The following is a 174,661-nucleotide window of genomic DNA, read 5'->3' on the forward strand; positions in this document are numbered from 1 at the left end:
CGCTTGCCCTTGCTGCGGTCGGTCAGCGCCATCACGATCGTCCAGTCCGCTTCGGCCGCGTGGCTGATCCAGATCTTCCGGCCGTTCAGCACCCAGCCGTCGCCGTCGCGCACGGCGGTCGTCGACAGCGCGCCCGGATCGGAGCCGGCGCCGGGCTCGGAGATCGCCATCGCGGCACGCGTGGCGCCGCGTGCGTACGGTTCGAGATAGCGCGCGCGTTGCGCATCGTCGGCCGCGTCGCACAGCATCCGCAGGTTCGGCGAATCGGGCGGCAGGATGTACGGGGTGACGGTCGTGCCGATCGCCTCGTTCACGCCGACCATCGCGACGGCCGGCAGGTCCGAGCCGCCCGCGTCGAGCGGCGCGTCGAGTCCCCACAGGCCGAGTTGCCGGGAGCGCTCGTCGAGATGCGCCCGCTCGTCGGCGAGCAGCCCGAAGCGCTGGCCGTCGGCCTCGCGCGCCATCACCGCCGCTTCGAGCGGAATCAGTTCGTCCTTCACGAAACGCGCGACGAGGTCGCGGATCATCCGGTGTTCGAGTTCAAGGTCGAAATTCATGAGGGTGGGGTCCGTACAGAGGAGGAAGAAATCGCACCGTCAGCCGGCGTTCGCGCACGCCGCCGCACGGGCGCGCAGCGTGCCGAGCAACGCGAGCGCGCCGGCCGCCAGCAGCGCGGCATTGAAATAGAGGCCGCCGCGCATCGACCCGGTGGCCGTGTTGAGTACGCCCATCAGGAACGGGCTTGCGAACCCGCCGATCGCGCCGGTCATCGTGATCGCCGCGATCGCGACCGCCATCGAGCGCTTCGGCAGCGCGAGCCCCGGCAGCACCCAGAACGCGGGCAGCGCCGCGGCGTGCGCGGCGACCGCGATGCACAGCGCGATCATCAGGTGCAACGTGCCGGCGCTGCTCGCGAGGCCGGCGAGCGCCGCCGCGCACGCGAGCATCGCGACGGCGCCGTGCTTGCGCCATTCGCGCCGGCGCTCGGTGCGCCAGCCCATCGCGAGCATGCCGACGATGCCGCACAGGTACGGCAGCGCGGACAGCAGCCCGATCTGCATCGCGCCATGGAGGCCGCCGCGATGCAGGATCACGGGCATCCAGAACACGAGCGCGTAGCCTGCGGCCGCGATCGCGAAATTGGCCGCGCACAGCAGCCAGAAATCGCGATGCGCGAGCAACGGCCGCGCCGCGTTCGCGTACGGCGTACCGGCTTCGGCCCGCGCGTGCGCGGCGCGCAGCGCGGCCTTGTCGGCGTCGGACAACCAGTGTGCGTCGTCCGGTCGGTCGTCGAGAAAGCGCAGCGCGACGAGGCCGAGCGCGCTGCTCGGCAACCCTTCCACGACGAACAGCCATTGCCAGCCGCTCAGGCCGGCCACGCCGTCGAAGTACGACAGGATCGCGCCCGACACCGGGCCGGCGATCAGCCCCGCGAGATACAGCGCGGTCATGAACAGCGCGAACGCCTTGGCGCGCTGCCGCGGCGGATACCACGCGCCGAGATAGAAGAGGATGCCGGGGAAGAAACCGGCCTCGAACACGCCCAGCAGGAAGCGGCACGCGTAGAACTGCGCGGGCGTCGTGACGAACATCGTCGCGGCCGAGCCGAGGCCCCACAGCACCATGATCCGGGCAATCGTCCGGCGCGCGCCGATCCGCGCGAGCCACGCGTTGCTGGGAATCTCGAACGCCATGTAGCCGATGAAGAAGATGCCGGCGCCGAGCCCGTAGACGGCGTCGGAGAAGTGCAGGTCGGCGGCCATCTGTGCGTGCGCGAAGCCGATGTTGATCCGGTCGATGAACGACAGCGTGTAGCAGAGGATCAGGAACGGCAGCAGCCGGCGCGAGATCCGGCGGTAGAGCGCCTGCGTCGCGCCGTCGTCGACGGCGGCCGGACGGGTCGAAAGGGTCGGGGGCATGGGCACTCCGTCAGAAGCGGTGAACGATGCCGAGCGCGAACACCTGCTCGGTGCCGCCTGGTTGCGGTTGCAGGCCGGCGACGACGGTATTGCGGGCGTCGCCGCCGTTCTTCATGTAGAGATAGCGTGCGTAGAGCGAGGTCCGCTTCGACAGAGGATGGTCGTAGCCGACGCCGAGCGCGGTCGCGTCGTTCGCCGAGCCCTTCACGTCGCGGCGCACCACCGACACGAGCACGCGATCGAGCGCGCCGACGTTGATCGACGCGCCGACGCTCGCGGTCGAGAACGCGGGCAGGCGCGCCGCCGTGCCGACGCCGTACAGGAACGCGGCGTACAGCTTGACCCGCGCGAACGCGTAGTTGGTCGCGAACACGTAGTGGCGGGTCGTCGACGGGGCGACGGCCGGCGCGAGGTTGCCGGCCGACGTATCGCCCTGGAAGCCGGCGCCGACGTAGAGGCCGCCGATCCGGTACTGCAGCCCGGCGCCGTAGTTGCGTCCGGCCTGCGTCGACAGTGCGTTCGGCGTCGGAAAGCCGTACGTGGCCATCACACGCAGGCCGTTCCAGTCGGGGCTCAGATACGACGCCGCCTGGTTGAAGCGCGGAATCGGCGGTGTCGTGTTGCTAGTGATCGTGTCCGTCGACGTCGCGAGCAGCGCGAGCGGCGACATCCGTTCGTTGAGTCCGAACGGATCGCCGTCGTACACGACGTAGAACGCGGGCGTGTATTGCCGGCCGAGCCGCAGGTCGCCGTAGCGCGTGTTCTGCAGCGACACGTACGCCTGCCGGTAGAACAGCGTGCCGCCCTGGAACGATCCGTCGGCCGGCGAGAAGCCGCTTTCCAGCACGAATTTCGTCGACGTGCCGCCGCCGAGATCCTCGACGCCCGTCAGTCCGAAGCGGCTCGTCGACGATCCGCCGCCGCTTTGCCGCATGCTCGACAGGCTGCCGATGCGATCGAATTCGACGTAGCTGTCGACGATCCCATAGAGCGTGACCGACGACGCGTGCGCTGGCGTGGCGCACAGCACGCACGCGCCGACCAGGAATGCTTTCCGTTGCATGAAGGTGTCTCCGTCCATGTTTTATTCGCGCCCGCGTTCTGGGAGCGGTGCGCGCGGGGTGTCACGGTGCGGCGCCGGGCTCAGCGTCCCTTGAACACCGGCTTGCGCTTCTCGAGAAACGCGCGGGCGCCCTCGATCCGGTCCTCGCTCGCATAGACGTCGGGGCCGACGTCCAGCCGCAGTGCGGCGGCTACCGGCAGCCCCTGGCTGCGCGTCGCGGTTTCCTTGATGCGGCGGATCGTGAGCGGCGCGTTCGCGGCGATCGTCCGCGCGAGTTCGCGCACGCTGTCGTCGAGCGCGGCGCCGGGCACGACGCGGTTCAGCAGGCCGACGTGCCGCGCTTCGTCCGCGTCGAAGCGGCGGCCCGTGAACAGCAACTCCATCGCGATCGCGTGCGGCAACATGCGCGGCAGCAGCACGCTCGCGAAGTTCGCGCCCATGCCGACCCGTGCTTCGGGCAGCGCGAAGGTCGCGTGATCGGCGGCGATGCGCAGGTCGCACGCGAGGGCGATTTCGCAGCCGCCGCCGATGGCGTGGCCGTTGATGGCCGCGATGGTCGGCTTGCGCAGCTCCAGGATCAGCTCGTGCACGTTGCGCGCGAGCCCGCGCATCGGCTGCATCCCGCGTATTTCGGGGTCGCCGAGATCGACGCCGGCGCTGAACGCGCGTTCGCCCGCGCCGCGGATCACGATGACGCGAATCGACGGGTTGTCGTCGAGCGTGACGAGTTCGTCGCACAGGCGGCGGATCGCTTCGGCGGACAGCGCGTTGGCGACGTGCGGACGATGGATCGTCAGCCACGCGATGCCGTCGGCGTCGTCGCGCAGGATCGACGGGGCATCGTCGCCCGTCGGCGAAGAAACGGGCGGGGCGATCATGACGCGCTCCCGGCGGCGTCCGCCCGCGTGTCGTGCAGCACGCCCGCTTGCCGCAACGCGTCGCGGCGCGCCGCGTCGATCCCGAATGCGTCGAGCACGGCGTCGGTATCGGCGGCGAACGGCCGGGGCGGCCGGCGTATCGATCCCGGCGTGCGGGACAGCTTGGCGGGGATGCCCGCGCCGGTGTACGTATCGGTGTCGACGAACATCGCGTTGCGCGTCGCCTGCGGATGGCCGAACGCATCGGCCACGGTGTTCACCGGCCCCGTCGCGACGCCGGCTTGCATCAGCCGTTCGACGACGTCGTCGGCCTGCAGTTCGGCGGTCAGCTGGCCGAGCAGCGTGTCGAGCGCCTCGCGATGCTCGACGCGCTGCGCATTGGTCGCGAAGCGCGGATCGCGCGCCAGCTCGGGCACGCCGAGCGCGTCGACGAGCCGCGCGAACGTGCGGTTGTTGCCGGCGCCGGTCGCGACCGGCTTGTCCTTGCACGGATAGACGCCGTACGGCGCGATCGCGCCGTACACGTTGCCGGTCGCGACGGGCACGTCGCCGGTCGCCATCCAGCTCGTGCTGACCGGATGCAGCATCGACAGCGCGGTGCTGAACAGGTCGATGTCGACGTGCTGCCCGAGGCCGGAGCGCGTCCGCTCGACGAGCGCGATCAGGATGGTGGAGACGGCGCTCAGGCCGGCCGCGTAATCGACGACGGGAAACGGCACCTTGAGCGGCATGCCGCCCGGCTCGCCGTTGATCGACATGAAGCCGGCGAGGCCTTGCGCGACGGCGTCGTAGCCCGGAAACCGCGCGAGCGGGCCGTCGGTGCCGTATCCGGAAATCGAGCAGTGGACGAGGCGCGGGAAGCGCGCGCGCAGGCAGTCTTCGTAGCCGATGCCCCAGCGTTCGAGCGTCCCCTGCTTGAAGTTGTCGATCAGCACGTCGGCCGTTTCGAGCACGCGGAACAGCACGTCGCGTCCGTCGGGATGCGACAGGTCGAGCGCGAGATTGCGCTTGTTGCGGTTGAGCCCCCAGTAGTAGCTGGAGATGCCGTTCGGCATCACGGGCCCCCAGTCGCGCGTCTCGTCGCCCTGCGGCGGTTCGATCTTGATGACGTCCGCGCCGTGGTCGGCGAGCGTCTGCGCGCAGAACGGCCCCGCATAGACGCGGCTCAGATCCACCACGCGCACGCCTGCGAGCGCGCCTTCGTTGCTTCTGGTCATGACGATGTCTCCTTCGATGTGGATTCGACGGGCCGGCAGGCCGGCATGCGCCGGCTGCACGGCCGCGATGCGTCGCGGGTTCAGCCGCGCGCGGCGAACAGCGCGGTGACGGCCGCGCGATGTTCGGGGCTGGCATGCGCGAACGCCTGGTACGACGCCGACAGGTCGAGCAGCGTGTCGAGGCTCGCGTGGCGGCCTTCGCGCAGCAGCCGCTTGGTCAGACGCAGCGCGGTGCCCGAGTGACGCGCGATGCGGCCGGCCAGTTCGTGCGCATGCGCGAGGAGGTCGCCCTCGGGCACGACGCGCGACACGAGCCCGCAGCGCAGCGCGGCCTGCGCGTCCAGCGCATCGCCGGTGAACGACATTTCGGCGGCGACCGCGGCGCCGACGATCCGTGGCAGGAACCACGCGCCGCCGTCGCCGGGCACGAGACCTAGCGCGATGAAGCTCTCCGCGAAGCGCGCGCGTTCGGCGGCGATGCGGATGTCGCACATGCACGCGAGATCGGTGCCGGCACCGATGGCCGGGCCGTTGACCGCCGCGATGGCCGGTACTTCGAGGTGCTGGAACGCGTGCGCGAGCCGCTGGATGCCGCGGCGATAGCTGGTCCGGATCGCGGCAGGGTCGTGCGGGCCCGCTTCGACGAACGCGCGCATCGCCTTCACGTTGCCGCCCGACGAGAACGTCGTGCCGGCGCCGGTCAGGATCAGCACGCGGATCGATTCGTCGCGGTTCGCTTCGTCGCAGCATGCGGTCAGCGCGTCGATTGCATCGTTATCCGAAATGGCGTTTCGGGTGTCGGGACGGTTCATCGTGACGGTCAGAATCGCGCCCTGCCGTTCACGGATCAAAAAGGCTGCCATGGTGTCTCCGTGTGTTCTGTGCCGCGGGACTTCACGCCGCGGGCCGAAGCCTAGTATCGTCACGACGGTCGGCGGCGGGAAATTCCGTTCCACATACGTGGAAGGCCCGTGCCGGTCGCTGTGGAGAGGGCGGGATGAGCGGAAACGTGGTCAAGAGCGCGGCACGCGTGTTCGAGGTGCTGGAACTCTTCAGCACCTTGCAGCGGCCGCTGAGCGTGCGCGAGATCGCGACGCGCTGCGGGTATCCGGGGTCGAGCGCGGCGGCGCTGCTGACCAGCATGAAGACGCTCGGCTACCTCGCCTACGACGATGCAACCCATGCGTATGCGCCCACCGCGCGGCTCGTCAATCTCGGCGAAGCGCTGGTCGATTCGGCGGCCGGCAGCCGGCGGCACTGGCATGCGGTCGCGAAGCGGCTGGCGGCGCGCACGCACGAGGCAGTCGTGATCGCGGTGCAGAGCGACCTGTACGTGCAGTACATCGACGCGGTCGAGGGTTCGCACGCGATTCCGGTGCAGTTCTACGCGCCGATCGGCACGCGTCGCGAGATCTGCATGTCGGGCCTCGGCTGGGCGCTGCTGAGCATCCAGCCGGACAGCACGATCCGCCGGCTCGTGTCGCGCAGCATCCGCCGGATCGGGAAGTCGGGCAGGACGATCGACGAGGACGTCGTGCTCGACAAGGTCGAACAGACCCGCCGGCTCGGCTATTCGTATTCGGCGCACACCGTGACGCAGGGTGCCGCGATGATCTCGATGGTGATCGCGGATGGCTGGAACGGGCTGCCGCTGGCGATGGGCGTGGCCGGGCCGGTCGAGCGGATCGACCCGCATCGGGACGCGATCGTGCGCGCGATGCGGGCGGCGCTCGCCGAGCGTGCGGGCGACGGGGTCCGCTAGGGCGAGCGCAAGCCCGTTATTGGCGTGAACAGGCTCTAGCCGCGCGATGCCGACGCGCGCAGGCATTCGCATAGAATCGGAAAATCCCGTCGCCCCTGTCCCGACTGCATTTCAGCGAGGTCGCCATGTCATTGCACGCACCGCTTTCCGGCATCCACGTCGTCGAATTCGAAGGTCTCGGCCCCGGCCCGCTCGCAGGCTGGATGCTCGCCGGAATGGGCGCGCGCATCACGCTTGTCGCGCGTCCGTCCGGCCGCACGAGCGCGCCGGACGCGCTGCGGGCCCGCGACGGCGACCTGCTGCGTGAAGGCAAGACGATCGTCGAACTCGACCTGAAGGCGCCGGCCGGGTGTGACGCCGCGCTCGATCTGATCGCGCAGGCCGATGCGCTGATCGAGGGCTTGCGGCCCGGCGTGATGGAGCGGCTCGGCCTCGGGCCCGACGCTTGCGCGCGCCGCAATCCGACGTTGGTCTACGGGCGCATGACCGGCTGGGGCCAGGATGGACCGCTCGCGGCCGCGGCCGGGCACGACCTGAACTACGTCGCGCTGACCGGGCTGCTGTCGCTGTCCGCGCCGCGCGACGGCCGGCCGGGCGTGCCGCCGACGGTCGTCGGCGATGCGGGCGGCGCGCTCGGGCTTGCTTTCGGGATCGTCTGCGCATTGCTCGACGTGCGCGGCGGCGGGCCGGGCCGCGTGGTCGACGGCGCGATCGTCGACATCGTGTCGATGCTTGGTTCGCTCGCGCTGTGGGCACGCGCGAACGGGCAGCTCGACGGCGCGCAGCCGAGCCTGTTCCACGACGCGCCGTTCTACGACGTGTATCGCTGCGCGGACGGCGAATGCGTGACGATCGGCGCGCTCGAGCCGCCGTTCTATGCGCTGCTGGTCGAACGGCTCGGGCTGACCGACGTCGATCCCGCCTCGCAGTACGACCGGGCGCGCTGGCCCGCGCTGAAGGCGCGTTTCGCGGAGGTGTTCGCGCAGCGGCCGTCCGCGCACTGGCGCGCTTTGCTCGAAGGCACCGACGCGTGTTTCGCGCCGGTGCTGAGCGTGGCCGACGCGGCCGTGCATCCGCACAACGCGGCGCGCGGGATCTATCGGACGGATGAGCGCGGGAACGTGCGGGCGAGGGTGGCGCCGCGGTTTTTGCCGTTGGCGGGGGATGACGCGGCCTAGCGGCGCGACTCAGGGGCCAGCCGGCCGCGATATTGCGCGCCGGTTGCTCAGGCCGTTCTCACGCCGTTTCCACCGGCGCATCCGGCATCTTGCCGTCGCCGACCCGATTGATCGTGCCTTGCGCGATCGCGACGAGCCGTTCGTGATCGCCGTCGATGACGAACACGTGGCACTGGCAGGTCGCCTGGTGCCGGCCCGCGTACACGAGCTTCGCGCGGGCGACGAGCGTACCGTTCACGGCCGGCCGCAGGTAGTTGATCTTGTATTCGGCGGTGATCACGCGCGGGCCGAGCACGAGCGCGCCGGCGAAGGTGAGCGCGTTGTCCGCGAGATAGCTGATCACGCCGCCGTGCACGAAACCGTGCTGCTGCCGCAGTTCTTCGCGCACGGGCAGACACAGCGACACTTCGTTGTCGCCGATATGCATCAGCTCCGTGCCCAGCAGCATGCTGAACGGCTGCGCGCGCAATGCGCCGCGCGCGTGGTCCGTGATGTCGGTCATCGAATTTCCTTCGAAATGAGTGCCCGCTTGCGCTGAACTCTAGGAAGGGGGTTCCGGATAAGCAAGGAAATTCGTCCGCATTTCGTGCAAATCCCGGTGCGATGCGACGCGATTATTGCGCCGAATACCGAAGATCTCCGCGTTTGCGGGCGATTCGACGCGAATGCGCGAGCGAAGCGGGCGATTGGCCCGCGTTTCCGGCCGTTCCGCCTAAAGTCCGACGAAGAAATGCCGCTAATGCCGGGGCATTGCCTCATCGTCCGCTTTCCAGGAATCCCCCCATGTTCGGAAAAATCAAGCTCGCGTCGGGTCTGCTCGGCGTGTTGACCGTGTTCTGTCTCTTCCTGTTCGCGATCGAAGCGCTCGGTTTCTGGACGCTCGCGTCGACGCGCGGCGGCGTCGACGATCTGTCGAACGTCGCGATCGCGCAGGCCGACGCGGCCAGCCGCGCGACCGAGCAGCTGCTCGACGCGCGCATCAACCTGTCGCGCGCCGGCACGCGGATGGTGCGCGGCGGGCCGAAGCCCGAAGACATCATCCGCCACGCCGGCGCATCGCTCGCGGAAGCGGACAAGGCGTTCGCCGTGCTGACGGCCGCGCAGCCGGTCGACGAGACCAACCGTACGCGCGTCGCGGCGCTCACCGAGCGTTATCGCGCGCTGCGCGGCGCGTTGGGCGAACTCGTGCAGTTCCTCGACGCCGACAACATCCAGGCGTTCCTCGACCAGCCGACCCAGGGCTTCCAGGACGCGTACATCGCCGAACTGCATCGCTTCACCGACTATGGCGGCACGTCGAGCCGCGCGGCGCTCGATACCATTGACGGCGGCATGCTGTGGTTCAAGTCGGTCGGCATCGTGCTGCTGGTGGCGATGCTCGCGGCGAGCGCGGCGATCTACGCGGCCGCGCGGCGCGCGGTCGTCGCGCCGCTGGAGCAGGCCGGCCGCCATTTCGAGCGGATCGCGCAGGGCCGTCTCGACGAAGCTGTGCAAGCGGGCGGCGTGTTCGAGATCGACCGAATGCTGCGCGGCCTCGCCGCGATGCAGACGAGCATCGCGGGCACCGTGCGCACGGTGCGCCACGCGTCCGACGCGATTCACCTCGGCGCGGGCGAGATCGCCGGGGGCAACGCCGACCTGTCGGCGCGCACGGGCACGCAGGCCGCGTCGCTCGAGGAAACCGCCGCGAGCATGGAGGAACTGACCGCGACCGTCCGGCAGAACACCGACAGCGCCCGCGCCGCGAGTGCGCTGGCCGACGCGGCGCTCGAAGCGACGAGCCACGGCGGCGGCGTGGTCGACAGCGTGATCGACCGGATGCGCGGCATCGCGCAGAGCTCGGGGCGCATCGCGGAGATCATCTCGGTGATCGACGGCATCGCATTCCAGACCAACATCCTCGCGCTGAACGCGGCGGTCGAGGCCGCGCGGGCCGGCGAACAGGGGCGCGGCTTCGCGGTGGTCGCGGGCGAAGTGCGCTCGCTCGCGCAGCGCAGCGCGCAATCGGCGAAGGAGATCAAGGCGCTGATCGAGGATTCGGTCGCGCAGATCAATGGCGGCGCGGAGCTCGTCGAGCGCGCCGGTGACGCGATGCGCACGGTGTCGGCGTCGATCACGCGGGTCGTGCAGACGATGTCGGAGATCACTGCGGCGTCGGTCGAGCAGAGCGTCGGGATCGAGCAGGTGAACCAGGCCGTCACGCAGATGGATCAGCTCACGCAGCAGAACGCCGCGCTGGTCGAGGAAGTCGCGGCGGCGGCCGCGTCGCTGAACGACCAGACCGCGCACCTGATGCAGGCGGTGTCGGTGTTCGAACTGGGCGACGGATGCGCCGCACGCGGCGATCGCGCGGCGCCGTCGTTCGCCGCGACCGGTTACGAACCGGCCGGCAGCGCCGCGTAGGCGGTCGCGAGGTGGTAGGGCGTGGTCGACGGCATGTCGGCGCGCGATACCTGCCCGTCCGCCGTCTTGCACTCGAACCAGCCGCGCGGATGCAGGAAGCGCGCGGCGAACCGCTCGATCTGACGTGCGAGCGGCGCCGACGCCGGCGTGCCGCCGTGCGTCGCGAGCGCGCGCAGGTATTCGGTCTGCGCCCAGATCCGCTGCGTGCCGTCGATGCACGCGCCTTGCGCGTCGAGCGCCGCGCACACGCCGCCCGTCTGCGGATCGACGCCGTGTTGCTCGGCGAACGCGAACGCGCGCGACAGCGCGGCGGGGAGCCCGGTCTGCGCGAGCCGCGCACCGGCCGCATCGACCAGATAGAACCACTCGAACTGATGGCCGGGCTCGAAACGGTTGTCGGCCGCCCCGAGCGGCAGCTCGGCCACGCAGCCCGTTGCCGGATCGACGAACGTGCGCTCGACGGCCTGCGCGGTGCGCGCGAGCGCATCGTCGAACGCGGTGTCGCCGAACGCATCGGCGGCCGCAAGCCACGCTTCGGTCAGGTGCATCAGCGGATTCTGCAGCGCGCCGCTGCCGGATGACGAGAAATCGGCGTGCCGTGCGGCATCGAGCAACGCGTCGCCGTGGCGCGGCGCGAAGCGGTCCTGGATCAGTGCGGCCGTTTCTTCTGCGACCGTACGCGCGGCGGCGTCGCCCGACGCCGCATGCCACGCGGCGCACGCAAATACGATGAATGCGTGCGTATAGAGGTCCTTGGTCGTATCGAGCGGCGCGCCGTGCGCATCGACGCTGTAGATCCAGCCGCCGTGGCGCGGGTCGCGAAAGTGCCGGCACAGCGCGTCGAACAGCGTGGCCGCGTGTGCGGTATCGCCGGCTTGCGCGAACACGAACAGTTGCCTCGCGCACGCCATTGCGCGATAACGGGTCACGGGCAGCGGCGCGTGGGTGGCCGGATCGACGGCCTCGAACGGCAGTTGCAATGCCGAGTCGAACCCTGAACCTCGCCAGATCGGCAAGACGACGTGCGCGAAATGGTGGCGCAGTTGGGCGGCCTGGGCGGAAGCGAAGTCGGAAACGGACATGGCGGGGTTTTGAGCGCTTGGATCGAAACGTGTCGGCGCGGCCCGGAGAATCGGCGCGGCCGGGGCCAAGGATAAAACATTCCGCGCGGCCGGCACCAAAAAAAGGAGATAAATCGAATGCTCAGCAACCTGGAACTCGTGATGCGGCTCGTTCTCGCGGCGGCGCTCGGCAGCGTCATCGGCTTCGAGCGCGAGCGCCTGTCGTGGGCCGCCGGCCTGCGCACGCACATGCTGGTGTGCGTCGGCTCGACGCTGATCATGATCGTGTCGGCGTTCGGTTTCGCCGACGTGCTCGGCACCAGCGACCACATCGTGCTCGATCCGTCGCGGATCGCCGCGCAGGTCGTGTCGGGCATCGGCTTCCTCGGCGCGGGCTCGATCCTGCTGCGCGGCGAGATCGTGCGCGGGCTGACGACGGCCGCGAGCCTGTGGTCGGTTGCCGCGATCGGGCTCGCCGTGGGCGGCGGGCTCTATGTCGCGGCGATTTCGGCGACGATCATCATTTTGATCATCCTGGCCGGCATCAAGCCGCTGGAACGGCGTTATTTCACGGTGCGGCAGCGGCGCCAGCTCGCGTTGACGGTGGCGAGCGGCACGCTGACGTTCGATTCGCTGCACGCGGCGCTCGGCCCCGACAGTGCGCGCGTGAAGCAGTTCATCGTGCAGCGTGTCGACGACACGGGCGAGCAGGACGAAGTGCGCATCGCGCTCGCGCGGGTGTCGGAACTCGAATACAAGGCGATCTGCGACAAGCTGCGCGCACTGCCGGGCGTCACGCGGTTCGACGGCGGGAATGGGTTGTCGAGTGACGAATAGCGGCCTATCGGCACGAATGCGCTGGGCGGAGGGAGTCGTCGGTCCGGGGCGTTGGTTGATGCCGCATGGTGTTACGTGGTGCCGTCGGGTGCGGCGGCAACCTCAACGTGGTGGAATGTCGTTGGCGTAATCGCAACCGTCAATCGGTAGTGGAGGCGCGATGATATCGGGCGACGTACTTTGCCTGAGCGATGATTTTCCCGTGCATCTGATAAGCGACGACTGCGGGACTTGCCGCCGGCGCCACGTCGATTTTTTCCACGTTCAGGGCGGACGCCGTCACGACATATCGATGCGATGCACCCTGAGGCGGGCAGGGCCCACCGTATCTGGATTCGCCAAAATCCGTCAATGTCTCGACAGCGCCGCTCGGCATGAGCTTCGGATTGCCGGACGCGCCTTTTTCGATCGACGACTCCGAAGGTGGAATATTGACGATCTCCCAGTGGGTCCAGCCAAGCCCCCCGGTCGGCGCATCGGGGTCGAAGATCGTCACGACGATGCTCTTCGTGCCGCGCGGAACGTGAGCCCACGAAATGCGCGGCGAAACGTTCTGACCGTGACAGCCGAAACCTCCGTACACGTGTTCGTTCGTAAAGTGCCCGCGATGGAGGCCATCGACCGTGATCGTGAACGGCTCCGCGCTGGCTGTCGCCGGGATGAACGCCAATGCCGTTGAGGTGAATAGAATCGCGGACAAAAAAATCCTCGGTCGCATGACGTTGCTCCGTTGAAGGGTGAGAGTTCAGTACAACGGTATCCACGGTATCTTGTGGCGATTCGCGCCGGAAGGCGCATTCGCGAACCACGGTGTTGCCTTGGCTGAAACGTCGTTGGCAGGACTTTCGGTCGATTCGATCGTCGCTCGTGCCTTCGAACGAATGGCCACTGCACGTACAAGCGATCGTTTACAAAAAGCCGCCGCAAGTCATGTGAACTCGCGGCGGTTCTCCGACAATCGTCAATGCGTACTTGCTGCAAGGCATGAAGATCAAGCGGGCCGACCAGGCGTGGATACTCGACACGACTTACATTCCAATGGCGCGCGGTTTCGTGTATCTCACGGCGGTGGTGGACTGGGCGATACGCCAGACGGGTTTGTCGCTTGGTTTGAGCGCTTTGGCTTGTTTGTCGGTTAGCATCGGTTTTTGGCCCATCGCGTAGCCCATCGGGGATGACTGGACAGGCTGGATGGAGTCAGAGCAAATTGGATGGGTTGAAGACGCAAGTTATTGATTTGTTGAAGAACAATAGGATTTCACTGGATGTCCCTGGACGATAATCTGGCAGACGTGACCGAATCCGTTTCCACGCCTCGCTCCCGTTCCGCCCGTTCGTCGGCCCGTTCGTCGGCCCGTTCCCGCCCGCGCTCGGCCGCTGCCGCAGGCAGCACGTCCGCCAGGGCGACGGCGCGATCCGGCAGCGCAGCGGCCGGCGACGCGCCGCGCGACGAACGGACGCTCGACCTGTTCGGCGATCCGGTGCTCGAGCCCGGCGAGCGCATGCCGGTTGCGGCGCGCGATGAAGCGATCGTGGAAGCCGATGAGTCGGCCAGCGCCGACGACGGGCGACAGGCCACGCTGGATGGATTCAACCCGCCGGCGGATGCGGCTGCCGCGGGGCTCGGGGAAGCGGATAGTGCGGCGGCGCCCGATGTGGCGATCGCGGTTGTTTCGACGCCTGAAGGCGGTTTGGCCGCGAACGTCAACGGTACATCTGCAGAGGATCGTGCAACGGAGGCAGTGGATTTGCCTGCCGGCGATCGCGTCGTCACGCAGGTCGACGTGCCGGTGATCGATGGCGCCGCGAAGGCGGAGACGACACTGCAAGCCGCCGATGGCGAGGCGGCGCAGGCGGCGGACTCGCAGGCGACAGACGGCGAAGTCGCGAAGCCTGCGGTCGAGGCGGCAGTCGTCAAATCCCGCGAAGGGAAATCTTCCGGTGATGCCGCGAAGGAACGCCGTGCGTCGTCGGGCGGCAAGCGCCGAGCGGCTACCGGGGCCAACGAAGCGGCGGCAACGCAAACCGTAGCGGTTGCAACGAGCGTCGGCTCGAAGCCGGAAGCGCTTGAATCGAACCTGCCGCCGCTCGTCGCCGCGCCGGTCGAGCCGCAGACACCGGCACAACCGGCACAACCGGCACGACCGCCCGAACCGGCCATCGCCGCGCATGCTCCGAAGCCCCGCGACATAGCCGCGCAGCCGGACGCTTCGTCGCCGCCGGTCACGCAGCCGGTGGCCTCCGCCGCATCGTTCGTGACCAAGCCATCGTCGGAGCGTGCACAACCGGCCGCGCCGGCCTTCGACCCGGACACGCACCTGCGCCCGCTGACCGACCGGCTCGCCGCGCTGCAGTCCGACGTGGATGGCCTGACGGGCGCGGCCGATCGCGAGATGCGCCGCGTCAACCGGCTGCTGCTCGCGCTGGCCGTCGTCGTGCTGGCCGCGCTCGTCGCGCTGGTGCTGCAAACCCGGCAGATCGCGCACCTGAAGCAGGACGCGGCCACCAAGCAGCAGCGGATCGATCGCCTCGCGGCGGATCTGTCGACGCAGCAGGCCACGCTGATGACGCTCGAGGAGCATCACGAAGCGCTCCTGTCGCAAGTCGACCGGCTTCAGCGCAACGCAAATCGCGAGGCGGCCGTCGCGAAGCGAATCCGTCGCACGCGTTAATCCTTCCGACCCTATCCTGTAACCCCGACGGAGCAAGGGTCGCCATTCCGCGACGGCAATCGGCTGTCGTCCACGTGCGGCAAACCGATGCACTCGCTGGCAGAGTTCAGGGAAAACCCTTAGAATGGAGTTCATCTAAGGGAAAACCCTAGCCACATCTGTCAGGAGTCTCACATGAGCTTCATCCTCGCCCTGCTGCAAAAGATCGACGACCTGTTCGTGTCCCCGCACCTGCCGCTCGACGCCGACTACTCGTACGCCGCGCGTCACGCGGAAGCCGAGCGCGTGCGCCGTGCGCACCTCGTGCCGATCGTCGTGTACCGTCGCTGATTCGCTGATTCGCTGATTCGCTGATTCGCTGATTCGCTGATTCGCTGATTCGCTGATTCGCTGATTCGCTGATTCGCTGATTCGCTGATTCGGCGCGGCGCCCCTGCCTGCCCGTTTCCACCGCCGCGTCGCGCGCCGGTGCGAGTGTCCCGCTACACTGGAAGTCCGATTCCGTTCACGGCGACGGGGCCATGCTGCAGATGCGGCCGATGACGGCCGGCGAATTCCACGCGTACCGCACGCGAGCCATCGACGGCTACGCGCGCGATCTCGTTTCTTCCGGGCAAAATGCTGTCGAAGACGCGGCCGACCGTGCGCGCGCCTGTTTCGACACGCTGCTGCCGGACGGCCTGTTGACTGCCGGCCAGACCCTCGTCACGCTCATCGACGCCGCCACCGGCGACACGGTGGGCGACCTCTGGTACGCGATCGTGCCCGAAGGGCCGAACCGTACGCTGTTCATCTACGACCTCGACATCGTTCCGTCCCGGCGCCGCCAGGGCTGGGCCACGCGCGCGCTCGACGCGCTCGACGCCGAGGCACGCCGGTACGGCGTCACCGAGATCGGGCTGTCGGTGTTCAATCACAACGCGGCGGCGCGTGCGCTGTATCGCGCGTGTGGGTTCGTGCCGATTACCACGACGTTGATCAAGCCGGTCGTGTCGGGCTGAATCCGTCGGCCCGGGTGCGTCCTCACGTGCTGCCGGTTCGGCGCGCCGCATAGCCGGCCAACGCCGGCCCGCTTCCTTATCCTTCCTGTTGGCCGACCGCCCCGTTTGGCCATCCGGCAATCACCGCCTGCCGCCTCAACGCGCGCGGCCTTTCCATCTCCGCAACAGCAACGCGTTGGTCACGACGCTGACGCTGGAAAACGCCATCGCTGCGCCAGCGATCACCGGGTTCAGCAACCCGAGCGCCGCGAGCGGCACGCCGACCAGGTTGTAGACGAACGCCCAGAACAGGTTCTGCTGGATCTTGCGATACGTGCGTTTGGAGATGTCGATCGCGTCGGCGACGAGCGCCGGGTCGCCGCGCATCAGCGTGATGCCGGCCGTGTGCATCGCGACGTCGGTGCCGGTCGCCATCGCGATGCCGACGTCCGCCGCGGCGAGCGCGGGCGCGTCGTTGATCCCGTCGCCGACCATCGCGACGATCCCGCCGTGCGTGCGCTTCAGTTCCGCGACGACGTGCGCCTTGTCGTCGGGCAGCACCTGCGCGTGCACTTCGCCGATGCCGAGCGCCGCCGCGACGGCCGCCGCGCTGCCGTGGTTGTCGCCCGTCACGAGGGCGCTCGCGACGCCGCGCGCCGCCAGCGCTGCAATCGCGTCCCGGGCGCCCGGCTTCACGGTATCGCCGAATGCGATCAGCGCGAGCACCGCGCGCGGCGCATCGGCACGCATCAGCCACGAGATCGTGTTGCCGGCGCGTTCGAGTTCCGCGGCGCGCGCGTCGAGCGCCGACGGCACCGCGATGCCGAGTTCGTCGCGCCAGCGCGTGCTGCCGAGCGCGAGCCGCTGCCCGCCGACGTGTGCTTCTACGCCGCGCCCGGCCACCGCGCGCGCGTCGGTCGCGACGACCGACGCAGCCGCACCGCCATGTGTGGCCACCTCCGCCTCATGCGCGGAAACCACGGCTCGCGCGAGCGGATGGTCGCTCTGCCGCTGCACGGCCGCGGCGAGCGCGAGCGCTTCGTCGCGCGGCACGCCGACGGCGTCGAACGCCGTCACGGACGGTTTGCCTTCGGTCAGCGTGCCGGTCTTGTCGAACGCGATCACGGTCGTGCGCTGCGCGAGCTCGAGCGCCTGCGCGTCCTTGATCAGCACGCCGTGCCGGGCCGCGACACCCGTGCCGGCCATGATCGCGGCGGGCGTCGCGAGACCGAGCGCGCACGGGCACGCGATCACGAGCACCGCGACCGCGTTGAGGATCGCGGTTTCCATGCCGGCGCCGGCGATCAGCCAGCCGATGAGCGTCAGCACGGCGATGCCGAGGATCGCCGGCACGAACACCTCGCTGACGCGATCGACGAGCCGCTGGATCGGCGCCTTCTCGGCCTGCGCGGATTCGACGAGGCGGATGATGCGCGCGAGCGTCGTTTCAGCACCGATCGCGGTGGTTTCGACGACGAGCGCGCCTTCGCCGTTGATCGAGCCGGCCGTGACGGCATCGCCGTCGTCCTTCGGCACGGGCAGGCTTTCGCCGGTGATCAGCGATTCGTCGATGTGCGAGCGGCCCGACACGATCCGCCCGTCGACGGGCACGCGCTCGCCGGGCCGGATGCCGACGTGCGTGCCGACGCGCACCTGCGACAGCGGCACGTCGCGTTCGACCCCGTGCTCGACGACGCGCGCGCGGTCGGGGCGCAGCGCGTTCAGCGCGCGGATCGCGTCGGTGGTCTGGCGCTTCGCGCGCGATTCGAGCCACTTGCCGAAGCGCACGAGCGTGACGATGACGGCCGACGCCTCGAAATACAGATGGCCGGGATGCGCGGGATCGCGCAGCAGCATCCACAGGCTCAGCCCGTACGCGGCCGACGTGCCGAGCGCGACCAGCAGGTCCATGTTGCCGGTGCGCGCCTTCACCGCATGCCAGGCCGCGCGGTAGAAGCGCGCGCCGAATCCGAACTGCACGATCGACGCGAGCACGAGCTGGAGCCAGCCGGGCAGCATCAGGTCGATGCCGAACGGCGCGGCGAGCATCGGCGCGACGAGCGGCGCGCTCAGCACGGCGGCCGCGATCACGAGGTTGCGTTCGCGGATCGCTTCGCGGCGCTTGCGTGCGTCGGGGTCCTGCGCGGGGCCGGCCGGTCGTGCATCGGCGCCGATCGTTGCGCCGGCGGGCGAGGTGGCGGGAAGCGATGCACGGTAGCCGGCCGTGGTGACTGCGGCGATCAACGTGGCGGCATCGAGTGCGCCGGCGCCGTGCACCGACGCGCGCTCGGTCGCGAGATTGACCGTCGCGCGCGCGACGCCCGGCACGGCGGCCAGCGCTTTTTCGACGCGGCCGGCGCAGGACGCGCAGGTCATGCCGCCGATGTCGAGTTCGACGTTCGCGGGCGTGGCGGCCGGGACGACGGTGTCCGACACAGCCGGCGTCGCGCCATAGCCGGCCTGCTTCACGGCGTCCGCCAATTGGGTGGCCGAAACGCCGGCCGACGCGTCGACCGTCGCGCGTTCGGTCGCGAGGTTGACCGATGCGCGCGTGACGCCCGGCACCTTCGCGAGCGCCTTCTCGACGCGTGACACGCATGACGCGCAGGTCATCCCGTCGATGTCGAGTTCGATCGTCGCGGCGGCAACCGACGCAGGCGGTGGTGCCGCGTGTAACGCGTTCTCCGACGAAGGCGTGGCCGCGACCGTTTCGGTTACCGCTTCGCGCACGGTTGCGCGATAGCCGGCCTCGCCGATCGCGTCGACGAGCCGGCCGGGATCGACCGCCTCCTGCGCGGTAACCGTCGCCGCATGCGCGTCGAGATCGACCGCCGCATCGACGACGCCCGGCACGGCGGCCAGTGCGCGCTGCACGCGGCCCGTGCAACCGCCGCAATGCATGCCGTCGACGCTCAGCTCGATCGTTTGCAGCGCCGCGGAGGCGAGTGGTTCAGTCATATCGGATTCCCCAAAAGCGCGGTTCGTGCCGCGGATGGTTCCAGTATCAACATTCCCATGATGGTAAGGTCAAGTACCGGCGACGATGCGGCGCAAGTCGATGCACACAGGGTGTCACAACACGGAAAAAGCGATCGCCCGGCTTCCAGACGGACGGCCAGTGCGCGCTGAGGACCAAGCTTGACGCTCGCGAGGCGTTTACGGGCAACTGGCTGAGGGTGCCGGCGTTGTTCCGGATTTTTGCTGAATCCCGTGAAACGTTTCAGATTTTTTGACGGTTCAACTAGCGTTTCACCCGTTATTCGGCATATTGGGGGATGCCCTTAGGCGCTATGATACCGGCCTGACATCAGCGCCCACCGTTACGAAACGTTGCGAAACGGTCATCCGGGCACGCTGGGGTGCCTTGTTCGGGTTCGCGAGACGAACAAGGCGTTGACTGAAAAGAACGATATTCGGCCAGTAATCGATGATTGAAAACCAGCGAGAATCAGTTTCCCTGCGACGCGCGTGCGCGTCGCTGGCGATGGCGGCATTGCTTGCAGGATGCGCGTCGCAACCGGACGCGATCCAGCGGAAAACCGGCTGGATGCGCGCGGAAGTCGCCGACTCCTATATCTATGCGTATCCGCTCGTGCTGATGGACGTCGCGAAGGAAGCGGCGACGGGCGGCGACGGTGCGCAACCGGGGCAGGCGCCGCTCAACACGCTGCGCCACGCGCAGGCGCTGCCGCCCGTCGGCGCGGTCAACCCGCCGCTGCCGGGCGTCGACACGCTCGACTCCACCGGCTGGCTCGACGTCGCCGCCGAACCCGTGATCGTCACGCTGCCCGACACGCGCGGCCGCTACTGGGACGCACGCGCGCTCGACATGTGGACGAACGTGCTGTGGTCGTCGTCGAGCGTCGCGGCGCGCGGCCCCCGTGGCGCCGGGCGATCGCAAACGATTGCCTTCGCCGCGAAGGACTGGCAGGGCATGCTGCCGAAGGGCGTGCTGCGCGTCGACGTGCCGTCCGCCAATGCGTGGCTCGAAGTGCGGCTGCAGACGAGCGGCGGGCGCGACCTGACCAACGTGAAGAAACTGCAGCGCGCGATCCGCGTGGTGCCGCTGTCCGTCTACACCGGCGCCGAGCGCGGCGCGTCGGTGGCGGTCCATGCGGGCAGCGCGCCGTCCGAAGCGGTGGGCGGCGGCACGCCGGCCGAGCAGGTGGCCGCACTCGATCCGAAGGCGTTCTTCACGCGCTTCGCGCGGGCGCTGCAGGACAATCCGCCGCCGGCCGACGACGCGCACGCGCAGGAATCGCTCGCCGACATCGGCGTGACGGCCGGCTACCCGGTGCTGTGGACGGGCGACCGTCTCACGGCCGCGACGGCCGGCGTCGCCGAGGCGCGCGCGCGGCTCGCGACGCCGCCGTCGAACCTGCTGAACGCGAACGGCTGGACCTGGATCGGCGACACGGCCGGCAAGTACGGCCAGGACTACGCGCTGCGCGCGTACGCGGCCTACACGCAATTCGGCACCGCGACGCGCGACGACGAAACGCTCGCGATCACCCGCGTCGACAGCGACGGCCATGCGTTGAACGGTGCAAACCGCTACGTGCTGCATTTCGCGCCGGGTGCGCTGCCGCCGGTGCGCGCGTTCTGGACGCTCACGCCGTACACGACCAACGGCGCGCTGCCCGACGTCGGGTCGGCGCGCCGCTCGCTCGGCGATCGCGACCGGCTGCGCCGCAACCGTGACGGTTCGATCGACGTCGTCGTGTCGGCGTCGCCGGGCGGTACGCATGCGGCGAACTGGCTGCCGGCGCCGCGTACCGATTTCGCGCTCGCGTTGCGCCTGTACGCGCCGAAGCCGCAAGCGAGCGACGGGTCGTGGATGCCGCCCGCCATCGTCCGGAAATGACCGGTTGACCGCCGCCGTTGTCCGGCCGCCGGGCGCGGCGGCGGCGCCCGACCGCCGTACCGCCACCTCCTGAGCCTATACTTTCGGGATAGCGTGCGCGGCCGCCCGGTTTTCCGGCGCGGCCCGGCATCCATTCCCGAGGCATTCAAGCATGGCAAGCGCAGACAAAGAAACCTTACCCTCGACCCTCCATGCCCTCGGCGGCGTTGCACGCTCGCGCCGGACCCGGCGTATCGGCATCGGCGTGCTGATCTTCGTCGTTTTATTCGGACTGTTCGGCTTCTTCGCGGCGCCGCCGCTGATCCGCCATGTCGCCGAACAGCAGTTGAGCAAGCAGCTCGACCGGCCGGCCACGATCCAGCGCATCGTACTCAACCCGTACACGCTGAACCTCGAAGCCGAAGGCATCCACCTCGGCGAGCGCGGCGGCCAGGGCGACTTCATCGACATCGGCAAGCTCGTCGTGAGGCCGTCGTGGTCGTCGCTGTTCCGCGGCGCGCCGATCGTCAACGAAATCCGGCTCGATTCGCCGCGCTTTCACGTCGTCCGCTACGACGCGCAGCGCTTCAACTTCACCGATCTGATCGAGAAGTTCTCGTCGCCGTCGCCGACGCCCGACAGCAAGCCGACGCAGTTCTCGGTATCGAACATCCAGGTCAACGACGGCCGGATCGATTTCGACGATCGCCTGCTGAACGAAAAGCACGTCGTCGACCACTGGACGCTCGGCATTCCGTACATCGCGACGCTGGCCTCGAAGACGGACATCTTCGTCGAGCCGAAGCTGCGTGCGCGCTTCGACGGCAGCCCGATCTCGATCGACGGCAAGACCAAGCCGTTCGCGCAGTCGCGCGAATCGGAGATCGCGCTGAAGTTCGACCGGCTCGACGTGCCGAAGCTGATCTCGTACGTGCCGGCGAAGCTGCCGGTGGCCGTGACGAGCGGCCTGCTGAGCAGCAACCTCACGGTCAATTTCGTGATGAGCGGCGAGACGCCCGCGCTGCGCGTGTCGGGCACCGTCGACCTGAACGACGCGAAGGTGACCGACCGCGCGTCGGCGCCGCTGTTCGCCGCGCGCGGCGTGCACGTCGCGGCGGCCGGCCTCGAGCCGCTGCGCAACGCGATGCACTTCGACGAGATCCGGCTCGACCAGCCGGTGGTCGACCTGTCGCGCGACAAGCAGGGCGTGCTGAACGTCGAGAAGCTCGTCGTGCAGCCGGCCGCCGCGCCGAAGGCCGAAACCGGCAAGCCGGCCGCGTCGGCCGCCGCCGTTTCCGGTGCGTCCGGTGCGTCCGGTGCCACCGTCGCCGCCGCCAGCGGCGCGAAGGCCGAAGGCGGCGCCGCCGCGAAGGCAGCGCCGCCGCTCGACCTGACGATTCGCCATGTCGCGATCGACGGCGGCACGATCAACGTCGACGACCGCGTGCCGGCGACGCCGACCGCGATCTCGCTGACGAAGCTCGCCGCGACGCTCGACGGCTTCTCGCTGCAGGGCAAGACGCCCGCGAAATACACGCTGTCGACGTCGCTGTCGCGCGGCGGCGACGTGAAGGCCGAAGGCGCGTTCAACCTCGCGGCGAAGCAGGCCGACACGAAGCTGACGGTGGCCGCGCTCGCGCTGCCCGCGCTGCAGCCGTACCTCGGCGAGGCGACGCGCGCGCGTGCTCGACGGCACGCTCGGCGCGACCGTCAACGCGACGACCGACTGGGGCAAGACGCCGCTCGCCGCGGAAGTCGCCGACAGCACGGTCAGCCTGAAATCGTTGAAGATCGCCGCGCCGGACAACAAGGCGCCGGCCATCGTCCTGCCCGACGCAACCGCGAAGATCGCGAAGGTCGACGTCGCCGCGCGCACCGCGGAGATCGCCAGCGTCGACGCGAGCGGGCTCGCGCTCGACGTGAAGCGCCTGAAGGACGGCAAGATCGACCTCGCGGCGCTGGCCGAACCCGCGCAGGCGGCGGTGCCGCCGCGCACGGTCGCGCGCAAGGCGCAGGCCGCCGCGCCGTCGTGGCACTACCGGATCGATGCGCTGAACGTGAAGGACGCTGCGGCGAACTTCACCGACCTGTCGACGCCGCGCCCGGTGAAGCTCGCGATCAAGCCGCTCGACCTGTCGGTGCAGAAGATCAGCGACGACCTGACGAAGCCGTTGCCCGTGCAACTGAAGGCGACGCTGAACCGCAAGGGCGCGCTGAACGTGACGGGCGACGTGACCGCGCAGCCGCTGAAGCTGGGCCTGAAGATCAACGGCAACCGCCTCGACGCGGCCGCGTTCGAGCCGTATTTCGGCAGCGCGCTGAACGCGACGATCGCCAGCGCGCTGCTCAACGCGCAGGGCAACCTGACGTTCGCGCAGGTGAAGGACACGCCGCGCGCGACCTATCGCGGCGACGTCGCGCTGGTCGACGTGCGGATGCTCGACAAGGCGACCTCCGACCCGTTCGCCGGCTGGCGCTCACTCGCGCTGTCGAACCTGAAGGCGAACTACGACGAGAAGGGCACCGACGTCGACGCCGCGCGCGTGACGTTCTCGAACTTCTACGGCCGCGTGCTGCTGGACGCGCAGGGGCGGCTGAACCTGAAGGACGTGGTGGCGAAGGAGACGGGCCCCGCGCAGTCGCTCACGCGCGACGCGAGCAAGGGCGAACCGGTGCCGCTGTCGCCGGGCGTGACGCCGCCGGCCGCCGCGCAGGCCGCATCGGCCGCGGCCGCGCAGCAGGCGTCCGTGCCGGCCGCCGCGTCGGCGACGGTGGTCGTGAAGGCCGCGCCGCAGCCGCGGAACCCGGTGCGGATGCATTTCGGCGAACTGGTGCTGCAGAACGGCCGCGTCACGTACACGGACAACTTCATCAAGCCGAACTACACGGCGAATCTCGTCGCGATCAAGGGCACGGTCGGCGCGTTCGGCACGGATTCGACGACGTCCGCGCCGGTCGACGTCGCCGCGAACCTCGCGGGCAACGGGCCCATCTCGATCAAGGGCTCGGTGAATCCGCTGATCGAGAAGCCGGCGCTCGACCTCACGGCGACCGCGCACGACATCGAGCTGACCAATCTGACGCCGTATTCGGCGAAGTACGCGGGCTATCCGATCACGAAGGGCAAGCTCAACGTCGATCTGCACTACCAGCTCGCGAACGATCAACTGTCGGCGAACAACCACATCTTCATCGACCAGTTGACGTTCGGCGACCACATCGAGAACGACACGGCGACGAAGCTGCCGGTGAAGCTCGCGATCTCGCTCTTGAAGAACACGCGCGGCCAGATCGACGTGAACCTGCCGGTGTCGGGTTCGCTGTCGAATCCGGAATTCAGCGTCGGCGGGCTGATCTGGCGCGCGGTGCTGAACCTGATCGCGAAGGCCGTCACGTCGCCGTTCACGCTGCTCGCGAATGCGTTCGGCGGGGGCGGCGGCGAGGATCTCGGCTACGTCGAGTTCGCGCCGGGTTCGTATGTGCTGACCGACGCGCAGGAGAAGAAGCTCGACACGGTCGTGAAGATGCTGACCGAGAAGCCGTCGATCCGCCTCGACCTGATCGGTCGCGTCGATCCGGCGCAGGACACGCCGGGGCTGCGCGACGCGTACGTCGAGCGGCTGGTGCGCCAGCAGAAGCTGAAGGACGTGATCGGCCAGGGCGAGAGCGTCGATCCGATGTCGGTGAAGGTCGACAAGGCCGAATACTCGAAGTACCTGACACGCGCGTACAAGGCCGCCGACTTCAAGAAGCCGCGCAACCTCGTCGGCCTGCAGAAGACGCTGCCCGACGCGGACATGAAGCAGGCGCTCGCCGATCACGCACCCGCCGACGACAACGCGCTGCGTGCGCTCGCGCAGCAGCGCGCCCAGGCCGTGCGCCAGTATCTCGACGGCAAGATCGATTCGAGCCGCATGTTCGTCGTCGCGCCGAAGCTCGACGCGAAGGGCATCTCGGACAAGGGCGCGACGACCCGCGTCGACTTCGGGCTGCAGTAAGCGTTATCGCCAACCGTCATCCGCCGCCGCGCCCCCACCCGTCGGGCGCGGCGGCTTTTTTCAGCGCCCGGCGATCGCCGGTTCGCGCTTGTCCAGCTCCTTCCTCGCGGCCAGCGGCAGACGTGCGTCGTCCCACTGCGTCAGCCATTCGACTTCCTTCGCGGTGAACACCTGTCCATAGTTGCGCAGCGCGTACTGCAGCGCGTCGACGACGTGATGGCGAATGATTTCGGGGGTACGTGCATCGTCCAGCACGAACCGGAGGGCTTCCAGGGTCGACATACTCGTGCTCCGGGTCAGGGAAAACCCTTTATTACACGCCAATAGTCGCGGGCCAAGCCGAAAAAAAATCCGTCCGCGCGGGGCTGGCCCACGCGAGGGCCGTGGATTGCGACGCCTTCATGGGCGGCGACGGGCATCGCGCTCGTCGCGGTGTCGCGCGTGTCGCGCAGGGGCTGGCTGGTTCGGCGCGGGCGAGGGCATCGGCCCGGCGCTTCGCCCGGCGCGCGTCGTGCCCGGGCTTGAAACGGTGCGCGCAACCGGCCATATTGGCCGGGTATCACCCGTTCAACGACGTACCGAGAGGATCGTTCATGCGCCTTCTGCTTGCCCTGCTGCTCCCGTGGTTCCAGTTCTTCACGATCGGTCGCCCGATCGCGGGGATCATCTGTCTCATCCTTCAAATCACGATCATCGGCTGGCTGCCGGCCGCGATCTGGTCCGTGTATGCGCTGAGCCAGTACAAGACCGATCGCAAGATCGAGGCGGCGTTGCGCGAGCGGCCGTAGGAGGGGGAGGGAAGCGGCGTCGCGTCACCGGCTGGCTGGCGGGATCCGTGGTTGCGAGCCTGCCGGAATCGGCCGTCAACGACAAAACGGCCGCCCCGACCATCGTTCGACCGGGCGGCCGCTTCGCCTACTTCACCGCAAACAGCGTCAGGTTCATGAAGATCTTGAACGCATAGCCGAGCGTGACGGCGCCGATCACGCCGCCCGCCCACAGAACGACGAACCACATCCAGCCGCGCATCCGCGGCCGCGGCGCGCCGGGCTGGCCGGCAGTGGAATCAGTGGTGGTAGTAATGCTGGTCTTCATGGCGCACCTTGCCTCGGAATACCCAGTAACCCATCGTCGTGTAGGCGATGATGATCGGGAGGATAACCGCTGCGCCGACCAGCGTGAAGGTCTGGCTCGAACGCGGCGCCGCCGCTTCCCAGATCGTCATCGTCTGCGGAATCGCGTACGGGAACAGCGTGACGAGCAGGCCGACGTAGCCGAGCAGCACCAGCGCCAGCGCGAGCACGAACGGCGTCATGTCGTGCCGGCCGCGCACCGCGCGGCGCATCCACACCGCGCACGCGGCCACCAGGAACGGCACCGGCAGCAGACGCCAGAACAGCCCCGAATCGAACCAGCGCTGCGCGATGGCCGGGTCCTGCAGCGGCGTCCACAGGCTGACGACCGCGATGAAGCCGAGCAGCACGACGGTCAGCGGCCACACGACGCGATGCAGGCGGCGCTGCAGGTCGCCTTCGGTCTTCGCGACGAGCCAGCAGCAGCCGAGCAGCGCGTACGTGACGATCAGGCCGAGGCCCGTCAGCAGGCTGAACGGCGTGAGCCAGTCGAACGCGCCGCCGGCGTACACGCCGTCCTTCACGTCGATGCCCTGCAGGAACGCGCCGAGCGCGATGCCCTGGAACAGCGTCGCGCCGGCCGAGCCGCCGATGAACGCGAGATCCCACAGCTGCTTCGTGCGTCGCGCCTTCGCGCGGATCTCGAACGACACGCCGCGGAAGATCAGGCACACCAGCATGAAGATCAGCGGCAGATACAGCGCCGACAGCACCGTCGAATAGACGATCGGAAACACCGCGAACAGCCCGGCGCCGCCGAGCACGAGCCACGTCTCGTTGCCGTCCCACACGGGGGCGACGGTGTTCATCATCAGGTCGCGTTCCTTCTCGTCCGGGAAGAACGGGAAGACGATGCCGATGCCGAGGTCGAAGCCGTCGAGCACGACGTACATGAAGAGCCCCAATGCGATGATCGCGGCCCAGATTACGGTGACGTCCATAGGTTTTCTCGTATGCGAATGGGGTGGGCTCAGACGGTCTCGATCAGGTCGTCGACGGCCGACATCGGGCGGCGCGCGGTGTGATCGGGGCGCGTATCGGGCAGGTCGTGTTTCGCGTCGTGCTTGACGTCGGGCAGCGCCGGGCCGGCCTTCATCAGCTTCAGCATGTAGTACACGCCGGTGCCGAACACGAGGAAGTACACGATCACGAACGTCATCATCGACAGGCTCACCTGCTGCACCGACAGCGGCGACACGGCCTGCGCGGTGCGCATCACGCCATAGACGACCCACGGCTGGCGGCCGGCTTCGGTCGTCACCCAGCCCGCGAGCAGCGACACGAATCCGGTCGGGCCCATCACGAGCGCGAAGCGCTGGAACCACTTCGATTCATACAGGCGGCCGCGGCGGCGCAGCAGCCACGCGAGCGCGGCGAGGCCGATCATCGCGAAGCCGAGGCCGACCATGATCCGGAAGCTCCAGAACACGACCGTCGAATTCGGGCGGTCTTGCGGCGGGAAATCCTTCAGCCCGCGGATCTCGCCGTCCCAGCTGTGCGTGAGGATCAGGCTGCCCAGGTGCGGCACCTTCACCGCGTAGCGGGTCGTTTCGGCCTTCATGTCCGGAATGCCGAACAGGTTGAGCGCGGTGCCGCCCTTCTCGGTTTCCCACAGCCCCTCGATCGCGGCGATCTTCGCGGGCTGATGCTTCAGCGTGTTGATGCCGTGCTGGTCGCCGATCACGGCCTGCAGCGGCGCGAGCACCAGCAGCAGCCACAGCGCCATCGAGAACATCTTCTTCACGCCCTTGTCGCGGCGGCCCTTCAGCAGGTGCCACGCGCCCGTCGCGGCCACCACCAGCGCGGCGACGATGAACGCGGCGATCGCCATGTGGAACAGACGGTACGGGAACGACGGGTTGAAGATGATCGCGAACCAGTCGGTCGGCACGACGCGGCCGTCGACGATCTCGAAGCCCTGCGGCGTCTGCATCCAGCTGTTCGACGCGAGGATCCAGAACGTCGAGATCAGCGTGCCGATCGCGACCATCAGCGTCGCGCCGAAGTGCGCGCGCGGGCTCACGCGATTCCAGCCGAACAGCATGATGCCGAGGAAGCCGGCTTCGAGGAAGAACGCGGTCATGACCTCGTACATCAGCAGCGGCCCGGTGACGGCGCCGGCGAAGCTCGAGAAGCCCGACCAGTTGGTGCCGAACTGATAGCTCATCACGACGCCGGACACGACGCCCATCCCGAACGCGACCGCGAAGATCTTCGACCAGAACAGGCAGAGGGTTTTGTAGTACTGCTTGCCGGTCTTGAGCCAGCGGTATTCGAGCACGGCGATGAAGCTGGCGAGGCCGATGCTCAGTGCCGGGAAGACGATGTGAAAGGAGACGGTGAACGCGAATTGCAGGCGGGCCAGATCGAGGGCCGAAAATGCGGTGTCCATACCAGTTGACCGAGGCTTGACGATACCCGCCGGCGGGTGCCGACGGACCCCGGCGGACTGGCGTCGGGGTTGGCTGGAGTATGGGCCGCGATGTTGCACCGCGAAATGCGCCAACTCGTCGCAGATGTCCAGCCCGTCGCGCCCGGTTTTGCGGTAAATCCTTGATTCGTATCAAGAAGGCCGTTCGCCGCGCGTGCGGCTGCGGCGTGGCGGTCTGACGCACGTGCGTCAATATGGCGCGTCGCGTCATCGGAACGACGTCGCGCGTCCGGAATCGGCGCGTGCGGCGGCGGCCGGCAGGCGCCGCGCGAATTGCGTACACTCTCAGCTTCGTTTCGGCAGGGCCGGGCGCATCGGTTCCGGCTCGCGTTTACCCAGGGCACAGCGATGATCGATTTACGCAGCGATACCGTGACACGTCCGAGCCAGGCGATGCTGGCCGCAATGACCGCCGCCGAAACCGGCGACGACGTCTGGGGCGACGACCCGACCGTCCTGCGCCTGCAGGCGGTGACGGCCGAGCGGGCCGGCAAGGAAGCCGGCCTGTTCTTCCCGAGCGGCACGCAGAGCAACCTGGCCGCGCTGATGTCGCATTGCGAGCGCGGCGACGAGTACATCGTCGGCCAGCTCGCGCACACCTACAAGTACGAAGGCGGCGGCGCGGCCGTGCTCGGCAGCATCCAGCCGCAACCGATCGAGAACGCGCCGGACGGCACGCTGCCGCTCGCGAAGATCGCCGCGGCGATCAAGCCGCTCGACAATCACTTTGCCCGTACGCGCCTGCTCGCGCTCGAAAACACGATCGGCGGCCAGGTGTTGCCGGAAGGCTATGTGCAGGAAGCCGTCGCGTTCGCGCGCGGCCGGGGCTTGTCGACGCACCTCGACGGCGCGCGCGTGTGCAACGCGGCCGTCGCGTCGGGGCGCCCGATCGCCGAGCTGTGCGCGCCGTTCGACACCGTGTCGATCTGCTTCTCGAAAGGGCTCGGTGCGCCGGTCGGCTCGGTGCTGGTCGGCAGCCGTGCGCTGATCGAGCGCGCTCAGCGCTGGCGCAAGGTGCTGGGCGGCGGGATGCGGCAGTCGGGCATTCTCGCGGCGGCGTGCCTGTATGCGCTCGATCACAACGTCGAGCGGCTCGCGGACGATCATGCGAATGCCGCGCATCTCGCGGCCGGCCTCGCACGCATCGATTCGGTGAAGGTGCTGTCGCATGCGACGAACATGGTGTTCGCGCAATTCCCCGAAGCCGATTGCGCGCCGCTCGAGGCGTGGCTCAAGGAACGCGGCATCCTCACGCAGATGCTGTACGCGTCCCGCTTCGTCACGCACTGCGACGTGTCGCGCGCGGACATCGACACGTTCATCGACGCGGTCGGCGCGTATTTCGCGCAGCGTCGCGCGTGAGGCGGAATGCGCCGGCCGGCGACGGGCCGGCGCGACGTGGCATGACGCAAAACCCCGAGGGACGACGCGGCATGTAGGCGGTCGATCGTTGCCGCGCGGGCGGATTACGCTTGCGACGGCGTGTCGACGGGCGGCGTGCCGTCGTGGAACAGCGATTTCAGTTGCGTGCGCAGTTCGGCGCTGTCGGTGTGCTGGTGTACCGAGACCGCATGTTGCACGGCGGCCTCGAGCAGTTCGTTGTCGGAGTCGGCCGAAATGGCGACCGAGCAATGCATCGCGCTGGGAAACTCGCGGCAATCGATATAGCGGCGGGACATGATGTTCTCCTCACATGAAAGGGAACGGCCGGACCTGGATGATCGGCCGCGCGGCGCGTTCGCGAGGCCGATGGAAAAAGTATAGGCGGCGCGGCCGACTTTTCTCGTCGCAGTGCGCACCGCGCCGGCCGTGTCGATCGCCCGCGCGCCGGCCAGCGCGTCACGGCAACGGCGCGAGCAGCCGGCGCGCCGCTTCGACCACCCGCGCGGACAGCGACGCCATCGTCGGCGACTGCACGGTCCACGCGTGCCAGTACAGCGTGACGTCGGTCGGATGCGCGGGCGCGAGATCGACGAGCCCCTGCGCATCGAGCGGCGCGGCGCCGATGAGCGGCTCCGGCACCATCGCGTAGCCGAGCCCGTGCCGTACCGCCGCGAAGTGCGAATGGGTGCCCGGCACGTAGTGGCATGGATACGCGCCTTCGGGCAGCCCGAACTTTTCCTTCAGAAACGACGATTGCAGCGTGTCGCGCCGCGAATACGCGACGACGGGCGCGTGGCGCGCACTCGTGCGGTTCAGCCCGCGTGGAAACCAGCGCACCGCGAACGCGGCGGCCGCGAGCAGCCGGTAGCGCATCGTGCCGAGCGGCGTCGCGAGGCAGCCGCGCATCGGCTTCGGCTCGGTCGTTACGCAGCCGACCGCCATCCCGCTTTCGAGCAGCGCGAACGTGTGGTCCTGGTCCTCGACGATCAGCTCGAACAGGATCCGCTCGCCCGCGAGTACCGACGTCAGCGCGGGCAGGAACCACGTGCCGAGGCTGTCGGCGTTCAGCGCGATCGTCACGGAGATCGGCGATTCGCGCTCGGCCGCGAGCGTGCTCTGGAGGTCGGCCTGCAGCAGCGCGACGCGGCGCAGATGCTGCAGCACGCGCTGCCCGGCCACTGTCGGGCGGCACGGCCGCGTGCGCAGCACGAGCGGCGTGCCGAGGCTCGCTTCCAGCGCGCGGACCCGCTGCGTGACGGCGGACGCCGTCACGTGCAGGCGCACGGCCGCCTGCTCGAAGCTGCCGGTGTCGGCGACGGCCAGCAGCGCGGCGGCCTGCTTCGGATCGATCGTCATCGACATGTCGGGAGCAATTCCTGTGATCGGGGACGAGAACAGGCCGTAGTGTAAGGCAGCGTGCGTTGCCGTCCCGGCGCGGCACGTCGTTCGGCGGTGCGCGATTCGTCGTCGGAATCGGTTGCCGCGCATGGGGCGCGGCGGCGCGGGCATTTTGATCTACGCTGTATGAATGTGCGCGATGCCGCTCGCGCGGCGGCGATGTCGTCGTGCCGGCGCAGGCCCCTGACGACGCCATGCAGTGTGCCGATCCGACTACACCTCACTGAAGAACACGCGACGGAGCAATAAAGCAATGATCTTCCGGCAACTTTTCGACCCGCAGTCGTCGACGTACACGTATCTGCTCGCCGACGGCGCATCGCGCGACGCGCTGCTGATCGACCCCGTGTTCGAGCAGGTGCGCCGCGACGCGGCGCTACTCGACGAACTCGGGCTGCGGCTCGTCGCGACCGTCGACACGCACGTGCACGCCGATCACGTGACGGGCGCGTGGCTGCTGAAGCAGCACACGGGCAGCGCGATCGCGATCTCGGCGGCGAGCGGCGCGCAGGGCGCCGACCGCTACCTGAACGATGGCGATCGCTGTGCGTTCGGTGCGCGCTACCTGACCGTGCGCGCGACGCCCGGCCACACGAACGGCTGCATCAGCCTCGTGCTCGACGACGAATCGATGGCGTTCACCGGCGATTGCCTGCTGATCCGCGGCACCGGCCGCACCGACTTCCAGCAGGGCGACCCGCGTGCGCTGTATCGCGCGGTGCACGGCCGGCTCTTCACGCTGCCGGCCGCGTGCCTGCTGTATCCGGCGCACGACTATCGCGGGCTTACGGTGACGAGCGTCGGCGAGGAGCGGCGCTTCAATCCGCGCCTCGGCGGCGATCTCAGCGAAGACGATTTCGCCGGCTACATGCGCAATCTCGGGCTCGCGCATCCGCGCCAGATCGACGTCGCGGTGCCGGCGAACCTGCGGTGCGGCGTGGCCGCGAACGCGCCCGCTGCGCAGGCCGCACCCGGCTGGGCGCCGCTCGTCTATACGTTCGCCGGCTTCTGGGAAATCGATCCGCAATGGCTCGAGGATCATCTGCCGGCCGTGCAGGTCGTCGACGTGCGCGAGCCGGACGAATTTGCGGGCCCGCTCGGTCATCTGCCCGGCGCGACGCCGATTCCGCTCGGCGAACTGGCCGCGCGCGCCGGCGAAATCGCGCGGGACCGGCCGGTCGTGACCGTGTGCCGGGCCGGCGGGCGCTCCGCGCAGGCGACGGTGATCCTGAAGCAGGCCGGCTTCGATGCGGTCGCGAATCTCGGCGGCGGGATGCTGCGCTGGCGCGCCGAAGGGCGCGTCGTGATGGACGGCCGGTCGTAGCGGCCGAGGCCGGCTCCCTCGAAAAAAAATCCGGACCGGTGTCGAAACGGCCCGGCGCCGTTCGTCGTCCAGGTATCCGATCATGTGGCGCCGCCTGACACGGCGCCGAAACCCTGAGAGACCCGCGATGATGCCGACGCTTTACGCCCATCCCTTTTCGTCCTACTGCCAGAAGGTGCTGACCGCGCTGTACGAGAACGGCACGCCGTTCGACTATCGCGTGCTTGCGCACGACGATCCGAAGCCGATGCAGGAACTGGCCGCGCTGTGGCCGCTGAAGCGCTTCCCGGTGCTCGTCGACGCGGGCCGCACGGTGATCGAGGCGTCGATCATCATCGAGTATCTCGGCCTGGCGCATCCGGGCCCCGTGCGCCTGCTGCCCGACGATCCGCGCGCCGCGCTCGAGGTGCGGACGATGGACCGCTTCTTCGACAACTACGTGGCGACGCCGCAGCAGAAGGTCGTGTTCGACGCGCTGCGGCCGGAAGCCGAGCGCGATGCGCGCGGGGTGGCTGACGCGCGCGCGATGCTCGATACGTCGTACGCGTGGCTCGACAAGACGATGGCCGATCGCGAATGGGCGGCCGGCGATCATTTCAGCCTCGCCGATTGCGGCGCGGCGCCGTTCCTGTTCTACGCGGACTGGACGCACCGGATCGATCCGGCGTTCGCGAACGTGATCGCGTACCGCAAGCGCCTGCTTGCGCGGCCTTCGTTTGCGCGCGCGGTCGACGAGGCGCGGCCGTATCGTTCGTTCTTTCCGCTCGGCGCGCCCGATCGCGACTGACGGGCGCGGCCGTCGCACGGCGTGCCGCGGCCGCACAGGGCCGGCAGCGCGCGCCGGGGCGACGGAACGACAGCAGCAGCGGCAGCATCGCGCGCCTGCCCGTCACATCGTGCGCGTGGCCGACTGCGCGAGCGTCAGCAGTTCGTCGAACTGCGTGATCAACTCGAAGCACAGCAGGAACGCGAGCGTATAGGCCGGCGCGGGGAAGCGCCGGATCGTCTCCAGCACCTGCGGCGCGAAGCGCGAGCGGATCGCGTCGCGCGTTAGCAGCCACGCGATCGCGATGCCGATCGCGGCGCCCGCGATCAGGTCGGTCGGGTAGTGAAAGCCCAGATACGCGCGCGGCAGGCAGATGAATACGGCCGAATAGAGCAACGCGACGATGCCGACGCGGCGCGCGATGATGAAGATGCCGGTGGCGATCGCCATCCACAGCATCGCGTGATCGCTCGGAAACGAACTCCATGTCTGCAGGGTCGCCGCGCGCAGTCCGGCCGACGGGAAGTGCAGGTGCAGGTCGGGGTTGTAGATCGGCCGCACGCGGAACGGCAGCACCTGCGCGAGCACGCGGCCGACGGCGAGCGCGACGAGCCCGCTCGCGACGGTGGCGACGACCAGTTCGCGTTGCCGTTCGCGATGCGGGCCGGGCTGGAACCACAGCCAGCACAGCACGGGAACGAGCACGAAGCCCTTGAACGTGTAGAGGCCCGCGATCACGCGGATCGCGTGATTCATCAACGGGCCGAACGTCACGTGGGTGAGGAAGATCTGGATCGTGGTGTCGAAATCGTTCATGTCCTGTGCGACCCGGGCGGACGCGCAGCGCATGACGGGCGGCCGGCTGGATCGAAAAGCGCGCTCGCACGGAGCGCAACGGGGGGCAAGTATGTCACCCGTTATTTCGAAGAAAATGCGAAAAAATACCGGGATTCCCCTGATAAACCGGGGCTGTGTGGTGGGGCCGGATGGGCGAGCGCCGTGTGGTGCGGCAGGGTCGAATCGTCCGACGTTTGCGTGCGGCCATGCACGCGCGCTGGAAAAATATTTTGTTGAACTGGACAATTCGGCAGGACGGTGCGGACCTTGCGCCGAATGAGTGATTGCCGTGCCGGAGTGGCGCGAATCTGCCGGGCGGCGCGGCGTCATGCGTGTGCCGATCAAAAAAATAAAAAAAGCGGGCAAGCCTCATCGGCCTGCCCGCCGGCGTGACGCGATGCGCGGCTTCAGTTGCGCCACACCCGGACGGCGAGCGCGGCCAGCGACGTCACGACGGCCAGCGCGGTCACCGCATTCCAGCCCAGTTGCGCGAGCAACGAACTGCCGATTGCCGCGCCCGCCGCCATCCCGATGAACATGCCGACGAACAGCACCGCGTTGAGACGGCTGCGCGACGCGGGATCGATCCGGTAGACGATCGATTGGTGCGCGATCAGCGTGGCCTGGACGCCGAGATCGAAGCCGATCGTCGCGAGCGCGAGCAGCACGAGCTGCGCATGCGGCGACATCAGCGGCGCGGCGGCCATCGACGCGAACGACACCGTCGCGATCCCGATGCCGATACGCGTGACGCGCTCGGGGCCGTGATGGTCGGCCAGACGCCCGGCGATCGGCGCGGCCAGCGCGCCGGCGGCGCCCGCGAGGCCGAATGCGCCGGCTGCCGCGCTGCCGAGATGGAACGGCGCGCCGTGCAGCATCACCGCGAGCGTCGACCAGAATGCGCTGAACCCGACGGCCAGCAGCCCCTGGGCGAGCGCGGCGCGGCGCAGTGCCGAATGCTCGCGCCACAGCGCGCCGAGCGAGCCGATCAGCGCACGGTACGGCAGCCGCGTGGTCGGCTCGAAGCGCGGCAACCCGCGTGCGGCCACGGCGCCGATCACGGCGACGCTGGCGGCCGCGAGCGCGAACATCGCGCGCCAGCCGGCCGTCTCGGCGATGAATCCGGCCACGACGCGCGACAGCAGGATGCCGAGCAGCAACCCCGTCATCACGGTGCCGACGATGCGGCCGCGATGCGTGTCGTGAGCGAGCGTCGCGGCGGCCGGCACGACGTCCTGCGCCATCGTCGCGGCGAGGCCGATCGCGAAGCTCGCCGCGAGCAGCAGGCCGAGCGACGGCGCGACGGCGGCCAGCAGCAGCGCGACGACCAGCGCGGCGGCCTTGGTCACGATCACGCGGCGCCGGTCGAAGCGGTCGCCGAGCGGCGCGAGCAGCAGGATGCCGAGCGCATAGCCGAGCTGCGTGAGCGTCGGCACGAAGCCGATCGCCCGCGCCGACGCGCCGAGATCGGGCGCGAGCGCGCCGAGCATCGGCTGCGCGTAGTAGAGCGGGGCGACGCCGAGGCCGGCGGCGGCCGCGAGCAGCAGCACGAGCCGGCGATCGGGCATCGAATGGGCGGCCGGGCGGGCCGGGGCATGCGCCACGCGGGGCGCGGCATCGAGACGGGTCGGGGTGGACATCGCGTGCATCCTCGGTTGAAGAAGGGGTTGGACGCGAGTGTGGCGGTACTCGGCTGACGACGGTAGTGCCGCCTTGCGCACATTTGTTATACGCTCCACGAATGACCGAAAAATCTCCTCCCTCTCGCGCTGCTGGCGGATCTCCGCGCGTTCAGACGGTGCCGGTGAACGGTGCGGGCTATCGCTTCGAGCTGATGGAAACCTTCGTGCGCATAGTCGAGGCCGGCAGCCTGTCGGCGGCCGCCGTGCAGCTGCATACCACGCAGCCGACGATCAGCCGCCGGCTGCAGGCGCTGGAAAGTTCGCTCGGCATGCGGCTGCTGCAACGCACGACCCATACGATGCGGCTGACCGTCGACGGCGAGCGGTGCTTCAAGCAGGCGAAGGAGCTGCTGGCGAGCTGGGCGGCGTTCGAGGCCGATTTGCGCGGCGCGCAGGAGGAGCCGGACGGGCTGCTGCGCGTCGCGGTGCCGCACGCGTTCGGGCAGCAGCGTTTCGTTGCGCCGCTCGCGCAGTTCCTGCGCGACTATCCGCGCGTGTCGGTCGAGTGGCTGCTGCAGGACGAGGTGCGCGATTTCGTCGGCAGCGGCATCGATTGCGCGATCCAGGTCGGCGAGCCCACCGATCCCGGCGTGGTCGCGATCCGGCTGACGAAGGTGCCGCGTTTCGTGGTCGCCGCGCCGTCCATACTGAACGGCGCCGACGTGCCGGCCGATCCGGACGCGCTCGCCGCGCTGCCATGGCTCGCGTTGCGCACGTACTACCGCAACGAGCTCGCGCTGACGCATGCGGCCACCGGCGACACGCGGCGCATCGCGATCCGCCCGCGCATCACGACCGCGAACCTGTATGCGCTGCGCAGCGCGGCGCTGCTGGGCGTCGGCGCGTGCGTCGGATCGTCGTGGATGCTCGCCGACGATCTCGCGCGCGGCGATCTCGTGCACCTCGCCCCCGAATGGGAGGCCGCGTCGCTGCCCGTCTACCTGACTTATCCGCATGCGCAGTTCTATCCGTCGCGGCTCGTGCGGTTCGCCGCGATGATGCGCGAGGCCGTGCCGGCGCTCGTCGAAGGGCGCGACGGCTGAAGCAACGCGGCCCGGGTGGCGGTACGCCGTCAGCCCCGCCGGATCCCTTCGGGCAGCGCGCTGATGCGGCGCACTTCAGGCGAATCGAGCCACGCGCGCGACGTCGCGCAGTCGACGAACATGTCGGTCGCGTCCTCGCCCCAGAACAGGTCGCCGTCGAGCACGAAGGTCGGCACGCCGAACACGCCGTCGGCGATCGCGCGATCCGTGTTCGCGCGCAACGCGTCCTTGACCGGCTGGGCTTCGACGGCCGTCGCGCCTTCCGGGAAGCCGACGGCTTCGCACAGCGCGGCGAAACCTGCCGGCGTCGACACGTCCTCGCCGTCGCGCCAGATATGCCGGAAGATCCGCTGGATCGCGTCGCGTGAGCCGCCCATCGCGATCGCGAGGCGCAGCGGCTTGATCGGATTGAACGGGTGCGCGGGCGGCATCCGGAACGCAATGCCGAGCTTGTCCGCGCGGTATTGCGCATGCCGATAGGTGAACACGCGTTTGGCCGCGATCTCCGCCGGCGCTTTCTGGCCCCAGTGCGTGAGCAGCGCACCGAGCACGATCGGCCGCGGCTCGAACGCGGCGGCGGGCGGCAACCTGTCGAACTGTTCCTGCTGCAGGTAGGCGAACGGCGAAACGAAATCGAAATACCAGCTGGCGGTGCGCGGGGCGTTCATCGCGGGTGTCTCCTCGGGCGGATCCGGTTGTCGGTTGCACGGCAGTGTCGCACGCGGCGGCGTTTTGCGCCGCAGCACCGCCTTTCGTCACCGGAATGAACGACCGCTAAGCGGCTTCCACCAGCGCCGCGAGCTTCGCCAGCGCCATCTGCCAGCCGGTCTCGTTGTCGGCGGCCGGCACGCCGGGCGGTATGCCGTCGTGCACGGCGTCCACGCGCGTGCCGCCCGCTTCGTCGGACAGCGTGATCGTGATCGTCATCGCGCCGCGCAGCATCGGGTCGTCGGTTTCGAATACATCGATCTCGACGATCCGCTCGTCGGGCACGAGCGTGACGAAGCGGCCGTGATAGGTGTCGGTGCGCGCGGTGGTCTTGCCGGTGCCGGCCGACGGCGCGTCGTAGCTCAGCGACACGCGCAGCGCGCCGCCTTCCCGTGTGTCGTACGCGTGCACGCGGCACGTCATGCCGTCGGGCACCTTCCATTGCTCGACCGCGTGCGGGTCGAGCAGCGCGCGATAGACGCGCCCGCGCGGCGCGTTCAGGTGCCGGCTGACCTGGGTCGAATGCGTGTGCATGTGCAACATGTCACCTCCCGCGAAGCGTGCGAGACGGTGCACGCCGGCGCCCGGCGTGTCGTCATGCTTCCTTCAGGAATCCTAGGCGCGGGCGCGGCGGCATGCAATGACCGCACGCGAAGCGGCGTTCAGCGCAGCGTGGCGGCAAAGGCGTCGAGCTGCGTGATGCAGGTGTTCCAGCCCTCGAAAAAGCCGAGCGCTTCGTGGCGCTCGCGCGTCGCGGCGTCGGGGTGCATCACGCGCGCCTCGTAGCGGCTGCCCGCGTCGTCGTCGGCCATCGTGACGATCGCCGTGAAGCCGAGCCACGGCGTCTGCGGCCGCCAGCCGCCCGCGAGCATCGACGTGAACGCGATGCGCGATTCCGGCACGATGTCGAGGAAGCAGCCGGGGTTGTCGCTCGTGCCGCCATCGGGGCCGCGCATGAACGTATGGAAGGCGCCGCCCGGCCGCAGGTCGAACGCACGCACTTCGGTGGTCCACGGTTTCGGGCACCACCATTCCTTCAGCAATTCAGGGTCGGTCCATGCACGCCACAGCGCGCGGCGCGGCGCGCGCAGCGTGCGCGTGATGACGAGATCGTGGGCTTCAGCGGGTTCGACGTGGCTGGCTGACATCGTGCTCCTCCTGGTGACGGCGTTCGACGAATTCGACGAGACGATCGGATCGCGCTTCCCACTGCGCGCGCTGCGCGGCGAGCCATGCCTCGGCCTCGGTCAGCCGGCTGCCGACCAGCGCGCAGGTGCGCGAACGGCCGGCCTTCCGGGTCGCCACGAGGCCGCTGCGCTCGAGCACGGCGAGGTGCTTCATGAACGACGGCAGCGCCATGTCGAACGGCGCGGCCAGCGCGGAGACGGTCCGCTCCCCCTGGCCGAGCGCGCCGACGATCGCGCAGCGCGTCGGATCGGCGAGGGCGTGGAAGACGTCGCTGATGCCGGGTTGAAAGTTATCCATTTGGCTAAGTGTAGGCGATGTGGTCATCGGTGCAACGACAATTTTCGTCGCGTACGATGATGGGGCGGTAACGCGCGCCGGTCGGGCGCCGTGTTGCCGGACGCCTGCCGTCGTCGCGCGTGCCGCGACGCCCGGCCGGCGTCCGTTCCGATTCCGGCCCATGCCGAACCCGCGCGTGCGGCCCACCTGACTACCGGAGAGGGCATGACCGAACCTGTTATCGTCCGCCGCGTCGGCTCAAGCGAAGCGATGGCCTGTGTCGATGCGCTGGCCGACGTGCTGATCGATTGCGTCGAAGGCGGCGCATCCGTCAGCTTCATGCTGCCGATCGAGCGGGCGACCGCCGTCGCGTTCTGGACGCGTGTGGCCGAGGGCGTCGCGAACGACGAGCGCATCCTGCTCGTCGCCGAGGATGCGTCCGGCCGGATCGTCGGCACGGTGCAGATCGTGATCGCGCAGCCCGAGAACCAGCCGCATCGCGCGGACATCGCGAAGATGCTCGTGTCGCGGCATGCGCGCCGGCAGGGCGTTGCCGCACGACTGATGGCGGCGGCCGACGCGGCCGCGCGCGACGCCGGCAAGACCGTGCTCGTGCTCGACACGGTGACGGGCGGCGACGCCGAGCGGCTGTACGGGCGGGCCGGCTGGCAGCGTGTCGGCGTCGTGCCGAACTATGCGTTGATGCCCGACGGCGCGCCGTGCGCGACGACGTATTTCCACAAGCAGCTCGCGTAACGGCCATCGTCATGCAGCCGGTCGCGCCGGCGCCGTTGTTCGCCACGCGTGCGGCCGGTGTCGTTGCGCCGATCGCGCCCGCGTGGCTCGCTGCCGGGTGGCGCCGCCGCACGCCGGTGCCGTGGCGGAGCCGGTGTCGTCGAGGCGGGCGCGCGTCGCGTGACGGGTGTGGCCTGTGAGAAAAGCGCCACCGCGCGCGGCCCCGCATCCGATATAGTCGCGTGCACGCAGCAAGACGCCCACCATACGTCACGAAACCGCCGCCTCGATGAAACGCTCCCACGCCGCTTTCGCCCTCACGGGCCTGCTCGTCGCGCTGCCGATTGCCGCGTATGCGCTCGTCAAGCCGCTGCGCGTCGTCGCGCCCGCGCTGATCCCCGGCGTGTCGTGCCCTGGCGCCGACATCTGCACGGACGATGTCGCGAGGCTCGGCGAGGCGCGGCAGCTCTATCACGACGGCTACGCGCGCGCGGCGGCGACCGTCGGCGCGTTCCGCGCCGCACCGCGCGTCGTGTTCTGCGCGACCCGCACGTGCGCCGATGCGTTCGGCCTCGGCACACGCGCGGCGCTGACGCTCGGCGATTTCGGCGTGGTGATCGCGCCGCGCGGCTGGCAGACGTACTTTCTCGCGCACGAGCTGATCCACCACCGGCAGGCCGAAGTACTCGGCAACCTGGCCGTCCTGACCAAACCGCGCTGGCTGATCGAAGGGATGGCGTATTCGCTCAGCGACGATCCGCGCCATCCGCTGGCCGAGCCGTTCGAATCGTGGCGCACGCGGTTCGCCGCGTGGAATGCGGCGCGCGGCACGCAGCCGCTGTGGGACGCCGCGCGGGCGATCGAATAGCGCGACAAGAACGCGGACGCCGCGCCGCGGCGCGCACGGCCAACGCTCAACTCGACGTGGCCGATTCGCCGCGTCGGCCGGCCAGCGTGTCCCGTCCCGCGTCGAGAATCTCGTCGGCCAGCGCCGGATCGGTGCCGGCGATCGCGCGCGACAGCACGAGCGCGCCGACCATCTGGCTGAAGACCGCGAGCGCGTCGCGACGCGTCTGCGCGGGCGTCGCGCCTTCGGCCGCCACCATCCGTTCCAGCCGATCGAGATACGCGGCGAGGCCGTGCGCATAGCACGCGCGCGCCGCATCGGTCAGCCGCGGCGCATCGCCCGCGAAGCCAGACAGCGGGCAACCGGCCTCGACGTTGTCGCGATGCGCGGGCGACAGATACGCGGCCACCTGCGCGTCGAGACTGCCGGCATTCGGTGAATCCGCGCGGTCGTGCATCGCCTTTTCCATCACTTCGGCGACCAGCGCGTCCTTCGACTTGAAGTGGTTGTAGAAGCCGCCCTGCGTGAAGCCGGCTTCCTTCATCAGTTCCGTCAGCCCCACGGCGTCGACGCCGCGCACGCGGAACAGCCGCTCGGCGGCCGCGACGATCGCGCTTCGGTTCTCGGCAGCCTGTTGTCTGGACACGCCCATCGATCTCTCCCTGATTTCCTGTTCGATCGCGTCGATTGAAAAACACAATGGTGATCGCCATTGACACGACCATGCGGCGAGAACACAATGCACCGCAAAGACAATGGTGATCAACATTGACATTGAGTGTAGCCGACTGGGCGGATCGTGGCAAAGGCGCGGCAGGTACACCGGATGGCAACGGGTCAGCGTCTTTGGCGCCGTGGGTTGTGGGTCGCGGGCGGCTTGCCGTCGGCGGCAGGCCGCGGCGCCACGGTTCGACAGGCAACGACAGTCTCGTTTTTACCCGGATCTCACGCGCGGCGAGCCGGCGCGCGGGCGATTCATCACGCGAAAGGACGCATCATGAAAATCGAAGGTGCAGTGGTGTTCATCACGGGCGCGAACCGCGGGCTGGGGCTCGAGTTCGCGAAGCAGGCGCTCGAACGGGGCGCGCGGAAGGTCTATGCGGGCGCGCGCGATCCGGCCAGCGTGACGCTGCCGGGCGTCGTGCCCGTGAAGCTCGACGTGACGGACCCCGCGGCGGTCGCCGCAGCGGCCGAGGCGGCGCGCGACGTCACGCTGCTGATCAACAACGCCGGCATCGCGCGGCTCGGCAGCCTGACCGACGAGGGCGCGCCCGACGCATTGCGCGCGCACCTGGAGACCAACGTGTTCGGGATGCTGGCGATGTCGCGCGCGTTCGCGGGCATCCTGGCGGCCCACGGCGGCGGCGCGATCCTGAACATCCTGTCGGTCGCGAGCTGGGTGAACCGGCCGATCCTGTCGAGCTACGGCGTGTCGAAATCGGCCGCATGGGCGTTGACCAACGGGCTGCGCCATTCGCTGCGCGAGCAGCGCACGCAGGTCGTCGGGCTGCATGCCGGCTTCATCGATACCGACCTGACGGCCGGCCTCGACGTGCCGAAAGCCACGCCGGCCGACGTCGTGCGGCAGGCGTACGACGCGATCGAAGCGGGAGCGGAGGAAGTGTCGACCGACGAATTCACGCGGCAGGTGAAGGCCACGCTGTCGTCGGGCGTCTATCTGGAAGAACCGGCGCCGCGTTGACGCCGCCGGTCGTGCGAACCCGCCGCCCGCGTCGTGAGCGCGGCGGCGGGTCGTGCCGTCAGACCGTGGTGTCGATGATGCCCGGGATCTTCACGTCCGGGTTCACGTCCGCGTCGTAGTCGACGCCGGCGATCTCGAAGCCGAACAGGCGCAGGAACTCGGTCTTGTAGCCTGCGAAGTCCGTCGTCTCGTACAGGTTCTCGTTCGTGACCGTGTCCCACATCGCGACGACCTTCTGCTGCACCTGCGGATCGAGTTCCTTGTAGTCCGCGCGCAGGCGGCCTTCCTCGTCGACATGCGGCGTCGCGCCGTACAGGCTGTCCTTCAGGAGCCCGTACACCTGCTCGATGCAGCCTTCGTGCGTGCCCTTCTCCTTCATCACCTTGAACAGCAGCGACAGGTACAGTGGCATCATCGGGATCGCCGAGCTGGCCTGCGTGACGACCGCCTTCAGCACCGACACGCGGGCGTCGCCGCCGTGCGCGGCCAGCTTGTCGCGGATCGACAGCACCTTCTTGTCGAGATCCTTCTTCGCTTCGCCGATCGAGCCGTTCCAGTAGATGTCGTGCGTGATCTGCTCGCCGAGGTACGTGAACGCGGTGGTCTTCGCGCCGTCGGCCAGCACGCCGGCTTCGGCCAGCGCGTCGATCCACATCTGCCAGTCCTCGCCGCCCATCACCGCGACGGTGCCGTCGATCTCTTCCTGCGTCGCCGGCTCGAGCGACACTTCGCGGATCACTTCCTTGTCGGTGTCGAGGCCGCGGAACGTGACGGCCTTGCCGACCGGCTTGAGCGTCGAGCTGATCGTTTCGCCCGTCTTCGGATGCGTGCGGCGCGGGGCGGCGAGGCTGTAGACGACCAGATCGACCTTGCCGAGATCCTGCTTGATGGTGTCGATCGTGACCTGCTTGACCTTGTCGGAGAATGCGTCGCCGTTGATACTGCGCGCATACAGCCCCTTTTCGGCGGCGAATTTCTCGAACGCGGCGCTGTTGTACCAGCCGGCCGTGCCCGGCTTCGTCTCGCTGCCTGCGCGCTCGAAGAACACGCCGAGGGTGTCCGCGCCCGAGCCGAATGCGGCGGAGATCCGGGCGGCGAGGCCGTAGCCGGTCGACGCGCCGATCACGAGCACCTTTTTCGGGCCATTGGCGATCGGGCCGTGCGAAGTCACGTAATCGATCTGTTCCTTGACGTTGGCTTCGCAGCCGACCGGATGAGTCGTCACGCAGATGAAGCCACGCACGCGCGGTTTGATGATCATGGGAGAACCTCTAGTCAGAAAGGCGGGGACGGCCTGAAATCGGAAAAATCCCGCGCATTGTAAAGGAAGCGGCCGATCGCGGGCGGGCGCGGACGGAAGGCGCGTGATCGCCCGGTTATTTCTCTCTTGACAGAAATAACTGAAATGAATAAATTTCCAGACATGGAACTCACACCGATTGCCGAACGATTCATCCTCCACTGGGGCGAAATGGGCTCGCGGTGGGGCGTCAACCGCACCGTCTCGCAGATTCACGCGCTGCTCTATCTGGCCGGCCGGCCGGTGGCGGCGGACGAAATCGCCGAGACGCTCAACGTCGCGCGCTCCAACGTCAGCACGAGCCTGAAGGAGTTGCAGGCGTGGCGGCTCGCGAAGGTCGTGCACGTGCTGGGCGACCGCCGCGACCACTTCGAGACGTCGACCGACATCTGGGAGTTGTTCAAGCTGATCGTCGAAGGGCGGCGGCAGCGCGAGATCGAGCCGACGCTCACGGTGCTGCGCGATTGCCTGACGAGCCCGGAGATCGCGAACGAAAGCCGCGAGACCGAACAGCGCATCCGCGACACGCTGCAGTTCGTCGAGACGCTGACGACCTGGTCGGACGAGATGCTGCGGCTCAAGCCCGATACGCTGATGAAGGCGCTCGGCATCGGTGCGAAGATCAGCCAGACGGTCAGGCGCAAGCCGTCGAAGTAAGCGGTAACGGAGAGCGGGCACGCAGCCCGCTTTTTTCGGAGTTGTTGTTTCTGTCATTACAGAAATAACTGTAAATAGAGGACGAACATGAACGCAGTCTTGCCGTCGACCTGCCCGCCCGAGCGTTCCGGCGCACGCGGCGTGACTGTGCTCGTGTGCGGCGCGAACGGCTTCATCGGGCGGGCGCTGTGCGCGCAGCTCGAAGCGGGCGGGCATCGCGTGCTGCGCGGCGTGCGTCACGCGGCCGGCCCGCACGACGTCGCGATGGACTTCGTGCGGGACGTCGATCCGCAAGCATGGCTCGCGCGGCTGAAGGGTGTCGACGTGGTGATCAACGCGGTCGGCATGCTGGCGGATCGACGCGGCGCGACGCTCGACGCCGTGCATCGCGCCGCGCCGTGCGCGCTCTTTACCGCGTGCTGCCGCGCCCGCGTGCGGCGCGTGATCCAGATCTCGGCGTTCGGCGTCGAGCGCGGCGATACGCGGTACTTCGCGAGCAAGCAGGCGGCCGACCACTTCCTGCAGACGCTGCCGATCGACTTTCGCATCGTGCGCCCGGCGCTCGTCTACGGGGCGGCCGGCGCATCGGCGCGGTTTTTCCGGATGCTCGCGAGCCTGCCCGTGCACGTCCTGCCGGCGGGCGGCCGTCAGCGGCTGCGCCCGGTGCATGTCGACGATCTCGCCGAAGTCGTGGCGCGGCTCGTGATGGAGCCGGCCGATTCGCCGTCGGCGGCGGGCCGTCGCGTGATCGACGTGGTCGGCAGCGACGAAGTCGAATACCGCGAGATGCTGGCCGGCTACCGCGCTGCGCTCGGGTTTCCGCCGGCGGCCCGCGTGACGCTGCCGGGCCCGTTGGTCGGCGCGGCGGCCGTACTGCTCGGCCCGTTGCCGGGCGCGATGCTGACGCGCGACACGTGGACGATGCTGCGTGGCGGCAACACGGGCGATCCGGCTGCCACCGCGGCCGTGCTCGGGCGGCCGCCGCGTGGTATCGGCAGCTTCATCGGCGCGGAAGCCGCCGCGCTGCGCCGCGACGCGCTCGCGATGTGGCGGCGTCCGTTGCTGCTGGGCGCGCTCGCGATCGTGTGGATCTGGACGGCGATCGCGAGCGCCTTCATCCATCCGCTGCACGCAAGCCTCGCGCTGCTGGCGCCCGCGCACCTGACGGGGCTGCCCGCGCTGATCGCGCTTTACACCGCCAGCGCGCTGGACTTCGCGCTCGGCATCGCGACCGTCGTCGCGCCGTCGCGGCGCCTGTGGGCCGTGCAGGCGGCGCTGATCGTCGCGTACTCGGCGGTCATCGCGGTCACGATGCCCGGCCTGCTGGCCGAACCGTTCGGCCCCGTGCTCAAGAACGTGCCGATTCTCGCCATCCTGTTGATCCTCTTTTCAGAAGAAGAACGCGCATGAACACCTATCTCGTCATCAAGGCGCTTCACATCCTGTCTTCGGTGCTGCTGGTCGGCACGGGGTTCGGCACCGCGTTCTACCTGTTCTTCGCGAACCGCACGCGATCGGTGCCCGCGATCGCGGCCGTGTCGCGGCTCGTGGTGCGCGCGGACTGGTGGTTCACGACGCCGGCCGTGATCTTCCAGCCGGCGTCCGGGTTGTGGCTCGCGCATACGGCCGGGTGGCCGTGGCATACGCCATGGCTGCTCGCGTCGGTCGTGCTGTACGCGGTCGCCGGCGCGTGCTGGCTGCCGGTCGTGTGGTTGCAGCTCGAACTGGCGGCGATGGCGAAGCTCGCGCACGCCAACGGCGACGCCGCGCTGCCGGAGCGCTACTGGCGCTATGCGAAGCGCTGGGAACGGCTCGGTTATCCGGCGTTCTTCGCGATGCTGACCGTCTACTTCCTGATGGTGGTCAAGCCGATGTGATCCCGTCGCCGTCGCGCGGAAGCGGCGGCGTACGCGGGAAAGCAGTCGATCGATTCATGATGCTTGCGATAACAAAAAGGAGTGCGAAGCATGAATGCCAATGAGCTGGTGCTGTACTTCGACGGGCGATGTCCGTTATGTGTCGCGGAAATCCGGCGTCTCGGCGAGCGCGATGTGCGACACCGGCTGGCGTTCGTCGACATCGCGGAGCCGGGCTTCGATCCGGCGCCGCTGGATGTCGACTTGCCCGCGCTGAATCGCGAGCTGCATGCGCGCTTGCCCAACGGACGCATGCTGACCGGCATCGACGGCATCGCGGCCGCCCATGCGCTGGTTGGGCGTCGCTGGTTCGCCTGGCTGCTTCGCGTGCCGGCGATGCGTGCCGTGTTCGCGCCGCTGTATCGCCGCCTCGCACGCAACCGGTATGCCGTATCGCACTGGCTCGGGTATCGCGCGCAAGCCTGCTGCGAAGGCGGCGCGTGCAGCATCGGCAGCAACGCCGAAAGCGCGGCGGCGAATCGCCCGCCGCGCGACACTCCGCGCTGCGCCGTCGTGCGCTGGATGTACGCAGCCGCGATCGCGCACCTGCTCGTCGGCGCGGCCATTCCGTGGATTGCCGGCGCATCGTGGCTCGACGCCTATCACCGCGGCATCGAGTGGCATTTCTGGTCGACAGCGGCGCCCGAAGCCGCGCGCGCCCAGCAGGTCTGGTGGATGTCGCTGCTCGGCGCGACGGTACAGTGCGCGGCGGTCTGGATGCTCGCGCTCGTCCATCTCGGCAACCGGTCGAGGAAACGGGAAGTGTGGGGCTGGCTGCTGGCCGGCCTGTTGATCTGGGCGCCGCAGGACATGCTGTTGTCGTGGCAGGCGCAGGTGTGGGGGCAAGTGGCGATCGACGTGGCCGCGCTCGTCGCGATGGTGCCGCCGCTGGTCTGGTTGTGGAGGAGGGATACCGCATGAACACGTTGCCTGCTTTCGACTGGGCGCTCAACCTGCTGATCGTGCAGGGCGCGATGGGCGCATTCGATACGCTTTACCACCACGAACTCACGCAAGACCTACCGCACAGCCCGCGCGCGCGGCTCGAACTGGCGATTCATGCGGTGCGGTCCGTGCTGTACGGCCTCGTGTTCGCGTCGATCGCGAACGTCGCGTTTCACGGCGCGTGGGTCGCGGCGCTCGCGATGGTCGTGCTTGTCGAAGTGGGGCTGACCTTGTGGGATTTCGTCATCGAGGACCGAAGCCGCAAGCTGCCCGCGACCGAGCGCGTGCTGCATACGCTGCTGGCCGTCAACGGCGGCGCGTTGTTCGGGATGATCGCGATGCAACTCGCCGTGTGGGCGCACGAGCCGACCGGGCTGCAGCCGATCGACCTCGGCTGGCGCGGCGGATTGCTCAGCCTGTTCGCGGTCGGCGTGACGGTGTCGGGCGTGCGCGACGGGATTGCCGCGTGCCGCATCGCGCCACGCGCGCCGGCTGCCAACCCGTTCGCGGGGCAGCGGCCCTGCAATGTGCTGGTCACTGGCGGGACCGGCTTCATCGGCGAAACGCTCGTGAACCAGTTGCTCGATGCAGGACATACGGTCACGCTGCTGGCGCGCGATCCGTTGCGTGCGGCTTACTTGTTTCAAGGCCGCGTGCGCAGCGTGACGTCCGTCGGCCAGTTGCAGCCGCACGAGCGTTTCGACACGGTGATCAATCTCGCCGGCGCGCCGGTGCTGGGCGCACGCTGGAGCAAGCGCCGGCAGGCGCTGCTGCTCGCCAGCCGCGTCGGCGTCACGCAGGCGCTGATGCGCTGGGTCGAGACCGCCGAAGTCAAGCCGCGTACGTGGATCCAGGCGTCGGCGATCGGCTACTACGGCGTGCGGCCGGGCGACGAACGGCTCGACGAGGGCAGCAGTACCGGCACCGGCTTCATGTCCGAGCTGTGCCGGCAGTGGGAGCAGTCCGTGCAACCGCTCGAGCGCCACGGCGTGCGCGCGGTGGTGCTGCGGCTGGGCATCGTGTTCGGCCCGGGCGGCGCGTTGCGCCCGATGCTGCTGCCGCATTACTTCGGGCTCGGCGGACGATTCGGCGACGGCGCGCAGGTGATGAGCTGGATTCACCGCGACGACGTGTTGCGGATCGTCGCGCGCGCGATGTCGAACACGGGCATGCGCGGCGTCTACAACGCGGTCGCCCCGGTGCCGCTGACCCAGCGCGCGTTCGTGCAGATCGTGACGAAGGTGCTGCGCCGCCCCGCGTTTGTGCACGTGCCGGCGGCACCGCTGCGCGCCGCGATGGGCGAGATGGCCGAGCTGCTGCTGGACGGGCAGCGCGTGGTGCCGGCACGGCTGCATCAGGACGGATTCATGTTCCGCTTCCCGACGGCCGAGCACGCGCTGCGCGACCTGACGAATCGGCCGCACACCGGTTTCGCGCCCGCGGCCTGCCGTTTCCCGCGAGGTCGTGTATAACTTCGGCGTGAACGCGTTCGGCGCGTGCCGCACGCGCCGAACGTTCGCACCCGACCTCACAAGGAGACTGCATGCTGCACGTCCTCGGCAAGATTCCGTCCATCAACGTCCGCAAGGTGCTGTGGCTGTGCACCGAACTGAACCTGCCGTTCGAACAGGAAGACTGGGGCGCGGGCTTTCGCACGACCCACGACCCGGCCTATCTCGCGCTGAATCCGAACGCGCTCGTGCCCGTCATCAAGGACGACGACTTCGTGCTCTGGGAGTCGAACACGATCATCCGCTACCTCGCGAACCGCTACGGCGGCGACGCGCTGTATCCGGCCGAGCCGCAGGCGCGTGCGCGCGTCGACCAGTGGATCGACTGGCAGGGCTCGGACCTGAACCGCTCGTGGGTCGGCGCCTTCCTCGGCCTCGTGCGCAAGTCGCCCGATCACCAGGATCCGGACGGCATCGCGCAGTCGATCGCGGGCTGGACGACTCACATGCGCGTGCTGAATGCGCAGCTCGAAAGGACCGGCGCGTACGTGGCCGGCAACACGTTCACGCTCGCGGATATCCCGATCGGCCTGTCGGTGAACCGGTGGTTCGGCACGCCGTTCGAGCATCCGGACCTGCCGGCAGTGTCGCGCTACGTCGAACGGCTCGCGACCCGCGAAGGCTTCAAGCAGTACGCGGGCAGCGCGAATCCGTAATGCGGCGCAGGCAGCGCTTGAAGCGGTGGTATTGCCTTCATCGCCGCTTCACGACCGATTCACCGACGCACCTGCCCGTCGTCACGCACCGGGCGCCGGCACCGCGTCGAGCACGCGCGCGAGAAACGCCTCGTGATTCCACGCGGCTTCCGGCCGCGACAGCCCGAGCCGCACGACCACCAGCTCGCGGCTCGGCACCACGCTCACGAACTGGCCTTCATGGCCGACCGCATGAAACGCGTCGACCGGCATCGCCCGCGCATGCGGACCGCGATCGTTGAACGGCTCCGGCACCTTGACCCACAGCTGCGCGCCGAATTCCTGCCGCGGTGACTGGGGCGTCGCGCGCGTCAGATAGCGCACCCAGCCTTCGGGCAGCAGCCGCTGCCCGTTCCACACGCCGTCCTGCAGCAGAAGCTGCCCGAAGCGCGCCCAGTCGCGGGCGCTCGCATACATGTACGACGCGCTGACGAGCGTGCCGGACGCATCGGGCTCGAACACCGCGCTGCGCATCCCGAGCGGCGCGAACAGCGCGCGGCGCGGAAACGCGAGGTAGTCGGCGTCGTTGCCGCCCAGCGCTTCGCGCATCACGCGCGCGACGATCGCGCTCGTGCCGCTCGAGTAGGACCACTGCGCGCCGGGCGTCGCGGCAAGCGGCTTCGCCGACGCGAACCGCGCGGTATCGGGCTGCGTGAACAGCATCACGGCGACATCCGACAGCGGATCGTCGTAGTCCTCGTTGAATTGCAGGCCGCTCGTCATCCGCAGCAGCTCGTCGAGCGTGATGGCCGCGCGCGGATCGCCGCTGCCGCGCCATTCTGGCAGCAGTGCCGACGCGTCGGGCGACAGCCTGTGCCGCGCGACCAGCGTGCCGACCAGCGCGGCCGTGACGGTCTTCGTCATCGACCAGCCGGGTAGCGGCGTGGCGGCCGTGAAGCCGGGCGCATAGCGTTCGGCGATCACCTGGCCGCGCCACATCACGACGACCGCGCGCGTGCGCCGCGGCCGCGCCGGATCGGGTTCGTCGAACGCGCCGTCGAGCGCGGTCTGCAGCTTGTGCGTGTCGATGCCGGCGGGCGGCGTGGCCGGTGCGGGCGAGTCGGGTTGCGCGGGCGGCGGATCGGGGAGGGCCGGCAGCGCGGCGGGCAAGGTGGCCGCCGCCGCACCGGCCGTGGCCCCGAGCGCGAGCGTGCAGCCGAGCCCGGGCCGGAAGTCGGCTTCGCGTTCGGCGAAGCCGGCGAAGGTCGCCACGGCGCGATGATGGGCGGGATCGAGCGACGGGCGCACCAGTTTCAGCAGCGGATGGACGCCGGCCATGATGTCGACGTCGATCACGGATGCGGCCGGACGGCCCGATACGAACACGCCGGAACACAGCGCCTTGGCCGCATAGCCGGTCGCGATCGGCGCGAGCCGGGACAGCATGTAGCCCGTATAGCCGATCGCGGCCACGAACACGAGCGCGACACCGCGCAGTATCGGCTTCTTGAGGGGGATCGTCATGCGCGAGCGTCCTCGGTGGCGTGCCGGCCGGCATCGATGCGGCAGTGTCGCAGGTTCGGGCGATGCGGTGCAATCGCTGCCGTGTGACGCATGATGACCGCCGCGTGCCCGACGGCGCGGCCGGCGTCGCGCATCGGGCGAGTTGATATCGGGTCGGCCGTCGGCCGATAATCGTCCGGCATTGCGCTTTGCTCTGCCCGTCCCACTGTCCAACCGAGATCGGAAACCGCCATGTCCTACGACAACAACAACCCGTTCGCCAAAATCCTGCGCGGCGAACTGCCGTGCGTGAAGGTCGCCGAAGACGACGCGACGCTCGCGATCATGGACCTGATGCCGCAGGCCGACGGTCACGTGCTGGTGATCCCGAAGGAGCCGGCCGCGCAGATCTTCGAGTTGTCCGGCGACGCGGCCGCGGCCGGCATCCGCATGACGCAGCGCGTCGCGGCGGCGGTGCGCGCGGCGCTCGAGCCGGACGGCGTGTTCATCGGCCAGTTCAACGGCGCGGCAGCCGGCCAGACGGTCCCGCACGTGCACTTTCACGTGATTCCGCGCTGGGAAGGCGTCGAACTGCGGATGCATGCGCGCGAGATCGCCGACGCGGCGACGCTGGAAGCGCTCGCGCAGCGCATTCGTGCCCGCTTCGTGTAACAGCCCGTCCGCCCCCGGCGCAGCGGCCGCCCACCGGTCAGCCGTTGCGCGGCCAGAGCCTGTTTCAGCGGTCACACCAGGTAACACGTGTAACCGGTCGGGAAACTCGGCCGGGCAGGGCCGGCGCTAGACTCCGCGCATTGTTTCATCGAGCGACAGGAAGGGAGCGCATCCCCTTTCGTGCCGGTCGCCGCCTGTCGCGGCGGCGCGGCTTTCGCGAGATGCCATTCGTCTTTCGCGCCGGGAACCGAGCCATGTCCAGACTTCTCATCACGCTTGCCCTGATCGGCGGCCTGTCCGGCTGCTACGTCGCGCCACCGTACGGTTACGCGCCCGCGCCGGTCTACTACGGCTATGCGCCCGCGTATTACGCGCCGCCCGTCACCGTCGGCATCGGCGGCCACTTCCACATCCGCTGATCCGGCGCAGCGCGCGGGCTCCGGCGCCGGCCACTCCGGTCCGGTCGGCTGTCGTTAGGCGGACGATGCGCGTGAACTCGCGCGCCGCATGACGGCGGCGCGCGGCACTGGGTGTGCGCAGTTCCTATACTTCACAGGAAAGCGCATCCCCGCGAGGCCGTCATGACAGTCACCCGCAAGGTCATCGTCCTGTCGAGCGTATCCACGCTCGTCTATCTCGGGCTCGCCGTGCTCGGTAGCGGCGGGTTCGCCGCATTCTTCTCGCATCCGCAGCTGACCGTCGTCGCGATCGCGACGCTCGCGATGGCCGTCGCCGCGCTGTTCACCGAAGGCAACCTGAGCAGCGGCGAGCGCGAAAACCGCGACAACCGCTGGGTGCTCGCGGCGTTCGCGGTGAGCGGCTTCCTGCTCGCGTACTTGCCCGCGCTGACCGACCGGCTCGACGTGTGGACCTTCGGCGGCGACACGGTGCGCTGGATCGGCGTCGTGCTGTACCTTGCGGGCGGCGTGCTGCGCATCTGGCCCGTGTTCGTGCTCGGCAAGCGCTTCAGCGGGCTCGTCGCGATCCAGCCGGGCCATACGCTCGTGACCGGCGGCATCTACAGCCGCATCCGCAATCCGAGCTATCTCGGGCTGGTCGTCAATTCGCTCGGCTGGGCGCTGGTGTTCCGCTCGAGCGTCGGCGTGCTGCCGCGCTGACGCTCGTGCCGCTCGTCGCGCGAATCCGCTCGGAAGAGGCATTGCTGCGTTCGCAATTCGGCGCCGAATACGACGCGTATTGCGCGCGGACGTGGCGGTTGCTGCCCGGCGTGTACTGACCCCGTCATCTTTCCGCTCACCGTCGTTCGGAGGTCCGCTCCCGACGTGTGCAGATGTGTTGCCACGTGTGTCTCGAACGAGCGATCCCGCGCATGACCGGTGTGTCGCGAGGCGGGGCCGGACCGTTGCCGGAGCCAATGCCGGCAAGGGTTTCGGCCAGATTCGGCGGCCGCGTTCAACGTCTGTTATTCGTAAACAACTTGTTACCACAATGTCCACGTCAGGAATGCGGGACCGGTGCTATTCTTCGCCGCAAGCTCGTTGAAATGAATTGGTCCGGGGTTCGGCACAATGCCTGGCCCGACGTCGATCGATTCAGATCGTCGTACCGAGCGGACCTCGATAACCAGAATTGCGAACAAGGAAGAATACGGGAATGTGGAAGAAAATCGCCCCCGCTCTCGTCGTCGCCGTGCTGACCGGCGCGACTGCACTGCCGGCCGTAGCCGGTGACTTGAACAACGCGCTCGGCGGCGCGCTCGGCGGGGTTGCCGGCGCAGCGGTCGGCGGCGCGGTCGGCGGCAGCACGGGCTCCGTCATCGGCGGCGCGATCGGCGGTGGCGCCGGCGGCGCGGTGACGTCGAACCGTCGCGAGCGCACCGGCGCGATCATCGGCGGCGCCCTCGGCGGCGGCGCAGGTACCGCGGCAGGCAACGCGATGGGCGGCCGTACCGGCGGCCTGCTGGGCGCGGCGGTTGGCGGCGGCGCCGGCGCGGCACTCGGCGGCAACATGTCGCGCAGCTCGTACGATCGCGATCACGGCGACCGCGGCTACCGTCACCGCAAGCATCGTCACCACCGCGACTGGGACTGATCGCCGCTGGCGCGGCACGGTGCGCGACCTGCGCACCGGCCCGCCGACGGCGTCGGCATCCCGACGCGAGCTTCAGCCCGGCGCCCTGCCGGGCCGCTTCGCCGGCCAGACCGGCGATTCTCCTCCGGCTTCATCAGCCGCTGCCATGTGCCCGATCGACGGGCCGGCCATTCTCCTCCCGCCGTTTTCTCCGTTTCTCGATGACACCCGTTGCCGCGTCCGAATGTGCTCGGACAGGGTCGGCCGAATGTCATCCGCTTTTCCTTCGACGCGTCGGCTCGTTCTGACCTGACCGCGTATCGCGCGACCCTGCCGCAGCGGTCCGCTGCCGCGCACGTATCGACTGCCTTCGATCCGCGCAACGGGATGCATTGAGACTGGTGCTTGCACACTGCGTTGTCGTCCACGGACCCATCGCGACAGCATTCGCAACCGTCAGGATTTCCCCGATAGCCGGCGCGCCCGGTAATGCCTCCCCACCGCGCATCGCGGGCGCTGGTGGGTAGTTGGAAATCGAATACATGTCATCGCAACATTTAATTGGTCGATCGAGATCGACTTCGATATCGTCGGCGATGCTCGCGTACCCAGTCGAACGGTGCCGCCATCCGCGCCTCGCAGCATGATCGCGAGGGCCGCGGCCCGACGGCCGGCCCGACAACCCGGGCCGCCGCGTCCGCTGAACCGGACGGACCCGACGCGAAACCTGGCCGACCGACCGAAGGCGCATGCGCTTTCAAGCCACCCCGGCAACGATGTCCCGCCGTCGCATGCGTGCCCCACGCGCTTGCGAACCGCCCGATGCCGTTTGCGCCCGGGGCCGGACCAACCCATTGCCTGGATGCACTATGTCTAAGACAACGTATTACGCGCCGCATGGCGGCCACCCGCCGCAGACGGATCTGCTGACCGATCGCGCGATGTTCACCGAGGCGTACGCGGTGATCCCGAAGGGGGTGATGCGCGACATCGTCACGAGTTGGCTGCCGTTCTGGACTCACACGCGCCTGTGGGTGATCGCCCGCCCGCTGTCGGGTTTCGCGGAAACCTTCTCGCAGTACATCGTCGAAGTGAATCCGGGCGGCGGCAGCGACAAGCCCGAGCAGGACAAGCACGCCGAAGCCGTGCTGTTCGTCGTCGAAGGCGAGGCCGAGCTGACGCTGCAAGGCAAGCAGCACACGCTGAAGCCGGGCGGCTATGCGTTCATTCCGCCGGGTGCGGACTGGACGCTGCACAACGTCAGCGATGCCGCGGTGCGTTTCCACTGGATCCGCAAGCATTACCAGGCCGTCGACGGCATTCCGCTGCCGGAAGCGTTCGTGACGAACGAGCAGGACGTCGAGCCGATCCCGATGCCGGGCACCAACGGCGCATGGGTGACGACGCGCTTCGTCGACATGAGCGACATGCGTCACGACATGCACGTGAACATCGTGACGTTCGAGCCGGGCGGCGTGATCCCGTTCGCCGAAACGCACGTGATGGAGCATGGCCTGTACGTGCTGGAAGGCAAGGCCGTCTATCGGCTGAACCAGGACTGGGTCGAGGTGGAAGCCGGCGACTTCATGTGGCTGCGTGCGTTCTGCCCGCAGGCGTGCTATTCGGGTGGGCCTGGGCGGTTCCGTTATCTGCTGTACAAGGACGTGAACCGTCACATGAATCTGACGCTCAACCCGGCGCGCTGAAGCGCCGCGTACGTCGGACATGAAAGCCCGTCGGTGTTTTGCCGGCGGGTTTTTTTTTCGGGGGCTTCGTGGGTTAGAAAGTCAGCGGACAAGCTGTCCGACAACCCGAGCCCACATCGCCCGAAGGCGTCGCGCGCGGTCTTCGAAGAGATATGAGGCCGCAAGCGCCAGGAGACCTGAAATCGCACCCGTCACGATGTGCTCGACATAGGGAATACGGTAGTGACTCGTGTGCGAGTAGGCGTCGCCCAACGTCGTCAGGACGCCGACGACCAGCGCGTTGCCGTATCGATGCGCGTAGAGTTTCGCCACAGGCGTGAAAGTCAGAAGTACAGCCAGGAGCCCTGTCAGGAGACCCGTATGAAAGGCGATGGTCCAGTGGGCAAGGCTCATGACGTTTCCCCAGCTCCCGGGCATGCAGGTCATGCACGCACTGGTCGGCTGCCAGAAACGCTGGACGAAGAGTCTGACGCGATGCTTCCACTCGGTTGACATGATGCGTTTCCATCCATGCCGTCGCCGCGGCCGGCGCCGCCGCACGTAGGCGGGGCGGCTGTGCGCGGTAGGGGCCGGGCAATCACCTGGACATGCGGGAATACTACTCCACGATCAGACGGCCGCTGTTTCGAGCGAGCCCGGACGGCCTCGGAAACTCGATATCGGCGCCACGTCAAAATACTTCGAACGAACACCAGTCGGGCACAAACTGTTCGAAGATAAAAAAATCGTCGATGTATGTTAGCCCAAGCCGTTCCAATGACTTCGTGCACTCATCGGCCGCGTCGCCTCCGAAGAACGGGCCAAGCGATATGAGGCTATCGGATTCGTCAAAATATTCCCGAAAATTGAGTTCGTCCATGACCGTCGATAGGTCGACATTCTTGGCTGCTAGCGCAGCCCGCCGGACAACGATTCCGAAATCTCTCGAAACTTTCATCGATAGTGGTCAAAGGCAAGCGGGTACTGAAGATTGTCGGTGATCTACCCCTTATGGCCGAGTGCCTGAAACTGGCCTAATACCAGTAGTCTTCACAGCTTCCCGCCAGAAATCCACGCTACACCATGGTTTCATCGCCGATGCGTATCGCTACAGCCCGAGCGCACCCGCCGCAAGCATCGCAACCTGCAGCCGCGTGTCGGCCGGCTGGCCGTCTTCTATCAACCACACGGCCGACAGCCCGGCCCACGCGAGAATCCATTGCAGCAGCCGACGCGAGTCAAGCTGCGCGGCATCCGCCACGACCACGACACGCCGCTCGAAACGCACCGGATCGACCGCGATGTCATGCGCAGGATTACAGAACAGGTTCGCGTAATCGAACGTGCGCTCGCCGCGCAGCCCTTTCGGGTCGATCGCGCGCCAACCTCGATCGCCGAAATGAAGAATGTTGTCGTGGTGAATGTCGCCGTGCAGCACGACTTCGTCGACGGAAGGCTCGGCGAGCAACTGGCGAGCGGCCGCCGCCGAGCCGCGCAGCGCGTCGTTATCGACATCGTTCGACAGCAGCGCGTAAAACCAGTCATGCAGCGGCACCACCGGCGGTACCTGCGGCGCACGATGCGCGTGCAGCCGCGCGACGACGTCGCACGCGATGCGAATCGTGTCGTCATCGTGGCCCGCGGCCGACAACGCGGCGAGCGTCGGCGTCGGCTGCGCGCGCTCGAGCAGGATCGCGTCGCCGTCGTGCTGCCACACCTGCGCGGTGCCTTGCCCGTTCCACCAGGCCATCAGCGCATTGCCGCGCCGCTCTTCGTCGCACGTCGCGACTTTCAGCATCGCGGGCCGCGCGTGCCACACGACCGGCAGCAGGCCGCCGCTCGCGGTCAGGATCGGGCCGCCGTCGGGAACGAGGCCCCACAGGTCGAGGTATCGATCGAACATCCGACGATGGTACAAGCGAACCGGCTCGCGCGCCCGGCGCACTCGACCGCAGCGACATGCCGCAAACCCGCATACACGGTGCGAGCGGCCTCCAAAGCGCTTTCCTAAATAAAATTTAGCCAGCCAAACTTTGGCTAAAGAATGTTCCGGTTTCGCGCCATCCCTTCGACAATGCGCGCCTTTCGTGACCGATCGGCGCGCCGCTCGCGCGCCGGCCGTCGCGGCATTGAAGAAGGAGCCCGACATGACCGATCCCACCGCCCACCCGCCGCCACCGCCCGCGCCGCCATCCGCACCGCCGCGCCGCCGCCGTGTATGGCGCACGCTCGCGGGCGCGCTGCTCGGCCTGACGCTCGCGTGCGCGGGCATCGGCGCGTGGACGATCGATCGCATCTGGACGCAGTTGCCGTCCGTCGAACACCTGGCCGTCTATCGTCCCGCGCTGCCGCTGCGGATCTTCTCGCGCGACGGCGACCTGCTGGCCGAATACGGCGTCGAGCGGCGCGAGTTCGTGCCGCTCGAACGCATCCCGCCGCTGATGCGCCATGCGCTGCTCGCGGCCGAGGACGCGAAGTTCTACGAGCACGGCCCCGTCGATATCGGTGGCCTCGCGCGCGCGACGTTCGCGAACGTCGTCACGGGGCAGCCGGGGCAGGGCGGCAGCACGATCACGATGCAGGTCGCGCGCAACTTCTACCTGACGCGCGACAAGGTGCTGAGCCGAAAGCTCGCCGAGATCCTGATGGCGGCCAAGCTCGAACGCGAATACAGCAAGGACAAGCTGCTCGAGCTGTACATGAACGAGATCTATCTGGGCGAGCGCGCGTATGGCTTCGCGGCCGCCGCGCACGTGTACTTCGGCAAGCCGCTCGATGCGCTGAACGCGGGCGAGGCGGCCGTGCTCGCCGGACTGCCGAAGGCGCCGTCCGCGTTCAACCCGGTCGTCAACCCGGCGCGCGCGACCGCGCGGCGCAATTACGTGCTCGGCCGCATGCATGCACTCGGCCAGCTCGACGATGCGGCGTATCGCGCGGCCGTCGACGCGCCGATCGCGCTCGCGACCACGCCGCCGCCCGGCATCGTCGCCGCGCCGTACGTCGCGGAGCGGGCGCGCCGGATGATGGTCGAGCGGTTTCATGACGATGCGTACACGCTGGGCCTCGACGTGACGACGACGATCTCGATGCGCGACCAGCGGGCGGCCGAAGCCGCGCTGGAGCGCACGCTGAGCCGCCAGGCGCGCGCGACGCGCGATACGCGCAACGGGCTCGAAGGCGCGCTCGTGTCGCTCGATGCGGTCACCGGCGACATGCTCGCGCTGGTCGGCGGCGCGGATTTCAATCGCAACGTGTTCGACCATGCGCTGCAGGCGTATCGCCAGCCGGGTTCGAGCTTCAAGCCGTTCGTCTATTCGGCGGCGCTGGAGAAAGGCTACTTCCCCGGCGTGCTCGTCGACGATACGCAGCGCACGCTCACGCATGCAGAAACCGGCGCGCGGCCGTGGCGTCCGCGTAATTTCGCCAACCACTACGAGGGCTTCATCCCGGTGCGGCGCGGGCTCGTGCGCTCGAAGAACCTGGTCGCGGTCAGCCTGATGCAGGCCACCGACGCGCGCTACGTGCAGCAGCACGCGGTGCGCTTCGGCTTCGACGCGCAGCGCAATCCGGCGTCGCTGCCGCTCGCGCTCGGCGCGGGCGCCGTGACGCCGCTCGAACTCGCGAGCGCGTACAGCGTGTTCGCGAACGGCGGCACGCGGATGGAGCCGCGCCTGATCCTGTCGGTGAAGCAGCGTCACGGCGGCGCGATGTACGAGGCGACCGTGCCGGCGGGCGAGCGGGTCGTGTCGGCGCGCAATGCGTTCGTGATGGACAGCATGCTGCGCGACGTCGTGCGGGCCGGCACCGCGCGCGGCGCGCTCGCGCTGCGGCGCGACGACGCGGCCGGCAAGACGGGCACGTCGAACGGGTCGAAGGACGTATGGTTCGCGGGCTACTCGTCGGGCATCGTCGCGGTCGCATGGCTCGGCTACGACACGCCGCGCCCGATGGGGCGCGCGACCGGCGCGACGCTCGCGCTGCCGGTCTGGCTCGATTACATGAAGACGGCCGTCGACGGGCGCACGCCGGTCGATGCGACGCCGCCGCAGGACGTCGTGCTCGTCGACGGCGATTTCGTCTACGCCGAATACACGCGCGGTACGTGCACGGCCGACGTGCCGGCGTATATCCGCAGCCGCTTCGCATGCGGCGGCGCGGCGGCCGTCGATGCGTCGGATGCGTTGGGTGCGCGGGCCGACCACGGCAAGCGCGACGAACCGATGCCCGCCGCCGTCGATGCGGCCGAGCGCGAACGCGTGCTCGACCTGTTCCGGACCGACGACTGACGCGCGCGATGCATACGCTCTACTTGATTGCGATCGTCGCGGAAGCGATGTCGGGGGCGCTGATGGGCATGCGCCGCGGAATGGACCGCTTCGGGCTCGCGCTCGTCGGCGCGGTGACGGCGCTCGGCGGCGGCACGGTGCGCGACGTGCTGCTCGGCCACTATCCGCTCGGCTGGATCGCGCATCCCGAATACCTGGTGATCACGCTCGTCGCGGCGACCGTCGCGTCGTGGGCGGCACGCCATGTCGCGCGGATGAGGGCGCTGTTCGTCACCGTTGATGCGATCGGCCTCGCGGCGTTCACGATCATCGGCTGCGACGTCGGCGCGTCGGCCGGCACGGCGCCGATCATCGTCGTGCTGGCCGGCGCGATCACGGGCGTGTGCGGCGGGATGCTGCGCGATTTGCTCTGCAACGAGATGCCGCTGATCCTGCGCGAGGAACTGTATGCGAGCGTCGCGTTCGTCACGGGCACGCTGTATGTCGGGATGCAGCATGTCGGCATCGACGCGGGGTTCGCGACGCTCGTCGCGCTGGCGGCCGGCTTCTCGATGCGGACGCTCGCGGTGCGACTCGGCTGGAAGATGCGGACCTTCGGCGCGGCGGACGTCGAGCATTGGGCGCACGCGCCGGTGCCTGCCGCGCCGGCATTCAGTCCGGCTGCATCACCTGAAAGACGTTCCCTTCCGGATCGACGCCGTCGACCATTCGGTACGGGAAGCCGTCATAGCGCTTGAGATCGCGCACGGTCACGCCGTGGCCGGCGAGCCGGTCGCGATACGCGGCGATATCGGCGTCGATCCTGAATACGAGTTTCACGTTGCTGGCGGCGGCATTCGCATTTGCGCTTGCCGATGCGGCCGCGTGGCGAAACGCCGGCCCGGCCCGATGCAGCGCGAGTTCGATCGCGCCTGCATCGAGCACGGCCCATTCGCCGTCGATTTCCTCGATGACGGGCAGCGCGAAATGCCGTTGATAGAACGCCTTCAGCAACGCGACGTCACGGACGTACAGGATGATGCGGGTCATCGGCAGCGGCACGGGGGTCTCCTGGAAGGGGAGAAACGAAAGGTCTCGAGACAATGCGGCCGCCCACGGTGGCGTACGACATCGAGCGACGCAACGATCATGCGACACACGCCCGCGCTACGCGGGCACCATCACCGGCGGCGTCCCGTCGCCGGTTTCCACCATCTTCACCGCGAAGCCGTAGCACCGCGCGATATGGGCCGGCGTCATCACGTCGCGCGGTGCGCCATGCGCGACGATCGTGCCGTCGGCGAGCATCGCGATCGTATCCGCATGCCGCGCGGCGAGGTTCGGATCGTGGACGATCGCGAGCACGCCGAGCCGCCATTCGCGCGCGACGGCGCGCACGGTATCGAGCAGGCGGTGCTGGTGCGCGAGATCGAGCGCGGCGGTCGGTTCGTCGAGCAGCAGGTAGCGCGGGCCGGTTTCCATCGCGTCGTGGTCCGGCCACAGCTGCGCGAGGACGCGGGCAAACTGCACGCGCGCGAGTTCACCGCCCGACAGCGTCGTGACGTCGCGGCCGACGAGCGCGTCGGCGCCCGCGCGTTCGAGCGCGCGCCACGCGATGTCGCGATCGCGATGCGCGATCACGTGGCGCGCGCCGCCGCGCCGCGCATGCGGATAGCGGCCGAGCAGCACGATTTCGTCGACGCTGAACGGGAACGCCGGCTGCGCGGCCTGCGGCAGCACCGCGCGCAGGCACGCGAGCCGCGGCGCGTCGATGCGCGCGAGCGGTTCGCCGTTCAGCGTGACGTCGCCCGTCACGCGCACGCCGTTCGGCGCGATGCTGCCGGTCAGCTCGCCGGCGAAGGTTTTCAGCAGCGTGCTCTTGCCCGCGCCGTTGCGGCCGAGCAGCGCGGTCACGCGGCCGGGTTCGATCGACAGCGACAGGTCGCGCAGGATCGTGTCGTGCCGGCGGGCGACGTCGAGGTGGTGGGCAGTCAGCATGGTCGTCGTGATGAAGGGATTACCCGCCGAGCGCGCCGCGGTTCTTCCACAGCAGCACGAGGAAGAACGGCGCGCCGAGCAGCGCGGTCAGCACGCCGAGCGGAATGTCGGCGGGCGCGGCGACGGTGCGCGCGGCGAGATCGGCCGCGAGCGTCAGCAACGCGCCGAGCAACGCGGCGCCGGGCAGCACGATGCGCTGGTCGGGGCCGCACGCGAGCCGCACGCAATGCGGCGCGACGAGCCCGATGAAGCCGATGACGCCCGCGCACGATACGAGCGCGCCGACCGCCAGCGCGACCGCGACGAGCACGCGCCGCTTCAGCCGCTGCACCGGCACGCCGAGATGCAGCGCTTCGGTTTCGCCGAGCTGCAGCGCGTTCAGCGCGTCGCGTTCGCGTACGAGCAGCCCGCAGCCGAGCGCGACGCACGGCGCGACGGCCGCCAGCGTCGTCCATTGCGCGCCGCCGAGGCTGCCGAGGCTCCAGAAGGTCAGCGAACGCAGCTGGGCGTCGTCGGCGACGAACGTGAGCAGCCCGATCGCCGCGCCGGCCAGCGCATTGATCGCGATGCCGGCGAGCAGCAGCAGCGGCAGTGCGAGCCGGCCGCGCGACGCGGCCAGCCGGTAGACGAGCGCCGCGACCGCGAGCCCGCCCGCGAATGCGGCGACCGGCAGCGCGGCCGCGCTCGCGTGCGCGGCGAAGAGCGCGGGCCCGAGCACGATCAGCGTGGTCGCGCCGAGCGCGGCGCCGCTCGACACGCCGACGAGCCCCGGATCGGCGAGCGGATTGCGGAACAGCGCCTGCATCGCGGCACCGGCCGCGCCGAAGCCGCCGCCGACCAGCAGCGCGAGCACGACGCGCGGCGCGCGGATGTCGAGCAACACCGCGCGCGCCTGCTGCGCGGCCGCGTCGCCGCTCAACGCGGCCCAGGCTTGGGCCAGCGGAATGCGGTACGCGCCGACGCACAGCGCGACGACGGACATCGCGGCCACCAGAACGGCGAGCGCGGCCAGGACGACCGGCGCGAAGCGGCGCGACGTGCCGAGGCGCGCGGCGCCGGTGCGCGCGGCGCGCCGCGGTGCGTTGAAGGGCGAAGCGTGAGCGGGCATCGGGTCGATCCGGAATCAGGCGAGCGCATCGGACAGGCGTCGATGCAGGGTCGTGACGGCGAGCGGCAGGCGCGGGCCGAAGCCGAGCAGGAACAGCGCGTCGAGCGATACGACGCGCCGCGCGCGGCCGGCCGGCGTCGCGCCGAACCCGGGCGTCGCGAGCAACGCGGCGTGACCGCCGATGGCCGCCAGTCCTTCGTCGGTGATCAGCACGACGTCGGGCGCGGCCGCCGCGAGCGCCTCGGTGGTCAGCGGCTTGTAGTGATCGAAGCCCTGCATCGCGTTGCGCGCGCCCGCATAGCGGATCATCGCGTCGGCGGCCGTGCGCTGGCCCGCGACGAGCGCTTGCGCGCCGGTATGGTTCAGCACGAACAGCACACGCGGCGGCTGCGCGCCGCCGGGCACGCGCGCGGCGACCGCGTCGCGCGCGGCCTGCCAGTCGCGATCGAAACGCTGCAGCAGCACGGTGCCGGCGTCGCGCACGTCGAGCGCCTGCGCGACGCCGGTGATCTTCGCGCGCACCGATTCGACGTCGTGGCGCTCGTCGAACGTCGTCACCGCGACGCCCGCGCCTTTCACCTGCGCGATCGCCGTCGGCGGGCCGGCTTCCGCCGAGGCCAGCACGAGATCGGGCCGCAGCGACAGCAGCCCCTCGGCCGACAGCGCGCGCTGGTAGCCGACCTTCGGCAGGCGCTTCGCGGCGTCGGGATACGTGCAGGTCGTGTCGGCGCCGACGAGCCGGTAACGCGGCGTCTCGGCGCCGCCGAGCGCGAATGCGGTTTCCGCGAGCGCGCCGCCGATCACGATCACGCGCTTCGGGGCGGCGGCCGCGACCTGGGCGAGCACGCCGCCGGGCAGCGCGCCGGCGAGCGCACCGGCCGCCGCGCCGGCCAGCAGCGACCGGCGGCGCGGATCGAACGGCCGCGCGCTCACCGCGCGGCCCCGCGTGCGGCCGCCGGCAGCGTCGCGACGAGCGAGCGCCAGTCGTCGCGCTCGACCTTGCCGGGCTTGCGCTCGCCGAACAGCAGCGCGACGTGCTCGCCCTGCCGGTCGAACAGCTCGAGCGACGTGACGATGCCGTCGCTCGTCGGCTTCTTCACGACCCATGCGGCGGCGATCAGGTCTTCTCGCACATGCAGGTTGAAGCCCGGATCGAGGACGTTGATCCACGCGCCGACCTCGCGCACGTTCGCGACGGGGCCCGTATGGATCTGGATCATTCCCGCATTGCCGACGAACACCATGATCGGCTGGCCGCTTTTCGCGGCCTGTTCGAGCACGTGGCGCAACGCATGCGCGGTTTCGACCGGATACGCGTATTGCGGATCGGCGAGACGCAGGGCCTGCAGGCGGCTCACGCCGAAGCGCTGGGTGAGGCCGAAGAACTGGTGCGTGTCGGTCATCGCATCCCATGCGGCGCGAAAGCCCGCGACGTCGATCTCGCTATCGGCGCGCTCGGGCGTTTTCGGCGCGGCGGGCGTGACCTCGAGGCCCGGCTTCTGCGACGGTGCGCGCCAGCGTTCGACGAATGCGTCGTACGCCGCGTGATCGCTGTGCGCGCGCAGATAGACCTTGTGGATCGCATGGCCCTGCGCATCGAAGAACTGCAGGCTTTTCAGCGGGCCGTGCGCGGTCTCGTCGCGCACCGCGAATGCCGACACCCAGTGACGATAGAAGATGCGCAGGTCGATGTCGCCGAGCGCGAGGCCGACCGGGCCGTCGTGGCTCATCTGCGCATATTCGCCATCCTTTTCATGCACGGCCGTGTCGTTGCGCGTGAGCGCCATCACGCGGCCGAGGCGCGGCATTTCCTCGAACATCGCCGGGAAGCGCGCGTCGAGCCGCACGACGTGCTCGCCGACGAACGCGCCGAGCGCCTCGCCTTCGCTGACGCCGAGCGCCTGCGCGACGTCGCGGTTGCGCAACTGGCGCTCGGTCTTGAGCTTGATGAACGCATCGCGCAGCGCGGCGACCGCGCGGGCCGACGTGGCCGGCTGACCGGGAAGGGCGGAATGCATCATGTCGGACTCCTTCGAGTAACGGTTGGGGTGGGTGCGCGGGCAGCGCGCATCAGAAATCCACTTTCATGCTGACGGCGACCGTGCGGCCGGGCGACGAATACGCGTCGAGCACTTGCGAATCGGCCGCGATGCCGCGCACGTCCGACCAGTTCCAGTACTTGCGGTCGAACAGGTTGCGGATGCCGATCGTCGCGCTCACGTGCTTGTTGAAGCGGTAGCCGCCGCGCAGGTCGACGACGAACGACGACGGCGGCGTGAAGCACGCCTTGTTCGAACAGTCGGATTTGTCGACGTCCTTGTCGCGTTTGGCGGCCTGGAACAGCAGGTCGGTCTGCACGAACCAGCGTTCGCCCGGTTCATACCGCACGCCGAACACGGCCGAGAACGGGTTCACGGTGTTCAGCGGCTGGCTGGCCGCGCCGTCGTTCTGCGTCGAGCCCTTCGTGAAGGCCATCGCCGTCTTCAGCGTGATGCCGTTCGGCATCGCCCATTCGGCGCGGCCTTCGAGGCCGTGGATGCGCGCATCGGCAAAGTTCACGTACTGGAACACGAACGGGTCGACCGGCCGGCCGCTGCCGGCGATCGTCGTGCGCGAGATGAAGTTGCGGTAGCGGCCGGTGAACGCGGCCGCGCTGTAGCGCACGACGCCGTAGCCGGTGCCGGCCTTGCCGCGCAGGCCGGCTTCGAACGTGTCGCTGGTCTCCGGCTTCAGGTTCGGATTGCCGATCGACGTGTAGCCGTACACGGGGTTCGAGAAGCTGCTGTTCACCTGGTCGGGCGTCGGCGCGCGGAAGCCGTGCGCGTACTGCACGTACGGAATGACCGCGGGCGTGATCTCGTAGAGCACGGCGACGCGCGGCGACAGTTCGTTCGCGCTCGTCGACACGGCCTTGCCGGTGAACAGCGGATCGTTTTCGGTGGGGCTCAACCGGTACGTGTCGAAGCGCAGGCCCGGCGTGACGAGCAGGCGGCCGTAGCCGATCTGGTCCTGCACGAACGCGCCGAACAGCGTGTAGTCGGTGTCGGGAAACGCCTTGTTCGGGAACGCTTCGCCGACGCCCGGCACCGTGCCGTCGCGCAGGTTCGTCACGCGCGACAGGCTGCCGTCCACGCCGTAGAGCAGCTTGTGCGCGAGCGGGCCGGTCGCGAAGCCGCTTTCGGCGAACGCGGAGCCGCCGAACGTGCGCTCCTTGTACTGGTTGTCGCGCGAACGCGAGGGCTGCCTGCCGCGCGTCTCGAACGCGTACTGGTCCTGCTTCGCGTCCTGGTAGTAGAACTGCACGTGCGCAGTCTGGAACCAGCGGAATGCATCGTCGCGGAAGTCGTAATCGACGCTGAAGCGATTGCGCTCGAGCCGGTCGTGCGTCGTCAGGCCGAGCGTGGCCGGCGCATTGATCGCCGACAGCACGTCGGTGCTCACGCGCCGCTGCACCGTTTCGGCGGTGAACTTGATCGTGTCGCGCGTGGTGGGCGTCAGCACGAGCTTGCCGAGCAGCGATTCCGAATACACGTCCTGCGGGTTCGACGTCGTGCGCAGCGTGCTCGCCGAGTTGTTGCCGCCGCGCGTGTCGACCTCGTGGCCGCGCCGGCCGTCGGCGACGATCATCCCCTGGATGCGGTCGTTGCCGCCTGCGGCCGACACGGTCGCGCCGATGCTGCGGTCGGTCGAGTCGTAGCTCGGCCGGAACGAGAAGTAGTAAGGCTTGTTGTAGACGGACAGCAGGTCGCGCGGGTCCTTCGTGATGAAGTTCACCGCGCCGGTCAGGCCGTCGCTGCCGTAGAGCGCCGACGCCGGCCCGCGCAGGATCTCGATGCGCTTGAGCGTGTCGAGATCGGCGTAGTCGCCGCGGCCGGCTTCGAGCGGGCCGAACGAGAACGCGTTCGGCAGGCGGATGCCGTCTTCCATCAACAGCACGCGATTGCCTTCGAGGCCGCGGATGTTGATGCTCGAATCGCCGTCGCGGCCGCCGCCGAGCGCGGCGCTGCCGGGCCGGTACGCGGCGCGGCGCACCGTGATACCCGGTTCGTAGCGCAGCGCGTCCTTGATGTTGGTGGCCTGCTGCTCTTCGAGATCGTCGTCGGTGATCACCGACACGGACGCCGCCGTGCGGCTCGCCGCGGTGGCGGTGCGGGTGGCCGTGACGGTGACGGGGTCGAGCAGCGCCGCATCGCCGCGCGCGGATGCGGCAGCGGCGGTCAGGACGGCGGAAGGCGGCGTGACGCCTTGCGGCGACGAATCGGCGTAAGCCGTGGCGGCGGACAGGCCGAACGCGCCGAACAGCGCGGCACGGATCGGCCGCCGCGCCAGCATGGAGCAATGCACAGGTGGTCTCCCATTGACGATAACAAGCCCGAAGGCTGGCTGGGTGACGCGTTCACCTGGCTGGCCCGTTTGCGCGCGGCATGCGGCAAACGGCGATTTGAAAGGCAACTGACAACCTTAACAGTGTAAATGAGAATTATTATCAATACAAGGACGCAAAGCGGCTCATGCGAGTGAGCGCTCGCCTGCGCGGCTCGGCCGAGCTCGGGTCGGAAATTTGGGAGAAACCGGGGCGCGAACGCGCGCTAAGCCAGCGCTTCGACGCGAATCAGCAGGTTGCGCGCGTGCGCGACGAACGCGTCGTGCGTTGCGCGATCGCCGTGGCTTTCGATACCGGCCTGTTCGGCGAACGCGATCTGGTCGGTGTAGAGCTCGACGAGCGTACGGCGTGCGTCAGGGGGAAGCGCACGGATCATCGACACGATCAGCAGTTCCTGCGCGCGAAGCATGCCGGACAGCGATTGAGCGTTCATGCTGGCCTCCTCGGACGATGCGGCGGCGAGCCGCTCTTTCCATACTAGGCGCTCGGCGGCGGAGGTGGAGGCGAGGTGCGTGCGTGCCGGCGGCCGGCACGCGATTCCGCGCGAACGCCGCGCGAGCCGACATTCGCCGCGTGCGTGCGGCCGGCGGGAACCGGCACGCAAGCGAATGCGAGGAAAATCAGCCGGCCGTGGTGGCGGACCGCGCATCGCGCACGACCTGCGCGACGCGTTCGACGAACTCGGCGTCGACGCTCGACAGCGCTTCGCGCTTGCCGTCGGGCATCTCGACCATCAGGCGGTAGGTGACGTCCTGCGTGGTCCAGGCGAGATAGCCGACGACGGCGAGCATCACGCCGACCACGAGCGCGGCGCTCGATGCGCCGATGCCGCCCGCGATGGCGATGGCCGCGCCGATCAGCGAGATCAGCGACGGCACGAGACGGTTCTTCGGAATCTTGACGACGTCGACGTGGCGGATGTCACGCAGTGCGAATACCTGCCCGGCGGCCGACAGGCCGTTGCGCGTGACCATGACGCCACGTTCGTTGAATGCGTTTTCCATCATGTGTTGCGTGGACGAAAACGCGCAGCGTAGCAGGTTTCGTTGCCGCGTCAAACGAGACCGACTGCCGCACGATGCGCGCGGCGCGGCCGACAGACGGGGGGCCGGGGGAACGGAAACGTGCTCAGAACTGTAGCCGGCCGTCGCCGTAAAGCCGGCCCGGCACGTGCGACGCGACGACCTCGGCGATTTCTTCGTCGGTCGATTCGGCCGGCACGATCTGGCGCCGCGCGGGCGCGTCGAGATGCATCGTCCATTCGACGAGGCGATACGGGCGGCCCCAGGGGCGCTGCATTTCAACCGAGACGCGGCAGCTCTGGACCGGCAGCGAGTGTTGGCACGTGAGAATCGCGTGCAGATGGCTGAAAACGGTATCTTCGATCATCATGGCCTCCGATCCTGTCTTGTGGGCAATCGATGGCGGCGCCGTCGGCGTTTAAAAAAAAAGCCGCCGATGCTCAGGCGGCCAACAGGGGGGGTGAGAGCATCGTCTCAGCCCAGAATTAAGCGAAACTTAAAAGCCCATAAAAAAGCGCCCCGCGTGGAGCGGGGCGCTTCTTGCCGTCGTGATCCGCGAGTTAAGCGGATGCTTTAGAACTTGTGACGGATACCGACGCGAGCGGCCAGCTGGTTCGACGAACCCGTGCCCGACGTGTTGAAGTAGCTCGTGCTCGAACCGATCTGCGCCTGCACGTTGTTGCCCGACGCCTTCTGGTAGATCACCAGGCCATACACGTCCGTGCGCTTGCTCAGCGCGTAGTCGAGGCCCACGTTGCCCTGGTTCCAGTGCGCCGAGCTGCCGCTTTGCGTCGCGTTCGTGTACGTGTAGCCCGCTGCCGCCGACAGCGCCGGCGTGAACGCATACTTCACGCCTGCTTCGTATGCGTTGTAGAACGTGCCCGATGCGCCGGCCGCGATCGGGGTGAACTGCGTGCGCGTCCAGAGCAGCCATGCCGTTGCCGGGCCGAAGACGTAGCGGCCGCCGACGCCGTACGTGCGCAGGTCGCGGATGTTCGTCAGCGCGATGTTCGCGATCGACGTCGAGAAGGCCGGCGTCGACTGGCTCGGGAAGCGGATGTCCGTGTATGCCGCGCCGAGGGCGAACGGGCCGTTCGCGTAGTTCAGGCCGAAGCTGTATGCGCGCGACGAACCGGGCGTCGTCGTGGTGCCCGTCGTCGTCGACGGTGCGCCGGCGAAGTCGGTCGAGTTCGAGAAGCCGTACAACGCGCCGAACGTGAAGCCGGCGTAGTTCGCGCTCTGGAACTTCACCGCGTTGTTGATGCGGCTCGACGTGAGCTGGTCGATGGCGTTCACGTGGTACGCGTAGTTGCCCGCGACCGTGTTGCCGCCCGTCGAGTAGTTCGAACCGAGGATGTCGGTCGAGAACGAGTACTGGCGGCCGAACGTGACCGTGCCGTATTGCGCCTGGCTCAGGCCGACGTACGCTTGACGGCCGAAGATCGCGCCGCCCTGGCCGATCGTGCCGTTGCCGCTGTTGAAGCCGTTTTCGAGCACGAAGATCGCCTTCAGGCCGCCACCGAGGTCCTCGGTGCCGCGCAGGCCCCAACGGCTGCCCTGGGCCACGCCGTCGTCGTACTTGAACAGCTTGCCGCTGCCGGTAGCGGTCTTGCTGTGGTTCACGTAGCTGATACCGGCATCGATGACGCCGTACAGGGTCACGCTGCTTTGTGCGTGCGCCGTGCCGGCCGTTGCTGCGAGGGCGGCGATGGTCAACAGTTTCTTGTTCAAAGGATTCTCCGAGCGAATGAATGGCGTGTCCAGTTGCGGTTCCGGCGCTCTCTGCGGGCGCTCTCACGGACCGGCGCAACTTTATCGGCGGGCCACGTAATGAATATGACAGCGACTGTCATATGACGAATGTGTGGTGCCGATGCGACACGGAATTCTGCCCGGGTTGCCTGGCGCGGGTTATACCGATTTCGGCTGAGATTCGATCCCGATCCGGAATATGCACATGAAATAAGCTTGGTTTGCGGCGTTCGCGCCCCGTGCCACGATCCGTCCTCCAACACACGACACGGGACAAAGAGGACACCCATGCGACGTTCGATCCTGACCGGCCTCGGCGCACTCGCCGCCGCGCTGGCATTCGCCGCGCCCGGCGCGCACGCCGACCCGCAAACGCTGAAGATCGGCACGATGAGCGGCCCCGACGCGCAAATCTGGACCGAGGTGACGAAGGTCGCCGCGCGCGAAGGCCTTGCGATCAAGGTGATCGAATTCAACGACTACGTGCAGCCGAACGCGGCGCTCGATGCCGGCGATCTCGATGCGAACGGCTTCCAGCACCAGCCGTTCCTCGACAGCCAGATCAAGCAGCGCGGCTACAAGATCGTCAACGTCGGACTGACCTACACCGCGCCGATGGGCTTCTATTCGAAGAAGCTCAAGTCGCTGAAGGATCTGCCGGTCGGCGCGAAGGTCGGAATCCAGAACGATCCGTCGAACGGCAACCGCGCGCTGTTGCTGTTGCAGAAGTACGGCGTGATCAAGCTGAAGGCCGGCGCCGGCACGAACGGCGTGAACGCGACGCCGCTCGACGTCGCCGAGAATCCGAAGAAGATCAGGATCGTCGAACTCGACGCCGCGCAACTGCCGCGCGCGCTGCCCGATCTCGACGCCGCGTCGATCAACACCGACTACGCGGTGAAGGCGGGGCTCACGCCGGTGAAGGACGCGATCGCGATCGAGGATCTGCGCGGGCCGTACGCGAACCTGATCGCGGTGCGCGCGCAGGACAAGGACAAGCCGTGGGTGAAGAAGCTCGTCGCGGCCTATGAATCGAACGACGTGCGCAAGTTCATCGACCAGAAGTTCGGCGGCGCGATCGTGCCGGCGTTCTGAGCGGCCTTCGCGCATGGCGGCCGGCGGCGCGGTATCGGCCGCCGACGCGCGCTCCGGAAAGCCAATCGCCCGCGCAAGCGGGCGATTTCATTGGTGGATGCGGATGGTGCGCATGCGCGCCGCGGCCCTGCCCGGCCCGGCGCGCGGGCCGGACACTCGGGCTCAGGCCGACAGCAGCGAGCCGGTGCGGATCGCGGTCGCGCCGGCGATGCGCGCGACTTCCATGCCGGCCGTCGCGAAGCGCACGACCTGGCGCGCGTACAGCACGCCCGACACGCTGCTCTTCAGCGTGACGACGCGATCGGTCAGCGGATCGACGATGTCGGCCACGGCCTGGCCGGCCTCGATCATCACGCCGACCGGCGTACGGAACACGATCACGCCCGACGCGGGCGCGACGAGCGGATCGGTGCCCGCGAGCGGCGTGGCCGGATGCGCGAGCGGCGGCAGCGGTGCCGGCGTGCCTTCAACGACGCCGCGCTCGGTCAGGTATTCGACGATCGCCTGGGCATCCTTTTCGGCGAACTCGTACGACACGTCGCGTTCGCTGCGCAGTTCCACCGTGACGGAAATCGCGCCGTTCGGGATCGGGAAGCGGTCGCCGAAGCGGTTGCGCAGATCCGACCAGCAGAAGCTGTGGATTTCGTCGAACGGGTTGCCGACCGAATTCAGCGCGAGCAGCGACGCCTTGGCATCGAGATAGCGCGCCAGCGGCTCGACGTCCGGCCAGAGATCGGGATTCGTGTAGAGGTGCATCACCGCATCGCTGTCGCAGTGCAGGTCGAGCACGATATCGGCGTCGAACGACAGCTTCTGCAGCGCGAGGCGCTGCGAGTCGAGTTCGGTGCGCGGCTTCTGCTCGTCGAGCGCTTCGCGCATCGCGGTGCGCACGACGGCGAGATTGCGCTGCGCGTCGTTCGTGAGGCGGTCTTCCACGCGCGGCAGCACGAGCGCCGCGAGATCGTAGAAATTGCGGTTGAAGTTCTGCATCGAGCCGAGCTCGAAGCGGCCGAGATGATCGCCGAACACGTGTTGCGACAGGCCGATCGGATTGGGCACGGGCACGATGACGATTTCGCCGCGCAGCTTGCCGGCCGTCTCGAGCGCGGCGATCTTGCGGCGCAGCAGCGTGGCGACCAGCATGCCGGGCAGCTCGTCCGCGTGCAGCGACGACTGGATGTAGACCTTCTTGCCGCCGCGCGGGCCGTAGTGGAAGCTGGTGATCTGGCGTTCGGTGCCGACGGCGGGGGAAATCAGCGGATGGGTCTGCGTTTGCATGATGAGGGGAGTGCGGCGCAGCCGCGAATGATCCGTGTGCGTGGAAGATCGATTGTACGTTGCCTTCCTCGCCCCCACCAAACCGGCGCCGGAACATCCGGTTTCCCGTTGAGAATCATCGGGTTGGCGCGGAAAAAATAACGTCGTCCGCGCCGCGCGCAAAAAAAACGGGCTCCTTGCGGAGCCCGTCGGTGTCGCGCCGAATCGCGCGTCGGTCGGCCGGATTACTTGCCGTAGACGTCGAAATCGAAGTACTTCTTCGCGATCTTGTCGTACGTGCCGTCCTTGCGCATGCCGGCGATCGCGCCGTCGATCTTCGCCTTCAGGTCGGTGTCTTCCTTGCGCAGGCCGATGCCGGCGCCGTTGCCGAGCGTCTTCGGATCGTCGAGATCCTTGCCGGCGAAGTCGAAGTTCGCGCCGCGCGGCGTCTTCAGGAAGCCGATCTCGGCTTGCACCGCGTCCTGCAGCGCGCCGTCCAGACGGCCGGAGATCAGGTCGGCGTAGACCTGGTCCTGGTTCTGGTAAGGCACGACGTTCACGCCCTTCGACGCCCAGTACGTCTTCGCGTAGGTTTCCTGGATCGTGCCCTGCTCGACGCCGACCGACTTGCCCTTCAGCGATTCGGCCGTCGGCTGCAGGTTCGCGCCCTTCTTCGTGACGAGGCGCGTCGGCGTGTTGAACAGCTTCGACGAGAACGCGATCTGTTCGGCGCGCGCCGGCGTCATCGACATCGACGACAGCACGCCGTCGAACTTGCGGGCCTTCAGCGCCGGGATCATCCCGTCGAAGTCGTTCTCGATCCACACGCACTTCGCGTTGATGCGGCGGCAGATCTCGTTGCCGAGATCCACGTCGAAGCCGACCACCTTGCCGTCGGCGCCTTTCGATTCGAAAGGCGGGTAGCTTGCGTCGACGCCGAACCGCACGGTCGACCAGTCCTTCGCGTATGCACTGCCGGCCGATACGGCGAGCAGGGCCACGGTCACAGCCGCAAGAATCTTTTTCACTCGGTGACTCCTCGTTTTGTTCGATGGGTGCGCGGTTGTGCCGCGCCGTAAGCCTTCGGCCCGCCGCGGCTTCGCGTCGGACAGTCCGTTTCGCCCGCCCGATGGGGGCGCGCGACGTGCGCAAGATTATCAAGACAAAATACCGGCGGGGCGCCTAGGACAAGCCCCGATACCGGGCCCGGCGGCGGCGCGTCGGACGCACCGCCGTTTCACACACAGGAACGATTCAGCCGAGCGTTTCGTTGACCGCGCGCTGCAGGCACGTGACGAAGTGCGACACGGCGGGCGTGGGCAGCAGGTCGCGCCGCGCGATGATCGACAGGTCGAAGCGCGGCATGCTTTCGTCGAGTTCGGCCGTGCGGATGCCGAGCGGCGCGACCATCGCGGCGAGCGGGCGCGTGAAGCAGCCGATCACGTCCGAGCGCGCGACGAGCCCGAGCGTCACCGCGAACGACATCGGCGAGCGCAGCAGGCGTTTGGGCAGCGGCAGCCCGTGCGCCTCGAACATCCCGACCATCACGCTGTGCGGGAACTGCTCGGCGCCGACGGTGACGATCCACTCCGCGTCGAGCAATTCCTCTAACCGGCGCGCCTGCGCGAGCGGGTGGCCGTCGCGCATCACGATCGTGAATTCGGTCGACAGCAGCGGCAATTGCGTGAAATCGCGGTCGAGCGCGGGCACATGGTGCATTGCAGCGATGTCGAGCGTGCCGTTGCGCAACTGCGCGAGCGCATCGGGCACCGTCACTTCCTCCAGATGCAGGCTGACGTTCGGCATCGACTCGCGGAACGCCGTCACCGCGTGCGGCAACGCGGTCAGCGCGATCGACGGCATCGTGCCGACCGCGACGCGGCCCGACATCTCGCCTTTTACCTGCTCGACGGCCTCGACCGTGCGGCGGACGTCGCCGAGCAACTGCTCGGCGCGCGGCAGCAGCGCCTCGCCGCACGCGGTCAGCTCGACGCCGCGCACGCTGCGCGCGAGCAACTCCGCGTTGAGCGCCGTTTCGAGCTCGCGGATCGTGTGCGTGATCGCCGGCTGCGTGACGCCGAGCTCGCGCGCGGCGGCGCGCAGGCTCTTCAGGTGCGCGGCGGAGACGAACGCCTGGAGCTGCGCGATGTTCAAGGGATTGCGGATGCGGGTCATCGGTCGGGTCCGGTTGGCGCGAAAGGGGGCGGCGGGTTCGGATTCAGGCGGCGATCCGGATGCACGTCACGCGTCGGCGCGTGCGCGGAACGCCTGCCGATAGCGCTGCGGCGACGTGCCGACGATGCGTGAGAAGCGCTCGCGAAACGCGGTGACCGAACCGAACCCGGCTTCCGTCGCCACATGTTCGATCGACAGTTCGGTCATCTCCAGCAACTGCTGTGCATGCCTGACGCGCGCGGTCTGCAGCCATTGCCCGGGCGACGTGCCCGTCTGCTCCTGGAAGCGCCGCGTCAGCGTGCGCACGCTGGTCGACGCCTTGCGCGCGATCGCGTCGAGCGTCAGCGGCTGGCGCAGGTTCGCGTGCAGCCAGTCCATCAGGTCGTGCAGCCCGTCGCCGCCGGCCGGCCATTCGGGCGCGATGAACTGCGCCTGCCCGCCTTCGCGCACGCGCGGCGCCACCGCGCTGCGGGCCGCGTCGACGGCGACGGCCGCGCCATAGTCGGCCTGGATCATGTGCAGGCACAGATCGAGACCGGCCGCCGCGCCGGCCGAGGTCAGGATCCGGCCGTTGTCGACGAACAGCACGTTCGCATCGACGTCGACGTTCGGGTAGCGGCGCGCGAGTTCGGCGGCCGCGAGCCAGTGCGTCGTCGCGCGCAGGCCGTCGAGCAGCCCGGCCTCCGCGAGCACGAACGCGCCGCTGCAGATCGACGCGATCCGGCGCCCGCGCGCGGCCGCCGCGCGCAGCGCATCGAGCACGCGGCGCGACGTGGGCGCGAGCGGCACCGACGTGCCGGGGACCATGATCGTATCGGCGTCGGCCAGTGCATCGAGGCGAAACGGCGGGCGCAGCTCGAACAGCTCGCCGCCGACGCGCGGCTACTCGCTGCATACGCGTACACGGTACGCCTGCGCGACGTTCGGCGCCCGCACGCGCGCGAACGTGTCGCAGGCGACGCCGAGATCGAACGGGACGACATCGGGCAAGGCAAGAACGGCGACCGTATGCATGGCGTTCGCGGCCGTGGCCAGAATCCGTTGAAAGATGTCATTCTAGCCAATGGCTCGACCCGGCACCACACGCGACAATCGCGGCGGACCACCTGGAGGCCTGCCGATGAAACAAGACGATCGCAACGCGTTGCGGAACCTGCAATACCTGTCGCTGCTGGAAGCGGCCACGCTCGTCGTGCTGGTGTGCGTGGCCGTGCCGCTCAAGCACCTGGCCGGGTATCCGGTCGCGGTATCGATCATGGGCCCGGTTCACGGCATCGCGTTCGCGATGTACGTGTGGGCGGTGGTCGGCACCGCGTCGAGCGGGTTGTGGAGCAAGGGCGAGGTCGCGCGGCTCGTGTTGTCGGCCGTGGTGCCGTTCGCGGGGCTGGCGAGCGCCGGCTGGATCGCGCGCAGGCGGCACGCGCGATGATTTACCTGGTGCTGAAGGCCGTGCATCTGGTCGCCGTCGTCACGTTCGTCGGCGGGCTGCTGCTGTCGTCCGTCGCGGTCCGTATCGCGAACCTCGCCGTGCATCGCGCGGTGCGGCGCTGGGATCGCACGGTGACGGCGCCCGCGCTTGCGATCGTCTGGATCGCCGGCATCGCGCTCGCGTTGAGCGGTCACTGGTTCGGCACCGCGTGGCTGTCGGCGAAGCTCGCGTTCGTCGTCGCGCTGTCGGTGCTGCACGGAATCCTGGCCGGCACGCTGCGGCGCATGGAGCGCGACGATCTCGTCGCCGTGCCGGCGCCGTGGCTCGGGCGGACGGCGGGCGCGGTGATCGTCGCGATGGCGCTCGTCGTTGGGCTGGCCGTGATCAAGCCGTTCTGACGGGGCGGGTTCGCGCCGTTTTCGCGACGGGCGTCACGCCGCGCCGCACCGGCAAAAAAAGGCCTGGAAACTCGCGTTCCCAGGCCGGCAGACCATCGACGACGATGGTGGAGGAGACGATCTCGTCCCGATGCGCGCCGCCTTCGTGCCGGCGACGTCGCGCATGGCGTGCGCTCAGATGGCCCAGCCGCCGAGATAGAACGTGACGAGCACGGCCGCGATCAGCACGGTGCCGACGTTGAGCTTGCGGAATTCGCCGCTGGCGAGGCGGCCGATCACGAGCGTCGAGAAGCCGAGCATGATGCCCGTCACGATGTTCGCGGTCAGCACGATGAACACCGCGCACACGAGGCCCGACATCGCGTCGACCATGTCGTCCATGTGCAGCTTGCTCACGCTGCCGAGCATCAGCAGGCCGACGTACATCAGCGCGGGCGCCGTCGCATACGACGGCACGAGGCCCGCGAGCGGTGAGAAGAACATCACGACGAGGAACAGCAGGCCGACCACGGCGGCCGCGAGCCCCGTCTTCGCGCCGGCGGCCACGCCGACGCTCGACTCGATGTAGGCGGCCGCCGGCGCGCCGCCGAGGAAGCCGGAGAAGATCGAGCTGACCGAATCGGCGGTCAGCGCACGGCCGCCGTTGATGATGCGGCCGTTCTTGTCGAGCTGGCCGGCCTGGCCCGCGACCGCGCGGATCGTGCCGGTCGCGTCGAACACGGCGGTCATCACCAGCGCGAGCACGCTCGGCAGCACGGCCATCGACAGCGCGCCCTTGATGTCCATCGCGCCGATCAGCGATGCGTGGCCCGGCGCGCTCAGCGACGGCAGCGCGAAGATGCCGCGGTACTTCACGCCCGGATCGAAGATCAGGCCGAACACCGAGATCGCGATCACGACGAGCAGGATGCCGCCCGGCACGCGGCGCTTTTCGAGGCCGAAGATCGCGGCGAGGCCGATGACCGACATGATGACCGGGAACGCGGTGATCTGGCCGAGTGAGACCGGCAGGCCGGCGCCCGGGTTCTTGATCACGAGGCCGACGTCGTTCGACGCGATCAGCAGCAGGAACAGGCCGATGCCGATGCCCGTGCCGTGCGCGACGCCCGCGGGCAGGTTGCGCAGGATCCACGAACGCACGCCGGTGATCGAGATGCCGGTGAACACGAGGCCCATCAGAAACACGGCGCCGAGCGCGACCGTCGGAGGCAGCCCCTTGCCGAGCACGAGGCCGAACGCGGTGAACGCGGTCAGCGAGATCGCGCAGCCGATCGCGATCGGCAGCTTCGCCCACAGGCCCATCAGCAGCGAGCCGAACGCGGTGGTGACGCACACCGCGACGAATACGGCGCTCGTGTCGAAACCGGCCTTGCCGAACATGCCGGGCACGACGAACACGGAATAGACCATCGCGAGGAAGGTGGTCACGCCGGCAATGATCTCGCGGCGCTGCGTGCTGCCGCGCGACGAAATGCCGAAATAGCGGTCGATGACTCCCTGGGCGCCGAAGTCAGTTTCTTCCGCGCCGACGCCGACCGTCGGCTGCACCGGGGTATCACTCATGAGCTTGCTCCTTTATCAGCATGCTGAAACGGCCCGTTGCGAACCGTCGTCAGGGTGTCTCGTATCTGGTTGGGATTGTTCGGCAACGTCGTGGGGACGAACGACGCGCGATGCGTGTCGTTACGCTCGAATCGAAACGATCGCGAGGGTGTCGCGTCGGACGACGCGTGCCGTGGTCGACCCCGTCGCGTGTGCCTTGCCGTAGCGAAGGTTAGGCGAGCCGCCCATCACGTCCCATCGGGGGACGAGCATGCAGCGCATGTCGCAGCGCTTATATCGGCGTGCGACGGGGCTCCGCCGCGCCGACACGCGTGTATACGCCTAGTTCGAATCCGTTAAGGCGACTATTTGAATGCGGGGGCGGCGGGCGGGGCGTTGGGTATTACGAATGACTTTCAGGGCGGCCCGGAAGGCCAGCGCGCATGCGCGGTCTCCGTCCCGGCGCGGGCCTCAACTGCGCGCGAGATGGGCGAGATACGCGCAGAACATGTCGGCCATCGCGTCCGAGTACGCGTCGATTTCCGCCGAGGTGCGCGCGGTTTCGGAGAACGCCTTGCCGCCCGTCGTGAGCGTCGTCAGGATCAGTTCGCACGCGAGCGCATGCGTGGCGTCGGGCACGTCGGGCAGCGCTTCGCGCATGAACGCGGTGAACACCCGGTTGCCCTCGGCCTTCACTGCCCGCGCCTCGGGGGCGTCGCGATAGAGCGGGGCGGCGTCGTCGAGAGCGATCCGCATCGGCGCCTCGTCGCATTCCGAACGGATGAACGCGTGGACGGCGGCGCGCACGCGCTCGGGCGGCGTCTTCCGAGTGTCCTGCAGGATCCCGCACAGCATGTCGTGCGTTTGCCGCCACTCGTCGTGCTGGAGCCGGAACAGCACGGACGCCTTGTTCGGGAAGTACTGGTACAGCGAGCCGACGCTCACGCCGGCCCGCTCCGCGACGCGCGCCATCGTGAAGCGCTGCGCGCCCTCGCTCGCCAAAACCTGAATAGCCGCCTGCAGGACGTCCTCGACGAGACGGGTCGAGCGCGCCTGCCGAGGCAGCTTGCGCGTGGCGATCGGGGCGTTTCGGCGGTCGGTCATGAGCGGTTTGCCAATGCGAATAGTAAAACCTGAATGGTTCGTCATATTCTAGTCGGGTGCAACGACGCACTCAACCCGATACCGGAGATTCGCATGACCACCCTGATGCTCGACCCGCTGGCTTCGTTGCTGGCGCGCCTGTTCGACGAAGCCGACGCGTCGTCGCCCGCGACGAGCCCGGCGTTTGCCGACGTGTCGCGCGACGAGCAAGCGCGGCTGATGCGCAGCAAGACGGATTACGCCGATCTGTATGCGCGCCTGAAGGATTACCCGCTTCCCGTGTCGCGCGAGACGGGCATGCTGCTATACATGCTCGCGCGCAGCGGCAATGCCAAGGCAATCGTCGAATTCGGCACGTCGTTCGGCATTTCGACGCTGCATCTGGCGGCCGCGCTGCGCGACAACGGCGGTGGGCGGCTGATCACGAGCGAATTCGAGCCGTCGAAGGTCGTACGCGCGCAGGCCAACCTGGCGGCAGCCGGACTGGCCGATCTCGTGGAGATTCGCGAAGGCGATGCGCTCCACACGCTGGCCACCGATCTTCCGGATTCGGTCGACCTGTTGCTGCTCGACGGGGCGAAGGCGCTGTATCCGGAGATTCTCGCGCGGGTCGAGCCGCGGCTCAGGGCGGGGGCATTCGTCGTGGCCGACAACGCGGAATACAGCCCCGACTATCTCGCCTACGTGCGCGCGCCGGAAAACGGCTATCTGTCGGTGCCGTTCGGCGGTGACGTCGAATTGTCGATGCGGACACGCTGACCAGGCGGAACGAGGGTGTCGACGATTTCACGCTTCCCCGTATCAAATATAGGAGGCCTGATTAATGGAGGCGCGGCGAAAGGCGACGGGATGATGCCCGTCGCTTGCGCCGCCTTGTGCGTCACTTCAGGAACACGTAGCGCGCGAAGTACGGGAAGCGGCCGACCGCATGCTCGGTCGTGCACGTCGCGGCCGGCGGCGTGCCGCCCGCCGTGTCGAGCCGCTGCACGAAGCGCACGCCGGCGAGCGTGCCGGTTGCGGCCGGCGTCGCCGCGAGCAGCAGTTGCGGAACGCTGGCCGCGCTTGCGCTCGGCATTTCCGCGAGCTTCTTGCCGGTAATGCGGCTGCCGTCGAGCGCTTCCCACGACGGCCCCGCGCCGTGCCGCACGACGAGCGTGCCGTTTTCATCGAACAACGTCGCCTCCGGGCGCTTGAAGGCCCACGCGAGCCGGTGGTCGGCATCGTATTCGCACGAATAGATCTGCACGCCGGTCGCGGTGGTCGCCAGCACCGGCGTGGCCGGCGCCGGCGGCGCGAGGCCGGCAGCCTCGTCGGCGTGTGCGGGCGCGGTAAAAGCCGCCAGGGAAAGACCGGCCGCAAGGGCCAGCAGCATGTCGCGTGTCGGGGATCGGCTTGGCATGACGGGGCGTCCTTTCAGGTCGGGTGACGGTCGTACGACATCGATCCCGTCAACGTTAGACGCCGATCGCACAGGCTGCAATGCGGAAATGACAATCGCGGCGATAGTCGCCGCGATCGCCGAAGGAGCGGACCCGCGATCAGCGGATCGCGACCGGGTTGATGTTGACCTGCGTCGAGCCGACGTACAGCGGCTGGCCGAGCACGAACAGGAATTCCCATGCCTTGTCGCGCACCAGCGCGCGGCTGTCGATCAACTCCAGGTTGTAGATGCCGCGCTTCGCGAGCATGTACTGGTTGACCGGGAATTCGTCCCGCGTGTGCGGATTCGGATAGACCTCCGACGCCCACGTGTCGCCGCCGAACGCGACGATTCCCTGATCGGCCAGCCACTTCGCCGCTTCCATGCCGATGCCGGGCTCGACGTCGAGGAACTGCTTGTCGTCCTTGCCGATCAGCTCGAGCCAGCCGGTGTTGAACAGCACGACGTCGCCCTTGCGCAGCGTCAGCCCCTGCTGCTTCAGCACGGCCTGGATGTCGGCGACCGTGAATTCGGTGCCTCCCGGCACGATCGGCTTGCCGTAGCGGGCGGTCATGTCGAGCACGACGCCGCGCGTGACGATCGGCGGCACCTTCTCGACGCCGAGCTTCTTCACGCCGTCGATGGTCACGAAATCGGCCGCCCGGTTGCCGTTGTAGTACACGTTGTCGATGCCGATGTGGCCGATGCCGTTGAGCTGCGTGCCGACGCCGGTCCACGCGTTGACGAGTTCGTCGTTGAACGTGAACTTGTTCGGGCCGAGGCTCTTGCCGGCCTGCTGGCCGACCTGCACGTTGTACAGCCGGAAGCTGCGATGGCGGAACGCCGGCAGGTGCTTGTCCACCGGCACGGCCAGCGGATAGGTCTTGCCGGCCTTCACGAGGCCGACCGCGTGCTTGACGACGTCGGGCGTCAGCAGGTTGGCCGCGCCGATTTCGTCATCGGCGCCATAGACGGACGGATACCAGTCGGCCGCCGCGGCCGACGCGGCGGCGTGGGCAGCGTGCGCGGCCGCGAACGGCAGGATCGCGGCGAGCACGAGCCGGGCGAGCGTTGCTTTCATTCGGGGCTCCTGTCGCGCGTTACGCCGCGGCTTGCGCGAGCGTCGGGTAGTCGGTCAGGCCGTGGGCGCCGCCGCCGAACAGCGTGTTGCGATCATGCGGCGCGAGCGCGGCGCCGGTGCGCAGCCGCTCGGGCAGGTCGGGGTTCGCGACGAACGGGCGGCCGAATGCGACGAGGTCGGCCCAGCCGGCGGCGATCGCTTCGCGTGCGCGCTCGGCGGTGTACGCGCCGGCATAGATCAGCACGCCCGGGAACGCGGCGCGCAATTGCTGCTTGAAGGCGACCGGCATCAGCGGCGCGTCGTCCCAGTCGGCTTCCGCGATGTGCAGGTAGCCGACGCCGAGTTCGCCGAGCAGCTTCGCGGCGGCGAGGTAGGTCGTTTCCGGGTCGTCGTCGACGCAGCCGTTCAGCGTGGTCAGCGGCGCGAGGCGGATGCCGACGCGCGACGCGTCGCCGGTCCCTTCGATCAGCGCCTGCGTGACTTCGCGCAGGAAGCGCAGCCGGTTCTCGAGCGAGCCGCCGTACTGATCGGTGCGCGTGTTCGCGTTCGAGTCGATGAACTGGTTCACGAGGTAGCCGTTCGCGCCGTGCAGCTCGACGCCGTCGAAGCCGGCCTCGATCGCATGGCGGGCGGCGGTCCGATATTGACCGACGATCTCGCGGATCTCGTCGACCGACAGCGCGCGCGGCTCGGAGGCCTGCACGAAGCCGGGCGTGCTGCCGTCCTCGCCGGCGATGAACACGTTCACGCCCTTCGCCTGGAGCGGGGACGACGACACGGGTTGCGCGCCGCCGAGCAGGCTCGTGTGGCTCAGTCGGCCGACGTGCCACAGCTGCGCGAAGATGCGGCCGTGCGCGGCATGCACGGCGTCCGTCACCTTGCGCCAGCCGGCGACCTGCGACGGCGTGTGAATGCCGGGCGTCCACGCGTAGCCCTTGCCGAGCGGCGCGATATAGGTGCCTTCGCTGACGATCAGGCCCGCACTCGCGCGCTGCGCGTAGTACGCGGCCATCAGTTCGTTGGCTTCGTCGCCGGGCTGGCTCGCGCGCGAACGCGTCATCGGCGGCATCACGATGCGGTTCGGCAGCGTCAGCGCGCCGAGTCGCAGCGGTTGGAAAAGCGGGTCCTGGGTCATGGTGAATTCCTGTCGGTGCCGCGGCCGGCGGGCTGCGGACGGGTCATGTCGGATGAAGGTGCGGCGCGCTCAGTCCCACTGCGGCGCGAGGCCGGCCGGGTCGACTTCGCGGCCGTTGCGCTCGAGCGCGGCGATCTGCGCCATGTCTTCGTCGGTCAGGCGCAGCGTCTGCGCGAGCAGATTGCTCGCGAGGTTCTCGCGCTTGGTGGACGACGGAATCACCGAGTAGCCGAGCTGCAGCGCCCAGGCGAGCGCGACTTGCGCCGGCGTCGCGTCGTGACGCTGCGCGATCGCGCCGATCACCGGATCGCCGAGCACCTTGCCGTACGCGAGCGTCATGTACGACGTCACGTGAATGCCTTCGGCGTTCAGGAACTCGACCAGCTTGCGGTTCTGCAGGTACGGGCTCAGTTCGATCTGGTTCGTCGCGATCGCGTCCTTGCCGACGGCCGCGATCGCTTCCTTCGTCAGCGCGATGTTGAAGTTCGAGATGCCGATCTGGCGCGTGAGGCCCTTCGCCTTCGCGTCCGCCAGCGCGGTCATGAACGCGTCGATCGACACGCCGTTGCCGGGGGCCGGCCAGTGGATCAGCGTCAGGTCGACATAGTCGGTGCGCAGCTTGCGCAGGCTTTCCTCGAGGCTGGCCGCCAGCTTGTCCGGCGCGTAGTTGTCGACCCAGATCTTCGTCGTGAGGAACAGGTCGTCGCGGCGCACGCCCGACGCGGCGATCGCTTCGCCGACTTCTGCTTCGTTGCCGTAGATCTGCGCGGTGTCGATCGCGCGGTAGCCGACTTCGAGGCCGTTGCGGACCGAGTCGACGACGACCTGGCCTTGCAGGCGGAACGTACCGAGGCCGAAGGCCGGAATCTTGCTCATCGTGTGCTCCTGGAAGAGGGGAACGGTTGCGGTATGCGAATCATTCTGGCGCTTGAGACTGATGAAATAAACGCCTTTAGAGGTCAAAAATATTTGACTTCAAATCAAATATTGAACGTGTCGCGGGCGCGTGCGGGCCGTGGCGGCCTTATGCGACGCGCGCCTGCGGATCCGTGATCGAATGGAACGCCGGCAGCACGTCCGATGCGATCTCGGCCATCGTCTCGTCGAGCGGCCGCCGGTTGCGGCGGAAATGCAGGCCGATGTGCCGCACGCCCGCATCGCGCATCGCCGCGAGTTCTTCCGTCAGCGCGATGCGTCCCGCGCGCGCGCCGAAGCGGTGCCGCTGCAGCGGTTCGTGCGGATCTTCCGCGAGGTCGAGGTGGATGAAGCTCACGTACGGCTTGTCGCCGGCCACCGCACGCCAGTTCGCGGCGCGCTGCGCGTGGTCGGCCGGCGTGCCCGGATACGCGAGGCAGCCGTCCATGTGCTCGCCGATCCACGCGGGCGTCTGCTGCGCGAGGCCGGCGACGAGCAGCGGCACCGGCGAGCGCGCGGCGGGCAGCACTTCCAGGCCGGGCGGCAGATGCCCGCGTGCACCGTCGCGCAGCAACGCGATCTGGTCGCGGAAGTTCGCGCCGCGCGACGCGAATTCGCGGCCGAACAGCGGATATTCGACCGGCCGGTCGCCGCTCGCGACGCCGAGCAGCAGGCGCCCGCGGCTCAGTTCCTGGATCGTCGCGGCCGATTTCAGCGTCAGCAGCGGTTCGCGCAGCGGCAGCACGACGGCGGCCGTGCCGAGCAGGATGTCGCGCGTGATGCCGGCGAGGTAGCCGAGATACGAGAACGTTTCGAACACCTGCGCGGCGTCGCCGAACGACGGGTCGTACAGCGGCACGTCGCGCACCCAGAGCGCGCGAAAGCCGAGCGTGTCGGCCAGTTGCGCGAGCTCCGCGTGGATTTCCAGGTCCGGCACGCCGGGGTGGCGGCCGTCATGCCGGCGTTTCGCGTTGCCGGACGCGGTCCAGTCGTTGTCGAGCGGCAGTTCGACGCCGATGCTGAAGCCGCCGGCGGCGAGCTTGTCGAGAGAGGGGGACATGATCGGGTTGCTCCGTTCAGACCGCGCGCAGGCTGCCGTCGAGCCGGTAGAAGTCGAGCGACGCCGCGGTGAAGAACGAGCGCGACGTGCCGGCGGCGAAGTCGTCGACATGCACGACGGTGGCGCGATCGGCTTCCTGCCACGAGATCGCGTAAGTCTCGCCGGCCACGCGCTGCCACGTGTATTCGACTTCACCTTTCGCGCCCGCATACGGGCCTTCGGTGATCTCGTAGCGCATATGAAGGCCGTCCTCGTCGTACGCGTTGAGCGCGGTGAGGCCGTCGTAGCGGACTTCGAATGTCTTGCCGGCGAACGGCGGACGTTGGGTCGATGCGTTCATGCTGGTGGCTCCTGTGAAAAGGTGACGTTCAATGCGCGAGTTCGACGGGTTCGGCCGTGCGTTCCGGCAGCCCGTGGCGGCGGTCGAGACGGCCGCTCAACGCGGTGAGTGCAAACGCGCCGAGCGTGACGACGGCGGCGATCCACGGGGTGTGGCCGAGGCCGACGTTCGCGACGATCAGGCCGCCGAGCGACGAGCCGCCGGCCACGCCGAGGTTGAAGGCGGCGATGTTGAAACCCGATGCGACGTCGGCGGCGTCCGGCGCGAAGTGGCGCGCCTGCTTGACGACGTACACCTGCAGCCCCGGCACGTTGCCGAACGCCACGGCGCCCCACGCGAGCATCGTCAGCACCGCGAGCCATTTCACGTGGATCGTGAAGGTCAGCGCGAGCAGCACGATCGCGAGCAGCAGGAAGATCCGCTTGAGCGCCTTCACGGGGCCGACGGCGTCCGCGAGCTTGCCGCCCCACACGTTGCCGACCGCGACCGATACGCCGTAGCCGACCAGCACGAGGCTGACCTGCGACGGCGTGAAGCCGGCGATCTGTTCGAGCAGCGGCGCCATGTACGTGAACGCGATCAGCGAGCCGCCGTAACCGACCGCCGTCATCGCATAGACGAGCAGCAAGCGCGGCTGGGCCAGCACGCGCAACTGGCGGGCGAGGGGGGCCGGCGGCGTCTGCGGCAGCGCGCGCGGCACGAAGGCGACTGCGCCGACGAATGCGACGAGGCCGAACAGCGCGACGATCAGGAACGTCGCGCGCCAGCCGAAGTGCTGGCCGATGAAGGTGCCGAGCGGAATGCCGGCGACGAACGCGACGGTCATGCCGCTGAACATCGTCGCGATCGCGCTGGCGGCCTTCTCCTTCGGCACGAGCGTGGTCGCGATGATCGAGCCGACCGAGAAGAACACGCCGTGCGCGAGGCCGGTGAGCACGCGTGCGACGATCAGCGATTCGTAGCCCGGCGCCTGCCATGCGACGAGGTTGCCGACGGTGAAGAGCGCCATCAGCCCGGCGAGCAGCGCCTTGCGCGGCACGCGGCCGGTGAGCGCGGTGAGCAGCGGCGCGCCGATGGCGACGGCCAGCGCGTACAGGCTGACGAGCAGGCCGGCGGACGGCAGGCTGACGCCGAGGTCGGCGCCGATCGTCGGGATCAGCCCGACGATCACGAATTCGGTGGTGCCGATGGCAAAGGCGCTGATGGTCAGCGCAAGCAACGCGAGTGGCATGACGGGATCCGGGTTTCAGTAGGAATGGATCGCAGTGTGCCGGCTTTACTTTTGCTGAAAAACTCGTCTATAAACCAAATTGTTTTGATTTCAACTCAACAATGAAGACCACCCTCGACGAACTCCAGGCCTTTACCGCCGTGGTCGATACCGGTTCGATCACGGCGGCCGCGCAGCAGCTCGACCTCACTGTGTCGGCGACGAGCCGCACGCTCGCGCGGCTCGAGGAAAAGCTCAAGACCACGCTGCTGCGCCGGACCACGCGCCGGCTCGAACTGACCGAGGAAGGGCGCGCGTTCCTGCAGGACGCGCGCGCGATCATCGAATCGGTCGAGAACGCGGAGGAGCAGATGCTCGCGCGGCGCGAGATGCCGTCCGGGCGCCTGCGCGTCGACGCCGCGACGCCGTTCATGCTGCACGTGATCGTGCCGCTCGTGCGCGGCTACCGCGAGCGCTTCCCGAAGGTCGAGCTGGAACTGAACAGCAACGAGGGCATCACCGATCTGCTGGAGCGGCGCACCGACGTCGCGGTCCGGATCGGCCGGCTGAAGGATTCGACGCTGCACAGCCGGCGCATCGGCAACAGCCGGCTGCGCATCCTCGCGAGCCCCGCGTATATCGAAGCGCATGGCCAGCCGCGCAAGGTCGAGGATCTCGACAAGCACACGCTGCTCGGCTTCACGCAGCCCGAATCGCTGAACGTATGGCCGATCCTCGGCACGGACGGCGAAGCGTACCGCATCGAGCCGGACGTGTATTCGTCGAGCGGCGAAACGCTGCGGCAGCTTGCGCTGGAGGGCACGGGTGTCGTCTGCCTGTCCGATTTCGTGACCGCGCAGGATCGCGATGCGGGGCGGCTGGTGCAGGTGCTCGCGCGCCAGACGCTCGACGTTCAGCAGCCGATTCACGCGGTGTACTACCGCAATACCGCGATCTCGTCGCGGATCGCGTCGTTCGTCGACTATCTGATCGAGGTGCTGGGCGGCGGCAGCGGCGGTGACGGGCGGGCGCGGCGCAAGGCTGCGTGGATGGAGCCGCAGTAGCGACGCAGGGCAGGCGGCGCTGCCCTTCGGGAGCCGGCGTGCCGCGCGTCGGCACGCCGTCGTGCTGCGATTACGCCTCTTCGGCCCACGACATCCCGTCGCGCGCGAGCAGCGCCGACGAGGCCGCGGGCCCGAACGTGCCGGCCGTGTACAGGCGCGGCCGGTCGCCGAGCTGCTTCCAGCCGTCGAGGATCGGCTCGACCCACGACCACGCGGCTTCGAGCTCGTCGCGGCGCATGAAATGCGTGAGGCGGCCGCGGATCACGTCGATCAGCAGCCGTTCGCACGCTTCCGCGCGCCGTTCCGGAATCGCCTGCTGCAGGTCGAGGTTCAGGCTCACCGGCACCATGTTCATGCCGCTGCCCGGCTCCTTCGCGAGCATCTGCAACTGGATCGACTCTTCCGGCTGGAGCTGGATCACGAGGCGGTTGCCGTAATTGCGCGGGCCGGTCGGGATGATCGAGAACGGCATGTCCGCGAACTCGATCACGATTTCCGACTGGCGGCGCTGCAGCCGCTTGCCGGTGCGCAGGAAGAACGGCACGTTCGCCCAGCGCCAGTTGTTGATGTGCGCGCGCAGCGCGACGAAGGTTTCCGCGCGGCTGTCCGCCGGCACGTTGTCTTCCTCGAGATAGCCCTTGACCGGCTGGCCGTCGACCGCGCCGGCCGTGTACTGGCCGCGCACCGTGTCGCGCGCGACGTCCGACAGCGACATCGGCCGCAGCGAGCGCAGCACCTTCAGCTTCTCGTCGCGCACCGCGTCCGGGTCGAGCGACACGGGCGGCTCCATCGCGACGATGCACAGCAGTTGCAGCAGGTGGTTCTGCACCATGTCGCGCAGCGCGCCGGTATGGTCGTAGAAGCCCGCGCGGCTGCCGACGCCGACCGTTTCCGCGACCGTGATCTGCACGCTGCGGATGTTCGGCGCCTGCCACAGCGGCCCGAAGATCGGGTTGCCGAAGCGCAGCACCATCAGGTTCTGCACGGTTTCCTTGCCGAGATAGTGGTCGATCCGGTAGATCTGCGATTCCTCGAAGTGCTTGCCGACCGCGTCGTTGATCGCCTTCGCGGAAGCGAGATCGTGGCCGAGCGGCTTTTCGAGGACGACGCGCGAATGCGCGTCGACGAGGTGCGCGGCCGACAGGTTGTCGCAGATCGTCGTGAACAGCTCCGGCGACGTCGACAGGTAGAACACACGCACGGCCTCGCCGCGCGCCGCTTCGGCGAGCCGCTGGTAGTCGTCCGGCGCGTTCACGTCGATCAGCACGTACTTGAACAGGTCGAGGAAGCGGGCCCACGCGTCGGCGTCGAACGCCTTCGCGTCGATGAACGGGCGCGACTGCTCGTCCATGAACTTGCGATAGCCGTCGATGCCCCAGTCGCGGCGGCCGACGGCGATGATGCGCGTCTCGGGCGGAAGATTGCAGTGCAGGTGCGCCATGTACAGCGCGGGCAACAGCTTGCGGGCGGCCAGGTCGCCGCCGCCGCCGAAAATGATCATGTCGACGGGCCGGTCGGCCGCGGTCTGGGAAGGCTGATTCGTCATGGGAGGTTCGCGGTTTGAAACGGTGAACGTGAAACGAACGTCGAGGGCATCGGGCGCCGGTTGGCCGGCGCCGGTACGGCAAAACGCTAATAGTGCACCGTTTTGATGGTTTGCGTCTGTGTTCGCGCGATGTAACGGGGCTTGCATTTTCGATGATGGGTCGATTATGATTGAGCGCTCACTCATTAAAGGAATCGACCGTGGCCCGACCGCGCAGTCCCGACAAGCACGAAGCCATCCTCGCGGCGGCCGCGCGCGCGCTCGCCGAGGACGGCGCGAGCGCGACCACCGCGCGCATTGCGCGGCTTGCCGGCGTGGCGGAAGGCACGGTGTTCACGTACTTCGAGACCAAGGACGCGTTGTTGAACGCGCTGTACGTGAGCCTGAAGGCCGACATGCGCGAAGCGATGATGACCGGGTTTCCGGAACATGCGCCGGCCGAGCAGGCGGTGCGGCATGCGTGGAACGGCTATGTGTCGTGGGGCGTCGCGAATCCGGACGGACGGCGCGCGCTGCGGCAGTTGGGCGTGAGCGGGCGCATCGACGATGCGCATCGGGCCGCGGGCTCGGAAGGCTTCGGCGGGATCGGCGCGCTGCTGCGCGAACAGGTCGCCGCGTCGGGCGCGTTGAGCCGCGACGAAGCGCATGCGTTCTGCTCGGCGTTGTTTACGTCGATCGCGGAAACGGCGATGGAGTCGATCGCACGCGATCCGGCGCGGGCCGATGCCTACCGGGAAGCGGGGTTTCGCGCGATGTGGGCCGTGTTGCACGCGGTGTGAGTCTAGTATTCGCGTCGTGGCGGCATGTGCCGCGGCGACGGCGGCGCGTTTCAGGCAGGACGACGCAGGTCACGAACGATCGATGCGTCGCCCATATTAATGAGTGAGTAATCATTCATTTTGGTGGTTTCATCACGATCAAGGAGTGGAAAATGTCGAAAGTCTGGTTGGTAACGGGAGCCGCGCGCGGCCTCGGTCGCGCCATTTCGGAAGCGGTGCTGGCAGCGGGGGACCGGCTGGTGGCCGGCGCGCGCGATCCCGCGCGGCTGGCCGATCTGGCCGAACGGTATGGCAACCGGCTGCTGCCGGTCGAACTCGACGTCACCGACGAAGCGGCGGCCGCGCAAGCCGTCGCGGCGGCGCGCGCGGCGTTCGGCCGTATCGACGTGCTGGTGAACAACGCGGGCTACGGCCACACGGCGCCGTTCGAGCAGATGAGCGCCGAAGCCTTCCGCGACCAGATCGAAACGAACCTGTTCGGCGTGGTCAACCTCACGCGCGCGGTGCTGCCGACGATGCGCGCGCAGCGCGCGGGGCACATCTTCCAGGTGTCGTCGGTCGGCGGGCGTACGGCGACGCCCGGACTGTCCGCATATCAGGCCGCGAAGTGGGCGGTCGGCGGATTCAGCGACGTGCTCGCGAAGGAAGCCGCGCCATTCGGCGTGCGCGTGTGCACGCTCGAACCGGGCGGCATGCGCACCGACTGGGCCGCGCAGGCGAAGCGCGACATCGACGATCTGCTGCCCGACTATCAACCGTCGGTCGGGAAGATCCTCGACCTGCTCGGCGCGTATGGCGGCCACGAGATCGGCGATCCCGCCCGGATCGCGGCGCTGATCGTCGACCTGTCGCGCCGCGACGACGTGCCGCTGCGCCTGCTGCTCGGCGGCGATGCGCTGTTCGTCTGCGAGCAGGCGGAACGGCAGCGCGCGGAAGAGGCGGCGCGGTGGCGGGACGCCACGCTGTCCACGCAGTTTCCGGATGCGGTGCTGCCGGACGGGCTGCGGGCGTTGAAGGAAATTGGCTGAGCCGGGCGGTTCGTTGCCGGCGGCATCGACATGGCGCCGGAGCGCATGCTCTGGGGCACCGACTGGCCGCACCCCACGCAGAAGACGGACAAGCCCGACGATGCAAACATGCTGGACGTGATCGCGGGCTGGATCGGGCGTGCGGACTGGCAGCAACGGATATTCGTCACCAATCCCGCGAAGCTGTACGGATTCGCATAGCGCGGGGAGGATGTCGCGAAACTTGAAGCCGCCAACAAAACGATGTCCCCCGCAATCGGGGGATACGTTTGAAGGCGGACGGTGCAAGCACCCACGCGGTCGTGCTCATAACGCAAGGCCCATTCCACCTGATACCCGCTTCGACGATCTGGTACGGGTTGCGACGGCGACTTCGCTCGCCATCGAAAAAGACGGCAACCCAAAACCGCGTATCGCTTATCCGATCGGCCTGTTCTTCGATGGTATCGCCTGGCGTCGATGCACTTCGCGTGCCATCTCAGAGAATCGACCGGTAGGTGCCGCCCTCGACGCGCACCGCGGCGCCATTGGATGCCGCACCCAAAGGACTGGCGAGCAACGCCACCATCGCGGCAATCTCGTCGGCCTCGATCATGCGGGCAATCAGCGAGCTCGGACGATACGTGTCGAAGAAGTGCGATTCGATTTCCGCATCGGTCATACCGGGCCGTGGCGCGGTTTGCCGAAGATATGCGACGATGCCTTCGGATCGCGTGGCGGATGGCAGTACGCTGTTGACGGTCACGCCGGTTCCCTTCGTCAGTTCGGCCATTCCGCGCGAAACCGCGAGTTGAGCCGATTTGCTGACACCGTAGTGCACCATGTCCGGCGGCGTGAAGGCGCCGACTTCGCTGGACATGAAAATCACTCGCCCCCAGTTCTTCGCGAGCATGCGAGGAAAGTAATGACGCGACAGCCTGACACCCGACATCACGTTGACGTCGATCATTCGCAGCCAGTCGTCATCGGTGATCTCCGCGAACGGCTTGGCTTCGTAGTAGCCGAGATTGTTCACGAGAATATCCGTGTCCGGCTGTGCATCGATCAGCTCCGCGACGCCTCGGTCGCCGCTCACGTCGGCGACGACGCCGCGTACGCTGCCGCGCGGCGCGGCAGCGCAGAGCTCCGCGACGGCTGCGTCGAGCTTGTCTCGTTGCCGCCCCGTGATCGTGACCGCGACGCCTTCCGCGGCCAACGTTCGCGCGATGGCCATGCCGATGCCGGCAGTGGCACCGGTGACGATCGCAGTTTTTCCTTCAAGTTGCAGATCCACGGTTTGCTTCTCCTTTACTCATCGAGTAACCGGCATTGCCGGTCGATTGCACGGCATGACTACTTGAGCCGCTTCAGCATTTCGCCGGCGACGTCCAGCGCCGACGCCGGATTCTGTCCGGTGATCAATTCACGGTCGGTGACCATGTGCGCGGTAAACGGCACCGCGTTGCTGCTGTAGATTCCACCCGCGCGTTGCAATGCAGTCTGCGGATAGAACTTCATCGCGCCGCCGCCGAGCAGCCCTTTGGCTTGCTCTTCTTCCGCGTTGCTGATCACCGTCATCCGGTAGCCGGCGTAGATCCATTTCGTGTCGCCATCGCCCGCGTTTCCCGCCGCGAGCTTTCGTACAAAGCCCGGCGCATCGGGCAGCGTCGACAGCAGCGCAATCGGGCCGTGGCAAACGAGCGCCGTGGTCTTGCCGCGCGCGTGAAAGTCGGCCAGCAATCTGCCCACGGCGGCACTGGTCGACAGGTCCTGCATCGGCGCATGGCCGCCGGGAACATAGACGGCATCGAAGTGCGCGTAGCCGATCTGCTCCACCCGCGACAGGCTGATCACCGGGGAATGCGTGCGCGACGTGATTTGTAGCCGGTCGAGCAAGGCCCGATAGTCGCGCATCGCGTTGTCGTCGCCGTTGAAGTACATCTTGTCGGCCGACGTGACGTCCAGCGTCGGCGCCTTGCCCTCCGGCGTGGCGAAGGTCACCTGATGGCCGGCATCGAGCAGCGCCTTCACGGGCTGCATCAGCTCGTTCAGGTAGAAGCCCGTCGCGAAGACCTTGTCATCCTTCAGGTCGAGGTGATCGGAATCCGACAACACCACGAGCACGTTGGCCGCGTGAGCGCCGCACGCGGCAATGCCGAGCATTGCCGCAACGGCGAGCTTGCGCATCGAATACATCGTTTTCTCCATCGGGAAGGTTCAAGCTTGTCGTGAACGGGCGAGCAACAGATGACGCATCGCGGCGCCCACGCCGGCGGCCGACTGCGGGTTCTGGCCAGTCACGAGCCGTCCGTCGACGACGACCTTGGCGGTCCAGTTCGGCACGGGATGGTGAAGTGCGCCGCGCTGCTTCAAGGTGCTCGCGAGCAGGAACGGGACGACGCGATCGAGCTGGACCTCCCGTTCTTCCTCGTCCGTGAAGGCGCTCAGATTCTTGCCGGCGACGAGATATGTACCGTCGCCGAGCTTCACGTCGACCAGTGCGGCCGGCCCATGACACACCGCGCCGACCACCCCACCCGCGTCATGGATGTCGCGGGTCACTTTCTGCACGTCGGGATTGCCCGGAAAGTCCCACATCGCGCCGTGGCCGCCGGCAAAGAAGACAGCGGCATACTTCGACGCATCGACGTCGCCCAGCCGCTGCGTGTGGCGGAGCGCGTCGCGGAAATCGCGGTCGTTCCAATAGCGCGCATTGATTTCATCGGTCAGGTCGAGCCCGTCGACCGGCGGTTCGCCGCCCTGAATCGATGCGAATTCGACGGGAATGCCGGCCGCGTGCAGTTCAGCCAGCGGATGAGTCACTTCGCCGAGATAGAAACCGGTCGGCTCGCCGGTTGAGCCTTTCTTCGCGTGGCTCGTGAGTACGAATAGAACCTGCAGATGCTGCCGCTCGCGATGTTCGCCATTCATGCTGTGCTCCTGGATTTCAACGGGTGACTCGACGATGCAGTCACGACGCACGCACTTTATTTGGCTCATCGATGAAGATAAACTGGCGCGAAAGTAAAGCTTTTGTTCTTTGGAGGACAAGATGGCGCGTAAATTCGACCATCTCGGTGACGTGGAAGCGTTCGTGACGGTGGTCGAAAAAGGCTCGATGACTGCCGGTGCGGTCGCATTGGGGAGCACGCCTTCCGTGTTGAGCCGGGCCATCACACGTCTGGAGGCCCGGCTGGGCACGCAGTTGCTGCGTCGTTCCACGCGGCGGTTGAGCCTGACGGAGCACGGCAGGCTCTATCTGGAGCAATCGCGCGCGGCGTTTTTGCTGATCGATGACGCCGAGCGGGCCATTCAGGGGCACGGCGGTACGTTGACGGGCCATGTCCGGCTGAGCGTACCGACGACGTACGGGCACTATCGTCTGCCGCCGCTGCTTCGACGGTTCACGCGAGAACACCCGCACGTTCGCGTGGAGTTGAACATCGCGAACCGGAACGTGGATCTCGTGGCCGAAGGTTTCGACCTGGCGATCCGTCTGGGCGAATTGCCGGACAGCGGTCTGGTCGCGCGCAAGCTCGAGGATGCGGCGCTGTGCCTTGTCGCGTCGCCCGAGTACGTCGCCCACGCCGGCACGCCCGGAAACGTGGCCGACCTGGAGCACCATCTTTGTTTGCCGTTCATGCTGCCCAGCAGCGGCCGTATCGCGCCCTGGGTATTCCGTGACGGCGATCGCGACATCGATTGGCTGCCGGCTTCGAACGTCGCGGTGTCCGACGACGTGCTCGGTGTCGTGTCGATGGCGCAGAGTGGCGCCGGTATCTGCCAGACCTATGACTTCATCGTCCAGGATCGGATCCGGGCCGGAAATCTCGTCGAGGTATTGCCCCATCTGCGCGGGCGCACACGGCCGTTTTCAGTCGTCTACGCACCGCATCGCCGCCTGTCGGCCGCGTCCCGCACCTTGATCGACATGTTGGTCGCGTCGACGGGCGAGGCTTGAAGCGATTGCGATACGTTCTGCGCTGTGGCACGCGGTGGAAGGGCCGGCGCCACGGTCGTCCAATGCCAGCGTCCCGTTCCGTCGGTAACTGGTCCGTGTTGACGCTGTATGTTGACGTCAACGGAACGTGGGACGTCAACATGGCGACTGGACGACCGAAGGCGGAACTCGTGCTGAATGAAGACGAGCGTTGCGAGGTGACGCATTGGCGAGCTACAAAGATGGCTGCTTACCGCCGGCGCCGAGCGTCGAGGCGACATCTTTACCTCGCGAACGGTGACAGTTTCATTTTTGTTCTACGGCTCGCGGCCTCATGAATATCTGATGCGTAGGCGCATCGTGCGTGCACGGCTGCTGCTGCTCGAATCGCGCGCCTTGTGCGGCGCGCGCCGGGAGAAAAACAAGTCAACGTACCGACGCAACGAGGATAACGATGAATTCCGCGACTGACGTGATGGCGGTGGATCCATGGAAGCAGACGCTGGGTCTGCTTCTCCAATTGTGCCGAAGCGACGATGCGCGATCGTTCGCGTCTTCGAGCGAGTCGTTGAGTGCACACCGGACGGAACGTCGGTTGCGCCTGCGGACGACCGCCGCGGAGCGGCGGACCGTCTCGGTGAGGTTCGTCGACCGCGTGAGCGCGACAGCGGTAACGATGGCATGGCACGATTCGACGCATTGTTCGTATGGTGATCAGGCGTGGCATGCAACCCGCGCTCGCACCAGCGCGGTGTGTGCGATCAGCGGCCGGTCGGTCCTGCCCGGTGACGCCGTCTATCAGCCCCGTGGCCGCCCAAGGCCGCTCAATGCCGACGCGATGATCCTTGCGTCGGCGCTCCACGAAGCGGAAGAGAATCGTTGATGTCTACGAGACTTGGGCAAGCTTCGTTCGGACGGGATTTCGGTTACGGGCGTTTCAGCGATGCGTGAGGAAGCCATAGCCGGATCTAATCGAAAGCCGTACCCGTATCTGACCGAAAGCCACGGTTGTGACCCGTCAGGCCGCGTTAACCCTGATTAAAATACGTTATCACGGTGAAAAATTCCGCATCTTATTGAACCGATATCGGCTCGATATAGTGGCTCGCTTTCCCGCACGCCTCGCCCGGCGTGCGCAGACGAACGGCAGGAGCCCCTTGATGACCACCGATACCCGATTCACCGAAGTCGAGGATCTGATGCCCGCCGCCGGCGGGCTGCGCGAGATCCGTCACCACATCCATCACCATCCGGAACTCGCATACGAAGAGCACGACACGGCCGCGCTCGTCGCGGACAAGCTCGAGCAATGGGGCTGGCAGGTGACGCGCGGCGTCGGCAAGACGGGCGTCGTCGGCACGCTGCGCGTGGGCGACGGCGCGCGCAGCATCGGCATTCGCGCGGACATGGATGCGCTGCCGATCGTCGAGGCGACCGGCCTGCCGTATGCGAGCGGCACGCACGGCAAGATGCACGCATGCGGCCACGACGGCCATACGACGATGCTGCTCGGCGCCGCGCAGCATCTCGCGAAGACGCGCAACTTCTCCGGCACCGTACACCTGTATTTTCAGCCGGCGGAGGAGCACGGCGTCGACAGCGGCGCGAAGAAGATGATCGACGACGGCCTGTTCGAGCGCTTCCCGTGCGACGCCGTGTTCGGCATGCACAACCATCCGGGCGCGGCGCCGGGCGTGTTTCTCACGCGGCGCGGCCCGTTCATGTCGGCGGGCGACAAGGCGATCATCACGATCGAAGGCGTCGGCGGCCATGCGGCGCGGCCGCACCTGACGGTCGATCCGGTCGTCGTCGCGGCGAGCATCGTGATGGCGCTGCAGACGATCGTCGCGCGCAACGTCGACCCGTCGCAGCCGGCGGTCGTCACGGTCGGCTCGATGCACGCGGGCACCGCGAACAACGTGATTCCGAACGGCGCGCGCCTCGAACTCAGCGTGCGTTCGTTCAGCCCGGAAGTGCGCGCGCTGCTCAAGCGCCGCATCACCGAGCTGGCCGAAACGCAGGCCGCGAGTTACGGCGCGACCGCGAACGTCGAATACATCGAAGGCTATCCGGTCGTCATTAATTCGGATGCCGAAACCGACTTCGCGGCTCAAGTCGCACGCGAACTCGTCGGCGATGCGCACGTGGTCGAGCAGACCGACCTGCTGATGGGCAGCGAGGATTTCGCGTTCATGCTGCAGCAGCGGCCGGGCTCGTTCGTGCGGCTCGGCAACGGCGAAGGCGAGGACGGCTGCATGGTGCACAACCCGAAATACGACTTCAACGATCGCAACCTGCCGATCGGCGCGGCGTTCTGGACGCGCCTCGTCGAGCGTTACCTCGGGCAGTGATCGCGGCGGCGGCGTGCGGCCGGCGCTTCCGGCTGCTTTGACAGGAGAGGATAGCGATGCAGAAAGAGCATCTCGCGCTGCACCCCGCGTCGACGGGCGCCGTCGAAGGCGATGCGCGCGGCGCGCCTGCCGTCACGCGACGCGGCGCGATCGCCGCGGCCGTGATCGGCAACTGGCTGGAATTCTTCGACTTCACCGTGTACGGCTTCTTCGCGGTGCTGATCGGCAAGCTGTTCTTCCCGTCGAGCGACCCGACCACGTCGCTGCTGCTGTCGGTCGCGACCTTCGCCGCCGGCTTCTTCACGCGGCCGCTCGGCAGCGTCGTGCTCGGCGTCTACGCGGACCGCAAGGGGCGCAAGGCCGCGCTGAACCTGACGATCATGCTGATGGCGCTCGGCACCGGGCTGATCGCGATCGCGCCGACCCATGCGCAAGTGGGCGTGGCCGCACCGCTGCTCGTCGTGTTCGCGCGGCTGTTGCAGGGCTTCTCGCAGGGCGGCGAATTCGGCGCGGCGACGTCGACGCTGCTCGAACAGGGCGGCACGTCGCGCCGCGGGTTCCGCGCGAGCTGGCAGCTCGCGACGCAGGGCGGCGCCGCGCTGATGGGCTCCGGGTTCGCGGCGCTGCTGTCGAACACGATGACGAAGGACGCGCTGGAAAGCTGGGGCTGGCGGCTGCCGTTCCTCGTCGGCGTGCTGATCGCGCCGGTCGGGATGTTCTTGCGTCGCCGGCTCGCGGACGACGCGCCCGGCGACCGTCATCACGGCATCGAGCGCGGCGTGCTGCACGAACTGTTCTCGAAGCACACGCGCACGGTGGTGCTGCTGATGCTCACGGTAATGGGCGGCACGGTGTCGACCTACATCCTGACCTTCTACATGCCGACCTACGCGATTCATACGCTCGGCCTGCCGATGAAGCTGTCGATGTTCGTCGGCGTCGCGTCGGGCTGCGTGATGCTGGTCACGTGCCCGCTGTTCGGCTGGCCGTCGGACAAGCTCGGCAGCCGGCGCCTGCCGATCTTCGTCGGCCGCGGCGTGCTGGTCGCGCTGCTGTTTCCGGCGTTCTGGCTGATGAACCATCATCCGACGCTGTCGGTGATCCTGCCGCTGACCGCGCTGATGCTGTTGTTCTATTCGCTCGGCTCGGCGTCGGAAATGGCGCTGATGTGCGAGTCGCTGCCGCGCCACGTGCGCGCGACGGGCATCTCGATCGCGTATGCGCTCGCGGTGACGATCTTCGGCGGCACCGCGCAACTGATCGCGACGTGGCTCGTGAAGACGACCGGCAGCAAGCTCGCGCCGGCCGGCTACGTGGCCGCATGCGTGGTGCTGTCGCTGATCGCGGTTGCGATGCTGCGCGAGACGGCGCGCGAATCGCTGGACTGACGCGCGATGCGGGTGGCGGCGCGGCCATGCGCGCCTACCGTCCGCGCACCGCTGGATCGCGGAGCAGTATTTCGATTTCAACCCGTACGGCGACTGAGCGCCGCGCTGGCTCGTTCTCCCGATTCCCCTTTTCATCGGTTCAGGATCATCGATGCAGATTCGCACCACGCCGCTCCTGTCGCCGTCGATCGGCACGCAGCGCACGCTGACGAGCTTTCATTTCGGGCCGGCCGACTGCGGCCGCAAGATCTACCTGCAGGCCGCGCTGCACGGGGACGAGACGCCCGCGATGCTTGCCGCGGTCATGCTCAAGCAGCGCCTCGCGCAACTTGACGCCGAAGGCCGGCTCGCGGCCGAAATCGTGCTCGTGCCGGTGGCCAACCCGGTCGGCCTCAATCATCATCTGCTCGGGCAGTTCATCGGCCGGTTCGATCTCGCGACCGGCCGCAACTTCAATCGCGGCTTCCTGCCGCTCGCGGAGATCGCCGCACGTGCGCGCGACCGGCTGGGCGACGACGGCGTGCGCAATCGCGCGATCGTGCGCGAATGCGTCGGCGCGGCGCTCGATGAAATCGCGCCGCGCACCGAATTCGATGCGCTGCAGCTTGCGCTGCTGAAACTGTCGCACGACGCCGACGTCGTGATCGACCTGCATTGCTCGCTCGAAGCGGTGATGCACGTGTACACGAGCGACACCGCGTGGCCGGACGTGGAGCCGCTCGCGCGTTATCTCGGCGCGGAGGTGTCGCTGCTCGCGGAGGATTCGGGCGGGAATGCGTTCGACGATGCGCATCATCTGCTGTGGTCACGGTTGCGCGCGCATTTGCCGTCCGGCACGCCGATGGCGGCGGGTACCGTGGCCGTGACGGTCGAGTGTCGCGGCCAGCGCGACGTGACGTACGACTACGCGCGCCGCGACGCCGGCGCGCTCGTCGACTATCTCGTCTGGTGCGGCGCGGTGCGCGGCGAACGCGCGCCGCTGCCGCCGCTGGCCGCGCCGGCCACGCCGCTCGCGGGCAGCGAGCAGTTTTACGCGCCGGTGAGCGGGATTCTCGTGCACCGTGCGCCGATCGGCGCGATGATCCGCGCCGGCGATCCGCTGTTCGACATCGTCGATCCGCTGACGGATGCGGTCACGACGATATCGAGCGCGACCGACGGCGTGTTCTACATGCAGCGCGCGATCCGCTTCGTGACGGCCGGGGCGCCGCTCGGGCGCGTGACGGGCACGGTGCCGGTGCGAAAGGGGGTGCTGCTGGGGGCGTGACGACGCCGTGTCCGACGGATTCGGAGCGCAATTTCGTTCCCGTCAAATTGATCGGACGCGCGCGCGCCCGTAAATTGAGCGACGCGGAGTTCGCTCCGTGTTTTGCAAGAAGGATGTTGCAGAGCGATTGGAGTTTTCGCGGGCGGCCTGTGTCGCCCGTTTTTTTATGCGCGCGTTGCAGTTCTTACTGACGCTTCATCACGGCGCTCGACCGCGCGACGGGCACGGTGTCGATGCGAACAAGCATGGTGCTCTGCATGCGGGCAATGTGGTGCCCTACGCGCGGACCGCGATTTCGTTTGTGTCGGATAGACCGAACGTTACCTCATCACTGAATTGTGCCCCCGGGGTAACCCCACCGGCAACAGGACGCTTTCCATGACAACTGCAAAAAAAGCTGTCGTGCCGGCCGGCTATGCCGGCGTCCATGGCAGCATTGTCGAATTGCTCGAGGCCGCCCGCCATGCGGCCGCCCGCAAGGTTAATGCGCTGATGACGGCGAGCTATTGGGAAATTGGTCGCCGCATCGTCGAGGCCGAACAACAAGGGCGGCGGCGTGCAGGATACGGCGAGCAGTTGATCGAGCGGCTGGCGAACGATCTCACCGAACGGTTCGGTCGTGGGTTCAGTCGTCAGAACTTGCAGCAGATGCGGTCGTTCTTTCTGACTTGGCCAATTCGCCAGACAGTGTCTGGCGATTCTTCCCCGGCACAGGTACAGCCGAGAAGGCTCGACGAACTGGCGCAGTTGTTCACGCTACCGTGGTCGGCCTACGTGCGGCTGCTGTCGGTCAAGGACGACCAGGCGCGCCGGTTCTACGAGGCTGAAGCGCTGCGTGGCGGATGGAGCGTGCGGCAACTCGACAGACAGATCGGCAGCCAGTTCTACGAACGCACGGCGCTGTCCAGGGACAAGGCGTCGATGCTGGTCAAGGGCGACGCACGCAAGCCGGCGGACGACATCACACCCGACGATGCGATCAAAGACCCGTATGTGCTGGAGTTTCTGAATCTGAAGGACGAGTATTCGGAGTCCGACCTTGAAGCCGCCCTGATCGAGAGACTGGAAGATCTTCTGATCGAGCTCGGCGACGGGTTTGCCTTTGTTGGGCGGCAGCGCCGGCTGCGTATCGACCAGACCTGGTATCGCGTGGACTTGCTGTTCTTCCATCGCCGGCTGCGCTGTCTTGTCATCGTCGACTTGAAACTCGGCGGCCTGACCCATGCGGATGTGGGCCAGATGCACTTGTATTGCAACTACGCCAAGGCGCACTGGACGCTTCCCGACGAGAACCCGCCCGTCGGTCTGATTCTCTGTGCCGACAAGGGCCAGGCGCTTGCCCGGTATGCGCTGGAGGGCTTGCCAACCAAGGTCATGGCGGCAAACTATCGAACCATGCTGCCGGACGCCGAGTTGCTGCAACGAGAGTTGGAGAACACGCGGCGCATGCTGGAATCTCGCGTCAGGCCGCCGCGGAGATAACGCGCGTGCCGGTGCGTGCGGCCGCGTCGGCCTGACGGAGGCAGGCGCTTCTTATTGGACCGACGTCTTTATCGGCGCGGTGTTGAAGGCGATACCGGCCGGAAGTGTCACGCCGCCGACGCGGGCGTGACGGCCCGCGCTCACCCCCGCCGCGCCACCAGTTCCGATACCGTCTGCGCGGCCTGCTGCAGCGGGCCGAGAAACTCCTTCACCATCTGCTTCGCGGTATGCCGCTGCGCGTTGCCGCTGATGTTCATCGCGGCGATGATCTGCCCGCGCCGGTTGCGGATCGGCGCGGACAGCGACATCAGCCCCACCTCGAGTTCCTGATCGACCACGGCCCAGCCCTGCTGGCGCACCTGCGCGATCGTCGCCTTCAGTTCGCCGATGTCGGTGATCGTGCGCGGCGTGTGCGCGCGGATGCCGCTCTGCGCGAGCGTTTCGTCGAGCGCCGCGTCGTCGAGCGCGGACAGCAGCACGCAGCCCATCGACGTGCAGTACGCGGGCAACCGGCTGCCGATCGACAGGTTGATCGTCATGATCTTGCGGGTCGGCACGCGCAGCACGTAGACGATCTCGGTGCGGTCGAGCACCGCGGCCGAACAGCTTTCGTGGATCTGTTCCGACAGTTGCTCCATCACCGGATCGGCGAGATTCCAGAACGGCATCGACGTCAGGTACGCGAAGCCGAGCTCGAGGATCTTCGGCGTGAGCCGGAACAGCCGGCCGTCGGCCTCGACGTAGCCGAGCGTCTGCAGCGTGAGCAGGATCCGGCGCGCGCCCGCGCGCGTGAGGCCGGTGGCCGACGCGACCTCGGTGAGCGTCTGCTCCGGGCGCGCCGCGTCGAACGCGCGGATCACCGCGAGGCCGCGCGCGAACGACTGTACATAGGAATCGCCGGGTTTCGTCTGAATATCGTCGGTTGTCATGAGGGCCTGGAATGTCGTGCAGCCGAGAAGATAGCGCATGGGGCCCGACACGCCAACCGCCCGGCGCGCCGCGCGCTTGACAGGGCATCCCCGCACTCCCTATGATGCGTTGAACGTTCGATACACGATCTTATGTTCGTATATAGAACATTTAAGCGCATCCCGGCGGGCAATGCAAGGGGCGCGCCCTGTTCATTTCCCAGCCTTTCACGGGACCGGAGACACTGATGACCGAAGCTTTTCTGTGTGATGCGATCCGTACGCCGATCGGGCGTTACGGCGGTGCACTGTCGGGCGTGCGCGCCGACGATCTGGGCGCGGTGCCGCTCAAGGCGCTCGTCGAGCGCAATCGCGACGTCGACTGGACGGCGATCGACGACGTGATCTACGGCTGCGCGAACCAGGCCGGCGAGGACAACCGCAACGTCGCGCGCATGTCGCTGCTGCTCGCGGGCCTGCCGCAGGGCGTGCCGGGTTCGACGATCAACCGCCTGTGCGGTTCGGGGATGGATGCGGTCGGCGTGGCCGCGCGTGCGATCAAGTCGGGCGAAGCCGCGTTGATGGTCGCGGGCGGCGTCGAGAGCATGACGCGCGCGCCGTTCGTGATGGGCAAGGCCGCGAGCGCGTTCGCGCGGCAGGCCGACATCTACGATACGACGATCGGCTGGCGCTTCGTCAATCCGTTGATGAAACAGCTGCACGGTGTCGATTCGATGCCGGAAACCGCCGAGAACGTCGCGGTCGACTACAACGTCAGCCGCGCGGATCAGGACCTGTTCGCGCTGCGCAGCCAGCAGAAGGCGGCGCGCGCGCAGCAGGACGGCACGCTGGCTGAAGAAATCGTGTCGGTCACGATTGCGCAGAAGAAGGGCGATCCGGTGGTCGTGTCGCGCGACGAGCATCCGCGCGAAACGTCGCTCGAAGCGCTCGCGAAGCTGAAGGGCGTCGTGCGCCCGGACGGCTCGGTCACGGCCGGCAACGCATCGGGCGTCAACGACGGCGCCGCCGCGCTGCTGCTGGCGAACGAGGTAACCGCGAAGCGCTTCGGCCTGACGCCGCGCGCCCGCGTGCTGGGGATCGCGACGGCCGGCGTCGCGCCGCGCGTGATGGGCATCGGCCCCGCGCCGGCCACGCAGAAGCTGCTCGCGCGGCTCGGGATGACGATCGACCAGTTCGACGTGATCGAACTGAACGAAGCGTTCGCGTCGCAGGGCCTCGCGGTGCTGCGCATGCTCGGCGTCGCCGACGACGATCCGCGCGTGAACCCGAACGGCGGCGCGATCGCGCTCGGCCATCCGCTCGGCGCATCGGGCGCGCGCCTCGTGACGACCGCGATGTACCAGCTGCATCGCACGAACGGCCGCTTCGTGCTGTGCACGATGTGCATCGGCGTCGGCCAGGGCATCGCGATCGCGATCGAACGCGTCTGACCGGCGCGATGCGGTGAAGCGGCCGCGTACGCGCCGCTCCACCGACGCGCTGTTTCCGCCATGACGGGCGGCACGAGTTGTCTCGTGCCGCCCGTCGTCGCTTTCGTCGTTAATCGGCCTGCGACAGTCGCGGCAGACGCGCCGCTATCCGCGTACCGGGCCGTCAGGTCGTCGGCCCTTCGAGGTGAATGTCCTCGGGCTCGAGCGCGTAAAGCTCGGGATCGGGCGCCGTGCTGACCGTGAAGCCGAGCCGCAGGTAGAAGTCGATCGTGCGCCGCGACGGCGTGGCCGACACATACAGGCGCTCGGCACCCATTGCACGTGCCTGCATCTGCGCCGCGCGATAGAGCTGTTCGCCGAGTCCGCAACCGCGCCAATCGAGGCTCACGTGCAGGAACTTCAACTGAAGCATGTCGCGCTGCGGGCCCAGCGGCCGGCTGTCGACGACGACGGCCGCGACGAGCCGCGTGCCGTCGAACCTGCCGAGAAACCAGCCGCCGCGGTCGTGGCAGTCGAGCAGGATCGGCGTGTAGTGATCGGCTTCGCCGTCGGGCCAGCCGGCCACGTCGTAGAACTCGGGCACGAGATGCAGCGCGCCGTCGCGCAGGACGTACAGGTGTTCGATGATTTCGCGCCGGTCGATGGTCCACACGAGCGGCACGTCGTCGCGCGCAAGCGGGCGGGCCGACAGCGCGTCGCGTTCGGCGGTAGTGCGGCGCGTCATGCGGCCACCCGGTGCGCGGCGATTGCGTACATCGACGGCAGGCGCGGCATGCCTTCGGGCGGCAGCATCCGGTGGCCGTCCGGTTCGTGTTCTTGCGGAAACCGCGCGGCGTCGCCGTTGCGGAGAAACGCGGCCTGATCGCCGGTATGGCTGTCATGCTCGACCGTCGTCGTATTCGAGGACAGCCGATTCACTTCATGCAATGCCTTTTTCATCAGAATTCGAATTCAGGTGGAATGGAGCAGGATAGGCCGATCGTTTCGCCACTTGCAACGGCCGCACGCATTGTCAAACCGTACGGCGCTCCGAGACAGACAAATAAACGAGCGTGGCGATTATCGCCGGATTATTTGATCGAAATCATGGCAATCGCCCAATTGCCTATTTTATGCGCATCGGGATTAAGGTTTTCCGATGAATTGCCGACAGTAAGGACGAGAGTGTCGTAAAGCGATCAACCGTTTTTCGGCTACTGAGCGCGAATTCAGCGCGGCGCGGACGATAGATCCGCCTTTCGGAGCCTTGCATGCGCAACAACCAGCCCGTTACCCAACAGGAATTCGATTTTCCCGACGACGTCACGCTGATGTCGACGACCGACGCCGACAGCATCATCACCTACGCGAACACGACGTTCGCGCAGGTAAGCGGTTTCTCGAACGAGGAACTCGTCGGCCAGCCGCACAACGTGGTGCGTCACCCGGACATGCCGAAGGAGGCGTTCGCCGACATGTGGGCGACGCTTCAGGCCGGCGAGCCGTGGACCGCGCTCGTGAAGAACCGCCGCAAGAACGGCGACCACTACTGGGTGCGCGCGAACGCGATTCCGGTGATGCGCGACGGCGCGCCGCAGGGCTACATGTCGGTGCGCACGAAGGCGCCGCACGAGGAGAGCGAAGCCGCGGACGCGCTGTATCGCGCGTTTCGTGAAGGCAAGGCCGGCCGGCGTCGGTTCCACAAGGGGCTCGTGATCCGCACCGGGCTGCTGCGTGTCGCGTCGCTCGCGCAGACGATGTCGGTGCGTGCGCGCGTTCATTCGGCACTGTGCGTGCTGGCGCCGACGGTCGTCGGCGCTGGCTGGGCGGGCGGGTTGACCGGCGGCGGGCTCGCGGCGTTTGCCGGCGTGACGGCCGGCGTGGCGGCCGCGGCCGGCTGGTGGCTCGACGCGCAGATCGTGCAACCGCTGAAGCGGCTGCACGAGCAGGCGCTGAACGTCGCGACCGGTGAAAGCCGGCGCGGCGTGCGAATGAACCGTGTCGACGAGATCGGCATGACGCTGCGCACGATCAACCAGCTCGGGCTGATGTTCCGCTGGCTCGTCGACGACGTCAGCGAGCAGGTGCACAACGTCCAGCGCGCGAGCAACGAGATCGCGCAGGGCAACAGCGACCTGAGCGCGCGTACCGAGCAGGCCGCATCGAGCGTGCAGCAGACGGCCGCGTCGATGGCCGAGATGACGGCCACCGTGTCGAGCAATGCGGAAACGGCGCTGCAGGCGAATCAGTTGTCGGTTTCCGCGAGCGAGGCGGCCGGGCGCGGCGGGCAGGCGGTGAGCGAAGTCGTCGCGACGATGAACGACATCACCGCCAGCTCGCGCAAGATCGCGGACATCATTGGCGTGATCGACGGCATCGCGTTCCAGACCAACATTCTCGCGCTGAACGCGGCCGTCGAGGCCGCACGCGCAGGCGAACAGGGCCGCGGCTTCGCGGTGGTGGCGGGCGAGGTGCGCGCGCTCGCGCAGCGCAGCGCGAACGCGGCGAAGGAGATCAAGACGCTGATCGGCGCGAGCGTCGAGCGCGTCGAATCGGGCGCGCGGATCGTCGACGGCGCGGGCAAGACGATGGAGGACATCGTCACGCAGGTGAAGCGCGTGTCGGATCTGATCGCGGAGATCAGTTCATCGACGGCCGAGCAGAGCACGGGCGTCGCGCAGGTCGACCAGGCGGTCGTGCATCTGGACAACATCACGCAGCAGAACGCGGCGTTGGTCGAACAGAGCACGGCGGCGTCGGAAAGCCTGAAGCAGCAGGCGACGCGACTCGTGGATGCGGTGAACGTGTTCAGGTGACGGCGTAAAAGCGTGCGCGATGCGCGGGTTCGATCGATGAATCCGGCGTGTCGCGCACAGCGTTCATTCGGATTTTTGGATTGAATCGAATGGCGGAAAACGAGAAATATTCGTATTTCCGATTTTACCGGCGCACGTTGAATCAGGCCGGATGCACGACGTCGAATGATCAGACGAATCGCCGGCAAACCCTTGCCCGACAAGGCAATTCGTTTATCCATGAACATATTGTTCGGCAAAAACACGATGATGCATGTTTAATGCATATTTATCCGGATTCGGCATAATGTTTTCGCCGAATTTGCCGAAAGCGCAGGAGTCGACTTACACGCATGCGACTCGATCGTCATGCGCGGGGTCTCGAATCAATCGACGAGCGGACGCAAGATCCGCCACCCGGAGCTCCACACCATGCGCAACAACCAGCCCGTCACGCAACGCGAATTCGAATTTGCCGACGATGCGACGCTGATGTCGACGACCGATGCCGACAGCTACGTCACGTACGCGAACGCGGCATTCATTCAGGTCAGCGGCTTTTCTCCCGAGGAGATCGAAGGTCAGCCGCACAACGTGGTGCGGCATCCGGACATGCCGAAAGAGGCGTTCGCCGACATGTGGGCGACGCTCCAGGGCGGCGAGCCGTGGACCGCGCTCGTGAAGAACCGCCGCAAGAACGGCGATCACTACTGGGTGCGTGCGAACGCGATTCCGGTGATGCGCAACGGGCAGCCGAAAGGCTACATGTCGGTGCGCACGAAGGCGACGCGCGACGAGATCGCGGCCGCCGAGGCGCTGTATCGCGATTTCCGCGAAGGCAAGGCCGGCAGCCGCCGCTTCCACAAGGGATTGATCGTTCGCACGGGTGCACTGCGCGTCGCGTCGCTGTTCCAGACGATGTCGGTGCGAGCCCGGCTGGTATCGACGCTGTGCGTGCTGGCGCCGGCCGTCATCGGCGCCGGCTGGGCGGGCGGTTTGACCGGCGGGGCGCTCGCGGCATTTGCCGGTGCGGCGGTCGGCGTGACGGCGGCGGCCGGGCTGTGGCTCGACGCACAGATCGTGCGGCCGCTGCGGGAACTGCGCGACGAGGCGTTGCGCGTGGCGACCGGCGAAAGCCGCAGCGGCGTGCGGATGAACCGCGTCGACGAGATCGGCATGACGCTGCGCACGATCAACCAGCTCGGGCTGATGTTTCGCTGGCTCGTCGACGACGTCAGCGAGCAGGTGCTGAACGTGCAGCGCGCGAGCAACGAGATCGCGCAGGGCAACAACGACCTGAGCGCACGTACCGAGCAGGCGTCGACGAGCGTGCAGCAGACGGCCGCGTCGATGGCCGAGATGACGGCCACCGTGTCGAGCAATGCGGAAACGGCGCTGCAGGCGAATCAGTTGTCGGTTTCCGCGAGCGAGGCGGCCGGGCGCGGCGGGCAGGCGGTGAGCGAAGTCGTCGCGACGATGAACGACATCACCGCCAGCTCGCGCAAGATCGCGGACATCATTGGCGTGATCGACGGCATCGCGTTCCAGACCAACATTCTCGCGCTGAACGCGGCCGTCGAGGCCGCACGCGCAGGCGAACAGGGCCGCGGCTTCGCGGTGGTGGCGGGCGAGGTGCGCGCGCTCGCGCAGCGCAGCGCGAACGCGGCGAAGGAGATCAAGACGCTGATCGGTGCGAGCGTCGAGCGTGTCGAATCGGGCGCGCGGATCGTCGACGGCGCGGGCAAGACGATGGAGGACATCGTCACGCAGGTGAAGCGCGTGTCGGATCTGATCGCGGAGATCAGTTCGTCGACGGCCGAGCAGAGCACGGGCGTCGCGCAGGTCGACCAGGCGGTCGTGCACCTGGACAACATCACGCAGCAGAACGCGGCGCTCGTCGAGCAGAGCACGGCGGCGTCGGAAAGCCTGAAGCAGCAGGCGACGCGTTTGGTGGAGGCGGTGAACGTATTCCGCTGATCGCGGAACGAGAGGAAGGGTGACGCGGGCGCGACGGAGAGGGGTACCGGCCCGCGTCGGGCCGCCCGGTTCCGGCCGGGCGGCCAGGGCCTGTCGCCGAAAGCGGCAGGCCCCGAACCGTCAGACGGCGAGACAGAGGTGCTTGATCACGACGTAGTCGTCGATGCCGTAGTGCGAGCCTTCGCGGCCGAGGCCCGATTGCTTGACGCCGCCGAACGGCGCGACTTCGTTCGAGATCAGGCCCGTGTTCACGCCGACCATCCCGTATTCGAGCGCCTCGGCCACCTTCCACACGCGGCCGATGTCGCGGCTGTAGAAGTAGGCGGCGAGGCCGAACTCGGTGTCGTTCGCGAGACGGATCACCTCGTCGTCGCTGCCGAACTTGAACAGCGGCGCGAGCGGCCCGAACGTCTCTTCCTTCGCGACCTTCATCGCCGGCGTGACTCCCGTCAGCACGGTCGGCTCGAAGAAGCCGTGGCCGAGCGCGTGGCGCTTGCCGCCCGTCACGACAGTCGCGCCCTTCGCGAGCGCGTCCTCGATGTGCGCCTCGACCTTCAGCACGGCGGCTTCGTTGATCAGCGGGCCCTGCGTGACGCCCGGCTCCGTGCCGCGGCCGACCTTCAACTGGCCGACGGCCGCCGCGAGTTTCTGCGCGAACTGGTCGTACACGGCTTCGTGCACGTAGAAGCGGTTCGTGCACACGCACGTCTGGCCGCTGTTGCGGTACTTCGACGCGATCGCGCCCTGCACGGCCGCATCGAGATCGGCGTCGTCGAACACGATGAACGGCGCGTTGCCGCCGAGTTCCAGCGACACCTTCTTGACCGTCGCCGCGCATTGCGACATCAGCAGGCGGCCGACCGGCGTCGAGCCGGTGAACGACAGCTTGCGCACGATCGGGTTCGACGTCAGCTCGCCGCCGATCGCCTTCGGATCGCCCGTGACGACGCTGAACACGCCGGCCGGCACGCCCGCGCGCTCGGCCAGCACGGCCATCGCGAGCGCGGAGAACGGCGTCGCCTCGGCCGGCTTCACGACGATCGGGCAGCCCGCGGCGAGCGCCGGGCCGACCTTGCGCGTGATCATCGCCGCCGGGAAGTTCCACGGCGTGATCGCCGCGCACACGCCGATCGCTTCCTTCGTCACGACGATGCGCTTGTCGCTCGCCGGCGTCGGGATCGTGTCGCCGTACACGCGCTTGCCTTCTTCCGCGAACCACTCGAGGAACGACGCCGCGTAGCCGATCTCGCCCTTCGCTTCGGCCAGCGACTTGCCTTGCTCGGTCGTCAGGATCAGCGCGAGGTCGTCGGCGTTTTCCATCATCAGGTCGTGCCACCTGCGCAGGATCGTCGCGCGTTCCTTCGCGGTCTTCTTGCGCCACGCCGGCCATGCGGCGTTCGCGGCCTCGATCGCGTGACGCGTCTCGGCCGTGCCCATCGCCGGCACGGTGCCGAGCAGGCCGCCCGTCGCCGGATTGCGGACGTCGAACGACTCGCCGGTCGCCGCGTGTTGCCATTCGCCATTGATGTACGCCTGCTGGCGGAACAGCGACGGATCTTTCAGTGCCAGGGTTTCCTGAACGGTGCTCATGTGAATCGCCTGCTTCGAAAAAGGACGGATAAGGACCGGTGAAAACGGCCGCCGCCGTCTTCGCGACGGCGGCGGCGCATTCAGTTGACGTGGACGGGCACTCAGGCCGGCACGCCGACCGTTTCCTTCAGCACTTCCTCGAGGATCGCGAGCGCTTCGTCGAACACGGCTTGCGGGATCGTCAGCGGGAACAGGAAGCGCACGACATTCGAGTACACGCCGCACACGAGCAGCAGCAGGCCGCGCTCGAGCGCACGCGTCTGCACGCGCTTCGTGAATTCGGCATCCGGCTCGCCCGAACCCGGCTTCAGGAATTCGACAGCGATCATCGCGCCCGGGCCGCGCACGTCGGCGATCTGCGGCACGTCGGCCTGCAGCGCATTCAGCTTCGCCTTCAGCACGTCGCCGAGCTGCGTCGCGCGCTCGCACAGCTTCTCTTCGTCGATGATCTCGAGCACCGCGTGCGCCGATGCGACGGCCAGCGGGTTGCCCGCGTACGTGCCGCCGAGGCCGCCGGGCGCCGCTGCGTCCATCACGTCCGCACGGCCGACGACGCCCGACAGCGGCATGCCGCCGGCGAGGCTCTTCGCCATCGTGATCAGATCGGCCAGCACGTCGTAGTGCTGCATCGCGAACAGCTTGCCGGTGCGTGCGAAGCCCGTCTGCACTTCATCGGCGATCAGCAGGATGCCGTGTTCGTTACAGATCTTGCGCAGCGCGCGCACGAATTCGGCCGGCGCCGGGTTGAAGCCGCCTTCGCCCTGGACCGGTTCGAAGATGATCGCGGCGACACGCTTCGGATCGATGTCGGCCTTGAACAGCATCTCGATCGCCTTGATCGAGTCGGCGGTCGTCACGCCGTGCACGGCGTTCGGGTACGGCGCGTGGAACACGTCGCCCGGGAACGGGCCGAAGTTCAGCTTGTACGGCGCGACCTTGCCGGTCAGCGCCATGCCCATCATCGTGCGGCCGTGGAAGCCGCCCGAGAATGCGATCACGCCGGGACGGCCGGTCGCCGCACGCGCGATCTTGATCGCGTTCTCGACGGCTTCGGCGCCGGTCGTGAAGAACGCGGTCTTCTTCGGGAAGTCGCCCGGCGCGCGTGCGTTGATCTTCTCCGCCAGCTCGACGTACGACGCGTACGGGACGATCTGGTAAGCGGTGTGCGTGAAGTTGTTCAACTGATCCGCGATCGCCTTGACGATCTTCGGGTGGCGGTGGCCCGTGTTCAGCACCGCGATGCCGGCGGCGAAATCGATGAAGCGGCGGCCTTCGACATCCCACAGCTCCGCGTTCTCGGCGCGGGCTGCGTAGAAATCGCACATCACGCCGACGCCGCGCGGGGTGGCGGCGTTCTTGCGGGCCTGCAGATCGGCATTCTTCACGGTCATCTCCTTGATGTTCTTCCCGGTGAGTAGAAAATCGGCCGCCTTGGCGGCCCATGGAGGCGACTATAATCACATTTGGCTCTGGCAATCAGAGCCATTTCAATAAATATTCAGGAGCCAATCATGCGCGCGAGCGTGTTGTCGGACTGGCTGGCGCAGCGCCTCGTGCGCGGCGGCGAACAGCCGATCTACCGGCAGCTTCACCGGCTGCTGCAACAGGCGATCCTGTCGCGCGAACTGCCGGCCGGCACGCGCGTGCCGTCGTCGCGGCTGCTGGCCGCCGAGCTCGGGATCGCGCGCAACACGGTCACGCAGGTTTACGAACAGCTTGCGCTCGAAGGCTACGTGAACTCGGCGACGGGCCGCGGCACGTTCGTCGCCGACAGCGCGCCCGACGAGATCGTCGGTGCACCGGCCGATCCGGCTGGCGGGCCGGCGGTCGTGCCTTCGTCCGCGCGGCGGCTGTCCGCGCGCGGCACGCGGCTCGTCGAGGGCGCCGGCGTGTCGAAGCGCCAGGGCGGCGCGTTCATGCCGGGCGTGCCCGATGTGTCGCGATTTCCGGCGCGTGTCTGGACGCGGCTGCACAACAAGTACTGGCGGCGCCTGCGCCCGGACCTGCTGACCTACGCACCCGGCGGCGGGCTCGCGCTGCTGCGCGAGGCGCTGGCCGACTACCTGCGCACGTCGCGCTCGGTGCGCTGCACGCCCGAGCAGATCGTGATCACGACCGGCATCCACCAGTCGATCGACCTCGCGGTGCGGCTGCTGACCGATCCGGGCGACGCGATCTGGACCGAGGATCCGTGCTACTGGGGCGTGCGCAGCGTGCTGAACGTGTCGGGGCTGACCACGCGGCCGATCCCGGTCGACGACGAAGGCATCGCGCCGTCGGCCGCCGATCTCGCCGAGCCGCCGAAGCTGATGCTCGTCACGCCGTCGCACCAGTATCCGCTCGGGATGGTGATGAGCCTCGCGCGGCGGCGGATGCTGCTCGAATACGCGCGCCAGCACGGCTGCTGGATCATCGAGGACGACTACGACAGCGAATTCCGCTACGGCAGCCGGCCGCTCGCGTCGCTGCAGGGGCTCGACACGGCCGGGCAGGTGATCTACGTCGGCAGTTTCGGCAAGACGCTGTTCCCGGGGCTGCGGGTCGGCTATCTGGTCGCGCCGGAGCCGCTCGCGGAAAGTTTCGCGACCGCGAGCGCCGAGCTGTATCGCGAAGGGCAGTTGCTGCAGCAGGCCGTGCTCGCCGAATTCATCGCGGAAGGGCATTTCGTGTCGCATATCCGCAAGATGCGTACGCTGTACGGGCAACGCCGCGAGGTGCTGCTCGACGCGGTCGCGCGCCGCTATGGCGATACGCTGCACGCGCTCGGCAGCGACGCGGGGCTGCATCTCGTCACGCAATTGCCGGCGGGCGTCGACGATCGCGCGGTCGCGCAGGCCGCGCTCGAACGCAACATCGTCGTGCGGCCGCTGTCCGGGTATTACGCGGATCGCGAGCGCGCCGCGTCGGGGTTGCTGCTCGGCTATGCGTGCGTGCCGGAAGACGAGATCGCGACCGCGTTCGCGACGCTGGCCGAGGCGATCGACGAGCGGGCGTTCGGCGGGGCCGTGGCGCTGGCTTGACGCGTGAGCACGGCAATATCGGCTCGTTGCGATTCCGTCAAAGGCCGATCGAAGCGCAATACGCTCGGCAACGCGGAGAGCGTACCGGGCGCGCTCGCGCGGAATTGCCGATAATAGAACGTTGTTATTCACCGGATGCCGACGATGACCGAAGCCACCCAAGCCCCGCCCGCCGTTCCGCGCCTCACGAGCCTGTCGCACGGCGGCGGCTGCGGCTGCAAGATCGCGCCGGGCGTACTGTCCGAGTTGCTGAAGCGCGCGACGCCGCCCGCGCTGTTCCCCGATCTGCTGGTCGGCACCGAGACGTCCGACGACGCGGCCGTCTACCGGCTCAACGACGAGCAGGCGATCGTCGCGACCACCGATTTCTTCATGCCGATCGTCGACGATCCTTTCGACTTCGGCCGCATCGCGGCCACCAACGCGCTGTCCGACGTCTATGCGATGGGCGGCAAGCCGATTCTCGCGCTCGCGCTGGTCGGCATGCCGATCAACGTGCTCCCGCACGAAACGATCGCGGCCGTGCTGCGCGGCGGCGAATCGGTATGCGCGGAGGCCGGCATCCCGGTCGCGGGCGGCCATTCGATCGATTCGGTCGAGCCGATCTACGGGCTCGCGGCTATCGGCGTCGTGCATCCGTCGCGCGTGAAGCGCAATGCGGCCGCGCGCGCGGGCGACGTGCTCGTGCTCGGCAAGCCGCTCGGCGTCGGCGTGCTGTCGGCCGCGCTGAAGAAGAACCAGCTCGATGCCGACGGTTACGCGCAGATGGTTGCGACCACCACCAAGCTGAACCGGCCGGGCGCCGAACTCGCCGCGCTGTCGGGCGTGCATGCGCTGACCGACGTCACGGGCTTCGGGCTGCTCGGCCATACGCTCGAACTGGCGCGCGGCGCGCGGCTCACCGCGCGCGTGCACTATGCGTCGCTGCCGTGGCTCGCGGGCGTCGAGACGTTCGTGGCCGACGGCGTGTTCACCGGTGCGTCGGGCCGCAACTGGGCCGCGTACGGCACCGATGTGCGGCTCGCCGACGCGCTGCCGCCCGTCGCGCAGGCGCTACTGACCGATCCGCAGACGTCGGGCGGGCTGCTGGTCGCATGCGCGCCGGAAGCGGTCGACGACGTGCTCGCGTGCTTCCGTGCCGACGGTTTCGACCGCGCGGCGGTGATCGGCGAGATGGTGGACGGGCCCGCACGCGTCGACGTCGCCTGACGCCGGATTCACACGCCGCATCGTTTCGACGTCGCCGGAATCGACGCTTTCCATCGACGGTATCGACGCCTTCGACGACCGATGAACGACTTCCTGTTCGGGCTGACGATCGCGCTGTCGGTCGGGCCCGTCGCACTGATGATCGCGCACTACGGCATGCGCGCCGGTACGGCGACCGGCGTGCGCGCGGCGCTCGGGGTGGCCGCTGCCGACGGCTGCTATGCGGTCGTCGCGTTCACGATCGGCGCGCTGCTCGCGGGCACGCTGGCGTCGTATCTGTCGGTGTTCCGCAGGGTCGGTGCGTTCGTGCTGCTCGCGATGGGCGCGCGGATGCTGTGGCAGGCGCTGCGTGAGCGGCGCCGCACGCTCGACGGCAGCGTACCGACGCCGCCGGCCGATCGCCCGTTCATGTCGATGTTCTTCGTCACGCTCGCGAATCCGCTGACCATCCTGCTGTTCTACGGCTATGCGACCGCTGCCGCCGGTGCGCACCGGCACTGGCTGCTCGGCGCGGCGTGCGTGTTCGCGGGCAGTCTCGCCGGGCAGCTCGTGTTCGCGTTCGGCGGCAGCGCGATCGGGCGCTTCGTGAAGTCGCCGGGATGGCTCGCCGCGAGCCATGTGGTCGCCGCACTCGTCGTGCTTGGATATGGCGTCGCGGGGCTGTTGCGCGTGTAGCGCGGCGAGAAGCGGCCGAGGTCGCGGTTGGCGGCAAACCCGATAGCATTCCTGACGTTTGCAAGGCCGCGACGAGTGGGCAATTTCCCGTCGCGCAACACGCATCCGTTCGCACGAAACACGGCCCGCCGTTTCGTAGTCGGGTTCCGCATCGCGCACGCCCGTTCTATACTCCCTCGCGCAGTCTCCGACAGCCGTTCTCATCCAACATCACTGAAACAAGGAACGCCGATGCTGACTCGCTCCATCCTTTCAGCCGCTGCATTCTCGCTCGCGGCCTGCGCGACCGCGCCGTCGATCGCGCAGGACAACCAGGGCAACAATGCGGGCAACGCCGCATTCGCCGAGACCGGTGCACAGGGCCGCCCGGTCAAGGTCATGATCATCACGATGTTCGGTCCGGAAGGCTAGGCGTGGCTCGACCGGCTCGGCCCGTGGCGCGACATCGCCGTGCCGGGCCTGTCGCCCGACTATCCGGCCGTCCACTGCAACAAGCAGGACGTGTGCGTGGTCACGACCGGCATGGGCTATGCGAACGCGTCGGCGACGATCATGGCGCTCACGTTCTCGCAGCGCTTCGATCTGCGCCGCACGTACTTCCTGATCTCGGGCATCGCAGGCGTCGATCCCGCGCAAGGCACGGTCGGCTCGGCCGCGTGGTCGAAATACCTCGTCGATTTCAGCCTGCAGTGGGAGCTCGATGCGCGCGAGATTCCGGCCGGGTGGAACACCGGTTTTCTCGGCATCAACACGAAGAGCCCGAACGACAAGCCGCCGCTCGACTATCGCACCGAAGTATTTCAGCTCAACCCGCAGTTGACCGACGCCGCATATGCGCTGTCGCGCAACGTCGTGCTCGCGGACAGCGCACAAGCACAGGCCGCGCGCGCGAAGTTCACGTACGCGCCGGCCAACCGGCCGCCGACGGTGATCCAGTGCGATACGTCATCGGGCAACACGTGGTTCTCGGGCACGCTGATCGGCGAGCGCGCGCGCCAGTGGACCAAGATCCTCACGGACGGCAAGGGCACCTACTGCATGACCGCGCAGGAAGACAACGCAACGTACGAAGCGCTCAAGCGCGCGGCGAGCGTGAAGCGGGTCGACCTGTCGCGCGTCGCCGTGCTGCGCACGGGGTCCGATTTCGACCGGCCGTACGCGGGACAGACGAGCGCGGACAACCTGCTGAACTACGCGGACCAGGGCGGCTTCGCGCCGGCGACCGAAAACCTGTACCGTGCGGGCAATCCGCTCGTGCAGGACATCGTCACGCACTGGGGCGAATGGCGTGATGGAGTGCCGCGCCGTTGATCGCCGCAGGACGGTATCGGCGACACGTCACCGCGAGCGTCAATGCGATTGCGACCCGGAGCGGAACGGCGTCCACACCGGCGTGGTGTCGTCCCAGTGATCGAGCGGCGAAGGAAGTTGATCGTTCATCATGTGCTCCTGCAACTCACTGACTCAGCGAGTCGTCGATAAGGTCGTTCGAGATGCCGCGCGCGGGGCAACCCGCTGCGCGGCCTCGCGCGTTTACCGGCCCCCGCCGGCGAGCTGGTTGCTTTCCGGCATCGGGCGATAGGCGCCTTGTGCGAGCTCGAGCCCTTGCGGGTACGACGTTGCCTTGCGCAAGTACGCGAGCGTGCCGTCCTTGCGTGCCTGCACGACCTCGGCGCTCACTTCGGCGCGCGTGCGCGGGCCGTTGTGCTGCGAATACCACGACGTGTTGCCGTAGTCGCCGGCGTGCGGCGTACCCGAATCGGCGAAGGCCGGTGCGGACACGGCAAGCGTGAGAGCAAGGGCCGAGAGAAGATGGCGGTGGTTCATGGCGTCACTCCTGAAGATGTCGGAGCGGGCGCCTGAGCGCTTGCTCCGGTCCCGCCAGGCGGGATCTGTTCGATGCGCAACGAGGTGCGCGACAGGGTTTACTCTAGGTGTCCGTTCCGTCGCGATAAATGCGGCTCGCACGAATTGAATTGTCGCGAGACTGGAACAATCGGAATCCGTACGTGCGGTGGGGGAATGCGGAAACGGCCCGCAGCCCCGTGGCGCCGGCGTCGCAGGGGCGGCGGCGAGGGCGCGCGACGACGCACACGGCCGATTGCCGCGGGTTGCGCAAAGGCTTACTGCGGATTCGGGAAGGATCGGGGCGCCGCGCTTGAAGATGGTGCCCAAGCGCCGCGCAGGCGGGATGACGTGCGGGCGCCGCGGCCCGCACGCGTGGTTCAGACGATTACGCGACCCACTCGTTGATGACCGGCGTATCGAGCGCCGGCGCGCGTTCGGCTTCCTCGAACGTGCGCTTGCTGCACGTCGCGTCGAGGCTGCCCTTGCCGCTCAGCAGCGGGCAGCGGTCGAACACTTCGGCCACCCAGTCGACGAACACGCGCACCTTCGGCGACAGATGGCGGCTGTGCGGATACACGACCGAGATCGGCATCGGCAGCGGCTTGACGCCGGGTAGCACTTCCTTGAGCCGGCCTTCGCGCAGGTGCGGCAGCACCATGAAGAGCGGCGGCTGGATCAGCCCGAAGCCCTCGATACCGCAGGTCACGTACGCATCCGCGTCGTTTACCGACACGATGCCCTCCATCTTCATCTCGACTTCCTTGCCGTCGATCAGGAAGGTCCAGTCGATCGTGCGGCCGGTGCGGCTCGAGAAGTAGTTGACGGCCTTGTGCTGGCTCAGATCGTCGATCGTCTGCGGCTCGCCGTTGCGCTCGAGATAGTCGGGCGACGCGACCGTCACGCATTCGAACAGGCCGACGCGGCGCGCGACGAGCGACGAATCCTGCAGCGCACCCACGCGGATCACGCAGTCGACGCCTTCCTGCAGCAGGTCGACCGGCCGGTCGGACAGGCCGAGCTGCAGGTCGATGTCCGGATAGCGCGTATGAAATTCGCACAGCGACGGAATCACGAGCAGCCGACCGATCGAGCCCGGCATGTCGATACGCAACTTTCCGTGCGGCTTCCGATTGTTGGCCTGGAAGCTCGCTTCGGTTTCCTCGACGTCCGCGAGGATCCGCACGCACCGTTCGTAGTACGCGGCGCCGTCCGGCGTGAGCGACAGCCGGCGCGTGGTCCGGTGCATCAGCCGCACGCCGAGGAAGGCTTCGAGATTCTGGATGATCGTCGTGACGGACGCTCGCGGCAGGCCGAGCGTTTCTGCTGCCTTGGTGAAGCTGCTTGTATCGACGACGCGAGTAAACACCTGCATGGCCTGAAGCCGGTCCATCACAACCTCCGCAATCTAATGAGCCCGCGAACAACGAGGCTGCGCTACCTCATGGGTAAACGCAGCCTCGGATTGTTCGGGGGCGTTGAATTGTGTTGCCGGATTATAGGCATTTATCCCAATGTCTGCCGGACTCAGAATTCGTTCCATCTCGAAATGGATGCCGCATCGTCATGGACGCTTCTGAATTCAGCAAATTCCTGAAAGCCGCGCTGCCCGCGCAAGCCACAGCGGGCGGGGCGCTGACGGTTGCCGAAGTCGAAATTCCCGGCTACGCACAGGACATCGTGCTGCGCCTCTACCGCCGTCCGGACAAGACCGGGTTGCCAGTAGTGCTTTATTTCCACGGCGGCGGCTTCGTTCGCGGTTCGCTCGAAGACGCGGATTTCGCCGCGCGTTTTTTAGCAGAACGCTTACCAGCTCTCGTAGTGTCGGTCGACTATTCGCTCGCGCCGGCCTTTCCTTTTCCGGCCGCGCCGGAGGATGCGTATCGCGCCGCCGTGTGGGCCGCGACGCGCGCCCGCGCGTTCGGCGGCAACCCGAAGAAGATCGGGGTCGCGGGGCACGATGCGGGCGGCCAGCTCGCGAACTGCCTCGCCTTCATCGCCCGCGACCGCGGCGAGGTGTCGATCGCCGCGCAGGCGCTGTTCGGGCCGATGCTCGACCCGAGCATGACGCGCATCGGCGACGCCGAGCGCCTCGCGTCCGACATCACCGCGCGCGAATGCGCGGCCTGCTATCGCGCATACCTGCCGCAGGCGGCGCAGCGCATGCACCCGTACGCGGCGCCGATCGAATCGGTGCGCCTCGCGGGGCTGCCGCCGACGCTCGTCGTCACCGCGCAGAACGACGTGCTGCACGTCGAGGCGGAGAAATATGCGGGCTGCCTGATTTCATCGGGCGTGCTCACGCAGGTGATCCGCTACCCGGACATCACGCACGCCGCGCTCGCCACGCACGAAGCCGCGTTCGAGGAAGCCGTGCGCTTCTTCCAGTGCCGTTTCCAGGCGCGCCAGCCGAACCGTTCCGAATAACCAGACCAATCCACGCTTACCGGAGATCCACATGGCCATCCTACGCACCACCCGTTCACGAATCGCGACCGCGGCGATCGTCACGCTCGCCGTCGTCGGCCTCGGCACGTTCGGCGCGATGCGCGTGAACGCGAACGCGCCCGAGAAAGCGGCGGCGCCGCTGCCCGAAGTCGACGTCGCGACCGTCGTGCCGCAGACCGTCACCGACTGGCAAAGCTATTCGGGCCGCCTCGAGGCGGTCGAGAAAGTCGACGTGCGCCCGCAGGTGTCGGGCACGATCGTCGCGGTGAATTTCAAGGACGGCGCGCTCGTGAAGAAGGGCGACGTGCTGTTCGTGATCGACCCGCGCCCGTACCAGGCGGAAGTCGATCGCGCCGCCGCGCAGCTCGCGGCCGCGCAGGCGCGCAACGGCTACGCGCAGACCGACTGGCAGCGCGCGCAGCGGCTGATCGGCGACAACGCGATCGCGAAGCGCGACTACGACGAGAAGCAGAACGCGGCGCGCGAAGCGAGCGCGAACCTGAAGGCCGCCGAAGCCGCGCTGGAAACGGCGCGCATCAATCTCGGCTACACGCGCATCACGGCGCCGGTATCGGGCCGCGTGTCGCGTGCGGAAATCACGCTCGGCAACGTCGTGTCGGCCGGTGCGTCGGCCGCGCCGCTGACGACGCTGGTGTCGGTGTCGCCGATCTACGCGTCGTTCGACGCGGACGAGCAGACCTACCTGCAATACATCAACGGCGCGCGCAACGGTCGCAAGGTGCCGGTCGAGCTCGGCCTCGCGAACGAGACCGGCTACTCGCGCAGCGGCGAGATCGACTCGGTCGACAACCGGCTCGACACGTCGTCGGGCACGATCCGCGTGCGCGCACGCTTCGACAACGCGGACGGCACGCTCGTCCCGGGCCTCTATGCCCGCGTGAAGGTGGGCGGCAGCGCGCCGCACGAGGCGCTGCTCGTCGACGATGCCGCGATCAACACCGATCAGGACAAGAAGTTCGTCTTCGTCGTCGATCAGCAAGGCCGCGTGTCGTACCGCGAAGTGCAACCGGGAATGCAGCACGGCAACCGGCGCGTGATCGTGAGCGGGCTCGCGGCCGGCGATCGCGTGATCGTGAACGGCACGCAGCGCGTGCGCCCCGGCGAGCAGGTGAAGCCGCACATGGTCCCGATGACGGGCGGCGACGAGCCGTCCGCGCCGCTCGCGGGTACCGCGAAGCCGGCCGCACCGGCGAAGGCGGATTCGTAAGCGGCACGCCGCTTCGCATCCGCGTTCAACCAGACAGAGCAACCCATGAACATTTCCAAATTCTTTATCGACCGGCCGATCTTCGCAGGAGTCCTATCGGTGATCATCCTGCTCGGCGGGGTGATCGCGATGTTCCTGCTGCCGATTTCGGAATATCCGGAGGTCGTGCCGCCTTCCGTGATCGTGAAGGCGCAGTACCCGGGCGCGAACCCGAAGGTGATCGCCGAGACGGTCGCGTCGCCGCTTGAAGAGCAGATCAACGGCGTCGAGGACATGCTCTACATGCAGTCGCAGGCGAACAGCGACGGCAACATGACGATCACCGTCACGTTCAAGCTCGGCACCGATCCGGACAAGGCCACGCAGCTCGTGCAGAACCGCGTGAACCAGGCGCTGCCGCGCCTGCCGGAAGACGTGCAGCGGCTCGGCATCACCACGGTGAAGAGCTCGCCGACGCTGACGATGGTGGTCCACCTGATCTCGCCGGACAACCGCTACGACATGACCTACCTGCGCAACTACGCGCTGATCAACGTGAAGGATCGGCTGTCGCGGATCCAGGGCGTCGGTCAGGTGCAGCTGTGGGGTTCGGGCGACTACGCGATGCGCGTGTGGCTCGATCCGCAGAAGGTCGCGCAGCGCGGGCTGTCGGCCGAGGACGTCGTGCAGGCGATCCGCGAGCAGAACGTGCAGGTCGCGGCCGGCGTGATCGGCGCGTCGCCGTCGCTGCCCGGCACGCCGCTGCAACTGTCGGTGAACGCGCGCGGCCGTCTGCAGACGGAAGACGAGTTCGGCGACATCGTCGTGAAGACGACGCCGGACGGCGGCGTCACGCACCTGCGCGACATCGCGCGAATCCAGCTCGACGCGTCCGAATACGGGCTGCGCTCGCTGCTCGACAACAAGCCGGCCGTCGCGATGGCGATCAACCAGTCGCCGGGCGCGAACTCGCTGCAGATCTCGGACGAGGTGCGCAAGACGATGGCCGAGCTGAAGCAGGACATGCCGGCCGGCGTCGACTACAAGATCGTCTATGACCCGACGCAGTTCGTGCGTTCGTCGATCAAGGCCGTCGTGCACACGCTGCTCGAAGCGATCGCGCTGGTCGTGATCGTCGTGATCGTGTTCCTGCAGACCTGGCGCGCGTCGCTGATTCCGCTGATCGCGGTGCCGGTGTCGATCATCGGCACGTTCTCGCTGCTACTGGCGTTCGGGTATTCGATCAACGCGTTGTCGCTGTTCGGGATGGTGCTCGCGATCGGGATCGTGGTCGACGATGCGATCGTCGTCGTCGAGAACGTCGAGCGCAACATCGAGGGCGGGATGAACGCGCGGCAGGCGACCTACAAGGCGATGCAGGAAGTGAGCGGGCCGATCATCGCGATCGCGCTGACGCTCGTCGCCGTGTTCGTGCCGCTCGCGTTCATGTCGGGCCTGACCGGCCAGTTCTACAAGCAGTTCGCGATGACCATCGCGATCTCGACGGTGATCTCGGCGTTCAACTCGCTGACGCTGTCGCCGGCGCTGTCCGCGATCCTGCTGAAGGGGCACGGCGACAAGGAAGACTGGCTCACGCGCGTGATGAACCGCGTGCTCGGCGGCTTCTTCCGCCGCTTCAACAAGGTGTTCCATCGCGGCGCGGAGAACTACGGCCGCGGCGTGCGCGGCGTGCTGTCGCGCAAGACGCTGATGCTCGGCGTGTACCTCGTGCTGGTGGGCGCGACCGTGCTCGTGTCGAAGGTCGTGCCGGGCGGCTTCGTGCCCGCGCAGGACAAGGAATACCTGATCGCGTTCGCGCAGTTGCCGAACGGTGCATCGCTCGACCGCACCGAGAAGGTGATCCGCGACATGGGTTCGATCGCGCTGAAGCAGCCGGGCGTCGAGAGCGCGGTCGCGTTCCCGGGGCTGTCGGTGAACGGCTTCACGAACAGCTCGAGCGCGGGCATCGTGTTCGTCACGCTCAAGCCGTTCTCGGAGCGGCATGGCAAGGCGCTGTCGGCCGGCGCGATCGCGGGTGCGCTGAACCAGAAATACGGCGCGATGAAGGATTCGTTCGTCGCGGTGTTCCCGCCGCCGCCGGTGCTCGGCCTCGGCACGCTCGGCGGGTTCAAGATGCAGATCGAGGATCGCGGCGCGGTGGGCTATGCGAAGCTGTCGGATGCGACCAACGACTTCATCAAGCGCGCGCAGCAGGCGCCTGAACTCGGCCCGCTGTTCACGAGCTACCAGATCAACGTGCCGCAGCTCAACGTCGATCTCGACCGCGTGAAGGCGAAGCAGCTCGGCGTGCCGGTGACCGACGTGTTCAACACGATGCAGGTGTATCTCGGTTCGCTGTACGTGAACGACTTCAACCGCTTCGGGCGCGTGTACCAGGTGCGCGTGCAGGCCGATGCGCCGTTCCGCCAGCGCGCGGACGACATCCTGCAGTTGAAGACGCGCAACGACAAGGGCGAAATGGTGCCGCTGTCGTCGCTCGTCACGGTGACGCCGACGTTCGGCCCGGAAATGGTCGTGCGCTACAACGGCTACACGGCGGCCGACATCAACGGCGGCCCGGCACCCGGCTTCTCGTCGGGCCAGGCGCAGGCCGCGGTCGAGCGCATCGCGCACGAGACGCTGCCGCGCGGCGTGCGCTTCGAGTGGACCGACCTCACGTACCAGCAGATCCTTGCGGGCGATTCGGCGATGTATGTGTTCCCGATCAGCGTGCTGCTCGTGTTCCTCGTGCTCGCCGCGCTGTATGAAAGCCTGACGCTGCCGCTCGCGGTGATCCTGATCGTGCCGATGAGCATTCTGTCGGCGCTGACGGGCGTGTGGCTCACGCAGGGCGACAACAACATCTTCACGCAGATCGGCCTGATGGTGCTGGTGGGGCTGTCGGCGAAGAACGCGATCCTGATCGTCGAATTCGCGCGCGAGCTCGAACACGACGGCAGGACGCCGCTCGAGGCCGCGATCGAGGCGAGCCGGCTGCGGCTGCGCCCGATTTTGATGACGTCGATCGCCTTCATCATGGGTGTGGTGCCGCTCGTCACGTCGACCGGCGCCGGTTCGGAAATGCGCCATGCGATGGGTGTCGCGGTGTTCTTCGGGATGCTCGGCGTGACGCTGTTCGGGCTGATGCTGACGCCGGTGTTCTACGTCGTGCTGCGTACGCTCGCGGGCGGCAAGATCCACGTCGCCGGCAAGGATTCGGCGGGGTACGGCGTGCCGGCGCCCGATGCTTGAGGACCAGAAAATGAATAACTTGCACAACACGAACGGCCTGATGCGCTTCGCGAAGGTGGCGGCCGCGAGCACCCTGCTCGCGACGCTGCTCGCCGCGTGCGCGGTGGGCCCCGACTACAAGCGTCCGGACGCGGCGGCGCCCGCCGCGTTCAAGGAAGCGCCGACCCTCGCCGCCGGCGAGCAGGCCGGCACGTGGAAGACGGCCGAGCCGTCGGATGGCGAACATCGCGGCGAATGGTGGAAGGTGTTCGGCGACCCGGTGCTCGATTCGCTCGAGGCGCAGGCGCTCGCCGCGAACCAGAACCTGAAGGCCGCGGCGGCGCGAGTCGAGGAAGCGCGTGCGGCGACGCGTTCGGCGCGCTCGCAATGGTTCCCGCAGGTCGGCGCCGGGTTCGGGCCGACGCGTGAGGGGCTGTCGTCGGCGTCGCAGTTCCAGCCGCAAGGTACGGGCCCGACCAACGCGACGCTGTGGCGCGCGCAGGGCACGGTGTCGTACGAAGCCGATCTGTTCGGCCGCGTCGGCCGCAACGTCGAGGCGTCGCGTGCCGACCAGGCGCAGAGCGAGGCGCTGTTCCGCTCGGTGCAGCTCGCGCTGCAGGCCGACGTCGCGCAGAACTACTTCGAACTGCGCCAGCTCGATTCGGATCAGGACCTGTACCGCCGCACGGTCGAGCTGCGCGAGCAGGCGCTGAAGCTGGTGCAGCGCCGCTTCAACGAAGGCGACATCAGCGAACTCGACGTGTCGCGCGCGAAGAACGAGCTGGCCAGCGCGCAGGCCGATGCGGTCGGCGTCGCGCGCCGGCGCGCGGCGTCCGAGCATGCGTTGGCCATTCTGCTCGGCAAGGCGCCGGCGGATTTCGCGTTCAAGGAAACGCCGATCGTGCCGGTCGCGGTGAAGATACCGCCGGGCCTGCCGTCCGCGCTGCTCGAACGCCGCCCGGACGTGGCGGCGGCCGAGCGCGCGATGGCGGCCGCGAATGCGCGGATCGGGCTGGCGAAGTCGGCGTACTTCCCGAAGCTCGACATTACCGGGTCGTTCGGGTATGAAGCATCGACGCTCGGCAACCTGTTCCTGTGGTCGAGCCGCACGTTCCTGCTCGGGCCGTTCGCCGGCACCGCGCTGACGCTGCCGCTGTTCGACGGCGGGCGCCGTGCGGCCGGCGTGCAGCAGGCGCGCGCGCAGTACGACGAACAGGTCGCGAACTACCGGCAGCAGGTGCTCGTCGCGTTCCGCGAGGTCGAGGACAATCTCGCCGATCTGCGCCTGCTCGACGACCAGATTCGCGCGCAGAATGCGGCCGTCAATGCTTCGCGCCGTGCGGCGACGCTGTCGCGGACGCAGTATCAGGAAGGGGAGGTCGCGTATCTCGACGTGATCGACAGCGAGCGGTCGGTGTTGCAGTCTCAGTTGCAGGCGAACCAGTTGACGGGGGCGCAGGCGGTGTCGACCGTCAATCTCATTCGTGCGCTCGGCGGCGGGTGGGGCGCGGCGCCGACGGCGATCGGCGATGCGGGGGCCGGCAAGGCGGAAGTGGCTGGGCGCTGACGCTGCGGCCCTTGACGGGCGGGCTGCTCAAGCAAGTGGTCGAACGACGAACCCCGGTCCGTGGCAACGCGGACCGGGTTTTTTATGGGTCATCCAAATTTCCGTGGAGGAACGTCGGCGATCGGCCAGGAAGGGACACTCGCCGCGGCAAGCTGAATGGCCGTTGTCGTCGCCATGCCGAACGCCGCATCTAGCAAACGCGTCATATGCCACGTCTGTTGACCTTCGCGCCGGCTGACGCTCGAAGATGCGGGCACGATGCGTCTCCTCTCGTTCGCGCGAAACTAAATTGACGCGAGCAGAATCATGCGCTAACTGTGCGTCACGCCACGAGCAGACAAACAGCAGCGCGTCCCTTAGACTCTTGCCGCAATGACCATTGCGTGGCCGGAGGCTTCGTCAACGAGAGCATGCGGGAGATGTATCCGGTTCAGGGACGACATCGCCTTTGTCCATCTGATCAGCATCCGAGCGAGTCCCGAAAGGTTGGGCAACCGCATGGATGCGTTGCTGCGGCAAAGCCGCTCGGCCGTCGCGGTGAATCCTGTGAACAATAGAAGTATCTGCTGTATGACGACCAAGCTGTCATTCGAAATTCTCGAAGTGTTGGATGCAATCGACCGGACCGGTACATTCGCCGAGGCGGCCGAGTTGTTGCATAGAGTTCCGTCGACGCTCACTTACCTTGTGCAAAAGCTGGAAAGTGACCTGGAGGTCGAGCTGTTCGATCGCGGCGGCAGACGGGCGAGACTCACGGAAGCGGGTCGTGCTGTTGTGGAAGATGGGCGTCGTCTTTTAGACGCCGCTCGACACCTGGAGGCCAAAGCAAAAGGCATTCGAGACAGTTGGGAATCGGAGCTTCGACTATGCGTCGATGCAATCTTGCCCATCCAGTCCTTATGGCCGTATGTCCATGCCTTCTACGGCCTGGAGATGAATACCCAGCTAAGTCTTTCCACCGAGGTGCTTGGGGGCGTGTGGGATGCCCTGGTTACGCGGCGTGCCGATCTCGCGATCGGGGCGTTCGGCGAGCCGCCGCATGCGGCCAACATCGCGGCCCGGCCAATCGGAACCCTCCGGCACGTTTTTGTCGTGGCACCGGACCATCCACTCGCCCGCATGCCCGAGCCGTTGGAGAGCGAAACGATCGCAAGATATCGAGGTGTTGTCATCAGTGACACTTCTCGCGAACTGCAACCGCAATCCGTGGCCACCCGTGACGGACAGCCGCTGATCATCGTGCCGACGCTCGCAGCCAAACTGCAAGCACTGTGCGAAGGTATCGCTGTCGGGATGCTGCCCGATTTCGTAGCGAAAGAACCGATACACGAAGGCAGGCTGGTCGCGCGCCGCATTGTGGGTGTGCGCGAGTTCACGAATGGCTACCTCGCTTGGCGCGAGGACAAGGTAGGGAACGCTTTGAACTGGTGGATTGCGCAATTAGACAGCCCCGATCTGCTTGAACGGCTCCTGACGCCGCGTCAAGAGAGTAAAGGGCAGCCCGGGGCGCCCGCTTGCGCAGTCCGTTACCCAAGCGCGGAGTAACGGCCCGTCAGTGCTACTGTCTGAGGACCTTCGCCGGTGCATGCAGTTGGACATTCGAAGGTCAGCCTGGCACTGAACGTTGCCGTCGAGTTGCCGGGGCATCCGATGGCTGCAGCGGGTCGGAAGGCGACGTCCACGGAAATTTCCGAAGAACCTTTTTACCGCACCGCGTGCCGCAACTAACGGTCAATCTCACTCGGCACCTTCCGACGGCTGCGGCGGCGCTAACATCTCCGCGCGTTCGGCCCGCAGCGCCCGCACCAGCGCGCTTGCCGCCTTGCCGAGCCCCATATGTTTCGGTCGCCGCAAATACACAGGCAACGGCAGCCCGTTGCGAATGTTCGCGAACACGAGCGACGCGAGTTCGCCGTCGGCCACATACCGGCCGATGACCGACTCCGGCAAATTCGCCCAGCCATGACCGGCCTTCACGAGCGCGATCGCGGTCGCCATGTCGGTCACCTTCCACGTGCGGTTGCCGATCAGCGGCCGCACGTCGGTGAGCGGCCGCTCCGGATCGGCGATCACGATCTGCCGGAACCCGGACAATCGCTCGATCGCCTCCGGATGCGCGGCTTCGGCAATCGCCGGATGGCCGGGCGCGGCGACCGCGATCAGCGTCTCGGTCCACAGCGCGTGAATCTGTTCCTGCGGATGCAGATCGAGTCCGCCGTACGCGACGCAAAGATCGACGGCGCCACGATGCAGCGCGTCGACGATCGCGTCCTGCGGCGCCGTGACGACGCTGACCGCGAGCGCCGGATATTTCGCGGCCACGGCCGTCAGCGCGCGCGCAATCGGCGCGCCGTCGATTTCGGCGGCGAGCCCGAGCCGCAGCGAATCCTCGACGCCTTCCGACAAGTGCTGCGCATGCGCACGCAGCGCATGCAGCCGTTCGGCGATCGCGCGCGCGTCGGGCAGCAGCGCGGCCATCGCGGCGGTCGGCGTCGGCTCGCGCGAGCCGCGGTCGAACAGCACGAGATCGAGCTCGGCCTCGAGGTTCGCGATCGCCATGCTGACCGCCGACGGCGTGCGGCCGAGCGCACGCGCGGCCGCCGAGAACGAGCCTTTGTCGATGACGGTCAGCAGCATGTCGATGTGATCGCTGGTCAGCATGGTCCGCCCGCTCCTGTCAGAAAAATTGAAACGACCTGACTTTTGCGGACGAAGTGCCCGCTGTAGTCTCGCCACCTTGTTCGATATGAAGGTGGTCGGTCATGCAAGGATGGAAGAGACGCATAGTCTACGTCGTGATGTTCGAGGTGCTCGGCATCCTCGTCGCGTCGTCGGTGCTCGGCATGCTGAGCGGCGCGAGCGCGGCGACGAGCGGCGTGCTCGGCGTGATGATCTCGACGACGGGCGTCACCGTCAATTTTCTGTACAACCTCGGCTTCGAGGCATGGGAGCGGCGGCGCGCGGAAACGACGCGCACCGTCGGGCGACGTGTCGTGCATGCGATCGGGTTCCAGGTCGCGCTCGTGACGTTCCTGATTCCGCTGATCGCGTGGTGGCTCGACGTGTCGTTATGGCAAGCGTTCCTGTATGACGCAGTGCTGATCGTGTTCTTCCCGATCTTCACGTTCGCGTACAACTGGGCGTTCGACAGCGTGTTCGGTTTGCCGGATGCGGTGACGCGCAAGGCGGCGCCGGCGGCGTAATGTAGACGGATGCAGAGGGATGCGAAACGATGCGGACACCCGCGCCGTTTCGCTGCTGCAAGAGAGAGGAAGACAGGCGGCGCGCACGCCGCCCGCGGCATTACGCGGCGACGAACTCGTGCACGTAACGGTTGAACACCGCAGGGCTCGCGGCGTTCATCCCGTGCGATGCGCCGGCGACGGTCTGCCGTTGCGCATGGCCGATCCACTGCGACAGCGTGTCGACGTTGTGGCGGAACATCTTCGGGCTGCGCTGGCCGTCGATCAGCAGCGTGCGGCATGCGATGTCGCCAGCCGTGTGCTGCGAATACGCGGGCAGCGGGTCGCGCAACTGCTTCGGCAGCGTGCTCGCATTGTCGATCGCCATCGTGCGAAAGCGCGACGTGCTCTTCTTCCATGCGCCGGGCAGGCTTACCGAATCGACGAACATCTCGAGGCCGGCTTCGACTTCGCCCTGCTCGATCAGGTTCACGGCCTTCGTGCGCAGTGCGATCGCGGCGGCCGGCAGCGCGGCTTCGCGCACGCCCGGCTGCTGGAGCGGGCCGCCCGGATCGGCGAGCGTCAGCGACTCGACGAGGTGCGGATGCTGGCGCGCGACGTTGAACGCGACACTGCCGCCGCGCGAATGGCCGACCAGATGTACGGGGCCGAGATCGAGCGCGTCGATGAATTCGGCGAGCTCGTCGACGTGGTTCTGCCAGCTGAACTCGTCCTGGATGCCCGCTTCGACGGCCGGCCAGTAGTGGCTGAGGCTCGGCGCGATGCAGCGGTAGTGGGCCGATAGCGCCGCGAGTTGCGGATCCCAGTAGCGGTAGTCGCACAGCGAGCCATGCACGAACACCATCGGCGCACCGCCGCCCCGCTCGACATACGGCAGGCTGATGCCTGACGAAAGCGTCGCAAATTGCAGGTCGGGGTTCGCGAGCACGGACGGCTCGATTCGCATGTTCATGGCTGAAAGACTCAAAGGTGCGTCAACACGACGCAACTATGCATCACGGCGACCTGCAAGGAAAACGCATAATTTTCATCGTGACGATCAATTTTATTGATGGCTCGGCGGGAAACCCTTGTCGGGCAGGTCCTGCGATCACGGCTGCGGCCGACCTTTAATCAGTCCCTATATGCATACGGTTCGAGTGGGCGTCTATCGACGGCGAACCGCATGACGTCACGGCGCCTTGAAGCGGCATGGGATTTCGGGCGCATGGGGCATGCGTAAGGGAGCCCTAACGTGGCCGAGTGATTTCACATGGCCACGTTAGGATGGATCGAACCCGCGCATCCGTGACTTGGCGGTTCGGACGCTGCAAATTTATGACGAAAGAATTGCGCTCAAGCATGCATCAGTTGTGCCAAAACGCGTTCGAAGCACTTTTCGCCGCAGAGGAGTAGGCCACCAAACGCGACCGCGCGTCACCGCACCGCCAGCGCCGGCGCGGTTTGAAGCTCGACCGGCAAATCATTGTCGGCCGCGAACTGCATCGCGAACTCGAACGCATCGGCGCACACGGCGCGCAATTCGTCCGACACGAAAAGGCATTTGACGCCGCCGTCGACGACGGGCATCGCGAGCCGCGACAGCGCGCACGGATAGCCGGGCCGCCGTTCGCCGACGAACAGCGTGATGACGCCCGCCAGGCGCTCGGGCCAGTCGCTCGGGCGGAAGGTTTTCCGCGCGCGCGTGACGCCGCGGATCAAGTGGCCATTGACGCGGCCGTGTTCGGTGATGTCGATGCGATCCATGCCGGAGTACGTGTCCTCGTTCGCGTCATTCGCCGCCGTCGGCCGCCGCGTCGCCGCGCGCGGGAATCCGCAGGTGGCGCAGCTTGTGATAGAGCGTCTTCTTCGGCATGCCGAGCGCCTCGCTCGCGTCCGCGACATTGCCGTTGTGACGCCGCAGCATGTCCTCGATCAGCATCCGCTCGAAATACGCGAGCTGTTCCGCGAGCGTGCTGCCCACGGCCGGCGCCTCGCCGGACGACAGCAGGCTGTCGCCGGTCAGCCCGAGCACGAAGCGGTCGGCCACGTTCTGCAGCTCGCGCACGTTGCCGGGCCACGCGTGCGTCATCAGTTCGGATACCTGCGCGGCGGTGACCACCGGCGCCGGCTGGCCGAAGCGCCGCGCGGCCGCGAGCACGAAATGCTCGAACAGCAGCGGCACGTCCTCGCGCCGCTCGCGCAGCGGCGGCAGCTCGATCTGCGCGACGTTGAGGCGATACAGCAGATCCGCGCGAAAACGCCCGTCGGCCGCGAGTTCGGCGAGATCTGCCTTCGACGCGGCCACCACGCGGCAGTCGACCGGAATCAGGTCGTTCGCGCCGAGCCGCTCGACCACGCGCTCCTGCAGCACGCGCAGCATCTTGATCTGCAGTGCGATCGGCATCGTCTCGATCTCGTCGAGGAACAGCGTGCCGCCATCCGCCCATTCGATCTTGCCGATGCGCTTCTTGATCGCGCCGGTGAACGCACCGGCCTCGTGGCCGAACAGCTCGCTCTCGAACACCTGCTCGGGCAGGCCGCCGCAGTTCAGCGCGACGAAATGGGCGTCGCGCCGGGCGCCGAAGTCGTGCAGGCTGCGCGCGATCAGCTCCTTGCCGGTGCCCGTCTCGCCGGTGATCAGCACCGACACCGACGTATCGGCGAGGCGCAGGATCTTCTTGCGCACGTCGGCCATCGCGGGCGACTTGCCGAGCACGAACGCCTCGATGCCCTGCCAGTTGTTCAGCGCCGCGCGCAGCCCCTGCACTTCGAGCGTCAGGCGGCGCTTCTCGACCGCGCGCGCGACGCGCCCGGCGATCACGTCCGACGAAAACGGCTTCTCGATGAAGTCGTACGCGCCGACCTGCATCGCGCCGACGGCCGTCGAGATGTCCGCGTGGCCGCTGATCAGCACGACCGGAATCTGCGCATCGATGGCCATCACGCGATCGAGCAACTGCAGCCCGTCGATGCCCGGCATCCGCACGTCCGACACGATCACCACCGGCGCACCGGGCGCGACGTGCGCGAGCGCGTCGGCGGCCGACGCGAACGCGTCGACCGGGAACCCTGCGAGCGCGACAGCCTGCTCGACGCCGATCCGGACGTTTTCATCGTCCTCGACGACCAGCACCCGAATCTCATCTTCCATGCTCTGTCCTCTGTTGCGGCGTCGCCGCCGCGAATTCGATGGTGAACTGCGCGCCGCCTTCGTCGCGGTTCGTCGCGGCGATCCGCGCGCCGAATGCCTCGACGATGCGCGACGTGATCGCGAGGCCGAGCCCGAGGCCCTGGCCGCGCGGCTTGGTCGTGACGAACGGCTCGAACAGGTGCGGCAGCACGTCGGGCGCGATGCCGGCGCCGCTGTCGGCCACCGTGAAACGCACGCGGCCGGCGCCATCCGCATCGTCCACTTCGGCCGCCTCGATGACGATGCGGCGCACCGGTGCGTCGTGCACCGCGTCGAGCGCATTGCCGAGCAGGTTCACGATCACCTGCTGCAGCTGGCTCGATTCCGCGGACACCGTCGTGCCGGGCGCGATGTTGACGTCGAGCCGCACGCCTTCGTCGCGAATGCGCGCGTCGTAGATGAGCCGCGCATGCGCGACGGCCTCGTTCAGCGACACCGCGACGCGCTCGTAGTCGGGCTTGCGCGCGAAGGTCTTCAGCTCGCCGGTAAGCACGGCCATGCCGTCGACCAGCTTGCCGACCCGTTCGAGATTCGCGAGCGCCGGCGCCGGCTGGCCGCGCTCGAAGAACGTGCGCGCGTTGTCGCACAGCGTGCGGATCGCGACGAGCGGCTGGTTCAGCTCGTGCGTGAGTCCGGCGGCCATCTGCCCGAGCACCGCGAGCTTGCCCGCGTGCACGACTTCCTGTTGCGACGCGCGCAACCGCTGTTCGGTGCGCTCGCGCTCGTCGATCTCGCGCTGCATCCGCTCGTTCGCGGCCGTCAGCGCGGCCGTGCGCTGCGCGACGGTCAGCTCGAGCCGGTCGTTCGCGCGGCGCAGCGCGTCCTGCGCGCTCAGCCGCGCGAGGATCGCCCGGCGCCGCTGGATCGCATAGCCGACCAGCAGCGCGACGATCAGGAACGCGCCGGTGACGAACACGAACGCCGTCTGCTGCTGGCGCCGCGCGCTCGCGATGTCGAGCAGCACCATCAGCGAATCGCCGGCCTGCGGCGCGGGGCGCGACATCACGAGATAGCGCGTGGTGCGGCCGGCGTGGCGCGGATCGGGGAAGGTGCCGAACCACGCGGCCGAGCCGTGGTCGCCGATGCGGCGATAGGGCAGTGCGTCGACGGTGCGGCCCGCGTACTGGCGCGACGCCTGGATGTCGCGCTGCTGCTGCGCGGTGATCGGGCGCAGCGCGGTGAATTTCCACGCGGGCTCGGTCGAGATCACGACCACGCCGTTGCTGTCGACGACCATCGCGGCGACGCCCGGCGCACGCCACGCCGATTCGAGCGGGTCGACGCTGATCTTCACGGCGGCGACGCCGATCGGCGCGCCGTCGCTGCGCACCGCGCTCGCGAAGTAGACGCCCGGCACGCCGGTGTTGGTGCCGATGCCGAAGAAGCGGCCGCTGCCGCGCGCGAGCGCGTCCTTGAAATACGGCCGGTACGACACGTTGGTGCCGACGAAACTGATCGTCTCGTTCCAGTTGCTCGCGGCGATCACGTCGCCTTGCAGATCGATCACGTCGACCGCGCCGCTGCCCGCGTCGCGGTTCACGGCTTCGAGGTAGGTGTTCACCGCATGCACGAGTTCGGGCGCATCGTTCGGCGCGGCTTTCAGCATTGCCCGCACGCCGTCCTGCCGCGCGACCAGGCCGGGCAGGATCTCGAAGCGGCCGAGCTCGCTTTTCAGGCTCGACGCATACAGGTCGAGCCGGTGCGCGCCGGCCTCCTCGAGCGCGTCGATCGCGCGTTCCCACGCGAAATCGACGGCCGCGCCGGCCACGCCGACGTACAGCACCGCGGCCGAAGCCCAGCCCCACCACGGGATTCCCTTGAAGCTCTTCTGCACGTTCGTCCTCATCGAAGCCCGCTACCGGTCGTCCGCCACCGGCCCTCCGCAACCGGCCGTCCGCCACCGGCCGTCCGCCACCGGCCGTCCGCCACCGGCCGTCCGCCACCGGCCCTCCGCAACCGGCCCTCCCCGAACGACACGCGCCGCGCGCCGGCAGGGGCCGGCGGCGGCGCGTGCGAAGCAGCCGGCGCGACGGTGCGCGCGGCCGCGCGTTATCCGAAGTGCGCGACCAGGATCAGCGTGACCGTGACGACGATCGCGCCGCCGATGCGGGTGGCGATCTGCGCGAACGGCATCAGCTGCATCCGGTTCGCGGCGGTCAGGATCGCGACGTCGCCGGTGCCGCCTTGCCCGCTGTGGCAGGCGTTCACGATTGCGGTGTCGATAGGGTACATCTTCAGCAGGCGGCCGACCACGAAACCGGTGCCCATCAGCGTCGCGACGGTCGACACGATCGTGACCACGTTGACGATCGTGAACGCGGCGGTCAGCTTGTCCCACGGCGTCATCGCGACGCCGATCGCGAACAGCAGCGGATACGTGACGGCGGTCGAGAAGAACTTGTAGACGACGAACGCGCCTTCCTGCAGCGGCGGCGACACCGCGCGCGCGAGCTTCACCAGCACCGCGAGGAACAGCATCGCGACCGGCGCGGGCAGGCCGAACAGCTTGTGCGCCATCAGGCCGACGAGATACAGCGTGATCGCGGTGATGCCGGCGCCCGCGATGTGCGTGACGTCGACGTGGCCGCGGATCTCCTCGTTCTCCGGCGTCATGTCGCCGCTTTCGCCGACCTGCAGGCGGCCATTGCCGGTGAGATGCGGCAGGCGCTTGCCGAGCATGTCGAGCGCGCCCGACAGGATGATCGCGGTCAGGCTGCCGAGCATCACCGACGGGAGCACCATCGCGAACATCTCGCCTTGCGGCAGGTGCATCAGTTCCGAATAGCCGATCGACAGCGGAATCGCGCCTTCGCCGACGCCGCCCGCCATGATCGGCACGACGATGTACAGCAGCGTGTGGCGCGCGCCGAGGCCGAGCGCGGTGCCGACGGCCGTGCCGACGATCGCCGCGGCGACCGACCCGGCGGCGAGCGGAACGAAGATCTTCACGAAGCCCTGGATCAGCACGCGGCGATCCATGCTCAGGATGCTGCCGACGATGATCGACGCGATGAACAGGTACAGGAAGTTGGTCGACTTCGTGAATTCGACCGTGAGGTTCAGCACCGGCTTCGGCAGCACGTGGTAGTACGTGAGCGCCGACGGCACGAAGGTCGCGAAGATCGCGGCCGCGCCGATGTTGCGCAGCAGCGGCAGGCGCTTGCCGAGTTCGGCGCAGGTGAAGCCGAAGAACGCGAGCACCGCGATCGCCATCGAGATCTCGCCGGGCACCTTGCCCGTCACCGCGAAGCCGACGATCAGCCCGAACAGGATCACGTAGATCGGCAGCGGAATGATGCCGATGCGGATTTCCATCAGCTTCCACCAGCCTTCCGGCCAGAAGCGTTCACGCGTGGCGGGACCGGCGGCGGCAATCGGTTCCGGATGGGACGGGGTGTGGATAGAGGTCTGCAAGACGTGTCTCCTGATGTTTGGAATGCCTGCATTGCTTCGCGGCATCGTGTGCCGTCTATTACGCAACCCCCGTGCCAGTATTCCGGCCTGCCGGAATATTTTTAATGCATTGATTCATAAGGGATTCGTTTCGTCTGCGGAAAGGGTTTTCCAGACAGGCTGGCCGAGAATTCGGAATCGGCGCGGCGCTCAGGCCGAGATTTCGGCCTGGCGGCGGCCCGGGCGGCCGGCCACGCCAGCCGCCCGGGCCGCCGCCCGCCATATCGCCGCGCGCGATTTTCTTCGCACAATCGCTTCGTAGACCGCCCACCCGCCGCTCTCTATCATCGGCTGATCTTTTTCCGATGCGACGACGACTGTCCGGAGAACGCCCGCGCGTTCGCCGCGGCGTCGCTCATCCGTCGATACCGTCTTTGGACAGGAGAGTGGTTCCCATGCTGCATCCCGTGTTTTCCGCCCGCTTTTCCGCCGGCCGTGTGGCCAGCCTGGCCCGCCTGCTGACGGCCGCGCTGCTCGGCGTCGTGCTGCTGAACGGCGCGCGCGCCGATACCGCGCCGCTGAAGGTGGGCATCTCGACCAGCCCGCAGATCGAGGCGCTGAAGATCGCCGCGAAGGAGGCGAAGGAGCAGGGCCTCGACGTGAAGATCGTCGAATTCACCGACTGGAATACGCCGAACGCGGCGCTCGCGAACAAGGACATCGACGTCAACTACTTCCAGTACATCCCGTTTCTCGAGAACGCGAAGAAGCAGGGCGGCTACAACTTCATCTCGATCGCCCCCGGCACGATCATGAAGATCGGCCTCTATTCGAAGAAGGTGAAAAGCTTCGCCGAGCTGAAGGACGGCGCGCGCGTCGCGATCGCGAACGATCCGGTCAACGGCGGGCGCGGGCTGTTGCTGCTGCAGCGCGCGGGGCTCATCACGCTGAAGCCGGGCGCCGACTACCGCGCGACGACGCACGACATCGTCGCCAACCCGAAGCACCTGAAGATCATCGCGCTCGAAGCGTCGCAGCTCGCGCGTTCGCTCGATGACGTCGATCTCGCGCAGGGCTACCCGAGCTTCATCAAGCTCGCCGGCACGACCGACCCGAACAGCGCGCTGCTGTTCGACGGCACCGAGAACAAGAACTTCGCGATCCAGTGGGTCGTGCGGCCCGAGAGCGCGAACGACGCGCGCATCCGCAAGTTCATCTCGATCTACCAGCATTCGCCGGCCGTGCGCCGTGCGCTCGACAACGCGTTCGGCTCGCTGTACGCGATCGCATGGTGACGGAGGCGGCATGACGACGGCGAACCGCAAGAAGATCCTGCTCAACGCGTTCAACATGAACTGCGTCGGGCACATCAACCACGGGCTGTGGACGCATCCGCGCGACCGCTCCGCGCACTACACCGATCTCGACTACTGGGCCGATCTCGCGAGGACGCTGGAGCGCGGCAAGTTCGACGGAATCTTTCTCGCGGACATCGTCGGCGTGTACGACGTGTTCGGCGGCGGGCCGGACGCCGCGCTGCGCGAGTCGGTGCAGGTGCCCGTCAACGATCCGCTGCTGCTCGTGCCGGCGATGGCGCAGGTCACGCGGCATCTCGGCTTCGGCGTGACCGCGAACCTGACCTATGAGCCGCCGTACCTGTTCGCGCGCCGCATGTCGACGCTCGATCATCTGACGAAAGGGCGCGTGGGCTGGAACATCGTCACCGGCTACCTCGACAGCGCCGCGCGCGGGATGGGCCTCGCGCAGCAAATCGGCCACGACGACCGCTACGAGCGCGCCGACGACTACATGGACGTCGTCTACAAGCTGTGGGAACAGAGCTGGGACGACGACGCGGTGATCCGCGACGCGCAGGCGCGCGTGTTCGCGCAGCCGGGCAAGGTGCGGCGCGTGAAGCACGACGGGCCGTTCTATTCGATCGATGCGATTCATCTGAGCGAACCGTCGCTGCAGCGCACGCCGGTGCTGTACCAGGCCGGCTCGTCCGCGCGCGGCGTCGAGTTCGCGGGCCGTCACGCGGAATGCGTGTTCGTGAACGGGCAGAGCAAGGCCGCGGCGCGCGCGGCGGCGCTCGACATTCGCGCGGCCGCCGCACGGCAGGGGCGCGACCCGGCGTCGATCAGGATCTTTGCCGGCGTGAGCGTCGTGACGGCCGAGACCGAATTGCTCGCTCGCGAAAAGTTCGACGAATACCGGCGCTACGCGAGCCCGGAAGCCGGCCTCGCGCATTTCGCGAGCTCGACCGGCATCGACTTCGCGAAGTACGGCCTCGACGAGCCGATCTCGTACGTGAAGACCGATTCGATCCAGTCGGCCGTCGACGCGATCTCGCGCAAGAGCACGACCGGCACGTGGACCGTGCGCCGGATGCTTGAACAGATGTCGCTCGGCGGCCGCTACGCGCCGATCGTCGGTTCGCCGTCGCAGGTCGCGGACGAGCTGCAGTCGTGGATCGACGAGACCGGCATCGACGGCTTCAACCTGACGCGCACCGTGATGCCCGAGTCGTTCGAGGATTTCGTCGACTGGGTCGTGCCCGAGCTGCAGAATCGCGGCGTCTACAAGGAAGACTACGATCCCGCGCCGACGCTGCGCGAGAAGCTGTTCGGCGCGGGCCCGCGCCTGCCCGCCTGGCACACCGGCGCGCGGCATCGGCCGGCGGCCGTGGCCGAACCCGCGCATCCCGCGCATGCCTTAACGTGACGGAGCGAAGCGATGACGCAATTGTTCGATACGCTGGGTTTCATCGAGGCGTCGGCCGTGCGGGCCGGGGCAGGCGGCGGTGCGGCGGCGCATGACGAAGCGGTGACGCCGGCCGACGGCGCGGCCGTGTCGCTGGAGCAGGTCGGCAAGGTATTCGCGACGCCGCGCGGCCAGGCCGCCGCGCTGCGCGACGTGACGCTCGACGTGCGGCGCGGCGAGGTGTTCGGGATCATCGGCCGCAGCGGCGCCGGCAAGTCGACGCTGCTGCGGCTCCTGAACGGCCTCGAACGGCCGAGCTCAGGCCGCGTGCGCGTGCAGGGCGTCGACGTCGGCGCGCTCGACGAGGACGGCCTCGTCGCGTTGCGGCGCCGCACCGGCATGGTGTTCCAGCATTTCAACTTGCTGTCCGCGAAGACGGTGTTCGAGAACGTCGCGCTGCCGCTGAAGATCGCCGGCGTGCCGAAGGCCGAGCGCGTGCGCAAGGTCGACGCGCTGCTCGATCTCGTCGGCCTCGCCGCGAAGCGCGACGCGTATCCGGCGAGCCTGTCGGGCGGGCAGAAGCAGCGCGTCGGCATCGCGCGGGCGCTCGTGCACGATCCGGAGGTGCTGCTGTGCGACGAAGCGACGTCGGCGCTCGATCCGGAAACCACGCAATCGATCCTCGCGCTGCTCGCCGACATCAACCGCCGCCTCGGTCTGACGATCGTGCTGATCACGCACGAGATGGAGGTGATCCGCGCGGTGTGCGACACGGTCGCGGTGATCGAACAGGGCGAAGTCGTCGAAACGGGGCCCGTGTGGCGCGTGTTCGGCGATCCGCGCCACGGCGCGACGCGCGCGCTGCTGAGCACGCTGCAGCATGATCTGCCGGCCGAACTGGCCGCGCGCGTGCGGCCGCTGCCCGAACAATCCGCGCTGCCCGACGGCGCCCGGATCGTGCTGGACGTCCGCTATACGGGCGAGAGCGGCGGCGAGCCGGACGTCGGCGCGCTCGCGGCGGCGCTCGGCGGCTCCGTGCGGTTCCTGCACGGCGGCATCGAAAGCATCCAGGGGCACGCGCAGGGGCGGCTCGTGATCGCCGCGACGCCGCGTGCGGATGACGCCGGCGCGTCGGTGGCGCACGGCGCGGCGGTCGCCGCGCTGCTCGAGCGCGCGCGCCGTCATGCGAATCATGCGGAGGTGCTCGGCTATGTTTGAGCTCTGGTGGCCCGAACTGCTCGACGCGATCCGCGACACGCTGTCGATGGTCGCCGCGTCGGCCGCGATCGCGGCGCTGATCGGCATCCCGCTCGCGGTGATCCTCGTGACCACCGCGCCCGGCGGCATCTACGCGCGGCGCGGCGTGAACGCGGTGCTCGGCGCGCTCGTCAACGTGTTCCGCTCGACGCCGTTCATCATCCTGCTGGTCGCGCTGCTGCCGTTCACGCGCGTGCTGATCGGCACGACGATCGGCGTGTGGGCGGCCGTCGTGCCGCTGTCGATCGCCGCGATCCCGTTCTTCGCGCGAATCGCCGAAGTGAGCCTGCGCGAAGTCGATCGCGGGCTGATCGAGGCCGCGCTCGCGATGGGCGCGAAGCGCCGCCACATCGTATGGCACGTGCTGCTGCCGGAGGCGCTGCCCGGCATGCTCGGCGGCTTCACGATCACCGTCGTCGCGCTGATCGGCTCGACCGCGATGGCGGGCGCCGTCGGCGCGGGCGGCCTCGGCGATCTCGCGATCCGCTATGGCTATCAACGTTTCGACACCACCGTCATGGCGACCGTGATCGTGATCCTGATCGCGCTCGTCTCGGCCGTGCAAATCACGGGCGACCGCCTGGTCCGACGCGTGACCCGGCGTACCTGAGCGACGCCACGAGCGTCCGCTCGTTTCATTCCTGATCCTGAGAGAAAAAACCTATGACCTTGCCCATCGGCGCGCCGCGCGAATGGAACGGACAATTCGAGGAAACGCTGTTTCTGGAGGTGGCGCGACGCCATCGTCCGGACTTCCCCGACAAACTCGCGCCGCCGCCGCGCGAGCCGCGCAACGACGACGAACGGGCCGCCGTCGCCGATTACTACACGAAGATGGCGTCGCACGATCTCTTCATCGTGCAGGTCGTCGCGAAGGCGATCGACACGCTGTTCCACGACGATCCGCATTTCCAGCTGATTTTGTCGCGCCAGCTCGGCGACGACGGCGCACACGCGGTGATCGGCCGCGAGCGCGTAACCGAACTCACCGGGCGCGATCCGCTGCCGGAAGTCGACCGGCTCGTCGCCGCGCACTGGGCGCGCATCGGCGACATCGCGGTGCGCGACGTCGCGGGCTTTCTCGCGTTCGAATGGCATTACGAGCTGCACATCCTCGCGAAGCTGTGGATCCAGCGCAAGACGGGGCGTATCGGCGACAGCGCGATGCGCGAGCACGGCGAGAACCGGATCCGCCCGGATGAGGAATGGCATCGCGTGCAGATCGTCCAGTGGTGGTTCGACACGCTGCACGCGCTTGCGCCCGCCGAGCGCGACGCGCTGATCGATCGCGTGATCGCGGCCGACGAGGAAACCCAGGCGCGGCTCGACGGCTATCTGCATGACGAGTACGCGCATACCGCACTGGTATTCGGCGCGGATATCGCCGAATATCGTGCCATCTACGACGACTGGCGGCGCGAGATCCTGTCGCGGCTGACCGGCCGCCGGCTCGGCGCGCTCGTACCGCTGTCGGGCGAAACCGTTGAACAGGAAGCTGTCGCATGAACGATCCACGCGGCCCGGCGACGCTGGCGCCGGATACCGATACACCGGCCGTCGACCGCGCTGCGCTGGCCCGCGCGATCGACGCGCTGCGCGTGAGCGCCGCCGAGCGCGACCGCGCGGGCGGTCATGCCGCGCGGGAGAAGCAGTGGCTCGCCGACGCGGGCCTGCTGACGCTCGCGGTGCCGCGCGCGTTCGGCGGACAGGAAGCGGCGTGGCCGGCGATCTACGACGTGATCCGGCAGGTCGCGCGGGTCGACAGCGCGCTCGCGCATCTCGTCGGCTTTCAGTGCCTGCAGGTGGTGAGCGTCGACGTATGGGGCAACGCCGCGCAGCGCGAGCGCTACCTGCGCGGCACGGTGGACGGGCGCTGGTGGTGGGGCAACGCGGTCAATCCGCTCGACACGCGGCTCGTGGCCACGGCGACGCCCGACGGCGGCTACCGGCTCGACGGCGTGAAGGGCTTCTGTTCCGGCACGCGCGGCTCGCATCGGATGACGGTGTCCGCGCACGATCCGGCCATCGGCCGCACCGTGTTCGGCGTGGTGCCGACCGATCGGGCCGGAATCACGGTCAACGACGACTGGGATCCGGTCGGCCAGCGCCAGACCGACAGCGGCAGCGTGCGCTTCGACGGCGTGACGCTCGCGGCGGACGAAGTGCTGCATCGCTCGGAAGCGCCGCCGACGCCGCGCGCGACATTGCGCACGCTCGTGTCGCAGCTCGTGCTGACCAACCTGTTCGTCGGTCTGGCGGAAGGCGCGCTGGCCGAGGCGCGCGACTACGTGCGGCAGCATGGCCGCCCGTGGGTTCATTCGGACGTCGAGCGGGCCGAAGACGATCCGTACACGCTGCAGCGCTTCGGCGACATGCGTGTGCGTGCGATCGCCGCGGCGGCGCTGGCCGATCGCGCGGCCGTCGCGTTGCAGCACGCATGGGCGCGGCAGGATGCGCTGACGGCCGACGAACGCGCCGAAGTCGCGCTCGCGGTATCGGAAGCGAAGATCGTCGCGCAGCGCGCGGCGCTCGACAACGGCGAAGCGCTGTTCGACGCGTGCGGCGCACGCGCGACGGCCGCGTCGCTCGGCCTCGACCGCTTCTGGCGAAACGCGCGCACGCATACGCTGCACGATCCGCTCGACTACCGGCTGCGCGACGTTGGGCGGTTCGCGCTGACGGGCGAGTTGCCGCCGGCGTCGCTCTATACGTGACGGCGGTCAGCCATCTGCGCCGTGACGCCAATGGCTGACCGCCCGGCGTCAGGAACTGCGTCCTGACGCGTTGTTGCCGCAGGCCGATTACCAGCGGTAGCCGACGCCCGCGCCGGCGCCGAACGAGCCGTGACCCGACACCGCTGTCGTGACCGAGCCTTTGACGAGCCATTTCGTCGTCGCGACGGACAGGCCGACCGCCATTGCGCTTTGACCGCCGTACGTGCCGCCGCCGAGCGCGACCACCTTTTCGCCAGGCAGCACGGCTTGCGGCAGGTTCGCCATGGCGATCGCGCTGGCCGTGCCCGCATTCGCGTCCTTGCGGTACTTCGACATTTCCTCGCGGACGGAGTTGATCGCACCGTTCAACTGGCGCACGTTCACACCATCCGTCGGCGCGGTGCCGTCCGCCACGTTGGTCAACTGACGCTCGGCGCCGGGCGAACCGATCGACACCGTGTTGTCCCGATCGGCAACCGAATTCGCGCCCAGCGCCACCGCGTTGTTCGCGGTGGCCCGGCTGTTCGTGCCGATCGCGGTCGAATCCGTGCCGGATACGTTCGAGCCCGTGCCGATCGCCGTTCCGTTCGCCGCCGTGACTTTCGAATTCGTGCCAATGGCCGTTCCGTTCGTCGCGGTGACCGTGGCGTTGACGCCGACAGCCGTACCGTTGTCGCCCGAGACGTTCGAGCCGTTGCCGACCGCGGTGCCGTTCGTCGCGGTGACCGACGTATTCGTGCCGATCGCGGTGTCGGTCGGGTTCGTCACCGTGCCGCCCGGGACGCTCGACGAGATCTTGCCGACGGTCGTCGTGAGATTGGCCAGGTTCGCCGTCAGCGTCGACACCTGATTGGCGATCGAGAAGAGCTGCGAGCCGTTCACCGCATCGGTGCTGGTCGCGCTGATGGCGCCAGCCGCGACGTTGACGATCTGACGCTCGGCACCCGCGCTGCCGACGCTGACCACCCCGACCGGCGTGCCCGCGAAGCCGCTGTAGGTCACGCCGTTGAGCGCCACGCTGTTGACGGTCGTATAGGCGCGCGTGGTCGCGTTCGCGCCCAGCGCGACGGAGTTCGCGTCGGCGGCGTTCGCCCCTTCGCCGATGGCGACCGCGTTCACGGCGGAGGCCGTCGCACGGGCAATGGCGACGCTGCCGGTCGCGGATGCCGAGCTGTCGACACCGAGCGCGACCGCATCGGCCGCGCCGGCATTGGCCTGGAAGCCGAGAGCCGTACCGCCTGCGGCAATGCTGCCCTTGCCCACGGCCGTCGAGAACGTCGCGGTGGCGCTCGCGCCTTGCCCGACCGCGGTCGACTGGTCGACGGCGAATGCGCCCTGACCGAAGGCGGACGCCGTGGCGCCGTTCGCGATGGCGCCGTTGCCGACCGCCGTTGCCTGAGTGCCGACTGCGCTCGAAGCCGTTCCGATCGCCGTCGCCTGGTCGCCGGTCGCCACGGCGTTTCCGCCGACGGCCGTCGCGAACGTACCGGTCGCGGCCGCCATGCGGCCGATCGCGACGGTCTCGCTATAGGCGCCGGTCGACGAGCCCGAATTCGCGACGGCCGCCGTGCCGATCGCGATGTTGTCGCAGCCGGTTGCCGCGGCCGGATACGTGCTGCTGCCCGAAATGGCGATGTTGCCGACGCAGCCCGCGGACGTTTCGGTCGAAGTGCCGTTCTGCACATAGTCGGCTCGCGCGGGCGCGGAAGCGGCAAATGCGGCCACGGCTGCGCTGACCGTGACGGCAAGCGCGACCTTCGATGTGCGCGGTGCGCGTTGTACGGAATTTCCCAACCCTTGATGATGCGTGTTCATTCGTTTTCCTGAGCTCGATGTAAAAATCGTGTTGTGGCTTGCATGGTCCCCGCCCGCCATCCCGGTTGCATCGATTCGTTCGTGTCTCTTTCGTGACGGATATCGATTTTTCGATCTGTCAAAATGAAAGGTCTACTAACGATGTTTAACGTTCTCCGGTCTCGACGCGACGGGAGCCGGGCGCGGATTACGGCGACTTGCTTGTTTCCGTCACGGCTGTGTCAAAACTTCGCGAATCCGAAGTCCGGATCGCGACGACGCATTTTGATGGATTCGAGTCGTGCGCATGTTTGCCGCGGCGGCTGAACGCTATGCTTCGGCAGACATTCGTCGAGTGGGGGTGTGATGAGGCAGTGAGCGATCACCGGCGCCGGGCAGCCGGGTTGCCGACGATCACGCGCTCGCTGGCGAGGAAGAGGAGGCGGCGACGCTGCCTGATGCATGTGCTCGCGCCGGCGGCGGCACCGGCCTGCGCTTGCCGGTGGTCCACATGAAGACGGGATCCGTGCGACGCGCTGCGTTGTCGGCGCGTCACTGCGCCGGCAACGCGTCCGCCAGCGCCCGCATCGCGTCCACCGTTTCCGGGTTCGCCGGAAAGAACGCCTCGATCGCGAGTTCCGACAGCGTCACGTCGACCGGCGTGCCGAATACCGTCGTCGTGCTGAAGAAGGTCAGCTCGCCGTTCGCCGTGCGTAGCCGCAGCGGCACCGCGATATCCGCGAAATCGCTGCGCTCGTGCGAATCGTCGGGCTGGCCCGGCGGCGCCGGATACGCGGCGAGCTCGTCGCGCAGCGCATGCAGCGTGCGGTCGCCGCTCGCGTCGATCTGCCGCTGCAGCCGATGCAGGATATGCGCGCGCCATTCGTGCCAGTTGACGATTCGCGAGGCGAGACCGTCGGGATGCAGGCTCAGCCGCAACACATTCACGGGCGGCTGCAGCAGCGCCGGATCCGCCTGCGCGACCAGCGCGCCGAGCATCCGGTTCGCGGCAAGCAGCGTCCAGTGGCGATCCACCGCAAGCGCGGGGTAGGGCTCGTGGCCGCGCAGCACGGCTTCGACCGCGTGGCGCGCGGCATCGAGCTGCGGATCGGAGAACGGCCGCTCGCGAAACAGCGGTGCATAGCCGGCCGCGACGAGCAGCGCATTGCGTTCGCGCAGCGGCACGTCGAGGCGCTCCGCGAGGTGCAGCACCATCTCGCGGCTCGGCTGCGCGCGGCCCGATTCGACGAAGCTCAGGTGTCGCGCGGATACGTCCGCCTCCAGCGCGAGCGCCATCTGGCTCAAGCGCCTGCGTTGACGCCACGTGCGCAGCAGCGGGCCGATGCCGGATACGCGGCCGGCGGACGGGGGAAGCGAATGGAGGGCGGCGGTCGAGTTCATGGTGGAGATGATAGGCAATCCTGCGCGCGTCGGGCATTACCCGGCAGGTAAGCATTCCAGACCGGCGTGCTTCGCCGCTTGAGTCGATTCCGCCGGCTGTCACCGTGGCCTCCCGCCCGCCCCGCATTTCGCTCCCTGGCGCGTCGCGCCGCTGCGTTACCATAGCCCCCGTGCCACCTGAGAGGCGGCGCCGGACCCGCGGCCACGATGCCAGGGCCGGACGCCGCGCACATCGACAACAAGGCATTCCAGGGGAATCCAACAATGAAAAAACTTGCCGTCCGGCTCGCCTGCGTGGCGACACTCGCCCTCGCCGCGACCAGCGGCCACGCGCAGACCGAAGCCGCGCAGGTCGAAATGAGGGCCGCCGCCGCGGCCGCCAACGAAGCGGTCGTGAAGGGGCCGACCGACATCGACGTGAAACACGAAGCCGTGCTGAAGCTGAAGGCCGGCGAGTCGTTCGTGCCGGCCGCCGAAGCCGGCCGCTACCTGCGCTCGATGGGCAACGCGATCGACGAATCGAAGCTGGTCGGCCTCGTGCTGCCCGACGATCCGGACGCCGACTGGATCTCGGTCGTGTCGTTCGAGCCGAGCGGCTACATCCGCGACGACGACGCGAAGGACTGGAAGCCCGACGAGCTGCTGAAAAGCCTGCAGGCCGGCACCGAGGAAAACAACCCGGCGCGCAAGGCGCGCGGCCTGCCCGAAACCGAGGTGGTCGGCTGGGCGAAGGCGCCCGCGTACGACGCGGCCACGCACCGGCTCGTGTGGTCCGCGATCATCCGCGACAAGGGCGCGGCGCCGAATGCGGGGACCGACGGCGTGAACTACCGGACGCTCGTGCTCGGCCGCGACGGCTACCTGTCGCTGACGATGGCGTCGACGCTCGCCGACCTGCCGAAGTACAAGGCATCGGCCGACGCGCTGCTGTCGAACATCCGCTTCAACGACGGCAAGCGTTACGCCGACTTCAACCAGTCGACCGACCACGTCGCCGAGTACGGGCTCGCGGCGCTGATCGTCGGCGTCGGCGCGAAGAAGCTCGGGCTGCTCGCGCTGATCGGCGCGTTCGCGGTGAAGTTCTTCAAGGTCGGCGCGGTCGCGCTGCTGGCCGGCGGCGCGGCGCTCAAGCGTTTCTTCGGGCGCAAGCCGAAGGCGGCCGCGGTGCCGGCCGTCGCCGACGCAACCGACGCAGTCGCCACGGAGCGCAAGGAATGACGAAGCTGTTGCTGCTGATCTTCGGCGGCCTGAAGCTCGGCAAGGTGCTCGTATCGGCCGGCACGATGCTCGCGTCGATCGCGGTCTACGCGCTGTTCTACGGCTGGCGCTTCGCGGCCGGTTTCGTCGCGTTGCTGCTGGTGCACGAAGCCGGCCACTACGTCGCCGCGCAGCGGCGCGGGCTCGACGTCGGGCTGCCGACCTTCATCCCGTTCGTCGGCGCGTGGATCGAGTTGAAGGCGATGCCGCACGACGCGGAAACGGAAGCGTACGTCGGCCTTGCCGGGCCGTTCGTCGGCACGCTCGGCGCGCTGGCCTGCTACGCGGCCGCGCGCCACACCGACAGCAACCTGCTGCTCGCGCTGTCGTACACGGGTTTCTTCCTCAATCTGTTCAACATGATTCCGCTGTCGCCGTTCGACGGTGGGCGGATCACCGCGGTGCTGTCGCCGCGCATCTGGTTCGCGGGCGTACCGGTGTTGATCGCGCTGTTCGCGTATCGGCCGAGCCCGCTGCTGATCGTGATGGCGATCCTCGCGCTGCCGCAGTTGAAGCGCGCGTGGCGCTACGATCCCGACGCGCCGGAGAACCGCGTGTACTACGCGACGTCGATCGAGACGAAGACGACCTACGCGCTCTGCTACGTCGGCCTGGTCGCGTTCCTCGCGCTGATGACGTCCGGCGTGCACGACATGCTGCGCGTCGTGCACGCGTCGACCTGACGTCGATCCGATGCAAAAACGGCGGCCGCTGTTACGCGGCCGCCTCTTTCCCGAGGTCGAGCCTCACGCGTCGCGATGACGCAGTTCGACGCGCCTGATGTCCTTCACGATCACGAGATAGCTGAACACGGTGACGAGCGCGTTCAGCCCGACGAACACGAGTGCGCCGTTGAACGAGCCGCTCGCGCCGACGAGATAGCCGATCGCGATCGGCGCGACGATGCCCGCCGTGTTGCCGAACATGTTGAACAGGCTGCCCGACAGGCCGATCGCTTCCTTCGGCGCGGTATCCGCGACGACGGCCCAGCCGAGCGAGCCGATCCCCTTCCCGAAGAACGACACGGCCATCAGCGTGATCACCAGCGCTTCGCTGTCGACGTAGTTGCAGCCGATGATCGCCATCGACAGCGCCATCCCGCCGACGATCGGGATCTTGCGCGCGAGCGTCAGCGAGACGCCGCGGCGGATCAGCGCATCCGACAGCATCCCGCCGAGCACGCCGCCGAGGAACCCGCAGATCGCCGGCAGCGACGTCATGAAGCCGGCCTTCAGCAGCGACATCCCGCGCGCCTGCACGAGGTAGATCGGGAACCAGGTGAGGAAGAAGTACGTGAGCACGTTCACGCAGTACTGGCCGAGGTACACGCCGATCAGCATCCGGTTCGACAGCAACTGGCGCACGTAGTACCAGCCCGCCACGCGGCTGCCTTCGGAAGCGCCGCCGCCGCGCGCGCCGGCGGGCTGGCCGCTCGACCGCACGAGCCCGCCGCCCTGCTCGATATGGTCGAGTTCCGCGCGGTTCACGGCCGGATGGTCGGCCGGGTCCTTCACGACACGCAGCCACAGGAACGCGAGCGCGATGCCGGCCACGCCGAGCCACAGGTACACCTGGTGCCAGCCGTACGCATGCGTGAGCCAGGCCATCAGCGGCGAGAACACCACGGCCGCGAAGTACTGCGCGGCGTTGAAGATCGCCGACGCGGTGCCGCGCTCGGCGGTCGGGAACCAGCTCGCGACGACCTTCGCGTTCGCCGGAAACGCGGGGGCCTCCGCGATGCCGACCGCGAAGCGCATCGCGAACAGCGCGGCGACCGCGAACGCGGCGCTGCCGCCGAGGCCGATCGTGCTCTGCAGCAGCGTGAACGCCGACCACAGGAAGATGCTCGCCGCATACACGCGCCGCGCGCCGAAGCGGTCGAGCAGCCAGCCGCTCGGCAGTTGCGCGAGCACGTACGCCCAGCTGAACGCCGAAAAGATGTAGCCCATCGTCACCGGGTCGATGCCGAACGCCTTGCGGATCGGCGTGCCGGTGATCGACAGCGTCGCGCGGTCCGCATAGTTGAGCGTCGTGACGACGAACAGCATCGCCAGGATCCAGTAGCGCACGGCGGTCCGGCGCGCGGTGCGCGCGAGATCGAGCGGAAGATCGCGAGGGGAGGTCTGATTGTTCACTTTAAATGTACGTCGTCGTATGACATGGCCGAAAGTTTATTGACGATGGCCGAATTCAGAAACCTCGGGTTTTCCCTCTGAAGGCCTCGTCACAATGTGGGAAAGTCGTGATTCGCTGGCCGGACAAGGCCGGCGGAGTGTATCGTCGGCGCCTTCGCAGGCGGCGTGAACGATGTCATGATGTCGGCAGACATCGTATCTGTTGCGCTACAATGCGCTATCCATTCCCGAACCACGGAGCACACCCCATGCAACTGACAGGAGAGATGCTGATCGGCGCCGAAGCGGTGGCCGGCTCGGCCGGCACCTTGCACGCGTTCGATCCGACGAAGGGCGCGCCGATCGAGGCCCCGGCGTTCGGCGTCGCGACGCAGGCCGACGTCGACCGCGCGTGCGAGCTCGCACGCGACGCGTTCGATGCGTACCGCACGCAGCCGCTCGCGGCCCGCGCGGCGTTTCTCGAAGCGATCGCCGATGAAATCGTCGCGCTCGGCGACGCGCTGATCGAGCGCGCGCATGCCGAAACGGGGCTGCCCGTCGCGCGGCTGCAGGGCGAGCGCGGCCGCACCGTCGGCCAACTTCGGCTGTTCGCACGCGTCGTGCGTGACGGGCGCTTCCTTGCCGCGTCGATCGACCCCGCGCAGCCCGCGCGCACGCCGCTGCCGCGCTCCGACCTGCGCCTGCAGAAGGTCGCGCTGGGGCCCGTCGCCGTGTTCGGCGCGAGCAATTTCCCGCTCGCGTTCTCGGTGGCCGGTGGCGACACCGCGTCGGCGCTCGCGGCCGGCTGCCCGGTGATCGTGAAAGCCCATGAAGCGCATCTCGGCACGTCCGAGCTGGTCGGCCGCGCGATCCGCGCCGCCGTCGAGAAAACCGGCATGCCGGCCGGCGTGTTCTCGCTGCTGATCGGCCCCGGCCGCGTGACCGGCGCGGCGCTGGTCAGCCATCCGGCGATCCAGGCCGTCGGTTTCACCGGTTCGCGGCAGGGCGGGATGGCGCTCGTGCAGCTTGCGAACGCGCGTCCGCAGCCGATTCCGGTCTATGCGGAAATGAGCAGCATCAACCCCGTCGTGCTGTTCCCGGCCGCGCTGGCCGCGCGCGGCGACGCGATCGCGACGGGCTTCGTCGATTCGCTGACGCTCGGCGTCGGCCAGTTCTGCACCAATCCGGGCCTCGTGCTCGCGATCGACGGCCCCGATCTCGACCGCTTCGAGACGGCCGCCGCGCAGGCGCTCGCGAAGAAGCCGGCCGGCGTGATGCTCACGCCGGGCATTGCCGATGCGTACCGCAACGGGCGCGGCAAGCTGGCCGAACTGCCGGGCGTGCGCGAAATCGGCGCGGGCGAGGCCGCGCAGAGTCACTGCCAGGCCGGCGGCGCGCTGTACGAAGTCGGCGCGCAGGCGTTCCTGGCCGAGCCGGCGTTCGGCCACGAAGTGTTCGGGCCGGCGTCGCTGATCGTGCGCTGCCGCGATCTCGACGAAGTCGCGCGCGTGCTCGACGCGCTCGAAGGCCAGTTGACGGCCACGCTGCAAATCGACGCCGACGACAAGCCGCTCGCGCGCCGGCTGCTGCCGATCCTCGAACGCAAGGCCGGGCGCCTGCTGGTCAACGGCTACCCGACCGGCGTCGAGGTGTGCGACGCGATGGTGCACGGCGGGCCGTTCCCCGCGACGTCAAACCCGGCCGTCACGTCGGTCGGCGCGACCGCGATCGAGCGTTTCCTGCGGCCCGTGTGCTATCAGGATTTCCCGGACGACCTGCTGCCCGAAGCGCTGCAGGAAGGCAATCCGCTCGCGATTCCGCGGCTGCGGGACGGCAAGGCCGAGTGACGTGGCGGCGGTCCGGCGGGAACGCCGGGCTGCTTGCCGGATGGACGAAAGCGGAGGCGGCCGGTGGCCGTCTCCGCTTTTTTTCGGGGTGGCTTTCCTGTCGCCGGCAATTCTCCTACAGTAGCGAAGCCCCGGGCCGTTCGGCCCGCGGGCGAGCCTGAGAGATCACAAGACCAACGAGGAACCATCCGATGAATATCAGCAAGCGTGGCGACCACCTGTTCGCGGCCGGGTTGTGGAAAGCGATCGGCGACGTCGCGAAATCGGTCCGTACCCAGATCGGCGAATACAGCGAAGGGCGCGTGCTGGCCGACGCGCTGTTCGCGCTGCAGCGCGAGCTGGGCGGCAGCGAATTCGACGTGACGATCAACCAGGGGCGACCCGTCGCGGGCTCCGATCCGCATTCGTTGATCTTCGGCAGGGCCGTCGAGCGTTTCAGGTACGACATGGAGGCGGTGGTGTTCGCGCTGAAGCACCGCCGCAGCATCGACGGGCCGAACGGCGCGCAGCGCGCCGACGCGCTCACGCAGGCCAACACGCATCTCGCGACCGCGAAGCAGTACGCGATGTTCACGGTCGGGCGATTCTTCGATGCGGTCGTCGACCGCGACGTGCTGGAACAGATCGTGGGCGCCGAGTCGCCGGCGCGCGGCCGGCCGGTTGCCGCGCGCAAGGGGATCGACGAGACGCAGCGCACGCTCGCCGGCGTGCGCCAGCGGATCATCGGCGCGATCGCGCAGATGTAATGGAATGGCCGCGCCGGCTCGTCGAGCCGCGCGGCCATCGCGTGATACGGATACGGATCAGCGCGGGAGCCGGCGCGCCGTGCCGATGAAGGGCCCGCGCCGCCGGCGAACCCCGCTTACTGCGGGCCCATCTTCTTGATCAGCACGTCGAGCTCGGCCGCCTCTTCGTCTGTCAGGTCGACGAGCGGTGCGCGCACCGGGCCCGCGTCGTGGCCGACGAGCTTCGCGCCGGCCTTCACGATGCTGACCGCATAGCCTGCGCGGCGATTGCGGATCTTCAGGTACGGCAGGAAGAACTCGTCGATCAGGCGGCCGACCGTTTCGTGGTCGTCCTTCGCGATCGCTTCGTAGAAAGCCATCGCCGTCTTCGGGATGAAGTTGAACACCGCCGACGAGTACACCGGCACGCCGAGCGCCTTGTACGCGGCCGCATAGACTTCGGCCGTCGGCAGGCCGCCGAGGTACGCGAAACGATCGCCGAGGCGACGGCGGATGGTGACCATGCTTTCGATTTCGCCGACGCCGTCCTTGAAGCCGATCAGGTTCGGGCAACGGTCGGCGAGGCGCTCGAGCATGTCCGCATTCAGCTTCGAATTCGCGCGGTTGTACACCACCACGCCGATCTTCAGCGCGCGGCAGACCTGCTCGACGTGCTCGGCGATCCCTTCCTGGCTGGCTTCGGTCAGGTAGTGCGGCATCAGCAGCACGCCGCTCGCGCCGAGGCGCTCGGCTTCCTGCGCATATTCGATCGCGACGCGCGTCGCGCCGCCCGCACCGGCGAGGATCGGCACCTTGCCCTTGCAGGTTTCCGTCGCGACGCGGATCACGTCCGAGTACTCGCGCTGCGTGAGCGAGAAGAATTCGCCGGTGCCGCCGGCCGCGAACAGCGCGCTCGCGCCATAAGGCGCCAGCCATTCGAGACGCTCGGCATAGGTGGACGGACGGAAGCTGCCGTCGGCGTCGAAATCCGTCAGCGGAAACGACAGCAGGCCGTGGGAGATGATCTGTTTGAGTTCTTGCGGTGAAGTCATGGTTGGGTCGTCCGTCTAGCGCGAGTGCTGGTTCGTCGGGAACGGCATACGAGCCGAAGTGGCGATGTCGTTGTATGTCATCGTACAACGCAAGAAAGCGCGGCGCAAGCGGTTTGCTGACTGGCAAAGAGTAGGGTCTTTCCGGATAAGGGTTTACGTAGCATCGTGGAATGCGGTTGAATGTCATATGATGACTAACGATATCGCAGACTGCTTCCAGGAATTCCGATGACTGCTTCCCCTCTCTACATCCGCGTGCATGCGGACGACAACGTCGCGATCGTCGTCAACGACGGCGGTTTGCCCGAAGGCGCGACGTTCGCCGACGGGCTGACGCTGCGCGAAGGCGTGCCGCAGGGTCACAAGGTCGCGCTCGTCGACCTCGCGGCCGGCGACCCGGTCATTCGCTACAACGTGGTGATCGGCTATGCGCTGACCGACCTGCGGCGCGGCAGCTGGGTCAACGAGCGCACGATGCGCATGCCCGAGCCGCCGGGGCTCGACGACCTGCCGCTCGCCACGCGCGCCGCGCCGCCGCTCGAGCCGCTCGAAGGCTATACGTTCGAGGGTTTCCGCAATGCCGACGGCTCGGTCGGCACGCGCAACATCCTCGCGATCACGACGACCGTGCAGTGCGTGTCGGGCGTCGTCGAGCACGCGGTGAAGCGGATCAAGGACGAACTGCTGCCGCGCTACCCGAACGTCGACGACGTGGTCGGGCTCGAACATACGTACGGCTGCGGCGTCGCGATCGATGCGCCCGACGCCGACATCCCGATCCGCACGCTGCGCAACATCAGCCTGAACCCGAACTTCGGCGGCGAGGTGATGACGGTGAGCCTCGGCTGCGAGAAGCTGCAGCCCGAGCGCCTGCTGCCGCCGGGCGCGATTCCGGTGGCCGCCGACGGCGCGAGCGACAACGGCGGCGTCGTCTGCCTGCAGGACGCCGCGCACGTCGGCTTCAACTCGATGATCGACTCGATCATGAAGATGGCCGAATCGCATCTCGAGCGGCTCAACCGCCGCCGCCGCGAGACCTGCCCCGCGTCGGATCTCGTCGTCGGCGTGCAGTGCGGCGGCAGCGACGCGTTCTCGGGGCTCACCGCGAACCCGGCGGTCGGCTTCGCGGCCGACCTGCTCGTGCGCGCCGGCGCGACGATCATGTTCTCCGAAGTGACCGAAGTGCGCGACGGCGTCGCGCAGCTCACGTCGCGCGCGGCGAACGAGACGGTCGCCCGCGAGATCATTCGCGAGATGGACTGGTACGACCGCTATCTGGCGCGCGGCCGTGTCGACCGCAGCGCGAACACGACGCCGGGCAACAAGAAGGGCGGCCTGTCGAACATCGTCGAGAAGGCGATGGGATCGATCGTGAAGTCGGGCAGCGCGCCGATCGCCGGCGTCGTGCGCCCTGGCGATCGTGCACGGCAGAAGGGGCTGCTGTATGCGGCGACGCCCGCGAGCGATTTCATCTGCGGCACGCTGCAGCTCGCGGCGGGGATGAACCTGCACATCTTCACGACCGGCCGCGGCACGCCGTACGGCCTCGCGCAGGTGCCGGTGATCAAGGTGGCGACGCGCAGCGATCTCGCGCGCCGCTGGCACGACCTGATGGATCTCGATGCGGGGCGGATCGCGACCGGCACGGCGACGATCGAGGACATGGGCTGGGAACTGTTCCGGCTGATGCTCGACGTCGCGAGCGGCAAGCGCCGCACGTGGGCCGAGCAATGGAAACTCGCGAATGCGCTGACGCTGTTCAATCCGGCGCCGGTGACCTGACGCGCGCGGCAGCGACGGTACGCAATGCGGGCGCCTTCGGGCGCCCGTTTTCTTTCGGGATGGCGCACGCGCGATTTCCTTACCTCTTGCGTAATCGACCGCCCGCGCGAGACCGGCGACGATGGCGGCACGCGGACACGAAACGTTCGCGATATCGTCCACCGACACAAGGAGCCTCGCCATGAACACCGCTCAATCCGCATCGTCCGTGCATGCCGACCTGATCGACCGCTACTTCGCCGCGTGGAACGAACCCGACGGCGCACGCCGTCGTGCGCTGATCGACGCGACGTACGCGAGCGACGCGGCCTATCGCGATCCGCTGATGGCGGGCGACGGCCACGCGGGCATCGACACGATGATCGCCGCCGTGCAACAACGCTTCCCCGCGTACCGCTTCCGCCGCACGACCGACGTCGACGCGTTCGGCCAGCACCTGCGGTTCTCGTGGGCGCTCGTGTCGCCCGACGGCGCGGCGATCGTGAAGGGTTCGGACTTCGGCACCGTCGACGCATCGGGCCGCCTCGCTTCGGTCACGGGGTTCATCGACGAAATGCCCGCTGCGGCGGCGTGACGCGAACGGCACATGCGCAGCGGCCGCCGGGATCGGGTAACGTTATGCGATTCGTTCCTGATCCCGGAGACAACCGACATGCTGAAGAATCTCGACCCGCTGCTGCACGCCGACATCCTGCACACGCTGCGCGCGATGGGCCACGGTGACGAAATCGCGATCTGCGATGCGAATTTTCCGGCGGAATCCGTCGCGGAGCACACGGTGGTCGGCCGCGCGCTGCGCATCGACGGCGCCGATTCGGCGCGCGTCGTGCGCGCCGTGCTGTCGGTGCTGCCGCTCGATACGTTCGTCGACACGCCCGCATGGCGGATGGAAGTCGTCGGCGACGCGGCCGCGGTGCCGCCCGTGCAGCGCGAAGTGCAGGCCGAGATCGACCGCGCGGAAGGGCGCGCGGTGCCGCTTGCCGGCGTCGAACGTTTCGCGTTCTACGAGCGCGCGCAGCAGGCGTACGCAGTGATCGTCACCGGCGAAACGCGCGGCTACGGCTGCTTCATCTTCAAGAAAGGCGTGTTGTTGAGCGACGCGGGCTAAACGCGTTTTTCATCGCGCCGGGCTGCCGGCGCGGCCGCCGCGTTGTAAAGATTTGCTACAAGCTCTTGGACACCGCGAAAAGACCCTCTATGCTGGCCCATTTGCCGCGCGCCCTGCCGGGCCGCGCGGCGCCGAACCGCCCGGGCGCGCCCGGCGCGGACGGCCGAATTGCATACGAGGAGAAAGGCATGACGCGTACCGTCGATTCCGGCGTCATTTTTTTCGCGCGCCTGGCGCTGGCGGCGTTGTTCTTGTGGGGCGGCATCATGAAGCTGCTTGGCTACAGCGACTTCGTCGCGTATCTGCACGGGATGAACGTGCCTTATCAACAGGTCGTCGCGCCGATCGTCGTCGCGATCGAGGGGCTGGGCGGCCTGCTGCTGATCGTCGGCTACAAGGTACGGCCGCTCGCGTTGCTGATGGCGGTCTACACGATCGCGACCGCGATGGTCGGGCACAATTTCTGGGACGCGACGAGCGCCGCCGTCCAGCACGACATGGTGATTCACTTCTGGAAGAACGTCGCGATCGCGGGCGGTTTCCTGCTGCTGTTCGTCACCGGCGCCGGCGGCGCGAGCATCGACGCGCTGCGTCGGCCGAGTTCGTCGTACGGCGTGCTGCGTTGAACTGAGCACGCCTGCGCCGTCGCCGCTACGCCGACGCAAATCAAAAGGGCCGAATCCCGCACGCCGCGGGATTCGGCCCTTCGTTCATCCGGCCGGCGCATGCGCGCCGACGTTCAGCGTGCGTCCTTCACGTCCTTCGCATCCTTCGAGAATTGCACCGCGATCGCGCCGAGCACGCAGATCGCCGCGACGTACACGACCGGTGCGAGCGGATTCGACTTCATCATCAGCGACACGATCACCGGCGTGAGGCCGCCGAAGATCGCATACGCGACGTTGTACGAGAACGAGATGCCCGAGAAGCGCACGACGGCCGGGAAGCTCTTGACCATCACGAACGGCACCGCGCCGATCGTGCCGACCATGAAGCCCGCGATCCCGTAGTAGAGCGGCAGCGTCGACGCATCGGCCGCGACCTGCGCGAACAGCAGGTAATAGCACGCGGCCAGCCCGATGCCGCCGATCGCGAGCACGCGCTTCGCGCCGATCCAGCCCGCGAGCGAGCCGGCGGTGATGCAGCCGGCCGTCAGGCACAGCGTCGCGACGCTGTTCGCGAACAGCGTCGTCGCGGGCGACAGGTGGAACTGCTTTTGCAGCAGTGCGGGCGTCATCAGGATCACGACGACGATCGCGGCCGACAGCATCCACGTGAGCAGCATCGACACGATCACCGCGCGGCCGTGGTCGCGCAGCACCGCCTTCAGCGGAATCTCGGCCGCGAGCGCCTTCTTCGCCTTCATCTCGGCGAACACCGGCGTTTCATGCAGCCAGCGGCGCAGGTACACGGAGAACAGCCCGAACACGCCGCCGAGCAGGAACGGGATCCGCCACGCGAACGCGCCGACTTCCGCCGCGGAGTAGCGGCTGTTGATGCCGGCCGCGACGAGCGAGCCGAGCAGGATGCCGGCCGTGAGGCCCGCGGTCAGCGTGCCGCATGCATAGCCGATATGGCGCGACGGCACGTGCTCGGACACGAACACCCACGCGCCGGGCACTTCGCCGCCCACCGCCGCGCCCTGCAGCACGCGGAACAGCAGCAGCAACACCGGCGCGAGGATGCCGATCGTGTCGTAGGTCGGCAGCAGGCCCATCAGCAGCGTCGGCACCGACATCATCAGCACGCTCAGCGTAAACATGCGCTTGCGGCCGAACAGGTCGCCGAAGTGCGCCATGATCACGCCGCCGAGCGGGCGCGCGAGATAGCCGGCCGCGAAGATGCCGAACGTCTGCAACTGGCGCAGCCAGTCGGGAATGTCATGCGGGAAGAAGAGTTGTCCTATCGCCGGCGCGAAGAACACGAAGATGATGAAGTCGTAGAACTCGAGGGCGCCGCCGAGTGCGGCAAGGCCAAGGGTCTTGTAGTCGCTGCGCGTGAGCGCGCGTTCGGCGGCGCGAGGCACGCCGCTCAATTCGGAAGCTTGCATGGTCAGGACGATCGGTTTTCGAATGTAGTTGTCGGTGCTGCGTCTCCAGGGCCCGCTTTTCGGCATGGACTGGCAAGGCGCGGCTTGCGTCGTCGAGGCGTGCCGCGTGCCGGGTGAGGCGCGAAACACGTGCCGCCGCACCAGGATGGGGCGCGGCGCGGACGAAGCGTCAAAGCGGGTGGGGGGATTCTACAGGAGCGCGAAATGCCTGCGCGCGGGCGTGCGCCCGGGAACGGGCTTCGGACCATGCCGCCGAAGCGCGCGCGGCGCGGGCGGCCGGTGAGCCGCTGGCGCGCCGCGCGGGGCAGGGCCTCGCGGATCAGTTGCCGGCGATCGTATCGACCGGCTTGAACGCGCCGCGCTCGACCTTGTAGATCGTCACCGGCGCATCCTTCAGGTCGCCCTTCGCGTCGTACGCGATGCTGGGCGCCGACACGCCCTTGATCGACACCTTGCCGAGATACGGCGTATACACCTTCGGATCGGTCGAGTTCGCGTCCTTCATCGCGGTGAGCAGCGCGATCGTGCCGTCGTACGAGTACGGCGAGTACGTGATCACGTCTTCGTTGAACCGCGCCTTGTAGCGTGCCGCGTAGCCGGAGAAGCCCGGCATCTTTTCCTTCGGCAGCCCGCCCATGTAGACGATCGCGCCTTCGGCCGCGTCGCCGCCGACCTTCAGGAACGTCGGCGAGCGCGACATCTCGCCCGTCACGAACGCCGACTTCATCCCGAGTTGGCGCATCTTGCGGATCATCGGCGACGATTGCGCGTCGCCGCCGCCGTAGAACACCGCGTCCGGATTCACGCCCTTCAGGTTGGTCAGGATCGCCGAGAAATCGAGCGCCTTGTCGTTCGTGAAGTCGCGCTTGACGATCGTGCCGCCCGCCGCTTCCACGGCCTTCGCGAATTCGTCGGCGATGCCCTGGCCGTAGGCCGTGCGGTCGTCGATGATCGCGATGCGCTTGAAGCGCAGCGTCTTCACCGCGTACGTGCCGACGATGCGGCCGGCCTGCGCGTCGCTCGTCAGCAGCCGGTAGGTCGTCTTGTAGCCGCGCGCCGTGTATTGCGGCGACGTCGCCATCGAGATCTGCGGCAGCCCCGCGCGATCGTACAGGTCGGACGCGGGAATGCTCGTGCCGGAGTTGAAGTGGCCGATGATCCCGCGGACGTTGCCGTCGATCAGCCGCTGCGCGACGGTCGTGCCGGTGCGCGGGTCGGCCTGGTCGTCCTGCGAGTCGAGCTGGAACGTGACGGGCTTGCCGCCGATCGTCGGATGCGTCGCGTTGAAATCGGCGATCGCGAGTTGCACGCCCTTCTGCATGTCCGTGCCGTAATTCGACTGCGGGCCGGTCAGCGGCGCGGCGAAACCGATCTTGACGACGTCGGCGGCGACGGCGTGCGCGCCCGACAGTGCGCAGGCAGCGGCCAGCGCGACGTTCGATACCTTCAGCTTCACTTTCACTTCCCCTTGATGGCGTGGTTGGGCCGCCGCCGGCATGCGGGCCGGCGCCGGTAAACCGGGCGAGACGGTTCGGTCCGCAAGCCGATGCGCGGGCCATGCAGGCGTGCCGCCTGCTGCGCAGGCTGTGCCGGAATCGGCGTGCGCGACCGTGGATGCGGCGAGCGTGCATGCCGATTGCGGCAGCGGCGGGAGGTCGTCTCGCGACCGTGAAGCGAAGTCTAGGTAACGAAAATACGGGCGTCTTGCGCGTTCGATGCGTGGCCGGCGACGATATCGGCATATCGTCGATTACCCTGATATATGCCGAAATCGTCATGGCGAATGCGCAAACCCGCCAAGACGCGGGTCGCCGGCATTTTTAGGATGACGGATCCGGTGCGCGGCGCCGGCTGCGGCGAAGGCGGAACGGTCGCCGGCCCGCACGCCGGGCGCGTTGGTTGCGTGCGCAACCAGCATTGCCCTCCGATGGAGCCTGTCGGGGCGCGCGATGCCGCCGGCCGCCGTCTTGTCCGCCCCGCGTTCGATGCAACGCGATCGAAGGGGCGCTCCTATAATCGACGCCATCTGCCACTCGCTTCGCGGTTGCCGGGATGACGACCTTGCCTGCCGTACCGCCCATGAGCCTGTCCGATACGTTGCGCGACCCGCCCGACAACGCCGATTTCGGCGCGATGCTCGCGCATTTCCGTCTGCTCGAACCGGTGTTCGATGCGCTGCCGGACGTCGCGTTCTTCGTGAAGGACGCGAGCGGCCGCTACGCGCTCGTCAACCGCACGCTGGCGATGCGCTGCGGCTACAAGGACAAGCGCGACCTGCTCGGCAAGACGGCCGACGAGGTGTTTCCGCGCCGCTTCGGCCGCAGCTATTTCGAACAGGACATGGCGACGATCAACGCCGGCCAGCAGTTGATGGATCAGCTCGAGCTGCACCTGTATCCGGGCCGTCAGCCGGGCTGGTGCCTGACCTGCAAGGAGCCGCTGCGCGACGCCGCGGGCCGGGTGGTCGGCCTCGCGGGCATCTCGCGCGACCTGAAGGCGCACGAGGGATCGCACCCGGCGTACAGCCGGCTCGCCGACGTGGTCCAGCACATCCAGGATCACTACGTGCAGCCGCTGAACCTGAAGCAACTCGCGCTGATGGCCGGGATGTCGGTCGCGCAGCTCGAACGCTACTTCCACAAGGTGTTCCATCTGACGCCGCGCCAGGTGCTGCTGAAGACGCGGCTCGACGCGGCCACCGCGCTGCTCGTCACGCACGACAAGGTGACCGACGTCGCCGCGCTATGCGGCTACACGGATCACAGCGCGTTCACGCGCCAGTTCAAGGCGACGGTCGGCGTGACGCCGACGGAATACCGGTTGATGCTGCAGGAACGGGCGGGGTGACGCCAGTCGCCGGCGTGGCCGGCGCGTCGCGGGGATCGGGTGAGGCGGTAAGGCGGGGAAGCGGGAGAGGCTGAAGCCGGCGGCTCAGCGGTAGCCGAGCCCTTTCAGGACGGCCGTGCCGTCTTCGGTCAAGCGGAAGCTCGGGGCCGTATCGGGGTCGAGCTTGACCATTTCGACGAGGCCGGCTTCCTGCAGCGCGGGCAATTCGGGTTTGGCGTTCGCGCCGATCGGTGCGTGCAGCAGCACGAGCAGCGTCGCGATTTCATGATGACTGAGCAGGCGGCGCAGCATCGTCTTCTTTGCAGGGGGCGCGGCCGGGCGGCCCGCGGGTGCTTCTACGGCGCTCATCGCTTTCCTCCTTTTCGAGATAACCATCGGGTACTGGCTGCGGATGGTGCCGTCGAAGACTTAAGCGATTCTTAAAATCGGGGCAGGCAGCGCGATGCTGCACTGCGGTACGGGTTACGGGATGTAACTCAGGGTCATCCTCAGAGGCCGCCTCCCGGCGTTTCCGCGCCTTGAACACCCCGCCCAAGCGACGGCCTGTCGCTATACACACAACTACACAAAAATGCTTGTGCCCTCCTTGTCCGTGTGTATAATTACACACAAGCACAGCGGAGGAGCCATGAGTTCAACAGAGCTTATCCGGATGCTGGAAGAGGACGGCTGGTTTTTGGTAAGAACGAAAGGCAGCCACCACCACTTCAAACACCCCACGAAGCCGGGGCTTGCGACGGTTCCACACCCGAACAAGGACCTGCCAATGGGGACAACAAAGAGCATCCTGAAAACCGCTGGTCTGAAGTGACCGGCGGTTTTTTACCGACCCAACAGGATGCAGGGGAAGGAAGCAGTACTTTTAAAATTGATGCAACCAAGGTCGCTTCACATAAGACGAATGTCAATAAGCGGTACATAAGAGAAGCTAGTGCTACCACGGAAGCAGGACAACAAAGGAATGGCAAACATGGAATTTCCCATCGCAATCCATAAGGACGATGGGACCGTCTACGGAGTGATTGTTCCGGATATACCGGGCGTTCATTCCTGGGGCGAGACCATCGATGATGCAATCAGGAACACAAAAGAAGCAATCGTCTCTCATGTCGAGACCTTAATCGAGCTGGGCGAGGACGTCGCCTTTAATTGCTCGACCATCGAAAATTTGGCAAGCAACCCGGACTACGCAGGGGCTGTGTGGGGTTTCGTGAGCGTTGACTTATCTCAGCTTGACTCGAAGCCTGAGCGTATTAACGTAAGTTTGCCAAGATTTGTACTTCATAAGATTGACGCGTATGTGGCATCCCGTCACGAAACCAGGAGTGGTTTCCTGGCGCGTGCGGCGTTGGAGGCCTTACATGAAGAGCATGCAAAACCTGCATGAAGATGCGCCGTTAATCTTACAAGCCCGCAGAGATGCGGGCTTTTTTATGAGTGTCCCCGGGCCGATCGCGGTGAGCCGCGCGGGCTGATCCGCGCCCGTCTCGTTCGCCACGATGGTGCGCGCGGGACGTGCCTCCTTGCTTCAACCGCGGACCACCTCCACTGTCGATGCCCACGATACCCGATTCGCCCTATTTCCTGCGCTGCGCCTGCGCGGCGAGCCGCACGGCCGCATTCGCCGCGCCATAGCCGTCGTACCCGCCGCGCCGCTCGACGATCTCGAGCGAGAAGCGGTTGTCGACCAGTTCCGTATACGCGTGCAGGAATTCGCCGCCGTGCTCGTCGCGGTCGTAGAGCAGGTGGTGCGCGCTCAGCGTGTCGATCAGTTCGTCCGGCAGCGCGTAGCGCGCGGCGAGGTCGTCGTAGTAATTGGCCGGAATGCGCAGGAACGGGACGCCGTCGGCCGCGAACGCGGCGACCGTCTTCACGATGTCGTCGGTGCGGAACGCGACGTGGTTCAGCCCCGTGCCGTGGTAGCGGTCGAGCGATTCGGCGACGGCCGTATGACGGTCGACCGATGCGTTCAGCGCGATCCGCACCGAGCCGTCGGCGCTGCGCACCGCGCGGCTGCGCATCAGCCCGTACGGATCGGGCACGAGCCAACTGCGCTCGGCCTCGAAGCCGAACGCGGTCTTGAAGAACAGGATCCAGGTGTCGAGCGCGTCGGCCGGCAGCGCGAGGCACACGTGATCGATGCCCGTCAGCGGGCCGACTTCGGTCGGACCGTCGATGTCGGTCAGCACGAAGTCCGATTCATACAGCGTCGGCGCATCCGGCGCTTCGTCGACGAAATATTCGAGGCTGCCGTCCGGCGCCTTCACGCTCGGCAGCACGCGCTCGTTCGGCCCGACGCGGCCGGAGAACGGTGCATAGCCGAAGCCGGCCGCACGTTCGAACGCCACTTTCGCGTCGTCGACGCGAAACGCCGACGCGCACAGCGACAGCCCGTGCTGCTGGAAGAACGCATCGGCGAACGAGTCGCGCTCGGCATTGAGCACGATCGATGCGGCGCCGTGCTGGAACAGCGTCACGTCCTTCGAGCGATGCCTGCCGGCGAGCCGGAAGCGCATCCGGCCGAGCCATTCGCCGACGGTCGCCGCCGCCTGCGCGTCGACCGCGAATTCGATGAACTGGAACCCGACGTGCGCGGGCGGCGCGGGCGGCGCGAACAGCGGCTGGCTGGCGGCCGGCGCGCGGCCCTCTTGGGCGAGCCGCGCGCGCGTCAGGTCTTCCAGATAGAGCAGCGAGCGATGGCCGTCGGCGGCCGTGAGCGCGGTCGGCGCCGCGCGGAAGCCGTCGTTGAAGATCTCCAGCGACAGCGGCCCCGTGTAGCCCGACTCGATCACGCGCGCGGTGAAGCGCGCCAGGTCGAAGTCGCCCTGGCCCGGGAACGAGCGGTAGTGGCGGCTCCATTCGATCACGTCCATCACGAGCTTCGGCGCGTCGGCGATCTGCACGAAGGCGATCCGGTCGCCGGGGATGTCGGCGATCCCGTCCGGCGAATCGTCGAGCGACAGCGTGTGGAAGCTGTCGAGCGCGAGGCCGAGATGCGGGCTGTTCACCGCATTCACGAGCTTCCACGCGTGGCCGTACCGCTTCACGACGCGGCCCCAGGCGAGCGCTTCGTACGCGGCCACCACACCGGCCTGCCGCGCGGCTTCGGCGAGCACGCCGAGCTGGTCGACGAGCAACGCGTCGTCGGCGATCGTGTCGGCCGCCACGCTGCTGCAGACGAGGATGCGGTCGGTGCCGAGCGCATGCATCACGTCGAATTTGCGCTTGATGCGGTCGAGATTGCGCGCGAGCTGGGCCGCGCTCACGCCCTCGAAGTCGCGAAACGGCTGGAACAGCACGATGTCGAGGCCCAGATCGGCGGCCATGCGCCGGACGTCGGCCGGCGATCCGTCGAAGTAGACGAGGTCGTTTTCGAAGATTTCGACGCCGTCGAAGCCCGCGGCCTGGATGGCGGCGAGTTTCTCGGCGAGCGTGCCGGACAGGGACACGGTGGCGATCGAGCGCTGCATGGGCGATTCCTGCGGATGAGCGGGGTATGGCGCCGCTCGAACCGACCCTGAATGAACCAGTCGTTGAGTTCGACGCGCGCGCCATATCCCGAATTTACTAGGCTAGTGAGGCGTATTGTACAAACTAACTAGATGGTACAAATTAGCGAAAACCCGAAAAGACAGCCCGCTCGCCCGAGCGCACACTAGCGCCAAATTCCGATGTCTTCGGGGCGGCGCCGATCGTGGTCCGCCCCTGTTTCAGGAGCAGAAACACGATGAGCAAGCACAAGGTGCTGGCACTGAACGGCCCGAACCTGAATCTGCTGGGCACGCGCGAGCCGCATATCTACGGCGCGGAAACGCTCGCGGATCTCGAGCAGCGCTGCCGCACGGCGGCGGAAGGGCTCGGGCTCGACATCGACTTTCGCCAGTCGAATGCCGAGCACCAGCTGATCGACTGGCTGCATGCCGCGCGTCACGACACGCACGGCATCGTGATCAACCCTGCCGCCTATACGCATACGTCGGTGGCGCTGGCCGACGCGCTTTCCGCGATCGCGAAGCCGGTGATCGAAGTGCATATCTCGAACGTCCATCGCCGCGAGGCGTTCCGCCACCATTCGTACGTGTCGGCGCTCGCCGAAGCCGTGATCTGCGGTTGCGGCACCGAGGGCTACGTGTTCGCGCTGCAGCGCCTGGCGACCCTGTTCGCGAAGGAAGCCGCACGATGAGCCGCCCGTCGTTTCTGATCGGCCTGATCGGCCAGGGCATCGGCGGTTCGCTGTCGCCTGCGATGCACGAGGAAGAAGGCTTCCGCCAGGGTTTCGGCTACGTGTATCGGCGCCTCGATCTCGACGTGCTCGGCGTGAGCGTCGACGCGCTGCCGCAACTGCTCGATGCCGCGCAGCGGATGGGCTACAACGGGCTGAACATCACGCACCCGTGCAAGCAGCGCGTGATCGAGCACCTCGACGCGCTGTCGGACGACGCGCGCGCGCTCGGCGCGGTGAACACCGTGCTGTTCAAGGACGGCAAGCGGATCGGCCACAACACCGACTGGTCGGGCTTCGCGAAATCGTTCGGCCGAGGGCTGCCCGGCGCGTCGCTCGAACGCGTCGTCCAGCTCGGCGCGGGCGGCGCGGGCGCGGCCGTCGCGCACGCGGCGCTGCAGATGGGCGCGGCCGAACTCACGATCTTCGACGTCGACGGCACGCGCGCCACCGCGCTCGCGGCCGAGCTGCAGCAGCGCTTCCCCGCCGCGCAGGTCGTGTCGGGCGGCGCGCCCTCTGGCGGCGCGCTCGCGGCCGCGATGCGCGCCGCGACCGGCCTGATCCACTGCACGCCGACCGGCATGGCCAAGCATCCGGGCCTGCCGCTGCCGGCCGACCTGCTGCACGCGGGCATGTGGGTGGCCGACATCGTGTATTTCCCGCTCGAAACCGAGCTGATCCACGCCGCGCGCGCGGCCGGCTGCGCGACGCTGCCGGGTGGCGGGATGGCCGTGTACCAGGCCGTCGACGCGTTCGAGCTCTTCACCGGGCGCACGCCCGACGCCGAGCGGATGTTCGGTCATTTTCAGTCGCTCGTCGCGCGCTGACCCCTTACAGACACACAAAGAGACCAGGAGACGACCATGCAGCACACTACCCACACGAGCGCCGCGTCGGCGCAGGCGGCCGGCACGGTCCGGCGCACGTCGGCACGCTACAAGATCCTCGCGCTGCTCGCGATCGGCACGATGATCAACTATCTCGACCGCACCGTGCTGGGCGTGGCTGCGCCGCAGCTCACCAAGGAGCTCGGCATCAATGCGGCCGTGATGGGCATCATGTTCTCCGCGTTTTCGTGGACGTACGTGGCGATGCAGGTGCCCGGCGGCCTGTTCCTCGACCGTTTCGGCAGCAAGATCACCTATTACTGGTCGATGACGCTGTGGTCGCTGTGCACGTTCCTGCAAGGCTTCGTGCCGGGCGTCGCGACGTTGCTCGCGTGCCGCCTCGGTCTCGGCGTGACGGAAGCGCCGTGCTTCCCGACCAACAGCCGCGTCGTCGCGACGTGGTTCCCGCAGAACGAACGCGCGATGGCGACCGGCACCTATACCGTCGGCGAATACATCGGCCTCGCGTTCTTCAGCCCGGTGCTGTTCGCGCTGATGGGCGCGTTCGGCTGGCGCTCGCTGTTCTGGGTCGTGGGTGCGGTCGGCATTGCGTTCGGCTTCGTCTGGTGGAAGTTCTACCACGAGCCGCGCAACCATCCGGGCGCGAACGCGGCGGAACTGGCCTATATCGAGGCGGGCGGCGGTCTCGTTCACGGCGCGCGCAAGAACGGCGACAAGGGTGACAAGCCGGCGCAGGCCAAGTTCAGCTGGTCGATGGTCGGCCAACTGGTGAAGAAGCGCCAGCTCGCCGGCATCTGCCTCGGCCAGTTCGCCGGCAATTCGACGCTCGTGTTCTTCCTGACCTGGTTTCCGACCTATCTGGCCACCGAGCGCCACATGGGCTGGCTGAAGATCGGCTTCTTCGCGGTGATGCCGTTCATCGCCGCGTCGGTCGGCGTGATGTTCGGCGGCATCTTCTCCGACTGGCTGCTGCGCCGCGGCAAGTCCGCGAACCTCGCACGCAAGCTGCCGATCATCGCGGGGCTGCTGCTCGCATCGACGATCATTCTCGCGAACTACGTGCAGAGCAACGAAGCCGTGATCGCGATCATGTCGGTCGCGTTCTTCGCGCAGGGCATGGCCGCGCTCGGCTGGACGCTCGTGTCGGACATCGCGCCGGACGGCCTGCTCGGCGTGACGGGCGGCATCTTCAACTTCGCGGCGAACCTCGCCGGCATCATCACGCCGCTCGTCGTCGGTTTCATCGTCGCGTCGACCGGTTCGTTCGTCGGCGCGCTCGTGTTCATCGGCGTGATCGCGCTGATCGGTGCGCTGTCGTACATCTTCGTCGTCGGCGACATCAAGCGGATCGAGCTGTAAGTACAGACTCCCCGCACACTCGGTGCGTTCGCCCGGCGGCCATTCGGCCGCCGGGCTTTTTTGTGTGTGCGCGCCGGCGCGCTGGCCGGCATACACCCCACTTCATGCGTGCTGCATCGCGATGCCGAGCGATTCGACCGCGGCCGCGATGGCGGCGACCGCGCGCCGGATATCGTCCGCGTCGATCGCGCCGATGCAGCCCACGCGGAACGTCTCGAGCCGCGTGAGCTTGCCCGGATACAGGATGAAGCCCGCGTCGCGCACCGCGTCGTAGAAGCGGCGGAAATCGTAGGCCGGATGGTCGGGCGCGTGAAACGTGACGATCACCGGCGCCTGCACGCTCGCGTCGAGGAACGGCACGAAGCCGAGCGCGCGCATCGATTCGATCAGCGTCCGACAGTTCTCCGCATAGCGTGCGCCGCGCGCCGGCCGGCCGCCTTCGGCGTGGTACTGGTCGAGCGCGGCACGTAGCGCGGCAATCACGTGCGTCGGCGGCGTGAAGCGCCATTGCCCCGTCTTGCGCAGATACGCGTACTGATCATGGAGATCGAGCGCGAGCGATGGCGAGTTGCCTTCGCTCGCGTCGAGCGCGTCGCGCCGCACGATCGCGAATCCCATTCCCGGCACGCCTTCGAGGCATTTGCCGCTGGCCGAGATCAGCGCGTCGATGCCGCTGCCAGCCAGCGCGATCGGCAGCGCGCCGAACGAACTCATCGCATCGACGATCAGCCGCTTGCCGTGCCGCCGGCACGCGGCCGCGATCGCATCGAGCGGATTCAGGATACCGGCGCTCGTTTCCAGGTGCACGAGCGCGACGTGCGTGATGCGCGGCTCGCGCGCGAACGCGGCCTCGACGGCCGCCGCGTCGACGGCCGCGTCTTCGCCGAACGGCAACGCGATCGTGTCGATGCCCAGCCTGCCGAGAATCTTCAGAATGCGCGCGCAATACGCGCCGTTGTCGGGTACCAGCACGACACCGTCGCGCGGCACGAGCGTGCCGAGCGCGGCTTCGACCGAGAACGTGCCGCTCCCCTGCATCGGCACGCACACGTATGCGTCGCCACCGCCGGCGATGGCGACGAGATCGGCGCAGACGCTGGCCGTCAGCTGGTTGAAGGCGGCGTCCCACGACCCCCAGTCATGTTGCATTGCGTGGCGTGTTGTGGCGGACGTGGTGAGCGGGCCGGGCGTCAGCAAGATCGGGGCGGGCATGGTTTTTACCTCCAGCAAAGGGCGAAGGAAACGCCGGACGGCGTTTCTGAATGACTTGCATGATAGTGGCAAAATGTGTCATTTTTTGGAAATTGTGGCATTCGTCACGGCTTTGTCATCGAACGCTGTGATCCTTCGGTTGCCGCGCGACACGCAGCCTGAGCGCGGTAGCGCGCGGGCCGCGAGGCGGCCTGCCCGGAGATAACAGGAGAGCCGGATCGTGCCCCGGCCGTTTGGTGTTCCGCCTACGGAGAAGTGAGATGACACTGCAGAAACCCTCGCGCGCCGCTGCCGGCGCGTTCCGCAAGCTCGCGCTGGCCGCCTGCGCCGCCGGTCTGCTGCAAGGCGCCGCGCTGCCGGCGCATGCGGCAAGCGCGGTCGTGCTGTACACGGCGGACGGTCTCGAGAATCTCTATCGCGATGTGCTGCCGGCTTTCGAGAAGAAGGAAGGCGTGAAGGTCAACATCGTGACGGCGGGCAGCGGCGAGGTGGTGAACCGCGCGAACATCGAGAAGAGCTCCCCGAAGGCCGACGTGATCGTCACGTTGCCGCCGTTCATCCAGCAGGCCGGCCAGATGGGCCTGCTGCAGCCGTACCAGAGCGTGAACTACAAGAACGTGCCGGCCATCGCGAAGGCCGAGGACGGCACGTGGGCGACGTTCGTGAACAACTACTTCTCGTTCGCGATCAATCCGGACGTCGTGAAAAGCCAGCCGAAGACGTTCGCCGACCTGCTCGCGCCGGCCTACGCCGGCAAGGTCGCGTACTCGAACCCGGCCACGGCCGGCGACGGGATGGCCGTGCTGATCCTGACGACGTCGCTGATGGGCGAGGACAAGGCATTCGACTACCTCGCGAAGCTGTCGCAGAGCGTGAAGTTCCACACGAAGGGTACCGGATACCTGAACGTGCTGCTGTCGCGTAACGAGATCAGCGTCGCGAACGGCGATCTGCAGATGGACCTCGACGACGCCGAACACGGCGCGCTGTCCGTCAAGCCGATCTTCCTGGCCGCGAAGGCCGGCGACCAGCCGACCACGTTCCAGCTCCCGTACGGCATCGGCCTGATCAAGAGCGGCCCGAACCAGGATGCCGGCAGGAAGCTGATCGACTATCTGATGTCGACGGAAGTGCAGTCGAAGGTGCCGGACATGTACGGCATCCCGGGCCGCACCGACGTGCCGCTGGCCGGCAAGAACGGCGAAGCGGTCAAGAAGGCGATCGCGGGCGTGAAGCTGATTCCGGTCGACTGGGCCCAGGTGATGGCGAAGAAGCCGGAATGGATCGAGCGCTGGAAGAAGGACGTGATCGGCAGCTCGGGCAAGCCGCTCGACGTCGTCAAGCCGAAGTGACCGGCGCACGCCGCCCGTATCAGCGAGCAAGAGGATGAACCCGGTGGACACCACACTGACCCATCCCGGCGCATTCGGCGCCGTCGAACCGCACGCGACGCTGCGGTCCGGCGCGCCGGGCGGCGTGCAGATCGAACACCTGAGCGTGCGCTACGGCGCACGCACGGTGCTCGAAGATCTGTCGCTGTCGATCGGCGCCGGCGAATTTCTGACCGTGCTCGGCAAGAGCGGCTGCGGCAAGACCACGCTGCTGCGCTTCATCGCCGGGTTCGTGAAGGCCGATGGCCTGACCGGCACGCTGACCGTGGCCGGACGCGACCTGACCTATGCGCCGCCACACAAGCGCAACCTCGGTCTGCTGTTCCAGAATTACACGCTGTTCCCGCACCCGTCGGTGTTCGAGAACGTCGCATTCGGGCTGCGCGCACGTGGCATGGCGTCGTCGGAAGTGACGCGCCGCGTCGCCGATGCGCTGAAGCTCGTGCAGCTCGGCGATGCGGGCCACCATCTGCCCGCGCAGCTGTCGGGCGGGATGCAGCAGCGCGTCGCGCTGGCGCGCGCGCTCGTGATCGAGCCCGACGTGCTGCTGCTCGACGAGCCGCTGTCGGCGCTCGACGCCAACCTGCGCGCGTCGGTGCGCAGCGAACTGAAGGCGCTGCACGAGCGCCTGCCGAACCTGACCGTCGTCTGCGTGACGCACGACCGCGACGACGCGCTCGTGCTGTCCGACCGCGCGCTGCTGATGCGCGACGGCCGCATCGCGCAGCTCGGCACGCCGCAGCAGCTGTACGACGCGCCGCGCGACGGCTACGTCGCGCGCTATCTCGGCCCGGCGAACCTGCTGCCGCCACACGTGATCTTCCCGCTCGGCGATCCGCGCCACGAAGTGCGCGGCAAGGTCGCGTGCGTGCGCCCCGAGCGCCTGACCGTGATGCCGCCCGCGGCCGGTGGCCTGCACGGCACGGTGTCGTCGGTCGAATGGCAGGGCGCGGACCTGTCGATCGCGGTCGTGATCGACGCGGCGCCCGACGAGCCGGTGCGCGTGACGATGCAACGCGGCCGCGGCGCGGCTCCCGAGCGCGGCGCGCGCGTGTCCCTGCATTGCGAGGCAGACGATGTCGTCCTTATCGAGCCCTGAAGCCGGCCTCCCGCCGCAGGTGCTCGCGTCGGCCGCCGCGCATGCCGCCGCCGCGCGGCGCCGCAGGCGCATCGGCGATCTGCACCTCGCCGCGCTCGCGATCGTCGTGCTCGGCCCGCTCGTCGTCTATCCGCTGGTGCGGCTCGTGCTGCTGAGCGTGTCCGGCGATCATGGGCTGAGTTTCGCCGCATACCGGACCTTCTTCGGCAATCCCGACACGCGCAACGTGCTGCTGACGACGCTCGGCGTGCTGTTCGCGAGCGCCGGCACCGCGTCGGTGCTTGGCGTGCTGCTGGCCGCGCTGTTGTTCTTCAGGCCGTTCCCGGGCGCGTCGCTCGTCACGCGCTTCCTGGAACTGTACGTCGCGTTTCCGTCGTTTCTCGTCGCGTTCACGCTGATCTTCCTGTACGGCTCGCAAGGCTCGATCAGCATTGCGCTGCAGCACCTGTTTCATCTCGAGAATCCGCCGCTGGACTTCCTGTTCGGCATAGGCGGCGTGATCCTCGCGCAGACCGTGTTCTACACGCCGTTCGTCGTGCGGCCGACGCTCGCGTCGTTTGCGACGCTCGACCTGCGGCTGATCGAAGCCGCGCGCAGCCTCGGCGCGCCCAGCTGGATGCTCGCGCGTCGCGTCGTGCTGCCGATCGCATGGCCGGGCATCGCCGCCGGCACCGTGCTGTGCTTCCTGCTGACGCTGAACGAGTTCGGCATCCTGCTCGTGCTCGGCAGTGCGCGGCTCGTCACGCTGCCGGTCGCGATCTACAGCAGCGCGACCGTCGATCTCGACCTGCCGACCGCGTCGGCCGGCGCGGTCGTGATGTTGTCGCTGTCGCTGGCGCTGTATGCGGTTTATCGCCGGGTGAACCGGCGTGCGACGGGAGGGAACGATGTCCGCTGAATTTCGTATCGGGCAGGCCGTGCCGCGTCACCGGATCGGCTGGACCGACGCGCTGCTCGAGCATGCGTCGCGCGCCGCGCTCGCGCTGGCCGCGTTCGCGTGCTTCTGGCTGTTCGTGCTGCCGGTGATCGTCGTCGCGCTGTCGAGCGTGTCGACGCAGTGGTCGGGCACGATCCTGCCGGCCGGCTACAGCCTGCGCTGGTTCGAGCGGCTCGGGTCGCAGGAATACGACGCGCTGCTGACGAGCCTCGAAATCGGCTTCGGCGTCTCGGCGCTTGGCACGGTCCTCGGGTTGTGGCTGGCGCTCGCGCTCGAAGGGCGCGACCGGCGCGGCCTCGGCGCGGTCGTCGACGCACTCGTGATGGTGCCGAACGGCGTGCCGAGCGTCGTGCTCGGGCTCGCGGTGCTGATCGCGTATCACCAGAAGCCGCTCGACCTGTCGAGTTCGGCGGCGATCGTCGTGCTGGTGCAGCTCGCGCTGATTCTGCCGTTCTGCTATCGCTGCGCGGCCGCCGCGCTGCGTCCGGAGCTGACCGTGCTGCGCGAAGCCGCGGCGAGCCTCGGTGCGCCGCCCGCGATGGTGCTGCGCCGCGTGCTGCTGCCGCAACTCGTGCCGGCGCTGCGCGCGAGCCTCGCGCTCGGCTTTGCGCTGTCGCTCGGCGAGCTCGGCGCGACGCTGACGGTGTATCCGCCCGGCTTCGCGACCGTGCCGATCGTCGTGATCGGCCAGGTGGAGCGCGGCTATTACCTGCCGGCGTCCGCGCTGTCGCTGCTGATGCTCGGCGCGTCGCTCGCGGCGCTGCTGCTGATCGCCGCGCGCGTGCCGCGCGGCAAGCGGGCGGCATCGTGAACGCCGCGTTCGCGTTGCGGCGCCCCGGCGAGCAACGGGCCGCCGGCAATGGGTCGGCGAATCTCGCGGGACGCTCGATCGACGTCAATGGCCGACGCTACCGGCTGCCGGTCGAGCCGACCGTCGTCGTCTGTGTCGACGGCTGCGAATACGACTATCTCGAACGCACGGTGGAAGCGGGCGTCGCGCCGTTCATCGCCCGGATGATCGCGGAAGGCACCGCGTGGCGCGCCGATTGCGTCGTGCCGACCTTCACCAACCCGAACAACCTGTCGATCGTCTGCGGCGTGCCGCCGTCGGTCCACGGCATCTGCGGCAACTATTTCTGGGATCCTGCCGCCGACGGCGGGCGCGGCGCCGAAGTCATGATGAACGACCCGGCCTACCTGCGCGCCGGCACGCTGCTCGCGGCGGCGTCCGACGCCGGCGCGCGGGTGGCCGTCGTGACCGCGAAGGATAAGCTGCGCCGGCTGCTCGGCTGGCAACTGAACGGCGTCTGCTTTTCGGCCGAGAAGGCCGCGCAGGCCAATCTCGCGGAAAACGGGATCGTCGACGTGCTCGACTGGGTCGGCCTGCCGTCGCCGGATGTATACAGCGCGGCGTTGTCCGAATTCGTGTTCGCGGCCGGCGTGCGGCTCGCGCAGACGCGTCAGGTCGACCTGATGTACCTGTCCACCACCGACTACGTGCAGCACAAGTGCGAGCCGGGCAGTGCCGGGGCGAACGCGTTCTACGCGATGATGGACGGCTATCTCGCGCAGCTCGACGCGCTCGGCTGGGCGATCGGGCTCACGGCCGACCACGGGATGAACGCGAAGCACGATCCGGCGACGGGGCGGCCGAACGTGATCTATCTGCAGGACGCTTTCGACGGCTGGTACGGCACGCAGGCTGCGCGCGTGATCCTGCCGATTACCGATCCGTACGTCGTCCATCACGGCGCGCTCGGTTCGTTTGCGACGATCTATCTGGCGCCGGGCGTCGACCGGGCCGAGGCGATGTGGCGTGTCGGCGGCCTCGACGGCGTCGAGCTCGTGCTCGACAACGCGGAAGCCGCGGCACGTTTCGAACTGCCGGCCGACCGGATCGGCGATCTCGTCGTGATCGGCCGTCGCGACATGACGCTCGGCACGCGCGAGCGCGAACACGATCTGTCGGGCCTCACGGTGCCGTTGCGTTCGCATGGCGGCGTGTCCGAGCAGGAGGTGCCGCTGCTGTTCAATCGCCGCATCGAGCGGGACGACCCTGCCCGCCGCCCGCGCAACTTCGACGTGTTCGATTTCGTGTTGAACCGGATCGCGACATGATGGCTCATCCCCGGCAAGACCACCCTGCGTTCCGCGCCGAGGCGCTGCGGTGGTGCGGCACGCGCGCGCCGCGCGCCCGTGTGTTCGACGTCACCGATCCGTACACCGGCACGCGTGTCGGTACGGCGCCGCTGGCGAGCGTCGACGACGTGCGCGCCGCGTTCGATTACGCGATGGCGTACCGGCCGGCGCTGACGCGTTACGAACGTTCGCAGATCCTCGAGCGCGCGGCCGCGCTGCTGCGCGAACGTGCGGACGTGCGGACGAAGCGTCCGACCTGATCACGCTCGAGTCGGGATTGTCGAAACAGGATTCTCGTTACGAGATCGGCCGTGTCGCCGACGTGCTGAAGTTCGCCGCGGTCGAGGCGCTGCGCGACGACGCGCAGAGTTTTTCGTGCGACCTGACGCCCCACGGCAAGGCGCGGCGCGTGTTCTCGCAGCGCCAGCCGCTCGACGGCGTGATCGTCGCGATCACGCCGTTCAATCATCCGATGAACCAGGTCGCGCACAAGATCGCGCCGGCGATCGCGACCAACAACCGCGTGATCGTGAAGCCGTCGGAGAAGGTGCCGCTGTCGGCGTTCTATCTGGCCGATCTGCTGTACGAAGCCGGGCTGCCGGAGCCGATGCTGCAGGTGCTGACCGGCAACCCGGCCGAAATCGCGGACGAGCTCGTCACGCATCCGCATGCGTCGCTGATCACGTTCACGGGCGGCGTCGCGATCGGCAAGGCGATTGCCGCGCGGGCCGGCTACCGGCGCATCGTGCTGGAGCTGGGCGGCAACGATCCGCTGATCGTCCTCGCCGATGCCGATCTCGACCGCGCGGCGTCGCTTGCGGTGTGCGGGTCGTACCGGAATTCGGGCCAGCGATGTACGGCCGTCAAGCGGATACTGGTGCAGCGCTCGATCGCGCCCGCGTTCACCGACTTGCTCGTCGAGAAGACACGTGCATGGAAACACGGCGATCCGTTCGATCCCGCGAACGAAATGGGCACCGTGATCGACGAAGCGGTGGCGCGGCTGTTCGAGGCGCGCGTCAACGAGGCGGTGGCGCAGGGCGCGCGCCTGCTGACCGGCAACGTGCGACGCGGCGCGCTGTACGCGCCGACCGTGCTCGACAACGTCGATCCGTCGATGACCATCGTGCGCGAGGAGACGTTCGGGCCCGTGTCGCCCGTCATCGCGTTCGACACGATCGACGATGCGATCCGGATCAGCAACGGCACGGCGTTCGGGCTGTCGTCGGGTGTCTGTACGGACAGCACGGCGGCCGTCGTGCGGTTCGTGAACGAGCTGAAAGTCGGCACGGTGAACGTGTGGGAAGTGCCGGGATACCGGATCGAACTGTCGCCGTTCGGCGGGATCAAGGATTCGGGGCTCGGGTACAAGGAGGGCGTCCAGGAGGCGATGAAGAGCTTCACGAACCTGAAGACGTTCTCGCTGCCTTGGGAGTAAACGAATGGCGCTGACGATGGACGAGATTCACGCGCTGTATCGCGAGCATGGCCATGTGGCCTATAGCGGCGAACCGGTCACGCAGCTCGAACATGCATTGCAGAGCGGATTGCTCGCGGAGGAGTCCGGGGCCGACGAAGCGCTGGTCGCGGCGGCGTTCCTGCACGATCTCGGCCATCTGCTGAATCGCCAGGGCGAGACGCCGAGCGCGCGCGGGATAGACGATCTGCACCAGTATTACGTGCTGCCGTTCCTGCGGCCGCTGTTTTCCGACGCGGTGCTGGAACCGATCCGGCTGCACGTCGACGCGAAGCGCTGCCTGTGCCGCACGGACGCCGGCTACTTCGAGAGCCTGTCGCCGGACTCGGTGCGCAGCCTGGCGTTGCAGGGCGGCATTTTCAGCGACGACGAGGCGGCGGCGTTTCTGCAGCGCCCGTACGCGGAGGACGCGCTGCGCCTGCGCCGCTGGGACGATACGGCGAAGAAGCAAGGCAAGATGACGCCGGATCTCGATCACTATATGGAGATCGTCGCACGCCAGATGCGCGCGGCCTTCTGACAGGGCCGGTTGCCTCCATATTTAAGGGGCCGCACGCGGCAGCGTGCGGCCCCTTAAATTTTTTGCGAAATCCCTTGCGCGAATGCCGCGAGCTGCTTAGAATCACGCCTCTTTCGCGCTACCGGAAACGCGGCGCGGGAGAGAGGGAAGCGGTGCTGTTGAGGTTCGGTGGTAACGAGCTGCGGCGGCGCAGGAAGTTGAGCCCCGCGGTCGCAACGAAGTCGTTCAGAAAGTTGTTGACGAGCTGCGAAACACGGTTCATAATCTCGCTTCTCTGCTGCTGAAAACGCAGCGCTGCTGGGAAACACGAAGTTTCTCGCAGAAATGCTCTTTAAAAATTAACAGCCGATAAGTGTGGGCGCTTGATGAAAGCGAGCTGATCCTCGGATCAGATAGCGAAAGTATCAAGAGTCTCACACTAAAGTAAGTCAGGTTTATGAAGTGATTCATATTCCTGTCAGCTTTGAGTGAGCGACCGGTTCTACGGAACCGAAAACAGTAAC

At 67.9% G+C, this 174,661-nt stretch carries 154 protein-coding genes and 7 pseudogenes (1 of these 161 only partly in view); 85 read left to right on the forward strand and 76 right to left on the reverse strand.

Going from position 1 to position 174,661, the window contains the following annotated elements:
• The 6 genes from LGN10_RS12065 to LGN10_RS12090 all read right to left on the reverse strand — a co-directional run.
• Window positions 1-557: the 5' portion of an acyl-CoA dehydrogenase family protein gene (locus LGN10_RS12065; protein ID WP_059581800.1), read on the reverse strand. 598 nt of this gene lie to the left of the window's left edge; only the first 557 of its 1,155 coding nucleotides appear in the window; the start codon lies at window positions 555-557; its stop codon lies beyond the left edge, outside the window.
• A 39-nt stretch (window positions 558-596) separates the two neighbouring features.
• Window positions 597-1,919 carry an MFS transporter gene (locus LGN10_RS12070; RefSeq protein WP_226223520.1) on the reverse strand — a complete coding sequence of 441 codons (1,323 nt, stop codon included), beginning with the start codon at window positions 1,917-1,919 and terminating at the stop codon, window positions 597-599.
• Window positions 1,920-1,929: 10 nt separating this feature from the next.
• Window positions 1,930-2,982 carry a porin gene (locus tag LGN10_RS12075; protein WP_060011296.1) on the reverse strand — a complete coding sequence of 351 codons (1,053 nt, stop codon included), beginning with the start codon at window positions 2,980-2,982 and terminating at the stop codon, window positions 1,930-1,932.
• Between the two features lie 80 nt (window positions 2,983-3,062).
• Entirely contained in the window at window positions 3,063-3,860 is a 798-nt protein-coding gene (locus LGN10_RS12080; protein WP_081075345.1) for an enoyl-CoA hydratase/isomerase family protein, read from the reverse strand.
• A complete protein-coding gene (locus tag LGN10_RS12085) occupies window positions 3,857-5,077 on the reverse strand; it encodes a CaiB/BaiF CoA transferase family protein (protein ID WP_226223522.1) in 1,221 nt (406 codons plus the stop codon). The genes LGN10_RS12080 and LGN10_RS12085 overlap by 4 nt, the downstream gene beginning before the upstream one ends.
• Window positions 5,078-5,157: 80 nt before the next feature.
• Window positions 5,158-5,940, reverse strand: coding sequence for a crotonase/enoyl-CoA hydratase family protein (locus LGN10_RS12090; protein ID WP_226223524.1), 783 nt, complete (start codon window positions 5,938-5,940; stop codon window positions 5,158-5,160).
• Window positions 5,941-6,074: 134 nt separating this feature from the next.
• On the opposite strand from LGN10_RS12090, the gene LGN10_RS12095 reads away from it, so the two are divergent.
• Window positions 6,075-6,839 (forward strand): IclR family transcriptional regulator, encoded by a 765-nt coding sequence (locus LGN10_RS12095; RefSeq protein WP_059581813.1) that lies wholly within the window; start codon window positions 6,075-6,077, stop codon window positions 6,837-6,839.
• Window positions 6,840-6,964: 125 nt separating this feature from the next.
• Window positions 6,965-8,017 carry a CaiB/BaiF CoA transferase family protein gene (locus LGN10_RS12100; RefSeq protein ID WP_059581815.1) on the forward strand — a complete coding sequence of 351 codons (1,053 nt, stop codon included), beginning with the start codon at window positions 6,965-6,967 and terminating at the stop codon, window positions 8,015-8,017.
• Window positions 8,018-8,075: 58 nt separating this feature from the next.
• On the opposite strand, the gene LGN10_RS12105 is transcribed toward LGN10_RS12100, so the two are convergent.
• Entirely contained in the window at window positions 8,076-8,519 is a 444-nt protein-coding gene (locus LGN10_RS12105) for a PaaI family thioesterase (RefSeq protein ID WP_006480333.1), read from the reverse strand.
• Window positions 8,520-8,800: 281 nt separating this feature from the next.
• Between LGN10_RS12105 and LGN10_RS12110 the strand changes: the two genes are divergently transcribed.
• Window positions 8,801-10,420 (forward strand): methyl-accepting chemotaxis protein, encoded by a 1,620-nt coding sequence (locus tag LGN10_RS12110; RefSeq protein WP_226223526.1) that lies wholly within the window; start codon window positions 8,801-8,803, stop codon window positions 10,418-10,420.
• Here the strand turns inward: LGN10_RS12110 and LGN10_RS12115 are convergent.
• Window positions 10,393-11,502 carry an AGE family epimerase/isomerase gene (locus tag LGN10_RS12115; protein WP_226223528.1) on the reverse strand — a complete coding sequence of 370 codons (1,110 nt, stop codon included), beginning with the start codon at window positions 11,500-11,502 and terminating at the stop codon, window positions 10,393-10,395. The genes LGN10_RS12110 and LGN10_RS12115 overlap by 28 nt on opposite strands.
• 117 nt (window positions 11,503-11,619) lie before the next feature.
• Here LGN10_RS12115 and LGN10_RS12120 point away from each other — a divergent pair, with 117 nt between their 5' ends.
• Window positions 11,620-12,318, forward strand: a complete 699-nt coding sequence (locus LGN10_RS12120; RefSeq protein ID WP_226223529.1) for an MgtC/SapB family protein — start codon at window positions 11,620-11,622, stop codon at window positions 12,316-12,318.
• A 139-nt stretch (window positions 12,319-12,457) separates the two neighbouring features.
• Here the strand turns inward: LGN10_RS12120 and LGN10_RS12125 are convergent, their stop codons facing one another.
• The gene (locus tag LGN10_RS12125) at window positions 12,458-13,036 is read right to left on the reverse strand and encodes a YbhB/YbcL family Raf kinase inhibitor-like protein (RefSeq protein WP_059581827.1); all 579 of its coding nucleotides are present in this window, start codon (window positions 13,034-13,036) and stop codon (window positions 12,458-12,460) included.
• A 266-nt stretch (window positions 13,037-13,302) separates the two neighbouring features.
• Here LGN10_RS12125 and LGN10_RS33800 point away from each other — a divergent pair, with 266 nt between their 5' ends.
• From LGN10_RS33800 to LGN10_RS12145, 4 genes are all read left to right on the forward strand, one after another.
• The gene (locus LGN10_RS33800; protein WP_413227146.1) at window positions 13,303-13,482 is read left to right on the forward strand and encodes a hypothetical protein; all 180 of its coding nucleotides are present in this window, start codon (window positions 13,303-13,305) and stop codon (window positions 13,480-13,482) included.
• Between the two features lie 128 nt (window positions 13,483-13,610).
• Window positions 13,611-14,990: a flagellar hook-length control protein FliK gene (locus LGN10_RS12135; protein WP_226223711.1), complete on the forward strand. Its 1,380-nt coding sequence runs from the start codon at window positions 13,611-13,613 to the stop codon at window positions 14,988-14,990.
• Window positions 14,991-15,164: 174 nt separating this feature from the next.
• The gene (locus LGN10_RS12140) at window positions 15,165-15,320 is read left to right on the forward strand and encodes a hypothetical protein (protein ID WP_167351646.1); all 156 of its coding nucleotides are present in this window, start codon (window positions 15,165-15,167) and stop codon (window positions 15,318-15,320) included.
• Window positions 15,321-15,511: 191 nt separating this feature from the next.
• Window positions 15,512-15,991: a GNAT family N-acetyltransferase gene (locus tag LGN10_RS12145; protein ID WP_059581832.1), complete on the forward strand. Its 480-nt coding sequence runs from the start codon at window positions 15,512-15,514 to the stop codon at window positions 15,989-15,991.
• Window positions 15,992-16,126: 135 nt separating this feature from the next.
• Here the strand turns inward: LGN10_RS12145 and LGN10_RS12150 are convergent, their stop codons facing one another.
• A complete protein-coding gene (locus LGN10_RS12150; protein WP_226223531.1) occupies window positions 16,127-18,928 on the reverse strand; it encodes a heavy metal translocating P-type ATPase in 2,802 nt (933 codons plus the stop codon).
• 469 nt (window positions 18,929-19,397) lie between these two features.
• On the opposite strand from LGN10_RS12150, the gene LGN10_RS12155 reads away from it, so the two are divergent.
• On the forward strand, window positions 19,398-20,834 hold the full coding sequence (locus tag LGN10_RS12155; protein WP_226223533.1) for a DUF1254 domain-containing protein: 1,437 nt from the start codon (window positions 19,398-19,400) through the stop codon (window positions 20,832-20,834).
• A gap of 151 nt (window positions 20,835-20,985) precedes the next feature.
• Window positions 20,986-24,811, forward strand: a pseudogene (locus LGN10_RS12160) (DUF748 domain-containing protein).
• A gap of 60 nt (window positions 24,812-24,871) precedes the next feature.
• Here the strand turns inward: LGN10_RS12160 and LGN10_RS12165 are convergent.
• On the reverse strand, window positions 24,872-25,093 hold the full coding sequence (locus LGN10_RS12165; RefSeq protein WP_011548933.1) for a hypothetical protein: 222 nt from the start codon (window positions 25,091-25,093) through the stop codon (window positions 24,872-24,874).
• A 311-nt stretch (window positions 25,094-25,404) separates the two neighbouring features.
• Between LGN10_RS12165 and LGN10_RS12170 the strand changes: the two genes are divergently transcribed.
• Entirely contained in the window at window positions 25,405-25,599 is a 195-nt protein-coding gene (locus LGN10_RS12170) for a YqaE/Pmp3 family membrane protein (protein ID WP_059641396.1), read from the forward strand.
• Window positions 25,600-25,726: 127 nt separating this feature from the next.
• Here LGN10_RS12170 and LGN10_RS12175 read toward each other — a convergent pair whose 3' ends face one another.
• The 3 genes from LGN10_RS12175 to LGN10_RS12185 are packed head-to-tail and all read right to left on the reverse strand — an operon-like array spanning window position 25,727 to window position 28,336.
• Complete coding sequence (locus LGN10_RS12175; RefSeq protein ID WP_050012191.1) at window positions 25,727-25,906, reverse strand: hypothetical protein; 180 nt, start codon at window positions 25,904-25,906, stop codon at window positions 25,727-25,729.
• The gene (gene cydB, locus LGN10_RS12180) at window positions 25,878-26,885 is read right to left on the reverse strand and encodes a cytochrome d ubiquinol oxidase subunit II (protein ID WP_060317393.1); all 1,008 of its coding nucleotides are present in this window, start codon (window positions 26,883-26,885) and stop codon (window positions 25,878-25,880) included. The genes LGN10_RS12175 and cydB overlap by 29 nt, the downstream gene beginning before the upstream one ends.
• A 29-nt stretch (window positions 26,886-26,914) precedes the next feature.
• On the reverse strand, window positions 26,915-28,336 hold the full coding sequence (locus LGN10_RS12185) for a cytochrome ubiquinol oxidase subunit I (RefSeq protein WP_124658213.1): 1,422 nt from the start codon (window positions 28,334-28,336) through the stop codon (window positions 26,915-26,917).
• Between the two features lie 387 nt (window positions 28,337-28,723).
• Here LGN10_RS12185 and ltaE point away from each other — a divergent pair, with 387 nt between their 5' ends.
• Window positions 28,724-29,737, forward strand: a complete 1,014-nt coding sequence (gene ltaE, locus LGN10_RS12190) for a low-specificity L-threonine aldolase (protein WP_059581849.1) — start codon at window positions 28,724-28,726, stop codon at window positions 29,735-29,737.
• Window positions 29,738-29,841: 104 nt separating this feature from the next.
• On the opposite strand, the gene LGN10_RS12195 is transcribed toward ltaE, so the two are convergent.
• Window positions 29,842-30,054: a DUF1059 domain-containing protein gene (locus LGN10_RS12195; protein ID WP_059581851.1), complete on the reverse strand. Its 213-nt coding sequence runs from the start codon at window positions 30,052-30,054 to the stop codon at window positions 29,842-29,844.
• A gap of 160 nt (window positions 30,055-30,214) precedes the next feature.
• Entirely contained in the window at window positions 30,215-31,120 is a 906-nt protein-coding gene (locus LGN10_RS12200) for an HTH-type transcriptional regulator ArgP (RefSeq protein ID WP_059641408.1), read from the reverse strand.
• Between the two features lie 289 nt (window positions 31,121-31,409).
• Here LGN10_RS12200 and LGN10_RS12205 point away from each other — a divergent pair, with 289 nt between their 5' ends.
• Both LGN10_RS12205 and LGN10_RS12210 read left to right on the forward strand, forming a co-directional pair.
• Complete coding sequence (locus LGN10_RS12205) at window positions 31,410-32,480, forward strand: rhodanese-like domain-containing protein (RefSeq protein WP_226223540.1); 1,071 nt, start codon at window positions 31,410-31,412, stop codon at window positions 32,478-32,480.
• A gap of 127 nt (window positions 32,481-32,607) precedes the next feature.
• Window positions 32,608-33,267: a glutathione S-transferase family protein gene (locus tag LGN10_RS12210; protein WP_059641414.1), complete on the forward strand. Its 660-nt coding sequence runs from the start codon at window positions 32,608-32,610 to the stop codon at window positions 33,265-33,267.
• A 102-nt stretch (window positions 33,268-33,369) separates the two neighbouring features.
• Here the strand turns inward: LGN10_RS12210 and LGN10_RS12215 are convergent, their stop codons facing one another.
• Together LGN10_RS12215 and LGN10_RS12220 are read right to left on the reverse strand one after the other, a co-directional pair.
• A complete protein-coding gene (locus tag LGN10_RS12215; protein WP_226223547.1) occupies window positions 33,370-34,062 on the reverse strand; it encodes a phosphatase PAP2 family protein in 693 nt (230 codons plus the stop codon).
• Window positions 34,063-34,490: 428 nt separating this feature from the next.
• A complete protein-coding gene (locus LGN10_RS12220) occupies window positions 34,491-35,723 on the reverse strand; it encodes an MFS transporter (protein ID WP_059582200.1) in 1,233 nt (410 codons plus the stop codon).
• Window positions 35,724-35,824: 101 nt separating this feature from the next.
• Between LGN10_RS12220 and LGN10_RS12225 the strand changes: the two genes are divergently transcribed.
• Window positions 35,825-36,808 (forward strand): LysR family transcriptional regulator, encoded by a 984-nt coding sequence (locus tag LGN10_RS12225; protein WP_059581861.1) that lies wholly within the window; start codon window positions 35,825-35,827, stop codon window positions 36,806-36,808.
• A 29-nt stretch (window positions 36,809-36,837) separates the two neighbouring features.
• Here LGN10_RS12225 and LGN10_RS12230 read toward each other — a convergent pair whose 3' ends face one another.
• The 4 genes from LGN10_RS12230 to LGN10_RS12245 form a co-directional block, all read right to left on the reverse strand.
• Entirely contained in the window at window positions 36,838-37,476 is a 639-nt protein-coding gene (locus LGN10_RS12230) for a 2-hydroxychromene-2-carboxylate isomerase (protein WP_226223549.1), read from the reverse strand.
• 106 nt (window positions 37,477-37,582) lie between these two features.
• Window positions 37,583-38,059 (reverse strand): SRPBCC family protein, encoded by a 477-nt coding sequence (locus LGN10_RS12235; RefSeq protein WP_226223551.1) that lies wholly within the window; start codon window positions 38,057-38,059, stop codon window positions 37,583-37,585.
• Between the two features lie 119 nt (window positions 38,060-38,178).
• Complete coding sequence (locus tag LGN10_RS12240) at window positions 38,179-38,664, reverse strand: SRPBCC family protein (protein WP_060317355.1); 486 nt, start codon at window positions 38,662-38,664, stop codon at window positions 38,179-38,181.
• Entirely contained in the window at window positions 38,636-39,001 is a 366-nt protein-coding gene (locus tag LGN10_RS12245) for an ArsR/SmtB family transcription factor (RefSeq protein WP_099318033.1), read from the reverse strand. The genes LGN10_RS12240 and LGN10_RS12245 overlap by 29 nt, the downstream gene beginning before the upstream one ends.
• 204 nt (window positions 39,002-39,205) lie before the next feature.
• Here LGN10_RS12245 and LGN10_RS12250 point away from each other — a divergent pair, with 204 nt between their 5' ends.
• Entirely contained in the window at window positions 39,206-39,736 is a 531-nt protein-coding gene (locus LGN10_RS12250; RefSeq protein ID WP_226223553.1) for a GNAT family N-acetyltransferase, read from the forward strand.
• Window positions 39,737-40,004: 268 nt separating this feature from the next.
• The gene (locus LGN10_RS12255) at window positions 40,005-40,583 is read left to right on the forward strand and encodes a hypothetical protein (RefSeq protein ID WP_099318032.1); all 579 of its coding nucleotides are present in this window, start codon (window positions 40,005-40,007) and stop codon (window positions 40,581-40,583) included.
• A gap of 46 nt (window positions 40,584-40,629) precedes the next feature.
• On the opposite strand, the gene LGN10_RS12260 is transcribed toward LGN10_RS12255, so the two are convergent.
• Window positions 40,630-41,214 (reverse strand): TetR/AcrR family transcriptional regulator, encoded by a 585-nt coding sequence (locus LGN10_RS12260; RefSeq protein WP_060011238.1) that lies wholly within the window; start codon window positions 41,212-41,214, stop codon window positions 40,630-40,632.
• A gap of 345 nt (window positions 41,215-41,559) precedes the next feature.
• Here LGN10_RS12260 and LGN10_RS12265 point away from each other — a divergent pair, with 345 nt between their 5' ends.
• Complete coding sequence (locus LGN10_RS12265) at window positions 41,560-42,264, forward strand: SDR family oxidoreductase (protein WP_226223554.1); 705 nt, start codon at window positions 41,560-41,562, stop codon at window positions 42,262-42,264.
• Between the two features lie 58 nt (window positions 42,265-42,322).
• Here LGN10_RS12265 and fabV read toward each other — a convergent pair whose 3' ends face one another.
• Window positions 42,323-43,525, reverse strand: coding sequence for an enoyl-ACP reductase FabV (fabV, locus tag LGN10_RS12270; protein ID WP_059581884.1), 1,203 nt, complete (start codon window positions 43,523-43,525; stop codon window positions 42,323-42,325).
• Window positions 43,526-43,687: 162 nt separating this feature from the next.
• On the opposite strand from fabV, the gene LGN10_RS12275 reads away from it, so the two are divergent.
• The 6 genes from LGN10_RS12275 to LGN10_RS12300 all read left to right on the forward strand — a co-directional run bounded on the left by LGN10_RS12275 (window position 43,688) and on the right by LGN10_RS12300 (window position 49,249).
• Entirely contained in the window at window positions 43,688-44,221 is a 534-nt protein-coding gene (locus tag LGN10_RS12275; protein ID WP_011548968.1) for a GbsR/MarR family transcriptional regulator, read from the forward strand.
• A gap of 87 nt (window positions 44,222-44,308) precedes the next feature.
• The gene (locus LGN10_RS12280; protein WP_226223561.1) at window positions 44,309-45,631 is read left to right on the forward strand and encodes an SDR family oxidoreductase; all 1,323 of its coding nucleotides are present in this window, start codon (window positions 44,309-44,311) and stop codon (window positions 45,629-45,631) included.
• Window positions 45,628-46,098 carry a DUF2269 family protein gene (locus LGN10_RS12285; RefSeq protein WP_060317340.1) on the forward strand — a complete coding sequence of 157 codons (471 nt, stop codon included), beginning with the start codon at window positions 45,628-45,630 and terminating at the stop codon, window positions 46,096-46,098. Before LGN10_RS12280 ends, LGN10_RS12285 begins: the two co-directional genes overlap by 4 nt.
• Window positions 46,099-46,188: 90 nt before the next feature.
• Window positions 46,189-47,058 carry a thiol-disulfide oxidoreductase DCC family protein gene (locus LGN10_RS12290; RefSeq protein WP_226223563.1) on the forward strand — a complete coding sequence of 290 codons (870 nt, stop codon included), beginning with the start codon at window positions 46,189-46,191 and terminating at the stop codon, window positions 47,056-47,058.
• Window positions 47,055-48,554 (forward strand): TIGR01777 family oxidoreductase, encoded by a 1,500-nt coding sequence (locus LGN10_RS12295; protein ID WP_226223570.1) that lies wholly within the window; start codon window positions 47,055-47,057, stop codon window positions 48,552-48,554. The genes LGN10_RS12290 and LGN10_RS12295 overlap by 4 nt, the downstream gene beginning before the upstream one ends.
• 71 nt (window positions 48,555-48,625) lie before the next feature.
• A complete protein-coding gene (locus tag LGN10_RS12300; RefSeq protein ID WP_226223571.1) occupies window positions 48,626-49,249 on the forward strand; it encodes a glutathione S-transferase family protein in 624 nt (207 codons plus the stop codon).
• 81 nt (window positions 49,250-49,330) lie between these two features.
• Here LGN10_RS12300 and LGN10_RS12305 read toward each other — a convergent pair whose 3' ends face one another.
• The gene (locus LGN10_RS12305; RefSeq protein WP_226223573.1) at window positions 49,331-50,752 is read right to left on the reverse strand and encodes a serine hydrolase domain-containing protein; all 1,422 of its coding nucleotides are present in this window, start codon (window positions 50,750-50,752) and stop codon (window positions 49,331-49,333) included.
• A 231-nt stretch (window positions 50,753-50,983) separates the two neighbouring features.
• Here LGN10_RS12305 and LGN10_RS12310 point away from each other — a divergent pair, with 231 nt between their 5' ends.
• The 5 genes and pseudogenes from LGN10_RS12310 to LGN10_RS12330 all read left to right on the forward strand — a co-directional run bounded on the left by LGN10_RS12310 (window position 50,984) and on the right by LGN10_RS12330 (window position 55,140).
• Entirely contained in the window at window positions 50,984-51,403 is a 420-nt protein-coding gene (locus LGN10_RS12310; protein WP_059581895.1) for an HIT family protein, read from the forward strand.
• A gap of 254 nt (window positions 51,404-51,657) precedes the next feature.
• Window positions 51,658-51,822: a hypothetical protein gene (locus LGN10_RS12315; RefSeq protein ID WP_164725514.1), complete on the forward strand. Its 165-nt coding sequence runs from the start codon at window positions 51,658-51,660 to the stop codon at window positions 51,820-51,822.
• Between the two features lie 162 nt (window positions 51,823-51,984).
• Window positions 51,985-52,640 (forward strand): annotated as a pseudogene (locus LGN10_RS12320) (methyltransferase family protein).
• A gap of 377 nt (window positions 52,641-53,017) precedes the next feature.
• Window positions 53,018-53,455: a hypothetical protein gene (locus tag LGN10_RS12325; protein WP_027781621.1), complete on the forward strand. Its 438-nt coding sequence runs from the start codon at window positions 53,018-53,020 to the stop codon at window positions 53,453-53,455.
• Window positions 53,456-54,303: 848 nt separating this feature from the next.
• Window positions 54,304-55,140: a bifunctional allantoicase/(S)-ureidoglycine aminohydrolase gene (locus LGN10_RS12330; protein ID WP_059581905.1), complete on the forward strand. Its 837-nt coding sequence runs from the start codon at window positions 54,304-54,306 to the stop codon at window positions 55,138-55,140.
• A gap of 81 nt (window positions 55,141-55,221) precedes the next feature.
• Here the strand turns inward: LGN10_RS12330 and LGN10_RS12335 are convergent, their stop codons facing one another.
• Window positions 55,222-55,635 (reverse strand): hypothetical protein, encoded by a 414-nt coding sequence (locus tag LGN10_RS12335; protein ID WP_059581907.1) that lies wholly within the window; start codon window positions 55,633-55,635, stop codon window positions 55,222-55,224.
• A 592-nt stretch (window positions 55,636-56,227) separates the two neighbouring features.
• On the reverse strand, window positions 56,228-57,022 hold the full coding sequence (locus LGN10_RS12340) for an aminoglycoside phosphotransferase family protein (protein ID WP_124658226.1): 795 nt from the start codon (window positions 57,020-57,022) through the stop codon (window positions 56,228-56,230).
• A gap of 244 nt (window positions 57,023-57,266) precedes the next feature.
• Between LGN10_RS12340 and LGN10_RS12345 the strand changes: the two genes are divergently transcribed.
• Complete coding sequence (locus LGN10_RS12345; protein WP_226223574.1) at window positions 57,267-59,405, forward strand: penicillin-binding protein 1A; 2,139 nt, start codon at window positions 57,267-57,269, stop codon at window positions 59,403-59,405.
• Window positions 59,406-59,413: 8 nt separating this feature from the next.
• Window positions 59,414-60,019, forward strand: a pseudogene (locus LGN10_RS12350) (trimeric intracellular cation channel family protein); the annotation flags it as partial.
• Between the two features lie 37 nt (window positions 60,020-60,056).
• On the opposite strand, the gene LGN10_RS12355 reads toward LGN10_RS12350, so the two are convergent.
• From LGN10_RS12355 to LGN10_RS12400, 10 genes are all read right to left on the reverse strand, one after another.
• Entirely contained in the window at window positions 60,057-60,446 is a 390-nt protein-coding gene (locus tag LGN10_RS12355; RefSeq protein WP_059581920.1) for a VOC family protein, read from the reverse strand.
• A 105-nt stretch (window positions 60,447-60,551) separates the two neighbouring features.
• Window positions 60,552-61,382: a heme ABC transporter ATP-binding protein gene (locus LGN10_RS12360; protein WP_059581923.1), complete on the reverse strand. Its 831-nt coding sequence runs from the start codon at window positions 61,380-61,382 to the stop codon at window positions 60,552-60,554.
• A 19-nt stretch (window positions 61,383-61,401) separates the two neighbouring features.
• Complete coding sequence (locus LGN10_RS12365; protein ID WP_226223581.1) at window positions 61,402-62,490, reverse strand: FecCD family ABC transporter permease; 1,089 nt, start codon at window positions 62,488-62,490, stop codon at window positions 61,402-61,404.
• Window positions 62,491-62,505: 15 nt separating this feature from the next.
• Complete coding sequence (locus LGN10_RS12370; RefSeq protein WP_226223583.1) at window positions 62,506-63,423, reverse strand: heme/hemin ABC transporter substrate-binding protein; 918 nt, start codon at window positions 63,421-63,423, stop codon at window positions 62,506-62,508.
• Window positions 63,420-64,511: a hemin-degrading factor gene (locus LGN10_RS12375; RefSeq protein WP_059641480.1), complete on the reverse strand. Its 1,092-nt coding sequence runs from the start codon at window positions 64,509-64,511 to the stop codon at window positions 63,420-63,422. Before LGN10_RS12375 ends, LGN10_RS12370 begins: the two co-directional genes overlap by 4 nt.
• 49 nt (window positions 64,512-64,560) lie before the next feature.
• Window positions 64,561-66,834: a TonB-dependent hemoglobin/transferrin/lactoferrin family receptor gene (locus tag LGN10_RS12380; RefSeq protein ID WP_226223585.1), complete on the reverse strand. Its 2,274-nt coding sequence runs from the start codon at window positions 66,832-66,834 to the stop codon at window positions 64,561-64,563.
• Window positions 66,835-67,079: 245 nt separating this feature from the next.
• Entirely contained in the window at window positions 67,080-67,307 is a 228-nt protein-coding gene (locus tag LGN10_RS12385) for a hypothetical protein (protein WP_059581936.1), read from the reverse strand.
• A gap of 187 nt (window positions 67,308-67,494) precedes the next feature.
• The gene (locus LGN10_RS12390) at window positions 67,495-67,878 is read right to left on the reverse strand and encodes a DUF6232 family protein (RefSeq protein ID WP_059641486.1); all 384 of its coding nucleotides are present in this window, start codon (window positions 67,876-67,878) and stop codon (window positions 67,495-67,497) included.
• A 124-nt stretch (window positions 67,879-68,002) separates the two neighbouring features.
• Entirely contained in the window at window positions 68,003-68,263 is a 261-nt protein-coding gene (locus LGN10_RS12395) for a DUF2866 domain-containing protein (RefSeq protein ID WP_011548992.1), read from the reverse strand.
• Window positions 68,264-68,469: 206 nt separating this feature from the next.
• Window positions 68,470-69,627, reverse strand: a complete 1,158-nt coding sequence (locus LGN10_RS12400; RefSeq protein WP_226223586.1) for a porin — start codon at window positions 69,625-69,627, stop codon at window positions 68,470-68,472.
• A 309-nt stretch (window positions 69,628-69,936) separates the two neighbouring features.
• Between LGN10_RS12400 and LGN10_RS12405 the strand changes: the two genes are divergently transcribed.
• The gene (locus LGN10_RS12405) at window positions 69,937-70,743 is read left to right on the forward strand and encodes a MetQ/NlpA family ABC transporter substrate-binding protein (RefSeq protein ID WP_059581944.1); all 807 of its coding nucleotides are present in this window, start codon (window positions 69,937-69,939) and stop codon (window positions 70,741-70,743) included.
• A gap of 162 nt (window positions 70,744-70,905) precedes the next feature.
• Here LGN10_RS12405 and LGN10_RS12410 read toward each other — a convergent pair whose 3' ends face one another.
• The 4 genes and pseudogenes from LGN10_RS12410 to LGN10_RS12425 all read right to left on the reverse strand — a co-directional run bounded on the left by LGN10_RS12410 (window position 70,906) and on the right by LGN10_RS12425 (window position 75,189).
• The gene (locus LGN10_RS12410) at window positions 70,906-72,021 is read right to left on the reverse strand and encodes a succinylglutamate desuccinylase/aspartoacylase family protein (RefSeq protein WP_226223588.1); all 1,116 of its coding nucleotides are present in this window, start codon (window positions 72,019-72,021) and stop codon (window positions 70,906-70,908) included.
• A 224-nt stretch (window positions 72,022-72,245) separates the two neighbouring features.
• Window positions 72,246-73,028 (reverse strand): ABC transporter substrate-binding protein, encoded by a 783-nt coding sequence (locus LGN10_RS12415; protein WP_059581949.1) that lies wholly within the window; start codon window positions 73,026-73,028, stop codon window positions 72,246-72,248.
• Between the two features lie 226 nt (window positions 73,029-73,254).
• Entirely contained in the window at window positions 73,255-74,175 is a 921-nt protein-coding gene (locus LGN10_RS12420; protein WP_059581952.1) for a LysR family transcriptional regulator, read from the reverse strand.
• A gap of 66 nt (window positions 74,176-74,241) precedes the next feature.
• A pseudogene (locus LGN10_RS12425) lies at window positions 74,242-75,189 on the reverse strand (GlxA family transcriptional regulator).
• Window positions 75,190-75,295: 106 nt separating this feature from the next.
• Between LGN10_RS12425 and LGN10_RS12430 the strand changes: the two are divergent.
• Window positions 75,296-75,604, forward strand: a complete 309-nt coding sequence (locus tag LGN10_RS12430; protein ID WP_060011258.1) for a DUF3817 domain-containing protein — start codon at window positions 75,296-75,298, stop codon at window positions 75,602-75,604.
• Window positions 75,601-76,002: a CopD family protein gene (locus LGN10_RS12435; RefSeq protein ID WP_060968269.1), complete on the forward strand. Its 402-nt coding sequence runs from the start codon at window positions 75,601-75,603 to the stop codon at window positions 76,000-76,002. Before LGN10_RS12430 ends, LGN10_RS12435 begins: the two co-directional genes overlap by 4 nt.
• A gap of 174 nt (window positions 76,003-76,176) precedes the next feature.
• On the opposite strand, the gene LGN10_RS12440 is transcribed toward LGN10_RS12435, so the two are convergent.
• The gene (locus tag LGN10_RS12440) at window positions 76,177-77,565 is read right to left on the reverse strand and encodes an NCS2 family permease (RefSeq protein WP_226223589.1); all 1,389 of its coding nucleotides are present in this window, start codon (window positions 77,563-77,565) and stop codon (window positions 76,177-76,179) included.
• Window positions 77,566-78,015: 450 nt separating this feature from the next.
• Window positions 78,016-78,693, reverse strand: a complete 678-nt coding sequence (locus LGN10_RS12445; RefSeq protein WP_099318022.1) for a TetR family transcriptional regulator — start codon at window positions 78,691-78,693, stop codon at window positions 78,016-78,018.
• 48 nt (window positions 78,694-78,741) lie between these two features.
• On the opposite strand from LGN10_RS12445, the gene LGN10_RS12450 reads away from it, so the two are divergent.
• Window positions 78,742-79,407, forward strand: a complete 666-nt coding sequence (locus LGN10_RS12450; protein WP_226223591.1) for an O-methyltransferase — start codon at window positions 78,742-78,744, stop codon at window positions 79,405-79,407.
• A gap of 121 nt (window positions 79,408-79,528) precedes the next feature.
• On the opposite strand, the gene LGN10_RS12455 is transcribed toward LGN10_RS12450, so the two are convergent.
• The 7 genes from LGN10_RS12455 to LGN10_RS12485 form a co-directional block, all read right to left on the reverse strand.
• On the reverse strand, window positions 79,529-80,047 hold the full coding sequence (locus tag LGN10_RS12455) for a DUF3455 domain-containing protein (protein WP_059581967.1): 519 nt from the start codon (window positions 80,045-80,047) through the stop codon (window positions 79,529-79,531).
• Between the two features lie 139 nt (window positions 80,048-80,186).
• Window positions 80,187-81,149 carry a cyclase family protein gene (locus LGN10_RS12460; protein WP_226223593.1) on the reverse strand — a complete coding sequence of 321 codons (963 nt, stop codon included), beginning with the start codon at window positions 81,147-81,149 and terminating at the stop codon, window positions 80,187-80,189.
• A 19-nt stretch (window positions 81,150-81,168) separates the two neighbouring features.
• Entirely contained in the window at window positions 81,169-82,284 is a 1,116-nt protein-coding gene (locus tag LGN10_RS12465) for an alkene reductase (protein WP_059581972.1), read from the reverse strand.
• Between the two features lie 69 nt (window positions 82,285-82,353).
• Window positions 82,354-83,160, reverse strand: a complete 807-nt coding sequence (gene dkgB, locus LGN10_RS12470; RefSeq protein ID WP_059581975.1) for a 2,5-didehydrogluconate reductase DkgB — start codon at window positions 83,158-83,160, stop codon at window positions 82,354-82,356.
• A 148-nt stretch (window positions 83,161-83,308) separates the two neighbouring features.
• Window positions 83,309-84,259, reverse strand: a complete 951-nt coding sequence (locus LGN10_RS12475; protein ID WP_226223594.1) for an LLM class oxidoreductase — start codon at window positions 84,257-84,259, stop codon at window positions 83,309-83,311.
• A gap of 16 nt (window positions 84,260-84,275) precedes the next feature.
• Window positions 84,276-84,599 carry a MoaF-related domain-containing protein gene (locus LGN10_RS12480; protein WP_059641514.1) on the reverse strand — a complete coding sequence of 108 codons (324 nt, stop codon included), beginning with the start codon at window positions 84,597-84,599 and terminating at the stop codon, window positions 84,276-84,278.
• Window positions 84,600-84,627: 28 nt separating this feature from the next.
• Window positions 84,628-85,830: an MFS transporter gene (locus LGN10_RS12485; protein ID WP_059581982.1), complete on the reverse strand. Its 1,203-nt coding sequence runs from the start codon at window positions 85,828-85,830 to the stop codon at window positions 84,628-84,630.
• A gap of 101 nt (window positions 85,831-85,931) precedes the next feature.
• Between LGN10_RS12485 and LGN10_RS12490 the strand changes: the two genes are divergently transcribed.
• Window positions 85,932-86,873, forward strand: a complete 942-nt coding sequence (locus LGN10_RS12490) for a LysR family transcriptional regulator (protein WP_059581985.1) — start codon at window positions 85,932-85,934, stop codon at window positions 86,871-86,873.
• Window positions 86,874-86,943: 70 nt separating this feature from the next.
• Here the strand turns inward: LGN10_RS12490 and zwf are convergent, their stop codons facing one another.
• Entirely contained in the window at window positions 86,944-88,419 is a 1,476-nt protein-coding gene (gene zwf, locus LGN10_RS12495; protein ID WP_226223596.1) for a glucose-6-phosphate dehydrogenase, read from the reverse strand.
• A gap of 200 nt (window positions 88,420-88,619) precedes the next feature.
• Between zwf and LGN10_RS12500 the strand changes: the two genes are divergently transcribed.
• The 3 genes and pseudogenes from LGN10_RS12500 to LGN10_RS12510 form a co-directional block, all read left to right on the forward strand.
• Entirely contained in the window at window positions 88,620-89,198 is a 579-nt protein-coding gene (locus tag LGN10_RS12500) for a TetR/AcrR family transcriptional regulator (RefSeq protein ID WP_226223602.1), read from the forward strand.
• 152 nt (window positions 89,199-89,350) lie between these two features.
• Window positions 89,351-90,226 carry an SDR family NAD(P)-dependent oxidoreductase gene (locus LGN10_RS12505; RefSeq protein WP_059581993.1) on the forward strand — a complete coding sequence of 292 codons (876 nt, stop codon included), beginning with the start codon at window positions 89,351-89,353 and terminating at the stop codon, window positions 90,224-90,226.
• A gap of 24 nt (window positions 90,227-90,250) precedes the next feature.
• Window positions 90,251-90,427 (forward strand): annotated as a pseudogene (locus LGN10_RS12510) (amidohydrolase family protein); the annotation flags it as partial.
• Between the two features lie 277 nt (window positions 90,428-90,704).
• On the opposite strand, the gene LGN10_RS12515 reads toward LGN10_RS12510, so the two are convergent.
• From LGN10_RS12515 to LGN10_RS12525, 3 genes are read right to left on the reverse strand one after another with little or no spacing between them, the layout of a single operon-like run.
• Window positions 90,705-91,499: an SDR family NAD(P)-dependent oxidoreductase gene (locus LGN10_RS12515; RefSeq protein ID WP_104013319.1), complete on the reverse strand. Its 795-nt coding sequence runs from the start codon at window positions 91,497-91,499 to the stop codon at window positions 90,705-90,707.
• A gap of 59 nt (window positions 91,500-91,558) precedes the next feature.
• A complete protein-coding gene (locus LGN10_RS12520; RefSeq protein ID WP_059582205.1) occupies window positions 91,559-92,401 on the reverse strand; it encodes a type 1 glutamine amidotransferase domain-containing protein in 843 nt (280 codons plus the stop codon).
• A 21-nt stretch (window positions 92,402-92,422) separates the two neighbouring features.
• Complete coding sequence (locus tag LGN10_RS12525; protein ID WP_226223713.1) at window positions 92,423-93,136, reverse strand: type 1 glutamine amidotransferase domain-containing protein; 714 nt, start codon at window positions 93,134-93,136, stop codon at window positions 92,423-92,425.
• Between the two features lie 121 nt (window positions 93,137-93,257).
• Here LGN10_RS12525 and LGN10_RS12530 point away from each other — a divergent pair, with 121 nt between their 5' ends.
• From LGN10_RS12530 to LGN10_RS12555, 6 genes are all read left to right on the forward strand, one after another.
• Window positions 93,258-94,166, forward strand: coding sequence for a LysR family transcriptional regulator (locus LGN10_RS12530; RefSeq protein ID WP_059582208.1), 909 nt, complete (start codon window positions 93,258-93,260; stop codon window positions 94,164-94,166).
• Between the two features lie 433 nt (window positions 94,167-94,599).
• On the forward strand, window positions 94,600-95,028 hold the full coding sequence (locus LGN10_RS12535; protein ID WP_226223604.1) for a DUF3331 domain-containing protein: 429 nt from the start codon (window positions 94,600-94,602) through the stop codon (window positions 95,026-95,028).
• A gap of 277 nt (window positions 95,029-95,305) precedes the next feature.
• Window positions 95,306-96,496, forward strand: coding sequence for a M20 aminoacylase family protein (locus LGN10_RS12540; RefSeq protein ID WP_059582001.1), 1,191 nt, complete (start codon window positions 95,306-95,308; stop codon window positions 96,494-96,496).
• Between the two features lie 56 nt (window positions 96,497-96,552).
• Window positions 96,553-97,884 (forward strand): MFS transporter, encoded by a 1,332-nt coding sequence (locus tag LGN10_RS12545; RefSeq protein WP_226223606.1) that lies wholly within the window; start codon window positions 96,553-96,555, stop codon window positions 97,882-97,884.
• A gap of 151 nt (window positions 97,885-98,035) precedes the next feature.
• Window positions 98,036-99,151, forward strand: a complete 1,116-nt coding sequence (locus LGN10_RS12550) for a succinylglutamate desuccinylase/aspartoacylase family protein (RefSeq protein ID WP_226223607.1) — start codon at window positions 98,036-98,038, stop codon at window positions 99,149-99,151.
• A 378-nt stretch (window positions 99,152-99,529) separates the two neighbouring features.
• On the forward strand, window positions 99,530-100,633 hold the full coding sequence (locus LGN10_RS12555) for a PDDEXK nuclease domain-containing protein (RefSeq protein WP_226223615.1): 1,104 nt from the start codon (window positions 99,530-99,532) through the stop codon (window positions 100,631-100,633).
• 140 nt (window positions 100,634-100,773) lie between these two features.
• Here LGN10_RS12555 and LGN10_RS12560 read toward each other — a convergent pair whose 3' ends face one another.
• Window positions 100,774-101,562 carry an IclR family transcriptional regulator gene (locus LGN10_RS12560; protein WP_226223617.1) on the reverse strand — a complete coding sequence of 263 codons (789 nt, stop codon included), beginning with the start codon at window positions 101,560-101,562 and terminating at the stop codon, window positions 100,774-100,776.
• Window positions 101,563-101,789: 227 nt separating this feature from the next.
• On the opposite strand from LGN10_RS12560, the gene pcaF reads away from it, so the two are divergent.
• On the forward strand, window positions 101,790-102,992 hold the full coding sequence (gene pcaF / locus LGN10_RS12565; RefSeq protein ID WP_226223619.1) for a 3-oxoadipyl-CoA thiolase: 1,203 nt from the start codon (window positions 101,790-101,792) through the stop codon (window positions 102,990-102,992).
• Window positions 102,993-103,155: 163 nt separating this feature from the next.
• On the opposite strand, the gene LGN10_RS12570 is transcribed toward pcaF, so the two are convergent.
• Window positions 103,156-103,716: a GNAT family N-acetyltransferase gene (locus LGN10_RS12570; RefSeq protein WP_226223621.1), complete on the reverse strand. Its 561-nt coding sequence runs from the start codon at window positions 103,714-103,716 to the stop codon at window positions 103,156-103,158.
• The gene (locus LGN10_RS12575; protein WP_226223623.1) at window positions 103,713-103,931 is read right to left on the reverse strand and encodes a hypothetical protein; all 219 of its coding nucleotides are present in this window, start codon (window positions 103,929-103,931) and stop codon (window positions 103,713-103,715) included. The genes LGN10_RS12570 and LGN10_RS12575 overlap by 4 nt, the downstream gene beginning before the upstream one ends.
• A gap of 311 nt (window positions 103,932-104,242) precedes the next feature.
• Between LGN10_RS12575 and LGN10_RS12580 the strand changes: the two genes are divergently transcribed.
• On the forward strand, window positions 104,243-105,787 hold the full coding sequence (locus LGN10_RS12580; protein WP_226223629.1) for a PAS domain-containing methyl-accepting chemotaxis protein: 1,545 nt from the start codon (window positions 104,243-104,245) through the stop codon (window positions 105,785-105,787).
• A gap of 411 nt (window positions 105,788-106,198) precedes the next feature.
• The gene (locus LGN10_RS12585) at window positions 106,199-107,743 is read left to right on the forward strand and encodes a PAS domain-containing methyl-accepting chemotaxis protein (protein WP_226223631.1); all 1,545 of its coding nucleotides are present in this window, start codon (window positions 106,199-106,201) and stop codon (window positions 107,741-107,743) included.
• Between the two features lie 120 nt (window positions 107,744-107,863).
• Here the strand turns inward: LGN10_RS12585 and gabD are convergent, their stop codons facing one another.
• Together gabD and LGN10_RS12595 are read right to left on the reverse strand one after the other, a co-directional pair.
• Window positions 107,864-109,333, reverse strand: coding sequence for an NADP-dependent succinate-semialdehyde dehydrogenase (gene gabD, locus LGN10_RS12590; protein WP_226223633.1), 1,470 nt, complete (start codon window positions 109,331-109,333; stop codon window positions 107,864-107,866).
• Between the two features lie 101 nt (window positions 109,334-109,434).
• The gene (locus tag LGN10_RS12595; protein WP_059582213.1) at window positions 109,435-110,718 is read right to left on the reverse strand and encodes a 4-aminobutyrate--2-oxoglutarate transaminase; all 1,284 of its coding nucleotides are present in this window, start codon (window positions 110,716-110,718) and stop codon (window positions 109,435-109,437) included.
• 126 nt (window positions 110,719-110,844) lie between these two features.
• Here LGN10_RS12595 and LGN10_RS12600 point away from each other — a divergent pair, with 126 nt between their 5' ends.
• The 4 genes and pseudogenes from LGN10_RS12600 (at window position 110,845) to LGN10_RS12615 (ending at window position 115,548) form a co-directional block, all read left to right on the forward strand.
• Window positions 110,845-112,353, forward strand: a complete 1,509-nt coding sequence (locus tag LGN10_RS12600; RefSeq protein ID WP_226223635.1) for a PLP-dependent aminotransferase family protein — start codon at window positions 110,845-110,847, stop codon at window positions 112,351-112,353.
• A 144-nt stretch (window positions 112,354-112,497) separates the two neighbouring features.
• Window positions 112,498-113,562 carry a selenide, water dikinase SelD gene (gene selD / locus LGN10_RS12605; protein WP_081059225.1) on the forward strand — a complete coding sequence of 355 codons (1,065 nt, stop codon included), beginning with the start codon at window positions 112,498-112,500 and terminating at the stop codon, window positions 113,560-113,562.
• Between the two features lie 81 nt (window positions 113,563-113,643).
• On the forward strand, window positions 113,644-114,237 hold the full coding sequence (locus LGN10_RS12610; RefSeq protein WP_059582036.1) for a LysE family translocator: 594 nt from the start codon (window positions 113,644-113,646) through the stop codon (window positions 114,235-114,237).
• 231 nt (window positions 114,238-114,468) lie between these two features.
• A pseudogene (locus LGN10_RS12615) lies at window positions 114,469-115,548 on the forward strand (purine-nucleoside phosphorylase).
• A 222-nt stretch (window positions 115,549-115,770) separates the two neighbouring features.
• Here LGN10_RS12615 and LGN10_RS12620 read toward each other — a convergent pair.
• Both LGN10_RS12620 and ceoR read right to left on the reverse strand, forming a co-directional pair.
• On the reverse strand, window positions 115,771-116,064 hold the full coding sequence (locus LGN10_RS12620) for a DUF4148 domain-containing protein (protein WP_060309892.1): 294 nt from the start codon (window positions 116,062-116,064) through the stop codon (window positions 115,771-115,773).
• A 406-nt stretch (window positions 116,065-116,470) separates the two neighbouring features.
• The gene (gene ceoR, locus LGN10_RS12625) at window positions 116,471-117,475 is read right to left on the reverse strand and encodes a putative multidrug efflux transcriptional regulator CeoR (RefSeq protein WP_059582046.1); all 1,005 of its coding nucleotides are present in this window, start codon (window positions 117,473-117,475) and stop codon (window positions 116,471-116,473) included.
• 173 nt (window positions 117,476-117,648) lie between these two features.
• On the opposite strand from ceoR, the gene LGN10_RS12630 reads away from it, so the two are divergent.
• The 5 genes from LGN10_RS12630 (at window position 117,649) to LGN10_RS12650 (ending at window position 126,080) form a co-directional block, all read left to right on the forward strand.
• Entirely contained in the window at window positions 117,649-118,509 is an 861-nt protein-coding gene (locus LGN10_RS12630; RefSeq protein WP_059582049.1) for an alpha/beta hydrolase, read from the forward strand.
• A 31-nt stretch (window positions 118,510-118,540) separates the two neighbouring features.
• Window positions 118,541-119,758: a multidrug efflux RND transporter periplasmic adaptor subunit CeoA gene (ceoA, locus tag LGN10_RS12635; protein ID WP_059582051.1), complete on the forward strand. Its 1,218-nt coding sequence runs from the start codon at window positions 118,541-118,543 to the stop codon at window positions 119,756-119,758.
• A gap of 45 nt (window positions 119,759-119,803) precedes the next feature.
• Entirely contained in the window at window positions 119,804-122,989 is a 3,186-nt protein-coding gene (ceoB, locus tag LGN10_RS12640) for a multidrug efflux RND transporter permease subunit CeoB (protein ID WP_226223637.1), read from the forward strand.
• A gap of 10 nt (window positions 122,990-122,999) precedes the next feature.
• A complete protein-coding gene (gene opcM, locus LGN10_RS12645) occupies window positions 123,000-124,535 on the forward strand; it encodes a multidrug efflux transporter outer membrane subunit OpcM (RefSeq protein ID WP_059582216.1) in 1,536 nt (511 codons plus the stop codon).
• A 570-nt stretch (window positions 124,536-125,105) separates the two neighbouring features.
• Window positions 125,106-126,080 (forward strand): LysR family transcriptional regulator, encoded by a 975-nt coding sequence (locus LGN10_RS12650; RefSeq protein ID WP_059641588.1) that lies wholly within the window; start codon window positions 125,106-125,108, stop codon window positions 126,078-126,080.
• Window positions 126,081-126,272: 192 nt separating this feature from the next.
• Here LGN10_RS12650 and LGN10_RS12655 read toward each other — a convergent pair whose 3' ends face one another.
• On the reverse strand, window positions 126,273-127,196 hold the full coding sequence (locus LGN10_RS12655) for a LysR family transcriptional regulator (protein ID WP_226223638.1): 924 nt from the start codon (window positions 127,194-127,196) through the stop codon (window positions 126,273-126,275).
• Window positions 127,197-127,297: 101 nt separating this feature from the next.
• On the opposite strand from LGN10_RS12655, the gene LGN10_RS12660 reads away from it, so the two are divergent.
• On the forward strand, window positions 127,298-127,738 hold the full coding sequence (locus LGN10_RS12660; RefSeq protein ID WP_059582064.1) for a PACE efflux transporter: 441 nt from the start codon (window positions 127,298-127,300) through the stop codon (window positions 127,736-127,738).
• 100 nt (window positions 127,739-127,838) lie between these two features.
• Here the strand turns inward: LGN10_RS12660 and LGN10_RS12665 are convergent, their stop codons facing one another.
• The 5 genes from LGN10_RS12665 to LGN10_RS12685 all read right to left on the reverse strand — a co-directional run bounded on the left by LGN10_RS12665 (window position 127,839) and on the right by LGN10_RS12685 (window position 134,324).
• A complete protein-coding gene (locus LGN10_RS12665; RefSeq protein WP_059582067.1) occupies window positions 127,839-128,690 on the reverse strand; it encodes an alpha/beta fold hydrolase in 852 nt (283 codons plus the stop codon).
• Between the two features lie 464 nt (window positions 128,691-129,154).
• Complete coding sequence (locus LGN10_RS12670; protein WP_226223640.1) at window positions 129,155-129,484, reverse strand: DUF3579 domain-containing protein; 330 nt, start codon at window positions 129,482-129,484, stop codon at window positions 129,155-129,157.
• A gap of 25 nt (window positions 129,485-129,509) precedes the next feature.
• On the reverse strand, window positions 129,510-130,871 hold the full coding sequence (locus LGN10_RS12675) for a sigma-54-dependent transcriptional regulator (protein ID WP_226223642.1): 1,362 nt from the start codon (window positions 130,869-130,871) through the stop codon (window positions 129,510-129,512).
• Complete coding sequence (locus LGN10_RS12680; RefSeq protein WP_226223644.1) at window positions 130,861-132,756, reverse strand: sensor histidine kinase; 1,896 nt, start codon at window positions 132,754-132,756, stop codon at window positions 130,861-130,863. Before LGN10_RS12680 ends, LGN10_RS12675 begins: the two co-directional genes overlap by 11 nt.
• A gap of 203 nt (window positions 132,757-132,959) precedes the next feature.
• Window positions 132,960-134,324, reverse strand: coding sequence for a 2-hydroxycarboxylate transporter family protein (locus LGN10_RS12685; RefSeq protein ID WP_226223646.1), 1,365 nt, complete (start codon window positions 134,322-134,324; stop codon window positions 132,960-132,962).
• A 434-nt stretch (window positions 134,325-134,758) separates the two neighbouring features.
• On the opposite strand from LGN10_RS12685, the gene LGN10_RS12690 reads away from it, so the two are divergent.
• The 6 genes from LGN10_RS12690 to LGN10_RS12715 are packed head-to-tail and all read left to right on the forward strand — an operon-like array spanning window position 134,759 to window position 140,977.
• On the forward strand, window positions 134,759-135,598 hold the full coding sequence (locus LGN10_RS12690; RefSeq protein WP_226223653.1) for a MetQ/NlpA family ABC transporter substrate-binding protein: 840 nt from the start codon (window positions 134,759-134,761) through the stop codon (window positions 135,596-135,598).
• Window positions 135,599-135,608: 10 nt separating this feature from the next.
• Entirely contained in the window at window positions 135,609-137,027 is a 1,419-nt protein-coding gene (locus tag LGN10_RS12695; RefSeq protein WP_226223655.1) for an LLM class flavin-dependent oxidoreductase, read from the forward strand.
• Between the two features lie 12 nt (window positions 137,028-137,039).
• A complete protein-coding gene (locus LGN10_RS12700; protein WP_226223657.1) occupies window positions 137,040-138,224 on the forward strand; it encodes a methionine ABC transporter ATP-binding protein in 1,185 nt (394 codons plus the stop codon).
• Window positions 138,217-138,873, forward strand: a complete 657-nt coding sequence (locus tag LGN10_RS12705) for a methionine ABC transporter permease (protein ID WP_027781522.1) — start codon at window positions 138,217-138,219, stop codon at window positions 138,871-138,873. The genes LGN10_RS12700 and LGN10_RS12705 overlap by 8 nt, the downstream gene beginning before the upstream one ends.
• A gap of 53 nt (window positions 138,874-138,926) precedes the next feature.
• Window positions 138,927-139,769 (forward strand): hypothetical protein, encoded by an 843-nt coding sequence (locus LGN10_RS12710; RefSeq protein ID WP_226223659.1) that lies wholly within the window; start codon window positions 138,927-138,929, stop codon window positions 139,767-139,769.
• Complete coding sequence (locus LGN10_RS12715; protein WP_226223665.1) at window positions 139,766-140,977, forward strand: acyl-CoA dehydrogenase family protein; 1,212 nt, start codon at window positions 139,766-139,768, stop codon at window positions 140,975-140,977. Before LGN10_RS12710 ends, LGN10_RS12715 begins: the two co-directional genes overlap by 4 nt.
• Before the next feature lie 87 nt (window positions 140,978-141,064).
• On the opposite strand, the gene LGN10_RS12720 is transcribed toward LGN10_RS12715, so the two are convergent.
• Window positions 141,065-142,792 carry a YadA family autotransporter adhesin gene (locus LGN10_RS12720; RefSeq protein ID WP_226223672.1) on the reverse strand — a complete coding sequence of 576 codons (1,728 nt, stop codon included), beginning with the start codon at window positions 142,790-142,792 and terminating at the stop codon, window positions 141,065-141,067.
• 531 nt (window positions 142,793-143,323) lie between these two features.
• A complete protein-coding gene (locus LGN10_RS12725; protein ID WP_226223674.1) occupies window positions 143,324-144,172 on the reverse strand; it encodes a helix-turn-helix domain-containing protein in 849 nt (282 codons plus the stop codon).
• Between the two features lie 264 nt (window positions 144,173-144,436).
• On the opposite strand from LGN10_RS12725, the gene LGN10_RS12730 reads away from it, so the two are divergent.
• Together LGN10_RS12730 and LGN10_RS12735 are read left to right on the forward strand one after the other, a co-directional pair.
• Window positions 144,437-145,390: a DUF2167 domain-containing protein gene (locus LGN10_RS12730; RefSeq protein WP_226223675.1), complete on the forward strand. Its 954-nt coding sequence runs from the start codon at window positions 144,437-144,439 to the stop codon at window positions 145,388-145,390.
• Complete coding sequence (locus LGN10_RS12735; protein ID WP_226223677.1) at window positions 145,387-146,112, forward strand: site-2 protease family protein; 726 nt, start codon at window positions 145,387-145,389, stop codon at window positions 146,110-146,112. The genes LGN10_RS12730 and LGN10_RS12735 overlap by 4 nt, the downstream gene beginning before the upstream one ends.
• Before the next feature lie 63 nt (window positions 146,113-146,175).
• Here LGN10_RS12735 and LGN10_RS12740 read toward each other — a convergent pair whose 3' ends face one another.
• Complete coding sequence (locus LGN10_RS12740) at window positions 146,176-147,564, reverse strand: MFS transporter (protein WP_226223679.1); 1,389 nt, start codon at window positions 147,562-147,564, stop codon at window positions 146,176-146,178.
• Between the two features lie 248 nt (window positions 147,565-147,812).
• Here LGN10_RS12740 and LGN10_RS12745 point away from each other — a divergent pair, with 248 nt between their 5' ends.
• Together LGN10_RS12745 and LGN10_RS12750 are read left to right on the forward strand one after the other, a co-directional pair.
• Window positions 147,813-149,390: an aldehyde dehydrogenase (NADP(+)) gene (locus tag LGN10_RS12745; protein ID WP_226223680.1), complete on the forward strand. Its 1,578-nt coding sequence runs from the start codon at window positions 147,813-147,815 to the stop codon at window positions 149,388-149,390.
• Between the two features lie 191 nt (window positions 149,391-149,581).
• Window positions 149,582-150,136: a hypothetical protein gene (locus LGN10_RS12750; RefSeq protein WP_059582110.1), complete on the forward strand. Its 555-nt coding sequence runs from the start codon at window positions 149,582-149,584 to the stop codon at window positions 150,134-150,136.
• A gap of 116 nt (window positions 150,137-150,252) precedes the next feature.
• Here LGN10_RS12750 and kdgD read toward each other — a convergent pair whose 3' ends face one another.
• Window positions 150,253-151,167, reverse strand: coding sequence for a 5-dehydro-4-deoxyglucarate dehydratase (gene kdgD / locus LGN10_RS12755; RefSeq protein WP_059582111.1), 915 nt, complete (start codon window positions 151,165-151,167; stop codon window positions 150,253-150,255).
• A gap of 228 nt (window positions 151,168-151,395) precedes the next feature.
• Here kdgD and garD point away from each other — a divergent pair, with 228 nt between their 5' ends.
• The 4 genes from garD (at window position 151,396) to LGN10_RS12775 (ending at window position 154,683) form a co-directional block, all read left to right on the forward strand.
• Window positions 151,396-152,949 (forward strand): galactarate dehydratase, encoded by a 1,554-nt coding sequence (garD, locus tag LGN10_RS12760; protein WP_059582114.1) that lies wholly within the window; start codon window positions 151,396-151,398, stop codon window positions 152,947-152,949.
• Between the two features lie 181 nt (window positions 152,950-153,130).
• Window positions 153,131-153,523 (forward strand): nuclear transport factor 2 family protein, encoded by a 393-nt coding sequence (locus tag LGN10_RS12765; protein ID WP_059582116.1) that lies wholly within the window; start codon window positions 153,131-153,133, stop codon window positions 153,521-153,523.
• Window positions 153,524-153,601: 78 nt separating this feature from the next.
• Window positions 153,602-154,057, forward strand: a complete 456-nt coding sequence (locus tag LGN10_RS12770; RefSeq protein WP_059582119.1) for an RbsD/FucU family protein — start codon at window positions 153,602-153,604, stop codon at window positions 154,055-154,057.
• A 188-nt stretch (window positions 154,058-154,245) separates the two neighbouring features.
• Window positions 154,246-154,683, forward strand: coding sequence for a DoxX family protein (locus LGN10_RS12775; protein ID WP_059582218.1), 438 nt, complete (start codon window positions 154,246-154,248; stop codon window positions 154,681-154,683).
• A gap of 113 nt (window positions 154,684-154,796) precedes the next feature.
• On the opposite strand, the gene LGN10_RS12780 is transcribed toward LGN10_RS12775, so the two are convergent.
• Complete coding sequence (locus LGN10_RS12780) at window positions 154,797-156,107, reverse strand: MFS transporter (protein ID WP_059582122.1); 1,311 nt, start codon at window positions 156,105-156,107, stop codon at window positions 154,797-154,799.
• 319 nt (window positions 156,108-156,426) lie between these two features.
• The gene (locus LGN10_RS12785; protein WP_264163137.1) at window positions 156,427-157,605 is read right to left on the reverse strand and encodes a branched-chain amino acid ABC transporter substrate-binding protein; all 1,179 of its coding nucleotides are present in this window, start codon (window positions 157,603-157,605) and stop codon (window positions 156,427-156,429) included.
• A gap of 554 nt (window positions 157,606-158,159) precedes the next feature.
• Here LGN10_RS12785 and LGN10_RS12790 point away from each other — a divergent pair.
• The gene (locus tag LGN10_RS12790) at window positions 158,160-158,954 is read left to right on the forward strand and encodes an AraC family transcriptional regulator (RefSeq protein ID WP_226223684.1); all 795 of its coding nucleotides are present in this window, start codon (window positions 158,160-158,162) and stop codon (window positions 158,952-158,954) included.
• An 84-nt stretch (window positions 158,955-159,038) separates the two neighbouring features.
• Here LGN10_RS12790 and LGN10_RS12795 read toward each other — a convergent pair whose 3' ends face one another.
• Window positions 159,039-159,302 (reverse strand): hypothetical protein, encoded by a 264-nt coding sequence (locus tag LGN10_RS12795; protein ID WP_006489463.1) that lies wholly within the window; start codon window positions 159,300-159,302, stop codon window positions 159,039-159,041.
• A 280-nt stretch (window positions 159,303-159,582) separates the two neighbouring features.
• On the opposite strand from LGN10_RS12795, the gene LGN10_RS12800 reads away from it, so the two are divergent.
• Window positions 159,583-159,765 (forward strand): type II toxin-antitoxin system HicA family toxin, encoded by a 183-nt coding sequence (locus LGN10_RS12800; RefSeq protein WP_081059224.1) that lies wholly within the window; start codon window positions 159,583-159,585, stop codon window positions 159,763-159,765.
• A gap of 159 nt (window positions 159,766-159,924) precedes the next feature.
• On the forward strand, window positions 159,925-160,341 hold the full coding sequence (locus tag LGN10_RS12805; protein ID WP_081066415.1) for a type II toxin-antitoxin system HicB family antitoxin: 417 nt from the start codon (window positions 159,925-159,927) through the stop codon (window positions 160,339-160,341).
• A gap of 190 nt (window positions 160,342-160,531) precedes the next feature.
• On the opposite strand, the gene LGN10_RS12810 is transcribed toward LGN10_RS12805, so the two are convergent.
• A complete protein-coding gene (locus LGN10_RS12810; protein WP_226223685.1) occupies window positions 160,532-162,424 on the reverse strand; it encodes a bifunctional sugar phosphate isomerase/epimerase/4-hydroxyphenylpyruvate dioxygenase family protein in 1,893 nt (630 codons plus the stop codon).
• A 257-nt stretch (window positions 162,425-162,681) separates the two neighbouring features.
• On the opposite strand from LGN10_RS12810, the gene aroQ reads away from it, so the two are divergent.
• The 3 genes from aroQ to LGN10_RS12825 are packed head-to-tail and all read left to right on the forward strand — an operon-like array spanning window position 162,682 to window position 165,383.
• Window positions 162,682-163,137, forward strand: a complete 456-nt coding sequence (gene aroQ / locus LGN10_RS12815; protein WP_226223687.1) for a type II 3-dehydroquinate dehydratase — start codon at window positions 162,682-162,684, stop codon at window positions 163,135-163,137.
• Window positions 163,134-164,003, forward strand: coding sequence for a shikimate dehydrogenase (locus LGN10_RS12820; protein ID WP_059582134.1), 870 nt, complete (start codon window positions 163,134-163,136; stop codon window positions 164,001-164,003). Before aroQ ends, LGN10_RS12820 begins: the two co-directional genes overlap by 4 nt.
• 36 nt (window positions 164,004-164,039) lie before the next feature.
• A complete protein-coding gene (locus tag LGN10_RS12825; RefSeq protein WP_059582138.1) occupies window positions 164,040-165,383 on the forward strand; it encodes an MFS transporter in 1,344 nt (447 codons plus the stop codon).
• Window positions 165,384-165,485: 102 nt separating this feature from the next.
• Here LGN10_RS12825 and LGN10_RS12830 read toward each other — a convergent pair whose 3' ends face one another.
• The gene (locus LGN10_RS12830) at window positions 165,486-166,595 is read right to left on the reverse strand and encodes a 2-aminoethylphosphonate--pyruvate transaminase (RefSeq protein WP_226223689.1); all 1,110 of its coding nucleotides are present in this window, start codon (window positions 166,593-166,595) and stop codon (window positions 165,486-165,488) included.
• 260 nt (window positions 166,596-166,855) lie between these two features.
• Between LGN10_RS12830 and phnS the strand changes: the two genes are divergently transcribed.
• The 7 genes and pseudogenes from phnS (at window position 166,856) to LGN10_RS12865 (ending at window position 174,158) form a co-directional block, all read left to right on the forward strand.
• The gene (phnS, locus tag LGN10_RS12835) at window positions 166,856-167,947 is read left to right on the forward strand and encodes a 2-aminoethylphosphonate ABC transporter substrate-binding protein (protein WP_226223691.1); all 1,092 of its coding nucleotides are present in this window, start codon (window positions 166,856-166,858) and stop codon (window positions 167,945-167,947) included.
• A gap of 34 nt (window positions 167,948-167,981) precedes the next feature.
• Window positions 167,982-169,085, forward strand: a complete 1,104-nt coding sequence (phnT, locus tag LGN10_RS12840; RefSeq protein ID WP_226223698.1) for a 2-aminoethylphosphonate ABC transport system ATP-binding subunit PhnT — start codon at window positions 167,982-167,984, stop codon at window positions 169,083-169,085.
• Entirely contained in the window at window positions 169,063-169,983 is a 921-nt protein-coding gene (gene phnU, locus LGN10_RS12845) for a 2-aminoethylphosphonate ABC transporter permease subunit (protein WP_226223700.1), read from the forward strand. The genes phnT and phnU overlap by 23 nt, the downstream gene beginning before the upstream one ends.
• Window positions 169,973-170,833: a 2-aminoethylphosphonate ABC transport system, membrane component PhnV gene (phnV, locus tag LGN10_RS12850; RefSeq protein ID WP_059582149.1), complete on the forward strand. Its 861-nt coding sequence runs from the start codon at window positions 169,973-169,975 to the stop codon at window positions 170,831-170,833. Before phnU ends, phnV begins: the two co-directional genes overlap by 11 nt.
• Entirely contained in the window at window positions 170,830-172,140 is a 1,311-nt protein-coding gene (gene phnA / locus LGN10_RS12855; protein WP_226223702.1) for a phosphonoacetate hydrolase, read from the forward strand. Before phnV ends, phnA begins: the two co-directional genes overlap by 4 nt.
• Window positions 172,137-173,599 (forward strand): annotated as a pseudogene (gene phnY, locus LGN10_RS12860) (phosphonoacetaldehyde dehydrogenase). The gene phnA and the pseudogene phnY overlap by 4 nt, the downstream one beginning before the upstream one ends.
• A gap of 4 nt (window positions 173,600-173,603) precedes the next feature.
• Window positions 173,604-174,158, forward strand: a complete 555-nt coding sequence (locus LGN10_RS12865; RefSeq protein ID WP_059582157.1) for a phosphonate degradation HD-domain oxygenase — start codon at window positions 173,604-173,606, stop codon at window positions 174,156-174,158.
• The last annotated feature ends 503 nt before the right edge of the window (window positions 174,159-174,661 follow it).

The organism is Burkholderia sp. AU32262, assembly GCF_020419985.1.
Taxonomy (GTDB): domain Bacteria; phylum Pseudomonadota; class Gammaproteobacteria; order Burkholderiales; family Burkholderiaceae; genus Burkholderia; species Burkholderia semiarida.

Bases quoted from the DNA above. Each gene is read 5' to 3' on its own strand.
- LGN10_RS12070 (WP_226223520.1), bottom strand. From the start codon at position 1,919: ATGCCCCCGACCCTTTCGACCCGTCCGGCCGCCGTCGACGACGGCGCG.
- LGN10_RS12075 (WP_060011296.1), bottom strand. From the start codon at position 2,982: ATGCAACGGAAAGCATTCCTGGTCGGCGCGTGCGTGCTGTGCGCCACG.
- LGN10_RS12080 (WP_081075345.1), bottom strand. From the start codon at position 3,860: ATGATCGCCCCGCCCGTTTCTTCGCCGACGGGCGACGATGCCCCGTCG.
- LGN10_RS12085 (WP_226223522.1), bottom strand. From the start codon at position 5,077: ATGACCAGAAGCAACGAAGGCGCGCTCGCAGGCGTGCGCGTGGTGGAT.
- LGN10_RS12090 (WP_226223524.1), bottom strand. From the start codon at position 5,940: ATGGCAGCCTTTTTGATCCGTGAACGGCAGGGCGCGATTCTGACCGTC.
- LGN10_RS12095 (WP_059581813.1), top strand. From the start codon at position 6,075: ATGAGCGGAAACGTGGTCAAGAGCGCGGCACGCGTGTTCGAGGTGCTG.
- LGN10_RS12100 (WP_059581815.1), top strand. From the start codon at position 6,965: ATGTCATTGCACGCACCGCTTTCCGGCATCCACGTCGTCGAATTCGAA.
- LGN10_RS12105 (WP_006480333.1), bottom strand. From the start codon at position 8,519: ATGACCGACATCACGGACCACGCGCGCGGCGCATTGCGCGCGCAGCCG.
- LGN10_RS12110 (WP_226223526.1), top strand. From the start codon at position 8,801: ATGTTCGGAAAAATCAAGCTCGCGTCGGGTCTGCTCGGCGTGTTGACC.
- LGN10_RS12115 (WP_226223528.1), bottom strand. From the start codon at position 11,502: ATGTCCGTTTCCGACTTCGCTTCCGCCCAGGCCGCCCAACTGCGCCAC.
- LGN10_RS12120 (WP_226223529.1), top strand. From the start codon at position 11,620: ATGCTCAGCAACCTGGAACTCGTGATGCGGCTCGTTCTCGCGGCGGCG.
- LGN10_RS12125 (WP_059581827.1), bottom strand. From the start codon at position 13,036: ATGCGACCGAGGATTTTTTTGTCCGCGATTCTATTCACCTCAACGGCA.
- LGN10_RS33800 (WP_413227146.1), top strand. From the start codon at position 13,303: ATGAAGATCAAGCGGGCCGACCAGGCGTGGATACTCGACACGACTTAC.
- LGN10_RS12140 (WP_167351646.1), top strand. From the start codon at position 15,165: ATGAGCTTCATCCTCGCCCTGCTGCAAAAGATCGACGACCTGTTCGTG.
- LGN10_RS12145 (WP_059581832.1), top strand. From the start codon at position 15,512: ATGCTGCAGATGCGGCCGATGACGGCCGGCGAATTCCACGCGTACCGC.
- LGN10_RS12150 (WP_226223531.1), bottom strand. From the start codon at position 18,928: ATGACTGAACCACTCGCCTCCGCGGCGCTGCAAACGATCGAGCTGAGC.
- LGN10_RS12155 (WP_226223533.1), top strand. From the start codon at position 19,398: ATGATTGAAAACCAGCGAGAATCAGTTTCCCTGCGACGCGCGTGCGCG.
- LGN10_RS12165 (WP_011548933.1), bottom strand. From the start codon at position 25,093: ATGTCGACCCTGGAAGCCCTCCGGTTCGTGCTGGACGATGCACGTACC.
- LGN10_RS12170 (WP_059641396.1), top strand. From the start codon at position 25,405: ATGCGCCTTCTGCTTGCCCTGCTGCTCCCGTGGTTCCAGTTCTTCACG.
- LGN10_RS12175 (WP_050012191.1), bottom strand. From the start codon at position 25,906: ATGAAGACCAGCATTACTACCACCACTGATTCCACTGCCGGCCAGCCC.
- cydB (WP_060317393.1), bottom strand. From the start codon at position 26,885: ATGGACGTCACCGTAATCTGGGCCGCGATCATCGCATTGGGGCTCTTC.
- LGN10_RS12185 (WP_124658213.1), bottom strand. From the start codon at position 28,336: ATGGACACCGCATTTTCGGCCCTCGATCTGGCCCGCCTGCAATTCGCG.
- ltaE (WP_059581849.1), top strand. From the start codon at position 28,724: ATGATCGATTTACGCAGCGATACCGTGACACGTCCGAGCCAGGCGATG.
- LGN10_RS12195 (WP_059581851.1), bottom strand. From the start codon at position 30,054: ATGTCCCGCCGCTATATCGATTGCCGCGAGTTTCCCAGCGCGATGCAT.
- LGN10_RS12200 (WP_059641408.1), bottom strand. From the start codon at position 31,120: ATGTCGATGACGATCGATCCGAAGCAGGCCGCCGCGCTGCTGGCCGTC.
- LGN10_RS12205 (WP_226223540.1), top strand. From the start codon at position 31,410: ATGATCTTCCGGCAACTTTTCGACCCGCAGTCGTCGACGTACACGTAT.
- LGN10_RS12210 (WP_059641414.1), top strand. From the start codon at position 32,608: ATGATGCCGACGCTTTACGCCCATCCCTTTTCGTCCTACTGCCAGAAG.
- LGN10_RS12215 (WP_226223547.1), bottom strand. From the start codon at position 34,062: ATGAACGATTTCGACACCACGATCCAGATCTTCCTCACCCACGTGACG.
- LGN10_RS12220 (WP_059582200.1), bottom strand. From the start codon at position 35,723: ATGTCCACCCCGACCCGTCTCGATGCCGCGCCCCGCGTGGCGCATGCC.
- LGN10_RS12225 (WP_059581861.1), top strand. From the start codon at position 35,825: ATGACCGAAAAATCTCCTCCCTCTCGCGCTGCTGGCGGATCTCCGCGC.
- LGN10_RS12230 (WP_226223549.1), bottom strand. From the start codon at position 37,476: ATGAACGCCCCGCGCACCGCCAGCTGGTATTTCGATTTCGTTTCGCCG.
- LGN10_RS12235 (WP_226223551.1), bottom strand. From the start codon at position 38,059: ATGTTGCACATGCACACGCATTCGACCCAGGTCAGCCGGCACCTGAAC.
- LGN10_RS12240 (WP_060317355.1), bottom strand. From the start codon at position 38,664: ATGTCAGCCAGCCACGTCGAACCCGCTGAAGCCCACGATCTCGTCATC.
- LGN10_RS12245 (WP_099318033.1), bottom strand. From the start codon at position 39,001: ATGGATAACTTTCAACCCGGCATCAGCGACGTCTTCCACGCCCTCGCC.
- LGN10_RS12250 (WP_226223553.1), top strand. From the start codon at position 39,206: ATGACCGAACCTGTTATCGTCCGCCGCGTCGGCTCAAGCGAAGCGATG.
- LGN10_RS12255 (WP_099318032.1), top strand. From the start codon at position 40,005: ATGAAACGCTCCCACGCCGCTTTCGCCCTCACGGGCCTGCTCGTCGCG.
- LGN10_RS12260 (WP_060011238.1), bottom strand. From the start codon at position 41,214: ATGGGCGTGTCCAGACAACAGGCTGCCGAGAACCGAAGCGCGATCGTC.
- LGN10_RS12265 (WP_226223554.1), top strand. From the start codon at position 41,560: ATGAAAATCGAAGGTGCAGTGGTGTTCATCACGGGCGCGAACCGCGGG.
- fabV (WP_059581884.1), bottom strand. From the start codon at position 43,525: ATGATCATCAAACCGCGCGTGCGTGGCTTCATCTGCGTGACGACTCAT.
- LGN10_RS12275 (WP_011548968.1), top strand. From the start codon at position 43,688: ATGGAACTCACACCGATTGCCGAACGATTCATCCTCCACTGGGGCGAA.
- LGN10_RS12280 (WP_226223561.1), top strand. From the start codon at position 44,309: ATGAACGCAGTCTTGCCGTCGACCTGCCCGCCCGAGCGTTCCGGCGCA.
- LGN10_RS12285 (WP_060317340.1), top strand. From the start codon at position 45,628: ATGAACACCTATCTCGTCATCAAGGCGCTTCACATCCTGTCTTCGGTG.
- LGN10_RS12290 (WP_226223563.1), top strand. From the start codon at position 46,189: ATGAATGCCAATGAGCTGGTGCTGTACTTCGACGGGCGATGTCCGTTA.
- LGN10_RS12295 (WP_226223570.1), top strand. From the start codon at position 47,055: ATGAACACGTTGCCTGCTTTCGACTGGGCGCTCAACCTGCTGATCGTG.
- LGN10_RS12300 (WP_226223571.1), top strand. From the start codon at position 48,626: ATGCTGCACGTCCTCGGCAAGATTCCGTCCATCAACGTCCGCAAGGTG.
- LGN10_RS12305 (WP_226223573.1), bottom strand. From the start codon at position 50,752: ATGACGATCCCCCTCAAGAAGCCGATACTGCGCGGTGTCGCGCTCGTG.
- LGN10_RS12310 (WP_059581895.1), top strand. From the start codon at position 50,984: ATGTCCTACGACAACAACAACCCGTTCGCCAAAATCCTGCGCGGCGAA.
- LGN10_RS12315 (WP_164725514.1), top strand. From the start codon at position 51,658: ATGTCCAGACTTCTCATCACGCTTGCCCTGATCGGCGGCCTGTCCGGC.
- LGN10_RS12325 (WP_027781621.1), top strand. From the start codon at position 53,018: ATGTGGAAGAAAATCGCCCCCGCTCTCGTCGTCGCCGTGCTGACCGGC.
- LGN10_RS12330 (WP_059581905.1), top strand. From the start codon at position 54,304: ATGTCTAAGACAACGTATTACGCGCCGCATGGCGGCCACCCGCCGCAG.
- LGN10_RS12335 (WP_059581907.1), bottom strand. From the start codon at position 55,635: ATGTCAACCGAGTGGAAGCATCGCGTCAGACTCTTCGTCCAGCGTTTC.
- LGN10_RS12340 (WP_124658226.1), bottom strand. From the start codon at position 57,022: ATGTTCGATCGATACCTCGACCTGTGGGGCCTCGTTCCCGACGGCGGC.
- LGN10_RS12345 (WP_226223574.1), top strand. From the start codon at position 57,267: ATGACCGATCCCACCGCCCACCCGCCGCCACCGCCCGCGCCGCCATCC.
- LGN10_RS12360 (WP_059581923.1), bottom strand. From the start codon at position 61,382: ATGCTGACTGCCCACCACCTCGACGTCGCCCGCCGGCACGACACGATC.
- LGN10_RS12365 (WP_226223581.1), bottom strand. From the start codon at position 62,490: ATGCCCGCTCACGCTTCGCCCTTCAACGCACCGCGGCGCGCCGCGCGC.
- LGN10_RS12375 (WP_059641480.1), bottom strand. From the start codon at position 64,511: ATGATGCATTCCGCCCTTCCCGGTCAGCCGGCCACGTCGGCCCGCGCG.
- LGN10_RS12385 (WP_059581936.1), bottom strand. From the start codon at position 67,307: ATGAACGCTCAATCGCTGTCCGGCATGCTTCGCGCGCAGGAACTGCTG.
- LGN10_RS12390 (WP_059641486.1), bottom strand. From the start codon at position 67,878: ATGGAAAACGCATTCAACGAACGTGGCGTCATGGTCACGCGCAACGGC.
- LGN10_RS12395 (WP_011548992.1), bottom strand. From the start codon at position 68,263: ATGATCGAAGATACCGTTTTCAGCCATCTGCACGCGATTCTCACGTGC.
- LGN10_RS12405 (WP_059581944.1), top strand. From the start codon at position 69,937: ATGCGACGTTCGATCCTGACCGGCCTCGGCGCACTCGCCGCCGCGCTG.
- LGN10_RS12410 (WP_226223588.1), bottom strand. From the start codon at position 72,021: ATGCAAACGCAGACCCATCCGCTGATTTCCCCCGCCGTCGGCACCGAA.
- LGN10_RS12420 (WP_059581952.1), bottom strand. From the start codon at position 74,175: ATGACCCGCATCCGCAATCCCTTGAACATCGCGCAGCTCCAGGCGTTC.
- LGN10_RS12430 (WP_060011258.1), top strand. From the start codon at position 75,296: ATGAAACAAGACGATCGCAACGCGTTGCGGAACCTGCAATACCTGTCG.
- LGN10_RS12435 (WP_060968269.1), top strand. From the start codon at position 75,601: ATGATTTACCTGGTGCTGAAGGCCGTGCATCTGGTCGCCGTCGTCACG.
- LGN10_RS12440 (WP_226223589.1), bottom strand. From the start codon at position 77,565: ATGAGTGATACCCCGGTGCAGCCGACGGTCGGCGTCGGCGCGGAAGAA.
- LGN10_RS12445 (WP_099318022.1), bottom strand. From the start codon at position 78,693: ATGACGAACCATTCAGGTTTTACTATTCGCATTGGCAAACCGCTCATG.
- LGN10_RS12450 (WP_226223591.1), top strand. From the start codon at position 78,742: ATGACCACCCTGATGCTCGACCCGCTGGCTTCGTTGCTGGCGCGCCTG.
- LGN10_RS12455 (WP_059581967.1), bottom strand. From the start codon at position 80,047: ATGCCAAGCCGATCCCCGACACGCGACATGCTGCTGGCCCTTGCGGCC.
- LGN10_RS12460 (WP_226223593.1), bottom strand. From the start codon at position 81,149: ATGAAAGCAACGCTCGCCCGGCTCGTGCTCGCCGCGATCCTGCCGTTC.
- LGN10_RS12465 (WP_059581972.1), bottom strand. From the start codon at position 82,284: ATGACCCAGGACCCGCTTTTCCAACCGCTGCGACTCGGCGCGCTGACG.
- dkgB (WP_059581975.1), bottom strand. From the start codon at position 83,160: ATGAGCAAGATTCCGGCCTTCGGCCTCGGTACGTTCCGCCTGCAAGGC.
- LGN10_RS12475 (WP_226223594.1), bottom strand. From the start codon at position 84,259: ATGTCCCCCTCTCTCGACAAGCTCGCCGCCGGCGGCTTCAGCATCGGC.
- LGN10_RS12480 (WP_059641514.1), bottom strand. From the start codon at position 84,599: ATGAACGCATCGACCCAACGTCCGCCGTTCGCCGGCAAGACATTCGAA.
- LGN10_RS12485 (WP_059581982.1), bottom strand. From the start codon at position 85,830: ATGCCACTCGCGTTGCTTGCGCTGACCATCAGCGCCTTTGCCATCGGC.
- LGN10_RS12490 (WP_059581985.1), top strand. From the start codon at position 85,932: ATGAAGACCACCCTCGACGAACTCCAGGCCTTTACCGCCGTGGTCGAT.
- zwf (WP_226223596.1), bottom strand. From the start codon at position 88,419: ATGACGAATCAGCCTTCCCAGACCGCGGCCGACCGGCCCGTCGACATG.
- LGN10_RS12505 (WP_059581993.1), top strand. From the start codon at position 89,351: ATGTCGAAAGTCTGGTTGGTAACGGGAGCCGCGCGCGGCCTCGGTCGC.
- LGN10_RS12520 (WP_059582205.1), bottom strand. From the start codon at position 92,401: ATGTATTCGATGCGCAAGCTCGCCGTTGCGGCAATGCTCGGCATTGCC.
- LGN10_RS12525 (WP_226223713.1), bottom strand. From the start codon at position 93,136: ATGAATGGCGAACATCGCGAGCGGCAGCATCTGCAGGTTCTATTCGTA.
- LGN10_RS12530 (WP_059582208.1), top strand. From the start codon at position 93,258: ATGGCGCGTAAATTCGACCATCTCGGTGACGTGGAAGCGTTCGTGACG.
- LGN10_RS12535 (WP_226223604.1), top strand. From the start codon at position 94,600: ATGAATTCCGCGACTGACGTGATGGCGGTGGATCCATGGAAGCAGACG.
- LGN10_RS12540 (WP_059582001.1), top strand. From the start codon at position 95,306: ATGACCACCGATACCCGATTCACCGAAGTCGAGGATCTGATGCCCGCC.
- LGN10_RS12545 (WP_226223606.1), top strand. From the start codon at position 96,553: ATGCAGAAAGAGCATCTCGCGCTGCACCCCGCGTCGACGGGCGCCGTC.
- LGN10_RS12550 (WP_226223607.1), top strand. From the start codon at position 98,036: ATGCAGATTCGCACCACGCCGCTCCTGTCGCCGTCGATCGGCACGCAG.
- LGN10_RS12555 (WP_226223615.1), top strand. From the start codon at position 99,530: ATGACAACTGCAAAAAAAGCTGTCGTGCCGGCCGGCTATGCCGGCGTC.
- LGN10_RS12560 (WP_226223617.1), bottom strand. From the start codon at position 101,562: ATGACAACCGACGATATTCAGACGAAACCCGGCGATTCCTATGTACAG.
- pcaF (WP_226223619.1), top strand. From the start codon at position 101,790: ATGACCGAAGCTTTTCTGTGTGATGCGATCCGTACGCCGATCGGGCGT.
- LGN10_RS12570 (WP_226223621.1), bottom strand. From the start codon at position 103,716: ATGACGCGCCGCACTACCGCCGAACGCGACGCGCTGTCGGCCCGCCCG.
- LGN10_RS12575 (WP_226223623.1), bottom strand. From the start codon at position 103,931: ATGAAAAAGGCATTGCATGAAGTGAATCGGCTGTCCTCGAATACGACG.
- LGN10_RS12580 (WP_226223629.1), top strand. From the start codon at position 104,243: ATGCGCAACAACCAGCCCGTTACCCAACAGGAATTCGATTTTCCCGAC.
- LGN10_RS12585 (WP_226223631.1), top strand. From the start codon at position 106,199: ATGCGCAACAACCAGCCCGTCACGCAACGCGAATTCGAATTTGCCGAC.
- gabD (WP_226223633.1), bottom strand. From the start codon at position 109,333: ATGAGCACCGTTCAGGAAACCCTGGCACTGAAAGATCCGTCGCTGTTC.
- LGN10_RS12600 (WP_226223635.1), top strand. From the start codon at position 110,845: ATGCGCGCGAGCGTGTTGTCGGACTGGCTGGCGCAGCGCCTCGTGCGC.
- selD (WP_081059225.1), top strand. From the start codon at position 112,498: ATGACCGAAGCCACCCAAGCCCCGCCCGCCGTTCCGCGCCTCACGAGC.
- LGN10_RS12610 (WP_059582036.1), top strand. From the start codon at position 113,644: ATGAACGACTTCCTGTTCGGGCTGACGATCGCGCTGTCGGTCGGGCCC.
- LGN10_RS12620 (WP_060309892.1), bottom strand. From the start codon at position 116,064: ATGAACCACCGCCATCTTCTCTCGGCCCTTGCTCTCACGCTTGCCGTG.
- ceoR (WP_059582046.1), bottom strand. From the start codon at position 117,475: ATGGACCGGCTTCAGGCCATGCAGGTGTTTACTCGCGTCGTCGATACA.
- LGN10_RS12630 (WP_059582049.1), top strand. From the start codon at position 117,649: ATGGACGCTTCTGAATTCAGCAAATTCCTGAAAGCCGCGCTGCCCGCG.
- ceoA (WP_059582051.1), top strand. From the start codon at position 118,541: ATGGCCATCCTACGCACCACCCGTTCACGAATCGCGACCGCGGCGATC.
- ceoB (WP_226223637.1), top strand. From the start codon at position 119,804: ATGAACATTTCCAAATTCTTTATCGACCGGCCGATCTTCGCAGGAGTC.
- opcM (WP_059582216.1), top strand. From the start codon at position 123,000: ATGAATAACTTGCACAACACGAACGGCCTGATGCGCTTCGCGAAGGTG.
- LGN10_RS12650 (WP_059641588.1), top strand. From the start codon at position 125,106: ATGACGACCAAGCTGTCATTCGAAATTCTCGAAGTGTTGGATGCAATC.
- LGN10_RS12655 (WP_226223638.1), bottom strand. From the start codon at position 127,196: ATGCTGACCAGCGATCACATCGACATGCTGCTGACCGTCATCGACAAA.
- LGN10_RS12660 (WP_059582064.1), top strand. From the start codon at position 127,298: ATGCAAGGATGGAAGAGACGCATAGTCTACGTCGTGATGTTCGAGGTG.
- LGN10_RS12665 (WP_059582067.1), bottom strand. From the start codon at position 128,690: ATGAACATGCGAATCGAGCCGTCCGTGCTCGCGAACCCCGACCTGCAA.
- LGN10_RS12670 (WP_226223640.1), bottom strand. From the start codon at position 129,484: ATGGATCGCATCGACATCACCGAACACGGCCGCGTCAATGGCCACTTG.
- LGN10_RS12675 (WP_226223642.1), bottom strand. From the start codon at position 130,871: ATGGAAGATGAGATTCGGGTGCTGGTCGTCGAGGACGATGAAAACGTC.
- LGN10_RS12680 (WP_226223644.1), bottom strand. From the start codon at position 132,756: ATGAGGACGAACGTGCAGAAGAGCTTCAAGGGAATCCCGTGGTGGGGC.
- LGN10_RS12690 (WP_226223653.1), top strand. From the start codon at position 134,759: ATGCTGCATCCCGTGTTTTCCGCCCGCTTTTCCGCCGGCCGTGTGGCC.
- LGN10_RS12695 (WP_226223655.1), top strand. From the start codon at position 135,609: ATGACGACGGCGAACCGCAAGAAGATCCTGCTCAACGCGTTCAACATG.
- LGN10_RS12700 (WP_226223657.1), top strand. From the start codon at position 137,040: ATGACGCAATTGTTCGATACGCTGGGTTTCATCGAGGCGTCGGCCGTG.
- LGN10_RS12705 (WP_027781522.1), top strand. From the start codon at position 138,217: ATGTTTGAGCTCTGGTGGCCCGAACTGCTCGACGCGATCCGCGACACG.
- LGN10_RS12710 (WP_226223659.1), top strand. From the start codon at position 138,927: ATGACCTTGCCCATCGGCGCGCCGCGCGAATGGAACGGACAATTCGAG.
- LGN10_RS12715 (WP_226223665.1), top strand. From the start codon at position 139,766: ATGAACGATCCACGCGGCCCGGCGACGCTGGCGCCGGATACCGATACA.
- LGN10_RS12720 (WP_226223672.1), bottom strand. From the start codon at position 142,792: ATGAACACGCATCATCAAGGGTTGGGAAATTCCGTACAACGCGCACCG.
- LGN10_RS12725 (WP_226223674.1), bottom strand. From the start codon at position 144,172: ATGAACTCGACCGCCGCCCTCCATTCGCTTCCCCCGTCCGCCGGCCGC.
- LGN10_RS12730 (WP_226223675.1), top strand. From the start codon at position 144,437: ATGAAAAAACTTGCCGTCCGGCTCGCCTGCGTGGCGACACTCGCCCTC.
- LGN10_RS12735 (WP_226223677.1), top strand. From the start codon at position 145,387: ATGACGAAGCTGTTGCTGCTGATCTTCGGCGGCCTGAAGCTCGGCAAG.
- LGN10_RS12745 (WP_226223680.1), top strand. From the start codon at position 147,813: ATGCAACTGACAGGAGAGATGCTGATCGGCGCCGAAGCGGTGGCCGGC.
- LGN10_RS12750 (WP_059582110.1), top strand. From the start codon at position 149,582: ATGAATATCAGCAAGCGTGGCGACCACCTGTTCGCGGCCGGGTTGTGG.
- kdgD (WP_059582111.1), bottom strand. From the start codon at position 151,167: ATGACTTCACCGCAAGAACTCAAACAGATCATCTCCCACGGCCTGCTG.
- garD (WP_059582114.1), top strand. From the start codon at position 151,396: ATGACTGCTTCCCCTCTCTACATCCGCGTGCATGCGGACGACAACGTC.
- LGN10_RS12765 (WP_059582116.1), top strand. From the start codon at position 153,131: ATGAACACCGCTCAATCCGCATCGTCCGTGCATGCCGACCTGATCGAC.
- LGN10_RS12770 (WP_059582119.1), top strand. From the start codon at position 153,602: ATGCTGAAGAATCTCGACCCGCTGCTGCACGCCGACATCCTGCACACG.
- LGN10_RS12775 (WP_059582218.1), top strand. From the start codon at position 154,246: ATGACGCGTACCGTCGATTCCGGCGTCATTTTTTTCGCGCGCCTGGCG.
- LGN10_RS12780 (WP_059582122.1), bottom strand. From the start codon at position 156,107: ATGCAAGCTTCCGAATTGAGCGGCGTGCCTCGCGCCGCCGAACGCGCG.
- LGN10_RS12785 (WP_264163137.1), bottom strand. From the start codon at position 157,605: ATGCCGGCGGCGGCCCAACCACGCCATCAAGGGGAAGTGAAAGTGAAG.
- LGN10_RS12790 (WP_226223684.1), top strand. From the start codon at position 158,160: ATGACGACCTTGCCTGCCGTACCGCCCATGAGCCTGTCCGATACGTTG.
- LGN10_RS12795 (WP_006489463.1), bottom strand. From the start codon at position 159,302: ATGAGCGCCGTAGAAGCACCCGCGGGCCGCCCGGCCGCGCCCCCTGCA.
- LGN10_RS12800 (WP_081059224.1), top strand. From the start codon at position 159,583: ATGAGTTCAACAGAGCTTATCCGGATGCTGGAAGAGGACGGCTGGTTT.
- LGN10_RS12805 (WP_081066415.1), top strand. From the start codon at position 159,925: ATGGAATTTCCCATCGCAATCCATAAGGACGATGGGACCGTCTACGGA.
- LGN10_RS12810 (WP_226223685.1), bottom strand. From the start codon at position 162,424: ATGCAGCGCTCGATCGCCACCGTGTCCCTGTCCGGCACGCTCGCCGAG.
- aroQ (WP_226223687.1), top strand. From the start codon at position 162,682: ATGAGCAAGCACAAGGTGCTGGCACTGAACGGCCCGAACCTGAATCTG.
- LGN10_RS12820 (WP_059582134.1), top strand. From the start codon at position 163,134: ATGAGCCGCCCGTCGTTTCTGATCGGCCTGATCGGCCAGGGCATCGGC.
- LGN10_RS12825 (WP_059582138.1), top strand. From the start codon at position 164,040: ATGCAGCACACTACCCACACGAGCGCCGCGTCGGCGCAGGCGGCCGGC.
- LGN10_RS12830 (WP_226223689.1), bottom strand. From the start codon at position 166,595: ATGCCCGCCCCGATCTTGCTGACGCCCGGCCCGCTCACCACGTCCGCC.
- phnS (WP_226223691.1), top strand. From the start codon at position 166,856: ATGACACTGCAGAAACCCTCGCGCGCCGCTGCCGGCGCGTTCCGCAAG.
- phnT (WP_226223698.1), top strand. From the start codon at position 167,982: ATGAACCCGGTGGACACCACACTGACCCATCCCGGCGCATTCGGCGCC.
- phnU (WP_226223700.1), top strand. From the start codon at position 169,063: ATGTCGTCCTTATCGAGCCCTGAAGCCGGCCTCCCGCCGCAGGTGCTC.
- phnV (WP_059582149.1), top strand. From the start codon at position 169,973: ATGTCCGCTGAATTTCGTATCGGGCAGGCCGTGCCGCGTCACCGGATC.
- LGN10_RS12865 (WP_059582157.1), top strand. From the start codon at position 173,604: ATGGCGCTGACGATGGACGAGATTCACGCGCTGTATCGCGAGCATGGC.